The sequence below is a fragment of the Pseudoalteromonas sp. BZB3 genome (assembly GCF_040104455.1).
GTDB lineage: Bacteria > Pseudomonadota > Gammaproteobacteria > Enterobacterales > Alteromonadaceae > Pseudoalteromonas.
Map to the genome: position 1 here is coordinate 1 of NZ_JBECOS010000016.1, position 169755 is coordinate 169755.

Sequence of the window (169755 nt, forward strand, 5' to 3'; positions counted from 1 at the left end):
CTCAGCTTCTTTGATCATGCTAACAATTTGGGTTTCGGTAAACTTGCTTTTTCTCATCGTAAATTTTCCTATTTAAGTTAATGGAAAATTCTACTTATAAACTGTTTCATTTTTTGGGGGAGTTACACAGAGTGAGTATAGACAGGAAAAGTCGAGCTTGCTTAATCGGTGGGTTTTTTTTCTATATTTTGCAATTCTATTTCAATGGCATCACAAGAAATATGTATTTCGTAGAGTGAAATAATCAAAGATAAAGTCAAACAACACAAACTCACACCAAATAAGATAATGCCAGGCAATTGCTGCTCAATAAACAAACTAAACATAGAGAGTGTACAGAGTAAAAAAGAAAAAACGCCCCAGACCTGCATGGCACGAATTAACTTTATACGCTTTTTTAAATTGTCTATTTGTGCCAAAACAACGGGTCGATTGGTTTTTCCTTCTCGTGCATTGAGCTCTCTAATTAATTGCGCTAGCACTAAAAAGCGATTGGTATAAGCTAATAGTAATAATGAAATGGCAGGAAATAACAGTGCAGGTGTTGTAAGTGTCATTGCAGTCTTAACGTTTTAGGTCTTTTCAAAGAAAGTTTATTATGACAGATAATTCTTGGCAGTGGTGTGAAGTTTTTACCTCCGATAATGTGATTGAAGCCCATTTGGTAAAAGGGTTATTAAAGCAGGCAAATATAGATGTATTACTCAAAGGGGAGGCTTTACAAGGTGCGCTTGGAGAAATTCCTCTAGATCAGGCAAAAGTTTCTGTGTGGGTTTACAAGATAAAATTGCACCAAGCGCAGGAATTATTGGTAAACTATCAACAACAAGAAAAAGACACTGAATGGCAATGTCCAGAGTGTGACGAATTTAACGGGCCAGCGTTTCAAGCATGCTGGCAATGTGGAAAAGATTATGAGTAAAGCGAATAACTTTCAGCGAATTAGAGAGTTAAATTATTTACAAAAAGCCGTGCTGGCTGCTGCTGTGTTAGAACGTATGCTGCCTAACTACGAATTGTTCAGCGAGGCCACAGAATTTGGCGACGCCAGTACGTTACGCAGTGCGTTAAATGTGTGTTGGGAAAAAATCCTATTACCAAAAAGCAAGATTAGCTTAGAGAAACAAGTTGAGAAAATAGAACCGAATGTACCAGAATTAAACGATTATCCAATGTTTGGTACGTATCCGGCCATAGATGCTGCAACTGCTTTACTTGGTTTAATTCATGGTCTTATGGCCAAAGATGAGCATGAGTTTGTGAGCGTTGCGAAAATCTCGCAAGCAACGGTTGCGCGTTATGTCGAGCTATTAATCGAAAGCGAAGGACTAGAGCCTGAAAACAAACTGGTTCGTGAACACCCCTACATGCAGTATGAGATTGATGTGTTAAGTGAGTTAATTGAATTTGTAGAGAATATGGGTCGTATCAGCAGTGACAGTGTGAAAGCGCTTAAACAACAGGCTGTCGCTGATGGGCAAACTAATATCGGCATTGCAATTTAGCGTAAAGATTAAAAACTGGAGAATTATTGATGCGCATTTTAGGCATTGAATCATCTTGTGACGAGACGGGAATTGCAATTTACGATGATGAGCTGGGGTTACTAGCCCATAAACTTTACAGCCAAGTAAAAGTGCATGCGGACTACGGCGGTGTTGTACCAGAGCTGGCTTCTCGAGATCATGTCCGAAAAACCATTCCATTGATAGATGAAGCTTTTAAAGAAGCAGGTTGTGGCCCAGAAGACATTGATGGTGTTGCTTATACTGCAGGTCCTGGATTGGTTGGTGCTTTATTGGTCGGTACTTCAATTGGTCGCTCTTTGGCATTTGCATGGGATAAGCCTGCGGTTGCAGTGCACCATATGGAAGGCCATTTATTAGCGCCTATGCTTGAAGACGAGCAACCAGAGTTTCCATTTGTTGCTTTACTTGTCTCTGGCGGCCATACCATGATGGTGAAAGTGGTAGGCATAGGTGAATATGAAGTGCTAGGTGAGTCAGTTGATGATGCCGCAGGTGAGGCATTTGATAAGACTGCTAAATTATTAGGTTTAGACTATCCTGGCGGTCCGCTACTGGCAAAAATGGCCGAGCAGGGGACGCCCGGACGTTTTACTTTTCCGCGACCGATGACAGATAAACCAGGCTTAGATTTTAGTTTTAGTGGTTTAAAAACGGCAGCAGCCAACACCATTCGTAGCGAAGGTGATGACGAACAAACCAAAGCTGATATTGCTCATGCATTCCAAACTGCTGTAATCGATACACTAGCGATTAAGTGCAAACGCGCCCTCAAAGAAACGGGTATTAAACGTTTAGTCATTGCAGGCGGTGTGAGTGCAAACACTGAACTGCGCCAAAAGCTTGAGCGCATGATGCAAGGTATGAAAGGGCAGGTGTTTTATCCACGTACTGAGTTTTGTACTGATAATGGCGCGATGATTGCTTTTGCAGGTATGCAGAGATTAAAAGCTAAGCAATACGCAACGTTAGACATGAAAACTCAGCCGCGTTGGCCGATTGAAAGCTTACCAGCGCTATAAGATTTTAAAACTAAGTTTTCTTCTTACCTATTTTTGGCTCTTTCCCTTGAAGGAGCCTTTTTATATTGGCGCGATGACGAAAGATAATCAGCACAGTTAAAAAGCTCACTGGCACAGTATAAAGCGGTTTGATCAGCCAAGTATAAAACGGAGCCAGAGCAACGGTAACAATCGCGCCTAGCGATGAATATCGAGTGAGCCAAACCACAATGGCCCACGTTACAATCAACAGTCCACCTAAACTTAACCCAATAGGTAACAAAGCGCCAAACGCCGTCGCAACGGCCTTGCCTCCATTAAAGTGAAAGAACACTGGGTAGATGTGTCCAAGGCAAGCGGCGACAGCAATCGCGCCTAACCAGTTTGGCTCTACGCCTAAAAAGTATGCGCCCCAAACCGGTATTGTACCTTTCAAGATGTCGAAAGTGAGAACTAAAGCGGCGGGGAGTTTACCACCTAAACGAAGCACATTGGTCGCGCCCGGATTGTTTGAACCAGAAAAACGAGGGTCTGGTAACTTGAATAACTGACACACGAGCACTGCAGACGATACAGAGCCAATTAAATAGGCACATATGCAGATTAACGTAATTAACACAGGTTTCCTTATTTTGTCTTCAGCGTATTTCGGCTATCATTTCCCGATTCGAATGTAACTATATAAGTTACTAATCTATTTGTCACAGACAAAATACCAAAGTGGGGCGTGAATGGATAAGGTCTATATTTCTCAGCTACATGTTGAAACCATTATTGGCGTGTACGATTTTGAGAAAGAGAGTAAACAAAGTTTGTACTTTGATGTGGAAATGCTGACTGATATTCGAGCTGCGGCGCAGAGTGATGACATTAACTTAGCAGTAGATTACGCAAAAGTTAGCGAAGACATAATTACGCATGCCACAGCCAAACCAGTTGAGTTACTTGAAACCTTAGTTGAGCAACTCGCAGCGTTGATTTTAGAAAAATATAACGTCACACAAGTGACAATTAAGGTGAGTAAGCCTGCGGCAGTGCCTGCAGCGCAAACCGTTGGTGTTGAGATCACTCGAGTTAAAGACATCTAGTATGGCGCAGATTTTTATTAGCTTAGGCTCCAACGTAGACAGAGAGAAGCATTTACGTGCGGGCCTAAATGCCTTGATTTCTCAATTTCCTGAATATCAGCACTCTAGTGTATTTGAAAGTGAAGCTGTAGGTTTCAATGGCAATAACTTTTTTAATTCAGTCTTTGCGGCACAAACAGATATGCCGCTTGAGCAGGTGTGTGCTTTGCTTAAGCAAATCGAAACAGACAATGGTCGCACACCGTCAGATAAAAAATTTAGCCCACGTACGCTCGATCTAGACTTATTGTTTTATGATGATGTAATTTGTGACTCACCTGCACAATTACCTCGTGATGAAATAACCAAGAATGCCTTTGTTCTGCAGCCGCTCGCTGAGTTAGCCGCAGATTTTTATCATCCTGTTGCAGAGCAAACGATAGGTGAACTTTGGCAAAATTATAACAACCTAAACCAAAAGCTATGGAAAGTGGAGTTTTAATCCATGAGTATTATTGAAATTATTGTGTTGGCCCTTGTACAAGGTCTGACAGAGTTTTTACCTATTTCGAGTTCAGCACACTTAATTCTGCCGTCACAAGTATTGGGCTGGCAAGATCAAGGCACGGCCTTTGATGTTGCTGTTCACGTAGGTACATTGTTGGCGGTGATTATCTATTTCAGAAAAGAAGTCGTAGATATTTTAAGCGCGTGGTTTAACTCATTTGGTGCACAAGGCAAAAAAACGGATGACAGTCAGCTTGGTTGGTGGATCATTTTGGCAACCTTACCTTCATTGATTATTGGTTATTTATTAAAGGACTTCGTAGAAGTATATTCTCGTAATGCGTGGATCATAGCCACAACGACCATCGTATTTGGTTTATTACTTTGGTATGCCGATGCAAAAGCGAAGCAAATCAAAACCATTTATCAAATTAACTGGGTAATGGCGCTTTTGATTGGTTTGTCGCAAGTGGTTGCTATGTTATTCCCGGGCACGTCTCGTTCTGGTATCACTATGACAACGGGTCTATTACTTGGCTTGAATAAGCAAAGTGCTGCGCGTTTTTCTTTCTTAATGTCTATTCCGGTTATCGCAGCAGCGGGGTCATACTACATCTACAAGCTTTCGACAGGCGATGAACTGATTGATTGGAACGCGATTATTTTAGGTGCGGTGTTATCGTTTATCGCGGCTTATGCGTGTATTTACTTTTTCTTAAAAGTGATTGAGAAGATGGGCATGTTCCCATTTGTTGTTTACCGTTTGCTTTTAGGTCTAGGGCTATTTGCTTTCTTAATGTGGTAAACGTTATTTAAGTTTTTTAGCATGACTAAAATGACAGCGCTTCGGCGCTGTTTTTTTATGTCTTAAATAAAATAGCAAATAATCTCTTGAGAGACGAGAGACGAGAGACGAGAGACGAGAGACGAGAGACGAGAGACGAGAGACGAGAGACGAGAGACGAGAGACGAGAGACGAGAGACGAGAGACGAGAGATGAGAGACAAGAGGCAAATATCCTCAATTTTCATTAGCTCTAGTAATAATAGCTTGGCTTTAAAATTTTCATGCTCAGGTGTCAGTCAGTTTGAAGCAATAAAAAACGCCTCCGAAGAGGCGTTTTGAAATACTAACTTCTAATTAGATTAGAAAGTGTATTTAGCACCGATTGATAGACGGCGACCTTTTACATCAAAGAATTCACCATCATCATAAGTGAACGGGTTACGTGGTGGTTCGCGGTCTAGTAGGTTGTTAATACCTACACGTAACTGTAACTCATCCATTAGGTACGTCTTGTACATGAAATCAAACGTCGTGTAAGACGGGATATTGTTATAGTTGTTGTCTTCTGCAGTCCAGTCGTTGTCATTTACTGTTGAATGACGGTAGTTTGCCGTTAACACGTAAGATGAATCATCTTGAGAGTAAACAGCACTTAAACGGCCTTTCCAGCGTGGAGACGCAGTTTCACCAACGTAGTTACGGAAGTCTTCTTCACGGCCAGTTGAGTTTTGGTTGTCATCAATCAGGTACGTTGCAGTTAACTTAAGAGCTAGGCTACCGTTGAATACGTCTGTACGGTAAGCTGACTCAAAGTCCATGCCCGTTTTTGTTAGTTGTGCAGCATTGATTGGACGTGTGTAGAAGTGAGTAATATCACCCGTCTTCTCGTCACGCTCAAAGTTGCCACAGAATGGGTTATCTAAAGAAGATGACTCATAACATAGTGCAACACTGTTACGACCGAAATATTCAATCGCTCCATCAACTTCAAACGACCAGTAGTCCATAGTAAAGTCTAAGCCTTCAATAAATGAAGGCGTGTAAATCACACCAATTGTGTAGTCGTTTGATACTTCATTTTCAAGGTTTTGGTTACCTTGTATATAACCAGGTAGACTACCGCCACCGATCCACTCGTCAGTCGGCATCCAACCAGCAGCTAGGCCATCTGCTTGACAGTTCTTGATAACATTGTCTTTGTACTTGCTACCAGAACTTGCAATTGAGTCAGCACGACATACGTCCGCACGACCTGAGCTAAACGTTTTTGAGTTTGGTGTGAATAAATCACCTAGGTTTGGCGCACGTACTGATTTAGAACGGTTTAAACGTACACGTAAATCGTCTGTAACACCCCAGTTAAGCGCTAGTTTCCACGCGTTATCAGAACCCGTTACAGAGTAATCCATGTATCGGAATGCAGTTTCTAGTGTTAGATCAGTCGCTAGGAAAGCATCTTCAAGAAGTGGGATTGAGATTTCAGCTGACAGTTCATCAACTTCAATTTCTCCGTCCATCGGAAGGCTAGAGTTACCAAAGATCAGGCCTTTTTCCATGTTTTCTGATGGAGTCGTTGTTGCTGATTCACGACGGTGCTCCGCTGTGAATGCCGCAGCTACGTAACCCGCTGGAAGCTCATATAAAGAACCATCTACAGTTAATGCAAATACAACTTGATCGTGCTTAGCAAAACGGCTTGCCGTCGTTGCGATATAATCTTGCTGTGCCGCTGTAGCAGATGTTGCACCCATAGTATTGAACGGTGTACAACCTTCAATAGCACCAACCACATTGCCTTCAGCATCGCGATCTGCACATACGATCTGACCGTTATACTCTACAGCATCAATCGCGTTTGCAAGGTTTTGTGTTAGTACTTCACCAGTCCAAAGCGTATCTTGCTCGATACGACCAAACTGAACATAAGTGCTGTAACCCCAGTCATCAGTTAAGTAACCTTCAGCGCCAAAAGAAGTACGGAATACTTCACGCTCTTGGTTGTACATACGGTCACCCCAAAGGTGCTCGTTTGCTTGACGAAGCGTTACAGAAGTAAGCTCATTGTCGTCCATTAGTTTCGCCATATCATCTTTGATGAATGCGTTGTCGCGACGAATTGTATGACGGAAGAAAGCAGGCGAACTCTCAGTTGTTGAATCGGTGTTTGAATAAGTGAAGTCAAATGTCAAAGCGTGCTCATCATCTAGCTGATAAGTACCGTAAGCTGACGCAATTACACGCTCAAGTGGAGTCTGGAAGTAAGACTTGTAGCCATGGCTAAAGATGCCATCACCCATGTTGTTTGCATCAATAAAGTAACGATTTGCATCACGGCCAACACCTGGGTTAGGTACCATACCTAAGCCATTATCGAATGCACGGATGTTGCCGTTTTCATCAAACGTGTAGTGGTGGTTTAAGTAACCATCAGTAGTGAATGCGTTTTTCGTGAAGAAATCACCACCTTCAGAGTAATACGCAAGTGCAGTTGGCTGGCCAAGAATAACACGACCAGGAATGTTGTCTTCACCATTTGTATTTGCTGGGTTGCCATATGAGTTTACTGGATTTGCGAAGAAATCACGGCTCAGTTTCGTGTAGCTTTCGTTTTCTGTGTAGTTTAAAGATGCGATGAAAGACAATTTATCTGCTTCCATACCACCTGTGATTGAGAAGAAATTCGACTCGGCACCGCTTTGCTCTGGACGAACTGTTGAAACGTCAACTTCGATACCGTCCATAGATTTTTTAGTAATGATGTTCACAACACCAGCAACAGCATCTGCACCATAAACAGCTGCAGCACCACCAGTTGCAATTTCAATACGCTCAATCATTGATGTAGGGATGTTGTTTAAGTCAACAGCAGTGTCACCTACTGAGCCTGGTACGAAGCGGCGACCGTTAACAAGCACTAAAGTACGCTCTGAACCTAAACCTCGAAGGTCAGTGGTATTTAAACCAGAAGCAAAGATCAAGTTAGTTGTAGTTTCAGGGGTAAGGCCTGCAGTTGCTTGAGGCATTTCTGCAAGTAGGTCGTTTACGTTAGTAATACCTTGGTTTTCTAGTTCAACACCACCGATCACAGTAACCGGAGTTGGAGACGTTAGGTTAAAACGCTTAATTTTAGAACCAGTAACCTGAATGCGCTCTACTTTTTGCGCTTCAGTATCTGTATTTGCTACCGCAACAGTGCCTGCTGCAGTACCTGCTAGTACAGCAGCCTGAATGCTTGCTGTTAATAGGTTTAACTTCTTCAACATATAACCTTTCTCTATTTGTTTTGAATCTCACATGCGTTGCATGTGCCATAGGTCAGGTACTGTTTTTAGCATAAGTAATTGTTACTTAATTCTTTGCCCTGTTTGTGTTAAATGTTCCCTTTTTGTGAATTGTGTATTTATTTTGGGTTTTAATTGTTTTTGTTATTTAATTACAGCAGTTTAGGGCTTGTGTTTTTGTAATCTTAAATTTACAGGTGAGGGTTGCTGTTTGGTTTGTTAACGTTTGTTTTAACTCCTTGTTAGTGTGTGCAAACTTTCGTTAAAGATACTGCTTTTTTAGTGTTCGTAAATGTAACTTTGTTGTTCTTGTTAATGTTAATTGGGCTGTTTCAATAATGAGCATTTAAGAAAAAAAATAAAAAATAATGGGAGCTTTAGAGATGTTGAATAAAAAAACACCTCTAAATGTATGTAAAAAGAGCGAGCTGTTAACTGAGTGTTTTTTCTATTGCAGCAATTCGAGCTGTTTGTAATCCCAGTTTAATCGCTGCACCGTGATATCCTAATGAGATGACCTGTTGTGCAGTAACAGTTTGAGATGCCATCGCACAATTTTGTAGCGTTTGTGCAATATCTTGCTGACACTGTGTATATTTTAGTATCTCTAGTAACAAGTTAAAACGCTCTGGGCGACGCCAAAGATCTATAAGGTTAAAGAACTTTAAAATATTTTCAGGACTTAAGTCTTTTTCATTTAAAAAGTTATTTAATAACTTAAAGTCTCTCAAGCTGTTTGCAAAAGTGCTGGGGATCTTTAACGTCTGTTCTATATGTTTAAGGTCATCAGGTGAGCTGGTTTCAAGACATAAACAAAAATGACAAACTTGCAGTGTGTCAGAATCAATGAGAATCTCTCTTGTGGCTACAAATTGATTAGCACTTGTTATTTTTTGGGTTTCTAAGTTGGACCAGCTTGGCAGAATAGGAAGGACATCAGCTAAAGCATTAATGCCATTTATTACTTCTAAGAATAAATGAAGGGTGTTGGTTTTTAGACATTTTTCTATCTCTAACCAGATACGCTCTTTGGTTAATGTTTTAAGTTCACCACTGGCAACCATATCTTTCATAAGCAAAAGCGTTTCAGGCGCAATGGTAAAGCCTAAATGATGGTAACGCGCAGCAAATCGCGCAACGCGTAAAATGCGGAGTGGGTCTTCACTAAAGGCTGGGCCAATATGCCTAAGTAAGCGGCTTTTTATATCTGCTTGGCCCTGGTATGGGTCAATCAGCTGTCCATTTTCATCTTGTGCAATGGCGTTGATGGTTAAATCACGGCGGTATAAGTCTTCTTCTAAAGTAACTGTTGGGTCAAAGTCACATATAAAGCCGGTATAACCTTGACCGTTTTTACGCTCTTTGCGTGCTAGGGCATATTCGTCTTTACTTTGTGGGTGTAAAAATACAGGGAAATCTTTCCCAACCTGTTTATAGCCCAAAGACTGCATTTCTTCAGGGGTGCTACCGACGACGACATAATCGTGTTCTACAACTGGGTAATTTAAAAGCGCGTCACGAACAGCGCCTCCAACTAAATAAACTTTCATGTGTATTCCAATGTTTCAACGGGTGCACTTGGTTTCAAGGTTTTATCTTGCGCACTTTTTTGCCATTATAGGGCCTATCATAACAATAAAGAGTTTTATCGTGTATTTAAGCTATTTTGGGTTGAAAGAGAAGCCGTTCTCAATTGCGCCTAATCCTGAGTATTTATATATGAGTGAGCGCCACAAAGAGGCGCTGTTACACTTAAATTATGGATTAGGTGACACAGGTGGGTTTGTATTACTGACGGGTGAAGTTGGAACTGGTAAAACCACCATTACGCGTTCAATGCTGAAATCATTACCTGAAAATACCGAAGTAGCTTTTGTATTAAACCCTGCGCTTTCTGAACTAGAACTACTAGCAAGTATCTGTGATGAGTTAACAATATCGTATGATCCAGAAACCGCGACTCTTAAAAGCTTAACTGACGCCTTAAAAGCGCGATTTACAGAGAATTATAAAGCGGGCGGTCACACTTTACTTGTGATTGATGAAGCACAGCATTTATCACCGAGTGTGCTTGAGCAACTGCGTTTATTGACCAACCTTGAAACAGACGATAAAAAGTTGGTGCAAATAGCGCTGATTGGTCAGCCAGAATTGCAAACCCTACTACAGCGTAATGAGCTGAGGCAATTAGCTCAGCGTATTACTTCTCGATATCATTTACTGGCACTGACAGAATCTCAAGTGTTTGCGTATATTCAGCATCGCCTGCAAACCGCGGGCTGTGATACTGCTTTATTTAGCCATGAAGCTGTATCGCATATTTATAAACGTACTCAGGGGATCCCGCGTTTAATCAATCTGCTGGCAGACAGATGTTTGCTTGGTGCTTTTTCTGCGCAGAAAAGAGTTATAGATAAAGCGGTTGTTGAACAGGCTGCAAAAGAAGCCCTACCTATGGTCAGCGTAAATAGTGAAACAGCTTCTGAAAGTAAGCTGAAGAAGTTTGCGCCTGTCTTGTCTCTTATTGTAGCAAGCTATATTGTTGGTTTTGCTGCTGCTTATATTTTTTAAGAAGTTCAATTATGTCTATTATTGATGCCGCATTTAAACAATCACAAACCGCAAACAATACTGAGCAAGCGCACTTAGCTTATCAACAAACAAAACAATTGGCTTTTTATAGAAAGCTATCGATTGGTCTTGCGGGTGTTGGTTTGAGTGTCACTTTTGCATTGGCTGGTTTTTACAGCGGCCAATACCTTCAGAGTCAATCTCAATCAATTGCCACCTTACAAAACCAGCAAGAGCAAGTTGAAGAGGTAACTGAAACATTAGCGCAGCAAGACAATGTATCGCGCTTGCAGCCAACTCAGGCTAAACCGACTTCAGAAACTTCTATTAATCAAGGGGCTGTACAATCCGGTGAGCAATATCAATGGATGTCAGTGCAAGTTGGGGTAAACGAGCAAGGGGCACCTATTTTTAAACAGCAATTGGTACCGCTTTCGGCTGTTGCTCAGGTCAATACTGTGCCAGCTGAGTCTTCTGTTGTCAGCAATACCGCTTTACCAGAACAACCGGAAGAAGACTTAAGCCAATATCGTGTATTAGGGAAACCACTGGATGATACGCAGTTGAATAGCCAAGTAGGTACTTCTTTACAAACGACACCATCGCAAGAAGATCTAAGCCAGTATCGCGTATTAGGAAAGCCACTAGAGTCCGAGCCTGAGATACAAACAGAGTTGTTAAATAACTATGACTCTCAGAGCAATACAGAGAATCAAATACCAGAAAACGCAGTTGAAGAAGCAACTGATGAGGCTGCGGAAAGGTTAAAAGCGGCATTTGAGCTTGCGGTTGCAGAAACGGCAGATAAAGATTTTACTGAGGCAGAGCCAGCTGAAACTACGCCAGAAAAAGAGCGCTTATCTATTGAATTTCTACCTGCAAAAACACAGGCTGCAATAGGAAAGTTGACGTATCAAGCTCATATTTATGCCACCTCAGAGCACAAGCGTTGGATAAAAATCAATGGCGTTGAACTGTACGAGGGAGACAAAATTAATGGTATGCGGTTACTGGAAATCGCGCCAGAGGCAAGTGTTTTTAGATTCCAAGGGTATGACTTTGCAGTGAAAGCCATGCAAGATTGGCAGCCTTATTAATAACCCTCGCTCGTAATTTAGATATAAATTAAAGCCTAAATCACTTATGTTGTTTAGGCTTTTTTATGTCAGCGCCTATTAAGGCATGCGGAGGCGAATTTAATGAAAGCACGTTATGGTAAAACTGAGTGCTTGAAAAACTTAATCAGATCTAAACCAAACTCTTCAGGTTTTATTGCCGCTTCTAATTCATCCGCACAGCGTTTTTCTGCCAAATCTATGTCTTTGATAGCGATGTGATACATTGATTTTGCACTGTAAAATACTTTAACAATAGGCTTTAAGGGCTGCTCTGGATTTGAGCTTGCAACCATGCCTATTCTTTGAGACTTCAACTTAACCAAAGAGCCAACAGGGTACACCCCAATACAGTTGATGAATTCATTAAGGAGCTTTTCGTCAAAGTGGTGTGGACTGCTTTCTCTGAGCATTTTAAAAGCTTGAATTGGCGTAAGCGCTTTTTTATAGACCCGTTCAGCCGTTAATGCATCAAATACATCAACAATAGAGGCCATTCTGACATAATCTGATATTTCACCATTACTTAAGCCTTGCGGGTAACCTGAACCGTCAAGTCTTTCATGGTGGAACCCTGCTACTTCACAACTTATTTTAGATAAGCCTGCTTCAGTGACAATCTCATAACTGAATTGGGCATGTTGTTTCATTTGCTCGAATTCGCTGTCACTGAGTTTACCTGGCTTGTTGAGGACCGCATCATCGACTTTTATTTTACCGATATCATGGAGTAAAGCGCCGGTAGCGAGCTGTTCGATAATCTCTCTATCTAAACGTAAATGTTTAGCAAAAATAGTGATGAGTGTGGCAACATTAATAGAGTGTTCGAGTAGATAAGCGTCTTTTTGTTTGATCATGGCAATGCAAGATAGAGCATCTTGATTGCGAAAAATTGAATCTATAAAGCTCGTTGCTACCTCTTTAAAAGCGTCGACATCAATGGGGTTACCCGCTTTTAAATCTGCAAAGGCTTTGGCTTGAAGTGATTTGGCTTCTTCAACAAGTTTCATGGCCTGATTTATTTCAGCGCTAATGGCAGTAGATTTATGCCAAGGGTCCTTTTCTTGCTCAGGCGCATTTTGAATATCAGAGTCAGGCGCAGTAATACCATGTTTGTTATTGCTCAAGTCGAGCATTTTATCAGGGTCAACTTCAACTCTTAAAATACCCGCAGAAGCGAGTTTGTTAATACTAGTTTGTGTCTTAACCCAGCCTTGCGTTTTGACTTGTACACTGCCAGTTTGCTCTAACACACTGACGACAAACATACCGGGTTGTAACTCTTCTATGCTTATGCTCTTCACAGTACTTTCTTTTTTAGTGCCAGTTATTTAAGCCTAGCAAAAGATACCTAAAAAAACAGTTGAAGGAGATCATGAAAATTAAAAAAGCCTGTACTTAATTAAAAGTACAGGCTTTTCAAAGTCAAAGAGTAAAATAGATTATTCGTCGTCTTCAACTAATGTCATTAGTGACGTGTTACCACCAGATGCCGTAGTGTCGATACTAATGGTCTTTTCTGTTACTAGACGGTTAAGCAGCGTGTCGTAGTACTCAGCACTGATCACAGGCAAGATAGCGCCCTTACGTGCAGCTAGTTGCGTACTGAAGTAACCTTTACGTGCACAGCCACTACCAACTACTGCCGCAGCAAGGTGATCATGAGCCAATACCGCAGGGAGTTGATTAAGCTTAGCAACCTGCATAACGCCTTCAGCTACGCCGCAGCTGATTAACTTATCTCTGAAAGCTAATGCTTCTTCGTGGAATAAATCAGAAACTACAGTGATCACTGTATTACCAGCAGCTAGAGAAGTAATGATAGACATTACCCAGAAGTTGAATGAGGTGTCTTTATCAGCAAAACATACAACACAGCCACGCGGCTCGTAACGAATCGTATTTGATTCACCTGTAGGACCAGGCAACTGTACAACCTTGCTTAAGCGCTTTTCAAGACGAATGATCTGCTCACGAGCATCAGCTAAGGTGTGCGCTAGGTCATCAGCAAGTTGATCCATAATTTCAACATTAGCAAGTTTCGCTAATAACTGACGTACCACAGATACGCGGTTATTTAGCGGCATTGCACGCCATGCTTTTTCATCACGTATTGAGTTTTGCATTAGCTGGCTAACTTGCTCTTGCGCACCTTGGAATGCCTGAAGCGCTTCAGTATCAACTGCAACGTTAGTAGATTGACGGTTATCTGGTGTCTTATTCTCTTTTACTAGGCGAGATAAGTAGTTAGGCCCACCGGCTTTAGGACCAGTACCAGAAAGACCACGTCCACCGAACGGCTGAACACCTACTACCGCACCGATCATGTTACGGTTGATGTAAACGTTACCTGCGCGTGATTGCTTAGCTAGGTAGTTTGCACGCTCTTCAATACGCGAATGAATACCCATAGTTAAGCCAAAGCCTGTGCTGTTTACTTGGTCGATGACTTTATCGATTTCAGTGCCCTTAAAGCGGATCACGTGTACACACGGGCCGAATACTTCTTTCTTAAGTACAGATAGGTCTTTGATCTCATATAAACGAGGTGCAAAGAAGAAATGACCAGTGTCACTCATATCAGGTAATGGACACTCAAAATGCAGTGTTGCATTGCCTTTTAAGTACTCTACGTGTTCAGTAAGTGCGCTATGCGCTTTTTGGTCGATTACCGGGCCAACATCCGTTGAAAGGTAAGCTGGATCACCAACATGAAGCTCTTTCATTGCACCTTTGATCATACTGATCACTTTGTCTGCGATTTCTTCTTGTACAAATAGTACACGAAGAGCAGAACAACGCTGACCTGCTGACTGGAAGCCAGAAGAGATCACATCGTCAACAACTTGCTCAGGCAGCGCCGTTGAATCAACGATCATACAGTTTTGACCACCGGTTTCAGCAATCAGAGGTACTTGGTCGCCACCGCGCTCAGCAAGGGTTTGTGAAATGCGTGTACCCGTTTCAGTAGAACCTGTGAACATAACGGCTTGAATACGCTCGTCAGGAACAATCACCTGACCAACTTTGCTACCGCGTGCGATAACAGGCTGAACTACGTTTTCAGGTAAACCAACTTGCTTCATTAGGTCAATAGTGCGAAGTGCAACCAGTGATGTCTGCTCTGCAGGCTTTGCAATAACTGTGTTACCTGTCACGATTGCCGCTGCAACTTGGCCTAAGAAAATCGCCAGTGGGAAGTTCCAAGGGCTGATACATAAAATCACTCCACGTGGAGAGAAACGCTCATCTAGCGCAAGTTCTTCAGCTTTTGCTGCGTAGTATCGACAGAAATCAACCGCTTCACGTACTTCGTCGATACCATCTTGTGCAACTTTACCAGCTTCTTTGATACATAGTGCGATTAGCTCATCACGGTGATCTTCTAAGATATCACCTGTGCGACGAAGAATATCAGCGCGCTCGTTGATTGGTACCTTTGACCAAGCTTCGAATGCTTGTTCAGCGTTCGTTACTAGTTGCTTCATTTCAGTTTCGTCTTGGTGACGAATTGAACCAAGTACTTCATCGTGGTTTGCAGGGTTGATTACGGCTTCATGACCTTCAGGTACATCGTTGTGCGTAATTAAGTTTTTCTCTACCCAAGCATTCAAATTGTCACGCATTGGCGTGATGTGGTTAATGTTGGTTAAGTCTAAGCCTTTAGAGTTGTTACGCTCTGCACCAAACATGTCGATAGGCATCGTAATTTGCGTATTGCGCTTGTTGCGTAGGCGCTGAATTTTTTCTACCGGATCTTCTAACAGGCTTTCAACCGGCTTGCTCTCATCAACAATCGCATTAACGAATGAAGAGTTTGCACCGTTTTCTAATAGACGACGAACTAGGTAAGCAAGTAGGTCTTCGTGCTGACCTACTGGCGCGTATACACGACACTGTACTTTGTCTTCGGTGACAACTTGGTTGTATAGTGAGTCACCCATGCCATGTAGACACTGGAATTCGAAGTTGTTGTATTCGCCGTTTGCTAGCTCAAGGATTGTCGCTGCAGAGTATGCGTTGTGCGTTGCGAACTGAGGGAAGATCACATCACGTGCGTTCATTAGTTTAATCGCACAGGCTTTGTAAGATACGTCTGTGCTCGCTTTACGTGTGAATACCGGGAAACCTTCAAGGCCATCAGCTTGAGTTAGTTTTACTTCAGTATCCCAGTAAGCGCCTTTAACAAGACGAACCATCATCTTACGGCCTACGCGACGACATAGGGCTTCTAACCAGTCAACAACCCAGATAGCACGTTTTTGGTATGCTTGCATTGCAAGACCGAAGCCGTTCCAGTCACCTAATGCTTCATCAGAGAATACCGCTTCGATGATGTCTAAAGAAATATCTAAACGGTCTGCTTCTTCTGCATCAACAGTGAAGTTGATGTCATATTGTTTTGCTGCAAGTGCAAGCTCTTTTAGTTTAGGAACTAGCTCTTCCATTACGCGTTCACGATGTGTGAATTCATAACGAGGGTGAATCGCAGAAAGCTTTACAGAAATACCAGGGCTCTTGATTGGACCACGGCCATTAGCTGCTTTACCAATGACATGAATTGCTGTCATGTAGCTGTTAAAGTAACGGTCAGCGTCGGCCATGGTGCGCGCACCTTCACCTAGCATGTCATAAGAATAGGCATAGCCTTGTGCTTCTTTTTCTTTCGCACGTTCAAGAGCTGCTTCAATAGTGGTGCCCATTACAAACTGCTGACCCATAATCTTCATTGCATATTGCACAGATTTGCGGATAGCTGGCTCGCCAATGCGACCCATAGTGCGTTTTAGTAGACCAAACTGTTCTTCTTTTGATTTGTCTGCATAGTCAACCATCTTGCCAGTAAGCAATAAGCCCCAGCTTGATGCATTAACAAATAGAGAGTCACTGTTACCTAAGTGAGCGCTCCAGTCACCTTGACTTAGCTTGTCACGAATTAGTTCGTCTTGTGTTTCTTTGTCTGGCACACGAAGCAAAGCTTCTGCTAAACACATTAACACCACGCCCTCTTCAGAAGATAAAGAGTACTCTTCTAATAGCGCATCAACACCGCCTTTACCTTTTTGGTCTCTACGAATGTTTAATACCATTTGACGCGCGCGCTCCCAAGCACGGCTTCGAGCAGAAACACCAACTTCTGCTAAAGGCAAAATCTGATCGATGACTTGTTCTTCGTCGATGCGATAAAAGTCTCTGATCTTTTGACGGATCGGACACTGGGTCGTTAAGTCGCCTTTAAATAGCATAATGTGAACCCTCTAAAATTATTAGGTGATAGAATTTTTGTGCATTGTATACAAATCGCAGCAGAATATGCTGGTTTAATTTGGCGATTTACGGTAATTTACGGCTCAAATTCTAAATAATTCAGCATAAAATTCTGTATGACAACTTCAATCAAAACACGTGTGCTTGATCGCATTGATTTAGCTATTTTAGACGCTTTACACAAAAACGGCAGAATTTCGAATGTAAATCTCGCTAAGGCAGTAAACTTAAGCCCTAGCCCGTGTTTAGATAGGGTAAAAAAGCTTGAAAGTGAAGGGTATATAGAAGGGTATAGTGCCCGATTAAACCCTGAAAAATTAGGGCAGCATTTGGTGGCCCACGTAGAAATACGTCTAAAAAGCTCTACTGAATCGGTTTTTGAAACCTTCAAACAGCATATTATTCGGATCCCTCATGTAGTGAGCTGTGACATGGTTGCCGGTGGCTTTGATTATTTAGTGAAAATTCGAGTACCTGATATGACGGTTTATCGTGAAGTGCTAGGGCAAATTGTAGAGATTCCAGGCGTTGGTACAAATCATACTTATATGGTGATTGAGCATGTAAAACCAGATTTAGGGGTAGGCGTGCTGTAAGGGAAGGAGTGTCTTTACTAGGTTTAATTTATTAAAAGCTTGTAATACATTCATGTACCTATAAGCTTATACTCGCTTACTCGACAAATAAAAAAGCCGTGCATAGCACGGCTTTAAGTTCAGTTTACTTTATAAATTAAGAACCACCAGTACCAGTTACTGGTTTCTCTGTAGCTACACAGTTAGCAACAGGGATTTCTAGTGCAACTTCAGTAGCGCTTGCAGTGAATGAAACCGCTTCTGTTAGTGCATTGTTGGCAGTCGTGTTTGCAGCACGTGCAGTGTAATCGCCAGCAACTAGGTTATTGTATACAGCCTTACCGTCATTTCCTGTACGAATTGAACCTACACGAGAACCGTCTTGGAATAAATAAACAGTTGTAGCAGATGCTGCGCGACCTTGTTGATCTGCGCCTTCAACATTACAAACAAGTTCAGTTTTGAATGGTTGTGCAAATGTTTCTACAGGCTCGTCGTTAACAAGAACAACTGTCTTGCCATCTAGCTCACAAACATCATCAAGTTTTAGGCGTGTTGCAGTGCCGTCAACTGGGTTATTTTCATCACCCTTCACACCATCAATGATGTTTGCACCATTTTCTAGGAACTGTAAGAACACAGGGAATGAAGGTGGGTTAAGAATTGTTGATTTGTCGAAGAAGAACGAGTCACGAGCACGTTTTAGCTTACGATAACCGTTAGTTTGAGACTCAACTAGTAGAGAGAACGGTGTGCTGTTTTGTACTTCATTTTCGCCACCGTATACGATATCAAATTCAACGCGGCCGTTAGTACCACATTGACCACGGTTAGGCTCACGCCAGTTGAAGAAATCAAGGTTCCAGTAAGATAAGTGAGTTACTTGTACTGCAACGTTGAAAATACTGTCATTACCTTCAACTTTTTGGGCTACACCGTAGCTTTCAAAGCTCCACTGAGCTTCATCTGCGTCATAACTCCAAACTGGGATAATATCGCCTTCTTTAACTGTACGTGAAGCAACAGTACCGCCTTCAACAGTTACACAAGCACCTTTTCTGAAGTATGCAGAGTCAGTTGCTTTGGTTGAGTCAGTAGCAAAATTTCTAACTGTTTCTTGGTCAAGGTCAGTTGTACCATAGTTCATTGGACAAGCATTCGCAGTGTTTGCGTCTACAGTCATTTTCACTTCGATACTGTTTTCCTTACCATCAGTTTCACCAAAGTTCTTAACTTTGTTACCTTCAGCATCTGTTAATTCGATAGCAACGAAGCCTGCTGTAGTGAATGCACCGGCTTGAGGAGCTTCAGTTGCGTCAGTTGCATCGCTAGCAGGTACTGCTACTTCTAGGTCTAAACCACCTGGGAAAACGTCAAGCGTTGAGCTTTCGCGAGCTTGAGAAGCTGCATCACCATTGTTGTTTGCTTCTGTTGCTGTACTTGCTTCATTATTGAAGTAAGCAACTGTTAATTCAGGCGCACCTGTTAATGGCTTCAGTTCACCTTCTGAATCACGGTAAAGCATCTGGCTACCACTAGGGATAACAACTTCAACACCACCTTTGTCGTCTTTTTCCGTAGCAGCTTCGATTTCTTTTGTCAGTGTAATTGGTTGAGGGTCACCGTTTTCATCTGTTACTGTAATAGCACCAGTTTCTTCATCAAACGCTAGTGTTTCGCCTTCTTTTACTAATTCTTCAACTGCTTTTGATTCAGCTGCAACTTTCACAGGAGTGTCTGCAGAAGAAGTTCTAGGAACTAATCTTACTGTTGCAGATTCGTCAGTATTGTCTGATGAAAGAGTAAACGTTGTACTGTTATTGATGAAGCCATCCGCAATGAAGTTAACAGTAACTGTAACTTCTTCTGAAACGTCAGCAACTGCTGCAGAGAAAATACCAGTACCGGCATTAAGTGTTAACTCTTCAGCTGCAAGCTCGCTACCATCTAAAGATACAACTTTATCAGCACCTTTAGTTATTCTTACCGTTACAGGTGCTTCAGCCGTACCAAGTGCTGCACCACTTAAATCTTCAACTGAAACAGTGAAAGCAGCTGCTTGTTTTTCAGCAACCGCACCATCAGGAAGCTCACCAACTACAATCGTATCTGGCTCTTCTGGTACTGGTGGTTTGATATCAATGTTGTTGTCATTGTCACTGAAGCAGCCTGCTAGGCCTAGAGTAACACCCATTGCAAGGGCAAGTTTGGTTAGATTAAACTTTTTGTTTCCCATGATTTTTACCTTTTCCTTTAATTTCAAGTAAACTGAGAGTGCACTAATTATGTTGCAGATATAAGATAACCTTGCCCCGCAATGCAAATTAGTAAGTAGAGAATAATAGCTCATTATTTATTCGTCAAGCTGCTGAATGATACTTTATTAAAAGTTCATATACAAATTTAGACGCTTAATTTTTTTATTAAAATCAGTCCCTTTTTTTAGGGCTAGCATAAAGCTGTATAACAATTAATTTACTAAGTAAATTTGATGTTTTTAACAGTTTTTCAGCAAGCAAAGCTGTCGACAAAGTCGTCTAAGGCATCAATGTCTACAGGCTTTAATCCATCAGGGGTTCTGATTATTAGACCTTTATCTACTAATTCGGTTACAACACGGCGATAAGCGCGCTCTGTGGTAGCGAATCGTTCTGCTTCAGCGTTTACTGTGCTGTAAGCTCTTAGAAGGGTTGGGTTGCTGTTTTCTGCGCGCATTAAGCAGTCTTTAGCAATGTTGTAGCTAAGCGGAAGTAACAGCTTATCTAAGTTCACTTTTTGGTTTTCAATGAACTTTGCCGCGATGGTTTGTGCGGTGTATAAGCTGAGCTCTGGTTGGTCGAGTAATAGTTGTCGCCAATGTTTAAGCTCAATGAGATTGTATTGCACTTCATTTAAACAGGTAACTGTGTATGTACAAGGGTGATTGTTGAGCGCTTCAATTTCGCCAATTAAGGTATTATTACAGTCAAGCTGACCGAGTAATAATCGTCTACCATTACCTACATCGTAACTAAAAGACACTGTGCCGCTTCTGACCAGAATTAATTTGCTTAATGGTTCATCTTGGTGAATCAGTACATCTTTCTTTGTGTGTACAAAAGTATTACCCGCAAATTGCAGTAATTGTTCAACGAGATTGGCAGAAAAGTGGTATTGGAACATCTAAAAGGCTCTTAGGACAATTGTCCTAGTTAATCACATGTTGCGAAGATAGCATGACTTATGCCTTATGCTAAGTGGTTATTGAGTTTTTACCTTAATTTTTGCAGCCGAGGCATTTCAATAAAATTTGATGTGGCACTTTTTGACTAAGAATGAAATTTGTTGGAGTGAACGATGAGTTGGGAATATTTAGGGTATTTGGCGTCGGTTTTTTTAGTTTTGTCTTTAATGATGACTAACGTAACTAAATTACGTTGGTTAAATTTAACTGGGTGTATTTGCTTCACCATTTATGGCGTGATGATCCAAGCTTGGCCTGTGGCATTTACGAATGCTTTATTAGCGATAGTGAATATTTATCACTTAATTAAGTTAGTAAAAGAGCGCAAGAAATAAACCCTATTACAAAGCTGAGAGGCCTTAGCGTCAACAAAACATGCTAAGGCCATTATTAAAATGCCGCGCTAATTACTTCTTCTCAAAACGTTTTTCACCTGCTATCCAAGTCTGCTCTACGCCAATCTTGAATATTTCATTTTCAGGCACTGTAAAATAATCTCTGTCGATTAAAATAAAGTCTGCCCATTTGCCTTTTTCTAAACTACCTAGCTTATATTCTTGAAATGCAGCATATGCAGCATCCAGTGTGAACGAAGTTAATGCTTGCTCTCGTGAGAGTTTTTCAACATTGCGCCAGCCATTTTCAGGTGTTTGCTGCTTCGACATCCGCGTTACAGCGGAATAAAGTCCGTCGAACGGGTTTGCAAGTTCAACTGGGAAGTCAGAACCAGAGGCAACTTTACTACCTTGCTTGAGGAAAGTTTGCCAAGCGTAAGCACCTTGTAATTGCTCGGAGCTTAGGCGCTTTTCTGCCATATGCATATCAGAGGTAGCATGCACAGGCTGCATAGATGGAATAATATCGAGTTGCTTAAAGCGAGGAATATCATCAGGGTGTACAATTTGTGCATGCTCAATACGGTTACGTAGCAACTTACCGCCGACAGTCTTAAACTGGCTTTCATAGCTGTCTAAAACAATGCGGTTTGCTCTGTCACCAATGGCATGGGTGTGCGCGCTATAACCATGTTTAAAGGTTTTGCTCATTAAGGCTTCGAGTTCAGGTTTATTTTCAAGCATAAGGCCTTTGTGGTTTTTTCTGTCTCTATAATCTTTGATGAGTGCGGCACCGCGGCTTCCAAGTGCGCCATCGGCATAAATTTTTACGCTGCGAATACTTAAAAAATCATTTTGTTTTTTGATGACTCCGGCATCTAGCATGTCATCAAGTTTTGGGCTGCTTGCCGACAGCATGGCATAAATACGAAATGGTAGTTTGTTTTGCTCTGCTAAATCTTGATACAAGCGCCAAGTATCGAAGTCAATGCCTGCGTCGTGTGCTGAGGTAATACCTAAACTAACTAGGTGCTTTGATGCGGCAAATAGGGCGCGTTGCTTTTGTTCAATCGATTGTTTTGGAATATGTTTTAAAACTAAGTTTTCTGCTTTGTCGATGAAGATACCTGAAGGTTTACCTGCAACTTGAATTATTTCACCGCCATCAGGTGATTGCGTTGCTTGGGAAATCCCAGCTAGTTGCATGGCTTTACTGTTGACCCAAATAGCGTGGCCGTCAACGCGAGTGAGCACAACCGGTCTGTCGCTAACATACTTATCTAAATCGGCAGCAGTTGGAAAGGTTTTGTTATCCCACAAGGTTTGATCCCAGCCTCGGCCAACTAACCACTTATCTGGATTGCTTTTAGCATAGGTTTGCAGCTTTTTTCCTGCAGCTTCTGCAGAAGGAATACCCCTTAAATCGAGCCTTTGAAGATTGTTACCCAGACCTATTATGTGTCCATGAGCGTCAATCAATCCTGGCAGTAAGGTTTTACCTTCTCCATCAATAGCCTTAGCTTGAGGAAATTGTTTGATTGTATCTTTGTCACCATATTTAACGACTTTACCATCTTTAAATACGAGGGTAGAAAAGCGTTCAATTTTACCATCAAGTGTCGGTGTGTAGCCGTTAACGTTATGAATTAAGGTTGTGTGTGCTGTGCTGACAGCACTAAAGCACATACCTATGATGAGCGTGAGAGGTTTTATCATTATCTTTCTTCTTATATGTTGATTTCAGTTTTTGAGTAATAGCGAAGAATATTTAATTCCATCGTGTTCGTTATATCAAGCGTATTAAAGTCTTACATCATTATTGCGGTAAGCGGCTTCTCTTGTCACTATAATTATATGTACATAGTTTTTAAGGAACGTAATGCATCTATTTATGGTTTATTTGGGTGGCCGAATAGCGGGCTGTCATATTGAAATGCACGATATACGCTTTGTGATAGGTGAAAATATAGAAGCGTGTTTTGATAAGTTAAAAGCACAGTGGGTGGGTGATAAAAACAAAGTGCATATGGACAGCTATCTGGCAGTAAAATATGTCGATGGCCATGAAATCACCCTCAGTGAAACGCCGTCATTACAAAGAGAAAAGTTATTCTTTGTGAATATGGGCGCGTATCGAGCAGATAGTTTAGCCGAGCAACATGAGTTTATGCTGTGTGTGGCTGTAAGTTCTGAAGAGGCAAAACAAAAAGCGAAATCTAAACTGTTACAGGGCATGTCGCACCGACATAAAGATGACTTGTACGATGTTGATGATTGCTTTGCAGTTGACTTATTCGATACGGGTTACAATATTCATCTTACCCCAAGCGAGAAAACCCAACAGCTCTCACCTGATTGGTTTGGTTATCATGTTTTATAAATAATCTCGTAGAGCAAGCAATTCCAAGTTAGTCGTCTTGCTCTTTTTCTTCTGCTTTAAAAGCCATTCTGATGGCTATGATCACAACCGCAAACATCACAAATGGCAGTGCAGCTAAACTATATTCAATGACATGGCTATCTTGATAGTTGGGTTGCAAAATAAAATGACCGCCAACACAAAGCAAAATGCTGATAAAAAGCAGTGGCAGCATCATTAGTTCTTTTTTCTTTGAATGTTTCTTCATATTTACTATTTCACTTGAATTCAATCGCTTTGCGCTGTTTGGCTATTGTGCAAGTACTTAAAAAAGTCGCTTTGATCTTAAAAATAAAGGTTAAATAAAAAGCGGTAATTACCTGCGGTTTTTAATACCAATACTCAATAATACTTAATCATTTTGAGGGACTAAAACTGACGTTAGCTTCGTTGAAAATTTCTTACTTAGAACAACTAAATAGCGATATTTTCGCCTCGCTTCCGACAAGTTTTCCTCGCCTCAAAATAGAACACTTAATTAAGAGGATTGGTATAAGCTATGCGCATATTAGCATTGACTGTGAAATGAATAAATTTAACTTGTGCAAAAAACTGGCTCTGATATAACCAAAGAGGCATTCATTGGGGGAGTTATGAACAAAAAATTGGTTGTGGTAAAGCTGGGAACAAGTGTGTTGACAGCAGGCAAGTTGCATTTAAATAAACCAAGAATGGTTGATATTGTGCGACAGTGTATTGAGCTAAGAGAAAACGGCTATAAAGTGGTTATCGTATCGAGCGGTGCTGTTGCCGCTGGGCGCAGCCAACTTCCCACACCCATAGGCAGCTCAGTCAGTGAAAAGCAAATGCTCGCTGCAATTGGTCAAGGTCAACTTATTAATCAGTGGCAGTCGCTGTTTGCTCTATATGATGTGCCCGTTGCACAAATGCTATTAACGCGCGCCGATGTTGAACACAGAGAACGATACCTGACCGCGAAAGATACCTTAACGCAGATTTTAAAGCATGCTGTCGTTCCTATTTTTAATGAGAACGATGCAGTGGCAACGGCAGAAATTAAAGTTGGCGATAACGATAATTTATCAGCGTTGGTGGCGATTTTAGCCAATGCCGACAAGCTTATTTTACTCACCGACCAAGTTGGGTTATTTACCGCAGATCCGCGCTCTAACCCAGACGCCGAGTTGATCACACAAATCAGTGAAATTGACGATAACGTCAAATCTTTAGCGGGTGACTCTGGTACCTCACTCGGTACTGGCGGTATGGCGACAAAGTTACAAGCCGCGCAAATTGCGCAGCGTGCAGGTATTGAGACCATTATTGCAAAAGGCTCGGAGACGAATATCTTAGTCGATGTGTTAAATAGCGAAGCGCCCAGCACGCGAGTATTAAAGTTCGATGCACCACTTGAAGGTCGTAAAAAATGGCTGCTCAGTGGTCCAAAGTCCACAGGTACGATTATCTGTGATTTAGGTGCGGTAGAGGCATTAACGTGCCAAGGGGCAAGTTTATTAGCCAAGGGAATTACTTCAATAAAAGGTGATTTTACTCGAGGTGATTTAGTCTCTTTAAGTGATGACCATGGCAACGTGTTTGCAAAAGGGTTATGTGCGTTCGATAACCAAGAGCTTGAGAAGATTAAAGGGCTGCACAGTCAAAATATTGCAGAGCAATTGGGTTTTGCACTGTCTAATGTTGTGATCCATAGAGATGATCTAGTGATTTTATAAATTTTTTGGGTGTTTTTAGCTAGGCAATCTACACTCTAAAAAAGCACCTAAATTCAATATTTTCATGCAAACATCAAACTGTGGCTACGGATTAGTAAAACAACTGGTCTCTCAAAAAAAAGAATCGGACTTAAAGCTTTGCTTTAGTCTGATCTTACAAGAGCTGCTTAGTGATAGATTTGATGCTTATTTTTTTAGTAAAAAGTGTTGTCACGTTAAGGCGCAGATTGAATTTCAGTTTACCGTCCATGCGTCAGGTGTGATCCGTCAGGAAGAGTGCAATACACTATTAAATTTATTTAAGAGTGTGCTGCAAGATTTACCCGAACACATCAAGTTATTAAAGCAGCCTTCAAGAACTTTCTTCTTCGCGAAAACTGACATTCAACCTTTGGGTGGGTTGATTGTCACCAATAAAGTCAATAACCCCGGTAGTGTTATTCTCTCTGATAAAGAGGAAGGGTTGATACTCCATTTATTGGATGTGTACTTTTTGCAACTGAAGTTGCTTCATAATAGTGCGATAGATCCATTATCTCAATTACTTAATAGGCAGAGCTTTGAACAACAACTTACTGACATTATGCACATTGAGAACTGTATGCAAACCAAGAAAACTGACCCAGAGAATAGTTGGTTTTTAGCCATGTTAGATATTGACCACTTTAAAAAGGTCAATGACACCTATGGGCATGTAATTGGAGATGAAGTGATTGTGTTGGTATCGCAATTACTCAAATCGCACTTTCGGTTTGATGATCTACTTTTCCGTTATGGCGGCGAAGAGTTTGCGATTTTATTTTCAACAGAACATGCTGAGTTAGCATGGAAAGTTCTAGATAGAGCAAGAGAGTTAGTGGCAAATACTCGCTTTCCACAAGTGAACCATGTCACTATGAGTGCTGGTTTTATTCAGGTAGGGGATGATTTTCAGTTATCTGAATTAGTGAATAAGGCCGACAAAGCACTTTATTATTCAAAAGAAAATGGTCGAAACCAAGTCACTAATTATCAACAACTCAATTTGGAACCACAAGTGATTACTGACTGCGATATTGAATTGTTTTAATTTGTGATACACTCCGCGGAATTTTTAAGCGTTGGAGTTATTATGAAATTTGTCCGTTGGTTTTTAGGCCGTATCATTCTTCTTTTAAACTTTATTTTCACGCCTAGAAGTAAAAAACGTGAAGCACAGGCGCAGCAACAGCTTGATGCAAAAACGAAGAGCTTTAAGCTTTATCAATTTGAAGCATGTCCTTTCTGCGTAAAAGTACGTCGTGCTATCAAACGAGAAGGCTTAAAAGTGGAAACTCGCGATGCAAAAAATAACGAAACTTATCGTCAAGAGCTTGCTGAGCAGGGTGGTAAAGTGAAAGTGCCATGTTTGCGTATTGAAGAGCAGGGCAAGGTGACTTGGATGTATGAATCAAGTGACATAGTTGCGTTTTTGCAAGGCTTAGATAAAGCTGCTTAAAAAACTCAAAATACTAGGTAATTTTTTGTCGAATAATGGCGGGTGTGCTAGCATACCCCCCATTATTTTATTTTCTTATCAATTTATAGAAATCACACAACTATTCCTACTCCTGTAGCTCCCTCACCAACCGGTGATCCGCACTTAGGCACAGCTTATATTGCCCTTTTCAATTACTGTTTTGCTAAGCAACAAGGCGGTGAGTTTGTTCTTCGTATTGAAGATACAGACCAAGTGCGTAGCACGCCTGAATCAGAGCAAGCGATCATGGATAGCCTGCGTTGGTTAGGCCTAAACTGGGATCACGGTCCTGATGTGGGCGGTGAGTTCGGCCCATACCGCCAGTCTGAGCGCAGCGATTTATACAAGCAATTTGCGCAGCAATTAGTTGACGAAGGTAAAGCGTTTTATTGTTTCGCGACCGCTGAAGAACTTGATGAAATGCGTGAACAACAAATGGCCGAAGGTCTTCGTCCTAAATACGATGGTCGCGGTTTGTTGTTAAGCGAAGACGAGATCAAAGCAAACCTTGAAGCGGGTAAACCTTACGTTATCCGTATGAAGATCCCAACAGAAGGTAGCTTCAAGTTTAACGATTACTTACGTGGTGAGATTGAGATCCCGTGGGAAAACGTAGACATGCAAGTGCTTTTAAAAGCAGATGGTTTCCCAACTTATTTCTTAGCGAATGTTGTTGACGATCACCATATGCAGATCAGTCATATTTTCCGTGGTGAAGAGTGGATCAACTCAGCGCCTAAACTATTAAAGTTATATGAAGACTTCGGTTGGGAAGCACCTGTACTAGGTCACTTACCACTACTTCGTAACCCTGATAAATCTAAGCTGTCAAAGCGTAAGAATCCGACGTCAATTAACTACTATAAAGAAATGGGCTTCCTACCAGAAGCACTGCTTAACTACTTAGGCCGTATGGGGTGGTCAATGCCAGATGAGCGTGAAAAGTTCACCCTTGCTGAAATGATCGAACACTTCGACATGAAGCGTGTATCGCTTGGCGGTCCAATTTTTGATATCGACAAACTAAACTGGTTAAACGGTCTTTGGATCCGCGAAAACTTATCTGATGAAGAGCTTATTCAGCGCTTTGTTGATTGGAAGTTCAACGGTGAGACGTTATCTCGTATTTTACCTCAAGCTAAAACGCGTATTAACAAGCTGTCAGATTTAGTTGACCTAGCAGGTCACTTTGTGGGTGGTATTCCAGAATACGACCCTACGCTATTAACTGCGGGTAAAGCAGACGAAGACGTTGTGCGTCAGGCATTACAGTTCTTTATCTGGGAACTTGAAGCGCTACGTAGCTGGACAAAAGATGAGATCTTCGCAATTGCAAAAGCAGTAGCAACGCACCACGAATTAAAAATCAAAGACTTCTTAGAGCCAATCTTTGTAGCTATCACAGGTAAAACATCTTCAACGTCGGTTGTAGATGCAATGGAAATTTTAGGTTCTGACCTGTCTCGTGCACGTTTACGTGTGGCACTTGAGCACATTGGTGTGTCTAAAAAGCAAGCTAAGAAATTAGAAAAAGCATATCGCGACTATCCAAAAGCGTAAGTGAGGGCGTGTTGACCTTTGCTGTGTGTTTTTGCAGCAGTGAGTTGGATGTTTAGGCAAGGCAAGAAGCTACGAAGCATAGTTGTTCTATGTAAGTTAGCCGATAACGCTGAATAAATGTCCAACTCGCGCTGCTCGAAGAGTTCAACTAAAGGCTTCCACTACTTTGTCATTCGCCACTTACATAACTAGTTATGCTGCGCAGCTCATTTCGCGTATTGAAAGCCTTTGATTTGAACAAAATTCATATCTCAAAGATAAACACGCCCTAGTATTCTGATTTATAAAAACTTAAAGGCCACTTTATTTCAAAGTGGCTTTTTTATTGGTGCTTTTTTATCAATTTCACAACAGATACGACCTCTCTAACATTTTATTCTGCTACTATAGCCCGTCCTTAAAGTTGTGGAACTAGATGTATGTTAACGCCTTACTACCAACAAGATGCTGAATTTGTCACGATCACACGTGAGCAGGGTAGCCAATTCGCTAAAAAAATAGCAGATGACTTTAACCCATTGCATGATGCTGATGCGAAGAAGTTTTGTGTGCCAGGTGATTTATTATTTTCACTGGTATTATCGCGCTATGGTGTAAGTGAGAACATGTACTTCAAATTTGAAGGCATGGTTGACGAAACGTCACAACTTCAGTTTCCTGAAGCGGCAGATGAGTTTGCAGTAACATCAAACGAGAAAGTGATGTTATCGGTTAAACGTGAAGGTGAAACAAGCCAATGCCCAACGTTAATTGAAAGCTTAACGAAAAATTACGTGGCTTTCTCAGGCACAACTTTCCCGCATATGATAGTGCCTGTGATGGGTGAAAAAGAGGTGATGATCAATCCTGCACGCCCTATGGTAATTTACGAGTCAATGGCGATTCATTTTGATGATATCAATGTAAAGTCGGTGGAACTAGAAACAGATACACCTGAGTTCGAATACGAAGGTAAACGCGGTAAAATCATTCTTAAATTTAACTTCATCAGTGAAGGAAAAAAAGTCGGTCGTGGTGAAAAGCATATGCTAGTGTCTGGTATTAAAGCCTATGACCAACAGGCAATCGACGACTTGATTGCATATTACAATGAGCGCAAAGCAACGCTTTAAAGTAATAATATAATAAACAATACCACCACAAAGCGCGCCTCAGGTGCGTTTTTGTTATACTGCACACAGTTTATTTATTCGCAGTGATACTTATGTCTTTCTCCTCCTTTTCTTTGGCACCGGCCATTCATTCTGCTCTTGAAACACTCGGGTTCGAAGCCCCAACTGATATTCAATCGCAGACTATTCCACTTGCACTTACTGGCAAAGACATCATCGCGACTGCACAGACTGGTACAGGAAAAACGGCGGCATTTATGTTACCGATCCTGAACAATCTGTTGCGCGATGACACACAGCTTGGTCAAGTTAGGTCACTGGTTTTGGCGCCAACGCGAGAGCTTGCGCAACAAGTTGCAGAGAATACTCAGCAATATGCAGCCAATACTGATTTAAAAGTGGTGTGTCTGTATGGTGGAGCAAATATAGGTCCTCAAGAGAAACGATTGAAGGCAGGCGTGGATATTATTATCGCAACGCCTGGGCGTTTACTCGATCATTTAATTAAAGGCACTTTGTCACTCAGCCAACTTGAACATTTGGTATTTGATGAAGCCGATAGAATGCTAGATATGGGCTTTATTGGTGAGATAAAACGCATTATGCGTCATGTACCAGACTCACGACAAACCATGCTCTTTTCTGCAACCTTAGATGAAAGTGTTGAGAAGCTGGCTAGCCGTTGGTTATCCGATCCTAAGCGTGTAGGCATAGAGCAGCAAAACACAACCGTTGAGGCGATTGAGCAAATTTTTTATGCCATTGATGAAGAGAAGAAAGCTGCTGTCATTGCTTATTTAATTGGTAAGAATAACTGGCAGCAAGTACTGGTGTTTACTCGCACTAAAGCGCAAGCTGACAGTCTTGTGAAGGAGCTAATCAAAGATGGTTTGCCGAGCAGTGCAATTCATGGCGATAAATCACAAGGCGCTCGAGATAAAGGGTTAACTCAGTTTAAAGAGGGCAAGGTACGTGTGCTTGTTGCCACTGACGTTGCGGCGCGTGGTATCGACATCAGCACATTAGATTACGTGATTAATGCACAGCTACCTTATGTGGCAGAAGATTATATTCACCGAATTGGACGCACGGGTCGAGCAGGGCGCTCGGGTAAGGCTATTAGCTTAGTCAGCCAAGATGAACAGTGGCTACTTGAAGAACTTGAAGTGTTATTAGATGAGCGACTAACCCCACAATGGCTAAGTGGTTTTGAACCTGACTTGACCCGAGAGGTCAAAGATAACCGTAAGAATACCAATAAAGCACGTAAAGACAGAGATAAAAAACGTGTACTTGGGCAGCGTCAACGCAGAAGAAGATAGCCTAACGAAGTAAAACAGGAGTTTTTATGAATGTACTGATTATAATTGGCAGTTTAGTTATCAGCTTATTGATTTTGATCCCACTGTTAGAGCGTTATCAGGAGAGTTTAGGGCTACACAAGATGCAAAAATATAGTAAGTATATTTTGCCTTTAGTGATGGTGTCTTTGGTGATCAAATTGGTTTATATGCTTTGGCATGGAAGTTAACCTAAATTTTGCTCAGTTAAAGCTAATTACAATAAAACAGCCACAAAAAAGCCCGCAGTTTAAAACTAGCGGGCTTTTTTATACCTAGCGTCTTACTCTGATCGTTGCTTGATGAAGTCTTGCATGAACATCATCGCATCGGTGTAGTAATCGTCTAATCTATCTCTGAAACTAATTAGCTCATCAATGTTTAATTCGCGGTCTTTACATGCCTGCTCGAATTGAATCGCGATTTCAGCCACTTGCATTGCCCCCACGGTCTTTGAAATTGATTTGAGCTGGTGACAGTCTGAGATGATCTTGTCTTGTTCGCGCGTCATGACATTGGCAAAAATATCACGGATTAACTCACTACTTTGTTCAAGGTACATTCTGAAGAAACGCAGTTTTTTCGCTTCATCGTGATTGACGTATTTATCGAACATATCAATATCGACAACAGCGAGTGTTGAAATATCGACTTGCGACTCTTCAATACTTTCTTCAGTAAGTAAATCATCTTCGGTAGTAGCCTCAATCACAGTCTTAACTTCGCTAGATTCTGGCTCTATAGCTTTTACTTCATTAGAAGTGTCAACCTCTATCGTATCTTCAATTAGCACTTTAATTTCAGGCACCGCATGCTCTTGAGTACTTGCTGGGTTAAGTGCATCTTGCGAAGTCCCTTCTGGTGCTAAACCAAAGCTTGGTGTTGGAATAGTATTATCTGAAACCTGAGCTGCAGGTTTTGCTTCCCAAGTAGATTCTAAAGAAATAGCACTTAGAGAGCCGGTTAAAGCGCTTGCCTGAGAAGGAATTGCAGAACCAACCTGTTCAGTTTCTTCAGTTTCTTCAGTTTCTTCAGTTTCTTCAGTTTCTTCAGTTTCTTCAGTTTCTTCAGTTAAAGTATCTGTTATCGCAGTTTCTGTTTTATCTTCAGAAGAGGCTGAAGCAGTTTCATCAATATCATTGAGATTTTGCCAATCAATATTGTCTTGGTTGTCTACTTCAATATTATCGATATTGATCTCATGCTCAAATTCATCAACTTGTGCGTTGCTGGCATGATCTTTCCACTCTAAATCACTGTCACTTTCAGCAAATTGGCTCAGGTTTAAAGTCTCTTCAGGTGGAGTGTATGAAGAAGGTGTAGATGATGTTTCTTCTTGCCATTCTAGATTATCGGCTTCTTGGGACTGTAATGATAAATCAAGATCATAACTATCTTCATAAGTAGTTGTAGATTTTGTCTCTTCTATCTCAGGCCCTTGCCACGATAAGTCATCATTATCTGTTTCGGTTAAAGCATCGATATCTATAGTATGAACATCATCATCTATTGCAGCTTGCGATTGCTTAGTTTGTTCTTCAGACTTGTTTAAATCAGAGTCAAAAGCTGTACTTACATCAGGTATATCTGTTTTAGATGTCTCAGCTTTTGGCTCATGATCAACTACGTTTTCAACTTGCGTGGTTTCATTCTTTGCATGTTGAGTGCTAGAAGTAGAAAGTTCGTTTGATGTTTCTTTATTTTCAACAGGTGAAGTTGAGTCATCATCGCTACTTTCTTGCGAAGCTGACATCTGAATATGTTTTTCAGGCTGCCACTTTGCAAGTGTCGCCTCTAACACATTTAATTCAATAGGTTTGGTAATGTAGTCATTCATACCCGTTGCAATACAACGCTCTTTCTCACCTTTTAAAGCGTTAGCTGTGACAGCGATAATGTAAGGTTGAGCTTTTATATCATCGCATTTCTCTGCCTCTCCGCGTATTGCTTTAACCATGTCATACCCTGACATCTTCGGCATATGTAAATCGGTCAGGATGATCGGATAGTGGTTTTTCTTCCACATTGCTAACCCTTCTTCCCCATTTTCAGCGACTTCAACGCCATAGCCAAGTAAGTGGAGTTGGTCAGTCAATACTTGTTGGTTTAACACATTATCTTCAGCTAATAGTACAAGCTTATTCTCAGCGCGAGCTTTATCGACATTTAAGAAGTTATTGAAAGAGGTCGCTTTCTTTAATTGCTTCGGCTTATGTAAACCAGCAGCAACCATTACAGATGTCATAAAGCTGCTTTTACATAATGGTGCCGCATTCAAATAGAAAATATTGGCATGATTTAGAGCAGACTCGTCCATGGTGCTTAATACAATAACTTGCTGCTTATTTTGCTCTAGAGAATAAAGCAGAGAGCGTAATTGGTCATTTACAGGCGCCATGCCATCTAAACCATCAAGCACCCAAATTAAATTTGGTGTGTGCTGGAATTCTTCAGCCTCATCAATTGAGTCAATGGCGTAAGTATTCGCACCCATAAATGAAAGGTAACGACACAGAATTGCTTTACGAGCGGGGTTATCAGTGAGCACAACAACAGGTCTTTGCGCTAGCACGGCTTTATTTGCATATTCAACTTTGCCGTCGGTACTAAATGGTAATTCGACCACGAATTCACTGCCCATCCCCAAATCACTGGTGACATTAATTGAGCCCAGCATGAGCTCAATAAGGCTTTTACAAATGGAAAGGCCTAATCCGGTACCACCATATTCACGGGTGATCGAGTTTTCAGCTTGAATAAACGGATTAAAAATTTCACGCAACTGCAGTTGCGTCATGCCTTTACCGTTATCTGTCACAGAGAACCTTAAGGTGTAATGCTCAGACGTATTTTGTGCAACTTCTACTGCGACTTTTACAAAGCCTTGTCGGTTTTCGTCTGTGGTTGTGAATTTTATGGCATTACTACACAGGTTATATAAAACCTGACGAACACGAATATTGTCGCCAATTAAGTTTCTAGGAATATCTGGGGCGATTGCCAGTTGTAAGTCGAGTTTACGTTTTTTAGCCACAGAAGATAAAACGCGTGCCACTTCTTCAATGGTATCGGTAACAGAAAAAGCGGTGTTATCTATTTGTAGCTTGCCGGCTTCAATTTTAGAGAAGTCTAGAATATCGTCCAAAATACCCAGCAAAGAGAAAGCTGAATCACGAATGATGGTACTGAGGCGGTGTTGTGCACCATCTAAGTCTGTTTGGCGTAACAAATCAATTGTACCAATAACACCATTCATCGGTGTTCTAATTTCATGACTCATGGTAGCTAAGAAGGTCGTTTTGGCTTCGTTGGCGCGTTCGGCGTTCATAGTTGCCTTTTCGAGTGCCAGTGTTCGAGCTTGTACTTCAGTTTCTAAGCTAGTTTGAAGTTGCTTGAGCTCTTTTTCAGAAGTTTGATTATTGTCTATCGAAGTCTGCACTTGTTGTAGTAAATCATTAATAGATTGAGCTACTTCGTCAAAACCAAATCCTAAGTTGCTATCAATGAACCTTTTATAATCTTGCTCTTCTGATACTTTCTTAAGCTCTGATTTCAGCTTTTGCTTGTCAGTCGCAAGTTGTTGAGCGAGGCGGCGCTGTGCAAAAAGTGCAAAACCGAACGCTAATAATACAGCCAGTGCAAATAAGCCATATGCGATATTGCTTGTGTTGCTGCTAGTTTTTACTTTGTGCTGGATAACCAATTCGCCAACATACTGCCCATCAAGCTTTAAAGGTTGATGAACAGTTAGCGTGTTGCCAACTTTAAATTGCTTCACTTGTGAAATTGGTGCAATTGCAGTTTCGTTACTTTGGAAGATGAGAGAGGGCTCTGCCATACCCGTCATACTATATAAATAATATTGGGTATTAGGATCTGCCTCTGAAATACCAGCCAGTAACTTCTTAACCTGACTGAACCCTTGTTTCATCATAGTATTTGCAAGTGGTTCAGAAAGCTGTTGTGCTTGATTGGCAAAATCAATTTGTGGTGCTTGTTGTGATTTAGGAAGAAAGTACGCGGCTGCAGCACAAATAGAGCCAACAGTTAATATACTTGTTAGCACCAGAGGTAAAAAGCCTGATAGTTTTATATTCTCAGAGTTTGGCATTGATAAGGTCCGATTTAACTGCTCTAGAATTTGATTATTATTGGTTTATTTAGTATCCAATCGTAACATTGTCTTGTTATTAAAGCTCGCCGTTTTTAAGCATTTTCCATTCAGCCTTTAAGTATGGTTATTTCTTTTTAGTGACGTACTTTTGAGCAATTAAGGCACTGTTTGTACAAACTTTGCTATTGGTGGTTGAAAACTAAGCAAGCAAACGTTGCTTTTAAAAAAAGGGTTGACTTGAAGGGGCAAAACTCGTTTAATACGCCGCACGCCCAGACGGTTACCAAGTTTAATCGTTTAGGTAGTGTGTTTGCCCAGATAGCTCAGTCGGTAGAGCAGAGGATTGAAAATCCTCGTGTCGGTGGTTCGATTCCGCCTCTGGGCACCACTTATTTTAGGTGTTGCCGACTTAGCTCAGTTGGTAGAGCAACTGACTTGTAATCAGTAGGTCATCCGTTCGACTCGGATAGTCGGCACCATTCCTTATGCTAGGAATTAAAACTAAGCAAATTGCCCAGATAGCTCAGTCGGTAGAGCAGAGGATTGAAAATCCTCGTGTCGGTGGTTCGATTCCGCCTCTGGGCACCACTTATTTTCGGTGTTGCCGACTTAGCTCAGTTGGTAGAGCAACTGACTTGTAATCAGTAGGTCATCCGTTCGACTCGGATAGTCGGCACCATTTTCTCGCTAAGAAGTAAAACTAGCAAATATTTAGCCCAGATAGCTCAGTCGGTAGAGCAGAGGATTGAAAATCCTCGTGTCGGTGGTTCGATTCCGCCTCTGGGCACCATAATTGAAAAGCCTCGCAGTAGCGAGGCTTTTTCATTTCTAGCAAAATAAACCTCAGTCAACTCAAAACCATAGAAAGATGTTTTCTTTTTAGGCACTTGCAATGTGGCGCTGATCTGAATCAAATGGCATTCTTATTAAAATAAAATTTCTATTTTTTTGCTTGTGAAATCCAATTTTGCCCTCAATACTGTAGTTGAGGTAAACAAAAAAAGGATACCCTATGAAAATAAATCTTTCTGGTCATCACGTAGATGTAACCGACGCAGTAAAACAGCATGTCCAAGAAAAGTTTGCCAAAATCGCAACGCATTTTCCTTCATTGATAGCCTTAGACATCATCATTAGCAAAGAGCACAACCAGTTTTATACTGAAATTAGCACTAACTATGAAGGCGCACGCGTAGCGGTAAAAGGAGAAGGTGAAGTTATGTATCCGGCAATTGCAAATGCCGCGAAAAAACTAGATGCAGCCCTAAAGCATAGAAAAGGTCAATTAAAAGCAGATAGGCATGAAAAACCAGTGAGTACCACACCACCTATCGCCCACGAAATTATTCAAGAGATGAATTTAAGCCAATAAGTTTATTGCAAGTACTACGGAACAAGCCCGATTTATCGGGCTTGTTCCGTTTATAAGTAAAATCAGTTTTTTGTATTTGATTAATATTGTTAGTTACGAATATCGACTGGTTTTTTGGCGGCTTAACTTCGGCTATATTGTGAAAAAAATTATGGTCTTTATTTAGTGCTTGATTATCAAACTTTATTAGAAAAAACATGCCTGTATGTTGAGCCATTCTCTCACCAGGGGGAAGTCGCGACCTATATTCCTGCGCTTGCCGAGCAAAAGAAAGGTCAGTTTGCAATTGCGTTGCAAACCACTGATGGAAAAGTATATTCGGCAGGAGGTGTCAGTAATAAATTTACTGTGCAATCAGTGTCAAAGGCGCTCACTTTAACTATGGCATTACAGCGTTATGGGGATGAGTTGTGGCAGCGTGTTGGTAAAGAACCATCTGGAACCGCTTTTAACTCACTAACTCAGCTTGAGTTCGAGCAAGGTAAACCAAGAAACCCTTTTATTAATGCCGGTGCAATCGTTACAGCAGACGCACTTTATTCTCGTTTGAGCGCGCCTATTCATGCTGTTCTAGAGAAGTTTAGAGCACAATCAGGTAACAGTAATGTTGTGATCAATCGTATTGTGGCTAATTCTGAATATCAGCATAGGTATCGCAATGCTGCTATGGCTTATTTAATGAAGTCTTTCGGGAACTTTGATAATGACGTCGAAAAAGTGCTTTGGAGCTACTTTAATTACTGCGCCGTAGAGGTGAACGTGGTTGAACTTGCTAAGACGTTTTCTTATTTGAGTAATAAAGGTGTTTGTTTGCAAAGTGGTGAGCAAGTGTTATCGGCTAAGCAAACGAAACAACTCAATTCTTTATTATTTACCAGTGGTCTTTATGACGCAGCCGGCGACTTTGCTTATCGTGTTGGTATGCCGGGGAAATCAGGCGTGTCAGGCACTATTATTGCCGTGTTACCGGGGCAGTTTACAGCTGCTGTATGGTCTCCTGGCCTAGACAGTTTTGGCAATTCGGTCGCAGGTATTGCTGCATTGGAATATCTTGCTGAGCATGTTAACCATTAGAATTTACTTAATAATTAATACGCAATGATATATACAATAAAGCCGACAAATTAGTCGGCTTTATAAGTTTTAATTGTTTTGATGCAACTTTGATTATTGTTCCCAATACGCCTGTTCTAATGAATCTTCGCGTTCTGGTAACCCTCTTGATAAACGAGGAGAGTGCTGTACTAATACTTCATAGCTTGCACGGTTCGCATACTTACTGATCTGAGCTAATGATGAGTAAGTAATCGCTGTATGCTCGTGTTTTGCTGAATTTGGCACATTCATTTTATGGTATTCGTTGGCTGATAAATCGTGCAATACCGCAGCTAACGCACAATCGCCCGCGCCATTGGTATTTTTAATTGAATCAGGGCCACCCATATAAGGTGCCGTATGTGCATAAACTTTAATTGGGTTAACACATGTGTCTTTACGCATAGATCGCGAAAATTCATATTGGTTGAATTCAGCGATTGCACCAGGCAATAGCGGGTATTCTGTTTCACGTTTGAATTCATCATCAACGTAACCGGCCATGACGAGGCCTTTCGGGCCTGCGGTACAGATAACAAGATCAACCCAATCAAGCGCTTTGTCAGCAGCCAATAGCGGATCGCTGAAGCCTGTGATTGCCTCACCTTCTTCTTCGTTCATCGCTAAAATGTCGACATGCTTTTCAACAAACTCAGCCCACCATTTAGGGTCTTGCTCGATTAAAAATTTGGTGCCGAGTGACAAAACAACCGGAACGTTGGCCTCATTGGCGTATTTAACCGCTTGAAGTGTTGCCTCTGTCATCGTCTCATCACCAGATGTGCGCATTAGGTAGGCGCTAATCACCAGTGCTGAAGCATTTGCAATAAGTTGCTCTGGAATTGACTCTGGCTTTAAGTGATTCATTAAGCCTGGGCTGATCGCGAATGTACGCTCCCCGGTATCGTCAATTAATGTGAAGCAGCGACCAATAGGGCCGTCAACTGGTTGCAAATAATCCAGATCGACTCGGCTAGAGGTATTACATAAAAACTTGTATGCGTAGCTACCAATCTTTATGTTTTCACTCATTACACCAAGTAGTACTGAGCGATCGTCGGCTAACACCGAGTAATTGTGCATGGTATTACCTATGGTGCCACCTGCAAATTCATAATCGATCATATTTTCGCGTTTAAGACGGTCATATAACGCGTTTGTCACCTCACTTTCGATGACTTGTGACATGCCTCGTTGTAGGCCAAATTCATCAAGGAATGCTTGATCAACTTTGGCTTCGATATCGACAACGATTTGGTCTATGCCGCAAATGTAACTGCGCTTAAGCCCATCTTCACTACTGATTTGGTCTAGTAGTGGGTCTTTATCTTCCACCGGAAAATAATGTTTATGCCTGCGGCGTCCCGGAAATTTCATGTTTTACCCGTGTGTGTGTATACCCAAACTTACTCAAGCTCGCCTTTGGAGCGCGTCTTCAGCCATATTTCTTCGGCAAAGAACTTGCAAAGGACCAGTCATTACACATCGTCCTTTTCTTTGAACTGAAAACAGAACGCCATGCTCTGAGTCATTTATCTTGAGATTGTTCGGGTATAATAGCTCAAGAAATAAAAAAAGCGGCGAATTATAGCCTAAATGCGGGAGCTTGAGCCATGCCAAATCGACAAATATTGCAATTAAATGTGGTATATTTGCGCCTAAACTTTCTAAATAGTAGCAGTAACAGACACTAATGACAGAATTCGAGCAAGATCAATACTGGATGCAAAAAGCGCTTGAGTATGCTGATAAAGCTGAGCAGCAGAATGAAATACCTGTTGGAGCCGTATTAGTTAAAGACGGAGAGCTAGTAGGCGCTGGTTGGAATCAGTCAATTTGTAATCATGACCCCTCAGCGCATGCTGAGATGATGGCAGTGCGGGAAGCTGGTAAGAAAATCGAGAATTATCGTCTGATTGATTGCACTTTATATGTCACCCTTGAGCCTTGTCCTATGTGTGCTGGTTTACTTGTTCACAGTCGAATCAAGCGCCTAGTGTATGGCGCAGCGGATGCAAAAACAGGTTCTGCTGGTTCTATTATGAATATTGTCAAAGAGCCTAAATTGAATCATCAGTTAGAGGTGACTTCGGGCGTGATGGCTGAGCAGTGTGCAGAAAGATTATCAACGTTTTTTCGTCGACGCAGAAAAGAAATTAAAGAAGCGAAAAGGTTGGCAAAACAAGCAGCTCAAGAAGACTGAGCTGCTGATTCTTTTTTTTCTGCCATTTCGTCCATTTGCATAATGGCGAACGACTTTCTTCGATTTAGCACCTTCTTGTGCGAAATTTTAGTCATAACACGTCTGCGATTTGGAGAAGTTTGCGCTGTGTTACGTTTAAATTGGTGAGTACGACGTCTTTTAAGCATCGACACCTCCTAGTTGTGAGAGATTAAACCATACCAGTATATTTGGTACTTACATCAATCAATATAATTCGCTAATTACACTGATTGATACTACGATTGGCAGAATTACAGGGAATGATTGCAAATATGTGACAAATAGACCTTCAAGGCCATTTTATTTACTTTTAGAAGCGAGTGCGCCATTTTCATCTAACCAAACTAACGCATCATAATATCGGCGGATGTTATCAACGTATTGAACAGCCACATCCCCGCGTGCATATCCATATCGTGTTTTCCGATAGTAGCGCTTTTTTATCAACAGTGGTAGCCGTTTTTTTACATCAGCCCATCGGCTTGGATCGCCACCTTGTTGCTCTGTAATTTTCCGCGCGTCATTAACATGACCCCAACCCACATTATAAGACGCCATCGCGAACCAAACATTATCAGGATATAGTACGGACTTGGGGACACGTTTGATCAGTTTGCGCAGATAAATAGCACCCCCTTTGATATTTTGCTCAGGTTTAAGGCGGTTTTTTACACCGACTTGTTTTGCTGTTGGCTGCGTGAGCATCATGATGCCACGCACTCCAGTTGGGGATTTGGCACGTGGTTTCCACATGGATTCTTGATAGCTCAACGCAGCTAATAATCGCCAGTCTAATTTGTTTTGTTCCGAATACTTTTCAAACCATACTTGGTATTTTGGCAGTACCTTTTTTGTAGCTTCGACAAAGGCGAGGGTGTTTACATAGTTAAATGTTTCCACATGACCAAAGTACTTTTCTTCAAGCTCTGCTAATTTTCCATTATGATTTACTTTGTCAAAGAAAGGCATCAGTAGTGCGTAAAGTGAGTCATCGGGGTCTTTGCGCATTATCCAACTGATTGAGTCTTGTTTTGTGACCGAAAAAGCAATACTCACTTCTGGGTGGTAGCGGCGAAAAAGGGCAAGAGAGTGCGAGTCAGCAATCGTGTAGCTGATTTTTTCGTCAATGATGTTTTGTAGTAACTCTTCTTCATCCACATCATCAACAACGTGTATTTCTATATTAGGATATATTTTTTTCGCTTCATGTAAGCTAATTAAGTGATTAGACCCTGCTAAAACTGTGATAGGGCCTTCAAGCTCAGCAAAGCTTCTAGGTCGCCTTGGACCCTGTTTATAAACTAGCTTTTGACTGATAGCCCGGTAGCTTGGGCCAAAGCGATAATGCTCGCCACGTTGTGGGTGGTAACTGAGTCCGGCGGCAATAAAATCTAAATCACCACTGTCTAAGCGTTGAAAAAGTTCAGGTAGGCTGTAAAACGGCACGATATTGAGTTTGACGCTAAGAGAGTCTGCAAACGCTTGTGTTAACTCATATTCAAACCCTTGCTCGCCTTGCTGTGCCTGATAAAAATTAGCAGGTCCTGCCAGAGTACCTACTTTTAATTCACGCTTTTGTTGCACGCGCTCAAGCTGTGTCATAGGCGGTTTATCACATCCGACTAAAACCCACATAAAAATGATGAGTGTAAGCAATGGTTTTAACTGCATGAAGACCAAGCGTGAGATTATTAATAAAACTAAACTATCAAAGTTCTGAGTAGATGCAAAATGAGAAATCTAACACTATGAAGTAAAAGTGTTTTTTAGCTCTATTAAAGAACCTAACACGATTTTTGGCAGTTTTATAATTTTACAGTTAAAACTAGCCATGAATTCGACTATAATAGCGGCCCTAAATATCGTTCAATCCTTAACCCCCGGATGAAATTACCTATGTTGATTTTACGTGGTGCGCCAGCACTTTCTGATTTCAAAGTACAAAAAATCCTTAAAACTTGCGCTGATGCGAACTTACCAGTAACAGGTATTTACGCTGAGTTTATGCATTTTGCAGACTTAACTGCAGAGCTAAGTGACTCTGAATTAGACAAGCTAAATAAATTGCTTAAGTACGGCCCAACTATTGCCGAACACGAGCCTCAAGGTGCACTTATTCTAGTGACGCCGCGTATTGGTACCATTTCTCCGTGGGCATCAAAAGCAACTGATATTGCTAACAACTGTGGTTTAGGCAAAGTTCACCGTGTTGAGCGTGGTATTGCTTACTACGTTGAAGGTGATTTATCTGCAGAGCAATTAAATGACGTTGCTAAGCTAGTACATGACCGTATGACAGAGTCTGTGCACAACAGCCTTGAAGATGCAGGTCAGTTATTCCGCGTTGAAGAGCCGCGCCCAATGTCATCTGTAGACATTCTTGGTGGTGGCCGAGAAGCACTTGTGACTGCAAACGTAGAGCAAGGTTTTGCACTAGCGGATGACGAAATTGACTACCTAGTTGAAAACTTCACAAAACTAGGTCGTAACCCGAACGACATCGAGCTATTTATGTTCGCACAGGCGAACTCAGAGCACTGTCGTCACAAAATTTTCAACGCTGATTGGACAATCGACGGTGAGGCGCAGCCTAAATCGCTGTTCAAAATGATTAAGAATACTTACGAAACGCACCCAGAAAACGTACTGTCTGCTTATAAAGATAACGCAGCGGTAATGAAGGGTTCTAAAGCGGGTCGTTTCTTCCCGAATGTCGATGGTGAGTACAGCTATAATCAAGAAAACATTGAAATCTTGATGAAGGTTGAAACCCACAACCACCCAACTGCGATTGCACCATTCTCAGGCGCATCAACAGGCTCAGGTGGTGAAATTCGTGACGAAGGTGCAACTGGCCGTGGTTCTAAGCCAAAAGCAGGTCTAGTTGGTTTTACTGTATCTAACCTTCGTATTCCTGGTTTTGAACAGCCGTGGGAAACAAACTTCGGCAAGCCTGGTCGTATCGTTGATGCACTAGACATCATGATCGATGGCCCTCTTGGTGGCGCAGCGTTCAACAACGAATTTGGTCGTCCTAACCTACTTGGTTATTTCCGTACTTACGAAGAAAAAGTTAACAGCCACAATGGTGAAGAGGTACGTGGTTACCACAAGCCAATTATGCTTGCAGGTGGTCTTGGTAACATCCGTACTGAGCATGTTCAAAAGGGTGAAATTCCAGTAGGTGCTAAGCTAGTTGCCCTTGGTGGCCCAGCGATGAACATCGGTCTGGGTGGTGGTGCTGCATCATCAATGGCGTCTGGTCAGTCAAACGAAGACTTAGACTTTGCGTCTGTACAGCGTGAAAACCCAGAGATGGAGCGTCGTTGTCAGGAAGTGATCGACAAATGTTGGCAGCTAGGTGACGAAAACCCAATCGCGTTTATCCACGATGTGGGCGCAGGTGGTCTTTCAAACGCATTCCCAGAGCTTGTAGACGACGGTGGCCGTGGTGGTAAATTCCAACTACGTAATATCCCGAACGATGAGCCGGGCATGGCACCACATGAAATTTGGTGTAACGAATCTCAAGAGCGTTACGTTCTTGCTGTAGCGGCAGAAGACTTCACACGTTTTGAAGAGATCTGTAAGCGTGAGCGCGCACAGTACGCTGTAATAGGTGAAGCAACTGAAGAGCGTCACTTAACCGTTGCAGATAGCCACTTTGATAACAACCCAGTAGATCTTCCACTTGAAGTACTACTTGGTAAAGCACCTAAGATGCACCGTGACGTTGAGTCAAAGCAAGTCTCTGGTGAAGCGCTTAAAACAGATAGCATCGATATAGAGGAAGCCGCTAAGCGTTTACTGCGTCTACCAACGATTGCTGAGAAAACATTCCTTATTACCATTGGTGACCGTACGGTAACAGGCTTAGTGGCACGTGACCAAATGGTAGGCCCTTGGCAGGTACCAGTAGCAAACTGTGCTGTAACGGCAGCTGCATTTGACACTTTCCACGGTGAAGCGATGTCAATGGGTGAACGTACACCTGCAGCACTTCTAAACTATGGTGCATCAGCACGTTTAGCAGTAGCAGAAGCATTAACGAACATTGCTGGCGCAAACATCGGTGGTCTTGAGAACATCAAGCTATCAGCAAACTGGATGGCAGCAGCAGGTCACCCAGGTGAAGACGCAGGTCTTTATGAAGCAGTAAAAGCTGTAGGTGAAGAGTTATGTCCAGCACTTGGTTTAACTATCCCAGTTGGTAAAGACTCAATGTCAATGAAGACAACATGGCAAGACGAGGGTGAAGACAAAGCGGTTACAGCACCACTTTCTCTAGTAATCACTGCATTTGGCCGTGTAGAAGACATTCGTAAAACAGTAACGCCTCAGCTTCGTACAGATAAAGGTGATTCAAGCCTAATCCTAGTTGACTTAGGTGCCGGTCAAAATCGTATGGGTGCATCAAGCCTTGCACAGGTTTACAAGCAGCTTGGTGATAAGACGCCTGACGTAGATAGCCCAGAACTATTAAAAGGCTTCTATGAAGCGATGCAATCACTTGTAGCTGATGAGAAGCTACTTGCTTACCATGACCGTTCAGACGGTGGTTTATTCACAACGGTAGCTGAAATGGCATTTGCTGGTCGCACAGGTGTGACAGTAAACCTTGATAGCCTAACAGGTTCAGACATCGAAGCACTTTATAACGAAGAGCTAGGTGCAGTGATTCAGGTTCGCAATGACGACCTTGCAGCAGTTGAAGCTGTGTTAGCTGATAACGGTCTTGCGGCAATCAGCCATACTATCGGTACGCTAAACGCAGAAGACAAAGTTATCTTCAACCGTGGTGGTGAAGCAGTTCTAGCAAATACTCGAACTGAACTACGTACTATTTGGGCTGAAACAACTTACAAGATGCAAGCACTTCGTGATAACCCTGAGTGTGCTAAGCAAGAGTTTGATGCGAAATTTGACGAAAAAGATCCAGGTCTTAACGTAAAACTAAGCTTCGACCTAAACGAAGACGTAGCTGCACCTTACATTGCAACAGGTGCTAAGCCTAAGATGGCAATCCTACGTGAGCAAGGTGTTAACTCACACGTTGAAATGGCAGCCGCGTTTAACCGTGCAGGCTTTGCAGCAGTAGACGTACACATGAGTGACATCCTTGAAGGTCGCCTAACGCTAGAAGAGTTCAAAGGTCTTGTCGCATGTGGTGGTTTCTCATACGGTGACGTACTAGGTGCTGGTGAAGGTTGGGCTAAGTCAATCCTATTTAATGACATGGCACGCGATCAGTTCCAAACGTTCTTTGAGCGTCAAGACACGTTCAGCTTAGGTGTGTGTAACGGCTGTCAGATGCTATCAACTCTGAAAGAGCTTATCCCAGGCACTGAGCACTGGCCACGTTTTGTAACTAACAAGTCAGAGCGTTTTGAAGCACGTTTCAGCCTTGTTGAAGTGCAAGAAAGCCCGTCAGTATTCTTCCAAGGCATGGCTGGCTCTCGTATGCCTATCGCGGTATCTCACGGTGAAGGTCATGCTGAGTTTGCAAATGACGCAGCAGTGAAAGCAGCGCTTGAGTCTGGCACAGTTGCAGTTCAGTATGTTGATAACTTTGGTAACCCAACTACGCAATACCCGAACAACCCGAATGGTTCACCAGAAGGTATTACAGGTATTACATCAACGGATGGTCGTGCAACAGTAATGATGCCACACCCAGAGCGTGTATTCCGTGCTGTAGCTAACTCTTGGCACCCAGATGAGTGGAAAGAGGACAGCCCATGGATGCGCATGTTCCGCAATGCTAGAAAGAACGTGGGGTAAAACACGACCGAAACGAAGTTTCGCAGCGTGTTTTACGCGAGTCATGGATGACGAGCTGGGCCGCAGCTTCAGGACGAATTAGTCTGCACTGCCTCAACTTGATTTAATTGAAAGGTCGCGAAAGCGGCCTTTTTTATTGTTTTAAGAAAGCTAACTCTTGGCAGCGATACCCAAAAGAAGAATGGAAAGAGCACAGCCCATGGATGAGAATGTTCCGCAATGCTAGAAAGAACTTCGGCTAATTGTTTAGTTAGATGAAAAGAGTTCACTGAGGTGGCCTTTTTTGTTGCCTAAAAATGAATGAAATAATACGAGCGAGAAATTTTTTATAACGCCTACATCTGATTACATTTTTGCTGATACAAACATCACAAAAGTAGGTAAAATAGCGGCGTATAATTCTTATTAGTCAGGGTGCTATGTTTAAAAAGGGATTGCTTTGGGTAAGTGTACTTTTATTCACAGCCCTAATTTGTCTTTATGGATTTAGAAATACTTTGGTTGCCAAAGTAGCTTCGCCCTATTTGGTTGATGCCAATTTAGAGCTCACTTGTATAGATTGGTCGCTCACCGGATTGCGCTCTATCAGGGTTGAAAGGGTATGCATTGAACATTCTGCTGCGTCTATTGAATTAATAAAAGCAGACATTAACCCGTCAAATATTGTTTTAGCAAAGTTGAATATAGCGCTAAAGCCAGCAAAAGAGACAAGCGCTGAAACACCTCAATTTAAACCTCTTAATCTTGTATTACCTGACGAGCGTCCACTGCTAAATGTCAAAAAAATTAGTCTGTCAGGCGCTCCATTAATAGAGCCTGTATCAATGAGCCTTAATGAACCAAGCCTCAATCGCTTTAAAATTAATGGTGATCTCATTGGCCAAGTTAACATATCTAAAAATAAGCTAACGCTAAACCAAGTTTCATTAGCAAGTAACGCAATACAAGCCTATAAGCCTGAGCAAGTCAAGCTCTTAGAAGGTTCGATGAATGCAGCATTTGACGGTCAACAGTTGAAATTTGATGGTGATATTGAAGTGCTGGCTGAGCACCATTTACCTGAGTGCGCGGTGTCAGCAAATTCATTCGGTAATATTAGCGGTGAAGTCGATTTGTTAAATCGAGCGGCAGTTGCTGATTTGAGCCAGCTTACCAACACGGTAAAGGCCTTAGCATGCATTGAGGTATTGCAAACACACTTGCCACAGGGTATTCAAGCTGCTGACTTAATGGCCGAGCAGGTTACTTTACAATTACCTAGCGTGTTGTCAGTACGTGATAATGTCTTATCGACAGATCAAGTCATACTTTCAAATGGTGCGCTAACCCAGATTCAATTAGATAATGTAGAGGCTGAATTGCTTACACTGGATTTTACGTCTCAGTTTAGTTTAAAGCATCAAACAGCATTAATTGGCACATTACAGCTAGATGGGCCTATTGGTATCAGTGGTGAAGCGTTTCAAAGCCAAATATCTGTTAATTTAATTCAACCTAACACGCCTGCATTTTTTATCGATAACTCACCTATAGAACAAGCGAATATCAAGTTTGATTCAAGGCTTGATGTGAAAGGTAGGTTTGGCGGTGGCATCTCATTTAAAGCAAGTAACCAGCTAGAACTTCTAAAAGTAGAATTTATCGATGTCCAAGGACAAGCATTTAAACTGCCCAAGTTAACACTTAATCTTGATGTAGAGGGTGACCTTTCAGAGCATATAAATGCGATAGCAGATGGGGAGCTATCACTTGTATCGTTCAATCATCCTTTGGTACAGGGACGAGACCTCAAAGCAAAGTGGCAATCAAGGCTCATCGATGATGCGATTCAATTTGACGCTGACTGGCAGTTAAAAGGCATTAAGCAAGCAGATAACCAAGTTCAAGGCATACAACAAAGTTTGAACTTAAAAGGCAGTATACAAGATTTTATGAATACCAGTGTGCTTGCGGTGACAACACACCTTGATGTGATTGCAACCCCAGAACTGCTCGTAGAAGATATGAATATTACTTCTCAAGTTAATTTTAGTGAAAGTATACGCTTTGAGCATGATATTGATGTGTTCGACATGAATCTATCGTTTCGCCATGAATTAACGAATAAAGCGCAGCCTTTTCAGCTTGTCATGATTGAGCAAGACCTTACCGGTTTGCAGCCAGTTTTGGAGCAAATAGCGCCTAAATTAAAAATAGAAACGGGTAGCACCAGCGTTGTGGCAAGTGGTGATTTGGTGTCACAGAATGTTGATTTTGATGTGCAATTTGGTGCATCAGCCTTGTTTGATATGCATTATATCCGTAATGCGTCAGGGCAGATTACAGGGCAGGTCAATTCAGGTGTGATTAATATTCCAAAAACTACAGTGACAATTGACGAATTTCGTTCAGGTGCTGTGCTAACAAATATTACCGCAGAACTGCAGGCTCAAGCTAATAAGACCTGGTTGAGTAGTATTACCGCAGAGGCGTTTGATGGTTTACTTACAGCGAATAAGGTTCGACTCACACAAGCGCCACAACGCATTGAAGCAAAAGCTGAAAACTTAGATTTGGCTATTTTAGCTAAAGCGGGTCGTGAAGCCGGCGTAACGCTTACTGGGCGTGTATCGGGCGAGTTGCCTATTGAAGTGCGCGATGGCAAAGTGAGTATCACTGAAGGTAAACTTTACAATTTAGGTATGGGCATGTTGAGTGTGTCAGAAAATGCATCAGTAAATGCACTCAAAGCTCAACAGCCGCAACTGAAGACGGTGATTGGTTTACTGGATAATTTAGATATAGATACGCTGCATAGTGATGTGGCATTAACAGAAGACGGTTGGTTAACATTGGGTGTGAATATTAAAGGCGAAAACAAAAGCCAAGCACAGCCTGTGAATTTTAATTACACGCATCATGAAAACATTTACACCTTATTTAAGGCGTTACGATTAAATGATGAAATTAGTCAACAAGTAGAGAAAGCTTTAACTCAATAGGGGAACACCATGAAGTGGATAGCGGCTTTATTCAGTGCCTTAGTGCTTATGGGATGTACGCACAAGGTACAAGTAGAAACCAAAGAACCAATCACCATTAATTTGAATGTAAAAGTAGATCATGAGATCCGCGTGAAAGTAGATAAAGAGCTAGATGACTTATTTAGCGATGACAGTGAGTTATTCTAAGGAGAATGTTATGAAAAAGAGTGTATTTTTATTGCCAGTTTTAGCCTTAAGTTTTGCCTTTTCAGCATTCGCATTAGATTTAACTGCGGCTAAATCTCAAGGGCTGGTAGGTGAAACTGCATCGGGTTATTTAGCTACAGTTAAAAACAGTGCAGATGCAAAAAGCCTAGTTGATTCAATCAATGCCAAGCGTAAAGCAAAGTATGAGCAGTTAGCTAAAAAACATGGCATTACCTTAGCGCAGGTCGAACAACAAGCTGGCAAAAAAGCATTGCAAAAAACAGCCAAAGGCCACTTTGTAAAAGTAAATGGCAAGTGGGTTAAGAAGTAATAGTCTGAAAGCTAAAAGCTAAAAGCACAGTGAGCAAAGACACGCCCTGTGCTTTTTTATTGCTTAAATTTTATCTATTCAAACTTTTTTCAAAAGCGCTGCGACTAACCTTTCAAACACTAATTAACAATGACATTAACAGGAAAGGTGACTGCCATGAAAATTCAAGCCCTCATAACCGTATTAAGCAGCGCAATTTTAACAGCATGTGTTGCTGCCAATGCTGCACCTGAGAAACAAGCAGACTCAGATTACCGCATCCAAGTATTTAAAGACTGTGAAAAAGTAAAAGATATGCCTATGTCAGAATCACAGATTTCTGCCTATCAGGCATTGCAAAATATCGAAGATACAATGACAAGGCTTGAAAAGCCCGTACGCGATATGGATGAAGAGCTAGAAGTGTATCAAGAGCAGTTAGAAGAGCTAGCTGATGCTGTCACTTATGAAGATGACAATGTGCTAAAAATCGATAAGCAGAAGTTACGAGAGCAAAAGCAGCTAGCACGTAAAATAGAGCAAATAGTGAGACATCATGAAGCCGATATTCGTGCAATCGAAAAAGAAGCGAGAAGAATTGAAGCGGCGTCAATGCGTTTTGAGCGAGCAATAAAACCCAGTCTCGAAGGCTTAGAACACGATCAAGTACAAATTATTAATCGCAAGACAGCAAAGCCTTATAGATGTTACCAACATGGCTAAATAGAAACGCATTTGTACAATAAGAAAAGGCCTTAAACATTAAATTAAGGCCTTTTACAGTTAGAGCAGGGAGTCTAGCTGCTAGTTTTAAAGTTTATGTTTTCAAACCATTGTTTATTAATTTCTAGGATTAATTGTCAGCGGTGTTAAGGTGATTCTTGCGTTATTGCTGGCGCCCATATGATTGCTGTAGGTTTGACCCTCAAATAGTGTGTAGAACACATCTAGGTAATCATCATCATTACTAAACCAGTGACTTGGCATGGCTTTAATTAACTGGTTAGTTAATTGCGGAATAATTGCATAGCCTTGTACATTCGGGTCTGGTATTGCGCGCATCACCTGAGTAACAATATCTAAAAATGTCGTCGCCAAGTCTTGATAGTTAGTATTGTCATCTTGCTCCATCAACAAGACATCGGCAGCCTGCCAGCGGTAGCGCTCCCAATGGATCAGAATTTGGTTTGGCGTATAGTCAGTGCCATCATGATCTAGGTATGGCATATCGACGATGTCTAAGATTGGCTCATCACGAGATGGACTTACGCCAGTCACCACCGCATAGACTTCTGCTTTACCAGAGATCCAAGGCTCTTCATCATCATTCAAGCGAATTCTATCGAGCTTTGATGTAGAGATAGATGACGCTTGCATTGTTTGCTGTGCCATAAATTCCGATGCAGGCTGATTGCGTGCTTGCTCAAAAATAGACTGCATAACAGCAAGGCCTTCTTTTTTAACTTGCTGGCCGTCTAATTCTAAGATCAGAACAGGTTGAGAGGGCATAGTATGCGCATCGAGCAGATGTACATTGCCTTGAGCGTCAAATGCTTCAATGTATATCCAATCTTTGTCATCGCCTTTTGGTGCAAACGCAATAAGGGGTTGTTGACCGTCTTGCCATTGTTCAAGCATCTTTTCAGAGGCAAGTCTAAGCTGGTACAAGTTAGAGTTTTCTTGCTCCAAGCCTTTTAGAGAGCGCGTACGAGCGTTGGCGCTTTGCATCAACTGCTGATTATTTTGGGTTAAATGCAGTTTGCTTAACTTAGCAGTGTGGTTTTTATTAAGCATGTTTAACCAATGCTTATTTTGTGATTTTAAGTCTCTTGCGACATTGCTCGCCAGTACGCGCTTTATGTCAGTGACCTGCATGGTACTATGATTAAACTGGTCAATTATGTCGAGCTCAGGATGCGGAGAGAGCGCATTTGTGGTTTTAACTAGGTCTGCTGAAAAGCTGGAAAAGCTTGCCAATAATGAGCCCATTAAGGCTGTTTTAATTAAGTGATTCATAAGATTTCCTTGAAATAATCCGTGTCTATGTTGTTCACAACACCCATCGAGGTGTAACGATAAAATAGAGTAACAACTTTACATCGTCAATTTATTTATAACATTTATTTTACATTGTGCTGTTTTAGGAATAATGGGGTAGAAAAATTCCCTAATAGAAATAGGGTTTTAGTATCGATTTCTAGATTGAGGAAATAAATTTTAAGTGTAACAAAATTGTTGTATTTTTATTTTGGGTTTTTTAAGGATAATCAATATGACAACACCAAAGACACTTCTGTTACACAGTGTAAGCCTCATTGTGACTTATGCGTTAAGTTCGACCAATCTCATGGCGAATGACTTTGCCGCTTTAGATAAAGCATTACCCGCTTCGTACGTTATCAATGGTACAGAACCTATCTTCGATTTTGATGGTGACGGTTGCTTGCCGAGCGCAGGTATAAGCCGAACCGGGCAACAAAATGCCGGGTTGAAAACATCAGGTAGTTTAGGCGGAAACTGCCGAGACACTTGGTTCCTAAATACCTCTAATACCGTACACCGTTATGCGTGCAAAGATACCCAAAATGGGGATTATTGCGCGCATTTTTATGCACTTTATTTTAAAAAAGATCAGGTGTTTTCATATTTTGGAGGAGGGCATCGTCATGATTGGGAGTACGCAGCTGTATGGACCAAAAATGGATTAGTGACGCACGGAAGTTACAGTGCGCATGGAGACTTATTTACTAAGCCTGTGTTTGAGCTACCTATGGAAAATAGCCATTTAAAAATTGTTTATCACAAGGATGGTATTTTGACTCATGCGCTTCGATTTGCCAAAAGCAACGAAACTGCTGAAACGGCATACAATCGCTTTGTAACGCCACCAATTATTAGTTGGTACGAAATGCAGGGTGACGGGATTGATAATCAGGGACTTCGAGATAGGCTGAATCAGTATGACTATGGTTCAGCAACTTTGCCTGTAAAAGACAGTCGTTTTTTATATAACTTAAACCGTTTTAAACCTGAAGGTTATCCAATATTTACAGAACAAGATGCGTTGAATTCTAAATAAAAATTCTTCAGAGTTACAAAGAGGGAAGCCACTAGCTTCCCTTACTACTTAGTAATTAGGCAAGCAGATCTTATCTATTGCAGAATAACAGTTATTCCCAGTTGGGCAACCCAAGAATGCTGCTGTATCACAACCTACAGAGTAACAGGCACCTTGTGTTGCAGTACCACCTGCAACTTGAGGGGTTTGGTTGTGCGCGATTGTTTTTGCATCTTTACTTAGCTGTTTTATAGTTTTCTTTTGTAACTTAATTTTCATCTTAGTCTCCTTGTATTAATCAAGCTTCTTTACTACGTCACTCGAGTATAAAAATGTAAATAAAGAGTTGCTTTTTAGTTTTTTACTCTCCTAATGTGTGTGAAGAATATGAATTATTGAGCGTGAATATTTGCTTTGAGTTGCTACCTTTCACTGTTGTGGTGATGGTTAACTTTTCATTTTGAGTTAAGTTATTTAACAGTGATGTATGTAAAGAAACGCCATTCTTAAAAGAGGTCAAAAACTTACCAATCACAACAATTTGCTCAATTTGATTGTTATTCACACTATGACTTCGCTGAGGGGCTAACATCACACCGCTTAAAAACGTTTTTTGGTTATTACCCTTTATATATACTGAGTCTGTAATGTATTGAATCATTGCTTTTTGCTGAGACTTAATTTCTTTAAAGGTAAGTGCTTTGTCACCGTTCTTATCAAAGTGAGTGAAAGCTGATACAGGCAAAGACAAAACTAAATACCCTCCAGATGGCTCGAAATTTAACGTGCCTTTGTTAGGTGCCATCAAATGAGCTTGGATGTTATTACTAAAAGCGCCCAGTAAAATTCCAATGAGTGCAAAGCACAATCTGAGTTTCATAGTCATATTTAGCCTCTTTTATAGTTCGCCTTTTACACAGCGCTGAAAATACGGGTAGGTATCGGTGGCGTAGTAATGATAAATACCTTCAGGGAATTCAGGTGTTACACCAAAGCGGCCATTGCATTCGTCTAAATCTCCAGATCCTGCTACATATTGCCAATCTTCGGCAAAGGTGCCCAGTGGATACACTTCAACAGGTGGGCGATTGGCACTGATATTTTCAATCAACTGATAGCTGCCTGTGATTACTTTTATTGGCGAATTAGCATTGCCAGCTTCGCTATAACCATATCGTGCGTAGATAGGAAAGCCGTCAGCCGCCCAGCCAATTAAAGTCATAGTTGTATTATTGCCACCTCTGAGCGTTATAAATCCTTCCGGCATACCATGATAATGATAGGTACCACCTGGTTGCACATGGGCGTTATTGTCGTCAGTGCCGAAGTTGAAACTGGTTTGTCCCAGGGCTTCGATATGCCAATTCCCCTCATTGCCAATTAGGCTACAGTTATTACCAGAATCATCACAGGTGCCAGCAGTATTGGCGTCAATCTTTACACCATTTAACACATAGCCAGTCGCACCGCTAGGGCCACCTAAAGTACTTGCCGATGTGCTTTCACTGGGGGTCAGTGTGTAAGCGATTGAGACGTTTTGCTCGCTGATATCATTGGGGTTATTAGCATTGGGGAATTGCCCGGTAGCATGATCCGGTAGGCCATTGGCCGTTAAGGTTCGATTACTGCCATCACATGACCACTGCGAGTTGCTGGTGGCTTGGACTGAGTCTGAATTGTTGTATTCATTGTAATAATAATCACATAGTACGCCGTCGGTAGAGCCATTTATAGACGCAGTACCATTGTCTGTGTCGTTATTGGAAGAAGTGCTGTTATCAGAGCCTGTAGAGCTATTAGAGTCACCTTGTGTAGAGTTACTACTCGTGTCGTCACTAGCTGATGAAGTGTCAGCTATGATTTCATTATTGCTGTCAGAACTACCGCAACCAAATAATGTAAAAGTAGTTGCGAATAGAAGAAGATACTTAGGTGTTATGAGATTGGTCAGTTTCATCACAATCACTCCTATAGGTAAAGTGTCGTTTCGATTATGAATTAACTGTAGGTCTCAATTGTGCAGCAAATGTGCACAAAGTGTCAGTCTTTTGCAAAGCCATAGACTGACACAAGAATTTATATGCTAACCAAGTTTATCTTTTAATTGAGCGTATTGATAATATCCCCATTGCCCAAATCGTCTGAGGCTAGGAAATGGCAAATAAGGCAGTGGTGTTCGATATAAAGGTAAGTTTGGCACTGTGACTCCCGCGATTTGTTGCGCTAGTCGGTATGCGGCCTGTGCACTAAAAGAGACGCCTGCACCGCAATACCCAAGCGTATAGCCAATATTGCCTTGCACAGTGACGTGAGGCATATCATCGAGCGCAGCCGCAATATAACCATGCCAATAATAGTCGTGACTGATATTACTGAGGGTTGGGAAGCAATCAGCGAGGCCTTTCTTTAGATTATTTAAATAGGTTAGTTTATTTTGATCTTTGGCAAAAATTGCGCCACGGCCGCCAAACAACAACCGGTTATCGGGCAATAAACGGTAATAGTATTTTAAGGTGCGCGTATCCATCGTCACTTGGTGGGTTTTTAGCCCTGAGCTTTCGAGCTGGGCTTGAGTGAGTGGCTTGGTTACCATAATGCTACTGAGGATAGGGAGATAACGATTATTAATAACAGGCGAAGTCACCTTACTGTTATAGGCGTTCCCTGAGATCACCAATTTATTGGCTTTGATATTAAAGCCATTGGCTTTAAGGGTCACATGGCTACCTGTGTCGTTAATATCACTTGCCAGTGTATGCTCATATATTTTAACGCCAGCCTCCATGGCCATTTTTTTATAACCCAGCAAAAGCTTAAGCGGGTGAATACCAAAGCCATCGGGTAAACGCATCGCCCCATAGGCTTGTTTGTTGTGCATATAGTTCGCTTCTAATTCATCAGTAGACAAAAATTCAGCATCACTCGAAAGGTGTTTTTGTAAGAATTCAGCTTGTGCTTTAAGACCTGCAAATGCCTGCTGGTTATGCGCTATTTTTAGATAGCCTTTTGGTTGCGGGTCACACTCGATCTGTTGGCTTTGAATGAGATCTTCTACTCGTTGCACCGCTTCTGTAAATTCGCCATAAATGCCTTGGCAAACATCCATGCCCCATTTACTTGCCATTTGCGGGTAACTCAAACGTCCCGAGCCTTTAAGCACAAAGCCTGCATTCCGTGCACTGGCACCAAAGCCAACTTGATTTGCTTCAAGCACAATACATTCTTGCTGATGCTCTGTTGCTAAGTAATAGGCACTAAGTAAACCGCTAAAACCGCCACCAATGATAACGACATCGCAATTTGTGTCAGACGTGATAGCAGGGAGTAGGTCAGGCAATGCTTGGGTACTGGCCCAATAGCTTGGTGCGAAGGCTTGGTTTTGGCAGTCTTGTGCACTGATAGGGTCGTAATATTTGCTCATGATTTATTGTTATTTGAAGAATAAAAGCTCTGAGCAGTGTATTACTTGAAAGGAGAGAAGTAAAAGGCCACGAATGTGGCCTTTTTTAAATGCTTAGTCTAGTGCTGCTTCTAAATCTATATATACGTAATTACTGAATTTATCTTTTGCAATGTGATTACCTTGAAGCCTTTCCTCCAATAAAGCATCAACACTTTTCTTATCAGTAGGGTTGCCAGCATAGCCTGATAAAAAGATATCAAGCTGCTCAAGAGTCGCGTTGCCTTCAGGTTCAGGGAATACAGAGCCAAATGATAAGTCTGGTACTTTACCACTGATATAGCCCCTAATATTCATATCAAATCGTGTCTCTGCTGCATCATCAACTAAGAAGCTGAAATCAATTTCAACATTTGTTAGGCGATCATCAACAGAGCTAAAGTCGTAGCTCAAGTCGCTGGCACTAGCAAAGGCTATAATATCGGCGCTAAGATCTGGTGATATGACAGGTAGCTCAGTAAGATCAAATGTGCCATCATTATTTACTCTACTACGAGCTTGACTTGCCATACGAACGCTCACTTCGCCTACAGAACTTCGCTCGTTAAAGTATTGTCTGTAAAAGTTATGCTCTGTTAGTGTTGGGAAAATAAACGTAGGAGTGAGTTGGTCAACAGTTCTAAATTGGTAGAATCTAAAACTCTCAATTGTTTCAAAATATCCAGACGTTGTTATAGTTTCAGTACCAGCACTGACTTGGTGGTCAACTGCAATGCCTTGATGGGTAAAGTCAGCATCAGTGAGCTTGATTGTTTTTGTATTAGTTGGAACAGCGGTTATTGTTGCTTTTGCTTCATTTAGGTCATTTGCAACAACAGAAAAGTAGATGTTTTCATCTCCACATACACTAACCGTGTCAGTAACAGGAAAATAGTAGCCACCATAAAGAGAGTAGCCAGATTGTGTATATGAAAGCTCACTGGTGTCTAAAGTGTAGTCTTCACAGCTGCAATCAGATTTATATCGGGTGAAATAGAACGCTCCTAAATCACTTCTGTTTTCGATATCTAAAACGGTGCGAATTTTCTTATACTCACCATCATCCAACTCAACTACATCACCTAATACAGAAACGTGTTTTGTGTCTTTTGGTACTTCACCTGAAAACACACCTTCAGCATTGGTTTTGGCTGTGCCTACAGGCTTACCCGCTTCGTTATGAAAAACGATGTCGGTTGCATATGGCGTTTCTGTTTGGCAAGAGTATGTGTAGGCCTCTAATGATATTTTTTGAAGTGGTTCAGTAACACCACCACTACCTGTGCCTTGAGATGGTTTATCATCACCAGATGAACCGCCACCACACGCCGTTAAAGTAAGTGTTAATGCTGCTGCAAGAGGAGTGAGTAGATATTTTTTCATTATTTGTCTTTTATTTTTTTTTATTGAATAAATTATCTCACTTTCGAATGTTTTGTGAAAGAATGTAGATAATTTGGAATGTGATGAAATGTAAACAAAGAATGAAAAGGCAAGGTGTTGTGGAGGCTGATGTGGATTAGAAAAATAAGGTGCAGAGTATAGACCTAGGCATACTGCACCTTATTGGATCGACACTTAAAAGTGTTACTTGGATCAAAAGATGTTAACCAAGCTTAAGCAGGTAACTGCGTTTGCTTATTTGGTTGCGACCGTATCTAACCAAGCATGAAAGTCAGCGTCCATGCTGGTACCCCAATTTTTTACGATTTTTTGATAGCGCGGGTAATCGCCGCGACGCACATGAAATAGCATCTCTTCAACTTTATCGCGTTGTTTTTCCATCATGTAACGCACAGCTAAATAACCCCAGCGATAGATGCGGTTGGTATTCCAGTTTGCGCTGTTGTTATAAAACAATTCGCTCAGTTGATAGGTCTTTTCGCCGGCCAATGCTAGTGCTCGCGGGTTATTGTTCATGTGTGCAACATATTCACCTAGCCCTTCGCCCCACCAAATCAAATAAGGTGGCTCAGCAGCGGGTTCTGGACAGTATTCCGGACCATAATGGTTATCATGAGGCGGCGCGCAGTAATCACCATAAGTATTAAAACGACCATCTAAATAGTGCACGAACTCATGGTTTAAGTTCCATACGGTGCCTTTTTTCAAGTACGCCACGTACTCGGCGCTGTTGTCTGTTAAATGCGGTAATCCTTCGAGGTACATGCCGCCATTGTTAGAGGGGACGTCAAAATGATCGGTGACATACTTTACGTAGTCTTCACGGCTGGCGTAAATATTGGCGCGTAACACATCATTGTTGTCATGAAGCAGCGGCTTACCACGCGTATTGAATAGAGTGTGAAAACGCTGTTCTGTTTCTAGCAGTAATTTACAAGAATCTTCGATATTTTGCTGCGACATGGCTTGGAAGCGTAAAACCAAATTGTCGGCGCAGTAATGCTGATTTGCAAGCACTTGGTTGATTTTCGCTTCATTGCGTTTCCAAGCTGGAACATACACTTCACCTTCTTTAACGACATTGCCATATGCCAGCTTTATTTTACTGTAATCTACGACAGCGGCTGGTTGCTCAGTGGTTTGACAGCCTGCAAGCACGGCAAGCGATAGGACCGCGGTTATTATTTTTGCTTTCATTGCTTCAAGTATCCAAATGCTTAATGTGATTTTTGTATACATTATACTTATTTTGATTCTGAATACAGCAAAGAAAGTCGATTATTTCGTTTTTTGTATTAATTCAGATATTTAGAAACTCAAGCAAACCTAAAAGGTTGGCTTGAGTTTCATAATGCAAGTATGACAACGTGTTATGAATTTTTGAAACTACCTAAATCTTAAATTTTTGCGGGAAAGCTCAGAAATAGACTTACACCCCATTAGGCGCATATCTCGAATGAGCTCTTCTTGCATAAGTCCGAGTGCGCGTTCAACACCTGGTTGGCCAGCTGCGGCAAGCGGGTATAAATACATACGACCAATGCCCACGGCTTTTGCGCCAAGTGAAAGCGCTTTTAAAACATGGGTACCGCGTTGAATACCGCTGTCGAAAAGTACATCAATTTTATCTCCGACGGCATCGACTATTTCAGCTAACTGATCGAATGAACTGCGAGCGCCATCTAGTTGACGACCGCCATGGTTGGAGATCACAATCCCTGTACAGCCAATATCAACAGCGCGTTTGGCATCTTCAACAGTCATAATGCCTTTCAGGCAAAACTGGCCATCCCAAAACTTCACCATTTCAGCTACGTCGTCCCAGTTCATGGTTGGGTCGAGCATATTTGTGAAGTAGTCACCAATCGAGCTGGTGCTGCTCCCCATTTTTATGTGGGCATCAAGTTGCGGCAGGCTGAATTTTTCGTGGAATACGTAGTTCAACCCCCACATCGGTTGAATGGCGAACTGGATCAGGCCCGCGAGTGTTAAACGAAACGGAATTGAAAACCCTGTGCGCAAATCGCGTTCACGGTTGCCCCCTGTGATTGAATCAACAGTTAGCATCATCACTTCGACACTTGCCGCTTTGGCACGCTCCATCATGGCGCGGTTTAGCCCTCGATCTTCATGAAAATAGAATTGATAAACCTGTGGGGTCGAAATTTGCTGGGCAATCTCTTCTAAACTGACGGTACCAAGAGAAGACACACCAAACATGGTGCCGTATTTTTCAGCGGCCCCCACAGTTGCGCGCTCACCTTGATGATGAAACAGTCTTTGTAATGCGGTGGGTGAGCAATACACTGGCATCTCGAGCTTTTGGCCCATGACAGTAACAGATAAATCAATATCTTCGACTCCAGTCAGTACGCTCGGTAGTAAATCACACTCTTCAAACGCCTCTGTATTGCGACGATAAGTGCTCTCATCGTCAGCGCCACCATCGATGTAGTTAAAGATTGGGCCGGGCAAGCGTTGCTTTGCCAGTTTTCTAAAGTCTTGAAAGTTGTAGCATTGATTAAGGCGCATAACGGTGTCCTAAGTGTTATCAGAAGTATGAGCACTGCTGTGTTTTGCGAAGTGTATGGCTGAAAACCACAAAGCGTTAATAGCAATAATAGAAAAGCATCTTTGCCAAATTGGCAATCTATCCATGTTAAATGGTTTAACAAACAGCTGAACAGAGCGCGCGACGCTTGCTTAATCTTCGATAAAGACTCGGTTTAATGTTAATGATTTGCTATACCAACTCATCAGGAGATTTCTCTATTTTGTTCTTTTTGGAAAAAGTCTTTAGCTTTATGTCCATTTATCGAAAGGTTAGCTGCCCGTAAATTTTCTCCCGACAACAAACATATACCCAAACTTCCTCAAGATGCATGATTCAGAGCGCCGCCTTCTGTTCTAGCTCAAGGAAAAGAACGCAGCGTAATGACGAGTCCTTTCCAAGTTCTTTGACGATGAAATAGGACAGAAAGCACGCTCCCTTGGGCGAGTTTGATTGGCTTTCATACAGCGTTATCAATTTTCGATTTAGAACCACTAGATCTTCAAATCGATGCCTTGCCTGACAGCCAATCAATTCTCGCTGAACCTCGTATCTTGAGGTGGTTTGGGTATAACAATAAACCTAAACTGAGGAGTGCGTGGTAAAACATTTATCAAGTAAAGTCGTTTTAGGGTTAGGTGCATGTGCACTGAGCCTAACATCACAAGCGCAAGCTGTAGAAATACTGAACGTTAAACAGGGTGAAAAACAAACTAAGGTGTCAATTGGCGGTTACGGTAAGGTCGATATTCGTCATGTCTCTGGTGATGTGGCTTATCAAGATTATTGGTTAGCAAACTTTCCTGGAGGTGCTGCACAAGATACCTCGCATACGGCATTTAATGTTAAAGAGTCTCGAGTGAATTTAACTGTGCAGCATGGCGACATTAGAGGCTTTGTTGAGATGGATTTTTATGGTGGCGGTGGTAACGAAGTAGTAAGTAATTCATCAAACCCACGCTTAAGGCATTTATATATTCAGTATAAAAACTGGATGGCAGGTCAAAACTGGACCACCTTTATGCCATTGCATGCACTGCCAGAATCACTTGATTTCGGTGGCCCACATGCCGGTGAGGTTTTTATTCGTCAAACTCAACTGAGATACACCCATGGAGCTTGGCAGTTTGCCATTGAAAACCCAGAGACCAATGGTGACGGAGATGTCGGCAGTAGTGTCAGTGGTGTGGGCGTGACGGGTGCTCAGGCAGATAAAGATGAATCGCTACCAGATTTTATTGCCCGTTATAACCATAAAGCGGATTGGGGCATGGTATCTGTGGCTGGCCTGTTACGCCAAGTTGATCAAGGCGGTTTAGATAAAACGGCGACTGCATTTAACATCGCAGCAAGAATTAACACTGTTGGCAAAGATGATTTACGTTTTCAGGTAACCAGCGGAGATGCTGGGCGCTATGTTGCAGCGGGCATTACTCCAGATATAGTCACCGCAGAGGGTAAGCAAACAGCCGAAGTTGAAAGTACGGTGGCCTATGCGATTGCATATAGACACTTCTGGACACCAAAATTGCGTTCATCGGTGTTTTATGGCAGTGCCTCAACAGATGTGCTTGAGCGTAAGCGCAGTCATTTTGGTGCGAACTTGATTACCAGCTACAACGAATATTTAGATTTAGGAGTTGAGGTAGGTAATTTTAGTGTTGACGACGAACGCATGCAGAGCATTGATTCAAATTACTTACAATTCAGTGCCAAGCTAAAATTTTAACTAAAGGTTTTAATCAAAAGTTCTAAGCGTAATTTATAAGCGCGCTTTTTAAGCAAAAAGTTCTATAAGTTAGTTTAAAGTAAAAAGAGTATCTTCATTTAATAAAGATACTCTTTTTTTGCTAAATACGCGTCACGAAGATGCTCTACGAGTAGATTAAGCTTTTTATCTGGCTGTCGCGATTTTGGATAAACCGCATAGACCCCAAGCTTCTTTGCTGTGTAATCAGCTAGCAAAGATACTAATCTACCTGACATCAAATCATCATGAACCAGTGCGCGAGGCAAATAAGCAATACCAAAATTGGTTGCGGCAGCATCGCGAATGGCCGCAAGGCTATTGGTATAAAAGCGACCTTGTACTTGCACGTTAGCTTCTACACCATCTTGTTGGAAGAGCCAGTTGTCAGGGCCAACGCCTTCATATTTGTAAATCAAACACTCATGATCCAGTAGGTCATTGGGTTTATGAGGAATACCATGCTGATTTAAGTAACTTGGGCTGGCACATACAATCCATTGCGAATCTATCAGTCTTCTTGCCACCAAAGAAGAGTCTTCAAGAAAAGCAGTTCTTATGGCTAAATCAAAGCCTTCATCAAGAATATTGACCAATCGATTGCTGACATGAAGTTCAACCTCAACATCAGGGTAGAGTTGGCAAAATTCAGCAATGGCTTTACTCAGTAATAGATTGGCAGAGACAGAGGGCACGGTCACGCGTATTTTACCGCGCACGGCATCACCATAGCCTGTCACTGTGTCTTGTGCATCTTGCAGTGCTTGTTTAGCCAAACGCTCTTTACCGTAGAGGGCTTGTCCTGCATCAGTTAAGCTGAGTTTGCGCGTTGTACGATACAATAATTGTACATTTAAGGCTTTTTCTAAACGGCTGATCCGTTTGCTTACCACAGAATTGGTCATCTCAAGTTTTTCAGCGAGTTTTGAAAACGAGCCTTCATCAACGACTTGAACAAACAAGAAAATATCATCTGATTTAACCATAAATACACCTAACAGCCTCTTTCAACAATATTGATTATGTCAAAAAAGGAAAAAAACATTCTCTTTAATGAATATATATTAACAGTTAACAGAGTTGTACATTTCTATAAATTTTGTTTACTCGATGGTTATGTATCAATAATTAAATAAATCACAAATAAGCACGTTGTGGGTAAGTAAAACAATAAAAACTGGACAACAAGAGAAAGTAATATGAACGAATTAACACTAGGTGCATTGGCTTTATTGCCAATAGCATTAGCAGCTCTGCTGCTGGTGGGCCTGCGAAAAAAGCCATGCCTGTGGTGCTGGCAACGACTGCCGCACTGGCGCTCTTTGTATGGGATATGTCAACTAATCGCGTGTTTGCGTCAATTCTACAAGGTTTGGGGATCACCTTCTCTATCTTGTGGATAGTTTTTGGCGCAATTTTTTTATTGAATATGCTAAAGCATACCGGGGCCATTGGCGTTATCCGTGAAGGCTTTATGCACGTCTCATCCGATAGACGTGTTCAAGCCATTGTGATTGCATGGTGCTTCGGCACGTTTATAGAAGGCGCCTCTGGCTTTGGTACGCCAGCGGCAATTGCAGCGCCATTATTGGTTGCAATCGGCTTTCCAGCTTTAGCAGCGGTGTTAATGGGTATGATGATCCAAAGTACGCCAGTCTCTTTTGGTGCTGTGGGCACACCTATTATCATTGGTGTAAATAAAGGGTTAGATACCATAGCAATTTCTGAACAGCTTGCGACTCAAGGCTGGACGTGGGAGCAATATCTGCAGCTCATTACCACCAATGTTTCAATTATTCATGCCATTGTAGGCACAGCCATGCCGTTGTTTATGGTGATGATGCTGACACGCTTTTTTGGACAAAAGAAAAGCTGGAAAGAAGGTCTAGAGGTGTTACCGTTTGCAATTTTTGCAGGTTTAGCGTTTACCGTACCCTACGCATTAACGGGTATTTTTCTCGGTCCTGAATTTCCATCGCTCCTTGGCGGTTTAGTGAGTATTGCCATTGTTGTTACCGCCGCGAAAAAAGGGCTTTTAGTGCCTAAAACACAATGGGATTTTGCGAATAAAGAGACTTGGCCTAAACAGTGGTTAGGCAACCTAGAGATTAAAGCTGAAAACATCAACGGTAGTCGTTCAATGTCTATTGTCGTGGCTTGGGTGCCTTACTTAATCGTTGCGGCTCTATTAGTTTGTTCTCGTGTATTTACAGAATTTAAAGGGCTTTTAACTGGTTTGAGTATCAGCTTCAGTAATATTCTCGGTGAAACTGGGGTAAGCGCTTCTTTTGCCCCTTTATATTTGCCAGGTGGATTAATGGTGATTGCTGCTTTGGTTGCGCTCATTTTACAAGGTCAGTCGGGTCAAAAAGGTCAAATCGTGCGAAATGCATTTGGTGAATCGACTAAAACCGTGATCAGTGCTGGCTTTGTTTTAATGTTTACTGTGCCAATGGTTCGTCTATTTATTAATTCAGGTGTGAACCTATCCGATTTACCTAGTATGCCAATGGCCAGTGCCCAGATGTTTGCCACGTGGTTTGGTGAGGCTTTTCCCCTTGTAAGTCCAACCATTGGTGCGCTAGGTGCATTTATTGCGGGCTCCAATACCGTATCAAATATGATGTTTAGCCAATTTCAGTTTGAAGCGGCAATGAGTTTAGGGCTATCGCCTGCATTAATCATCGCAGCACAAGCTGTGGGTGCAGCAGGTAACATGATTGCGATTCATAATGTGGTCGCGGCAAGTGCAACAGTTGGCTTATTAGGTCAAGAAGGGGCCACACTCAGACGCACAATCGTGCCAACCTTATATTATGTTTTGGCGTCAGGCGCTTTAGTGATGACTGCCTTATATGTTTTGAATATTGCAGGACCGTTAAGTCATTAAAATGGAGAAGAATATGAACAATCAGCAGCTACTGGCCGCCTTAAGCAAAGTCTTAGGCAATGAGAATGTGCAAACTCAAGCCAATAAAACCGAGCACTATAGAACGGGCTGGCGCTCGGGGGGCGGTAGTGCGCTGGCTGTTCTATTTCCGCAAAACTTATTGGCATTTTGGCATGCGCTAGAACTCTGTGTCGAAGCTGACTGCATAATGATAATGCAAGCGGCGAATACCGGTTTAACCGAAGGGTCAACGCCTTCGAGTGACGGCTATGACAGAGACATCGTGATCTTTAACACTTTGGCGATGGATGACTTAGTGGTGCTAGAGCAGGGTAAACAAGTGTTGAGCTTTCCGGGTACTACGTTACATAAGTTAGAAAAAACCTTGAAGCCTTTGGCAAGAGCGCCGCACTCGGTGATTGGCTCTTCTTGTTTAGGGGCATCGATTATTGGTGGGGTGGCAAACAACTCAGGTGGCGCATTGGTAAAGCGTGGACCTGCTTACACTGAGTTGTCACTCTTTGCCCGCGTAGATGAAAAAGGCCAATTGCATTTAGTGAATCACTTAGGCATTGAATTGGGTGAAACCCCTGAAGAGATCTTAAAGAACCTGATGTCGGGTAACTTCGCTCACAACAACCTGGTTACCGATAAATCAGCCAGTGCGACCGATTATGAAGGCTTATTACGCGATGTAGACGCTGATACGCCGAGCCGATTTAATGCCGATACCTCAAAACTTTATGAGGCCAGTGGTTGTGCAGGAAAAATAGCTGTATTTGCAGTGCGCCTAGATACCTTTGAAGTACCGAATCAAGAACAGACATTCTATATTGGTACTAATGACCCTAAAACTTTAAGCGATTTACGACGTCACATATTATCTGAATTTCAAAATTTGCCAGAGGTGGGGGAGTACTTGCACCGCGAAATCTTCGATATCGCAGAAAAATATGGCAAAGATACTTTCTTAAGTATTCAGCACTTAGGCACAGATAGATTACCTAAGTTGTTTGCCTTAAAAGGGCGGTTAGATGCGACTTTTAAAAAGTGGCGCTTTATGCCAAACAATTTCACCGACAAGGTGATGCAGTTGGCAAGCTACTTATTCCCTCAGCATTTACCTAAGCGCATGATTGAATTTAGAGACAAATATGAGCATCACTTAATCTTAAAAATGAGTGATGCTGGTATTGCCGAAGCCAAACAATTTCTAAAGTTATACTTTACTCAAAATCCTCAAGCGGGCGGGTATTTTGAATGTACGCCTGATGAAGCCAGTAAAGCATATTTACAACGTTTTGCAGCGGCAGGTGCTGCTATTCGTTATCAAGCATTGCATGAAGGTAAAGTTGGAGACATTTTAGCGCTCGATATTGCCCTACGTAGAAATGACTTTGACTGGGTTGAGCAGTTGCCAAAAGATATTGCCTGTCAGGTCGATAAGCGCCTTTATTATGGGCATTTTTTCTGCCATGTATTTCACCAAGACTATGTACTGAAAAAGGGTGCTGATGCAAAGAAAGTGAAAGCGCAAATGTTGGCACTACTTGATTCTCGTGGCGCTAAGTACCCTGCTGAGCACAATGTCGGTCATCTTTATGAAGCCAAAGAAGATGTAAAAGCATTTTATCGAACGCTCGACCCGACCAATCGCTTTAACCCTGGGGTGGGTAAGATGGAAAAGCATAAACGTAATTGCTCATGTTGCTGATCTATTGAAGCGTATTTGTTGGCACACGAATTTATACCAATCCTCTAAATTAATATTAATGAGGATTGGTACCGCGGCAGCCTAGCCTATCGCACTAGGCTGCTTTTTTATTATTTAGCCTAAACTTTGGTTTTATCATTCAAGACGTTGATAGTTTGTGTAGCTATCCTTTGAGGTTTCATTGAGCTCCATAAAGCCGGCGAAGGTGCCACGCATCGTCATTTCTGCACTTATCGGCAGAACTTGTTCTGACACTTCGGTGAAGGTTAACACCATCTTAAATTGCTCTATGTTTGTCATTGCCATAGGGCTGAACTCTGCTAAATTCGTTATGGTGATTTGCTTAAGTAAGTGATTTTTTGGCGAGACGACTAATGTGCCTTTTAGCTTACCAATGGCGTCATCACCGAGTTTTGGAATGTTGACATCAAAACTTGCCGTGAGTGCCTCGTTTGCTGAATCGAGTAATTGTAATGAATCTAAAGTAATGAGCTGCTCAAGTTTAACACTAAAGGTTTTCTTGTCTTTATTTCGTTGTTTTATAAAAGCGCGTTTTTGTTTGTCGGTCGCAGGCTTTTTATCTTTGGTGAGCAGTTGCCACTTTTGACCTTCGGGAAGTGCACCATTAAATGCAGCTGTATAGTCTGTGATTTCTCCTTCTTCGTTCTCAAAGCTGTGTAGCTCAAACGCCCAATTTGTTTTGTCGATGTCTTTAATTCTCTGGATTGCATTCTGAATGACAGACTTTAAGTGTGACGCTTCAAATTGTGCTGCATTGGTTTGATTGCTTAAAAATAACAACCAAATAAGTAGTAAAAGTTGAAAGATAGTTCGCATGGCTTTGCTCCTTAATTTTACTTGATGGTCGCAAGTCAGGTGTGAAAACAATGTGAAAGCAAAATAAGACTAAACTTAATGTCTGTGTAAGACGTAAAAATGAGTAATGAATGCAATAAGGTTGGCATATGAAGAATAATTTAGAGTCAAAACATATTTTGCGTGTATATGAGCATATTCAACAACATGGTGAGCCATACGAACAGGGCAAGCATTTAGAAGGGATCACGGCGTTCTCTGACATCGATGGCTATACCATCTATTTGCAGGGTAATGGGGTGCTGCTCCGTTTTGGGTTTCATAACAAATATGACCTTGAATACGAGCACAGTAAATTAAAAGAAGAATTTTTGAAAAAGCTGGATGTGATTGCTAAGCAGTTTCAGTAAAACCAAAAAAGGAACATTAAATTGATGAAACATTTTTTACTCATATTTGTATTAGTTCTATTAACTGGGTGTGCAGCCCAATACCCAAACCAAGATGTCACAGGAAAAGCTTTTCCTAGTGTTTCAGGTGGAAGCCTAGAAAAGGAGCGTATTAACCTACCTGATTTTGTTAAAGGTGAAGTTGCACTATTTTTAGTTGGCTACAAGCAGGACAGTCAGTTCGACATTGACCGCTGGTTGATTGGTCTGGATATGAAAGATGCTGATATTAAAGCGTATGAGTTACCAACCATTGCTGGCATGTTCCCGAGAATGTTTAGCACACAAATCGATGAGGGCATGCGTCGTGGAATTCCTAAAGAGCTATGGGGTGGGGTGATCACCATTTATGAAGACGGTGAAAAAATCCAAGCGTTTACAGGTAATGAAAACCCGAATAACGCCAGAGTGATGCTACTGGATAAAAACGGCAAAATTATCTACTTCTACGACAGAGGGTTTTCTGTCTCAGCATTGAATGATGTTTTGGCACTGGCCGAAGCTCAATAAAAAGAAGTGAAAAAATTGTAGCCTGAACTTTAATAAACGTTCAGGCTGTTTAGAGATATGATTAATGCAATTTCATCTTAGGGCGCACAATGCGCAGCAGTTTTTCTGATAACCAAAGTGCCGCAGTTTTGATCGGTCCGTGTATTGCGTTTTGATGCATACGATAAAGCGATAAATACATCACCCGCGCTAGATTACCTTCGATAAACATGGTGTTGTTCGTCAGGTTACCCATCAAGCTACCCACAGCGCTAAATCGAGAAAGGTTCACCAGTGACCCATGATCTTTATAAACAAAAGGTCTTGGCGCTTTGCCTGTGAATTTCACTAAAATATTGTGCGCGACATTACTCGCCATCTGATGTGCAGCTTGCGCGCGAGGTGGCACGAAAGTGCCATCTTCTTGCTCGCAGGCACAAGCATCACCCAATACATGGATGTGTGAAGTGCCTTTTGCTTGTAAATATTCGTCTACTTTAATTTGATTGTTGCGAGTGAATTCAAAGCAATCGAGGTTTTTAATAAAGTCAGCCACCTTTACGCCCGCCGCCCAAAGCATTAAATCAGCTTGGATCAAGGTATTGTCATCGGTGATAAAGCCCTCAGAAGTTGCTTTGCTCACTTTAGTGCCCTCTAAGATATTTACACCCAAATGACGCAACTCGTCTCGCGCAGAGTTACTTATTCGAGTCGGTAGGGCAGGTAGTATAGTTGGCCCGGCTTCGATTAAATGAATGGTGAGCTTGGTGCTGGTAAACGCACTCATACCATAGTGCTTTAGAAGTTGAGCGACATGAACAAGTTCGGCGCTGAGTTCAACACCTGTTGCCCCACCACCGACAATAGCGATTGAAAGACGATTTTGTTCTTCAGGTAATTGGCTAGCAGCTTGGTGTACACGTGTAAAGCAGTTAAGTAGCGCATGTTGAAAGCGCTCGGCTTGCTGGTGAGAGTCTAAGAAATAACAATGTTTACTGACACCAGGCGTATTAAAATCATTGCTGACACTACCAATGGCGATGATTAACTCATCATAATGAACGGTGCGTTGTGGCAAGATCAATTCACCGTCTGAATCGTATTGCTCTTTTAGGTATATCGCTTGTTTTTCTGCGTCTAAGTTAATGAATTCACCGAGAATAAACTGAAATCCATGCCGAGCCGCATGGGCAGAGTAAACGACACCGTCTAGGCTAGTGTCGAGCGAGCCTGTCGCCACTTCATGCAGGAGCGGTTTCCAGATGTGGGTACGGTTTTTATCGATTAAAGTAATATTTGCGCGACGAGATTTCCCGAGTTTATTCCCTAATTTACTTGCCAGTTCTAGGCCGCCAGCGCCGCCGCCGATGATGACAATATTGGGATGCGTGTTAATCATAGTTGTGCCCTTTAAAAAGTTATAAAGAGCTGAGCACAATCCTTTGTAAATATCAGATTTACTTACATGGTGTTCAGGTCGTTATAACCTTGCACAACTTGAGGTTATTGTACGCCTAACTGTCTGCTAGCAATATGGAAAAAGTATTTCTAAATGTTTCTGAGTAAATTTATTTGCGTTGCAAAAATGTTGTGTTTGTATTAGTTTTTGGTTGGTTTTTGTGCTTTTATTTAAATAAGGATAATTTTATGAAAAAAGTATTGCTAACAGCGTGTTTAGTTTTTGGGTCTGCATATAGTCAAGCCTCTACAGAAGTCGACTGTACTTATGATGTTGTAAAAAAAGCAGTATATGGCGGCTGGTCAGACTGTAGAACTCATAACGGATCTCTTATCGAGCAGTTTGTTCAGCCGTCATCTCAACAGGTTGTACTCATTACTGGTTACGATAATAATAATGTGTTGAGCTCATGTTTCGCAAATGTCGATTTTTGGGGATATGAAAATGTCTCTGTTAAGCAGTGTAAGTATAAACCTGAGTTACAAATCCGAATGTTTAGAATGGAAGATTCTACAGAAACGAAAGTTTGGATTGAAGGCTCGGACCAAGACGGACACATAACCAAGGCTGAGTTATGGGTTAATGGGGTTAAACGTAACTCAAACAATACATCTTTAAGAGGCCCAGCAGGAACTGAGTTCGAAGTCAGAGCTAAAGTCACAGATAATGATGGTTATACAGCATCAACAATGCGCACAATTTCTTTGGTATATAGACCGAATAACCCTTGTGATGTTGACCCTAGAAGATGTAGATAAATTTGGGGCTGCAAAAGCAGCCCTTAATTCTTGTTAATTATTACGCCAAATTTGGCAAGTAACGCTCATCGGGTAGATAGGTTTGCTCTAAAGCCACAGATGAAGCACTACCCTCGGTTAGGGAGAAAAACTCGACCGTTTGGTTCATCATTTGCGCTTGCTCAGCCATAGCTTCACCAGCGGCGGCTGCTTCCTCAACCAGTGCTGCATTTTGCTGGGTCATCTGATCCATCTGAGTAATCGCAGTATTTATTTGCATAATGCTTTCAGACTGGTGTCTTGCTGATTGAGCAATCTCAGCCATCATGACGCGTACCTTGCTAGTGGCTTCAACGATTTCACTTAAGGTATCGCCAGAGCGGTTTACTAAGTCGGTGCCTTCTTCAACTTTAGATTGACTGTCTCTGATCAGATCTTTGATTTCTTTTGCTGCATTTGATGAGCGCTGGGCTAGGTTACGTACTTCACCGGCAACAACAGCAAACCCTCGACCTTGTTCACCTGCACGGGCAGCCTCTACAGCCGCATTCAAGGCAAGTAAGTTAGTTTGGAATGCAATATCATCAATTACACTGATAATCTCAGTTATCTGTTTACTCGACTGATTGATTTCGCGCATTGCGCTTACAGCTAATTTCACGACCTCACCGCCATGGCTGGCTTTGTCTTCAGCCGTCATTGAAAGCGCATTTGCATCTTCGGCTTTTTCAGAGCTTTGACGAACAATCTCGGTTACTTCATCCATACTAGCCGAGGTTTCCTCTAGGCTACTGGCTTGCTCTTCAGTACGTTGACTCAAATCTGCATTTCCTTGAGCGATTTCATTCGCTCCTTGTGAAATACTGCCAGAGGCATGGGTGATGTTTTCAATGACTTCGGTCAGCTTATCAGCTGTGCTATTGGTATCTTGTTTTAGTTGACCAAAAGAGCCCTCGTAATCGTTGGTGATACGTTTGCTCAAATCGCCCTGAGCTAATGCACTCAGCACTTTTGTAACGTCATCAAGTGCCACTTCCACGGTAGACACTAGGTCATTTAAGCCTGTGCTGAGTTTTTCAAAGAAGCCTGTTTTACCTTGTAAAGATAGCTGCTGACTTAAGTCACCTTGTGCGGCAGATTGCACCAAGTTGTCTATTTCTTTTTCAATATTTACTTCTGCGGTTTTGTCGGTCCACTCGAGCACAGTGCCAATACGTTCGTTATTAACGAAGATAGGGTTAGAGGTCACAGAGAAGACGCGTTCACCAATATATTCAGTGCTGTTGTGGGCATGAGACAAGTTATTAAACAAGACACGCTGTTGTTCTGGTTCTAAATAAAATTGATCAACAGGGAAGCCAATTAGGTTGTTGGCATCGAACTGGCCTATGTGGGCTTGAATATCGCGCTCAGCACTTTCTATGGTGCTCTTTAGGGCTTGGTTTGCATAGATGATATTAAGGTTTTTGTCTGCAATCATGACGTTGCCCGAAACGCTATCAAGTGCATATCTCACTCTGGCATTTTCTGCTGCAATACGTGTCTTTTCAAGTTCTTGAGCTAACCAGTCTGTTCTATCTTGCCACTCTAATACTGTACCAACACGTTCATCCTCTACACTGACCGGGCTCACGATTACAGTGAAGGTTCTACCAGAAATCACAAACTCAGTTTCAATGCTTGCTGTTTGAGTTTTGAATTCTTCTACTTTATTGCTGAAATGCTCAAAAAATGCATCAACTTGATTACCAATAATGGCTTCTTGATTAAAGTGTGGAATGGCTTGTTTAATATCTTGGTTGGCAACTGTAAACATGTGATGAATGGCGTTATTCATGTAAATTACATTTAGGTCTTTATCTGCAATCATCACCTGACCAGAAGAGCCATCTAAAGCATATTTTACCCGTGCGTTTTCAGAGGCTATACGTGCTTTCTCTTGTGCTGCGGCAAGCTCTTCGGTTCTATCTTGCCACTCGAATACCGTACCAACGCGTTGCGCTTCAACAATGACTGGGCTTGCAACTAATTTAAAAGTTCTGCCTGCAATAACAAATTGCTCTTCAAGGCTGGTGGTTAGGCTGTCAATCTGTGCGAGGTGTTGCTCAAAGTAAGGCATTAAACCATTGATTTGCGCATTTAAAATATGATGAGCACTAAAGTTAGGCAACTCAGCTTGTAGCTGTGTTTCAACCCCTTCAAACATGTGTTGAATTGAACGATTTAGATAAATGACTTGATGATCAGTATTGGTGATCATGACATTAGAATTGGCGTTATCTAATGCACTTTTAATACGGGCATTAACCCTTGCCACGCGACGCTCTTGCTCTTCTTTTTCACGGATGAGTTTTAAGCTTTCTCGCATTTCTAACATAGATTTGAAGACGCCTTGCGGTGCTCGTTCATCATATTCTTGGTCTAAGTCACCTTTTGAAATGGCGGTTGCAATATTGTCTAGCTCACTTGGATCTTTACCAAGTTGTTTCATCACCATTCTAAGTAAGAAAAATATAATAGCTGCACTAATTACAAGCGCTGTCATAAACATAATAAAAATTTGTGATACGGCCTGTTCGTTAGCAGATTTTAATTGAGGGCCAAGAATATCTTGGTCTGACTTAACCGAAGTACTTAAATCTCTGACTAAAGCAGCAAAACGCGGACCTATCACATCTAATACATTGGTTACTTTGTCATTTCTATCAACAATAAGGTTTTGAACTTGATTAAAGGCGTTTGTGTAATCAAGGAACATGCTATTGATGTTGTTTAGCCTAGCTTGATTTTCTGTACTCAAACTAAAAGTGCTCATATTAATGAGTTGGTCTTCGAAGCTAGAGAACTCTTGATTGACTCGTTCAGACGCTGATAGTTGATTACTTTCTAGGTATTTAACAACATATAAGCGGCCAAGCAATAAGTTGCGCATTGCTTCACCTGCAACATAAGCCAATTGCGTATTATTTGATTGGGCGGCACTTTGCATGACTTGCGTTAGCTCACGCTCCATTCTAGGACCAATAACATCTAATTGGTTTAACACCAACTCATTGCGCTCAACCCGATACGCTTTAATAACTTCGAACGTTGCATTGTACTGCTCAATTTCTTGAATGAGTTTAGTCACCATCTGTGCTCGTTCGGGCTTATTAATTTCTTGTTTGGCGTCGAGAATGAGCTTATCAACTTGTTCAAAGTACTGGTTGTATTCGCGAAGGTCTTTCTCACTACCTGTGAGAAGAAAGTCTTTTACATTCATGCGCACCATTAACATATTCGATTGTAAGGTGCTCGCAAGGTTAGAGTCTCTTGCTAGCTCTCGATAGCTTTTGAATCCTTCATCTGCTGATGTCAATGCCAAATACGCGGTCAATCCGATTGCCGCAAGAATACACAATATTAAAGTAAAGGCAGAAATGAGTTTTGCTTTGAGTGTGCTGAAAATGCCAAAAGAGGGGGGTGCTGTGTCCATGCTTAGCTTCCTAAAATATACCAATAAAAGATGCAACACTAAGTGGTAGCCTAGTATTTATACAAAATCAAAGTGTAAAACTTTCTTTATATAACCAAAATACATAGATTGTTCCGGTTTTGGAAATGATCTATTTCAATAATGTGGTGATTATATTTAATATTTCTTTAATCTGTCTTTCTTTGTTTTTTTAAATTCCTCCTCGTTAACAGTATATAAATCAAAAATATTTATTATTTTTTAGAATTGTAACTGTCCCCTTTATTGCAATATATATCTTGTTTTATAAGGTTTTTAAGCGTTTTATTTGGTGGGTTTTTTAATTGGTTAATTTTTTAAATTTTTAAGCTATTGATTTTAAGTGGTTTGATTGTTTTTTGTTTTGGTTTGTTTTTGTGCATTTTCTGCAATAATAATATTTTAAATAAGTGTTAGCTTGTTTTTTGCGGTCTTGACTGTGCATGTTTATATGCATATTTTTATGCTTGTTAACAGGTTTGTATCGCTTCTGTTAATCCTTCTCTTCCTCAGGGGTGGGTGTATGCGTTTTATAAAAACTATAAGTTAAGATGGATGAAATAATGCAAAATAATAAAGTAGCTAAAGCAGTAAAATATGCGATCGCTTGCTCAGTGATCTCTACAGGACTGTCTACCGGTGTTGCTATCGCAAATGAAGACACTGAAGGTAAAGATGTTGAAAGAATTGAAGTAACAGGTTCACGTATTCAACGTGCTGAGTTTGAATCGGCAAGTCCAGTTGCAAGTTTCGATGCAGAGGATATTGCTAAATCAGGTGTGACAAGTGTTGATGAATTCTTAAAGTTCATTCCTGCGACATCAGGCTTCCAGCTTGGTGCGACAACTAACAATGGTAACGATGGCGCGAAGAAGATCGATCTTCGTGGCCTAGGTTTTAACCGTACTCTTATTCTTATCAATGGTAAGCGTTCAATCGGCGACGTAAACTCTGACGGCGCAGTAGATTTAAACCAAGTGCCTATGTCAATGGTTAAGCGTATTGACGTTTTAAAAGATGGCGCTTCAACTATCTATGGTACTGATGCAATTGCAGGTGTTGTAAATATTATTCTGCAAGATGATTTCGAGGGTGTACGCGTTTCGGGCAGCGCTGGTGCAGGTACATCTGAATGGGATGCAAAGCAAAAAACCTTCTCTGTCTTAATGGGTACAGCCAGTGACAAAGGCTCAATCACTGTTGCACTTGAGTACAACTCTCAAGAAGAGTTAAAGCAGGGTGAGCGTGATTGGGCACATGATGCACTTTACCCTTCAGCGATCCGTGATGAAAATACAGATGAAGTTTTAGGTTTCGAAGCTGTCGCCAGTGGTAGTTCAAACTCAAGAACCATTCGTTTAACTGGTGACCAAAGGGCTGCAATCGCAGCCGCAGGTGGTCCTGACAAAGCAAGCTGGGTTGTAGATGCAGACACTGGTGAGGTTAGACCATATGACAACACTAAAGATGTTTATAACTATGCGCCAGTTAATGCGTTAATCACGCCAAATGACCGTTTTCAAATTGCTTTAAATGGTAAATACGAAGTGGCTGATGGCACCAATGCTTATGTTGACGCATTTTATACGCAACGTGAATCTCTGCAACGTCTAGCGCCTGATGCTTCATTTGGTCGTGGACAATTACAGTATGTGTGGGATAACCCGAATAACCCATTTGGTGCTGCAGATCGTAACCCTTGGGGTGTAGACTTCTCAGCATCTGACTTAACTGAAGCACAAACGGATCCTATGAAAGGTATTCATATTAACCGTCGTTTCACAGAGTCTGGTGGTCGTATCTTCACTCAAAAAGCGCATACCTACAGAATTTTAGCTGGTCTTGAAGGTGAAGTCGGTGATGGCATGTTCTACGATGTGTCTTTCACTCATGGTTATAATGAACAACTTGATAACACCAAAAACTATCACCGTTTTGACCGTTGGCAGACTATCACAAATGCAGTAAATTGTGCGGCAAACGCCGACTGTAAAGCTGCGGGTGTATTAGACCCGTTTGCTGACTTTGGTGCAATCACGCCTGAGCAAATGGCATATCTAAGTGCGAATTCACTGAAAGATTTCAGCTATGGTGAGCTTCGTCACATCATCGCGACTTTATCAGGTGAAATTGAAACAGATTTTGGTGGCGGTTTCATCGGCTGGGCTGCAGGCTTTGAAAACCGCAAAGAAAAAGGCGAATCAATTCCAGATGAATTCTCATCAGAAGGTCTAACAACTAGTGGTGCGAGTGATCCTCAACTAGGTAGTTTTACTGCTGACGAAATTTATCTTGAGACCTTCATCCCTGTTGCAGATTCATTATCGATTGAAGCGGCAATTCGTTATTCTGACTATGAGAATAATAAAGGCGCAACTTTCGACTCGACAAACTTTAAGGTGTCAGTTGATTGGCGTCCACTAGATTCACTTAAAGTACGTGGTGGTATTTCAACAGGTTTTAGAGCACCAAATATTTCAGAGATGAATCAAAACCAATCTACTGGTTTCCCAACAGTTGACTTTATTTGTGAGTTTGAAGACATTCGTAATGATATCACCGATCAGCAAAGAGCTAATTGTATTGCGGATGCTGATACGGCTGAGTTAGGTTACGCTTGGCAACCAGCTTATACAACAGAAGCACCAGAGAAAAGCCTGATCCCTGAAGAATCGGTAACCACAAACATCGGCTTTGTATACACAGTGCCAATGGACGATAACCTAGTATTCAGTGTTGATTATTGGAGCATCAGTATTGAAGACTTAATTGGTTCAACGCCATATCAGTTACTTTTCAATAGTTGTATGGATTCAAAAGATTACTCAGCGTCTTCATGTTCGGCTTTCCCGAAAGATGATAACGGTAAAGCGATGCCAATCGCATCTTTTGGTCTTCCTAATGATGCAACGTTTGCATTCGGTAACGTAGGTGAGTTAGACACGTCTGGTATCGACTTTGAATTAGACTACTCGACAGAAGCTGACTTGGGTTTCACTGACCGCATTGGTGTACGTGTAAGTGGTACGTATAACATCGAGCGTGTTGAAACATGGGTTGAGTTAGGCCTTGAGCGTGACATGGTAGGTAATGCTTACCCGTTCGAAATCTACCCAGAGCTTAAGTTCACAACCTCATTCATCTTTGGTGGTGATAACTGGGATGCGAACTATGACCTTCGCTATATCAGTGAAACGACTGATGCATTACGTCCAGCATCAATTACTGATGACCATATCGCTGATGCGGTACTTTATCACGACGTAAGCGCAAGCTATAGCATGGATAATGCTCGCTTTAGTGTGGGTATTAGTAACTTGTTAGATGAAGATGCACCGCGTTATCACAGTGGCTTTAACGCAAATACGGCACCAGGTACATACGACACAATCGGTCGTCGTCTATTTGCAAGCTTCAAGCTTGATTTCTAATCAGACCTAGTCTGACTAGAGCATCAAAAGGGCTTCCCTGGCCCACTTTATTTTAGCGCCCAATTTGGGCGCTTTTTTGTATTAACAAACTTGTCTTTACTCAGCCTTATTTTGTTATATATTGCTGATGCAACAATTAATATATAAACAAAAATCAAGGTTACTAGCCTATGAAACCTAAACTTTTATTGTATCCAAGTATTCAGGTTGAAAATGTATTTGCAAAAGAAACCGAAGTCTTAGGTCAATTGCAAAGAGGGGAGTTAAATGAAGCCTTGATTTTGTGGCAACCTGATAAGCCAACATTGGTTTTGCCGTCAGGTAATAAATGGCAAAGTTCAGAAGGACTGAATCAACAGCTTATGCAAATGGGCTGGCAGTTGTTTAGTCGCAAAACCGGTGGCGCGCCTGTACCACAATTGCCTGGTGTGATTAATGTCTCTCATATGTATGTGTGGGATGAGCAAACGCCTTATTCGATACCAAAAGCCTATCAAGATTTTTGTGTCAAACTATCTCGGTTTTTTGCGTTATATGATGTGAAAGTAGGTGTTCATGCCACTGATTTTTCTTACTGTGATGGTGACTACAATCTCAATATTTCAGGCAAAAAAGTCGTGGGAACAGCACAGCGAGTGGTACTTAAAAATGGTGGTGGTAAGGTGGTACTTGCTCAGGCTTGTATCTTAATCGATACGGACATTAGCACCATCATAAACCCAGTAAACACCTGCTACGAATACCATCAACAAGCTGAACGTATACGTTCAGAGGTTCATACCTGTTTAGTTCAACATACGAAGCAACAAGACTCTGTTGAAGGTTACTTTCAAAGTTTAATAAAGGCCTTTTCATAGCTATTATCATTTTTTGGTAATTCACTCAAATTGTTGACGAAATGGGATGTCATTGAAGTGCATATAAATACATATGCCTCTACCTTCAATACTTTGTAATTCAATATGGCCACATAGGCGCTGGGTGACTAAGTTATACACTATGCTTAGGCCTAGGCCAGTTCCGCCTTCACCTCGTTTTGTCGTCACGAAGGGTTCAAACACCTTTTCAAGTAGCTCTTCTTTTATACCTGCACCGTCATCGCTAAACCTGAAGTGGATAGCGCCGCTAACAAATTTGCACGAAATTTCAATGTTGAGCTTTTTATGTACAACTTGACCATGGCGTAGGCTGTTTACGATAAAAATAGTGAATATTTGCCCAAAAGCCCCAAGGTAGCTTTTTATAATCATTCCTTTTGGAATATCGAGAGAGATACATGCATCATGTTTATCAAGTTCGTGTCTTAGGCTGATGACAAGATTGTCTAGAAATTCGTGTATATCGAACTCGACGAGCTCATCATATTCTTGATGAGACGCAACCTGCTTAAAGCTGCTTATGAGTTCTGCAGAGCGAGTTAAGTTACTTTCTATTAAATTAAGCGAGTCATCAAACTCTTGTAGCAAAACTTGTAGATTAGCTTTAGATATCTTGCCTTGTTTGAAGTCATCTTTAAGCTTGCCTACCTTCTCCCTAAGGAAAGATTCACTGGTTATTGCTACGCCTAAGGGGGTGTTTAATTCGTGTGCAAAACCTTTTACAAGACCGCCTAAGCTGGCCATTTTTGCGTCTTCGATAAGCCTATTTTGGGCTAGTGAGAGTCTCTCGATAAGTGTTTCAATATGGCTTAATAATATGCCTAGATCATCACTAAACTGAGATAGCTCGTCATTACCACCAAGTTCTAATCGCTCACTAAAATCATCATTTTTAGAAAGTTTTCTGATAAATGTGGTGACAGCAATCAGTGAAAAAGTCACTCTGCGGTTAATCACAAATGAAACGGAAAGACTGATAATGGTGGTTGCTAAAATAAGTAAAAAAATCTTTCTAAGGTAATCTTGCGAAGTTGCAGCTTGTTGCTCATTGAGGTGCTGGTATAATGTGTCAAAACGTTCACCTAGCTCTACAGAAAGTGCGTTATTTTTACCTTTTAAGCCTTGTGAAGCATGCTGTCCCTGGGTTTCTAAATGATAAATATATTGATTAAATCCTTGAGCATATTCATTGAGCCTTAAATTTAAATCTGCACTTTTTTCGGGGTAACGGGTATTAATCAACTGCTGTGTCTGTGCAATCAGTTGAGTGTGTTGCGTGAGATATTTAATGTCCCAACGTAGTAGATAGTCTTTTTCTCTGCGCCTCAGTTCTAAAATTAGAATTTCAAACTCTGCATCTTCTAACTTTTCAGTATTGGCTTGTAGCTCGTGGACAGCATGACGAAAAAAACCTCTTAACCCTCTGTCCTCATTGAACCCTAACCGCCTTTGAAGTTTTATTTGTTCAAGTAAATTTTTTTCAAATTCACCAACCCCTACCTGAATTTGGCTAAGTAGTAGCAGAGCAATATCATCATCTTCAATGCGTTGTTTGAGAGACATTATGGCTAAAGCGTAATTGTTTTTAAGTTTTTTTAATTCACTTTCAATGTCTTTTGAGCGATACAGACTAAATGCAGGTTGTAAGTAAAGAAAGCGGGTGAATGCGTTTTTATATTGGAGTAGGTGCTGGTCAGTCTGTTTACTATGTTGTGACTGTTGATACAAAAAAAGCCCGCCAACGAGTGTTACGATTAAGCTGGTAATAATACTGGCTTGGGAAATGATAAATCCGGTCTTTAATTTCATAGCACCCTTAAAGAGGTTTTCACAACATATAGTGACAGTTAAGCATGCTTTAAGTGTAGAACATGACAGTAAATGTGTGAAAAACTCAACAGTGTACGACGCACTTTTATTATTCGACTAAGATTTCGGAGCGAGTTTATGAAAAGCCTATATTAGTTTTATGGCATCGTAGAAGCTATAAAAAATCTAAAGTTATTGTATTTAAAGGTTAAATAACGAGAGAAAAATTTTTTAGAAAAATAATAAGACTAAAAACAGTGTGCTCACTATTGTTTGCTCAACAACAAAACAGGTGTAAACGGAGCACACAATGGTTAAAAAGATCCTTTCAATAGTCATTGCTTTGAGTTGTACTCAAGCATTCGCGAAATCCCAATCAGTGACATATTTCGAACCGCCTACAGCCAGTATTCATGCTGGTAGCTTTATGGCAAAAGATCATGCAGGGGAAGGTCGATATAAAGTGTCTATGCAGCCGTTTCAAATGGCAAAGTATGAGCTCACGGTGGCAGAGTTTAGAAAATTCATTGAAGATACAGGTTACGAAGCACCAAAAAATTGTATGCACGAAATTGGCCCAGGATGGTTTGGTGCGGGTGAGCGAGATGGCTCGTGGGATAACAATTTTTTTAATCTTTCTGAATATCATCCAGTGGTATGTATTGGGACAAAGGGCGCGGAAGAGTATGCCAAATGGCTTTCTGATAAAACGGGTAAGCAGTATCGACTTATGTCAGAAGCGCAGTGGTTATATGTGATGCGAACCGGGGGGTATGACGAGTATATTTCTGAAAATGGTAAAAAGCGTCATCAAGTATGTGAAATAGCCAACTTAGCTGATCAACACGCAAATGCGATGACAGGCAAAGTGTATCAAGCCCCATATTCATCTGCTTATACCATTGAAGATTGTAACGACAAAGAAATACTTTCTTCTACCGTTGGTTTATATAAAGCCGATAAATATGGGGTGCATGACTTGCTTGGTAACATTCAAGAGGTGGTTGCTGATTGTTATGTTGATGGTAAACAACGATTCCCTCAAGGGGGAGGACCTGTTACCCAAGCTAACTGTACATCACGTATTGCTAAAGGCAGTAGTTGGCATTGGGAGGTACCTGATCTAGACCGAAGAGGTGAAATGGCTGATGATTTTATCGCGGCAATAGAAGGTTTTCGTTTGGTACTTGATACAAACGGTAAAGCCTTACCTGCTCAGAGCGGTAGTGATCAATTTATGACCGGGTTAGCGAAAGCACAAAAGCAAGCCAAAATAGTGCATGCGCAAATAGCGGATTACCCAAGTAAAGTATCTAAGCTTTCTTTAAAAGACAAAGGCCGAGGAGTGACTCTAACCTGGCAACATCAACAAGATATGCTTGGTATAACTTATAAAGTGACTCGTTTAGACTTGGTTTCAAATGAAGAGCAAGTGATTGCAGAAGGCGTCTCAGGACTAAAATATGTCGATACTAAGCCAAGTAAGCATAAGGCGAGATACAAAGTGATGGCTCAAATTGGGGAGCGAGAGGGACTGGCGTCAAATACAGCGGATTCAAATGCCGTATATACCCATACCCTCCCTGCTCGTATTCAAGCTGAGGCATTCAGTCAAGGTACTGAAGTGAGTGTTCGAAACTCTTCTCAAGAGCCAAAACACGACTTGGTGTTTGCGAATATGCTTAATACCAGCGCTGATTACCAAGTAAAGGTAACCAAAGCGGGTAAGTACACACTAGAACCAAGAGTATTTCACAGTGGCGACAAACAGACATTTTCAGTGTTATTAAATGGCAAGTTGTTGAAAGACATCACCACAACAGGCGAAAACGGTTGGCAAACGGCCAGTGCAGTGCCTGTGACTTTACCTAAAGGGACGCATATACTCACAATTCAACCTGTTGGCGAGCGAACACGTCTTTCAATTAATTGGTTAGATGTGAAAAAACTCTAGTTGAGAACACCTTATATTGAATTCGGCCCTGATTGTCGTACACTGAGCGGGGCCGTGTTTTCGACAATGACAAAATAAAAATACCAATCCGCAATAACACTTAATCATTTTGAGGGATTAAACCTGATGATAGCGGTGTTAAAGGTTTCTCATTTAGAATAACTAAATAAGAAATCTTTGCCTTGCTACCAACAAAGTTTCTTTGCCTCAAAATAGACCACTTAGTTAAGCGGGTTGCTATAAAAGCAAAGGTTGCGTGCAGTATGATCCAGTTTCTAGATTTTGAGTTTGATGAGAGTCAGTCTGTCTTATATAAAGCTGGAGAGGTTATTCCGCTTAATAGTACTCAATCTAATTTACTGGCCCTGTTTATTTCTAACCCTCAAAAAATATTCAGTAAAGAAGATATCCTCACAGCAATCTGGCATTCAAAGGTGGTGTCTGAGCAAGTTGTTTTTCAGAATATCAGTCAATTACGTGCAATTTTAGGCGAAGATGCAATTAAAACATTTCCAAAAAAAGGCTATCAATGGCAACTAGAATTAATTGTAATTGATGCCTCATCAGAGAAACGGCAAACGCCTAATTATTCTCAAAGAGCAAATACCAGTCAGCAAGTAGAGCAAAAATTAGAAGAGAAAAAGTCACCTCTTGAAAGTATTGTCGAGCCAACAAGCTCAAAGAAAACATTCGACAAGCGTATTGTTATGGCCTGTTTGATGGTTGTTTTTTTTATTTCAGGCGCAGCTTACTATCATTCAGAGCATGGTATCTATATCAACAGCATAGGCTTGAAAGTACAAGAAGTGAGAGTTGAAAGTGACACCCAAGCCGAGCACAGTAACTTGCAGTTTATTCCTTTCACAGCCGATAGCCCGAGACACTTTGAAGATGAATTAGCAAGCCTACATGCTCAACTTGATTTTGCGCATGAGAACAAAGCGTTAGATACCAGAGATTTTATAAACTCACCATTTATGCAGTATCAAAAATTGAACGTTAATAATGCGCTGGTATTTACAGGGATCTTAAAAAATAATGGCGACTCAGCTACGAGTAAGCAGGCACCTTATTTACTTGAGTTACTAGTACAAGGCCCTGAGCGTAGTTGGAGTAGTTATTTGTATGGTCAGTCTATGTCTGATCTTGCGAAGCAGACTAATACACTTTTAGATAAGATAGCTAAAAGTGATTATTTTATTTTGAAAAGTGAGTCATTACTTTCGGCTGAGCTTTCTTTAGTGAATGATTCCATGGAGGAGTCATTGCATGCTTTACCATTATTAGCACATCAACTTATTCAAGCGGATAAATTTGATTCTGCTAGCGGCTATATCGAACTTTTATTGGCCGAGAGTGAGTTAAAACATCCGCTTTATTACGCCTATGGTAAGTGGCTAAAGGGGCAGCTTTATCAAGGTAAGCGAGACCCAATTAGCGCACAAACATTCTATGAACAAGCTGAGTTATTACTCTCTGATGCGCATATTTATGATTTGCAGGCAGAAGTAAATAAATCGATGGCTGAACTTGCGCATTCAATTGCGCACACTAAAGAAGATTATGATGCGATACACCGTTATTTATACAAGGCTGCAAGCTTGGCAAGGCTGGGCAAAAAGCCGGTCGCTGAAATTCGCGCTTATACCTTGCTTTCTATCAAGGCCAGTAAATTTGGTATGAAAAAAGAACGTATGGATTACCTTGTTCAAGCGAAAACTTTACTGGCTGAATACCAGTTAGATGGCTCTCATTATATGCTGCCTATGTATCACTTTGCCTTGTTTGCCCAAACCGAGGAAGAGCGCATTAAGTTTTATCATGAGGTGTTAGATAAGCCAGTGACACCTGAAAACTATTGGGTGTTTTTCTCTTCAGCAGATCAGTTATCAAAGTTATATTTAAAATTAGGCAAACCAGAAGCAGCGCTTGAAGTGGTAGAAAAAATAACAGAGCCTGCGCGTTCTGCGTTATTACATGCGCAATACTATCGGGCACTGGATGATATCGATAATGCCATCACTTATGCTAAACGCTCATTTAATATTGGTCGTGGTCAGCATTTGAATTGGTTGAGCTTAAACAGTGCCTTATTGCTGTTAGAGCTTAAGCAAAGCCAAGGCGAGAGTCATGAGTTAGCCGAATATCGAGAGTTTATCGCCAATCACGCTTCATATTGGTGGTTAAATTGGCGAAAAGAGCGATTAACTAAAGTGGGTATTGATGCCGAAGCACAAATGGCGGGTTTGTAATAAAAAATGGGTGAACCACTTAAGTGATACACCCATTGACTCGCTAATAAAAGCTTCCTTGTCTGCACTCTCAATGGAAAGTCAACAAAAAGGGAGATGAGAAACCCAACTGTTAATACGTCTACGCCAAAAAATAGTTCAATCTAAGTTGTCTAAATCATCGAACAGGTAATCTAAGCCATGTTGGGACTCAATTTGTGCCAGTTCATGGGCGCTATCTAGATCTCGTTGCTTCTTTCTCAACCGGCTGAGAATTTCGTCTTTGTCATGGTTGCCTAGCTGTTTTAAGGCTGAGATATCAAATTCATCATCATGCATCGCAATCACCTCTATGAGTAACATCACTTTTCAATGAAGCATACTTAGCAATAAGGACAGGTATGAAATGACCTGGTTAAACTTTTAGGCCTTTCAATAATTATTGAACGTTGTTTGTTCGAGTTTGGTTCAGTTTTAAGCAAGCACTATATACAGAGAATTAAAGTTGATCTGGTCATGCTTAAAAACGTATTGATACCTTTATCTAGGAGGGTGACAATGTTTGGTTTGTTTAAAAGAAATCCGAAAAAGAAAATGCGCAAAGAGTATGACGCGTTATTAGAGAAAGCGATGCATGCTCAGCGTAATGGTGATATAAGAACTTATTCTATGTTAACCGCTGAGGCTGAAAGTTTGTGGGATGAAATAGAAAAACTACCAGATTAAAAAAGCCTGCAGAGCAGGCTTTAGGGGAAATAAAGTTATAAAGTATCTTTAAAAGAACACATAGTCTAAACGCACTGATACGGTACGCTCAGGTAAGAACTCTATGTATTTTTGCGCTGTTGCACTGTTAGAGCGGCTACGGTCTCTCTTATAAAGCTCAGTTTCTTTATTGAATACGTTATTAAGGTGTAAGCTTAATTTCACGTTTTCATTCACTTCGTAGCGAGCAGATAGGTTAAATATCTTGTAAGCAGGAACTTGATCACCTTCTTTGGTATTAAAGTGAGTTTTATACTTACCATAAGCACTCATGTCAGCGCGAACGAATACAGGCTTGCCGTTTAATTCAAACTCTTTATCTAAAGCGATATAAGCATTGTATTTAGGCACCATTGTCATTTCGTCACCTTTCTTACCACTGATCGCAGTATTATCTTTAGTTAGCTCAGAGTTAGTGTAAGAGGCGTTGAATACTAGTTGTAGGGTGTCAGTAAGCGTTGCTGTTGATTCAAATTCTAAACCTTGTGACTGTGCTTCACCTGCATTTGCTGTGTAACTAAAGCCACATGTGTCCATATAAGTGCTTGTTCTAATATCTGTCCAATCTATATGGTAAGCCGCTGATGTAAAATTAAAACGACCGTCAAATAGAGAGGCTTTGTAACCAATTTCATAGTTATCAATAGAATCAGACGTGTAACGATCTTTTCTTTGGTTAGCATTTGGGTCAGCCTGACATGCAGCTGCAAGTGGGCCATTGTTACCACCTGGGCGGTAACCTTCAGAGTATAAGCCGTAGATTGAGTAATTGTCTTCAGGGCGCCATGAGAGGCTAAACTTGAAGCGGTTACCATCTTCTTCACCACCAGTTAGCGTCACTTCTTCTGACCAAATACCTTCACTCTCAGAATGGCTATAATCTTCTAAGTCAAAACGTCTGATACCGGCATTAACTTCAAATTCGCCCATATCTTTTGTTTCTATGGTGTAGCTCGCATCGGCAAATAGTGCTAACTCTCTATCCCATGAACCATATTCTCGAAGGTTCCAAATCTTGCTGCCATCGCCGAATTTATCGATACCCATTTGACGCACATCTAAGCCAGACCAAGACCACCAATAGTTAGCAGCAGAGATATCATCGCCACTTTCTAGGTATTGCCATTGATAATCAGGGATAGAAGGCGTGCTATATTTGTCGTAAAACATACCCACAGTCCATGATAATGGGCTATTTAAGTCATAGTTTTGGAAGCGCATTTCATGAGTTGTGCGTTTACTTTCACTTTTATTGACGATCCATGTTTTAAACATGTCAGCGCCGTCTAAACGAGACCAATCGTCTAGAGAGCTACTTTCGTTCTCACGATAAGAACCAGCGTAAGTGAATGAGGCGATATCTGCAATGTTATCTACGCTGACATTTAAAGTGAATAGATCATTCTCGTTTTGAGAGTAGCCATCGAATATACTGTAAACAGCATATTTATCTACAGCGCCTTTTACAAAATCTCCGCCTTGAACACAACGTACTCGACCCCACTCTGGGTCACATTCATTCCATTGATGCTCGACGTCATAGCCATATTTTGCATCTGGGTTATCTATGTAGCGTAAGCTGTAGTAACCGCCCGGCTTAGAGGTATCGCCTAAAGTTGTGCCCTGAGATGAATTTTCTCTGCGCACATAGCCAAAAGTGACCGCAGTATTATCATCTACTTGCCACAAAAGCTGTGAACGAAGGAAGTTTTCTTGGCTTTCGCTTTGGTTACCAGTTGCAACATTGTACATTGGGCGTTGATCGTTTTGGATGTTACCGTTTACACGAAGAGCAAGGGTCTGTTCAACTAGTGGAACATTAATGCCCAGTGACATACTAGTATCATAGTCATCAACGTTCTTTTCCATTTTTCCTATCATGGTACCGAACAGTTCGAATTCATCGAGTACTGGCTTTTTAGTAATAACGCGAACGGTTCCGCCAATGGCATTTGAACCATATAATGTACCTTGAGGGCCACGCAGTACTTCGACACGTTCAACATCAGCTAGGTTGGTAAATGCGAATGGAATATCATCGGTAAATGTAGCTGTAGTGCCAGGCGCTGCTGAGTTACCACCACTTAAACCGCGTAGAATAAGTTGACCTCGAGGTGCCGCCGCACCTGCTAGCGTTCTAAATAAGTCAGAGGCATCGACATAGTTTCGGTTGGCCATTTCAACTTCAGAAACGGCTGATACACTCATAGGTATCTCAACAATCGTTTCTACTTTTTACGTGAAGTAACAGTGATTACTTCAAGTTCATCCTTTGCTTGTTCTTCTGCAGAAGCAGTCATTGGTACAGAATACAAAGAGCTTGCAACAGCGATGCTTAACAAGCTGTGCGTTAGAGTTTTATTTTTCATGTTTTATCCCTTAATGCGTGGTTCTTTTTTAGTTACGCATCACTAATTTAATGTGCTAGGGATAAAACATTAAATACCCTTTTAGTATAAAAAAATGGATTTTTAATATAAAAAAACTAAATAAAAATATTTTATTTTTGTTTGTTTTCATTTTTGCAACTTTAATCATTTGCTTTGATTCGAACTTATTCATGTTTTTTGTTTATGTATTCATGTACATCACTCACCGTAGCTAGCCAATATTCATTTTTAGGGTCTTTTAAAAATTGAATTAATTGTTGAAGTGCATGTTCATCAACCGTGTAAGGCCCTTTTTTACCTACTTCATGGCCGGCGAGTACAATCCATGCATTGTTAAATTTAGCTTGTTCAATAAGCGCTTTCAGTTGCTCAAAGGTTTTTCCGTCCATACTAAAGGCTCGTATCTGCGCCGGGTCGTAATAGAAAGGATCATTGGCTGTTTCATCATTCCAGGTTCGGCCATAACTGAATGTTTCGGCAATTAAAGGTACATAGCTCTTTACCTCAGTGCCTCGGCCAACAAATGTTTGTCCACATGGATAGGCAAATCCTTTGGGAGCTGCACCAGTATGTGTCTCAATATATTGCTGGGCTTGCTTAATATCTTGTTTTAAAAAGCTTAAACTACTTTGTTCAAGCCCTTTGTTTTGTTTTCTTAGCCAGCGAAAATTACCTGTGCATAGATGACTCGCTGTGTGGTTTGCGATTTCATGGCCAGCGTCTGCTGCTTGTTTCCATTGCTGTTCTTTGCCCTGCATGTGGTATGGCATAAGATAGAAAGTCGCTTTCACATCATGTTTATTTAGGATCGGAATGCCTATGTCAACTTGAGATTTTCTCGCATCATCAAAGCTGAGGCTAATAGCATATTTCGCTTTGTTGGGATAAAAGGCGTGACTAGCAAAAGAGGTGAATACACACAGTGCAACAGAAATTGGCAAAATATATTTCATTTAAATCTTAGTCCTTTCTAATAAATAAATGTTCAAGATATAACCTTGGGAATAAAGCATCAACTCACTTCTATTTCTAATATGAATAAAACTCAATTTTAGGGTTGTATCGATAAATTGGTGTGTTTGTTGTTATAAGTGGAATAATCTTTCCTATACTTGAACAGAACAAAATCTCAACAAAGAAGCGATAGTGAGTATACAAAGTCAGGATTTTTTTTCGATTGAGCAAAAAAAAGTCGCCATATTAAGTAGGGTCGCTTGGTATTGTCTCTATTTGCATGCCGCATTAGTCTTCTTTTTTGCTTACATCGAAGCTTATTGGTTATCGGGGTTAAACATTCTCAGCGTTGTTTGTTGGGCTGTTGGTTTGAATTTGTTATCAAATGGCAAAGTGGCAGGAGGATTACAACTTATTTGCCTTGAAGTGTTAGTGCATTCGGTTGCTGTAAGCCTCACCTTTGGTATTGAGTTGGGCTTTCATTACTATTTGTGGGCCATCGCATGTATTCTACTAGTAGAGCAGACAATCCCTATTTTTCGTTCAATCGCTTTTGCAGTAACAATGATGTTGACGTTTGCCATCTTGGTCACATTCGAATTTCCTAATATTAGCCATTTTCCATACCCTAACTTATTACCTTACATTCATTTCTCCAATGTATTGATCAGCGGACTACCTATGATTTTTGCATTGGCCTCGTTGCGAGAAATGAGTATTCAGTCGCGAGAAGAATTGACTTTAATGGCAAGCAAAGATGCCTTAACAGGATTGCATAATCGACGCTTTGCACAAAAGCATCTGAGTTGCTCAAACTGGTTTGAACATTATGGAGAAGACACTGTGTTTGTTGTTATGGCAGACATTGATCATTTCAAGCGTATTAATGATAGATTTGGCCGTGAAAGAGGAGATGATGTTTTACGTATCGTATCAGGCATTTTTATTGACTGTTTTGAACAGCCAAATTTGGCAATCCGTTGGGGGGGAGAAGAGTTTTTGTTGATTGTGCATGAAAATGACAAGCACACAGTTCAACGCTTTATAGATTTGATCACCGCACTTTTACAGCAACACAAAGTCAGCCGTGAACAGTTAAAGGTGACACTCAGTTTTGGTGTAGCAAAATGGCAACAGGATATGAACTTTGAAACCGCAGTGTCTCGGGCAGATCAAGCCCTTTACGAAAGCAAACGCTTAGGTAGAGATAGGGTCACTTATTTTGATTGAATAAACAGCCATACACTTTCTAACAGTTCACAACATCTCTCTCACAGAATCTGGATGTAATCGATGTCATATTTAAACTCAGTTGGATAAGGAACGGGGTAAACTTGACATGAACACACGCACACAATTAATTTTAATTTCTTCACTCACTATGGCTGTTTTATCTGGCTGTACAGCTACAGAGTCATCACGAGTCATTCAACCGGTAACAGTGAATCAGGCTTTAGAGCAATATCAGGGCGAAAAAGTAAAAGTGTCACTTGGGGATATTCAAAATCGCTCAACCTACCACAATGGTATCTTTTCATCAGGTGAGGATCGCCTCGGATCGCAAGCAAAAACGATTCTTAAAACCCACTTACAGCAATCACAAAGATTCAGTGTGTTGGATAGAAGCAACTTATCGGCTTTAAGCCAAGAAGCACAGTTTGCTGATACGAAACAAAATATTAAAGGAGCACGCTATGTGCTTACAGGTGGTGTTACTGAGTTTGGCAGAAAGCAAGAAGGGGACCGTCAGTTATTTGGTATTTTGGGTAAAGGAAAGTCACAAATCGCTTATGCAAAAGTGAGCTTAAATGTTGTTGATGTAAAGACTTCTGAAGTTGTTTATTCAGTGCAAGGAGCGGGTGAATATAGCATGTCTAACCGTGAGGTAATTGGATTTGGCAGTACCGCCAGTTATGACGCGACACTCAATGGTAAGGTGTTAGATTTAGCACTGAGAGAAGCTGTAAATAATTTAACTGACGGGGTAGCACAAGGTAAACTTAAGTAAGATAACAGTTTATCAATAAAAAAATACCATCAATTGAAGCGCTCGAATTTTGTGGAGGGCTTTAAAATTGATGGCGTTTTTCAGGGTTACTTAGCTTTTTCACTCGTCGCTGGTTGGCCATATTTTGGCGAGCGATGTCCGTGTAAAAGGCCGTTGTGCATGTCTGAAGAAAGTAATCGCTGTGTTGCAATGCTAGAAATATCAAATCCAGCGTCCGTAGCACTTTCAATTACTTGATGAACGATAGCTTCTACTAACATACCAGCTAAGCCACCACCACTATTGCCCCTGTTTTCAGCAGAAGAAGCAGATGCAGTATCTTCCCAAAGTGTAACGCCTGTCTTTAAATCAACAAGCTTAGCGTTAAGTGATACAAGCGTTTCACTGCTTATAACAGAATAAGATGTACCATACTGCTCAATTGAAATATATAAGGCTGCATCAGCCCCAAAAATCTCATGAAGCTTGCTTGCAGGTAATGCTTGAGCATCGTTTGCAACGGTTATCCCGTTGTTCTTAAATGTCTGTTCAACTACAGCAACAGGATAAACGTAGTAACCTGATTCAGCAATTGGCATAGAGATTTGAGATAAAATGCTATACGGAGCAATTACTTCCGGAGAGTTATTTATTGGAGGTAAGACTAAAATTGATTTTGGATCTGAATTACGGAATTCAGAATAATCATGAGGGGCTGGAGGACTTACACAACCACTTAATAAAAGCATTAGGAATGCAATGGCGATAAAATTTTTCATGACTTACCTTTTGCTGAATTAACTAAAAAATCGATATATTGTTTTGATTCAGGAAATAATTCTGTCTCGATATTAAAATGTTCAAGACCTAAATTTGCATTACCTAATTCAAAGTAAAGCATACCCAAATGAGCATGAACACCTGGCGCAATATTCTTGTTTTTAGCTTTTGCAGTGTTAATAAGCTCTTCAAGTACCTCAACTTGTTCTGAGACCGTCATGTCATCTGACTTAAAGTAGTTATATACGACAGCATTATATTGACCGTGATAATAAAGAGGCTCTTTAGTTTTACAACCTGCTAGCACTGCTGTTACAGCAAGAACAAATAGTATTTTTTTCACTTTCTCTGACCTTTTATAGTTTCCAAGCACCTGATTCGATGCCATTTACAAGCTTATTGACAACTTCTCTAATAGCTAAATCCAATACCTTGCCATTAAGTGTTGCGTCATAGCTCGCTGTGCTTCCAAAACCTATGACTTCACGTTGTGATAGGCTATATTCGCCAGCACCTTGAACAGAGTAAACAATTTCAGAAGTTGAAGTGTCTACGATATTTAATGTCACTTTCGCATAGGCAATTTGAGATTTTCCTTTACCTAGAATCCCAAACAATTGTTTGTCACCAATTGCTTTTCTACCAAACTCAGTAATATCACCCGTGACAACAAATCTAGCGCCAGCGATTGTTTGTTGAGTACCAGACCTTTGAGCCTCGCTTTGTAGCATGTCCATATTGTCTCTATCTAAAACAGAGAAACGATTTGTTTGCTGTAAGTGGCTCATTAAAGTTGTTTTAGCTTGGTTTCCCAGTCGGTCTTGTCCAGAAGAGAAAATGCCATTTTGAAAACTAGAGCGGTTTACGAATTTACCAACGGCTATCTTACTTTTGACGCCAGTATATTGTGTGTTATAGGACGCAACTTTAGGCGTTTCTATAACTTGTGAGGTGGTTGTTGCGCATCCTGATAAAGCACTAGCGATTAAAACTGCTAGAAATGGTTTAGATAGATTAGTTTTTGTTATCAATTTGATATCCCTTTATTTATTTTAAGACATAGGGAGTAGTAAAATTTATAATTTTAAATGCAACTTCCCTATATTCGGAATGAATTTTAACTTTATTAAATAGAATTTTGCAATTTTATTTACAATTTGAATCTTTAATTTGCAGCTATTCTGTTTGATGATGCATATCATTCAGGGTGTTGTACTTTGTTGCCTTGCTTTGAACTGTGCCCATTGATTATTTGCTTTTTCCTTATAAACAAAATACCCAAGCGAAGCTGCGCTTAACACCGCGCCTAAAGCGCCAGTGATAATACTAAGCTCTCGCAAAAAGTCATTCCAATCTACTTGGGCAATCACAAGGCTCTGATACACCATCACGCCGACTGTGCCTAAATAACCAAATGAGTCCGCTAGATAAGTTAAAAAGCCAACATTGGCAGGACGGTTAAATGTTGCAATTAAGCGTTCGAACAGGGTGGTTGAGAAAGGCACATAGGCGAGGTAGAGGCCAATGCCATTTAACACCATCCAATAAATAGGACTCAACATTCCCTGTTGATAGGCGAGCGAGCTTAATAAAGTGATTGTGAATCCGGCAAAAATGAGTAAATGATTAATCACCATTGCAAGGTGGTTGTCTTTAATCAGTTTGAGTAGAGCCACAATGACGAGCACCACCAGTGCAATCGGTAATTCGGTAAGTGTAAAAAGTGCTGGGGCGCCATCAAGGCCAGTTGCTAGCCAGACATCGGCGGCGAAACTATCGCGTAAATCTCTAAGCACGGTGAGCAGCACATATCCTATGATCAATAACGTGAGGCCAAAACCAAGTAACTTAAGTAACTCTTTGCGGCTTTCTTTGGTCATGGGCACACGGGCGCAGCGCTGGTCGATATCAGCTTGATTAGGGGGAGGGAGTTGATCAAGCATCCACACAGACAATGCCAACAGAGGTAAAAAAAGACTGGCAGTAACAAATGGCATCCATAACTCAGTTACACCGTAGCCCATCATTAAATAGCTGCCTACGGTTTTTACCAACCCTGAGGCAACAATAAAGCTTGTGCATAGCCCTGCTGCTAATATTTCCGTGACTCTTCGCCCTTCTAAATAACTAAATACGATACCCCATACCATGCCAAGCGGTAGGCCATTTAATAGCATAAAAGTTGCGTTGTAAGGCTGTGGGATAAGCGCAAAACCGAGCAGAGCAAGCCAAGCAATAATGACTAAAGTGAGAATGGCTTTGGCTCTACCGTGACTTTGTAATTCAGAGATGACTTTAATGCCAATGAATTTAGAGAGCGCATAACCAAAAATTTGTGCCGTTAAATAAAGCGTTTTAAGTGATAGGCCTAACAGTGAGGTGTCGGCATATAAACCAACAGCGACAGGTTTGCGAAAACCATACATAAACGCATAGGTGCTACAGGCTGCAATAATGGCGTAGATGCAAAACAACAGGGTATTACTGCTGAGGTTATGTTTTATCTTGCCGCTAAGGTCACAAAGCATATGACACACCTTCTAAAAATGCGCCAGTTTGGTACGAACCAAACTGGCTAGAGTAGATGCTCAGTGTAGAGGCTTTATATTTCAGTAGTTTTACAATTTTTTTGTCGCGTTGAACAAATCGAGTGTACTAACTCAGGGTAATTAAAATTGAAGTTTGGCTTTGTTTTCAATCATTAAGGCATCATGGCGCCAAAATTCTCGGTCGAACTCAAAGGCCGTGCCTTGTTGATCTCTAACGATACGAGTGACTTTTAAGCCCAGAGCACCGTCGTAGGTGTCTAAGTGCTGTGCAATAGGATTGAACAAGCAACAAGACTCCACCGAGATATCGTAAAGCACCTTGTGATGTTGGTAGGTGTTTTTAAGTAACATGCTGATAGACAGTGATAAATCATGCTTGTCTATGTTAGGTAAATGCTTGTTACTAAAGTTTAGGTCTTCGACAACCACAGCGCGACCATCCACAGAGCGCACACGTAAAATGCTGGTTAGACTGGCTCTGCCATCGAGTTCAAGCGCTGTGGCTATCTCTTTACAGGGCTTTTGTTTTCTCTGCTCAAGTAGCACGGTACTAGGCTGAAATCCTTGCGCTGTGGTGTATTGTAAGAATGAGGCATGCTGCATGGGGTCGTATTTTAATTTTCTTGGGCAGACATACCAGCCACTGCGGTTTTTACGGTAAATAAGCCCCATATTTTCTAATTGCCCGAGCGCCTGTCTAAGTGTTGAACGGGCAATATCAAACGTTGCACAGAGTTCTCTTTCTGAGGGCAAGCTGCCTGTTAATAGCTGCTCTGTTATTTGTTTGGTTAGCACTTCACGCACTTGGGCGTAGGCAAAACTTTGGGTACTCATTTAGGGTTTTAATTCGCAAATTCACTTGGTTTATTTATTGGTATCACATCAGTTAAAACTGAACAAGCGCTCACCTAAAAATAGATTATTTGGTCCGTACCAGTTTTTTAAATAATACATATTTCTGTCAAGTCCCTGTAATAATTCACCGATAGTATTTTCGCCGTTCGTTACTTTGGTATGTACCAATTACTTTCTGGAATCATAATGAAAACTTTATACTCTACTGGCATCACTAAACCATCTTTACTGGCGCTTGCCGTTGCAAGCGCGTTATCTACACCTGTTTACGCAGAAGATGACAAAGCAAAGAAAGACCAAGAAATTGAAGAAATCACAGTTGTTGGTAAAAGCGTGTCATACGCAAACAACGCAACGTCAGACGAAATGTTCAAACAGCAATCGACTATGACCAGTGCAATGGCGATGATTGATAACCTACCGGGTGTATTAATCAACGAAGGTGATACATTTGGCTCTGATGATTGGTCAACAACAGTATCAATTCGTGGCTTCCAATTAAGTTTGGATGAGCAGCAAGTAGGTATTACCATTGATGGTATTGCTAACGGTAACTCAAACTATGGTGGTGGTGCTAAGGCAAACCGTTATATTGATACAGAAAACTTAATGGCTGTAGAAGTATCTCAAGGTACTGCTGACGTAGCATCTCGCTCAAATGAAGCGCTAGGCGGTACGCTGAACTTCACCACCATTGACCCAGGTACAGAAGAAGCGGTCATTGCGAGCTTGTCATTAGGCAACTTCGATGCGCAAAAATATTTCATGCGCCTTGAAACCGGCGAAGTATTAGATGACACATACGGTTGGTTCAGCTACTCAAATTCAAGTAACAGTGACTGGATCACAGGCACAGCAGAAAACAAGCGTGACCACTTTGCCGCTAAATTTGTAAAAGGCATGGACAGCAATCTAGAAATTACCGCTTACCTTTCTTACGACGACGTACATGAAGATAACTATCAGCGTGTTTCACTAGAAAGTTTCAAGCAAAACCCAGAATCAGATGGCTTATTGGGTGAATGGACTGGTGTACCTTACATTGACCAAGTGTATCGTCAAGGTTGGTCAACACTGCGTGAAAACCTATTTGGTTATATCGAAGTGGATACCATGATCGGTGAAGTTGAAGTAACGGCAAATGCTTACTTCCATAAAAACGAAGGTCGAGGTGACTGGGTACCACCTTATCTTGTTGATGTTACAAATGATGGCTCAAAAGGCCACAGTGAACTAGTTTCGGGCAATACAGCTCAAGGTGGCAGCTCGCTAGGTAAAATCTATTTCGTTGACGCAGATGGCAAGTCACTGACGCCTATTGCTGGCTGTGAAAGTTCAATTGGCTTCCCATACGGTGGTGCTGATGCAGAATACGATCCTAGCTGTTATGAAGATGGCGCACGCCCTGTTGGTTCTTACCGTAACACGCACTATCAAAAAGATAGATTCGGTATTAACGCAGATCTGACATGGGAAAAGCAAATTGGTAATAACACCAATGTGGTTCGTGCTGGTATTTGGTATGAAGACTATGAGCGCTCAGAATACCGTGATTGGCACAAAATCATTGACTCTAAGAGCAGCTATGAGTTTGATCATACACCTTATTGGATCCAGTATGACCGCACTTACCCTGTAGAAACCACCATGCTTTATCTTGAAGATTCATTCGAGATGGAAAGTGTCACAGTACGTGCAGGTCTTAAAAAGTACCTTGTTGATTTAGATAGTAAAGACACTTACACAGGCACCACGAAAGCGGTGAACTCAGATTCAGATGTTTTATTGTCAGCAGGTGCCGTATGGTACACCCCAGTAGATGGCCTAGAAGTATTCGCAGGCTATGCTGAAAACTTTGCTGCGATTAAAGACCAAGTGTTAGAAGCAGATGCATCAGCACTTGATAACGTAGAAGCTGAAACAGCTGAGAACATGGACTTTGGTGTGCGTTACGACAATCAAGACTTCAACGCCAGCATTACCTTATACAGCATTGATTTCCAAAACCGCTTAACCTTCATAGCGCCAGGTTCTGACTCTGGTAATGACTACTTGGTTGGCACAAACGGCAGCTATATCAATACCGGTGGTATCGAGTCATCGGGTGTAGAAGCTTCATTAACGTACTACCCAAGCCAAGAGCTATCTGTGTATATGTCTTACACAAGCAACAGCTCAGAATATACGGATGGTACTGTGGGCATAGCTGCAGGCAATACAGTATTCGGTTCAGTAGAAGACATGGCGGTATTATCACTTGATTGGCAATCAGAAGTTTACTCTGCGGGTATTTCGACAAAATGGCTAGGTGAGCGCTGGATGGATTCAGCCAATACTCAGCGTATCGATGCATACGCGGTGAGTGACTTATATGTAGGCGTTGATTTAGAAAACTTCGACAGTGCCCTAAAAGGCGCATCAATTCGCTTTACGGTCAATAACCTATTCGACAAGAGCTACATGGGCGGCGTAGCCGGTGGTTGGGGCGGCTGGATCGGCGCACCTCGCACAGCAGCGCTGAACTTCCAAACACGCTTTTAATCTCCAAATTGAGTAGTACAGGACGTGCTACTCCGTTTTTTAATAACAAAAATTAGTTAACAACACAGAGCCTTATTTCATTTTGAATGCGATAAAGGCTCTTTTTGCTTTAAATCATGCGAGTAACTCAATGAAACTGAGAACATTTTTAACAGTAAGCCTTATATCAATAGGTGGATTAGTCACTCAAGCTCAAGCAGCTGATCAAGTCGATAAAATTCTATTTGGCTCTTGTAGCCACCAAGATAAAGATATTCCGATTTTTGATGCCATCAACAAAGAGCAAGCTGACTTATTCGTGTTTTTAGGCGACAACGTTTACGGTGACACTGAAAACATGACCGTGCTTAAATCAAAGTACCATAAGTTGGGGATCAAGCCTGGTTTTGCACAATTACGCGCAAATACGCCTGTGATAGCGATGTGGGATGATCATGATTACGGCGAGAACGATGCAGGTAAAGAGTACCCGTTTAAAGAAGCATCTCGAAAAATTATGCTAGATTTTTGGCAAGAGCCCAAAGATAGCCCTCGCCGAACCAGAGATTCAGGTATTTATACATCGTATATGTATGGTGAAGAAGCACAGCGTGTGCAGGTGATCATGCCAGATTTACGCTGGAATCGTCCTGCGCTCAGTTCAATTGGCGAATTTCGTTATTGGTTAAATAGCTTCTTTAACAATGTCGGGCCATATCGTCCTGTTGATGACGCTACTTCTATGTTGGGCGAAGAACAGTGGCAATGGCTAGAGCAAGAGCTATTAAAGCCTGCGAAAGTGAAAGTGATTGCCTCAAGCCTTCAACTTATTCCCGACTTTACTGGTTGGGAAAGTTGGGCGAACTTTCCTGCAGACAGACAACGACTATTCGATTTTATTGAAAAGCATAAAATTGGTGGGGTGATCATGATAAGTGGCGACACTCATTGGGGTGAGCTGTCAAAGTACCAAGCTAAACAAAACTATCCTTTGTGGGAAGTAACCAGCTCGGGACTTACACAAAAATGGAAAGATGTGAGCCCTAATAAACACAGAGTGGGTGAGTCAACGTCTGATGTGAATTATGGCTTTATTGAAATTGATTGGCAGCAAGCAGATCCAAATATTGAGTTTGGCCTTAAAGATATCAACGGCGATGTGACTCACAAGCAAAGCATGCTGCTATCAGCGTTACAGTTTAAATAACACCAAGGAAAACGGTGATATGTTAGTTAGAAAACCAGTTTGGGCACTGGGCTGTGCCCTTATACTTATCTCAAGCTTATCGGCATGCTCGTTACTGAAAACTTCAGAAAATACAGCCCAGCCAGATATAAATAATCCGTCAAAAGTTAAAAATATTATCTTGATGATTGGTGACGGTATGGGTCCGCAACAAGTGGGTTTGTTAGAAGAGTATGCGACTCGCGCACCGAACTCTATTTACCAAGGTGACAATAGCGCCATAGCTAAGTTGGCAAACCTAGGTGTCACCGGTTTGTCACTGCATGGGCCTGCAGATAAGCTGGTGGTGGACTCAGCTTGCTCAGCAACCCAGTTGGCAACTGGAATTGCCGCAGGCAGTGAAATGATAGGGCTAAATCGGGCAGGATATAAAGTGCCGACGATTTTAGAAAAAGCCAAAGGGCTGGGGAAATCGACGGGACTTGTATCAGACACCCGTTTAACCCATGCAACACCTGCGGCATTCGCGTCGCACCTTATTCATCGTTCAATGGAAAATGAGATTGCTGAGCAGATGATCCAATCTGGGGTGGTTGATGTCATGTTATCGGGCGGTTTGCGTCATTTTGTGCCAAAAAATTATGCCTTGCCTGAACACCCCGAGGGCTTTGAAGCAAATTTAAAAGCCAGTGCACTTTCGCTGAAATCAAAACGTCGAGACGATAAAAACTTATTGGCTGAAGCAAGCAGTAAAGGCTATGAGCTTGCGTTTAATAAATCGCAATTACAACAAGCACAAAGCACAAAGCTACTGGGGCTATTTGCCAATAGTGCGATGGCTAATGGCATTGATACCTCTCATGGTCGTGTAAACGTTCAGCCAAGTTTGAGTGATATGACACAAACCGCCATCAGTACCTTGTCGAAAAACGACAAAGGGTTTTTCTTAATGGTAGAAGGTGGTCAGATTGATTGGGCTGGACATAACAATGATGCAGGCATGTTATTGCACGAAATGATCAAATTCGATAACGCAGTTAATGTAGTGCTGGAGTGGGCAAAAGGTCGAGACGACACAATCGTGATAGTAACCGCTGATCACGAAACCGGCGGTTTTGGTTTTAGCTATAGCGGTGCAGACTTACCAAAAGCTGAGCAGCTAAGTAATCATCAACAGGATGTTTATAAGCCAAACTTTAATTTCGGCGAATTGAGTATCTTAGATAAGTTATATGCTCAGCAAAAAAGTTATGGCGATATTTGGTATGAAGCCAAAGGCAATGCGTTTAAACCCACACCAGAAAAGCTCGTAAAAACAGTGAATAAGTATAGCGAGTTTGAAATTAACGAAGATGACGCTATGCAAATTCTAGCTGAGCAAAAGAATGCATTTTACCAACGGGGTCATAAGTCGCTGGGTTTGAAAACAGCCAGTAAAGTACATGACTTTGCGCCGTTTTATGTGTATTTAACTGAGCGCCCGCTCAACTTAATTGGCAGGGCATTGTCGAGTAAACAAAATATCGTCTGGTCAACGGGCACACACACGCATACGCCAGTAGGTGTGTTTGTTCTAGGCCCTGAAGCTTTGACTAAGCAGTTTAATGGTCTGCATACGCATGTTGAGCTTGGCAAAAAAATGCAGCGCCTTTTAATGCATTAGTAGGTTAAGAACTTAAATTTGAATGAAAAAGCACACTTTTAAACAAAGCGAGATTATTTAGGGTGCTAAATTATTTCGCTTCTTATCTTCTAAATGCATCTATCTACTCAAGTTTTTACTAAACAAAATTGCATAATTAGTTTCGAAAATATGAGTTTCATTATTTAGTTTAAATCTATAGTAATTAGATTATTTTTGACTAAAAGAAAAAAATCACTCTATGTTACAATTTCTTGTAGTCAAAGTAGGTAAAAAGAATACAAGTATTGTTGAGTGAATTAAAAGCAAACTTGCGCCGCAGGGCTAAGTTTGATGTTGTTGTTATTGCTATTATTTTATTGCTTGGTTTTGTTGTTGCTCAGCAGTTTGATTTTTTGGAATGGATTTACCAATCTTCCAGGCAATACGAGCACTATGAATTAGATGAGTTAGTGCCGACGCTACTTTTCGGCGTACTTGCGTTTGCTTATTTCAGCTATCGCCGTTGGCATGATGTTAAGCTCTTGAGTAAATACTTAGAGGAACAGTCTTTGACAGAGCCTGTCACCCACATCGCAAACCGTCGTGCCTTATTTGCTTTGTTAGAGCAGATAGCACAAGAGGAAAAACCACAACATGGTTTTATTCTAATATCGGTATTTGGGCTGGATGAGATTCGCAATAAACTGGGCTTTATCACCGTAGAACATATTGTGATCGAAATTTTGTACCTTTTAAATCAAGAGCTTGAAGACGAACAATTAATTATAGCTTGGCATACAGGTCAATTTATTGTGCATGCGCCAAATTATAACCAAGCTAAAGCCCATTTATTGGCTGAGCGTTTGGCGCAAGCTAACAAGGCTGCGACACAAGCGATTTTAAGGAAGCTCCATATTCAATCGGCAAGCACCATTGTAAATCGTAAAACCAGTGAAGCTGAGCTGCTAGAGCGTTTAGAAGATAACTTGCTTGATTAGTTGGTCTGGTTAAATAGCTTAGCTGGTGAGTTGGGTTAGCTGAAAGCTTACAACAAGAATAGAAAGCCCTAAATAGGGCTTTCTCTGTATTTATAACTTAACTGATTCACCTTCATTCAACACATGCAGCGGAATGTTTGAACTCATCTTCTTATACATGTGCATTAAACGAAATAGTGCCGAGTGCGATGTTTTATCACCCATTTGCCATGAAGAATTACCATAACCCCATGGGATCATCACTTTACAATTTAAGTCGGCAGCTGCGATAAGTGCATCTTCTGGTGTGGTGTGCACTTTTCGATACCATTTAGAGTGCTCTTCACTATGATAAGAGGCAATAGGAATTAAACACACATCCATATTCCCATATTTATTAGCAATGTCTTTGAAGTGAGGTGAATAGCCTGTGTCACCGGCAAAAAATAACTTCTTACCTTGGTGCTCTAATACCCAACCGCCCCAGAGCGTGGCGTCGTTATCTTCATGAATAAAAGGCACCATAATTCGGTTGCTGAAGTGATTAGCCGGAACAAAGTGAACATTCACTTCACCCACTTGCTTACTCGAATACCAAGCCATCTCTGTGATTTTATAACCGTCATTCGGAAAGTGATCAGCAAACCCAAGCGGCGTTAAAAATTCACTATTTTGACCTATGAGTGAAAGGTCGTCCTTTTTGAAATGATCATAGTGAATATGCGAGTACATGATGGCGTCAGTTTCAGCTAGCTGACTTTGCGTGAGTGTTGCATTGGGTGTACGACTAATATCAGAAACTAGGCTAAACGCCCAATTTACGGGCCAATCAAAGTCTTCAGAAACCGGATCGAATAAAAACTGCTGACCATTTGATGTGTTAATTTTGAAGCTAGCATGACCGAGCCACTGTACTGAGAAGCCAGTATTAATAGCTATTGTGGGATTGCTGCCAGTGAAAGCGCAATTTTGCATCTCAGCACTACATTCAATAACTGGGCTCGGCGGGTAACAATCTTTATCACAGGTGACGGGGTAATCTTTAAAATCATCGTAAATATTTTTAAAGCGATCGGTATAGCCATCAGTGGTCTTGTTTTTGACTACCGCGTTTTCTGGAATAAGGGTTTCAACCTGATTACTAACAGAGCAGCCTGCTAATGTCGCTAAAGAGAAAAGTAATGCTAACTTCTTCATTAGATTTCCTTGTTATAATTTTTTGCATGATTTTAACAGGTTTAACGAAACACTCTATGGTTTGACTGCGTTTAAATGTAAGCAAACATAACGGGTTAGGGGGAGTCTGTGTGTTTGATATGTAAATGCAATCTGAATGCTTACTTAGGTCGTACTGAAAGTTATATTTCATAAAGTGCGAATTGTTATGTGTTTTAAATCTGTGTTGTTTGGAGTAATTTTAATGGCGTCGTCTTTAGCGTTGGCAGAAACTAAGCTGACTCTACTTGATTGGTTTGTGGTTAATGACACCGTCATGGGTGGCCTTTCTGAGAGTCGTTTAGTTGTTGGTGCACACTCTGTAGAATTTAAAGGCGATGTGTCTTTGCGCAATAATGGCGGTTTTGCTTCTGTTCGTACGCCATTTAATTTAGAAAATAAAAACGCGGAACAGTTAAGTGTTGTTGTAAAAGGTGATGGAAAGCAGTATCAGCTTAGGCTAAGAGTTGACCAATATCTTGACGGCCCAGCCTTTGTTTATAAATTTCAAACCTTAGTAAATAAAACACAAACACTTGTTGTCACAGAGGACGACTTTACGCTCATGTACCGTGGCCGTGCTTTTTACGCTGACTATCAACTCAATTTTGATGATGTTAGATCTCTTGGTTTTATGATCAGTGAAAAGCAAGCGGGTAAGTTTTCCCTTGAGGTGCAGGCAATCACACCACTAGGAAAAATTTAGAGTAACGGTCTGGAAGCACTTTACTTTCGATAGAGTTGATAAATGTTCGGTTCCAAAGTCGTATAAATTACCATTGGTTAAATAGATAACAATGAGGCTGTCGGTCATGTTTTCTCTGAAAATTATGCTCCTTGCAAATTAGCCTTACGATTTTACTTTGTTTGATGTGAACAAAAAGAGCCGCATGACGAGAGGCTCTTTTGTGCTATTGGCTAAAACTTAAATAGCTCAAGACTTAGAAACGAACAACGGCCTTACCTGTTTGCGTAATACTCACATCTGAATTTTGGCTACTACTTAAAATAAGGTTACAGCGACCATAACTTGGTTTAGCTGTTATATTTGTCGGTAGTGTTATGCGAGGCTCAAGATAAGCATCGCATCTAAGTTGGGCCTGACCTTCACCTTTTAATGTCACTTCACTACGAGAAACACCAACACTCTTCGGCGTGTTTTTATCTAGCTTTACTCTTTGTGTAATCGACGGGGTTTGTTGGTAAAGCCCAGCAATATCGGCCATCGCTTTTTGCTGTGCTTGCTCTGAAATATTCACGCCTGGTACATGATTAAGTGCTAATAAAGCGCGTTTTGCGTTTAAAAAATCTTTTTGATAAAGATACAGTTGCATCAGATTTTGAATACAAGGTACGGCAAATTCTTTTGGTAAATGTTCACGTAAGAAGTAAGCGCGCTGCAGCTGCTTCTCATAGTTGTGCCAATCTTGTAGTGCATAAAAATATTGAGATTTCAGCCAAGCAAAAAGCGCTTGTTCATTGAGATTTTTAGTGTGACTTTGCAGTTCTCCAAAGTGTTTGTATGCTTTCTCTAGTTGCTGAGCTTTAATCAGTTTATCAATGACATCATAATCGCTAACAAACCCTTTAGAAGCACGATTATTGTTTGAGTTTGTAGTAGGTGCTGTTGAGTAAGTATAAGAGAAAAAGCGTGCCGCATCATGGGCTTTGCCTTGGTAAGTAGCTGCTTCGAACTCTAGATTGCTTAAGTAGTTCTTGGCCTTTTCAGTCGTCGGCTTTACTTCAGAATCGAATAAAACGGTCACTTCACCTAAAGAACCGTCGGCTTTAACAATATAATTGACGAGCGTATAGCCTTCGTGGCGACTCAGCATAGAATCGGATTTGAATTGCGCGTTGTTGTTTTCGATGACTTTGATTGGTGTGCTTGGTTGAGCTGATACGCTAAATGCAGAGCATAAAAAAGTAGTAACAGCGCAAAGTTTTAGTGTTTTCACAAATGGATCCCTATGTGTTTTGAACGCGAGAAAAGCGCTATACCGACAATAATAACAATATGAATTGTATTAATACATTAACCTGAGCTCTGGATAATAAATATATCTCCAGCGGCTACTTTCAACGTTAACTGCGTTGAACTTACTTGCAATAGGCACGCTATTGTCGCGTAAATTCGCCTAGTTATCGCTAAAAGTCTCCGGCTGCAGACTTTAGACATCTCTTAACCAAAGCTCAGGTTAAATTACGGTTTTGCCATCTCTTGTAAAACACTTTTCACAAAAGGTGATTTTGCTTTTCCGTAGTCATCTTGCACAGTCAGCCCATCAGCAATAACCTGCTGTTTTGTCTCCTCGTACTGGGCGCGCGCATTGGGGTTATTGAGCATGTGCGTTTTAAAGTTAACTTGCTTTAAATGCTCCTCGCTGCCCAGTTCAATAACATGTGCGTGAATTTGAAAGGTTTCATTTTTAAAAATAACGGCAATATCTTTGCGAGGACGATTTTCAGGAAATGGTTTATTACTATGTTGGTCGCTAAATCCAATGTTTCTTAAATGCTCGACCGCTTCAGTTAGCTGGCTAGCTTTATACAATATTGATATATCAATGATGCCTTTGCCCGCTACTTTAAAAGAGCTAGACCCAAAGTGTAAAAACTCAAAATCAGGGTGCGCTAGCTCTGCAATCACAGTTTCTGCAACCTCTAAAAAGATGTCACGCCAGGGGTTAAAGCTTGCAGGAACTAGCTGATAGGGAATAAATTTAATTTTCGACATACTTTGCTCAGTTGCTTTTAGTTTGTTGTTTTATCTGATGCTTTGTTAAGGCTGTTTAACAGCATAGATGGACTTTCTACCCCTAGGTAAATTATAGATTTTTCATCAATTGGGCTTTTTAGCTTTATCTCAATATTGGGCACGCCTGAGAAATTATACCTGTTAACTTCATGGCTTCTTGGCACAAATTCATGATGAGGTGATACGGTTTCAATATTTTCCAGCGAGATATAAAGCGGATTATAAATACCGTATCTAACGATTAAGTGAGTTTTAGTGAGAGAAATTGGACGGCGTGACATAGCTCGATATTCACCAATAAATAGTACCAACCCAAAAATTGATAATAAAGAGATAACATTGGCAGCCAAAGGGGACCATGCAAAATGCAAAACCAGGTGTGCAATGGGGATCTCGAACACCATCAAAAAGATAAACCCCAGTGCATTGCCTTTTGCGTCATCTTTGTTGGCATACCAAAAGTGTTGTTCGCCAATATAGTTTTCACTCTTTATTTTATTAGCGAATAAGCAAAACACCCACATCCGCATATCAAATTGCATTAAGTTAAATACAGTGCCGGATTTTAACCAGCGTTTTAAAGGCATTATCAAACTCTCATCGGGATCAGCGTGAGTATTTAAATCCGCTTTAATTGCAGCTATTACTGATGCAACCACAACAACTTCAATAAAGAGTACTAGAGCTAATACTAGATAACGCGCTTGCTCTAAATAGTGCCAAATTAACTTTTGCTGAGCAGGTATGAAGTAAGCACCGAAGAGAATGAGTAATGCGCAATAGGCTATTGCTTTAATTGTTGCTTGTTTTTTATCTGTTAAGAAAACATAGCAAATCAAAGGAAGAGTAATGAATGCATCAATGAGTAACGGCCATTCAGGCTTGTAGGTACCATATTCATTTATAAAAGAGGGCGAACTATAAAAACAACTATAAACCGCAATTAGGCACAGGAGAAATAAAAAAGGTAAACGTTTAACAGATGTGTTAAGCACAGGTACTTCCTTTTAGGTTAAATTGATAGCCTAATATGGGGTCTAATCTTATCGCCTTCTTAAGTTCGGCTCAATAAAGTTTATACAGTGAAGCGCTCTAATAATGCGATAAAGTCTCGTTTTATCAAAGGCTTACTAATATATTCGTCCATGCCCGCATCAAAACACTTTTCTTTGTCGCCGTTCATGGCGTTAGCTGTCATAGCGATGATTGGAATATATTGATTATGCTCACCCGCTTCGCGTTTTCTAATTCTTCGCGTTGCCTCGTAGCCATCCATTACTGGCATTAAGCAGTCCATTAAGACTAACTCATAGTAGTTATCTTCATGCTCTTTTAATTTAGTTAGCGCTTCTAGACCATTATTCGCAAAATCGAGTTGTTCAACGGCACCGTTTAACATTTGTGTAACGACGATTTGATTAATCGGCATATCTTCCACGACGAGAACATGCTTAAACAAGGTTGTTTGATCTTTAGTTTGAGTAGTCGCATTCTGAGTGACATGGCTATCCTCGGTTTGCTCTAGCTTATGCACGATATCGAGTAGAGAGCAGGGGGTTTTACAGTATTTAACTTGTTGCACATCAGCTTGTTTAAAGTGCCCTTCAATCGAGGTATTAAAAGGTAATAAGGTGACGGTATTAGCAATGTGTGAAGAGACAAACTGGTCTATATGTTGGCTATCCTCTGTGGACCAATTTAGTAGATAAAAGTGTGAAGATAATTGCTCTTCATTGAGCTTTTTAATATTTTCATCAAGCAGTTTAATGTTTTTATGTCTATGCATGGCAATATCAAACTTACTTAAAATTCGCTCACACGCATTTAAGAAGCTCGAATTAATGTCTACAAAGTGGAAATGTTTTGCTGTGAAATCATGGAATATTGAATGCTGTAATTGCTGATTTTCTGAGTTTTTACTAGAGAGTGGCAAGATGACGATAAACGTACTGCCTAACCCTAGTTTACTTTTTACGGCAATTTCACCTCCTAATAACTCGCAAAGCTTACTAACAATACTTAGCCCTAATCCAGTCCCCCCAAACTGTCTTGTCGTGGATGTATCTGCCTGTGAAAAATGCTCGAAAATTAAGTCACATTTATCCTCGGATATGCCTATCCCTGTATCTGATACTTGGAGTTTTATTTCTGGTGCGTGATGACCTTTTGAATATACATACTGAGCTTTGACAACAATTTCGCCAGACTCTGTAAATTTGACAGCATTCCCGATTAAATTAGTGAGTATTTGCTTTATTCTGACTGAATCAGAAGAGATGATAGGCAAAGTGATCTCATCAATATCTAAAATAAGTGCGATATTCTTTTCATGGGTTTGCTTGGCAAACGAAGTTGCAGTCTCTTTGATTAATTTCACGACATCAAATTCATTGATATCAATTTCTAATTTACCTGATTCAATTTTTGAAAAGTCTAATATATCGTTAATAATTCGCATTAAAGAAAGCGCACTACGGCTGGCGATATCAACTTGCTCGGTTTGTTCTTTGTCTAATGGAGTATTTTTTAAAGAATCTAACATACCAAGTACACCGTTCATGGGCGTTCTTATTTCATGACTCATAGTCGCTAAAAAGTCAGCTTTGGCTTTTGAAGCATTTTCGGCTTGTTCTTTGGCTTCTTCAAGTGCCCAGTTATTAAACTCCATATCTGAGGCGTATTTAGCTAATTGCTCTTCTGAGTTTTTGAGCTCAGTGACGTCTTCAATACAGGCAAATACCCCCTCAACGTCTCCGTTAAGTGCAAAATCAGGAGTGTAGGTGGTGATCAGATACTTTCTAACACCGCCTATTGTGACATCAATTTCAAATGCAGTTTCATTACCTTTTAAAGCATTAAATAGATGATCTTGAATTCTGTCATAAATATCGACGGGTAGAACAGATTTGACGGTGTTTCCTACGATGTCGTGTTCATTCAACTTAAATAGCTGGCAGTAGAGTTTATTTGCAAAACGGTATTTCTCTTCATTATCTACATAAGTTAGAAGTACAGGGACATGCTGCGTGATCCCATCAATATAGTGCCGCGTTTTTTCTAATTGCTCAGCTCTTTCTTGCGATTGCTTAATGGCTTTATTATAAGAAGTTGCAACCCTCGCAATGACATCTCCACTTTGCCGTTTGATGATACCTTTAGGGATTGGTAGACCTTTTCGAATGGTAGCACCAATTTTAGTGAGGGGGCTGGTTACAAAGTAATTGAGTAGCCAAAATGACAGGCCAACCATAATAGAAATAATGATTAAAAAGTTATACGTGAAGCTGCCTAATTGTTGGTTCAGCTTTTCTTCATGTTGAGTGGAATCTATATGTATCCAAAAGTAATAAGCGCGTAATCTCCTTATTTCGGGGTCAACGAGGTATAACCATGACAATGCATACCAGTTTTCATCATGGTGATAAATTACCCTGACTTTGTCACTTAACTGTGACTTATAATGCAATAACTCGTCTAGTTCTTTTTTTCCTAGTGTTTCTGAGTCAAGTAAGCTTCTTTTTTGAATAAAAAGCCTTTTAGATGCCACAATATCAAGAGATTCAGGGGAAATGATCATAATATCTTGAATGGCGCTATTACTCGATAACGCAGCAAGCACGCGCTGTAAATTTTCTCTAGAGGCGTCGACTTCTGCAGAGATACTCATGCTGGTGATCACGTTATCCACCAAAGAATCAATAAAGCGCTCGTGTTGTAATCGATATTCGTCAGCAATAAAGCGTGTGAAAAGCAAAAAAGAGCTTATACCAAGCAAAAGCAAAGGAATGGTCGATTTAAGATAAAGCGAGTTTTTAATCATTTACTTTGTTCTAGTGGCTTAAGAAACATGCTTGGCACAAAATCACATGACTTATCGATTGATTTAATGCGCCATAAGGTCTCGCAGACTTGCTCTGTGACACTTTTAAGAAAGTCATGAGAAATTAACTCTGCTTGTGTATCACCTGTTTGCATCTCAAGGTTGTTGAAGGCATCAGAGAAATCAGCAACCTCTAAGCCTTCTAATTTAGCCATTTTTGTCATAGCTTCATCTGGATGAGTTTGAATAAATTCATAAGACAACTGCCAAACTTGCCAGAGCTTTTCTAATGTTTCTGGGTGCTGTTTTAGGTAACTTTGTGAGATGCTGACAATATCAACCACTTCTTTTGGGATCTTGGCACTGTCAAAAATGACATGGTAATCAGGATTCTTTAATAACTCTGTTGAAATGGGGGGGTAGGTAACAAACGCGGAAATATCTCCTTTGTTCATTTCCTTGATACCAGACATCTGTTCAACATTTTTAATTGTGACGTCATCTAAACTTAGGTTATGTTTTTGTAGCCCCCTTTGTAGCACGTAAATACCGAGTGAAGAGACCTCAGTACCAACAGTTTTTCCTTTTAAATCTGTAATGCCTGTAATTGATTTGTGAGCAATAATTGCATCTCCACCTAACGAGTAATCAGTAATTAACGCAATGGTAAGCGGCCTTACTGCAAAAGATTGAATCTGAATGGCTTCAATTAAGGTGCTGGCGAGGCCATCTACCTTGTTATTCAAATAAACTCTTTGCGTATCGGCTAAAGAGGCAACTCTAACAAGCTCAATATTAAGCCCTGCTTGTTCAAAAAAACCTTTTTCTTTTGCCAAGTGGAGTACCTCATAACCAGGCCAAGGGTTGATGGCGATACGTAACGTTTGTGGTGGGTCGCTTTTGCAAGATATGAGAAAGAAAAGAGAAGCAAAGAGGATTATTTTTTTTGACAGTAGCGACATAACTTTGGGTCTAATAGCGCAATAGTATTCTAAGTATTGACCAATTCCTAGCTCTGGCAAGGCGAACGGATTGACTTTTAGTTTGGATCGAAGAATTTTAATCGCTCAAGTCGTTAATAATAACGACTTGTTTCGCCTGAAAATCTTCGTTCATATTGTGAAAAATGTTCAATTAAAAAAGATTTAATAGCCATGATTTTGGCGGCTTCTTTCAAATCATAGTGATAAAGCAGCCATAAACTCCAAATGGATGGAGGTGAGGTGATATTGAGCCTTCTCAAATTCCTGTATTTAGATTGGTCAGCTAAACCACAGGGTAATTTGGCAATTCCTAGACCTTGATCTGCTGCACTGATCAATGCTGCTAGATTATCAAATCGAGCGATTATTTGGGTTTTGTCAAAGTGGTCTTGATACCAATCTTTATCGAACTCCAACTGCCATAGTAATAGATTATCGACTTCTCTTGACTGCTTTAAGTAGCTTTCGCTGGCATAGAAGCCCCAATTAGATGCAAACAGCTTTTTACCAACTAAGTCTGATTGGGTTGGTTCAGGAGTAAACCTGAGCGCGATATCGGCTTCTCTGGCATTGAGGTTTTTTTGACTGGTGCCCATCATTAAATTGAGCTGAATATGTGGAAAGCACTGATAAAATTCATCAAGTAGCGGGAGTAGATAATCATGCCCTAATTCAGGGGTTAAGGCGATGCTCACCTCTCCTTGTAAGCTTTGGTTTTGACCATCGAGTCGTCGCTCAATATGACCTTGCAAGCTTTTTAAATTTTCAATATCGGGTAACACTGAGCGACCAATTTGAGTTAATTGATAACCTTTAGGAACCCGTTCAAACAGGGTCGCATTGAAACGCGCTTCAAATGCTTGAATTCTTCTGGCAATCGTTGTGTGCGTCACATTGAGCTGTTTAGCCGCGGCCGACAAGCTGCCGTGAGTGGCCAGTGCAAGAATATATTGATAATCGTCATCTAAGTTCATCTGTGCATTTTTGCACAAAAGATATGCAAGAAGTAGTAATTTTTTTTCCTCAAAAAAAGTCGTAAATTAATCCTAAATTAACTAAAAGGATGAATTATGTATACCCTTTATCATTGCCCAATTACTTGCTCTACAGCCGTATTAATTACTTTAGAGATTATTGGTGTGAAGCATAATGTTGAGATCATCGATCTATTTCAGAATGAACAATTTAGTGAACATTTTTTAGCAGTGAACCCACTCGGTAAAGTACCGGTGTTAAAAACCGATGAGCACATTTTAACCCAAGGTGAAGCGATATTAATCCATTTATCGCAAAAGCACCCAGAGGCTGCTTTGATCCCCTATTTAGCAACAGCTGAGGGCGCTGATGCACTTAAGTGGTTAAACTTTGTTGCATCAACGGTACATGGGCATTTTTCTCGTGTATTCCAGCCAGAGCGTTTTGCTAATGAGCATGAGGTGGTTAAAGCTAATGCCGAAGAGGAGTTAGTGAAACTATTCGGGTTGATTGAGCAGCAGCTTCAGAAACAACCATTTTTAGCGGGCAGTTTACCAACATTGGCTGACTATTACCTCGCGGTGGTTTTAGGGTGGGAAAGAATGTTGAGCTTTGATTTAGTTGAGCGCTTTCCTGAATTAAAAGATTACAAACAGCGCTTACAGCAAACGCAGACCAATTCACCGACATTACTATCACTCTAGCACTTTTATAACCAAGCCAGCTTTTAGGTTTAGATGGCTTTGCGCCTCATCCGCGCGAAAAAAAACTTTCTTTCGAAAAAAACTTCCCACAAGCTGTAATAAATACCATCTGCTATCTACTAATTAGAAAAAATACAAAATGGAACGAGGTGAATGGGAAGCGATTTTTATCAGCAATCAATACTGCCTTATGCGGGGATCATCATCAAAATTTGTCGGGCATACACGCATAGCCAAGAAGATTTTGAAGATTACTACCAGGAGGTGTGCCTACAAATTTGGCGAAGTAGAGACAATTTTAATGCGGAGTCTAAATGGTCAACATGGATTTATAAGGTTGCTTTAAATGTTTGTTTGACCCATTTAAAACAGCGTAAAAGAGGTGAGCAGCAATTTGTATCTGATGCATTACCGGATGAAGTGCATGACGACGCTAAGGCATTTGGCTCTGATGATATTAACCTACTTTATAACGCCATTAAGCATTTGTCAGAGATAGATAGAGCAGTGATCCTACTTTATTTAGAAGAGAAATCTTACGCTGAAATTGGCGAAATTATTGGTGCTAACACAAACAGTATTGGCGTACGCATTACACGTATTAAAGAAAGATTAAATAAGTTTATAAAAGCGCAGGAGTGAACACATGAGTAAGTCTATTGAAGCAATGTGGAAACAAGGTTTTGTGACTGAAGGTGAGCTATCAGCACCAAAAGTGAACGACTTATATAATAGGAAGTCGCAAAATATCGTAGATAAACTGCAAAATATGTTTGCAGTTAATATTAAAGCCATTGTGATTGGTGCTTTAGTCATGCTGGTGGTGATGAGTTTAATCGGTGCACCTTGGTTAGGCTTGTATATCTGTGTATTGCTAGCACCGCTTGTGCTGATAGCGAGAAAAGAGCTCACTAAATCACATAACTTATCGAAAGGGCAGAGCAGTTTAGAGTATTTAGAAAGCTTTGATACTTGGCTTAAAAACTCAATGGATACATATTCGAAGTACTACCGATTTTTTTATCCGCTGTTTTATATCGGTATGGTAACACAAGGGCTAGCGAGTAATGCGGGTGGTAAAGTGATGGCTTTGCTTTTGAAGCATTATCCGACAGAGTATGTATTGTTAGATATTCCAGGTTATGTTTGGGCGATTATCACAGTACTATTTTTGTTGGTCGTGCGATACTCAGAAGCTTTGTATCGGTTAGATTTAGACATCATTTACGGTAGGCAATTTAAAAAGCTGGAAGAATTAATCACAGATATGCGGGCTTTAAAAGCACAGTAGTAATGTGCTTAAGATAAGTTATCTGGCATTTATTTTATAACACTTCAATTAATTAAACTTTTCAATTAAAACGGATAGCGCAGCCAGTTGGCTGCGCTTTTTTGTTATAGGGAATGAGAGACTAAGATCCTATCAACTAACTCTAGTGCGGTGGTGAAGTTACTGAGATCAGTTCGTACATCGCCATCTTTGCCTGAGTGGTGACCGTGACCGATAAGCTGCATTTGCTGTAGTTTCTTTGGCTGGTCAAAATCGATGATTGCTTGATAAATAAGCGAGGGTTGCGCAGTGTAGCCGTCGCCTGAATATACAGGATCGTCAGGGAATCGGTCACTACTGTAGTACGTGTTGTAATCGAATGAATGGTTTATCTCAAATCGAATACGGTATTGACCTGTCAGTGAGGTCGGCAGTTGAATTGAGTAAATGAAATTATCTGTCATGGTTGCGCCACTGAAGCCGTCAACAACTAGTTTATTATCAATTGGCAGGTAGAAGCCATTACTGGCTTGCACACCAAGTTGATGTAAAAACACAGGCAGCGATTCTGGGCGCATGCGAGTATCTTTTGATTTTGCATCTTCACCACCGGTTAATGCCTCTCTACCAATTGCATTTTGGCCGATCAGTAAATGTTCATTGAATACTTGATCAGGATTTACTTTAGAGACTTTATTGGTGAAATTATTTGTGGCGATTTTCTCTGTGACATAGAGCGGCTGAACAAATTCACCGTCTAGGGTTTCTAACCAAAACGCATATTGTGGCCACATAAAGTAAGGGCCTTTTTTCAACTCTAAGGTAATCGTTTGTCCGCTGGCTTCTGCTGGAGTAATTACACGCTCGACATATTTTAGCTCTTTATCTTGGTCTGCTTTATCTGCGGCTTTTAGGGTTTGGCCCCAAGTGTAAACTTGCATAGCAGGTGGTAGAAAGAAAAATGGTGATGCCAACAAATAACCTACCAATAAAACGGCTAGCGGCATGGCAAAGCTGACTTTGCCCATATGTTTCTTTAATGGGTTTAAATAAGAGAAGAGAGGTTTTGAATTTTTAAATAAGTGCCATACGATAACTAAAATCATGGCTGCGCCAATTAAAGTGTGAATAAGCGCAATCACAGCATCATGTTGTTGACTGTATAACAATACAGAGGTAACCAACATAACAATGAAAGCTAAGAATAGTAGAGTGCCGATAAATACTCGGGCATTAAAAAATGACATAGTGACTCCTTTTGAATTACCTCTTTGTCGCTTACATGAAGTAATAAAAGCCACTAAAGCTTTCTAAAATTATCTAAGGTTATTGATTTTATTGTTAATAATTTAGAGTGTTTAAGTATTTGAGTTGATTTGTAAGCGCTCGACTTCTAGCTATTTGCTTGGCTGTGTCTAATGCAATATTGAACTCATCGAGTTTGTTTTGTTTCTTGGCAAGTAAAGCAAGGCTTGCCCAAATGCTGCTTTCGCCAACTGGGCAGCGTAAAACTTGATGATGTTTTTTTGCTTCGAGGTAATACGTTTTGGCCAATTCGTATTCACCTTGATGCTGAGCAATTCGTGCCAACAGATCTTTCGAGTAGGCCATAAATAGCCAATCATTATTGCTTTGAGCTACTTTCAAAGCTTGCTCAACTCTTGATTTAGCCAGCTCTTCATCTCCCTCAATAATGGCGTGAATGGCATTGAGATAATGCAAGCGACTTAACTCATTTTTGTCATTAAGCTTTTGAGCGAGTGGAATAGCCAACATAAGGTGTTTTTTTACTGCAGAGTAATCTTTTAACTCAAAGAGTGTGTTGATTAAGAGCCGTTGCGCAGTCAGGTTTTCAGGGTCATGCGCGATAATACTCTCAAGCAAAGGCTTTGCAGCTAGATGGTTGTCTTCAAGTTTTAGGTCAATGGCTACCCCTAACATCTCATGATTAAAATCGGCATGATAGTTGTTGGCTTGAAGGGAGCTTTCTTCGCCTAATTGTTCTGCTAGTTTATCGCTAAATCCATCAATCACACCTTGAATGTTACGACCAAACAACACACCTTTTTGTTGAGTATTTCTATAGTGCAGGATATAACTTAGTTGATAGTCGTGAGGTGAGCCGGACAGTTTTGAAGAGACAACCAACTCAGCACCAGATACGGTAAATATCTGTTGGATATGCTCTGGTTGAACATTATTCAAAGGCGCCCCTGCTCGCTCTAGCACTTCCAGCACATAATCGGTCTGTAATACACCATGCTCTTGATTATTGGGTAAACGCTGTATGACCTGGTCCATTAACCCTAAACGAATCCAGCTGTGATCGTTCCCTTCAATTTGATTTTGCGTCGGTAAAATGACAACAGAACCAGCCACTGTATTTTTTTTAGGCTGTTCATGCTGTTTTAAAGAAAAGTAATACAGTACAAAGATAAAAGCGATTACTATGCTACAAATAATCACTGTAATAGTGTGTCGGTTGATTTTATGTTTTGGTTCAGAGGTCGCAAACTTAGAGACATCAGGTAACCACACATACCCTTGCTTGGGTATGGTTTTTATAACTTCTTCATTGATAAATATCTGTCTTAGTTCATTGATCGATTGAAATACAACTTGCTCGGCGACAACAGAGTCAGCCCACACAGTATCAAGAATGTGCTGTTTACTAACAGGTTTTCCTGCATTTTCTAGAAGCAATATCAATAATTGGCAAGTCTTCGGACGAATTGCAACCGCTTCGCCACCTATGCTTTGCAGCGTTAAAGCGTGAGGATTAATATAATAATCTAAAGTTTGATACTGCAATGCGTTGTCCGATTTTACTTTTTTAGCAAAGATACAGTAAAAGAACCGCGAAGTTAATCAAGTACATTATTGAGATAGGTACAACACTGGGTTAAAATTTTTGATGAATTCAATTAATAATAACAATGATTAGGGATGATTATGCTCAAGCATGCTTTATTTCTTACCTTGATAATAACGCTCTTTGGATCTTCAGCCTCCGCGCAAACCTCACTTAAAAGTACATTACCAATAGAAGCGCATGCCAGTTTAGCGAATGCTTCTCAGATGAACTTATCGCCAAATGGAAACAAAGTGGCTTTTGTACAAAATGGTAAAGGAACATTATTTCTAGTGGTTTTTGACTTAACAACGGGCAAAAAGCGCTTTATTACGAAAACTGACAACCTGTCAGTTACTCTGAATTGGTTTGATTGGCTCAATAATGATGTGTTATTGATGGGAATTTCCTCTACAGCGTCTGAAAGAGGAATACGATACAAAGTGTCAAGATTACTAAAGTTTGACTTAAGAACTGATGATGAGGCAAAAAATGTTATTCGCATAGGCCGTAAATCGCATAACTCGCAGTTCCAAGATAATGTCATCAGTATGTTATCTAACGATCCGGAGCATGTTTTATTATCTATTGATTTAGACACTCCAAATAAGCCAAGTGTATATAAATTAAATGTACTTACTGGAAAACGTAAACGTCTTGAAAGACCAAAAAAGCACATTGACGGTTGGATTGCTGATAGGCAAGGTAAAGTGCGTATTATGCGTCAAATTGACGATACGTTTGTTACCTATAGTTTGAAAGATTTAAAGACTAACAAATGGAAAAAGTTATTTGAGTATGAGGTATTTTCTGCCAATAAAGTTACTTTGTTAGGATTTGATAAAAACCCGAATATCTTATATTTCAAAGCCATTCATAAAGATAAAGACGCACTATTTAAAATGGATGTGACAGATCCAGAGCAAACACGTGAACTGGTTTATCATGACGAAAACTATGACGTTGATGGCTCATTGGTTTATTCAGAAGTAACGAATGAAGTCGTTGGCTTTTCGCATTCAGGTTTTGATGATCTAATTAAGTATTGGGACGAAGATCTTGATAAGCTTCAGCGCTCTATCAATAAGGCCATTCCAGACTCAACTAATGTGATAATAGATACAGATGTGACTGGGCAAGTTTATATTCTATACACCACTTCAAATGATCACCCAGGTGCGTATTTATTAGGTGACCGAAATAAAAGCTCACTAGAATATATCATTTCAAAGTACCCTTTAATTGAAGGAGAACTTTATAATGGCAAGAATAATGTTGAATATATCGCACGGGATAAAACAAAAATTGAAGGCTATTTAACGTTTCCTGCAGACTATCTGAAAGGCAAAGCTTACCCTGCCATTATATTGCCCCATGGAGGGCCAATGGCAAGAGACTATGCGGGCTTTGACTATTGGTCAGAATTTTTCTCACACCATGGTTACTTAGTTTTTCAGCCAAACTTTAGAGGCTCATCGGGTTATGGTTTTAGCTTTGAAAGTGCTGCAATCGGTGGTTGGGGTGAAGCAATGCAAGATGACCTGCAAGATGCTGCGAGCTGGTTAGTAGCGCAAGGCTATACAAAGAAAGATAAAATGTGTATTGCTGGTGGTAGTTATGGCGGTTATGCATCATTAATGGCTTTGGTAAAACATCCGGATACCTTTCAGTGTGCAGCAAGTTTTGCTGGGGTCGCAGATTTAAATTTTATCTATTATCAAGCTCGGAACTTCACGAATAAAGACATCGTTCGTAAGCAGATAGGCACTGACAGAGACCAATTAGAGCAGGTTTCTCCAATTAATTTTGCTGAAAAGTTTACCAAACCCGTTTTATTGATTCATGGTTCGAAGGATAGTGTTGTTTCTGTAAGACACAGTCGTGAGATGGCAGAAGAACTTGAAGATGCAAATAAAGATGTGAAATATATTGAGCTTGAAGATGGAAGTCACTACTTAGTTTATCAACCATACCGAGTAAAAACTTTACAAGAAATGTTAGTTTTCTTTAATAAACACCTAATGTAACCCTAAATATCTCGAAGAAAAACCAGTATTGCTTTGAGTCTGATACTGGTTTTTTTATTTTTTAAAGCTGAAGTAAATCGAAGTTTGTGCTTTCTTTGGCATTTTCTCCACCACTAACATAAACGAGTTATCTATCATGCGCTCTATTTCGCCTTGTGGAATAGAGCTATCGAGTATAATTGTGTTCCAAAGTCGTTTATTCATGTGATAACCGGGGATCACGGCATCGAAAATGTCCCTTAATATATGAGCTTCATCGGGGGCACACTTAAGATTCATCCACCAATGTGGATTTTCTTCAGCGCCTTTTCTCACCTTTCCTAGCGCCAATGTGGCGAACATTTTTCCTTTCACTTTATAAACATCGACTCCCTCACCAAAAGGTTGGCTAACAGTAGTCTCGGGCTTGGAGATCAAATATTCATGTGCTTGTAGGTGATCCATCGTCTAGTGTTAACCCTTTAATAATATTAAATCAAAACTCAGTTCGTTTAGACATTAATTTGACATAACTGGTTGTAAGTTAATAGCTTAACTTAATTATCAGAGTCTTATCGCAAAATAGCTGAGTATTGTATAAGAATGAATTACATTACTGCTAATAATTATCATTTGAGGTTTACTATGCGTTTTGTGCAGTTGTCGGTGCTTTGGTTTGTAACCATAGTGGCAGTCGGTTTTTATAGCGACTCAGTAAAAGCTGAGTCTGTTGAAGTAGATGTGGTTTATCCCGAGCGAGCAGTTGATGCTGGGTTAACATTAACGGGATCGATCAGTGCAGTACATAATGCACAATTAGCGAGTCAGCAATCGGGTGTTGTGGCTAATATTCTAGTTGAAGCGGGTGATGTGGTCACACAAGGTCAGCTGTTACTTTCTTTAGACGATACCTTAGTGCAGTTGCAATTTGAACAAGCCAGTTCAGAGCTGAATATAGCTCAGGTGGCATTACAAGAAGCGCAGCGTTTACATCAAGAATTAACAGCACTGTCAAAGCGTCAATTAGTCGCACAAACTTTATTGGCAGAGCGCAAAGCAAATATTACTAAAGCTGATGCAGAATTAAAAAATGCTGAGGCGAAGCTCGCACTTCAGCAAGAGCTTTTAAATCGTCACCATATTAAAGCGCCATTTGCAGGCGTGGTGACAGATCGTATGGTTGATGTAGGGGAGTGGATAGGTACTCAAAACCATGTATTTAATCTCATCTCAAGTGATAAGTTGCGTGTAGAGCTCGCTGTTCCTCAAAAGTATTATTCTCAATTATCACAAGCGATCCCGATTTATGCAAAGATCCAAAGTCAAAACAAAGCAGAAGGTATCATAAATAGTCAGGTTGAGCGCGTAGTTGCATCAGTCGATACTGTAAATCGGACATTCAAGGTATTTGTGTCATTACCAAAGCATAATACTTTTGTGGTGGGCAGCTCAGCACAAGTGACCATTCAATTACCAGCCATTGAAAATACGCAGGTTTGGTTACCTAAATCTGCGTTAAAGCGTCACCCTGATGGTGGCTATAGCATTTTTGCAGTGAATAACAATACAGCAGAGCGCGTATTTGTTGAGGTTGCGCAGCAGCAATCAGAGCGAGTAGCAGTCAAAGGGGCATCAGTCTCGCAGCAATACATCAAAGCAGGCGTTGAGTTACTGCAAAACGGTGTAAAAGTATCTGTGAAAAACAGTTCAGGTAACGCGTTATGATTGAAGGAGCTGTCAAACGCGGCGTTCTTGTCACCGTGATCGTATTAATCAGTTGTATTTTAGGCTTGGTTGGCGCGTTAAATATACCTGTGCAGATGATCCCTGATTTAGAAGTACGCACTATCACTGTGCAAACAGGGTGGGCGGGCGCAACGCCTCAAGATGTTGAAAAAGAGATATTAATTGAACAAGAGCGTTATTTAAGAAGTCTACCAAACTTAAAACGCATGGTGTCTTATGCGCGAATGGGCAGTGCTGAAATTGAACTAGAATTTCCGTTTGGCGTTGATGCCAATGATGCGCTTATTCGGGTAAATAATGCTTTAAGTCAGGTTCCCAATTACCCCGAAAATGTCGATCAGCCAAGATTATTTTCGAGTTCTTTCTCGGGCAATGCGTTTATGTACTTTGTACTTAAGCCACTGCCAGGGAACCCGCTCAATCTGGATGTCGATTTATTAAGAGATTTTGCAGAAGACTTTATTCGGCCGCGAATGGAAAGCGTGTCAGGTGTATCTGAAGTGAGAGTGGGTGGTGGTGCGCAAAGACAAATTCAAATAAAGGTTGATGCAGAGCAACTTGCGCATCGTGGAATTAGTCTTAGTGAATTACGAAATGCGATTAGAAATCGTAATCGAGATGCATCGGCAGGTGATATTGAAAGTGGTACCAGCCGATACTTATTGCGTGTTGTCGGGCGTTTTGAGCAGTTGACCGAACTTGAAAACTTGATAATTCGCAGTCATAACAATACTAATATTTATCTTAAAGATGTTGCAACAGTGACTTTAGATCACTTTGAAACTCGCAGTCTGTCTTACAATGTGGGTGAGCGTACATTGAGTCTGTCGGTACGCCGAGAAAGTGGTTCCAATGTTTTGGCGATTAAAGACGACATGTTGCCGATTGTTGAAGAATTAAATCAGCAGTTACTTAAACAAAACGGTTTGAGCTTGACGCTCATGAGTGATGACGTGCAGTATGTCCGAAGCTCCCTTGAGAACGTATGGTTTAACCTTATTCTCGGTGGCTTGCTGGCAACTTTAGTCATGTATTTCTTCTTACGTTCAGGACGCGCTACTTTAATCGGTGTGTTGGGTATTCCTATCTGTACCATCGCCGCGTTTTTAGCCTTAATGAGTTTTGGTCGCACCATCAATGTGATTTCTTTAGCAGGTGTGGCCTTTGCGATTGGTATGACGGTTGATAACACCATCGTAGTGCTTGAATCGATATTTCAAGCCAAAAAACAAGGTAAAGGCAAGCGCCAAGCCGCCATTAGCGGTGTGAAAGAAGTTTGGCCTGCTGTACTGGCTTCTACTGCGACAACCGTACTGGTATTTGCGCCAATCTTATTTGTACAACAAGAAGCTGGGCAGTTGTATTCAGATATTGCCATTGCGATTTGTGGGGCAATTATCGCATCTATGCTGGTGGCCATTTTTGTGGTCCCTGTCGCCTTGGCGCGTTTAGATAAGCAAGAGGTAGCTAGCGAAAGCGCGAAGCAAAGCAAGGCTTATGTTCAAGTTTGGCTGAAATGTGCGAAATTCTTTACTCAATCAAAACAGCGAGCGCGTATCGCCTCTGCGTCATTTATTGTGGTGATTTTAGGTGCTGCATATACCCTGATGCCAGCAGCCGAATATCTGCCTGAAGGGGAAGAGCCAAAAGCCTTCTCTATGATGATTGCCCCGCCTAATTACAACTTATCTGAAATGGAACGCATTGGCAGTGAACTAAGAACCTATTTTGCTGATTATGTAAAAGCGGATGGTGCCGCTTTTGCCAATGGTGAAACAGATATGCCACCACTTGCTTATTATTCGATGTCGGTATCTATTGGTCGTATTTGGTTTTTAAGTGCGCCAGTCGATCCTGCTCATATCAATAAGATGATGGATGCCATCACTACTAAGTTTAGAAGCTATGAAGGCATGCGTGCGTTCTCGGCGCGCGGTTCGATTATTTCTAGTAATGATGGTGGTACGCGTGCAGTTGCGGTAGACATCGCAGGCAATGACATTGAAGACTTGTATCGCGCTGCAGAAGCTGTCTATGAGCAAGCAAATCAAGTGTTTGATAAACCACAGATCAATTCTAACCCGGGCTCGTTAACCCTTGATCAACCTTTGATAGAGATCCAGCCTCGTTGGCATCGTTTGGCGGAGCTTGGGATCAGCAGTCGAGACTTCGGTTATGCCGTAGCAGCAATGAGTGATGGGGCGTTTGTTGATGAGTTTATTTTAAACGACGACAAAGTGGATATTTTCTTATTCAGTGGCGCAGGTGCTAAACAAACGCTAGAGCAGCTTGAAAGTATGCCTATTGTGACGCCACAAGATGAAGTCTTACCGCTGAATGCGCTGGCTGACTTGGTTGAAAGCAAAAATAGTAACTCAGTAAGACGCGTAGATGGTAACCGAACAGTGACGGTTTACATTATTCCACCAAGAGACGTAGCGTTAGAAGTAGCAGAAGAGAAAGTGCGCACCGAGCTACTGCCAACACTTTGGCAACAGGGCAAAATTGCCCAAGGCATTAAAGTGAGTATTAGCGGTGCAGCCGATCAGCTCGAAGCAACCAAAGCATCTTTATCGGGCAACTTTATGATCGCACTGGTGCTGAGCTATTTACTGTTAGTGGCTATTTTCACCCATTGGCGTTATCCGTTATTCATTCTAGCGACTGTGCCGCTAGGCATGGCGGGTGGTTTACTGGGTCTTGTGATGGTGAATGGCTTAAACTCAGGGCTTGCGAGTTTAGGTATGCAAACCTTCCATCAACCGTTTGATATGATCACCATGTTAGGCTTCTTAATCTTGTTGGGCACCGTAGTGAACAACCCGATTTTAATTGTTGACCAAACGCGTCGCTTTATTGTCGATAATGGCTTACCTGTGGTCGAAGCTGTTAGAAAAGCAGTCGAAAAGCGTATTAAGCCCATCTTAATGTCTACAGCGACCACTATCTTTGGCTTAGCGCCTCTCGTGCTGATCCCTGGGGAGGGCACAGAGCTGTATCGAGGTGTGGGTATCATAGTGCTAAGCGGTATTTTGGTTTCGACCCTACTTAGCATTAGCTTTTTACCAGCATTTTTAGTTGCCATTCTTGATAACAAGCGCAAAGATAAATAATAAAAAACATAACTGAGAAGTTAACAAAACGCCTGTGTAACAAAGACACAGGCGTTTTTGTTTCTTTAGTTATGACACTTCTTTACAACTTTGTCCTGCCGTTTTTGTGTTAAGTCGATATGATGGTGTTTTAAGTACTTCATCTATGAGGGATTACAATGCGGGTTCAATCTATTGACGTATTGAGGGGCATTGCCATATTGGGCATTTTGCTAATGAATATCTATTTTCATGGCATTATGAGTCTGGGCTATGTACCTTTTGACATCACACCTCAAACAGATATGTGGGTCGATACCTTCAATGCTATTTTTGCTGATGGGCGTTTTAGAACGCTGTTCTGTATCTTATTTGGCGCAGGCTTAGCCATTCAGATAAAAAGTTGTGAAAAGAAAGGATTTAATTCTCAAGACTTCTTAAAATCACGACTTAACTGGTTGATAGTTTTTGGCTTTATCCATGGTGTGTTTATTTTTGGTGGCGACATCCTTTTATTCTATGCTGTATGTGGCTTGGTCATACTGAAAAAGCTCACTCTACCAACACAAGAGCTTTTCAAAAAGGCGAGAAACTGGCTAATTATCGGCGCAGTATTAAGTACTGTGTTCACAATCTTGATCGTGCTGGCAGCGGACTTTATTCCAAATTCATTTCGTGGTTCTGAAGATTTTATGCAGGCATATAATGAGTGGGTTGGTAATTATGGTTTCCAAGTCATCTCACAAGCGTCAGTCGTTGCCATGATCATTTTTTCCGCACCATTTTGGGTGTTTTGGCAAGCAGCAGGTTTAATGCTACTCGGCGTATATTTCTACCGCATTGGTTTTTTTAAGCGAGGCTTAAACGCGAAACAGTTTAAGTTGACACTGATTTTGGCTGCCGTTTTAACTTCCTTAGACATTGTGACTCGTTTTATTTATTTGGGTGTTGGCAATCAAGCAAGTTCGTTGCTGGCAAGCATCTCTGCAATTTTTATGTCAATTCTATATATTCATGGTGTGATCTATTTACTTAAAAACAACCACCGTTGGATAGAAATCTTCAAAGCACCAGGACGCATGGCGTTTACGCTTTACATTATGCAATCTGTTGTTTTAGCGGTTCTACTTCGTTGGGTTTTCCCTGAGGTTCACTTAACAGCGTCGATGATTGATTACTTGGCAATGGCTGTGGGGATGATCCTTTTCCAGCTTGTTTTTGCCAATTGGTATCTTAGTCAATTCAAACAAGGTCCGCTTGAAGCCTTGTGGCGAAAAGCGTATTTAGCAAGTTTTGCAAAGAAGCAAGCTAAGTTACAGCCAGCAGAAAGTTAATTACATTAAATGGGCTGGCTTGGCAAAGACTGGCCCATTATTTTGTTTCATTTAAGCTTTGGTTAATACCAACCTTCAAAATAGATCTCTTAATTAAAAGGGTTGCAATAAATATCTGTTACATACTTCTCCATGGCAATTTCTGGGTTGGCTAATCCATTAAACCCGAATTGCTGATACAAACTATGGGCGTCTTTGGTGGCTAACGTAAAACGTCTTAACCCTTGCAATTCAGGGTGAGTCATCACAGCATCAATTAGCTTCTTACCTAACCCTTGGCCGCGATAGGGCTCAAGTACAAACACATCTAATAAATTGGCAAAGGTAGCGTGATCAGTGACTACACGGCAAAAAGCCAACAATTGTTTGCCATCGACTAGCGCAAAACACAAAGAATGATCTATCGCCCTTTTTAGCCGCGTTTCGTCTATGCCTTTACTCCAATAGCTACGCTCTGACAAAAAACTAAAGACTTCTTTAAATTGTAATGGGGTCAATTGGTGAGCTAATTGCATCATCGCCTCCTATGCTATAAAGATTAGGGGTAAACAACCAAGTAATAGAACCGCCATGATCAGGTTAAATCGCTTCAGACTCTGAGGTGATTGTAAGTACTTGCTGATGTATTTACCTGTCGTCACCCAAAATAATGCGCAGCAGATTCCAACAATATTAAAAATGATTAAGCCCATAATGGCAGAGTACCAATACAGGTCGCCAGGTAAGGTCAGTGCACTACATACTGAGATGATCATGGTGAGTGATTTTGGATTAACGATTTGAAATAGCGCCGCTTGTTTAATACTCATCGGCTCGGCAAGCAGCGAATCTTGCTTCTTTAGCGTGCTAGTGCGAGCAATTTTTACCGCAAGATAAACGATATATAGCGATGCCACTACTTGCAAAGTGGCATGAAGTACAGGCAGAGCTAAGAACAAACTTCCTAAGCCAAATAGCATAATGATATGGATTGCGGTCATGCCGACGCGAATACCAATGACATGATTAAGTGAGCGCTTAACACCAAAGTTAGCACCAGAATAAGTCAGTAAGATATTGTTAGGTCCCGGTGTAAAAGCGGCGGCGAAACAAAATAAAATAAGGGCTGGTATTAAAGTAAGCAACTCGGCACTCATGGTAAAACGCTCCTAAGTATTGTATTGATACAATTAATTGTTTTGTACTTACCTTATTAATTGTCATAATGCTTAAAAAGCAGCAATGATTTTATTGTTATGAATACAATTTGGAAGCCAGATCAAGATAGGTTTAATACACTTTCACAAGCTCACCCAAAATACCGCGCTTTGGCGCAGTTAATCGAACAGGCGATTGCTGAAGAAGCACTGGTCTTTGGTGAGAAATTACCGCCACAACGTCAGCTCGCTGACTTTCTATCGATCACCCATGGTACGGTGACACGGGCCTATGCTTTGTTAGAGCAAAGGGCGGTGGTGACTGCTCGACTTGGCGCAGGAACTTTTGTTGCGGTCAAAGAGCAAGTCAGTGAATTTGCCTCTGAAACAGATTTTGCTTCAAGCATGCAGCCCATGATGGGGCAGCAGCAAGTGTTGGCTAAAGCCATGCAATCTTTGGCCAATGAGCCAGTAGAGTTAGAGCAGCTAATGACTTATAAACTCAACGGTTTGCCACATCATCAACGCTTTTTTAAAAGTTGGTTGCAGCAAAAAGGACTTGAGTGTGAGCAACATGAGGTAGTTTTTTGCCAAGGCGCACAGCAAGGGATTTACGCAAGTTTAGCGTCTGTGTGTCAGCCCAATGATTTTGTGGTGCATGAAAGCATTTGTTATCCCGGCTTTTATCATGCCTGTGACGCGCTTAATTTGAATACCTTAGGTATTGCGGTACAAGAGGATGGCTTAGATCTAGAAGCACTTGAGCAGGCGTGTAAAACTCACTCGGTAAAAGCCATTTACATTACCCCAAACTGCCAAAACCCGACGAATGTGCGTTATAGCGATGAAAAATTAAAGCAACTGTTAGCACTGAGTCGCCGCTACAATTTTTTTATTCTGGAAGATGATGTGAATTACTGCTTGCCGGGTAAGTGGCGTTTACCGCTTTGGCAGCAAGCACCTGATAGAGTGTTTTATATTGCGAGCTTTTCTAAGTACTTTGCAGGCGGCTTGCGAGCCGGCTATGTGCTTGCGCCGGTACTTTGGCAGCAAACCTTATTAAAACAAATTCACAGCCAATGTTGGGCGGTGTCTATGATGAACTTCGAGCTTTTGATGCGATCGTTAAAAAGCAAAGAGTTTACTTATAACCAAGATAAACTGGCAGAAGAAATTCGCTATCGTATTGCTACGCTCAAAGCCATTTTCGAAAAACATCAAATGACCGCGGTATTTGCAGGGCTAAATGTATTTATTCCGTTAGCAAGTGAATTGAACATGCATGCTTTGGCGGGGCAATTAAAAGCCAACAAAGTCGAAGTGCGTACATTAGACGTGTTTGAAAATCCTAAACAGCCGCCTGATCACACTTTAAATGGTTTACGCTTTACCCTTGGTGGGCCAAGTAGTCGCGCTGAATTTGATTTGGGCGTCAAACGCGTTGATGACGTATTTGAACAGCTGAAACGCCCATCAAATATTGTGATTTAAGTGAATTAACCTGAGCTTTGGATAATAAATCTATCTCCAGCGGCTACTCTCAGCGCTCACAGCGTTGAATTTACTTACAATAGGCCAGCTATTGATGCGTAAATTCGCCTTGTTATCGCTAAAAGTCTCCGGCTGCAGACTTGAAAAAGTAGTTATCATTTCAATATCAATACTTTAGTAAATCTCTTAACCAAAGCTCATTTTAATGATTAACAGGTTAAGTGTTTTTAACCGCAGCAACCACTGATACTTCAACAAGTAACTCAGGGCGCGCCATCGCAGCTTCAACACATGCGCGAGCAGGAGCGTGGCCTTCAGGGACCCAAGCATCCCACACTTCATTCATCTCGGCGAAATATTGCATGTCTTTGATGTATACTGTAGCACTTAACATATGTTGGCGATCAGAGCCTGCTTCTAGAAGTAGGGCATCGACCTTGTCTAGCATGGTTTGCGTTTGCTCTTTAATACCTTGTGTGGCATCAGCACACACTTGGCCGCATAGATAAACTGTATTGTTGTGAACCACAATACGGCTCATACGTTGTTTTGTGTGTTTGCGCTCAATTGTCATGACAATTCTCTTTTATCGATTATTTTGATGCTGTAAGTGTACAAACTATTGCAGTAAAAAGCAGTCTATACGGCCAAAAAAAGGTTAAGTTAAGTTCTTCAACTGCTGTACGAAGACTAATAAGCTAACTCCTTCAATCACATCAAACTGCATAAATGCCATAAGAGAATGAATAAACACTAGATTTCGCATGTATGGTTGCTGTTTTTCTAGCAAGGATTTTGCAACGGCAAGGGCTTGCTCAGAGCCTTGCTGGTGATAAGTGTTTAAAATAGTGACGGCGTGTTCTTCCGCAGTGATCTCTCGCGCTTTTGGCGTGTAGCCTAACTGCTTAATCGTGGCTTCTGCCATGGCCCATACAGACCATGGATTTTGCCCTGTAATTAAGTTGCCGTCTATTTCAACATTATTGAGATACATTGTACCTTCGCTGAATTTAGCGCCTTGCTCTGTTAGTGTATCTTGTAGCAATTGACCAAAGACTTCAGGCGCATTAGGAATAAGCAATAATTCTTCATCGTTGGTAAAGGCAGTAATGGCTTTATTCGCAACGATATAGTCACCTTCTCTGTTTTTAGCGCCGATCAGAGCAGCAGGTCCATGGCAAACCGCGGCAATGGCCTTGTTATTATTATAAAAATGCTCAACAAGACGAGTGATATCTGGGTTATCAATAAAGTCGAACATGGTGCCTTTACCGCCGACAAAATACACGGCTTGATAGTCATCTGGGTTTACCTCACTGAGCTTAAAGGTGTGCTCAAGCTTTTTGCTTGCCGCTGCATCGTTTAAAAAGGCATAGTCGTATTGATTCATATCGTCGCCATCAAGCACTTGTGGTGGCTTGCCACCTTGTGGGCTGGCGATATCGACACTAAAACCATTGGCTTCAAACACATAATATGCTCGTGATAACTCAGTCAATTCATAGCCAACGGTTTTGCCTGTATTGCCTAGCTCACTGTGACTGGTAACCACCGTTAATATTTTGCCTCTGTGCTCAGGGATATTTTCTGTAATGTAAGGTAGATCTGCCTTTTGAGTGTTTTTGAAATCATGCTTAAAAGCGTCTCTGTCTATTAGGTTGTAAGCCCAGTACCCGGCTGTCACAAGAACTAAAACCACAGCCAATAAACTTAAAAGTATTTTCTTAACCATATCAATTGCTCCTTTAATAAGATGTAATGAGCTTATTGGCTTAGGTGTGAAAGCGATGTGAAAGTGAATTTCACATTACCTTCACGGTGTGGCATGGCATACTCGAGGTATCGTATTAGGTTGAAAAGAATAAGAATGGATAGGGTATGACATCTGCATTATCAATTTTAGTGGTCGAAGATGAAACTGATATTGCTGCCAACATAGGGGATTACTTGATGGCACAAGGTCATGAAGTTGATTTTGCTTATAGTGGCACGCAAGGGCTTGAATTGGCGATGAATAGCTATTTTGATGTCATCGTATTAGATGTCATGTTACCCGGCCTCGACGGCTTACAGGTTTGTCAGCAGTTGAGAACACAAAGTACCCGCCATATCCCCATTATTATGCTTACAGCACGCGACGCATTGGACGATAAACTAAGTGGTTTTAAACAGGGTGCTGACGATTATCTGACTAAACCCTTCGCGCTGGCAGAGCTTTTGGTGCGCATTGAAGCTTTATCAATGCGTCATCGGGTTGCGACAGATCATGTCCTCGAAATTGGCGAGTTGAAAATAAACCGCCAGACTCAAGCCGTTGAACGTGCGCAAAGTGTAATCCCCTTATCGAATTTACATTATCAAATCTTGCTGGCCATTGCAGAGTCTCACCCTAAACCTCTAAGTCGTAGCGACTTGATGACTAAGGTATGGGGGGCTGAGCCGCCAGAGTCAGACGCGCTTCGCTCACATATTTATCAAATTCGTAAGCAACTCGATAAGCCGTTTGCTTATGATATGTTGGCGACTTTACACGGTGTTGGATTTACTTTGAAGGTAGAAAGTTAATGTTTCGCACCATAAAAAGCCGTTTTGTTGCCTATTTTGGGTTATTTACCCTTATCAACTCAGGCCTGTTTGTCGGTATGAGTTTTATTTTTATGTTCACGGTAGAAGATGAATTTATCCACCGTGAAGTTATGGAGGAGCGGCATCGATTAGAGCAAAGTTACGAGGCAATAGGGCAGTACAGTTCACCCAGCAAAAGTTATTTTAGGGTTTATAACAACCAAGAAATATTGCCCGAAAAGATCCAGCGCTCTCTCGAACAGTATCCAAAAGAGAAAGAGATCTTTGGAGATAATGGCCTGCATTACCATATTGAGCGATTAAAGTTTGATGATGCGCTGTTGGTGTCAGAAGTGAGTCAGCTATTGGTTGTCAGAGGCTTTACGCAGCCAGCGCTTATTTTGTTAGGTATCTTAGCGGCAATCATGTTGCTGTTGAGTGCCTTATTGGCATACTTCTTCTCAAAACGCGCTTTAAAACCACTAACCGAGCTTAGCGAGTTACTGAATTCATGTGACCCAGAGCATCTTCCAAAAGGCTTTGCTGCACCATTTGCTAATAACGAACTTGGGGCGTTTGCTAATAGTTTAGAAAATGCCCTCAATGAAGTGTCTGAGTTTGTAGAGCGAGAGCTTCAGTTTACCCGAGATGCCAGTCATGAGCTGAGAACCCCGATCACCAGTATTTTAGGTGCATGCGAGCTGTTGCAGGCAGACAAGCAACTAACAACCCAACAGCGGGGCGTATTTATGCGTATTCACCATGCAGCCGAGAATATGCAAAAGACAGTAGAGAGCCTATTACTGGTTGCACGGGGCGAAACACAGCTCACTAAACAGCCGGTACTTGTTGAGCCGCTCATTGAGCAAAGTATTTTGAACTATGCTGAGCAAATCAGCGCAAAGCAACTCGAAATTGAGTGTGAGGTAGAGCCGGGTTCAACATTAAATACAGACCCGCAAAGCTTGCATATCATCATTGAAAACCTAGTGCAAAATGCGGTGCGTTATACCGAGCAAGGAAGTATAAAAATTCGTGCTCGAAATGCTGTTTTTGAAATAAAAGACAGTGGCTGTGGTTTTGATTTTCAACACGCAAGAAAACAAGGCGTAAGAGCTAAAAACAGTAGCGGCTTTGGTATAGGTTTGTCTTTGGTCGAGCGCTTATGTGGCGTAAATGGTTTGAATTTGAAGGTTGATTCATCGCCTGAGGGTAGCATGATTACTTTGCGATAAACTGGTTCACTTTAGTGATTTAGTACTATGCGAAACTATTGTTGATTAATATACAATAAAACCTGTTTAGTTAAAATATAGCAACATGTTTAAATTACTCTTGTTAACTTTAGTTATTTTGCTTTCAAGTAATTCTGTAGCGTCTGAAACCTATAATGATCACACTGATTTCTGTGTAGAACTAAGAGACATTAAGTGTTTAACCTTCATCGATAACGAGCTGCAAGCTTTACCGATACATTCTGTAAACTGGTATAAGCTGATGACTTTCAAGTTAGATTATTATTACGATAAGACTGAGTTCAAAAAATTAGAATCACTCATTCTTCAATTGCTTCAAATAGAAAACCAACCTGAAAGCTTTAAGATCCAACTGTACTATTTTTACTCTAAGACCCTAATGTACTTTCGTAGGCCTGAAGAAGCCAAGAAATATGCTAATTATGTCATACAAAATGTTGAGTCTCTCTACCATACTTTTGAAGACCCACTTCGTATGGTTGAAATTGCCAATATGGAGTATGTATTTGGAGATAAGCAAAAAGCATATAAGCTTTTGCTCGTTGCCGAAAACAAGTTTGGAGATAGAAATGATCCTGTCTTTCACCTCGAGCTTAATACGAATAAAGGGCATATTTTTTATCAATGGAAAAACTATCAACGCGCAGAGCGTTTTTACCGTAGAGCAGTAAATTGGATCAACAATACAGGCCATGATGATAAGTTAATGGTCGCATATTCTAATTTAGCCAGAGTTAACCAGTTTTTATTGAAATATGAAGAGGCTTTAACATATTACCAAAAAACTTATGCGCTATTGCAGCTTCAGCAGGACAATAATTTTATTTATGTAATTGCATTAAGGATTGCTGAAGTAAAGCTGCAAATGAAAGATATCGATGAGGCTATTGACTATTTTGAGCTCGTCGAGTTTGATGAGTTATCACCTCATTATCATGAAAGTTATATTTCTTTGTTGAAAGCATTAAATGTTGAGCAATAAAGGTATTTAAGATGAAAATAGCTCTTTTATCCTATGAGTTAAATTGGGCTGAATTAAGCAATAACTAGTTTATCTTTAGCGTTTGCTAAGTATATTTGGCTTCCCAGATGTCATTAATATTTATGCGAAAAAGAGTTGTGGCAGAGTATGTACTAGTAATTGGCGAGCTGATAATCAACCGTCATACCCAAGTCGTTGAACGTTGGCAAAGTGTGACCCCTTTATCGAAATTACATTATTAAATCTTACAGGCAATTGCAGAGTCTCACTCAAAACCTTTAAGTTGCAGCGACCTAATTACAAAGGTATTGTTTGCAGAGCAGCAAGAGTCAGGCGCGCTTGGCTCACATATTTAGTAAATTCGTAAGCAACTCGATAAACTGTTTGCTTTTGATATGTCGGCGACTTTACATGGTGTTGGTTTTACTTTGAGGGTAGAAAGTCGTTGAAGTTAGAAAGTTAACGTTTAGCACCACAAAAAGCTGTTTTGTTGCCTATTTGGGATTATTTACCTGAACAACCCAGGTCTGTTTGTCTTTTTGAGTTTTATTTTTATGTTCATGGTAGAAGATGAATTTATCCATCGCTAAGTTATGGAAGAGCGGCATAGATTAGAGCAAAGCTAAGAGGTATCGGGGCAATACAATTCACTAAGCAGGGGCAGTACGATTCACTAAGCAAAAGTTATTTTAGAGTTTATTAACATCATCAGGCACTACCCGAGAAGATCCACTACTCACTTGAGTAATATCCAAATAAGAAGGAAATTTTTGGTAACAATGGACAGCACTATCATATTGAGCGATTAGAGTTTAATGATGCTTTATTAGTGTCAGAAGTGATTATGCTATTGGTATTAGAGGCTTTATGCAGCAAGCGCTAAATTGGGTGTGATTTAGAGCCTAGCTTTACGTTAAATACAGACCCGCAAAGCTTGCAGATCATCATCGAAAATTTAGTGCAAAATGCGGAGCGTTATACTGAGCAAGGTGGGATAAAAATTCACGCCCGAAACGGTGTGTTTGAAATAAAAGACAGTGGTTGTGGCTTTGATTTTCAACACGCTAAGCAACAAGGTGTAAAAGCCAAAAACAGAAGCGGCTTTGGTATTGGTTTATCTTTGGTTGAGCGCTTATGTGGGGTGAATGGCTTGAGCTTAGCTGTTGACTCTTCCGTTAAGGGCAGTTGTATTATTTTAAAAAGGAGATAGTACCATTAAAAAAGCCGCGATTTACGCGGCTTAAATTCTAAATAAAAGAGTCAATTAGTCGATGTAAAGTTTCTTCTCAATTGTTTTGTATTCTCTTCCACCATTTGCGTCGATGAAATACTCGATCTCTACAGTTACGCTATTTTCGTTGGCAGGAGTATTATCTTCCATAGATGAGATGTAATTATAATTCGCATCATACATCTCTAAACAAGTTCTTGAGTAGGTGCCATTTTTCTGAGCGCTAGAACGGATTGGATATGAACCTGAAACATTCTCATTGTCTGCTAGTTTATAAAAATTTTGTGCCGAATGGCTGTTAGACCAAGAATTGTTAATCTCTGTTTCAACGCCATTTACAACCGCTTTCTTAGGAGTCACGTTGTAGAACCTAACGCCGAACTTAGATGGAACTAAGATACATACTTGACCGCGAACATCGCTGTTGCTACCAGCAGCTATATTTGCAGTATTTTTACTTATAATTAACTCACCCTCTTTACGGTAGTTTAAGTTATCAGCAACAAACGCATTGTCAGTGAATGCTTCGGTGTTTTCGATAGTTACCGTATTAGAGTAGTTAATTTCTTCTAACTCATCAGTCTTCTTGTTAACGATTTTTTCTATATTGAAGCGATAGCTATACCCTTCTTCTAATTTTGCATTTGGCTTTAAAGTTAATGCTGTGTCATTGAAGCTCAGAATGCTGCTTGACTCAACTTCAACATTCTTATATTCAAAGTAAGTTGTACCTGGCTCGATTGAATCATCCTCAGATGCATTTCCAGGAGTAGCGATTAGTGCATTTTCTTTTTCTACTGTGACTACCGTTTCTTCATTGATAGCAATAGGGGAATTAAAGAAGTAAGTGAATGCTTGCTCTTGATTTATCTCTTCATTTCTCGTTACAACTTGAAGAGAAAGATTCTGTTCTGTATTTTCCTCAAGTACAACGACAACGCTAAGTACATTGTTTTCAACAGCAATGTTATGGTCACGCCAGCTGTTTAAAGCGCCTTCAACTTGATAAGATTCTGTTTGCTCATTGTAGTTACGAACAGTTAGACTTCTTGACTTATACTGAGTGTCATTGATTCTGAACTCTGGTATATAAACTCTTAGTGAACCAAGATAGTTAGCATCAACAGAGTGAGTTTTTAATGTGTCATCATAGGTAAAGTCAGATGAACCAAAATCATTGTTTGTTGCAAAGACATGCTCAGGCTTTATCGCTTCACCATTTGCATTGATAAAATTAAGCACTAGCTCAAACTCTTCAGCCTTTTGCTTATCTAAATAAAACAATTGGTTATTTTCTAACTGATTGCTGTACCTAGCATCAAAAGAAGTTACGTCATTCGTGCCATCGTTATCTAGATCACGGTCTTGCTGTAAAAACAGGGTAATGCCTTTAGGCACCACTAGCTCATACATACCTGTTTCAGAATTGAGAGTTGCCTTTGAGAAGTTGTCTCCAGCAACTTGTTTAAGGGCACTTAAAGCGTTGCTATCTGCATCTAGATCAGCTTCTAGGTGCAGATCTGTAAAAGGTAAGTTGGTTTTTTCATCTAAAACAGTGAACTCAATAGTCTTTGGCAGACCTACTTCAAAAGCGACTAGATTTTGGACAAATTTATCTGTTTTATATGGTGTTCTGAAGAAAAAATGACGCTTAACAATCGCATTTGACGCACTGCTTACCTTTGCAATAAAGTCAGTGTTTGCTGGAAGTTCAGATACTTCAAACGAACCGTCTGCAGCTATAGAAACAGCATCGTGCCATTGGCCGTTGTGGTAAAAAGTAACAGATAAATCACTAGGAAGTGTATCTCCTTCAGTTGCAAGCTCTACTGAGCCTACGAGTGTGATAGCAGTTTTCCATGCTTCAGCTTGTTGTTTTGTGTAGTCTAGCTGGTTTTGTAAGATTTGATTTTGCTGCTCTAGCTGCTGTACTAGTGCATCATTATTGTTGTTATTGTTATCTTCAACTTCAAGACAACCAGACAGTGCGAAACATGCTGCGATACCTAACGCAACTTTAGAATAATTAAACATTGTTATTTTCCTTTTATTAACAATAGCCTCTGTATTTAGAGGGCGGCTATTTAAGCACTTTTTTGAAATAAAAACAGGAGTGTATTTACAATTGTTTACTTTTCTTATTGGCAATAAATGAAATTTTGGCTAGCAAATTAACTTTGGCTTAATTGATGAATTTGACTTAGGGCTGGTTATAAAGGGTTGGTTTATTTTTTTAGGCTAGGCCTTTTGGATTTATTTATTGTAATGATGTGTAAATGAGAAAAAAATTTAATAGTTTTTTCTTATCAGTTTTATATATTGCTTAGTCTAGACTAATACTGTTGTGTTAGCTGATACGCTAAATTTATGATTGTTTTGTTGCTACTTTTTCTCTTATTTTCTTCTATTACTGCAAATGCTTCAGAGCACTTTAGTGATCACGAGTCTTATTGCCTTCAAAAAGAGGAGCAAGCTTGTTTAGATTTGTTAAAGAAGCAGAGTGACGCTGTGCCCATTTATTCTAAAGCCTGGTTTAAGCTTACTTCTTATAAGCTCGATTATTATTACGACAAGCGTGAGCTTAGGAAATTAGAACAAACAATAGCTCCGCTTTTTGCTATTGAAAATAAGCCTGATGTTTTTGAATTGCAGCTTAATTATTACTACTCAAAAGCATTGGCTTATTTTGGTAAGAGAGAAGAAGCTAAACACTATGCGCAGTTGGCTATTTCTAAATTAGAGAAAATCTACCATATCTTTGAAGATCCTATGCGGATGGTAGAAATTGCAAATTTGGAGTATGTGTTTGGTGATAGACAAAAAGCCTATCAATTATTGCTATTGGCCGAAAACAAGTTTGGCAAGCGAGGTGATCCTGTTTTTCACCTTGAATTACATACCAACAAGGGACATATTTTTTTAGCTTGGCAAAATTATGAGCGTGCAGAGAAATTTTATAAACTAGCACTAGATTGGATTAAAGACACTGAACATGATGCTAAAAAAGTAGTGGCTTACTCTAACCTAGCAAGAACTTATCAATTAATGAGTAAACATGAGTTGGCGCTTGAGCATTTTAAACGTATTGAAGAATTACTATTAAAGCAAAATAACCCGAGGTTATTAGCGCTTACTCTAATTCGTACAGCAGAAGTTTATGAACAACTTAATGAGCTAGATAAATTGACGCAGCTTATACAAAGAATCAACTTTGGTGATCTTTCTCACGGTTATCATGAAACTTATGAGAGACTCGCTAAGTTAACAGCTTCGAATTCAAAACCTTCAAAGGTAACCTCTTCACAGCTCAATTAATCGATAACCAGTTTATTCAATCTTTAACGATAAAAACCTCTTACTATAACCAAGCCTTACTATTGGAGTGGTTATGAATTTACAAACGAATGTGTTAATTATCGGTGCAGGTCATATGGGCTTAGCACTTGGAGGCCGTTTAAAGGCCTTAAATGTTGATTATTTAATCCTTGATAAACATGAGCACGTTGGCGACCAATGGAGGAAACGTTATCAGGGCTTAACCCTATTTACCCCGAATAAGTTAAATCGGCTCCCTGGTTTTTATATCCCTCATTCTCAAGGAGATTATTTAACTAAAGACGAGTTTGCTGATTATTTATCTGAGTTTGCCTTGCATCATCAGCTGGCAGTTAAAACAAATTGTCATGTTTTAAAGGTAACTCATGATGGAATAAATGAGTTTTCTGTTTTTACCGCGCATGGGGTGATTAAAGCGAAGCAAATTGTTTTAGCCACCGGCGCATTTAATATGCCTGTGAAACTATTCAACGGAGATACTCAGTTTTTGCAGCTAGATTTAGAGCAATTACAGAGAATGAACTTCAAAAATCAGCAAATCTTAGTTGTGGGGGATGGTGCTTCAGGTCGGCAAATTGCGAAAAAGCTTAGTGACAAAAATAAGGTTTACTTAGCACAAGGCAAAAAGCGAAATTTGTTTCCAGAGCACATCTTGGGACTTAAAACGTTTTCATTGCTGAAATGGTTTGGTCTTTTAAGGCTTCCTAAGAGCTTCAAAATTGCTCAGTTTTTAAAAAGTAGAGACCCCTTCCCTGATACGAATATTAATAACAAAGCACTTCTAGCTTTGGGAGTTGATTTAAAGTCTAGAGTTGTTTCAGTTGGTGATGAGTGTATTACTTTTGATAATGGAGAAAAGATTGCGCCAGACATTTTGATTAGCGCGATTGGCTATAAAGATGACTTTAGCTTTATTCAAATTCCTCAGTTACATAAGGACAATAATGAGTTTGATGTAAGTACAGCTGAAACGATGGGAATTTTTCAAATAGGGCGGCCTTGGCAACATAATCGCGCCAGTGGTTTGATCTGTGGTGCTGAATTTGAAGTTGAAAATGTATTAAAAAAACTATATCAATCCTAAAGCGATTTAGTTTTCTCTTTCTCGCCTAGTTCTCTTTAAGTTTTCCTTGCCTCAAAATAAAAAGTTTATTTATGAGCGTTGGCTTAATAAATAAAAAACCCGCAACATGTGCGGGTTTTTTATTTCTTTGCTATTAAGCAGTGAAGCTTACTGGGCGACGCTCTTTGCGTTCACCACGCTCTCCATCACGACGAGGCTTACGGTCGCCACCGCGACTATCACGGAAGCTACGCTTACCTTCACCACGGTTACCACGATCGTTACGCTCACCACGGAAGCCGCGCTCTTGACCACCACCGGCTTGATCAGCTGGATGTGTGCTCTTAGTCATGTTCATAGGACGCTTACAGATAAATACATTCTTGAAATGACCTAAAACGTCAGCTGGCATGTCTTTCGGAAGCTGAACCGTGCTGTGCTCGTTGAACAAACGAATATCACCGATGAACTTGCTTGAGATATCAGCTTCATTCGCAATTGCACCAACGATGTTCTTAACTTGTACACCGTGATCACGACCAACATCGATACGATATGTATCCATTGGTGTTTGGCTGCTGTTGCGATTGCCACGGTCACCACGTTCACGACCACGACGCTCACCACCACGTTCATTACGCTGACCATCACGGCCACGGCGATCATCACGTTCACGACGTTCACGCTTAATTTCTTCAACTTTTAACGGTGAAGATTCTTGTGCAAGCGCTAGTAACGCACCCGCTAAGTCTTCAGGGCTTAGTTCAAGCTTTTGAGCAAGATCTACAGCAACTTCATTAAAGAAAGTAATGTCTTTGTGCTCTAGTGCATTAGTAAGCTTAGCTTGTAATGCTGCGATACGTTTTTGCTCAACTGTTTTCGCATCTGGTAATTCAACTTCTGCAATCTCAGACTTAGTGTGACGCATGATGTTACGTAGTAAGTAACGCTCATTGCCTTTCACAAATAGGATTGCTTTACCAGTACGACCAGCACGGCCAGTACGACCAATACGGTGAACGTATGCTTCGCTGTCTTGCGGAATGTCGTAGTTGATAACTAAGCTTAAACGCTCAACGTCAAGACCACGTGCTGCAACGTCAGTTGCGATTACGATGTCCACTAAGCCGCTTTTTAAACGGTCAACTGTTCGTTCACGTGCCTGTTGGTTCATGTCACCATTTAATGGTGCTGCTGAGAAACCTTCACGCTCAAGTAGTTCCGCAAGTTGTACAGTATCATTACGTGTACGTACGAATACGATTGCGCCATCGTAATCTTCAGCTTCTAGGAAGCGAACGATTGCTTTGTTCTTATGAACAGTAGAGCGCCAGAAAACTTGTTCAACTGTTGATACAGTTGAGTTACGTGCTGCGATTCGAACTTGCTCAGCGTTGTCTAAGTACTTAGTACAAATAGACTGAATTTGCTTAGGCATAGTTGCTGAGAACAAACAAGTTTGCTTGTCTTCAGGTGTTTTTTCCATGATGTTTTCAACATCTTCAATGAAGCCCATGCGAAGCATTTCATCAGCTTCATCAAGAACAAGTGCATTAAGCTGCGATAAATCAATTGTTTTACGGTTGATGTGGTCGATAAGACGACCCGGTGTCGCAACAATGATTTGTGCACCGCGGCGTAAAGCACTAAGCTGGATGCCGTAGCTTTGACCACCATAAAGCGCTAGTACTTCAACGCCTTTAGTGTATTTAGCATATTGTTCAAATGCTTCTGCTACCTGAATAGCAAGTTCGCGTGTTGGTGTTAACACCAAAATTTGTGGCTGCTTCGTAGCCGGGTCAATATTGTTTAATAGTGGTAATGCAAATGCTGCTGTTTTACCTGTACCCGTCTGCGCTAGTCCCAGTACGTCCTTTCTTTCTAGCAATAACGGTATACATTGAGCTTGGATCTCAGATGGTGTCTTATATCCTTGCTCTTCGACTGCTTTTAAAATTGCAGGTGAAAGATCTAAAGATTCAAACGTGACTGGTTCTGACATTAATGCGCCTCAACGAATTTAAAGAGGCGCGCATTGTATAGGAAAAGCCCAGCAATTGCTTGTATAAATTAGAACTAATTTATATGTGACTGATGTTGTACGAAATTTGATCAGTGTGTTTTGTGCAAATTTACAGCAAAGTAACAAATTCAAGGCTTTTAGGGCTTTTTACTTTTCTGCAAACATGTGTTGCTCAATTACTGTACAAACCTAAATTTTCTTTTGCATAGGCTTCAAAATCGGTAAATCCACCAATGTGAGATTGATCTAAGAAAATCTGTGGCACAGTCGGGCAAGGTTTGCCTGCTGACTTTTCTAAATCTGCTTTGCTCACACCTTCTTTAATGATGTCTACGTAGCGATAGTTAAAATCGTCACGCTCTGTTTTTAAACGCTCAGCAAGTTCTTTTGCACGAACACAGAAAGGACAGCCTTCACGACCAAAAATAACTGTAAACATATTGAATTCCTCGTTGATGATTTTGTTTAACTGCAACTAAGTTTAGAGGAATTTATAAGAAGTAAAAGTTGATTAATTGAATCGGATTCATCAATAAAAATGATTATTCCTAAACAGAGGCTTTATTAAGAGTTAGGTTCTATAAACGGTCTTGATGAGGTGGTAGCCAAACTTCGTTTTCACAGGACCATGTACTTCAAACAGAGGCTTTTTAAACACGACATCGTCAAACGCCTTAACCATATCACCTTTGTTAAATTCACCCAGGTCACCACCATGCTTTTTAGAAGGGCAAGTAGAGTGCTGCTTGGCAAGCTTATTAAAATCTCCGCCTTTGGCTAATTTAGCTTTTATGGCTAAACATTCTTTCTCGGTTCTTACTAGTATGTGATATGCGCAGGCTTTTGGCATGATAAAGGTTCTCTGATATCGTTTTGTTTGCGCGGATCATGCAGGGCTTACCAAGATATGGCAAGCCCTAGGAGGGCCGAAAACTAATTTAAAAGTGATATTAGAAAGTCACGCTAAACCCAATAGATGGGCGCATTTCAAAGTCATCAGTTTCTTCTTCTATATATAAGTCATTTACTGACTTCACTTTTTTGTAATCAAGGTCGATGCTGCTGACATTATCTTGGCCGTATGCGTTCATTAGTTCCAGAATAAGCTTACCATCTAGGCCAAATACGCGTGTTTTACGTTCAAAACGTATGTCGAGCCTATGATACAGATCGTGACGCTCTGAGAATGGTTCGCCATAGACAGGTAAAAAGCGATTATCGAAGTCTGGATTTTCTCTAACCCCAACAATCGGTGTATAAGCTTGACCGCTGCGTGCCGTAAAATTAAAGCCGCCTTGCCAGAGTTCATTGATTTCGTAGTTAAATACTGCATTGAACACAAATGGTGTATCGGCATAGTAGTCACGCGTGACATTATTTCTTAAGTCCGTACGCTCACTTTTGGCATAACTAAATGCTAACCATCCATACCAGTTATCGGTTTTGTTTTTATTGATCAGAAAGTCTACCCCATAGGCTCGACCCTCAACATCATTGGCATATAGGTTTTGCGCATCAGGTGCGTCTTCCGCAATGGCAAGTGGTAAGTCGTCCATGGTTTTGTAATAAGCTTCAACAGACCAAGACCACTCATTTTCAAGTTCTTGTGCGAACCCTAGGGTCGTGTGATTTGCTGATTGTGATTTTAGTTTTGGATTGCCGACCTCAGGTAAAATGTAGTCGATGTCTTGTTGACGGTTATACTGACCAAACTTAGCAGTTATAGTGCTTGAGTCAGATAAATAATAGTTTAAAGCAAGGCGAGGCTGTACAAAGTTTTCTTCGGTGAGCTTGTTATGCTGAAATTGCACGCCAGTTTCTGTTTGTAGCTTGTCGTTGATTTGCCAAATATGAGTGACACCTACAAAACCACTATCAGCGCCAGCAGTTTGTTTACCTGAAATACGTTCCCCTTTTTTCAGGTCGCAATCAGGGTCAAGCTCCGTACATAGGTATTGGAAGGAATCATATTTATAAGTGGTTTCGTTGTCGTAAAAGCCAACGTCGGTCACGAGTCTGTGTTGGTTATTTAAACGGTAATTCAACTGCGCTTTTAGGGTGGTTTGCTTTTCTGACTCTTCTTCAAAGTAGCCATTCGTTAAAGTTGCACGTTTGCCATATTCAAGTCGGCCAGAATGGTCTAGCACACCTAACCCTACTCTAAAGTGATAATTTTTGTTGTAGTGGTCCCATAAGATATTTTGGCTGGTGAACTCACGGATAAATCGTGCATCGCCCTGAAATTCAGGTGTCTTTTGTGCAAGTTCAGCACGTTCATTAAAGCCTGCTGCGGCAGAGTCTTGCGCGCCAGTAAAGTTAAACGTTAGAGTATTATTCGCATTGATATCCCAAAGCCATTTCCCTTGATAATCGTGATCGTCCGGTGCATCGTTTATGATCACCCCTGTTAATTCGCCATCATCATCTTCAAGTTCTTCTCCTTCCGAGAAAAATAGCGGCAAAGTGCTTTTACGGGCTGAAAAGTAAAATGCGGTATTCTGTGTGGCTTGACCTTCAACAAATACACCGGCATTAAACATCGAAAAATCTAGGGTAGTGGTTATAGGTTGATATTTAGGGTTGCGTAATGTTACGTCAAACACGGCGCCAGTGGCGTTGCTGTAACCTGCGCCATAGCCTGCTGAATAAAGCTGGAAATCTTGAATAATATGACGATTAAATATAGAGCTACCAAAGTCATGGAATATGTAGCCTGCAGGCATAAAGTCCACTTCGAAAATATTATCACTGGGTGATGAACCTCGTACAGCTGGCTCGCTCATTGAGCCGCCAGCAGCAACCACGCCAGGTAGTGCATAAACGGCTCTTAACGGATCACCTAGGGCACCGGGCATTTCAATCAACTTTTCAGTGTCTTCGGTTATTTCACTGGTGATACTACTGCGTTTATAAAGTACTTCAATGTGCTCCATTTCTTTGTTCTGTGGCTTTTGCTCATCAGCATGAACAGACAGTGAAATGGCTAAAAATAGCGGTGAAAACTTAAATAGGGTTGTTGAAAATGCGCCGAGCTTGTTCATTTGGAGTCCTTGTTGCAAGCTGAGTTTGTATATGTTGGCGACTAGTTTAAGGAGATAAGTTGTAAGTGTGTTGCGGGTTTAAGTAAGAAAGTGTAGAGGTGCGTCTACACTTTATTACAAAGGCATTTTATTTAAAAAGAAAGGAGCTTATAAACGTGCTCTTAAGCCAAGTTCTGTCGAATACCCAACGGAACGCTCAGTTATTTTAAGATTTTCATCAATCACATAATAAGTGGGGTAGGCTTTGACTTTAAAATTGGCAGCAATTTGATGATTTCCCATAAGTACTGGCATGCTGAGGTCTAAATTTTGTGTGAAGGTTTCAACTGCTTCTTTTGAGTCATAATCTAGGGCAATGGCAACGGCATTGAGTTTTTGTTGTTCATGGAGCTTATCTAAATTTGGCATGCTGAACTTACAAATACTGCACCAAGGCGCAAAGAAATACACAACGGTTTGCTGTCCAGCGAGTTCACTTAAACTAATTTGTTTGTGCTCATTTTCGAGTGTGGGTAATGAGAAGTAAGGTGCGGGTTGCTCACCAGTATCAGCTAACATACCGAGTTCTTGGTATGCAGTGATTGCAATAAATATTACGGCAAAAATGGCTAATTGAAGTACTTTTTTGATCATCTTTGAAACGTATTGGGTCCTTTATATTTTAATAGACCCGACGTTAACACCGAAAATTACAGATAGAAACTAAAAACATGTTTCTATCTGTTTCAATTGCTAAGATCTCGCATATTTCATTTTTACAGAATACTACTCACCTAAATAACGTTTGGCCTTTTGAGGTTTTATTTTCTCTAAATCAACCAACACGAGCCCGTCAATACAATTACTAAAGTCGGGGTCGACGCTAAAACACAGGAAGTTCACGCCACCGTCTTCGCACAATTCTGTATATTGCTTAAATAACGTAGGCACTTGAGCATTCATATTGGCGAGGATGTGCTTAAGCTCGCTGAAATCAGCTTTGATGTTATTGCCTAAAAATAGTTTTTTGTAGTTCTCTTGCTGAGCGCTATCTAAGCGATATTTGTGTTTGGCAATAGCATGCCCTTTGAGGTCACCGAAATAGTGTTGATAGTGATACACCAGCATGGCTTTGGCTTCTTCAGGTAAGGCATTCGATAGGCTCACCGCGCCAAATAAATAACGGTGTTCAGGGTAACGTTTTACAAATGCACCTATGCCATACCAAAGGTAATCTAGGCTTTTTCGCCCCCAGTATTTAGGTTGCACAAAGCTGCGGCCAAGCTCTAATCCGTGCTCAAAGTATGGCTGCATTTTATCGCCGTAATCGACTAAGGTGTCGGTGTATAAACCTTCACGACCTTGTTGTTCAAGTACCTTTTTAGCACTGGCAAGCCGATAGGCACCTACTAGCTCAAGTTGATTTGGGTCCCATAAAATAAGATGGGTGTAATGCATATCATATTTATCTATGTCTCGGCGTTTACCAGTGCCTTCACCGACTGCTCTAAATGCATGTTCACGTAATCGGCCCAACTCTCTGAAAATGACCGAGCTACCCGTGTAATGGTAAAGATAAATCTGCATACCATCTTGCGTTTCTCCTATACGTTCACAGGCTTCAAGGGCGCTTTTTAAGGCTTTTTTACACTCAGGAGGTGCAACAGGCGTTTGTGTTATGAGCGGCAATGTTTTTTTAGAACCAACGCGATATAGCTGTTTGCGGATAAGTGCGACCATCTCTTTGTCTTTGACATTATTATGTAGATAAGACTCTGGTGGTATGCATGCACCGATTTCGAACTCTAAAAATTTTTGTCTTTGCTTAAACATTTCTTTTACCAATAGCAGGCTGGCTAGAGGCTTGTAGATCATTGATGTGCCATAAAATAAAGGGCTATTTTTGGCTTTGATGTTAATTGGCAAAATAGGGCAGTTAGCTCGTTTCGCCATTCTTAAAAAGCCACTATTCCACTTACAATCCTTGACGCCTGTGGGGCTTAATCGAGAAACTTCGCCAGCAGGAAAGATCAATAAAGCGCCTCCTTGTTTTAGATGTTTGTGAATATTACTGAGCTCTTGCTTACGGCTTGTGCCAGATAAATTATCAACTGGGAGCAATAATGAATGCATAGGAGTCAGCGACATCAGCATCCGATTCGCAACTACTTTTAAGTCGCCTCGTACCTTGCTAATAAGTTTTACTAGAGCGAGTGCGTCTAAAGAGCCGATAGGATGGTTTGCGACTATCACAACTGAGCCTTCGCTGGGTATATGCTCGAGTTGCTTGGTGGTATAACGGGCATCAAATTCAAGTTCGTCTAGAACTTGCTCAACAAACTCTAATCCTTGCAGGTGCGGGTAGGTATCTGCAAATGCCACAAACTCTTGCTCATGAAGTAAATAACCCAAGCCTTTTTTTACTAGTCCTTTTACTTTTGGGGACTTTTCTAGCTGGGGTAAATTTGCTTCGATAACCTTATCGACACTGATCATAGTAAATCTCAACTCTAAGTGTTTTTTGTAGATTAAAAACACTGTGTGACAAGGCTGTTGCAAATTTACGGTGCTTTTATGACAGCCGACATTGTTTTATGGTTTTAATGAAACCCTCGCTTGAGTCTTAATTACATGACCAATATGATTATCAACAAGTTGCTTTATTAGGAATCACAAATGTCAGTTTTAGTCTGTGTCACAGGTCGTAATAACGACAAACTCCTTGCTGAACTCAGCGCACAGTTACCCAATGTTAAAATTTCTGAGTGGCCGCACTGCGAAAACTTAGCTGAAATCGAATTTGTATTGGCTTGGAAAGCACCTGAAACGCTTTGGACACAACTCCCTAATTTGCAAGTTGTACAGAGTTATGGTGCAGGGGTGGATGCAATTGATTTAAGTCTTATTCCTGAACATGTTCAAGTCACTCGTATTGTAGATACACAACTGGCAGAAGATATGGCTGAGTATGTCTTAGCTCATACTTTGGCGCATAAGCTTCGTATTAAAGAGTACCTAATAAAACAGCAACAAGGGCAATGGAAGCCAAAACGAGCACATGCGACTCAGCACGTAGGCATTTTAGGTATGGGCGAGCTAGGGTTAAGTGTTGCAAAAAAGTTGATTAACAATAACTTTAAAGTCAGCGGTTGGTCTCGCTCTGAAAAGCAATTAGCGCATATAACTCACTTCCATGGTGACGCTCAGCTATCTGATTTTCTTAAAGAGCTTGATGTATTGGTATGTTTATTACCTCTAACGCCACAGACAGAAGAGATTTTGAACTTAAATGTGTTTAAGCAGTTACCAGGTCATTGTTTGCTAATTAATGTTGCTCGAGGTAAACATTTAGATGAATCAGATTTATTAACAGCGCTTGATCAAGACGAACTCGCAGCAGCAGTATTGGATGTATTTACCGAAGAGCCCTTACCTAAATCGCATGCATTTTGGTCTCACCCCAAAATAACCATCACACCACATTGTGCGGCTTTGACTCAGCTCAAAACGGTTTGTCAACAAATTGCAGATAATGTCAAAGCACAACAATCAAACACACAATTAAGTAATCTAGTATGCAAACAAAAAGGGTATTAAAAGGTAGGAAATAAGTATTGGAAAGTGCTGAGCAGATTTATTCTCTCATTCCTTTCACTTACTGTATAAAAAAACACCTTGTGTGATTTTTATACTTTCAGTAGTTTAGATAAAAAAATAATAATAAACAGGGTAATATAATGCGTGACAGCCAAGGTGGAGTAAAATTTTCTTTCGTTTTTATCTCAGTTATTCTTTTGGCAATTTCTGCATGGTTTACTCAGGCTAAAGCGACAGAGCTTCCGGAGTACGGTAGCTGTGTCGCTCATGAAGAGATCAGCGCTTAGCGTGTTGCTCTCGGTTTTCCATTTTTTTCTCATCACTTTTAGTTAACAACACATAGGTTGAGCCAGAACCACCGTGACATTTTAACGCACTGTGAAACGCTAAGACGATAGGCATTTCTTGTAACCACTTATTAGTATAGCTCTTTAAAATGGCTGGGTGCGGTTTGCTGTTTAAACCAATGCCATGTCTTATCAGCAAGACACGAATACTTCTTTGCTGACAATCGGTAACAAAATCAAAGAGTGCTTTTCTGGCTTCACGAAATGTTTTGCCATGTAAGTCTAATGTGGCGTCGATTTGATATTTACCTAAGCGAAGATTTTTAAACACACCATGTTGCACACCACTTTTCTTAAAGCTTAATAAATCGTGTGGATCAAGTAAGTCTACATACTCGGTGGAGAGGTAATTTGCATCGAACTCTAATTCTTGCTCAGCGGCTTTGCGCTTTTCAAGTTGACTCAGGGTCGGGGCGTTTTTTTTCTTTTGTAGTTCTATTTGATTGTTCTTGGCAAGAGGAGTGACATCACCCATAGAAGCCATAAACAATTCTTCATCTGTCATCGCCATACGTCACCTCAGCTGTAGCATTGAAGATATGGCGATGATTTTAGCCTAGCCTTAAGGAATTGGCTACCAAGACAATTTAAAGGATAGGTTAATAATATGTTAGTCGGTATGACTTAATTTAAGTTGTCCGAATGTATACACTTTAAATAGATAAAATGTATTAATCATAATTAGACTTAAATTAGACACCACACTGGTACTCATCAGATCAAAGCTAAACGATAAAAATAATAAGCTACAAGCGGCCAATGCGGCAACGCGTAAAGTAGTTAAGTGGTTGATAAAAAATGCTCCAGCACCTAAAAGTAGAAGCACTATGTTTAGCAACAAGTCGAGCTCGTTTGGCATGGTCTGTTTGGGTTCCTGTGGTTGGTTAAAGGAGCGCCATTATGGTGTTAGTTTGACCATGCTTCAAACGAGTATTTTTGCAATTTTCAGATTAGTTTTTTTAATTCGAAATGAGCGCCTTTAAGGCACTAAAGAAACCTTCTTTTTTGATTATTTGATACTTCTGACAGGTGTCTGGGTCGAGCTTATTCATACATAAATAGAGAGTATTTTTATCTAGTGCAGGCCTTGGATGCAACGATGAATCAAAGATAACAGGATCAAGACCTGGTAGTGCAGACCAATAGACACTGGTAGCAACGACCCCTAGTTTTTCATAAGTAATCAATTGCGGTTTAGGAAAAACAATAATTAATAAGGCAATAATGCCAAGTGTAATCCAACGTTTGATACCTTTTTGTTTTGGAGGATTATTGAGTTGGGTTTGGGCTAATTGTGCTTGTGCCATTGCGGCTCTTTGTTGTTGTGGAGAAAGACGTTTTTTCTTTTGACTACTTTGCCGTTTTTTTTGTTGTGGATTTACTTGTCCTAGTAAAGATTGTTTTTTTGATTGATTAGACATTCGTTTTGTAGCCTTTTATTTGCATGTCTCTATAATGATTCTATGATTTAATCATAGCCTAAATTTATTCGGCAGCATATGGAAAGGATGATTATGGATCAACAGATCTCAATACTTATAGTGGACGACGTGGGTACAGTTCGTAGTTTCTTACATCAAACATTGATGCACTTGGGCATAGACCATGTGAGAGAAGCCTCTACTGCGACACAATGTATTACCGCGTGCGAAGAACAACATTTCGATATTGTATTTTTGGATATCGAATTACCCGACGGTGACGGCAAAGAGCTGATCGCTGACATTAATAAAATCAACGAAAATATTAATGTTGTGATGGTATCTGCCCATTCAACCGTTGATAACGTTAAAGATGCGATTGAAAGAGGGGCAAAAGGGTTTGTAGTAAAACCGTTTTCACCGAAGAAAATTGCTGCGATGCTGAAAAAGTTTTATCCAGAACTGGAGCTTTATTAAGAAAAGCTTTTCTTCTTCCTTTCTTAAAGGCAAAAAAAAACCGACTTAACAGTCGGTTTTTTCATTCAAAAACAAATTATAGTGCTTTAATTTTAGCAGCTAAACGGCTCTTATGACGAGCAGCTTTGTTTTTGTGGATAAGACCTTTAGTTGCGTAACGGTCTAAAACTGGAGTTACAGCAGCGAAAGCTACAGTTGCAGCTTCTTTGTCGCCAGCTTCAATAGCAGCTACAGTTTTCTTGAATAGAGTACGCATCATAGAACGACGGCTTGCGTTGTGCTTACGACGCTTTTCGCTAGTAATAGCGCGTTTTTTTGCAGACTTGATGTTAGCCAAGGTTTGCTCCTAACAATCTTAAAAATAAGCTTAATTTAAAGGCCGAGGAATATGCCTGTTTTATTCTCAAAAGTCAATAAAAAATGACCACCCAGCCTTTTCCATTTGGGTCATATTGGCCTGAATGTACTAAAACCATGGTTTTAAGTTGCACAGCGCTAGTTGCAACAGGCTCAGAATCAACAAAACCATAACACCTCATGGTTTTGTGATTGTTGCGGGCGATTGTATCAAATCTATAACTCGACACCTAGTATTAAACGAAAGATATTTACAAATAGTCGTAGGATGACGTTCAAGGAAAGTATAAGTCTGTGGCATAATCAGCCAGTTATATGTTTTTAGGAGTCAATTTGTGGCAAAAGGGTTATTCAAATCAGGCATGATAGTCAGTGCCATGACGATGATTTCACGCGTTATGGGACTAGTCAGAGATGCTGTTGTTGCAAATTTACTTGGTGCGGGGCTTGCTGCAGATGTGTTTTTATTTGCGAACCGTATTCCAAACTTTTTAAGACGATTATTTGCAGAAGGTGCATTTGCTCAAGCATTTGTGCCAGTGCTATCCGAGATAAAAGAAAAGCATGGTGATGACAAAGTCAGATTGTTTGTTGCTCAAGCTGCAGGTACTTTGGGAACCATTTTACTGATAGTTACCATACTCGGTGTGATTGGCTCACCCGTCATTGCAGCGTTATTTGGTACAGGCTGGTTTATTGACTGGTGGCAAGGAGGCGAAAATGCAGGAAAGTTTGAATTAGCGAGTGGTTTATTAAAATTTACTTTTCCATATTTGTTCTTTGTTAGCTTGGTTGCACTGAGCGGCGCTGTCCTAAATGTTTATAACCGCTTTGCTGCAGCGGCTTTTACGCCTGTTTTATTAAACATCTCCATTATTAGTTGTGCGATTTTATTACATGATGCCTTTGATGTGAGTGCCTATGCGCTGGCTATTGGGGTATTTGTTGGTGGCGTAGCACAGCTCTTATTTCAAATACCTTTTCTTTTGCGTATCGGTATGGTGAATAAGCCGGTGTTTGCTTGGCGCTCTCCTGAAGTGACGAAAGTTCGCAAGTTAATGTTACCCGCCATGTTTGGGGTGTCGATTTCACAAATAAACTTATTGTTAGATACCATCATTGCTTCACTGTTAGTAACGGGCTCAATAGCTTGGCTGTATTACTCCGACAGGCTGATTGAGTTTCCATTAGGGTTGTTTGGTATCGGTATTGCGACTGTTATATTACCCGCACTGTCAAAGTTGCATGCCACAGAAAAGTCCGAAGATTTTCAGAGCACATTAGATTGGGGCGTACGTTTTGTTTTGTTTTTAGGCTTTCCGGCCATGGCGGGGTTGATGGTAATTAGCCCACTTATTATCTCTGTTTTATTTGATCACGGTGCTTTCTCCGAAAGTGAAGTCGATCACGTCAAAGCAGTAAGCATGGGCGTTGCCGCCTATTCGGTTGGCTTAGTCAGTTTTATGTTGATTAAGGTATTAGCACCAGGGTTTTATGCCCGCCAAGATACTAAAACGCCGGTCAAGATCGGTATTATCACGCTTGTTTTGAACATGGTGTTTAATATCATACTCGCCCCATTCATAGGCTATTTGGGGTTAGCTTTAGCAACTTCTTTATCAGCAAGTTGTAATGCGTTTTTACTTTATAGAAAGCTAAACCAGCAAGGTGTATATCAGTTCTCTTCTTTTAGCCTATGGTTTGCATTGAAATGTATTGTGAGCGCAATACTGATGGCTGTGTTGGTTTATTTTATTGCTCAGCAATACACTTGGCAAAGCTGGAGCTTGATTGAGCAAATCACATTACTTTGCACTTTACTCGCTGTGGCGATGGTTAGTTACTTTGGCGCCCTTTTTGTGTTTGGGGTACGATTGAAGACAATAAAAGAAGTCTCGGCTTAATACTTAACCTAAGGCAGAGTATTAGCCTTAGGTTAAGGGGATCTGATTATTCGCATTTTCAAGCAACTTGGGTATAATCTGGCACTTTGAATAAATTGGTGGTGAAGGCTTTTATTTCATGCAATTAATTAGAGGCATCCATAATATTAGAGCAGAACACGCTGGGTGTGTGCTGACGATAGGTAATTTTGATGGTGTGCATCTAGGTCATGTTGCTGTTTTAAAAGGCTTAATGCAAGATGCTGAACAGTATGGGCTACCCAGTACCGTGATGTTGTTTGAGCCGCAACCGCAAGAGTTTTTTGCCAAAGACAAAGCGCCGGCACGCTTAACACGATTAAGAGATAAACTTGCTCTACTAGATAAGCTCGGCATTGATAGAGTGATTTGTGTCAAGTTTGATAAAGAGTTTGCAGCAATAGATGCCGAACAGTTTGTTCGTAACGTGTTAATTAAAAAGCTAGGCGTGAAAGCACTCACAGTGGGTGATGACTTTAAGTTTGGCAAAAACCGCCAAGGCGATTTTGATATGCTGAGCGCAATTGGCGCTGAATTAAATATGCATGTCAAGAGTACAGCCAGCTTACGCCGTGATGATTGCCGTGTAAGTAGTACTTTAATCAGAGCGGCACTTGCGCAAGGTGATTTAGACTCTGCGCATCAGATGCTAGGTCATACCTATGCGATTTCAGGTCGTGTGATCCATGGCTGGAAAAAAGGCCGAGAGCTTGGTTTCAGAACCGCTAATATTGCACTAAAACGCCAAGTTACACCTGTACGAGGGGTGTTTGCTGTTAAAGTCTATTTAGACAACCGCGTATTAAACGGGGTAGCAAACATTGGCACGAAGCCTACGTTAAATGGCACGAAAGCACTATTAGAAGTGCATATATTTGATTTTGATGAAAATGTTTACGGACGTTTTCTAAAAGTGGGGCTGGTTAAAAAGCTCCGAGATGAAAAAAAATTCGAGACATTGGCCCAGTTGACTGAGCAAATAGCAAGTGATGTGGCTGACGCACAACAATGTTTTACTATTAAGTAGCCGATACGGAAACTAGGATAAATGAGCGACTACAAACATACTTTGAACCTACCGGAAACTGAGTTTCCAATGCGCGGTAATCTTGCGCAACGCGAACCAAAAATGCTGAAAGCTTGGTACGAAGCTGACCTTTACGGCCAAATTCGTAACGCGAAAAAAGGTAAGAAGCCATTTATTTTGCATGATGGTCCTCCATACGCAAATGGCGATATTCACTTAGGTCACTCAGTTAATAAGATTTTAAAAGACATTATTATTAAGTCTAAAACGCTTTCTGATTTTGATGCGCCTTATGTACCTGGTTGGGACTGCCATGGTCTACCTATCGAGCTACAAGTAGAGAAAAAAGTAGGCAAACCTGGTCATAAAGTATCTGCAGCAGAGTTCAGAGAGAAATGTCGTGCATATGCTAAAAAGCAAGTAGAAGGTCAAAAAGCTGACTTCAAACGCTTAGGTGTATTTGGTGACTGGGACAAGCCTTACCTAACAATGAACTTCGACTTTGAAGCAAACGCAATCCGTGTTTTAGGTCGTATCATTAAAAACGGTCACTTACACAAAGGCGCTAAGCCGGTTCACTGGTGTACAGACTGTGGTTCAGCACTAGCTGAAGCGGAAGTTGAATACCAAGACAAGCAATCACCAGCGATTGATGTACGTTTTGACTTTGTTGACCAACAAGCGGTTGTTGCAGCATTTGGCTTAGCAGAAGGTCATGAAGGTAATGGTACGGTAGGTACAGTTATTTGGACTACAACGCCTTGGACATTGCCTGCTAACCGTGCGGTTGCTGTTCACGAAAACCTAGAATATGCCCTAGTTCAAGTTGAAGACGAAGGTAAAGTACAGCGCCTAATCCTTGGCTCTGAGCTTGTTAAAGATTGTATGGACCGTTTCGGTTTCGATCACTTCCATGTATTAGGTTATGCAAAAGGTGTAGCGTTAGATAATTTACGTGTTGCGCATCCATTCTATGACTTTGACGTACCAGTCATTTTAGGTGAGCACGTAACAACAGACTCTGGTACGGGTATTGTTCACACCGCACCAGGTCACGGTCAAGAAGACTTCGTGGCAGGTCAAGCATATGGTCTAGAAGTCGCTAACCCAGTTGGCGCAAACGGTGTTTATCTGCCTGATACTGAATTATTTGCAGGTCAGCACGTATTTAAAGCCAATGCGAGCGTGATTGAAGTGTTAACCGAAAAAGGCGCGTTAATGCATCACCATGCGCTTCAGCACAGCTACCCACATTGCTGGCGCCACAAAACACCAATTATCTTCCGTGCGACGCCGCAATGGTTTGTAAGCATGGACCAAGCTGACTTACGTAAAGATTCACTAAGTGAAATCGAAAAAACACAGTGGTTACCTGAGTGGGGTGAGAGCCGTATTGCAAACATGGTAGAAGGTCGCCCAGATTGGTGTATTTCGCGTCAGCGTACATGGGGTGTGCCAATTTCTTTATTCGTTGATAAAGACACTGGTGCATTACACCCAAATACTGAGAGCCTAATCGAAGACGTTGCAAAACTAGTTGAAGAAAAAGGCATTCAAGCTTGGTATGACTTAGACGCGGCTGATTTAATTGGTGCTGATGCCGAGCAGTATGTAAAAGTACAAGATACGCTAGACGTATGGTTCGATTCAGGTGTAACACACGCTTGTGTGGTTGATGCGCGTGAAGAGTTAACTGGTCCAGCAGATTTATACCTAGAAGGTTCTGACCAACACCGTGGTTGGTTTATGTCTTCTATGATGACTTCGGTGGCGATTAACGGTCATGCTCCATATAAGCAAGTACTAACTCATGGTTTCACTGTCGATGAAAACGGCCGCAAGATGTCAAAGTCTTTAGGTAACGTTATTTCTCCACAGAATGTTATGAATAAGTTAGGTGCTGACATTTTACGTCTATGGGTTGCATCAACAGATTACACGGCAGAAATGACAGTATCGGATGAAATCTTTAAGCGTTCAGCTGATCGTTACCGCCGTATCCGTAACACTAGCCGTTACCTACTTGCAAACTTAAGCGGTTTCAACCCAGCAACTGACTTAGTTGCTGTTGAAGATATGGTTGAGCTAGATCGCTGGATTGTGGCACGCGCCGCTGAGTTACAAAAAGAAATCATCAGTGCTTACGACAATTACCAAATGCTTGTTGTAACGCAAAAGCTAATGAACTTCTGCACCGGTGAGCTAGGTTCATTCTACCTAGACGTAATCAAAGACCGTCAATACACAGCTAAAGCTGACAGTCATGCACGTCGCTCTTGTCAATCTGCGCTTTACCACATTGCAGAAGCAATGACGCGTTGGATGGCGCCAATCATGAGCTTCACAGCTCAAGAAATCTGGGATGTATTACCTGGTGAGCGCGATGACTTTGTATTCACTGATGTTTGGTACGACGGCTTAGCAAATGTGACTGAAGGTCAGCTTGATAATACCTACTGGCAGCAAGTGCTTGAAGTACGTGATGCAGTTAACAAAGTATTAGAAGCTTCGCGTAAAGATGAAGTTATTGGTGCAACGTTACAAGCAGAGGTGACGCTATACACTGGTGGTGATTTAGCTGAGACACTGAATAAGATCGGTGATGAGCTACGCTTCGTACTATTGACGTCAAAAGCTAATGTTGAAGTAGTCAGTGCACAACCTGAAGACGCAGAGTCTTCAGATATTGATGGCTTATTCATTAAAGTCGCTTCAACGGATGCGAAGAAGTGTGACCGCTGCTGGCACTACTGTGAAGATGTTGGTACACACGAAGGCCATGAAGAGATCTGTGGTCGTTGTGTGAGCAACGTTGACGGTGACGGCGAACAGCGTCAGTTTGCGTAGGAGCAACTAGTGACCGAAGTTAAACAAAAATCGGGTTTAATTTGGTTAGTACTGAGTCTACTGCTTTTTGCAGTAGACTACATAACCAAAGCTGTAGTCGTGGCAAATATGAAGCTCTATGAATCTATAGAGATTTTGCCAATTTTTAACTTCACTTACATGCATAATTATGGGGCTGCGTTTAGCTTCTTAAGTGATGCAGGAGGTTGGCAACGCTGGTTTTTCAGCAGTATTGCAGTGGTGATCAGTGTATTATTGACTTGTTGGCTGAAGAAGCTACCTGCGAAAAACTGGGTGTTATGTGGTGCTTACTCGATGGTTATTGGTGGTGCAATTGGCAACCTCGTTGACCGTTTAGTGCATGGTTATGTTGTAGATTTTCTACATTTTTATTATCAAGATTGGCACTATCCAGCATTCAATGTGGCTGATATCGCAATTGTATGTGGTGCGGGTCTACTTCTTTTAGATGCCTTCACAGGTGAAGGTGCAGATGGTTCTCAGGAGAAAAAAGCATGAGCGAACACGTCATTGGCGAAAAATCAGAAGTTCTTTTTCATTTTTCGATCAAGCTAGAAGACGGATCGGCAGCTGATTCAACAAAAGTACATAACAAACCTGCAAAGTTGTTCATGGGCGATGGCAGCCTGACTGAAAACTTTGAAAAATGCCTTTTAGGCTTAAAAGCGGGTGAGAGTAAATCTTTTGATTTAGAGCCTGAAGACGCCTTTGGTCAGCCAAATCCAGACAACATCTATTATGTTGAGCGCAGTAAGTTTGGTCCTGATGCACCAGCTGAAGTGGGCAGTATTATTGCTTTCACTCAGCCAGATGGCACTGAGCTACCTGGCCTTGTGCGTGAAGTGGCAGGTGACTCTGTAACAATCGATTTCAACCATCCTCTAGCTGGTCAAAAGGTAACGTTTGAAGTTGATATTCTAGAGGTAACTGGCTAATGGATATTTTGTTAGCTAACCCTCGTGGCTTTTGTGCGGGTGTTGATCGCGCTATCTCAATAGTGGAGCGTGCATTAGATATTTTTAACCCGCCTATTTATGTGCGTCATGAAGTCGTACATAACAAGTATGTGGTTAATGGCTTAAAAGATCGCGGTGCTGTCTTTGTTGAAGAGTTACACCAAGTACCTGACGACAGCATTGTTATTTTCAGTGCGCACGGTGTATCGCAAGCTGTACGAGCAGAAGCGAAGCGTCGTGAATTAAAAGTATTTGATGCTACTTGTCCTCTAGTTACTAAAGTGCATATGGAAGTAACACGCGCAAGCCGCCGTGGCACTGAATGTGTTTTGATTGGTCACCAAGGTCATCCTGAAGTGGAAGGCACCATGGGTCAATACGACAACCCAGAAGGTGGTATTTACTTAGTAGAAACGCCTGAGGATGTTGCAGCACTAGAAGTGAAAGATCCAAGTAACTTATTTTACTGCAGTCAAACAACTTTATCAGTTGACGACACTGCAGATGTGATTGATGCGTTACGTGCTAAATTCCCTGAAATTGACGGCCCACGTAAAGACGACATTTGCTATGCAACACAAAACCGTCAAGATGCTGTGCGTGATCTTGCTGATAAAGCTGATGTGCTATTGGTAGTGGGAGCTAAAAACAGCTCAAACTCGAATCGTTTACGTGAGCTTGCTGAGAAGATGGGCACAACTGCTTACTTAATTGATGATGCAAGCTGTGTTGATGCTAGCTGGTTTGAAAATATCAACTCAGTCGGTGTTACTGCGGGTGCATCAGCCCCTGAAGTGCTTGTTCAACAAGTTATTACACGCTTGAAAGAGTTAGGTGGTAAAACTGTGGTCGAAAACCCAGGTATCGAAGAAAGCATTGTATTTGCGGTGCCTGCCGAGTTGAGATAACTTTATGGCAGCAAGGTTTAAATCGCCTGATTTAACATCTGCATTGCTGCCTATTATGGTGACTGAGCGTGGTGTACTTGCCATGCTCGTTACCTCACAATTACTAGCAACCCTGTTAGCGTTTGCCCCGATGAGCGTTGGCTCAGCATGGGAGCGTCTAGGTTTAATTAGTCTATTTATTCACCTTGTCAGCACGACAAGTTTGGCTGTAGTTTATGGCTTAAAAACGCAGCTATCAAAACTCAGTTCCCATTCAGAAATCCTTATAATTTTAGCTATTTTTCAGACAAATACCTTAATTCTAAGTTTATTGTCACAGCATTATATTGCAGGGCAAATTGACTGGACTATTGCGACTCAGCACTGTGTGCTGGGGTTAGGTATGCAGTTATTTTTCATTTATTTAATGAGCATTTATGCTGAACGAGTAGAGACAATTAAAACGCTTTCGAAGGTGGAGCTTGACGCATTGCATGCTCGTATAAGGCCGCATTTCTTAAATAATAGCCTTAATACCATTGCCGAGTTAGCTCATCTTGATCCTCAAGCCGCGGAACAGGCGACGTTAAATCTTGCGCGTTTATCACAAGCCGCCATGCGTACTCAACAATTAACGACACTTGAAGATGAGATAAACTTATCAAAGCAATATTTGGCGATAGAGGCATGGCGTTTTAGTGATAAGTTTGAAGTTATATGGCAGATTGATTCTTGCAACTTAGCAAGCCAAGTGCCTGTTTTATCAATTCAGCCTTTGCTCGAAAATGCAGTGAATTATGGTGTTGAACCGAGTGGCAATAAAAGCCAAATTGAAGTGTTTATTTTGGATGCTGCTGAGCAAATAGTTATCAAGATAACTAATCCAATTACTCATTATGACCGCAATGGTCATTCAGGGCAGGGGATCGCCCTGTCGAATATTAAAGCTCGGATTGAGCTTCATTTTGGAAATAGTGCAAGTTTACAAACGACAATTGAGCAAGATAAGTTCGTGGCAGAGTTAAGTATTCCCATTGGAGCTAAAGTATGAAGTACATCATCGCTGATGACGAACCTTTGGCAAGAGCAAGAATTATACGTTTGCTATCAGTCTGGCCACATTATGAGTGTGTTGCACAAGTAAGTTCTGGTGATGAGGTTGAGCCGGCTATAAAAGAACACTCAGTACAATTGCTGTTTCTTGATATCAATATGCCAGGGCTTGATGGTATTAAAACGGCTGAAATACTTAATCAGAGATATCGTGACTTAAAAATAATCTTTATTACCGCCCACAGTGAATTTGCTTTGCAAGCTTTTAATGTGTTTGCAGCTGGTTTTTTGGTTAAGCCTGTGAGTCAATCGGATTTGTTTTCACTTCTAGCGCGCTTATTTAAACCTCGCATTCAGTATCAAGTAGGAAATCAAACCCGTTGGGTTGATGTTGATGATGTGATAGTGGCTAAAGCGGAAGATAAGCTAACGCAGATCTACTTCCAAGGTGGTGATGCGACAATTGATTTAAGCCTAAAAAAGCTACTCAATCTTTACCCTGAACATTTTGTACAAATTCACCGTAATACATTAGTAAAGGCAAAGTCCATAAAGCAACTCGAACATACACATTCAGGTATTCTGGTTAGTTTAGCTGACTATCCTGAAAAATTAGCGGTAAGCCGCCGTGCTTATTCTGCAATAAAAAATCATTTATAGACCGTTTGTCAGAAATAAAAACCGCTTATCCTTTCAAAAATTGCTTCTAGTAAGCAACTCTTTAACAATGCACACATCATAAACCGTTTTTGACTGTGTATGCCATTCATCAATCGAACACAATCAGGGTTCACCCTTCTTGAAGTGCTAATCGCATTTATGGTGTTGAGCTTTGGGTTATTAGGCGCTGTAGCTTTACAGGCGCAAGCCAAAAAAGCCAGTTTTGACTCTATGCAACGTGCGGCTGCAATTTCGTTGGGTGAAGATATTATGCAGCGTATCAGATCAAATGATACTGCAGATATAGTGTCTTTGTATAAACAAACGTTCAGTAGCGACACAGATTTAAGCCCTCGAGATGATTGTTATACAGATGTATGTAGCGCACAGAATATTGCCAGAACTGATCTTGAAAACTGGAAAGCAGCGATTAGAGCAAGAGAAAATACTGGGTCTTTGGACGAAGCGACGGTCTGTATCAATATTACACCAGTAGCGAATACTGCAGGAATGGGGTTTGATGTGAGCGTCATTGTTTCGTGGCGTGGTAGGCAAGACTTTAAAGCGTCCGATGCGACTAGAGACATACAGTGCGGTAATGTCGATGATAGGCGTCGTTTAGTAAAACTAGATAGTTACTTATTGATCAGAGGATAAAATGAAGCAGAAAGGTTTCACTATTTTAGAATTTCTGATTTCTATGTTTATTGGCTTCTTAATTTTAGGTGGTGTCATTGCGACTTATGTGAGCATGAAAGCGACAACTCGAGATACGATGGCAATTGGTGAGTTGCAAGAAACAGGTCGCCTAACTTTATCTATTCTAAGAAGAGATATAGAGCAGATTGGATTTTGGGGCACATTTTATGAGGCTGAATTCTCAGTAGATAACACGGTAGGTGAATCAAACCCTGATCCTGATTGTTTTGGCGGGTTAAATAACGGCAGTTTTCCTGATACCACCCCGACAAACTTTAGACCTATATTCGCAGAAGTGTCTGATGGCAACGAAATGCTAGGCTGTGTTGACGACTCGAAGGAAGACACGAATGTTATTCAGTTAAAGTTTCTTGAAGGGCGTCAGATGACACCTGAGACTATCACAAATACGAATCGATATTATTTCATTGCTGAGCAAGAAAAAGCACAATTTATAACCGGGGATGCTGCTAAAAACCCATTACCTACAGTAAACGCGACGTTATGGCCTTATAGCCATCATGTTTACTATATCAATGAGCAAACCTTAAAAATTAATAATAGAGATATAGTTGTGCCTGTTCTAATGCGTAAAAGATTAACTGAAAATGGTGGCTTAGTGACTGAGCCCATCATGGAAGGCATTGAAGATATGCGTATGGTGTTTGGTATAGACAGTGACTCAGATAATAAAGTGGATACCTACCGAAGTACTCAGGCCATGACCGCAGAACTCTGGGAAAACACCAACGGTATTTTAACGGTTCAAGTTTTTTTACTCGTCAGGTCCTTAGAGGCTGATGCCGATTTAGAGTTAAAAAGTCAGACTTATACGCTCGGACTAGATGATGATAAACGAGTTCATACTTTTACCGATAAATATAGGCGAACCGTTTTTACAACGACAATCCGTTTGAATAATGTGGGGTCTACAGCATGGCGAATGTAAAAAAGCAGAAAGGTGTTGTTCTAATCACAGCCATGATCATGATAGTCGCGGTCACAGCAGTCGCTGTAAGTTTAATGAGTAGCAGTAGTATCGATTTAAAAATCACCAATGCAGCACAAGAGCGTGCAGAGGCTGAAACCGAACTTATTGGTGAGATCCATAAACTCATAGTTGCAGAAGGAACCAGTGCCAACAATCGATTTACACTCAAGCGCCAACAAATGCCTGATGATGGTATGGATATGAGTTCGTCCTCAACCCCTTCACATATGACGAATACACTTAAAAATTTGAATAATGGCGAAATGGAATTGCATTGCCCAAGGCAGTTCGCTTATACAGATGGCTTAACCTGCAACTTAACGGAAATGGAGTCAACCATCACTTACGGTTCTAAGAATAAGCATACAATTACTGTGGTCATAGGGATTGGTCAAGAAATCATTAGTCACAATGAGGGCAGCTAAGATGAAACATAACGTATTTTTTTGCCTTATAGCTTTGATCATTGCCTTTACTACAAAAGCTGAAGATATAGAGCTTTTCGTTAAACATAATATAGATATTCAAGAAAAGCCTAGGGTAATGATTGTATTTGACACCTCGGGCAGTATGGCATTCTCTAGTACAACTGGATACAGCTGTGGTTATGACTACTACAGAGGAAAATATATATTATGCTCAGACAATCGTTTGGGGGTTGCAAAAAATACCATCACTGAGCTTATAAATGATAATACAAATGTCGATTTTGGCTTAATGCGTTTTAACAGTGATAACCAGGGTGGTTATGTATTGTCAGGTATAGGCGCTAGCAGTTCTGAGATAAAAAATAAAATAAATACATTAGAGGCCAATGGCGGTACGCCTTTAAGTGAAACGCTTTGGGAAGCCTACCTTTATTTGACCGGTGGGAGCGTTCGCTATGCAGACGGTCAATCATCTGGTAGAGATACGAGTATCGAATCGGGTGGTAAGTATATTTCTCCGTTTGTGCCCAAAGCCGGGGAACAGCGTTGTAATAGTGCCGTAAATGTGATCTTGATGACAGATGGCGATCCATCTGCAGATGGTAATGCCAATAATAGTATCTACTGGAAGCATAAAGGTATTTATAATGAAACTGTACCAGTTGTAAGAAGCAATTACATGCCAGCTATTGCTGCTGTTATGCATGGCCGCGGTGGTAGTGATCCTGTCGAAATAGATTTATATCCTAGTTCTTCAGATTTAAAAGACACAGCATATGTCTATACGGTTGGCTTTGGACAAGGAATGAGTGATGCTGGAGAAGATATCTTGAAAAAAACCGCTGAACTAGGCGGTGGTAAATACTATCAAGCGGATACTGCGGAAAAATTAAAAGAAGACTTTAATAAAATCATCAGTGATATCAATCAACGGAATTCGAGTTTTGTGTCTCCTTCGGTATCAATGAATAGCTCAGATCAAACTCAAAGTGGTAACTCCCTGTACTACACCATGTTCTTACCTGAAAAACATACTCGATGGAGAGGGAATCTAAAAAAGCTTCAAGTCAAAGACGGTGAAATCATCGATATGTCAAATAAGCCTGCGCTCGATGCACAAGATGGCATTATCAGTAAAGATGCGACAACCTTTTGGTCTGCACCTGGTTCAAAAGATGGAAATAATATCGAGCAAGGTGGTGTGAATTATCAATTATCTAAGCAAACCTCTCGTAAACTATTTTCGGATTTTGGGAAAGGTACTCTGATAGATTTCAAATGGAATAAAGCGAAAAATAAAGTTGGTGCAAAGCAATTAAGAAAACTATTTAACGCAAATGATAACACTGAAGCTAAGCAAATTATGAGTTGGGCTTCAGGCAAAGATGTACTAGATGAAAATAGTGATTCAGATATAAGAAAAGATATTTTTGGTGACCCTCTTCACTCAAAACCGGTTACCATGGATTATGGCAACAATGATATCCGTGTCTTTGTTGGCACTAACTCCGGTGTTTTGCATGCTTTCAAAGATAATGGCAACATTGTAAATGAAAGTTGGGCGTTTTTACCTGGTCAGTTGCTTGATATTCATAAGCCGCTAATGAATAAGCAGGATGGAACTAAGCTTTATGGTGTTGATGGTCCAATAACGGTATTCCATAAAGATATTAACCGAGACCGCATTGTTAATGGTTCAGATAAAGTATGGCTGTTTTTTGGACTCAGAAGAGGTGGAACCGCGTACTACGCCTTAGATATAACGAGTCCCGATACACCTAAAATGTTATGGGGGGCTCCTATAACACCAGGAAAAACAGGCTTTGAAGAGTTAGGTCAGTCATGGTCAAAGCCTTTCGTGACATACATTCGTTCACAAAAAGAAAAGCCTGTGGTGATTTTTGCTGCAGGTTACGATACCAATAAAGACAATATTTCTAAAACGAAAGATAGCAAGGGACGAGGTTTATTCATTGTCGATGCAGAGAGTGGCAATTTAGTTTGGTCATTGACACCAGGTGGTCCGAGTATTAATACCGAACAAGCGAGTAAATTTGAAGGCCTCCATAGTATTGCAGCAGATGTTTCACTCATGGACTCGGATTACGATGGATTTACGGATAGGATCTATGCAGCAGATACAGGTGGTAACATTTGGCGGGTTGATATGCCAAGAGATAAACCAAATGACACTGAAAACCCTTGGACCCACTTTAAATTTGCAGAGTTAGCAGGTTCGAAAGACAGAGATGATAGACGTTTCTTTTATCAACCATTAGTTGCTCGTACTTTCTTTAGTAAAGTCACCAAGACGATAACCAACAATGACTCGTATACAACACGAAGAGAAGTCCCCTATGAAGCGATTATTATAGGCAGTGGTAATAGAGCAAGTCCACTAGAGAAAACAGTGAATAATCAGCTCTATGTGATACGTGATGAAAACACGGTAACACGCTCATACCAAGGTGATGAGGTACCAGATACGATTTACCATAGCCAGCTTATGCAAGTAAAAGATGAACCTTTCTACCAAGCAACGTCTAAACAAGCTTTTTACGAAAAAGAAGCGGAGCTAGGTGCGCTTAAAGGATGGAAATATCAACTGAGTGCTGGAGAAAAATCGTTAGCAAAAGCAACTGTCGTGGGCGGTATTGCTTACTTTACTTCGTTCACACCACACTTAGATACTACGGTAGACCAATGTTCGGTAGGCAGTGGCGGTGGTTCTTTATATGCTTTACATTTACATTATGGGGCGCGTGTGTTCCAGAAGATCAGATATGACACTGAGAGAGAAGTCCCCAGTACACCAGTGATCCTTTACAATAAAGAATCAGAAACAGAAGGGGGGTACAAACGTAGCACTGGCCGTTTAAATATTGAATTAAAGAGTACTGATTCTTCAGGAGGTAAAGGCCCCGATGGCAGTAAACCGAGTGAACCATTCTTAAGTGCAAAAGTGGCGGGTCCCTTACCAACACTCAGTAGCACGGGGCAGCCAACATTTTTGAGTAATGAAGTGCATGGTATTACGACAAAACAAATGTATATTTACAAACGAGAGGATCATGATGAAAAGTAATCATATAAAGGGCTTTACCTTGCTCGAAATGCTGATTGTTGTTGCGATAGCGGGCATTCTAGCTTCTGTCGCTTATCCTCAGTATACAGAATACGTTAAGCGAGCCGCGCGCTCAGATGCAATGGTATTACTATTAGATGCTGCCAATAAACAAGAGCAATATTATGCTGATAACAGAAGCTATGCAGATGATTTGAGCTTAATAAATGTCCCTTCTACGAGTGAAAATGGTTATTTTACCATTACAGTTGAGGTGCCAGACACAGGTACATCATTCAAAATCACGGCAACAGCAGCTTCTGGTGCAGTGGCAGGTGATACTGCTTGTTCTACGTTTACCATTACTGATACAGGAGTTAAAGGTTCTACAGGCATAAGTGATACGGATGATTGCTGGGAGCGCTAAATGCGCTCCTTACATTTTCTAGTATCCCTCACCCTTGCTCTACCTGCATTGTTAATACTCATTTCAAGTCCAGTAGGTTTGCCTTTGAGGTCAAATGCACAATAGACAAAAGTACCATTTGCTAACCCTTTTAAACTACCATCGGGCTTAAATGTAATGGCATGTCGTGGGTATGATAATTCATCTTGGATATTAATACGGTCAATGACGTAGAGTACTTCTTCATCGGTATCGAGTACATGGTTTCTATTGGTATCGACAAAACTGGTTAATGATTCATGCCAAAGATCTTTGTGACACTTATTATGTACTAAACCACAAAAACTAATGTATTTATCGTGGGTTATAGCATAGCCTCGCGACAGAAAGATTTGCCGCTTTATCTGTTTAAGCGCTACTTCAGGTCTATTTTTGTGTAAAACGCTATTGAAGGAAGGCATAGCCAAAAAAGTAAGAATAACGATTAAAGATAGGGTGACGAGTAACTCAATCAGAGTTAAACCTCGAACGCGATTAAATGAGTTTTTAGCTGCCATCCTTGCAACCTTAATAAGATTAAATTGAGATTATAAATATAGAATAAAGTATTAGTTTGTCAATGTTATTTTATGAACAGCCGGTGCTGCTATCACCGTTATACAGTGCAGTCCCACCAACTGTGAGTGTCAGCGCTTTGGCATGTTCAGTTTGATTTAAAGGACAATAGATAAATTGACCAGCGTTTGTATTCACAACACGACCACTACTATCAAACCTTAAACGCGTATCTGGTGCTTTTAGATTGTCATTTGCTATAAGCTTATCCATAACGCGAAGTAAATCATCACTCGCTACTTCATATGTGCCATTATTATTTTTATCAATAAATGAAATGATCTGGTTATTCTTCCAGTTATTGATGCATGTGAGATTTTCGTTTGCAGCGAGTTTTGTGGCATCGACAGGGCATAAGATGACGATTTCATCACTGGTTGTAGCTTTTGCTCGAGCAAATGTGATGTGTCTTTTCAACTCAAGCATAAAAGACTCTGCACGTGTTTTTTCATTTAGATCCGTATTACCGGCAAAAGACAAGGTCACTAAAATAGCTAATATCGCAATAGTGATGAGTAGTTCTAATAACGTGAAGCCACGATGTTTCATATTGACGCCTAGAAAAGAGCAATTTTTCAATTGTAGCATATTTCATTATGAAGCTTTTTCTCAATAGTTTGCAACGAGTTTGTTTGCTATGAATAGTGGGATTGTCTAAAATCGACTCACTCGCTAAGGAAATAAAACACCATGAAAAAAATAGAAGCAATAATTAAACCTTTTAAACTCGATGATGTTCGTGAAGCTTTGTCTGAAATAGGCATTACAGGTATGACAGTCTGTGAAGTGAAGGGCTTTGGTCGTCAAAAAGGCCATACAGAGCTATACCGTGGTGCGGAATATATGGTCGATTTTTTGCCTAAAGTGAAACTAGATATTGTTTTAGCTGACGAAGATGTTGATAGAGCGATCGAAGTTATTCTTAAAACAGCGCAGACAGGTAAAATAGGTGACGGTAAAATCTTCGTGACTGAAGTCGAGCGTGTAGTGCGTATTCGAACAGGTGAAGAAGACGAAGAAGCTATTTAATGAGATTAAACAAAAACGGCGCTCAAAGAGCGCCTTTTTTGTTTATTAACGCAAATTAATTTATCTGTCGCTGTTGCTCGTTTAATAAACGCGTCTGCTGTGCATGCTTGCTCAACTCATCAAGTCCAAGCTTGGCATAGCTTTTCTCCATTATCTCAAGTGCTGTGATTAAATAGCTGCTTTGGGAAAAGTGTTCCACAACATATTTACCACGGTTAGCTGCGGCTAGATATGCCTCACGCTCAAAATAATATTCAGCTACTTTAATTTCGTAACGAGCCATTTTATTTAAAAGCCATACTAAGCGTTTTTTTGCTTCAGGTACATATGGGCTTTCAGGATAGCTATCTACTAAAGTTGAAAGATCTTGGAAAGCAACACGGGTGCGACTTGCATCACGGTCAGCTCTATCTATGCCGAAGTATTCTTGAAAGGCATTTTTATCGGCCTGAATATTAACTAAGCCACGCATAAAATACATGTAGTCTAAGTTTTTATGATTTGGGTTTAGACGAATAAAGCGGTCGATTGTTGCAAGTGCCTGATCAGTGTTTCCTGTTTTGTAATAGGCAAAAACGAGATCCATTTGTACTTGCTGTGCATGAGGACCAAATGGATAACGAGAATTTAACGCAGCCAGTAACTCAATAGAACGTGCATATAAACCAGAGTCTAAGGTTGATTTAGCATCTTCATAGAGTGCTTGTGCTGATTTATTCGGCACACGTTCGATATCTTCTTGCTCTGGTGCAGAAGAGCATGCCGCAAGACCTAGAAAAGAAGTGCTGACTAGGATGGCAAAGGCGCGTTTCCCTAATTTAGTTATCATTTTATTTTACTACCTTTGGTGTCTTCGGCTAGGCCAAGATGGCAAAACCGAGTAAACTATGCATTTATGCGATTCTAACCCAGTCGAGCTAAGCTTGCACTGGTAATTTAGGTAAACTAACAGATGTCTGAGCAAATTTCTCTTCAAGCCGAAGTGCCAACTGAATTAGGCGGTAAACGTCTAGACCAAATTTTGGCGCAAATGTTCCCTGATTTTTCACGTTCAAGAATAAAAACTTGGATTTTAGATGAAAAAGTCACCGTCGATGGTGAGGTCTTATCGACACCAAGAGAAAAGCTGCTAGGTGGGGAGTTAATTTCCATCGAGACGCAAATCGAAGCGCCACGTGAATATGAAGCACAAGACATCGACCTAAACATCGTTTATGAAGATGATGACATCCTTGTTATTAACAAGCCTATGGGGCTAGTGGTACACCCTGGTGCTGGTAATCCAGATGGCACAGTATTAAATGCCTTATTACATCATCACCCAGATATCATTAATGTGCCACGAGCGGGTATTGTGCATCGTCTAGATAAAGACACGACAGGTTTAATGGTTGTTGCAAAAACCATCCAGGCTCAAACACATCTTGTTAAAGCCCTACAAAAACGTGATAACTTTACCCGTGAATATGAAGCGATTTGTAATGGTACAATGACAGCTGGAGGCATGGTTGAAAAACCAATTGGTCGTCATGCAACAAAACGCACGCATATGGCTATTCATGAAATGGGCAAACCTGCGGTAACGCATTACCGCGTTGCAGAAAAGTTCAGAGCGCACACACGTTTACGCTTAAGACTAGAAACAGGTCGTACTCACCAAATTCGTGTACACATGGCTTATTTAACGCATCCGCTAGTTGGGGATCAATTGTATGGCGGCCGTCCTCGCCCTCCTCGCAATGCAACCCCAGAATTGTTCGCGCAGCTAAGAGACTTTAAACGTCAGGCGCTGCATGCAATTAAGTTAAGTATTGCGCACCCAATTACGGGAGAGCAAATGACTTGGGAAGCGCCTGTACCTGAAGATATGCAAATTCTTACCCAGGCGTTACGTGATGATACGAAAGCTAACCCCGATTTAGTCTATTAGAATATGCAGTTAGTTGATTGGCCATTACACCAAGTTGTCGGTGGTATTCAAACTACACGTTTAGGAGGTTGTTCTAGGCCTCCTTATTCGAGTTTTAACCTTGGGTTTCATGTTGGTGATGACGAAGATACTGTGTTGGCTAATCATCGAGTCTTAAGTGAGTTCTTACCAAATCCACCATTTTGGTTAGATCAGGTCCATAGTGCCAATGTTGTAGAGGTAATAAACTCTTTTAAAGAGCAGAAGGTATCTGATAGGCCAAAAGCCGATGCGCTTTACACAAAACTAAAAGCGCAACCTTTGGCAATTATGACCGCTGATTGTTTGCCAATTCTGTTAGCGAGTAACAATGGTAAAGAAGTGGCTGCTGTTCATGGTGGCTGGCGGCCTCTTGCTGGCAATATTATTGAGAAAACTATTGAGAAGTTTACCGCACCGAATCAACAAATATCGGCTTGGTTAGGCCCAGCAATTGGGCCTACTGCATTTGAAGTGGGTTCAGATGTTGTGAATGCTTTTACGTGCATGAATTCATCACATATTGATGACTTTACAGAGCGACAAAATAAAAAGTTTTTAGCTGATATTTTTTCTATTGCCAAACGGCAGTTGTCTTCGCTTGGCATAACACAAATATACAGTCATTATGAATGCACCTTTTCTATGCCAACAAAGTATTTCTCCTACCGCAGAGATGCAATTACGGGTCGATTAGCGACCTTGATTTGGCGCAAATAAATCAAATTAAAACTCTAAAATAGCCTTGAACAATACCTGTTGAATACCCATAAAGTAACTAGATTATTTTTATAAAGGTTTAGACGTCATGCGTTTAGATAGATTCACAAGTAAATTCCAATCTGCACTTTCCGATGCGCAATCACTGGCATTAGGCCGAGACCATCAATTTATTATGCCTGTGCATTTGATGTATGCACTACTTCAGCAAAATGGTTCAAGTGTTAGAGCTTTACTAGCGCAAGCAGGGATCAGTGCTGACGAACTAAATAATAAACTGACTAAATCAATCGATAAAATATTTAAGGTTTCAGGTATCGGTGGAGACGTTCAACTTCACAATGAACTTATTTCTCTTATTAATTTGTGTGATAAATATGCTCAAAAGCGCAAAGACGAATATATATCGAGTGAGTTATTTGTATTTGCTGCGTGTGAAGATAAAGGCGAATTAGGTCAAATTTTAAGAGAGTTACAATTAACTCAAAAGAAAGTAGAGCAAGCTATAAAAGCAATTCGAGGCGGTCAAAAAGTTGATAACCCAAATGCTGAAGACACACGTCAATCTCTTGAAAAATTCACTATTGATCTGACTGAGCGTGCAGAGCAGGGAAAACTAGATCCTGTAATTGGCCGCGATGAAGAAATCCGACGCACAATACAAGTACTACAGAGACGTACTAAGAATAATCCAGTTCTAATCGGTGAGCCAGGCGTTGGTAAAACAGCCATTGCTGAAGGTTTAGCACAACGTATCATTAATGGAGAAGTACCTGAGGGTCTTAAAAACAAGCGAGTTCTTTCTCTTGATTTGGGTTCTCTGGTAGCTGGTGCAAAATACCGTGGTGAATTTGAAGAACGCCTAAAGTCAGTTCTAAATGAACTGGCAAAAGAAGAAGGACAAGTGATTTTATTCATTGATGAAATCCACACTATGGTAGGTGCGGGTAAAACTGACGGTGCAATGGATGCAGGCAATATGTTGAAACCTGCACTTGCCCGAGGTGAGCTACATTGTGTGGGAGCCACTACTCTAGATGAATATCGTCAATATATTGAAAAGGATGCTGCGCTAGAAAGACGTTTTCAAAAAGTATTTGTGAGTGAGCCAAGTGTCTCTGACACAATTGCTATTTTACGTGGTTTAAAAGAGCGTTATGAGCTTCATCACTCTGTAGACATCACAGATCCTGCAATTGTTGCTGCAGCGAACCTTTCCCATCGTTATATTTCAGATAGACAACTTCCTGATAAGGCCATTGACTTAATTGATGAAGCAGGCAGCTCTATTCGTTTGCAAATAGATTCTAAACCTGAGCAACTAGATAGGTTAGAGCGTAAGATCATTCAACTAAAGTTAGAAGACAATGCACTGGCGAAAGAAAAAGACGAAGCAAGTCAAAAGCGTCGTACTGAAATGCAGAGTCTAATTTCAGAATTAGAGAGTGAATACAAAGAACTTGATGAAGTGTGGAATGCCGAAAAAGCATCTTTACAGGGCACGCAAGTAATAAAAGGTGAGCTAGAGCAAGCGAGATTAGATCTTGAAGTTGCACGTCGAGCAAGCGACTTGCAAAGAATGTCAGAGCTTCAGTATGGACGAATTCCTGAACTAGAAAGAAAACTAGATCTTGCATCTCAAGCTGAAATGCAAGAAATGAGCTTGTTAAAAAATCAGGTCGGTGAAGACGAAATTGCAGAAATATTATCACGCTGGACTGGGATACCTGTTGCTAAGATGCTACAAGGTGAGCGCGAAAAACTCCTACAAATGGAAGATGAACTACATAATAAAGTAATAGGGCAAGACGAAGCGGTAAATGCGGTATCAAATGCTATACGTCGTTCAAGAGCTGGTCTTGCAGATCCAAATCGTCCGATTGGTTCATTCTTATTCTTAGGCCCGACAGGTGTAGGTAAGACTGAGTTAACAAAAGCACTTGCTAATTTTATGTTTGACACTGAAGAAGCCATGGTTCGAATTGATATGTCCGAATTTATGGAAAAGCACTCAGTCGCAAGATTAGTTGGTGCACCTCCAGGCTATGTCGGATATGAAGAAGGAGGTTATTTAACAGAAGCAGTAAGACGTCGTCCTTATTCTGTTGTGTTATTAGATGAAGTAGAAAAAGCACACCCTGATGTGTTCAATATATTGCTACAAGTTTTAGATGATGGCCGTTTAACTGATGGTCAAGGCCGTACTGTTGATTTTAAAAACACAGTGATCATTATGACGTCAAACTTAGGATCTGACATCATCCAAGAGCAAGCTGGTCAAAATGACTATACATCATTAAAAGAAAAGGTGATGGGTGTCCTGGCTACTCAGTTTAGACCTGAGTTTATAAACCGCATCGATGAAACCGTCGTGTTCCATCCTTTAATAGATGAGCATATTAAAGAGATCGCGAATATACAACTAGATAAATTGACAGCCAGACTTTTCGAGAAAGGTTATCAGTTTGAATTATTACCTGAAGCGTTAGATAAGATTGCTGCGCATGGTTTTGATCCTGTGTTTGGTGCAAGACCTCTTAAACGCGCAATACAACAATACGTCGAAAACCCATTAGCACAAAAACTATTGTCAGGCGAATTTATCTCAGGTGATAAAATTAGAGTAACGGTAGATAACGGCGTTATTACATTTATAAAGTAATAAGCAGACTAATCATTGGGCATTCATTTTATATGTGTGCCCAAATTAATTTCATTTTCTTCCTTGCATTATCTTTCTTCTCGACAATACTTAAGTTCCCCCGAATGATTAGGGGGTGGTTATATGACTTAAATATTGTAGTTTTACTTCGTTCTGATTTCTTTTTGTACAGAAAACATCTGAAAACAGACGTTTTGTTTAAAATACACGCGAACAGTCAGTTTTTTGCATTTTTCTTTAAAAAAAGGGTTGCGCGCTTTTAATTTCTCCCTATAATGCGCACCCACTGACACGGGGCGAGACGCTGAAAAGCAAATCAAAACGATGTCGAGTCAAATAAAACTTAATCTTAAAACTTTCTCTTAAGAAAAAGATTGAAATTAAGTGTTGACATAAAAAGTGAAGTCGTTATCATAGCGCTCCACTTCGCAGCAAGGCTGCGGTAACTAGCCAGGCGTTAGTTACACCGGGTAACCGGAAATGTTCTTTAAAAATATGAAGCAATCATCTGTGTGGGCACTCGTACAGATTGAGTTCTAACAGCTCTTGATTCAGGGGCAAAAAATTTAGAGTCTCAATTTCTTATGAGTGACTATATAGTCAATTTATACAGAATTCATTGAGCACGAATCTTCGGATTCAAAAAACTTTTAATTGAAGAGTTTGATCATGGCTCAGATTGAA

General features: G+C 40.9%; 144 protein-coding genes, 5 tRNA genes and 1 pseudogene. 85 read left to right on the forward strand and 65 right to left on the reverse strand.

Going from position 1 to position 169755, the window contains the following annotated elements; genetic code table 11:
• Positions 1-161: 161 nt before the first annotated feature.
• Entirely contained in the window at positions 162-557 is a 396-nt protein-coding gene (locus tag ABMY35_RS17650; protein ID WP_138484149.1) for a DUF2721 domain-containing protein, read from the reverse strand.
• A 41-nt stretch (positions 558-598) separates the two neighbouring features.
• On the opposite strand from ABMY35_RS17650, the gene ABMY35_RS17655 reads away from it, so the two are divergent.
• Genes ABMY35_RS17655 through tsaD form a run of 3 tightly spaced genes read left to right on the forward strand, consistent with a single transcriptional unit; the run spans position 599 to position 2548 of the window.
• A complete protein-coding gene (locus tag ABMY35_RS17655) occupies positions 599-922 on the forward strand; it encodes a DUF2007 domain-containing protein (RefSeq protein ID WP_349287408.1) in 324 nt (107 codons plus the stop codon).
• A complete protein-coding gene (locus ABMY35_RS17660; protein WP_349287409.1) occupies positions 915-1505 on the forward strand; it encodes a YjaG family protein in 591 nt (196 codons plus the stop codon). The genes ABMY35_RS17655 and ABMY35_RS17660 overlap by 8 nt, the downstream gene beginning before the upstream one ends.
• Positions 1506-1534: 29 nt before the next feature.
• A complete protein-coding gene (gene tsaD / locus ABMY35_RS17665) occupies positions 1535-2548 on the forward strand; it encodes a tRNA (adenosine(37)-N6)-threonylcarbamoyltransferase complex transferase subunit TsaD (RefSeq protein WP_349287410.1) in 1014 nt (337 codons plus the stop codon).
• Between the two features lie 10 nt (positions 2549-2558).
• Here tsaD and plsY read toward each other — a convergent pair whose 3' ends face one another.
• Entirely contained in the window at positions 2559-3146 is a 588-nt protein-coding gene (gene plsY, locus ABMY35_RS17670; RefSeq protein WP_349287411.1) for a glycerol-3-phosphate 1-O-acyltransferase PlsY, read from the reverse strand.
• 112 nt (positions 3147-3258) lie between these two features.
• Between plsY and folB the strand changes: the two genes are divergently transcribed.
• Genes folB through ABMY35_RS17685 form a run of 3 tightly spaced genes read left to right on the forward strand, consistent with a single transcriptional unit; the run spans position 3259 to position 4906 of the window.
• The gene (folB, locus tag ABMY35_RS17675; protein ID WP_349287412.1) at positions 3259-3615 is read left to right on the forward strand and encodes a dihydroneopterin aldolase; all 357 of its coding nucleotides are present in this window, start codon (positions 3259-3261) and stop codon (positions 3613-3615) included.
• Position 3616: 1 nt separating this feature from the next.
• Complete coding sequence (gene folK / locus ABMY35_RS17680; RefSeq protein WP_349287413.1) at positions 3617-4096, forward strand: 2-amino-4-hydroxy-6-hydroxymethyldihydropteridine diphosphokinase; 480 nt, start codon at positions 3617-3619, stop codon at positions 4094-4096.
• Positions 4097-4099: 3 nt separating this feature from the next.
• Positions 4100-4906, forward strand: coding sequence for an undecaprenyl-diphosphate phosphatase (locus ABMY35_RS17685; RefSeq protein ID WP_349287414.1), 807 nt, complete (start codon positions 4100-4102; stop codon positions 4904-4906).
• 340 nt (positions 4907-5246) lie between these two features.
• Here the strand turns inward: ABMY35_RS17685 and ABMY35_RS17690 are convergent, their stop codons facing one another.
• Together ABMY35_RS17690 and ABMY35_RS17695 are read right to left on the reverse strand one after the other, a co-directional pair.
• Positions 5247-8150 (reverse strand): TonB-dependent receptor, encoded by a 2904-nt coding sequence (locus ABMY35_RS17690; RefSeq protein ID WP_349287415.1) that lies wholly within the window; start codon positions 8148-8150, stop codon positions 5247-5249.
• A gap of 449 nt (positions 8151-8599) precedes the next feature.
• Positions 8600-9718 (reverse strand): tRNA nucleotidyltransferase, encoded by a 1119-nt coding sequence (locus ABMY35_RS17695; protein WP_349287416.1) that lies wholly within the window; start codon positions 9716-9718, stop codon positions 8600-8602.
• 100 nt (positions 9719-9818) lie between these two features.
• On the opposite strand from ABMY35_RS17695, the gene ABMY35_RS17700 reads away from it, so the two are divergent.
• On the forward strand, positions 9819-10739 hold the full coding sequence (locus ABMY35_RS17700) for an AAA family ATPase (protein ID WP_349287417.1): 921 nt from the start codon (positions 9819-9821) through the stop codon (positions 10737-10739).
• 11 nt (positions 10740-10750) lie between these two features.
• Entirely contained in the window at positions 10751-11836 is a 1086-nt protein-coding gene (locus tag ABMY35_RS17705) for a general secretion pathway protein GspB (protein WP_349287418.1), read from the forward strand.
• 113 nt (positions 11837-11949) lie between these two features.
• Here the strand turns inward: ABMY35_RS17705 and ABMY35_RS17710 are convergent, their stop codons facing one another.
• Positions 11950-13158, reverse strand: a complete 1209-nt coding sequence (locus ABMY35_RS17710; RefSeq protein ID WP_349287419.1) for an HD-GYP domain-containing protein — start codon at positions 13156-13158, stop codon at positions 11950-11952.
• A 138-nt stretch (positions 13159-13296) separates the two neighbouring features.
• Positions 13297-17100, reverse strand: a complete 3804-nt coding sequence (gene putA, locus ABMY35_RS17715; RefSeq protein WP_349287420.1) for a bifunctional proline dehydrogenase/L-glutamate gamma-semialdehyde dehydrogenase PutA — start codon at positions 17098-17100, stop codon at positions 13297-13299.
• A 138-nt stretch (positions 17101-17238) separates the two neighbouring features.
• Between putA and ABMY35_RS17720 the strand changes: the two genes are divergently transcribed.
• Complete coding sequence (locus ABMY35_RS17720) at positions 17239-17718, forward strand: winged helix-turn-helix transcriptional regulator (protein ID WP_058029014.1); 480 nt, start codon at positions 17239-17241, stop codon at positions 17716-17718.
• Between the two features lie 136 nt (positions 17719-17854).
• On the opposite strand, the gene ABMY35_RS17725 is transcribed toward ABMY35_RS17720, so the two are convergent.
• Positions 17855-19933: a hypothetical protein gene (locus ABMY35_RS17725; protein WP_349287421.1), complete on the reverse strand. Its 2079-nt coding sequence runs from the start codon at positions 19931-19933 to the stop codon at positions 17855-17857.
• A 272-nt stretch (positions 19934-20205) separates the two neighbouring features.
• Positions 20206-20859 (reverse strand): cyclic nucleotide-binding domain-containing protein, encoded by a 654-nt coding sequence (locus ABMY35_RS17730; protein WP_349287422.1) that lies wholly within the window; start codon positions 20857-20859, stop codon positions 20206-20208.
• Between the two features lie 174 nt (positions 20860-21033).
• On the opposite strand from ABMY35_RS17730, the gene ABMY35_RS17735 reads away from it, so the two are divergent.
• Complete coding sequence (locus tag ABMY35_RS17735) at positions 21034-21255, forward strand: YgjV family protein (RefSeq protein ID WP_349287423.1); 222 nt, start codon at positions 21034-21036, stop codon at positions 21253-21255.
• A 72-nt stretch (positions 21256-21327) separates the two neighbouring features.
• Here ABMY35_RS17735 and ABMY35_RS17740 read toward each other — a convergent pair whose 3' ends face one another.
• Positions 21328-22971 (reverse strand): amidohydrolase, encoded by a 1644-nt coding sequence (locus ABMY35_RS17740; protein ID WP_349287424.1) that lies wholly within the window; start codon positions 22969-22971, stop codon positions 21328-21330.
• 163 nt (positions 22972-23134) lie between these two features.
• On the opposite strand from ABMY35_RS17740, the gene ABMY35_RS17745 reads away from it, so the two are divergent.
• Complete coding sequence (locus ABMY35_RS17745) at positions 23135-23635, forward strand: DUF1543 domain-containing protein (protein WP_349287425.1); 501 nt, start codon at positions 23135-23137, stop codon at positions 23633-23635.
• 28 nt (positions 23636-23663) lie between these two features.
• Here ABMY35_RS17745 and ABMY35_RS17750 read toward each other — a convergent pair whose 3' ends face one another.
• Positions 23664-23882 carry a hypothetical protein gene (locus tag ABMY35_RS17750; RefSeq protein WP_349287426.1) on the reverse strand — a complete coding sequence of 73 codons (219 nt, stop codon included), beginning with the start codon at positions 23880-23882 and terminating at the stop codon, positions 23664-23666.
• A gap of 385 nt (positions 23883-24267) precedes the next feature.
• On the opposite strand from ABMY35_RS17750, the gene proB reads away from it, so the two are divergent.
• From proB to ABMY35_RS17785, 7 genes are all read left to right on the forward strand, one after another.
• Positions 24268-25368 (forward strand): glutamate 5-kinase, encoded by a 1101-nt coding sequence (gene proB, locus ABMY35_RS17755; protein ID WP_349287427.1) that lies wholly within the window; start codon positions 24268-24270, stop codon positions 25366-25368.
• Between the two features lie 64 nt (positions 25369-25432).
• Positions 25433-26437 (forward strand): GGDEF domain-containing protein, encoded by a 1005-nt coding sequence (locus tag ABMY35_RS17760; RefSeq protein ID WP_349287428.1) that lies wholly within the window; start codon positions 25433-25435, stop codon positions 26435-26437.
• A 42-nt stretch (positions 26438-26479) separates the two neighbouring features.
• Positions 26480-26845 (forward strand): glutaredoxin, encoded by a 366-nt coding sequence (locus tag ABMY35_RS17765; RefSeq protein ID WP_349287429.1) that lies wholly within the window; start codon positions 26480-26482, stop codon positions 26843-26845.
• An 81-nt stretch (positions 26846-26926) separates the two neighbouring features.
• Positions 26927-28426: a glutamate--tRNA ligase gene (gene gltX, locus ABMY35_RS17770; protein WP_349287534.1), complete on the forward strand. Its 1500-nt coding sequence runs from the start codon at positions 26927-26929 to the stop codon at positions 28424-28426.
• 419 nt (positions 28427-28845) lie between these two features.
• Positions 28846-29538, forward strand: a complete 693-nt coding sequence (locus tag ABMY35_RS17775) for a DUF3581 family protein (protein ID WP_349287430.1) — start codon at positions 28846-28848, stop codon at positions 29536-29538.
• Between the two features lie 92 nt (positions 29539-29630).
• Positions 29631-30860, forward strand: coding sequence for a DEAD/DEAH box helicase (locus ABMY35_RS17780; protein WP_349287431.1), 1230 nt, complete (start codon positions 29631-29633; stop codon positions 30858-30860).
• A gap of 26 nt (positions 30861-30886) precedes the next feature.
• Positions 30887-31069: a hypothetical protein gene (locus ABMY35_RS17785; protein WP_349287432.1), complete on the forward strand. Its 183-nt coding sequence runs from the start codon at positions 30887-30889 to the stop codon at positions 31067-31069.
• Between the two features lie 92 nt (positions 31070-31161).
• Here the strand turns inward: ABMY35_RS17785 and ABMY35_RS17790 are convergent, their stop codons facing one another.
• Positions 31162-32631, reverse strand: coding sequence for an Hpt domain-containing protein (locus ABMY35_RS17790; protein WP_349287535.1), 1470 nt, complete (start codon positions 32629-32631; stop codon positions 31162-31164).
• Between the two features lie 21 nt (positions 32632-32652).
• Positions 32653-34989, reverse strand: a pseudogene (locus ABMY35_RS17795) (ATP-binding protein); the annotation flags it as partial.
• Between the two features lie 315 nt (positions 34990-35304).
• On the opposite strand from ABMY35_RS17795, the gene ABMY35_RS17800 reads away from it, so the two are divergent.
• The 7 genes from ABMY35_RS17800 to glsB all read left to right on the forward strand — a co-directional run bounded on the left by ABMY35_RS17800 (position 35305) and on the right by glsB (position 37438).
• Positions 35305-35380 (forward strand) — tRNA-Phe (locus ABMY35_RS17800).
• A 15-nt stretch (positions 35381-35395) separates the two neighbouring features.
• Positions 35396-35471 (forward strand) — tRNA-Thr (locus tag ABMY35_RS17805).
• A gap of 33 nt (positions 35472-35504) precedes the next feature.
• Positions 35505-35580 (forward strand) — tRNA-Phe (locus ABMY35_RS17810).
• Positions 35581-35595: 15 nt separating this feature from the next.
• Positions 35596-35671: transfer RNA gene (locus ABMY35_RS17815), tRNA-Thr, on the forward strand.
• Positions 35672-35706: 35 nt separating this feature from the next.
• A tRNA-Phe gene (locus ABMY35_RS17820) sits at positions 35707-35782 on the forward strand.
• A 222-nt stretch (positions 35783-36004) separates the two neighbouring features.
• The gene (raiA, locus tag ABMY35_RS17825; RefSeq protein ID WP_058029027.1) at positions 36005-36364 is read left to right on the forward strand and encodes a ribosome-associated translation inhibitor RaiA; all 360 of its coding nucleotides are present in this window, start codon (positions 36005-36007) and stop codon (positions 36362-36364) included.
• A 165-nt stretch (positions 36365-36529) separates the two neighbouring features.
• Positions 36530-37438 (forward strand): glutaminase B, encoded by a 909-nt coding sequence (gene glsB, locus ABMY35_RS17830; RefSeq protein ID WP_349287433.1) that lies wholly within the window; start codon positions 36530-36532, stop codon positions 37436-37438.
• A 93-nt stretch (positions 37439-37531) separates the two neighbouring features.
• Here glsB and ABMY35_RS17835 read toward each other — a convergent pair whose 3' ends face one another.
• Entirely contained in the window at positions 37532-38836 is a 1305-nt protein-coding gene (locus ABMY35_RS17835; RefSeq protein WP_349287434.1) for an inosine/guanosine kinase, read from the reverse strand.
• A gap of 316 nt (positions 38837-39152) precedes the next feature.
• Between ABMY35_RS17835 and tadA the strand changes: the two genes are divergently transcribed.
• A complete protein-coding gene (tadA, locus tag ABMY35_RS17840; RefSeq protein ID WP_349287435.1) occupies positions 39153-39662 on the forward strand; it encodes a tRNA adenosine(34) deaminase TadA in 510 nt (169 codons plus the stop codon).
• Here the strand turns inward: tadA and ABMY35_RS17845 are convergent.
• Positions 39650-39829 (reverse strand): hypothetical protein, encoded by a 180-nt coding sequence (locus ABMY35_RS17845; RefSeq protein ID WP_349287436.1) that lies wholly within the window; start codon positions 39827-39829, stop codon positions 39650-39652. The genes tadA and ABMY35_RS17845 overlap by 13 nt on opposite strands.
• A gap of 154 nt (positions 39830-39983) precedes the next feature.
• On the reverse strand, positions 39984-41354 hold the full coding sequence (gene mltF, locus ABMY35_RS17850; protein WP_349287437.1) for a membrane-bound lytic murein transglycosylase MltF: 1371 nt from the start codon (positions 41352-41354) through the stop codon (positions 39984-39986).
• Between the two features lie 225 nt (positions 41355-41579).
• Between mltF and purL the strand changes: the two genes are divergently transcribed.
• The 5 genes from purL to ABMY35_RS17875 all read left to right on the forward strand — a co-directional run bounded on the left by purL (position 41580) and on the right by ABMY35_RS17875 (position 49667).
• Entirely contained in the window at positions 41580-45464 is a 3885-nt protein-coding gene (gene purL / locus ABMY35_RS17855) for a phosphoribosylformylglycinamidine synthase (protein ID WP_349287438.1), read from the forward strand.
• Between the two features lie 419 nt (positions 45465-45883).
• The gene (locus ABMY35_RS17860) at positions 45884-48445 is read left to right on the forward strand and encodes a YdbH domain-containing protein (RefSeq protein WP_349287439.1); all 2562 of its coding nucleotides are present in this window, start codon (positions 45884-45886) and stop codon (positions 48443-48445) included.
• 9 nt (positions 48446-48454) lie between these two features.
• Positions 48455-48634 (forward strand): YnbE family lipoprotein, encoded by a 180-nt coding sequence (locus tag ABMY35_RS17865; protein ID WP_058029035.1) that lies wholly within the window; start codon positions 48455-48457, stop codon positions 48632-48634.
• Positions 48635-48644: 10 nt separating this feature from the next.
• Positions 48645-48965 carry a YdbL family protein gene (locus tag ABMY35_RS17870; RefSeq protein WP_349287440.1) on the forward strand — a complete coding sequence of 107 codons (321 nt, stop codon included), beginning with the start codon at positions 48645-48647 and terminating at the stop codon, positions 48963-48965.
• Between the two features lie 156 nt (positions 48966-49121).
• Entirely contained in the window at positions 49122-49667 is a 546-nt protein-coding gene (locus ABMY35_RS17875) for a hypothetical protein (protein ID WP_349287441.1), read from the forward strand.
• Positions 49668-49784: 117 nt separating this feature from the next.
• On the opposite strand, the gene ABMY35_RS17880 is transcribed toward ABMY35_RS17875, so the two are convergent.
• Positions 49785-50960 carry a DUF3103 family protein gene (locus tag ABMY35_RS17880; protein ID WP_349287442.1) on the reverse strand — a complete coding sequence of 392 codons (1176 nt, stop codon included), beginning with the start codon at positions 50958-50960 and terminating at the stop codon, positions 49785-49787.
• A 256-nt stretch (positions 50961-51216) separates the two neighbouring features.
• Between ABMY35_RS17880 and ABMY35_RS17885 the strand changes: the two genes are divergently transcribed.
• A complete protein-coding gene (locus ABMY35_RS17885) occupies positions 51217-52023 on the forward strand; it encodes an NPP1 family protein (RefSeq protein WP_349287443.1) in 807 nt (268 codons plus the stop codon).
• Between the two features lie 48 nt (positions 52024-52071).
• On the opposite strand, the gene ABMY35_RS17890 is transcribed toward ABMY35_RS17885, so the two are convergent.
• The 7 genes from ABMY35_RS17890 to ABMY35_RS17920 form a co-directional block, all read right to left on the reverse strand.
• Positions 52072-52281: a hypothetical protein gene (locus ABMY35_RS17890; protein ID WP_349287444.1), complete on the reverse strand. Its 210-nt coding sequence runs from the start codon at positions 52279-52281 to the stop codon at positions 52072-52074.
• A gap of 82 nt (positions 52282-52363) precedes the next feature.
• Entirely contained in the window at positions 52364-52888 is a 525-nt protein-coding gene (locus tag ABMY35_RS17895; RefSeq protein ID WP_349287445.1) for a hypothetical protein, read from the reverse strand.
• 12 nt (positions 52889-52900) lie between these two features.
• Positions 52901-53959: a YHYH protein gene (locus ABMY35_RS17900; RefSeq protein ID WP_349287446.1), complete on the reverse strand. Its 1059-nt coding sequence runs from the start codon at positions 53957-53959 to the stop codon at positions 52901-52903.
• Between the two features lie 126 nt (positions 53960-54085).
• On the reverse strand, positions 54086-55423 hold the full coding sequence (locus ABMY35_RS17905; RefSeq protein ID WP_349287447.1) for an FAD-dependent oxidoreductase: 1338 nt from the start codon (positions 55421-55423) through the stop codon (positions 54086-54088).
• Positions 55424-55516: 93 nt separating this feature from the next.
• On the reverse strand, positions 55517-56824 hold the full coding sequence (locus ABMY35_RS17910; RefSeq protein ID WP_349287448.1) for a hypothetical protein: 1308 nt from the start codon (positions 56822-56824) through the stop codon (positions 55517-55519).
• Between the two features lie 255 nt (positions 56825-57079).
• A complete protein-coding gene (locus ABMY35_RS17915) occupies positions 57080-58042 on the reverse strand; it encodes a collagenase (RefSeq protein ID WP_349287449.1) in 963 nt (320 codons plus the stop codon).
• A gap of 189 nt (positions 58043-58231) precedes the next feature.
• On the reverse strand, positions 58232-59377 hold the full coding sequence (locus ABMY35_RS17920; RefSeq protein WP_349287450.1) for an alpha-hydroxy acid oxidase: 1146 nt from the start codon (positions 59375-59377) through the stop codon (positions 58232-58234).
• A 617-nt stretch (positions 59378-59994) separates the two neighbouring features.
• On the opposite strand from ABMY35_RS17920, the gene ABMY35_RS17925 reads away from it, so the two are divergent.
• Positions 59995-61125, forward strand: a complete 1131-nt coding sequence (locus ABMY35_RS17925) for a DcaP family trimeric outer membrane transporter (protein ID WP_349287451.1) — start codon at positions 59995-59997, stop codon at positions 61123-61125.
• Between the two features lie 98 nt (positions 61126-61223).
• On the opposite strand, the gene ABMY35_RS17930 is transcribed toward ABMY35_RS17925, so the two are convergent.
• Positions 61224-62129 carry a LysR family transcriptional regulator gene (locus ABMY35_RS17930; RefSeq protein WP_349287452.1) on the reverse strand — a complete coding sequence of 302 codons (906 nt, stop codon included), beginning with the start codon at positions 62127-62129 and terminating at the stop codon, positions 61224-61226.
• 296 nt (positions 62130-62425) lie between these two features.
• On the opposite strand from ABMY35_RS17930, the gene ABMY35_RS17935 reads away from it, so the two are divergent.
• Together ABMY35_RS17935 and dld are read left to right on the forward strand one after the other, a co-directional pair.
• Positions 62426-64033, forward strand: coding sequence for an L-lactate permease (locus tag ABMY35_RS17935; protein ID WP_349287453.1), 1608 nt, complete (start codon positions 62426-62428; stop codon positions 64031-64033).
• 13 nt (positions 64034-64046) lie between these two features.
• Positions 64047-65747, forward strand: a complete 1701-nt coding sequence (gene dld / locus ABMY35_RS17940) for a D-lactate dehydrogenase (protein ID WP_349287454.1) — start codon at positions 64047-64049, stop codon at positions 65745-65747.
• Positions 65748-65882: 135 nt separating this feature from the next.
• Here dld and ABMY35_RS17945 read toward each other — a convergent pair whose 3' ends face one another.
• Complete coding sequence (locus ABMY35_RS17945; protein ID WP_349287455.1) at positions 65883-66584, reverse strand: hypothetical protein; 702 nt, start codon at positions 66582-66584, stop codon at positions 65883-65885.
• Positions 66585-66712: 128 nt separating this feature from the next.
• Between ABMY35_RS17945 and ABMY35_RS17950 the strand changes: the two genes are divergently transcribed.
• Both ABMY35_RS17950 and ABMY35_RS17955 read left to right on the forward strand, forming a co-directional pair.
• Positions 66713-66973, forward strand: a complete 261-nt coding sequence (locus ABMY35_RS17950) for a DUF3081 domain-containing protein (RefSeq protein ID WP_058029052.1) — start codon at positions 66713-66715, stop codon at positions 66971-66973.
• A gap of 24 nt (positions 66974-66997) precedes the next feature.
• Positions 66998-67522 carry a hypothetical protein gene (locus tag ABMY35_RS17955; RefSeq protein ID WP_349287456.1) on the forward strand — a complete coding sequence of 175 codons (525 nt, stop codon included), beginning with the start codon at positions 66998-67000 and terminating at the stop codon, positions 67520-67522.
• 61 nt (positions 67523-67583) lie between these two features.
• Here the strand turns inward: ABMY35_RS17955 and ABMY35_RS17960 are convergent, their stop codons facing one another.
• A complete protein-coding gene (locus ABMY35_RS17960) occupies positions 67584-68900 on the reverse strand; it encodes an NAD(P)/FAD-dependent oxidoreductase (protein ID WP_349287457.1) in 1317 nt (438 codons plus the stop codon).
• 248 nt (positions 68901-69148) lie between these two features.
• On the opposite strand from ABMY35_RS17960, the gene ABMY35_RS17965 reads away from it, so the two are divergent.
• A complete protein-coding gene (locus ABMY35_RS17965; protein WP_349287458.1) occupies positions 69149-69718 on the forward strand; it encodes a hypothetical protein in 570 nt (189 codons plus the stop codon).
• 40 nt (positions 69719-69758) lie between these two features.
• On the opposite strand, the gene ABMY35_RS17970 is transcribed toward ABMY35_RS17965, so the two are convergent.
• A complete protein-coding gene (locus tag ABMY35_RS17970) occupies positions 69759-73172 on the reverse strand; it encodes a methyl-accepting chemotaxis protein (RefSeq protein WP_349287459.1) in 3414 nt (1137 codons plus the stop codon).
• A 581-nt stretch (positions 73173-73753) separates the two neighbouring features.
• On the opposite strand from ABMY35_RS17970, the gene ABMY35_RS17975 reads away from it, so the two are divergent.
• Together ABMY35_RS17975 and ABMY35_RS17980 are read left to right on the forward strand one after the other, a co-directional pair.
• The gene (locus ABMY35_RS17975; protein WP_349287460.1) at positions 73754-76621 is read left to right on the forward strand and encodes a TonB-dependent receptor; all 2868 of its coding nucleotides are present in this window, start codon (positions 73754-73756) and stop codon (positions 76619-76621) included.
• Between the two features lie 170 nt (positions 76622-76791).
• On the forward strand, positions 76792-77478 hold the full coding sequence (locus ABMY35_RS17980; protein WP_349287461.1) for a lipoate--protein ligase: 687 nt from the start codon (positions 76792-76794) through the stop codon (positions 77476-77478).
• A 21-nt stretch (positions 77479-77499) separates the two neighbouring features.
• Here ABMY35_RS17980 and ABMY35_RS17985 read toward each other — a convergent pair whose 3' ends face one another.
• The gene (locus tag ABMY35_RS17985; protein ID WP_349287462.1) at positions 77500-79308 is read right to left on the reverse strand and encodes a HAMP domain-containing sensor histidine kinase; all 1809 of its coding nucleotides are present in this window, start codon (positions 79306-79308) and stop codon (positions 77500-77502) included.
• A 310-nt stretch (positions 79309-79618) separates the two neighbouring features.
• Here ABMY35_RS17985 and ABMY35_RS17990 point away from each other — a divergent pair, with 310 nt between their 5' ends.
• Both ABMY35_RS17990 and ABMY35_RS17995 read left to right on the forward strand, forming a co-directional pair.
• Positions 79619-81262, forward strand: a complete 1644-nt coding sequence (locus ABMY35_RS17990; RefSeq protein ID WP_349287463.1) for an SUMF1/EgtB/PvdO family nonheme iron enzyme — start codon at positions 79619-79621, stop codon at positions 81260-81262.
• Positions 81263-81525: 263 nt separating this feature from the next.
• Positions 81526-83514 carry a winged helix-turn-helix domain-containing protein gene (locus ABMY35_RS17995; protein ID WP_349287464.1) on the forward strand — a complete coding sequence of 663 codons (1989 nt, stop codon included), beginning with the start codon at positions 81526-81528 and terminating at the stop codon, positions 83512-83514.
• A gap of 138 nt (positions 83515-83652) precedes the next feature.
• Here the strand turns inward: ABMY35_RS17995 and ABMY35_RS18000 are convergent, their stop codons facing one another.
• Entirely contained in the window at positions 83653-83856 is a 204-nt protein-coding gene (locus ABMY35_RS18000) for a hypothetical protein (RefSeq protein ID WP_138483640.1), read from the reverse strand.
• A 195-nt stretch (positions 83857-84051) separates the two neighbouring features.
• On the opposite strand from ABMY35_RS18000, the gene ABMY35_RS18005 reads away from it, so the two are divergent.
• A complete protein-coding gene (locus ABMY35_RS18005; protein WP_349287465.1) occupies positions 84052-84219 on the forward strand; it encodes a DUF6435 family protein in 168 nt (55 codons plus the stop codon).
• A gap of 48 nt (positions 84220-84267) precedes the next feature.
• On the opposite strand, the gene ABMY35_RS18010 is transcribed toward ABMY35_RS18005, so the two are convergent.
• From ABMY35_RS18010 to ABMY35_RS18020, 3 genes are all read right to left on the reverse strand, one after another.
• The gene (locus ABMY35_RS18010) at positions 84268-86466 is read right to left on the reverse strand and encodes a TonB-dependent receptor (RefSeq protein WP_349287466.1); all 2199 of its coding nucleotides are present in this window, start codon (positions 86464-86466) and stop codon (positions 84268-84270) included.
• Between the two features lie 20 nt (positions 86467-86486).
• On the reverse strand, positions 86487-86627 hold the full coding sequence (locus ABMY35_RS18015) for a hypothetical protein (RefSeq protein WP_349287467.1): 141 nt from the start codon (positions 86625-86627) through the stop codon (positions 86487-86489).
• Between the two features lie 185 nt (positions 86628-86812).
• A complete protein-coding gene (locus ABMY35_RS18020) occupies positions 86813-87601 on the reverse strand; it encodes a polysaccharide deacetylase family protein (protein ID WP_349287468.1) in 789 nt (262 codons plus the stop codon).
• A 193-nt stretch (positions 87602-87794) separates the two neighbouring features.
• On the opposite strand from ABMY35_RS18020, the gene ABMY35_RS18025 reads away from it, so the two are divergent.
• Both ABMY35_RS18025 and ABMY35_RS18030 read left to right on the forward strand, forming a co-directional pair.
• Positions 87795-88832, forward strand: coding sequence for a GGDEF domain-containing protein (locus ABMY35_RS18025; protein WP_349287469.1), 1038 nt, complete (start codon positions 87795-87797; stop codon positions 88830-88832).
• Between the two features lie 151 nt (positions 88833-88983).
• Positions 88984-89610, forward strand: a complete 627-nt coding sequence (locus ABMY35_RS18030) for a CsgG/HfaB family protein (protein WP_349287536.1) — start codon at positions 88984-88986, stop codon at positions 89608-89610.
• Between the two features lie 86 nt (positions 89611-89696).
• Here ABMY35_RS18030 and ABMY35_RS18035 read toward each other — a convergent pair whose 3' ends face one another.
• From ABMY35_RS18035 to ABMY35_RS18055, 5 genes are all read right to left on the reverse strand, one after another.
• A complete protein-coding gene (locus ABMY35_RS18035; protein ID WP_349287470.1) occupies positions 89697-90368 on the reverse strand; it encodes a DUF799 domain-containing protein in 672 nt (223 codons plus the stop codon).
• On the reverse strand, positions 90365-90712 hold the full coding sequence (locus ABMY35_RS18040) for a DUF4810 domain-containing protein (RefSeq protein ID WP_171040924.1): 348 nt from the start codon (positions 90710-90712) through the stop codon (positions 90365-90367). The genes ABMY35_RS18035 and ABMY35_RS18040 overlap by 4 nt, the downstream gene beginning before the upstream one ends.
• A 13-nt stretch (positions 90713-90725) precedes the next feature.
• Positions 90726-91400, reverse strand: coding sequence for a CsgG/HfaB family protein (locus ABMY35_RS18045; RefSeq protein ID WP_349287471.1), 675 nt, complete (start codon positions 91398-91400; stop codon positions 90726-90728).
• Positions 91401-91571: 171 nt separating this feature from the next.
• On the reverse strand, positions 91572-92897 hold the full coding sequence (locus ABMY35_RS18050) for a DUF5690 family protein (protein ID WP_349287472.1): 1326 nt from the start codon (positions 92895-92897) through the stop codon (positions 91572-91574).
• Between the two features lie 141 nt (positions 92898-93038).
• Positions 93039-93752: a UTRA domain-containing protein gene (locus tag ABMY35_RS18055; RefSeq protein WP_349287473.1), complete on the reverse strand. Its 714-nt coding sequence runs from the start codon at positions 93750-93752 to the stop codon at positions 93039-93041.
• Positions 93753-93959: 207 nt separating this feature from the next.
• Between ABMY35_RS18055 and ABMY35_RS18060 the strand changes: the two genes are divergently transcribed.
• From ABMY35_RS18060 to ABMY35_RS18075, 4 genes are all read left to right on the forward strand, one after another.
• Positions 93960-96314, forward strand: a complete 2355-nt coding sequence (locus tag ABMY35_RS18060; protein ID WP_349287474.1) for a TonB-dependent receptor — start codon at positions 93960-93962, stop codon at positions 96312-96314.
• Positions 96315-96444: 130 nt separating this feature from the next.
• Positions 96445-97500 carry an alkaline phosphatase D family protein gene (locus ABMY35_RS18065; protein ID WP_349287475.1) on the forward strand — a complete coding sequence of 352 codons (1056 nt, stop codon included), beginning with the start codon at positions 96445-96447 and terminating at the stop codon, positions 97498-97500.
• Positions 97501-97519: 19 nt separating this feature from the next.
• Positions 97520-99142 carry an alkaline phosphatase gene (locus ABMY35_RS18070; protein WP_349287476.1) on the forward strand — a complete coding sequence of 541 codons (1623 nt, stop codon included), beginning with the start codon at positions 97520-97522 and terminating at the stop codon, positions 99140-99142.
• Positions 99143-99408: 266 nt separating this feature from the next.
• Positions 99409-100101, forward strand: a complete 693-nt coding sequence (locus ABMY35_RS18075) for a GGDEF domain-containing protein (RefSeq protein WP_349287477.1) — start codon at positions 99409-99411, stop codon at positions 100099-100101.
• Positions 100102-100191: 90 nt separating this feature from the next.
• On the opposite strand, the gene ABMY35_RS18080 is transcribed toward ABMY35_RS18075, so the two are convergent.
• Positions 100192-101277, reverse strand: coding sequence for an MBL fold metallo-hydrolase (locus ABMY35_RS18080; RefSeq protein WP_349287478.1), 1086 nt, complete (start codon positions 101275-101277; stop codon positions 100192-100194).
• Positions 101278-101500: 223 nt separating this feature from the next.
• Here ABMY35_RS18080 and ABMY35_RS18085 point away from each other — a divergent pair, with 223 nt between their 5' ends.
• Complete coding sequence (locus ABMY35_RS18085) at positions 101501-102001, forward strand: CIA30 family protein (RefSeq protein WP_349287479.1); 501 nt, start codon at positions 101501-101503, stop codon at positions 101999-102001.
• A 235-nt stretch (positions 102002-102236) separates the two neighbouring features.
• On the opposite strand, the gene ABMY35_RS18090 is transcribed toward ABMY35_RS18085, so the two are convergent.
• The 6 genes from ABMY35_RS18090 to ABMY35_RS18115 form a co-directional block, all read right to left on the reverse strand.
• Positions 102237-103253 carry a hypothetical protein gene (locus ABMY35_RS18090; protein WP_349287480.1) on the reverse strand — a complete coding sequence of 339 codons (1017 nt, stop codon included), beginning with the start codon at positions 103251-103253 and terminating at the stop codon, positions 102237-102239.
• A 245-nt stretch (positions 103254-103498) separates the two neighbouring features.
• Positions 103499-104032 (reverse strand): GrpB family protein, encoded by a 534-nt coding sequence (locus ABMY35_RS18095; protein WP_349287481.1) that lies wholly within the window; start codon positions 104030-104032, stop codon positions 103499-103501.
• A 17-nt stretch (positions 104033-104049) separates the two neighbouring features.
• Positions 104050-105048, reverse strand: coding sequence for a hypothetical protein (locus ABMY35_RS18100; protein ID WP_349287482.1), 999 nt, complete (start codon positions 105046-105048; stop codon positions 104050-104052).
• Between the two features lie 80 nt (positions 105049-105128).
• Positions 105129-107873: an ATP-binding protein gene (locus ABMY35_RS18105; protein ID WP_349287483.1), complete on the reverse strand. Its 2745-nt coding sequence runs from the start codon at positions 107871-107873 to the stop codon at positions 105129-105131.
• Positions 107870-108835 carry an ABC transporter substrate-binding protein gene (locus ABMY35_RS18110; RefSeq protein WP_349287484.1) on the reverse strand — a complete coding sequence of 322 codons (966 nt, stop codon included), beginning with the start codon at positions 108833-108835 and terminating at the stop codon, positions 107870-107872. Before ABMY35_RS18110 ends, ABMY35_RS18105 begins: the two co-directional genes overlap by 4 nt.
• 113 nt (positions 108836-108948) lie before the next feature.
• Positions 108949-109830, reverse strand: coding sequence for a LysR family transcriptional regulator (locus ABMY35_RS18115; RefSeq protein WP_349287485.1), 882 nt, complete (start codon positions 109828-109830; stop codon positions 108949-108951).
• Between the two features lie 96 nt (positions 109831-109926).
• Between ABMY35_RS18115 and ABMY35_RS18120 the strand changes: the two genes are divergently transcribed.
• The 3 genes from ABMY35_RS18120 (at position 109927) to ABMY35_RS18130 (ending at position 111826) form a co-directional block, all read left to right on the forward strand.
• On the forward strand, positions 109927-110535 hold the full coding sequence (locus tag ABMY35_RS18120; protein WP_349287486.1) for a glutathione S-transferase family protein: 609 nt from the start codon (positions 109927-109929) through the stop codon (positions 110533-110535).
• A gap of 153 nt (positions 110536-110688) precedes the next feature.
• The gene (locus tag ABMY35_RS18125) at positions 110689-111177 is read left to right on the forward strand and encodes an RNA polymerase sigma factor (protein WP_349287487.1); all 489 of its coding nucleotides are present in this window, start codon (positions 110689-110691) and stop codon (positions 111175-111177) included.
• A 4-nt stretch (positions 111178-111181) separates the two neighbouring features.
• The gene (locus ABMY35_RS18130; protein ID WP_349287488.1) at positions 111182-111826 is read left to right on the forward strand and encodes a hypothetical protein; all 645 of its coding nucleotides are present in this window, start codon (positions 111182-111184) and stop codon (positions 111824-111826) included.
• 104 nt (positions 111827-111930) lie between these two features.
• Here ABMY35_RS18130 and ABMY35_RS18135 read toward each other — a convergent pair whose 3' ends face one another.
• Together ABMY35_RS18135 and ABMY35_RS18140 are read right to left on the reverse strand one after the other, a co-directional pair.
• Complete coding sequence (locus ABMY35_RS18135; protein WP_349287489.1) at positions 111931-113052, reverse strand: DUF4405 domain-containing protein; 1122 nt, start codon at positions 113050-113052, stop codon at positions 111931-111933.
• Between the two features lie 94 nt (positions 113053-113146).
• On the reverse strand, positions 113147-114616 hold the full coding sequence (locus ABMY35_RS18140) for a winged helix-turn-helix domain-containing protein (RefSeq protein ID WP_349287490.1): 1470 nt from the start codon (positions 114614-114616) through the stop codon (positions 113147-113149).
• A gap of 141 nt (positions 114617-114757) precedes the next feature.
• Here ABMY35_RS18140 and ABMY35_RS18145 point away from each other — a divergent pair, with 141 nt between their 5' ends.
• Complete coding sequence (locus ABMY35_RS18145; RefSeq protein WP_349287491.1) at positions 114758-116683, forward strand: alpha/beta fold hydrolase; 1926 nt, start codon at positions 114758-114760, stop codon at positions 116681-116683.
• 54 nt (positions 116684-116737) lie between these two features.
• Here ABMY35_RS18145 and ABMY35_RS18150 read toward each other — a convergent pair whose 3' ends face one another.
• Positions 116738-117127, reverse strand: coding sequence for an MmcQ/YjbR family DNA-binding protein (locus tag ABMY35_RS18150; RefSeq protein ID WP_349287492.1), 390 nt, complete (start codon positions 117125-117127; stop codon positions 116738-116740).
• Positions 117128-117307: 180 nt separating this feature from the next.
• Here ABMY35_RS18150 and ABMY35_RS18155 point away from each other — a divergent pair, with 180 nt between their 5' ends.
• The 3 genes from ABMY35_RS18155 to ABMY35_RS18165 all read left to right on the forward strand — a co-directional run bounded on the left by ABMY35_RS18155 (position 117308) and on the right by ABMY35_RS18165 (position 122834).
• Positions 117308-118387 (forward strand): efflux RND transporter periplasmic adaptor subunit, encoded by a 1080-nt coding sequence (locus ABMY35_RS18155; RefSeq protein ID WP_349287493.1) that lies wholly within the window; start codon positions 117308-117310, stop codon positions 118385-118387.
• On the forward strand, positions 118384-121521 hold the full coding sequence (locus tag ABMY35_RS18160; RefSeq protein ID WP_349287494.1) for an efflux RND transporter permease subunit: 3138 nt from the start codon (positions 118384-118386) through the stop codon (positions 121519-121521). Before ABMY35_RS18155 ends, ABMY35_RS18160 begins: the two co-directional genes overlap by 4 nt.
• 158 nt (positions 121522-121679) lie before the next feature.
• A complete protein-coding gene (locus ABMY35_RS18165) occupies positions 121680-122834 on the forward strand; it encodes a DUF418 domain-containing protein (RefSeq protein ID WP_349287495.1) in 1155 nt (384 codons plus the stop codon).
• An 89-nt stretch (positions 122835-122923) separates the two neighbouring features.
• Here ABMY35_RS18165 and ABMY35_RS18170 read toward each other — a convergent pair whose 3' ends face one another.
• Both ABMY35_RS18170 and ABMY35_RS18175 read right to left on the reverse strand, forming a co-directional pair.
• The gene (locus tag ABMY35_RS18170; protein ID WP_349287496.1) at positions 122924-123352 is read right to left on the reverse strand and encodes a GNAT family N-acetyltransferase; all 429 of its coding nucleotides are present in this window, start codon (positions 123350-123352) and stop codon (positions 122924-122926) included.
• 6 nt (positions 123353-123358) lie between these two features.
• A complete protein-coding gene (locus ABMY35_RS18175) occupies positions 123359-123970 on the reverse strand; it encodes a LysE family translocator (RefSeq protein WP_349287497.1) in 612 nt (203 codons plus the stop codon).
• A gap of 99 nt (positions 123971-124069) precedes the next feature.
• On the opposite strand from ABMY35_RS18175, the gene ABMY35_RS18180 reads away from it, so the two are divergent.
• Complete coding sequence (locus ABMY35_RS18180; RefSeq protein WP_349287498.1) at positions 124070-125461, forward strand: PLP-dependent aminotransferase family protein; 1392 nt, start codon at positions 124070-124072, stop codon at positions 125459-125461.
• A gap of 217 nt (positions 125462-125678) precedes the next feature.
• Here the strand turns inward: ABMY35_RS18180 and ABMY35_RS18185 are convergent, their stop codons facing one another.
• Complete coding sequence (locus ABMY35_RS18185) at positions 125679-126035, reverse strand: RidA family protein (RefSeq protein WP_349287499.1); 357 nt, start codon at positions 126033-126035, stop codon at positions 125679-125681.
• An 84-nt stretch (positions 126036-126119) separates the two neighbouring features.
• Entirely contained in the window at positions 126120-127193 is a 1074-nt protein-coding gene (locus ABMY35_RS18190) for a type 1 glutamine amidotransferase domain-containing protein (protein WP_349287500.1), read from the reverse strand.
• A gap of 146 nt (positions 127194-127339) precedes the next feature.
• On the opposite strand from ABMY35_RS18190, the gene ABMY35_RS18195 reads away from it, so the two are divergent.
• The 5 genes from ABMY35_RS18195 (at position 127340) to ABMY35_RS18215 (ending at position 131474) form a co-directional block, all read left to right on the forward strand.
• Positions 127340-128026 carry a response regulator transcription factor gene (locus ABMY35_RS18195; protein WP_349287501.1) on the forward strand — a complete coding sequence of 229 codons (687 nt, stop codon included), beginning with the start codon at positions 127340-127342 and terminating at the stop codon, positions 128024-128026.
• Complete coding sequence (locus ABMY35_RS18200; RefSeq protein WP_349287502.1) at positions 128026-129261, forward strand: HAMP domain-containing sensor histidine kinase; 1236 nt, start codon at positions 128026-128028, stop codon at positions 129259-129261. Before ABMY35_RS18195 ends, ABMY35_RS18200 begins: the two co-directional genes overlap by 1 nt.
• A gap of 85 nt (positions 129262-129346) precedes the next feature.
• Positions 129347-130264 (forward strand): tetratricopeptide repeat protein, encoded by a 918-nt coding sequence (locus tag ABMY35_RS18205; RefSeq protein WP_349287503.1) that lies wholly within the window; start codon positions 129347-129349, stop codon positions 130262-130264.
• A gap of 107 nt (positions 130265-130371) precedes the next feature.
• Entirely contained in the window at positions 130372-130506 is a 135-nt protein-coding gene (locus ABMY35_RS18210; RefSeq protein ID WP_349287504.1) for a hypothetical protein, read from the forward strand.
• Between the two features lie 692 nt (positions 130507-131198).
• Positions 131199-131474 (forward strand): ATP-binding protein, encoded by a 276-nt coding sequence (locus ABMY35_RS18215; protein WP_349287505.1) that lies wholly within the window; start codon positions 131199-131201, stop codon positions 131472-131474.
• A 54-nt stretch (positions 131475-131528) separates the two neighbouring features.
• Here the strand turns inward: ABMY35_RS18215 and ABMY35_RS18220 are convergent, their stop codons facing one another.
• Positions 131529-133529: a hypothetical protein gene (locus tag ABMY35_RS18220; protein ID WP_349287506.1), complete on the reverse strand. Its 2001-nt coding sequence runs from the start codon at positions 133527-133529 to the stop codon at positions 131529-131531.
• Positions 133530-133862: 333 nt separating this feature from the next.
• Here ABMY35_RS18220 and ABMY35_RS18225 point away from each other — a divergent pair, with 333 nt between their 5' ends.
• Positions 133863-134810, forward strand: a complete 948-nt coding sequence (locus tag ABMY35_RS18225; RefSeq protein ID WP_349287507.1) for a tetratricopeptide repeat protein — start codon at positions 133863-133865, stop codon at positions 134808-134810.
• Between the two features lie 73 nt (positions 134811-134883).
• Positions 134884-135915 (forward strand): NAD(P)-binding domain-containing protein, encoded by a 1032-nt coding sequence (locus tag ABMY35_RS18230; protein ID WP_349287508.1) that lies wholly within the window; start codon positions 134884-134886, stop codon positions 135913-135915.
• Positions 135916-136048: 133 nt separating this feature from the next.
• Here the strand turns inward: ABMY35_RS18230 and ABMY35_RS18235 are convergent, their stop codons facing one another.
• The 6 genes from ABMY35_RS18235 to ABMY35_RS18260 all read right to left on the reverse strand — a co-directional run bounded on the left by ABMY35_RS18235 (position 136049) and on the right by ABMY35_RS18260 (position 143433).
• Positions 136049-137896, reverse strand: a complete 1848-nt coding sequence (locus tag ABMY35_RS18235; protein ID WP_349287509.1) for a DEAD/DEAH box helicase — start codon at positions 137894-137896, stop codon at positions 136049-136051.
• A 193-nt stretch (positions 137897-138089) separates the two neighbouring features.
• Positions 138090-138356, reverse strand: coding sequence for a GrxA family glutaredoxin (locus ABMY35_RS18240; protein ID WP_138633340.1), 267 nt, complete (start codon positions 138354-138356; stop codon positions 138090-138092).
• A gap of 132 nt (positions 138357-138488) precedes the next feature.
• Complete coding sequence (locus ABMY35_RS18245) at positions 138489-138767, reverse strand: peptidylprolyl isomerase (RefSeq protein ID WP_349287510.1); 279 nt, start codon at positions 138765-138767, stop codon at positions 138489-138491.
• A 100-nt stretch (positions 138768-138867) separates the two neighbouring features.
• Complete coding sequence (locus tag ABMY35_RS18250) at positions 138868-140958, reverse strand: TonB-dependent receptor (protein WP_349287511.1); 2091 nt, start codon at positions 140956-140958, stop codon at positions 138868-138870.
• A gap of 147 nt (positions 140959-141105) precedes the next feature.
• Complete coding sequence (locus ABMY35_RS18255; protein ID WP_349287512.1) at positions 141106-141591, reverse strand: TlpA disulfide reductase family protein; 486 nt, start codon at positions 141589-141591, stop codon at positions 141106-141108.
• A gap of 132 nt (positions 141592-141723) precedes the next feature.
• Positions 141724-143433 carry a lysophospholipid acyltransferase family protein gene (locus ABMY35_RS18260; RefSeq protein WP_349287513.1) on the reverse strand — a complete coding sequence of 570 codons (1710 nt, stop codon included), beginning with the start codon at positions 143431-143433 and terminating at the stop codon, positions 141724-141726.
• A gap of 180 nt (positions 143434-143613) precedes the next feature.
• Here ABMY35_RS18260 and ABMY35_RS18265 point away from each other — a divergent pair, with 180 nt between their 5' ends.
• Both ABMY35_RS18265 and ABMY35_RS18270 read left to right on the forward strand, forming a co-directional pair.
• The gene (locus ABMY35_RS18265; RefSeq protein WP_349287514.1) at positions 143614-144534 is read left to right on the forward strand and encodes a glyoxylate/hydroxypyruvate reductase A; all 921 of its coding nucleotides are present in this window, start codon (positions 143614-143616) and stop codon (positions 144532-144534) included.
• 140 nt (positions 144535-144674) lie between these two features.
• Complete coding sequence (locus tag ABMY35_RS18270; RefSeq protein ID WP_349287515.1) at positions 144675-144821, forward strand: hypothetical protein; 147 nt, start codon at positions 144675-144677, stop codon at positions 144819-144821.
• Here the strand turns inward: ABMY35_RS18270 and smrA are convergent.
• The 3 genes from smrA to ABMY35_RS18285 all read right to left on the reverse strand — a co-directional run bounded on the left by smrA (position 144811) and on the right by ABMY35_RS18285 (position 146302).
• Entirely contained in the window at positions 144811-145392 is a 582-nt protein-coding gene (gene smrA / locus ABMY35_RS18275; RefSeq protein WP_138568281.1) for a DNA endonuclease SmrA, read from the reverse strand. The two genes, ABMY35_RS18270 and smrA, sit on opposite strands and share 11 nt — an antisense overlap.
• Positions 145393-145491: 99 nt before the next feature.
• A complete protein-coding gene (locus ABMY35_RS18280) occupies positions 145492-145740 on the reverse strand; it encodes a hypothetical protein (protein ID WP_058029111.1) in 249 nt (82 codons plus the stop codon).
• Between the two features lie 100 nt (positions 145741-145840).
• A complete protein-coding gene (locus tag ABMY35_RS18285; RefSeq protein ID WP_349287516.1) occupies positions 145841-146302 on the reverse strand; it encodes a hypothetical protein in 462 nt (153 codons plus the stop codon).
• Between the two features lie 93 nt (positions 146303-146395).
• On the opposite strand from ABMY35_RS18285, the gene ABMY35_RS18290 reads away from it, so the two are divergent.
• The gene (locus tag ABMY35_RS18290; RefSeq protein WP_349287517.1) at positions 146396-146779 is read left to right on the forward strand and encodes a response regulator; all 384 of its coding nucleotides are present in this window, start codon (positions 146396-146398) and stop codon (positions 146777-146779) included.
• Positions 146780-146855: 76 nt separating this feature from the next.
• Here ABMY35_RS18290 and rpsT read toward each other — a convergent pair whose 3' ends face one another.
• Complete coding sequence (gene rpsT / locus ABMY35_RS18295; RefSeq protein ID WP_058029114.1) at positions 146856-147116, reverse strand: 30S ribosomal protein S20; 261 nt, start codon at positions 147114-147116, stop codon at positions 146856-146858.
• Between the two features lie 355 nt (positions 147117-147471).
• Between rpsT and murJ the strand changes: the two genes are divergently transcribed.
• The 13 genes from murJ (at position 147472) to ABMY35_RS18360 (ending at position 162118) form a co-directional block, all read left to right on the forward strand.
• Positions 147472-149040 carry a murein biosynthesis integral membrane protein MurJ gene (murJ, locus tag ABMY35_RS18300; protein WP_349287518.1) on the forward strand — a complete coding sequence of 523 codons (1569 nt, stop codon included), beginning with the start codon at positions 147472-147474 and terminating at the stop codon, positions 149038-149040.
• Between the two features lie 118 nt (positions 149041-149158).
• Complete coding sequence (gene ribF / locus ABMY35_RS18305) at positions 149159-150085, forward strand: bifunctional riboflavin kinase/FAD synthetase (RefSeq protein WP_349287519.1); 927 nt, start codon at positions 149159-149161, stop codon at positions 150083-150085.
• Positions 150086-150106: 21 nt separating this feature from the next.
• Entirely contained in the window at positions 150107-152932 is a 2826-nt protein-coding gene (gene ileS / locus ABMY35_RS18310; RefSeq protein ID WP_349287520.1) for an isoleucine--tRNA ligase, read from the forward strand.
• Between the two features lie 9 nt (positions 152933-152941).
• Positions 152942-153451 (forward strand): signal peptidase II, encoded by a 510-nt coding sequence (lspA, locus tag ABMY35_RS18315; protein WP_349287521.1) that lies wholly within the window; start codon positions 152942-152944, stop codon positions 153449-153451.
• Positions 153448-153888: an FKBP-type peptidyl-prolyl cis-trans isomerase gene (gene fkpB / locus ABMY35_RS18320; protein ID WP_138483742.1), complete on the forward strand. Its 441-nt coding sequence runs from the start codon at positions 153448-153450 to the stop codon at positions 153886-153888. The genes lspA and fkpB overlap by 4 nt, the downstream gene beginning before the upstream one ends.
• Positions 153888-154817 carry a 4-hydroxy-3-methylbut-2-enyl diphosphate reductase gene (gene ispH / locus ABMY35_RS18325; protein WP_349287522.1) on the forward strand — a complete coding sequence of 310 codons (930 nt, stop codon included), beginning with the start codon at positions 153888-153890 and terminating at the stop codon, positions 154815-154817. Before fkpB ends, ispH begins: the two co-directional genes overlap by 1 nt.
• A 4-nt stretch (positions 154818-154821) precedes the next feature.
• On the forward strand, positions 154822-155847 hold the full coding sequence (locus ABMY35_RS18330) for a histidine kinase (protein WP_349287523.1): 1026 nt from the start codon (positions 154822-154824) through the stop codon (positions 155845-155847).
• Positions 155844-156509, forward strand: coding sequence for a LytTR family DNA-binding domain-containing protein (locus ABMY35_RS18335; RefSeq protein ID WP_349287524.1), 666 nt, complete (start codon positions 155844-155846; stop codon positions 156507-156509). The genes ABMY35_RS18330 and ABMY35_RS18335 overlap by 4 nt, the downstream gene beginning before the upstream one ends.
• Before the next feature lie 99 nt (positions 156510-156608).
• Positions 156609-157166: a type IV pilus modification protein PilV gene (gene pilV / locus ABMY35_RS18340; RefSeq protein WP_349287525.1), complete on the forward strand. Its 558-nt coding sequence runs from the start codon at positions 156609-156611 to the stop codon at positions 157164-157166.
• Between the two features lies 1 nt (position 157167).
• Positions 157168-158157 carry a PilW family protein gene (locus ABMY35_RS18345; RefSeq protein ID WP_349287526.1) on the forward strand — a complete coding sequence of 330 codons (990 nt, stop codon included), beginning with the start codon at positions 157168-157170 and terminating at the stop codon, positions 158155-158157.
• On the forward strand, positions 158145-158624 hold the full coding sequence (locus tag ABMY35_RS18350) for a pilus assembly protein PilX (protein ID WP_349287527.1): 480 nt from the start codon (positions 158145-158147) through the stop codon (positions 158622-158624). The genes ABMY35_RS18345 and ABMY35_RS18350 overlap by 13 nt, the downstream gene beginning before the upstream one ends.
• A 1-nt stretch (position 158625) precedes the next feature.
• Complete coding sequence (locus tag ABMY35_RS18355) at positions 158626-161712, forward strand: PilC/PilY family type IV pilus protein (protein WP_349287528.1); 3087 nt, start codon at positions 158626-158628, stop codon at positions 161710-161712.
• Complete coding sequence (locus ABMY35_RS18360; RefSeq protein WP_349287529.1) at positions 161699-162118, forward strand: type IV pilin protein; 420 nt, start codon at positions 161699-161701, stop codon at positions 162116-162118. The genes ABMY35_RS18355 and ABMY35_RS18360 overlap by 14 nt, the downstream gene beginning before the upstream one ends.
• On the opposite strand, the gene ABMY35_RS18365 is transcribed toward ABMY35_RS18360, so the two are convergent.
• Together ABMY35_RS18365 and ABMY35_RS18370 are read right to left on the reverse strand one after the other, a co-directional pair.
• Positions 162115-162654 carry a GspH/FimT family pseudopilin gene (locus ABMY35_RS18365; protein ID WP_349287530.1) on the reverse strand — a complete coding sequence of 180 codons (540 nt, stop codon included), beginning with the start codon at positions 162652-162654 and terminating at the stop codon, positions 162115-162117. The two genes, ABMY35_RS18360 and ABMY35_RS18365, sit on opposite strands and share 4 nt — an antisense overlap.
• Before the next feature lie 70 nt (positions 162655-162724).
• Entirely contained in the window at positions 162725-163261 is a 537-nt protein-coding gene (locus ABMY35_RS18370) for a GspH/FimT family pseudopilin (RefSeq protein WP_138483760.1), read from the reverse strand.
• Positions 163262-163402: 141 nt separating this feature from the next.
• Between ABMY35_RS18370 and glnB the strand changes: the two genes are divergently transcribed.
• Complete coding sequence (glnB, locus tag ABMY35_RS18375) at positions 163403-163741, forward strand: nitrogen regulatory protein P-II (protein WP_130256575.1); 339 nt, start codon at positions 163403-163405, stop codon at positions 163739-163741.
• Between the two features lie 55 nt (positions 163742-163796).
• On the opposite strand, the gene ABMY35_RS18380 is transcribed toward glnB, so the two are convergent.
• Positions 163797-164570, reverse strand: a complete 774-nt coding sequence (locus tag ABMY35_RS18380; RefSeq protein ID WP_349287531.1) for an outer membrane protein assembly factor BamD — start codon at positions 164568-164570, stop codon at positions 163797-163799.
• 123 nt (positions 164571-164693) lie between these two features.
• Here ABMY35_RS18380 and rluD point away from each other — a divergent pair, with 123 nt between their 5' ends.
• From rluD to clpB, 3 genes are all read left to right on the forward strand, one after another.
• Positions 164694-165671 carry a 23S rRNA pseudouridine(1911/1915/1917) synthase RluD gene (rluD, locus tag ABMY35_RS18385; RefSeq protein WP_138483764.1) on the forward strand — a complete coding sequence of 326 codons (978 nt, stop codon included), beginning with the start codon at positions 164694-164696 and terminating at the stop codon, positions 165669-165671.
• Positions 165672-165674: 3 nt separating this feature from the next.
• The gene (pgeF, locus tag ABMY35_RS18390; protein WP_349287532.1) at positions 165675-166409 is read left to right on the forward strand and encodes a peptidoglycan editing factor PgeF; all 735 of its coding nucleotides are present in this window, start codon (positions 165675-165677) and stop codon (positions 166407-166409) included.
• Between the two features lie 88 nt (positions 166410-166497).
• Positions 166498-169071 carry an ATP-dependent chaperone ClpB gene (gene clpB, locus ABMY35_RS18395; protein WP_349287533.1) on the forward strand — a complete coding sequence of 858 codons (2574 nt, stop codon included), beginning with the start codon at positions 166498-166500 and terminating at the stop codon, positions 169069-169071.
• Positions 169072-169755 lie beyond the last annotated feature (684 nt).

Bases quoted from the DNA above. Each gene is read 5' to 3' on its own strand.
- ABMY35_RS17650 (WP_138484149.1), bottom strand. From the start codon at position 557: ATGACACTTACAACACCTGCACTGTTATTTCCTGCCATTTCATTATTA.
- ABMY35_RS17655 (WP_349287408.1), top strand. From the start codon at position 599: ATGACAGATAATTCTTGGCAGTGGTGTGAAGTTTTTACCTCCGATAAT.
- ABMY35_RS17660 (WP_349287409.1), top strand. From the start codon at position 915: ATGAGTAAAGCGAATAACTTTCAGCGAATTAGAGAGTTAAATTATTTA.
- tsaD (WP_349287410.1), top strand. From the start codon at position 1,535: ATGCGCATTTTAGGCATTGAATCATCTTGTGACGAGACGGGAATTGCA.
- folB (WP_349287412.1), top strand. From the start codon at position 3,259: ATGGATAAGGTCTATATTTCTCAGCTACATGTTGAAACCATTATTGGC.
- folK (WP_349287413.1), top strand. From the start codon at position 3,617: ATGGCGCAGATTTTTATTAGCTTAGGCTCCAACGTAGACAGAGAGAAG.
- ABMY35_RS17685 (WP_349287414.1), top strand. From the start codon at position 4,100: ATGAGTATTATTGAAATTATTGTGTTGGCCCTTGTACAAGGTCTGACA.
- ABMY35_RS17690 (WP_349287415.1), bottom strand. From the start codon at position 8,150: ATGTTGAAGAAGTTAAACCTATTAACAGCAAGCATTCAGGCTGCTGTA.
- ABMY35_RS17695 (WP_349287416.1), bottom strand. From the start codon at position 9,718: ATGAAAGTTTATTTAGTTGGAGGCGCTGTTCGTGACGCGCTTTTAAAT.
- ABMY35_RS17705 (WP_349287418.1), top strand. From the start codon at position 10,751: ATGTCTATTATTGATGCCGCATTTAAACAATCACAAACCGCAAACAAT.
- putA (WP_349287420.1), bottom strand. From the start codon at position 17,100: ATGCTATTTAAAGGCGACTTAACGACCCAGTGTCCGATCCGTCAAAAG.
- ABMY35_RS17720 (WP_058029014.1), top strand. From the start codon at position 17,239: ATGACAACTTCAATCAAAACACGTGTGCTTGATCGCATTGATTTAGCT.
- ABMY35_RS17725 (WP_349287421.1), bottom strand. From the start codon at position 19,933: ATGGGAAACAAAAAGTTTAATCTAACCAAACTTGCCCTTGCAATGGGT.
- ABMY35_RS17730 (WP_349287422.1), bottom strand. From the start codon at position 20,859: ATGTTCCAATACCACTTTTCTGCCAATCTCGTTGAACAATTACTGCAA.
- ABMY35_RS17735 (WP_349287423.1), top strand. From the start codon at position 21,034: ATGAGTTGGGAATATTTAGGGTATTTGGCGTCGGTTTTTTTAGTTTTG.
- ABMY35_RS17740 (WP_349287424.1), bottom strand. From the start codon at position 22,971: ATGATAAAACCTCTCACGCTCATCATAGGTATGTGCTTTAGTGCTGTC.
- ABMY35_RS17745 (WP_349287425.1), top strand. From the start codon at position 23,135: ATGCATCTATTTATGGTTTATTTGGGTGGCCGAATAGCGGGCTGTCAT.
- ABMY35_RS17750 (WP_349287426.1), bottom strand. From the start codon at position 23,882: ATGAAGAAACATTCAAAGAAAAAAGAACTAATGATGCTGCCACTGCTT.
- proB (WP_349287427.1), top strand. From the start codon at position 24,268: ATGAACAAAAAATTGGTTGTGGTAAAGCTGGGAACAAGTGTGTTGACA.
- ABMY35_RS17760 (WP_349287428.1), top strand. From the start codon at position 25,433: ATGCAAACATCAAACTGTGGCTACGGATTAGTAAAACAACTGGTCTCT.
- ABMY35_RS17765 (WP_349287429.1), top strand. From the start codon at position 26,480: ATGAAATTTGTCCGTTGGTTTTTAGGCCGTATCATTCTTCTTTTAAAC.
- ABMY35_RS17775 (WP_349287430.1), top strand. From the start codon at position 28,846: ATGTTAACGCCTTACTACCAACAAGATGCTGAATTTGTCACGATCACA.
- ABMY35_RS17780 (WP_349287431.1), top strand. From the start codon at position 29,631: ATGTCTTTCTCCTCCTTTTCTTTGGCACCGGCCATTCATTCTGCTCTT.
- ABMY35_RS17785 (WP_349287432.1), top strand. From the start codon at position 30,887: ATGAATGTACTGATTATAATTGGCAGTTTAGTTATCAGCTTATTGATT.
- ABMY35_RS17790 (WP_349287535.1), bottom strand. From the start codon at position 32,631: ATGTCAGCTTCGCAAGAAAGTAGCGATGATGACTCAACTTCACCTGTT.
- raiA (WP_058029027.1), top strand. From the start codon at position 36,005: ATGAAAATAAATCTTTCTGGTCATCACGTAGATGTAACCGACGCAGTA.
- ABMY35_RS17835 (WP_349287434.1), bottom strand. From the start codon at position 38,836: ATGAAATTTCCGGGACGCCGCAGGCATAAACATTATTTTCCGGTGGAA.
- tadA (WP_349287435.1), top strand. From the start codon at position 39,153: ATGACAGAATTCGAGCAAGATCAATACTGGATGCAAAAAGCGCTTGAG.
- ABMY35_RS17845 (WP_349287436.1), bottom strand. From the start codon at position 39,829: ATGCTTAAAAGACGTCGTACTCACCAATTTAAACGTAACACAGCGCAA.
- mltF (WP_349287437.1), bottom strand. From the start codon at position 41,354: ATGCAGTTAAAACCATTGCTTACACTCATCATTTTTATGTGGGTTTTA.
- purL (WP_349287438.1), top strand. From the start codon at position 41,580: ATGTTGATTTTACGTGGTGCGCCAGCACTTTCTGATTTCAAAGTACAA.
- ABMY35_RS17860 (WP_349287439.1), top strand. From the start codon at position 45,884: ATGTTTAAAAAGGGATTGCTTTGGGTAAGTGTACTTTTATTCACAGCC.
- ABMY35_RS17865 (WP_058029035.1), top strand. From the start codon at position 48,455: ATGAAGTGGATAGCGGCTTTATTCAGTGCCTTAGTGCTTATGGGATGT.
- ABMY35_RS17870 (WP_349287440.1), top strand. From the start codon at position 48,645: ATGAAAAAGAGTGTATTTTTATTGCCAGTTTTAGCCTTAAGTTTTGCC.
- ABMY35_RS17875 (WP_349287441.1), top strand. From the start codon at position 49,122: ATGAAAATTCAAGCCCTCATAACCGTATTAAGCAGCGCAATTTTAACA.
- ABMY35_RS17880 (WP_349287442.1), bottom strand. From the start codon at position 50,960: ATGAATCACTTAATTAAAACAGCCTTAATGGGCTCATTATTGGCAAGC.
- ABMY35_RS17885 (WP_349287443.1), top strand. From the start codon at position 51,217: ATGACAACACCAAAGACACTTCTGTTACACAGTGTAAGCCTCATTGTG.
- ABMY35_RS17890 (WP_349287444.1), bottom strand. From the start codon at position 52,281: ATGAAAATTAAGTTACAAAAGAAAACTATAAAACAGCTAAGTAAAGAT.
- ABMY35_RS17895 (WP_349287445.1), bottom strand. From the start codon at position 52,888: ATGACTATGAAACTCAGATTGTGCTTTGCACTCATTGGAATTTTACTG.
- ABMY35_RS17900 (WP_349287446.1), bottom strand. From the start codon at position 53,959: ATGAAACTGACCAATCTCATAACACCTAAGTATCTTCTTCTATTCGCA.
- ABMY35_RS17905 (WP_349287447.1), bottom strand. From the start codon at position 55,423: ATGAGCAAATATTACGACCCTATCAGTGCACAAGACTGCCAAAACCAA.
- ABMY35_RS17910 (WP_349287448.1), bottom strand. From the start codon at position 56,824: ATGAAAAAATATCTACTCACTCCTCTTGCAGCAGCATTAACACTTACT.
- ABMY35_RS17915 (WP_349287449.1), bottom strand. From the start codon at position 58,042: ATGAAAGCAAAAATAATAACCGCGGTCCTATCGCTTGCCGTGCTTGCA.
- ABMY35_RS17920 (WP_349287450.1), bottom strand. From the start codon at position 59,377: ATGCGCCTTAATCAATGCTACAACTTTCAAGACTTTAGAAAACTGGCA.
- ABMY35_RS17930 (WP_349287452.1), bottom strand. From the start codon at position 62,129: ATGGTTAAATCAGATGATATTTTCTTGTTTGTTCAAGTCGTTGATGAA.
- ABMY35_RS17935 (WP_349287453.1), top strand. From the start codon at position 62,426: ATGCCTGTGGTGCTGGCAACGACTGCCGCACTGGCGCTCTTTGTATGG.
- dld (WP_349287454.1), top strand. From the start codon at position 64,047: ATGAACAATCAGCAGCTACTGGCCGCCTTAAGCAAAGTCTTAGGCAAT.
- ABMY35_RS17945 (WP_349287455.1), bottom strand. From the start codon at position 66,584: ATGCGAACTATCTTTCAACTTTTACTACTTATTTGGTTGTTATTTTTA.
- ABMY35_RS17950 (WP_058029052.1), top strand. From the start codon at position 66,713: ATGAAGAATAATTTAGAGTCAAAACATATTTTGCGTGTATATGAGCAT.
- ABMY35_RS17955 (WP_349287456.1), top strand. From the start codon at position 66,998: ATGAAACATTTTTTACTCATATTTGTATTAGTTCTATTAACTGGGTGT.
- ABMY35_RS17960 (WP_349287457.1), bottom strand. From the start codon at position 68,900: ATGATTAACACGCATCCCAATATTGTCATCATCGGCGGCGGCGCTGGC.
- ABMY35_RS17965 (WP_349287458.1), top strand. From the start codon at position 69,149: ATGAAAAAAGTATTGCTAACAGCGTGTTTAGTTTTTGGGTCTGCATAT.
- ABMY35_RS17970 (WP_349287459.1), bottom strand. From the start codon at position 73,172: ATGGACACAGCACCCCCCTCTTTTGGCATTTTCAGCACACTCAAAGCA.
- ABMY35_RS17975 (WP_349287460.1), top strand. From the start codon at position 73,754: ATGCAAAATAATAAAGTAGCTAAAGCAGTAAAATATGCGATCGCTTGC.
- ABMY35_RS17980 (WP_349287461.1), top strand. From the start codon at position 76,792: ATGAAACCTAAACTTTTATTGTATCCAAGTATTCAGGTTGAAAATGTA.
- ABMY35_RS17985 (WP_349287462.1), bottom strand. From the start codon at position 79,308: ATGAAATTAAAGACCGGATTTATCATTTCCCAAGCCAGTATTATTACC.
- ABMY35_RS17990 (WP_349287463.1), top strand. From the start codon at position 79,619: ATGGTTAAAAAGATCCTTTCAATAGTCATTGCTTTGAGTTGTACTCAA.
- ABMY35_RS17995 (WP_349287464.1), top strand. From the start codon at position 81,526: ATGATCCAGTTTCTAGATTTTGAGTTTGATGAGAGTCAGTCTGTCTTA.
- ABMY35_RS18000 (WP_138483640.1), bottom strand. From the start codon at position 83,856: ATGTTACTCATAGAGGTGATTGCGATGCATGATGATGAATTTGATATC.
- ABMY35_RS18005 (WP_349287465.1), top strand. From the start codon at position 84,052: ATGTTTGGTTTGTTTAAAAGAAATCCGAAAAAGAAAATGCGCAAAGAG.
- ABMY35_RS18010 (WP_349287466.1), bottom strand. From the start codon at position 86,466: ATGAGTGTATCAGCCGTTTCTGAAGTTGAAATGGCCAACCGAAACTAT.
- ABMY35_RS18015 (WP_349287467.1), bottom strand. From the start codon at position 86,627: ATGAAAAATAAAACTCTAACGCACAGCTTGTTAAGCATCGCTGTTGCA.
- ABMY35_RS18020 (WP_349287468.1), bottom strand. From the start codon at position 87,601: ATGAAATATATTTTGCCAATTTCTGTTGCACTGTGTGTATTCACCTCT.
- ABMY35_RS18030 (WP_349287536.1), top strand. From the start codon at position 88,984: ATGGCTGTTTTATCTGGCTGTACAGCTACAGAGTCATCACGAGTCATT.
- ABMY35_RS18035 (WP_349287470.1), bottom strand. From the start codon at position 90,368: ATGAAAAATTTTATCGCCATTGCATTCCTAATGCTTTTATTAAGTGGT.
- ABMY35_RS18050 (WP_349287472.1), bottom strand. From the start codon at position 92,897: ATGCTTTGTGACCTTAGCGGCAAGATAAAACATAACCTCAGCAGTAAT.
- ABMY35_RS18055 (WP_349287473.1), bottom strand. From the start codon at position 93,752: ATGAGTACCCAAAGTTTTGCCTACGCCCAAGTGCGTGAAGTGCTAACC.
- ABMY35_RS18060 (WP_349287474.1), top strand. From the start codon at position 93,960: ATGAAAACTTTATACTCTACTGGCATCACTAAACCATCTTTACTGGCG.
- ABMY35_RS18065 (WP_349287475.1), top strand. From the start codon at position 96,445: ATGAAACTGAGAACATTTTTAACAGTAAGCCTTATATCAATAGGTGGA.
- ABMY35_RS18070 (WP_349287476.1), top strand. From the start codon at position 97,520: ATGTTAGTTAGAAAACCAGTTTGGGCACTGGGCTGTGCCCTTATACTT.
- ABMY35_RS18080 (WP_349287478.1), bottom strand. From the start codon at position 101,277: ATGAAGAAGTTAGCATTACTTTTCTCTTTAGCGACATTAGCAGGCTGC.
- ABMY35_RS18085 (WP_349287479.1), top strand. From the start codon at position 101,501: ATGGCGTCGTCTTTAGCGTTGGCAGAAACTAAGCTGACTCTACTTGAT.
- ABMY35_RS18095 (WP_349287481.1), bottom strand. From the start codon at position 104,032: ATGTCGAAAATTAAATTTATTCCCTATCAGCTAGTTCCTGCAAGCTTT.
- ABMY35_RS18105 (WP_349287483.1), bottom strand. From the start codon at position 107,873: ATGATTAAAAACTCGCTTTATCTTAAATCGACCATTCCTTTGCTTTTG.
- ABMY35_RS18110 (WP_349287484.1), bottom strand. From the start codon at position 108,835: ATGTCGCTACTGTCAAAAAAAATAATCCTCTTTGCTTCTCTTTTCTTT.
- ABMY35_RS18115 (WP_349287485.1), bottom strand. From the start codon at position 109,830: ATGAACTTAGATGACGATTATCAATATATTCTTGCACTGGCCACTCAC.
- ABMY35_RS18120 (WP_349287486.1), top strand. From the start codon at position 109,927: ATGTATACCCTTTATCATTGCCCAATTACTTGCTCTACAGCCGTATTA.
- ABMY35_RS18125 (WP_349287487.1), top strand. From the start codon at position 110,689: ATGGGAAGCGATTTTTATCAGCAATCAATACTGCCTTATGCGGGGATC.
- ABMY35_RS18130 (WP_349287488.1), top strand. From the start codon at position 111,182: ATGAGTAAGTCTATTGAAGCAATGTGGAAACAAGGTTTTGTGACTGAA.
- ABMY35_RS18135 (WP_349287489.1), bottom strand. From the start codon at position 113,052: ATGTCATTTTTTAATGCCCGAGTATTTATCGGCACTCTACTATTCTTA.
- ABMY35_RS18145 (WP_349287491.1), top strand. From the start codon at position 114,758: ATGCTCAAGCATGCTTTATTTCTTACCTTGATAATAACGCTCTTTGGA.
- ABMY35_RS18150 (WP_349287492.1), bottom strand. From the start codon at position 117,127: ATGGATCACCTACAAGCACATGAATATTTGATCTCCAAGCCCGAGACT.
- ABMY35_RS18155 (WP_349287493.1), top strand. From the start codon at position 117,308: ATGCGTTTTGTGCAGTTGTCGGTGCTTTGGTTTGTAACCATAGTGGCA.
- ABMY35_RS18160 (WP_349287494.1), top strand. From the start codon at position 118,384: ATGATTGAAGGAGCTGTCAAACGCGGCGTTCTTGTCACCGTGATCGTA.
- ABMY35_RS18165 (WP_349287495.1), top strand. From the start codon at position 121,680: ATGCGGGTTCAATCTATTGACGTATTGAGGGGCATTGCCATATTGGGC.
- ABMY35_RS18170 (WP_349287496.1), bottom strand. From the start codon at position 123,352: ATGATGCAATTAGCTCACCAATTGACCCCATTACAATTTAAAGAAGTC.
- ABMY35_RS18175 (WP_349287497.1), bottom strand. From the start codon at position 123,970: ATGAGTGCCGAGTTGCTTACTTTAATACCAGCCCTTATTTTATTTTGT.
- ABMY35_RS18180 (WP_349287498.1), top strand. From the start codon at position 124,070: ATGAATACAATTTGGAAGCCAGATCAAGATAGGTTTAATACACTTTCA.
- ABMY35_RS18185 (WP_349287499.1), bottom strand. From the start codon at position 126,035: ATGACAATTGAGCGCAAACACACAAAACAACGTATGAGCCGTATTGTG.
- ABMY35_RS18190 (WP_349287500.1), bottom strand. From the start codon at position 127,193: ATGGTTAAGAAAATACTTTTAAGTTTATTGGCTGTGGTTTTAGTTCTT.
- ABMY35_RS18195 (WP_349287501.1), top strand. From the start codon at position 127,340: ATGACATCTGCATTATCAATTTTAGTGGTCGAAGATGAAACTGATATT.
- ABMY35_RS18200 (WP_349287502.1), top strand. From the start codon at position 128,026: ATGTTTCGCACCATAAAAAGCCGTTTTGTTGCCTATTTTGGGTTATTT.
- ABMY35_RS18205 (WP_349287503.1), top strand. From the start codon at position 129,347: ATGTTTAAATTACTCTTGTTAACTTTAGTTATTTTGCTTTCAAGTAAT.
- ABMY35_RS18210 (WP_349287504.1), top strand. From the start codon at position 130,372: ATGTCATTAATATTTATGCGAAAAAGAGTTGTGGCAGAGTATGTACTA.
- ABMY35_RS18220 (WP_349287506.1), bottom strand. From the start codon at position 133,529: ATGTTTAATTATTCTAAAGTTGCGTTAGGTATCGCAGCATGTTTCGCA.
- ABMY35_RS18225 (WP_349287507.1), top strand. From the start codon at position 133,863: ATGATTGTTTTGTTGCTACTTTTTCTCTTATTTTCTTCTATTACTGCA.
- ABMY35_RS18230 (WP_349287508.1), top strand. From the start codon at position 134,884: ATGAATTTACAAACGAATGTGTTAATTATCGGTGCAGGTCATATGGGC.
- ABMY35_RS18235 (WP_349287509.1), bottom strand. From the start codon at position 137,896: ATGTCAGAACCAGTCACGTTTGAATCTTTAGATCTTTCACCTGCAATT.
- ABMY35_RS18240 (WP_138633340.1), bottom strand. From the start codon at position 138,356: ATGTTTACAGTTATTTTTGGTCGTGAAGGCTGTCCTTTCTGTGTTCGT.
- ABMY35_RS18245 (WP_349287510.1), bottom strand. From the start codon at position 138,767: ATGCCAAAAGCCTGCGCATATCACATACTAGTAAGAACCGAGAAAGAA.
- ABMY35_RS18250 (WP_349287511.1), bottom strand. From the start codon at position 140,958: ATGAACAAGCTCGGCGCATTTTCAACAACCCTATTTAAGTTTTCACCG.
- ABMY35_RS18255 (WP_349287512.1), bottom strand. From the start codon at position 141,591: ATGATCAAAAAAGTACTTCAATTAGCCATTTTTGCCGTAATATTTATT.
- ABMY35_RS18260 (WP_349287513.1), bottom strand. From the start codon at position 143,433: ATGATCAGTGTCGATAAGGTTATCGAAGCAAATTTACCCCAGCTAGAA.
- ABMY35_RS18265 (WP_349287514.1), top strand. From the start codon at position 143,614: ATGTCAGTTTTAGTCTGTGTCACAGGTCGTAATAACGACAAACTCCTT.
- ABMY35_RS18270 (WP_349287515.1), top strand. From the start codon at position 144,675: ATGCGTGACAGCCAAGGTGGAGTAAAATTTTCTTTCGTTTTTATCTCA.
- smrA (WP_138568281.1), bottom strand. From the start codon at position 145,392: ATGGCGATGACAGATGAAGAATTGTTTATGGCTTCTATGGGTGATGTC.
- ABMY35_RS18280 (WP_058029111.1), bottom strand. From the start codon at position 145,740: ATGCCAAACGAGCTCGACTTGTTGCTAAACATAGTGCTTCTACTTTTA.
- ABMY35_RS18285 (WP_349287516.1), bottom strand. From the start codon at position 146,302: ATGTCTAATCAATCAAAAAAACAATCTTTACTAGGACAAGTAAATCCA.
- ABMY35_RS18290 (WP_349287517.1), top strand. From the start codon at position 146,396: ATGGATCAACAGATCTCAATACTTATAGTGGACGACGTGGGTACAGTT.
- ribF (WP_349287519.1), top strand. From the start codon at position 149,159: ATGCAATTAATTAGAGGCATCCATAATATTAGAGCAGAACACGCTGGG.
- ileS (WP_349287520.1), top strand. From the start codon at position 150,107: ATGAGCGACTACAAACATACTTTGAACCTACCGGAAACTGAGTTTCCA.
- fkpB (WP_138483742.1), top strand. From the start codon at position 153,448: ATGAGCGAACACGTCATTGGCGAAAAATCAGAAGTTCTTTTTCATTTT.
- ispH (WP_349287522.1), top strand. From the start codon at position 153,888: ATGGATATTTTGTTAGCTAACCCTCGTGGCTTTTGTGCGGGTGTTGAT.
- ABMY35_RS18330 (WP_349287523.1), top strand. From the start codon at position 154,822: ATGGCAGCAAGGTTTAAATCGCCTGATTTAACATCTGCATTGCTGCCT.
- ABMY35_RS18335 (WP_349287524.1), top strand. From the start codon at position 155,844: ATGAAGTACATCATCGCTGATGACGAACCTTTGGCAAGAGCAAGAATT.
- pilV (WP_349287525.1), top strand. From the start codon at position 156,609: ATGCCATTCATCAATCGAACACAATCAGGGTTCACCCTTCTTGAAGTG.
- ABMY35_RS18345 (WP_349287526.1), top strand. From the start codon at position 157,168: ATGAAGCAGAAAGGTTTCACTATTTTAGAATTTCTGATTTCTATGTTT.
- ABMY35_RS18350 (WP_349287527.1), top strand. From the start codon at position 158,145: ATGGCGAATGTAAAAAAGCAGAAAGGTGTTGTTCTAATCACAGCCATG.
- ABMY35_RS18355 (WP_349287528.1), top strand. From the start codon at position 158,626: ATGAAACATAACGTATTTTTTTGCCTTATAGCTTTGATCATTGCCTTT.
- ABMY35_RS18360 (WP_349287529.1), top strand. From the start codon at position 161,699: ATGATGAAAAGTAATCATATAAAGGGCTTTACCTTGCTCGAAATGCTG.
- ABMY35_RS18365 (WP_349287530.1), bottom strand. From the start codon at position 162,654: ATGGCAGCTAAAAACTCATTTAATCGCGTTCGAGGTTTAACTCTGATT.
- ABMY35_RS18370 (WP_138483760.1), bottom strand. From the start codon at position 163,261: ATGAAACATCGTGGCTTCACGTTATTAGAACTACTCATCACTATTGCG.
- glnB (WP_130256575.1), top strand. From the start codon at position 163,403: ATGAAAAAAATAGAAGCAATAATTAAACCTTTTAAACTCGATGATGTT.
- ABMY35_RS18380 (WP_349287531.1), bottom strand. From the start codon at position 164,570: ATGATAACTAAATTAGGGAAACGCGCCTTTGCCATCCTAGTCAGCACT.
- rluD (WP_138483764.1), top strand. From the start codon at position 164,694: ATGTCTGAGCAAATTTCTCTTCAAGCCGAAGTGCCAACTGAATTAGGC.
- pgeF (WP_349287532.1), top strand. From the start codon at position 165,675: ATGCAGTTAGTTGATTGGCCATTACACCAAGTTGTCGGTGGTATTCAA.
- clpB (WP_349287533.1), top strand. From the start codon at position 166,498: ATGCGTTTAGATAGATTCACAAGTAAATTCCAATCTGCACTTTCCGAT.